The sequence below is a fragment of the Spirochaetia bacterium 38H-sp genome, from assembly GCA_039023545.1.
GTDB classification, from domain to species: Bacteria; Spirochaetota; Spirochaetia; order Winmispirales; family Winmispiraceae; genus Rarispira; species Rarispira pelagica.
Map to the genome: position 1 here is coordinate 461,371 of JBCHKQ010000002.1, position 204,888 is coordinate 666,258.

Annotated in this window: 173 protein-coding genes and 1 pseudogene (1 of these 174 only partly in view); 83 read left to right on the forward strand and 91 right to left on the reverse strand. The window is 40.7% G+C overall.

Annotation, left to right across the window (positions count from 1 at the left end; all coding sequences use genetic code 11):
* Positions 1–20, forward strand: partial view of a DUF190 domain-containing protein gene (locus tag WKV44_05965; protein ID MEM5948081.1) — the end only. 304 nt of this gene lie to the left of the window's left edge; only the last 20 of its 324 coding nucleotides appear in the window; the start codon falls outside the window, past its left edge; it ends in the stop codon at positions 18–20.
* Positions 21–196: 176 nt separating this feature from the next.
* On the opposite strand, the gene WKV44_05970 is transcribed toward WKV44_05965, so the two are convergent.
* Positions 197–2,662 carry a gliding motility-associated C-terminal domain-containing protein gene (locus WKV44_05970; protein ID MEM5948082.1) on the reverse strand — a complete coding sequence of 822 codons (2,466 nt, stop codon included), beginning with the start codon at positions 2,660–2,662 and terminating at the stop codon, positions 197–199.
* Between the two features lie 214 nt (positions 2,663–2,876).
* Here WKV44_05970 and WKV44_05975 point away from each other — a divergent pair, with 214 nt between their 5' ends.
* Positions 2,877–3,983 (forward strand): hypothetical protein, encoded by a 1,107-nt coding sequence (locus WKV44_05975; protein MEM5948083.1) that lies wholly within the window; start codon positions 2,877–2,879, stop codon positions 3,981–3,983.
* Here the strand turns inward: WKV44_05975 and WKV44_05980 are convergent.
* The 11 genes from WKV44_05980 to WKV44_06030 form a co-directional block, all read right to left on the reverse strand.
* Positions 3,947–4,834 (reverse strand): DUF4340 domain-containing protein, encoded by an 888-nt coding sequence (locus WKV44_05980; GenBank protein ID MEM5948084.1) that lies wholly within the window; start codon positions 4,832–4,834, stop codon positions 3,947–3,949. The genes WKV44_05975 and WKV44_05980 overlap by 37 nt on opposite strands.
* A complete protein-coding gene (locus WKV44_05985; GenBank protein ID MEM5948085.1) occupies positions 4,818–6,998 on the reverse strand; it encodes a Gldg family protein in 2,181 nt (726 codons plus the stop codon). The genes WKV44_05980 and WKV44_05985 overlap by 17 nt, the downstream gene beginning before the upstream one ends.
* Positions 6,991–7,908, reverse strand: coding sequence for an ABC transporter ATP-binding protein (locus tag WKV44_05990; protein MEM5948086.1), 918 nt, complete (start codon positions 7,906–7,908; stop codon positions 6,991–6,993). The genes WKV44_05985 and WKV44_05990 overlap by 8 nt, the downstream gene beginning before the upstream one ends.
* A 331-nt stretch (positions 7,909–8,239) precedes the next feature.
* On the reverse strand, positions 8,240–9,175 hold the full coding sequence (locus WKV44_05995; protein MEM5948087.1) for a ribonuclease Z: 936 nt from the start codon (positions 9,173–9,175) through the stop codon (positions 8,240–8,242).
* Between the two features lie 148 nt (positions 9,176–9,323).
* Positions 9,324–10,475: an ROK family transcriptional regulator gene (locus tag WKV44_06000; GenBank protein ID MEM5948088.1), complete on the reverse strand. Its 1,152-nt coding sequence runs from the start codon at positions 10,473–10,475 to the stop codon at positions 9,324–9,326.
* Between the two features lie 72 nt (positions 10,476–10,547).
* A complete protein-coding gene (xylA, locus tag WKV44_06005; protein MEM5948089.1) occupies positions 10,548–11,861 on the reverse strand; it encodes a xylose isomerase in 1,314 nt (437 codons plus the stop codon).
* A gap of 316 nt (positions 11,862–12,177) precedes the next feature.
* Complete coding sequence (locus WKV44_06010) at positions 12,178–14,286, reverse strand: heavy metal translocating P-type ATPase (GenBank protein MEM5948090.1); 2,109 nt, start codon at positions 14,284–14,286, stop codon at positions 12,178–12,180.
* Between the two features lies 1 nt (position 14,287).
* A complete protein-coding gene (locus WKV44_06015) occupies positions 14,288–14,620 on the reverse strand; it encodes a metalloregulator ArsR/SmtB family transcription factor (protein MEM5948091.1) in 333 nt (110 codons plus the stop codon).
* A gap of 226 nt (positions 14,621–14,846) precedes the next feature.
* Positions 14,847–15,845, reverse strand: a complete 999-nt coding sequence (locus WKV44_06020; GenBank protein MEM5948092.1) for a glycoside hydrolase family 5 protein — start codon at positions 15,843–15,845, stop codon at positions 14,847–14,849.
* Positions 15,846–16,081: 236 nt separating this feature from the next.
* A complete protein-coding gene (locus WKV44_06025; GenBank protein ID MEM5948093.1) occupies positions 16,082–17,080 on the reverse strand; it encodes a hypothetical protein in 999 nt (332 codons plus the stop codon).
* Between the two features lie 23 nt (positions 17,081–17,103).
* Complete coding sequence (locus WKV44_06030; GenBank protein ID MEM5948094.1) at positions 17,104–17,430, reverse strand: PAS domain-containing protein; 327 nt, start codon at positions 17,428–17,430, stop codon at positions 17,104–17,106.
* A 223-nt stretch (positions 17,431–17,653) separates the two neighbouring features.
* Between WKV44_06030 and WKV44_06035 the strand changes: the two genes are divergently transcribed.
* The gene (locus tag WKV44_06035) at positions 17,654–18,355 is read left to right on the forward strand and encodes an MgtC/SapB family protein (protein ID MEM5948095.1); all 702 of its coding nucleotides are present in this window, start codon (positions 17,654–17,656) and stop codon (positions 18,353–18,355) included.
* A gap of 43 nt (positions 18,356–18,398) precedes the next feature.
* Here the strand turns inward: WKV44_06035 and amrB are convergent, their stop codons facing one another.
* Positions 18,399–19,214: an AmmeMemoRadiSam system protein B gene (gene amrB / locus WKV44_06040; protein ID MEM5948096.1), complete on the reverse strand. Its 816-nt coding sequence runs from the start codon at positions 19,212–19,214 to the stop codon at positions 18,399–18,401.
* Between the two features lie 234 nt (positions 19,215–19,448).
* Between amrB and WKV44_06045 the strand changes: the two genes are divergently transcribed.
* The 3 genes from WKV44_06045 to WKV44_06055 all read left to right on the forward strand — a co-directional run bounded on the left by WKV44_06045 (position 19,449) and on the right by WKV44_06055 (position 23,560).
* A complete protein-coding gene (locus WKV44_06045) occupies positions 19,449–19,886 on the forward strand; it encodes a MarR family transcriptional regulator (GenBank protein MEM5948097.1) in 438 nt (145 codons plus the stop codon).
* Entirely contained in the window at positions 19,876–21,609 is a 1,734-nt protein-coding gene (locus WKV44_06050; GenBank protein MEM5948098.1) for an ABC transporter ATP-binding protein, read from the forward strand. The genes WKV44_06045 and WKV44_06050 overlap by 11 nt, the downstream gene beginning before the upstream one ends.
* 94 nt (positions 21,610–21,703) lie before the next feature.
* On the forward strand, positions 21,704–23,560 hold the full coding sequence (locus WKV44_06055; GenBank protein ID MEM5948099.1) for an ABC transporter ATP-binding protein: 1,857 nt from the start codon (positions 21,704–21,706) through the stop codon (positions 23,558–23,560).
* Between the two features lie 117 nt (positions 23,561–23,677).
* Here the strand turns inward: WKV44_06055 and WKV44_06060 are convergent, their stop codons facing one another.
* A complete protein-coding gene (locus tag WKV44_06060) occupies positions 23,678–24,634 on the reverse strand; it encodes a bifunctional 4-hydroxy-2-oxoglutarate aldolase/2-dehydro-3-deoxy-phosphogluconate aldolase (GenBank protein ID MEM5948100.1) in 957 nt (318 codons plus the stop codon).
* Positions 24,635–24,738: 104 nt separating this feature from the next.
* Entirely contained in the window at positions 24,739–26,181 is a 1,443-nt protein-coding gene (locus WKV44_06065; protein MEM5948101.1) for an MATE family efflux transporter, read from the reverse strand.
* Between the two features lie 79 nt (positions 26,182–26,260).
* On the opposite strand from WKV44_06065, the gene WKV44_06070 reads away from it, so the two are divergent.
* Entirely contained in the window at positions 26,261–27,103 is an 843-nt protein-coding gene (locus WKV44_06070; protein ID MEM5948102.1) for an AraC family transcriptional regulator, read from the forward strand.
* A 98-nt stretch (positions 27,104–27,201) separates the two neighbouring features.
* On the opposite strand, the gene lpdA is transcribed toward WKV44_06070, so the two are convergent.
* The 4 genes from lpdA to WKV44_06090 form a co-directional block, all read right to left on the reverse strand.
* Positions 27,202–28,590, reverse strand: a complete 1,389-nt coding sequence (gene lpdA, locus WKV44_06075; protein MEM5948103.1) for a dihydrolipoyl dehydrogenase — start codon at positions 28,588–28,590, stop codon at positions 27,202–27,204.
* Between the two features lie 110 nt (positions 28,591–28,700).
* Positions 28,701–29,669 carry an SDR family NAD(P)-dependent oxidoreductase gene (locus WKV44_06080; GenBank protein MEM5948104.1) on the reverse strand — a complete coding sequence of 323 codons (969 nt, stop codon included), beginning with the start codon at positions 29,667–29,669 and terminating at the stop codon, positions 28,701–28,703.
* Between the two features lie 56 nt (positions 29,670–29,725).
* The gene (locus tag WKV44_06085) at positions 29,726–29,938 is read right to left on the reverse strand and encodes a hypothetical protein (GenBank protein ID MEM5948105.1); all 213 of its coding nucleotides are present in this window, start codon (positions 29,936–29,938) and stop codon (positions 29,726–29,728) included.
* A gap of 1 nt (position 29,939) precedes the next feature.
* On the reverse strand, positions 29,940–30,326 hold the full coding sequence (locus WKV44_06090; GenBank protein MEM5948106.1) for a cytochrome b5-like heme/steroid binding domain-containing protein: 387 nt from the start codon (positions 30,324–30,326) through the stop codon (positions 29,940–29,942).
* A gap of 295 nt (positions 30,327–30,621) precedes the next feature.
* Here WKV44_06090 and WKV44_06095 point away from each other — a divergent pair, with 295 nt between their 5' ends.
* A complete protein-coding gene (locus tag WKV44_06095) occupies positions 30,622–31,788 on the forward strand; it encodes an OFA family MFS transporter (GenBank protein MEM5948107.1) in 1,167 nt (388 codons plus the stop codon).
* Positions 31,789–31,863: 75 nt separating this feature from the next.
* On the opposite strand, the gene WKV44_06100 is transcribed toward WKV44_06095, so the two are convergent.
* Genes WKV44_06100 through WKV44_06110 form a run of 3 tightly spaced genes read right to left on the reverse strand, consistent with a single transcriptional unit; the run spans position 31,864 to position 34,883 of the window.
* Positions 31,864–32,061 (reverse strand): cation transporter, encoded by a 198-nt coding sequence (locus WKV44_06100; protein MEM5948108.1) that lies wholly within the window; start codon positions 32,059–32,061, stop codon positions 31,864–31,866.
* Between the two features lie 13 nt (positions 32,062–32,074).
* The gene (locus WKV44_06105; protein ID MEM5948109.1) at positions 32,075–34,552 is read right to left on the reverse strand and encodes a heavy metal translocating P-type ATPase; all 2,478 of its coding nucleotides are present in this window, start codon (positions 34,550–34,552) and stop codon (positions 32,075–32,077) included.
* 22 nt (positions 34,553–34,574) lie between these two features.
* A complete protein-coding gene (locus WKV44_06110; protein ID MEM5948110.1) occupies positions 34,575–34,883 on the reverse strand; it encodes a metal-sensitive transcriptional regulator in 309 nt (102 codons plus the stop codon).
* 179 nt (positions 34,884–35,062) lie between these two features.
* Here WKV44_06110 and WKV44_06115 point away from each other — a divergent pair, with 179 nt between their 5' ends.
* Positions 35,063–35,707, forward strand: a complete 645-nt coding sequence (locus WKV44_06115) for an SHOCT domain-containing protein (GenBank protein ID MEM5948111.1) — start codon at positions 35,063–35,065, stop codon at positions 35,705–35,707.
* 58 nt (positions 35,708–35,765) lie between these two features.
* A complete protein-coding gene (locus WKV44_06120; GenBank protein ID MEM5948112.1) occupies positions 35,766–36,005 on the forward strand; it encodes an LDCC motif putative metal-binding protein in 240 nt (79 codons plus the stop codon).
* 154 nt (positions 36,006–36,159) lie between these two features.
* On the opposite strand, the gene pgsA is transcribed toward WKV44_06120, so the two are convergent.
* Positions 36,160–36,744 (reverse strand): CDP-diacylglycerol--glycerol-3-phosphate 3-phosphatidyltransferase, encoded by a 585-nt coding sequence (gene pgsA / locus WKV44_06125; protein MEM5948113.1) that lies wholly within the window; start codon positions 36,742–36,744, stop codon positions 36,160–36,162.
* Between the two features lie 240 nt (positions 36,745–36,984).
* Between pgsA and WKV44_06130 the strand changes: the two genes are divergently transcribed.
* The 9 genes from WKV44_06130 to WKV44_06170 all read left to right on the forward strand — a co-directional run bounded on the left by WKV44_06130 (position 36,985) and on the right by WKV44_06170 (position 49,497).
* Complete coding sequence (locus WKV44_06130) at positions 36,985–37,782, forward strand: CDP-alcohol phosphatidyltransferase family protein (GenBank protein MEM5948114.1); 798 nt, start codon at positions 36,985–36,987, stop codon at positions 37,780–37,782.
* A gap of 184 nt (positions 37,783–37,966) precedes the next feature.
* Positions 37,967–39,139 (forward strand): iron-containing alcohol dehydrogenase, encoded by a 1,173-nt coding sequence (locus WKV44_06135; GenBank protein ID MEM5948115.1) that lies wholly within the window; start codon positions 37,967–37,969, stop codon positions 39,137–39,139.
* Positions 39,140–39,216: 77 nt separating this feature from the next.
* Entirely contained in the window at positions 39,217–39,792 is a 576-nt protein-coding gene (locus WKV44_06140) for a septal ring lytic transglycosylase RlpA family protein (GenBank protein MEM5948116.1), read from the forward strand.
* A 214-nt stretch (positions 39,793–40,006) separates the two neighbouring features.
* Positions 40,007–41,803, forward strand: a complete 1,797-nt coding sequence (locus WKV44_06145) for a PAS domain S-box protein (protein ID MEM5948117.1) — start codon at positions 40,007–40,009, stop codon at positions 41,801–41,803.
* Between the two features lie 108 nt (positions 41,804–41,911).
* The gene (locus WKV44_06150) at positions 41,912–43,135 is read left to right on the forward strand and encodes an LL-diaminopimelate aminotransferase (GenBank protein MEM5948118.1); all 1,224 of its coding nucleotides are present in this window, start codon (positions 41,912–41,914) and stop codon (positions 43,133–43,135) included.
* 4 nt (positions 43,136–43,139) lie between these two features.
* Complete coding sequence (locus WKV44_06155) at positions 43,140–43,853, forward strand: lysophospholipid acyltransferase family protein (GenBank protein MEM5948119.1); 714 nt, start codon at positions 43,140–43,142, stop codon at positions 43,851–43,853.
* 282 nt (positions 43,854–44,135) lie between these two features.
* Positions 44,136–48,122 carry a phospholipid carrier-dependent glycosyltransferase gene (locus WKV44_06160; GenBank protein MEM5948120.1) on the forward strand — a complete coding sequence of 1,329 codons (3,987 nt, stop codon included), beginning with the start codon at positions 44,136–44,138 and terminating at the stop codon, positions 48,120–48,122.
* A gap of 20 nt (positions 48,123–48,142) precedes the next feature.
* The gene (locus tag WKV44_06165; protein MEM5948121.1) at positions 48,143–49,078 is read left to right on the forward strand and encodes a glycosyltransferase family 2 protein; all 936 of its coding nucleotides are present in this window, start codon (positions 48,143–48,145) and stop codon (positions 49,076–49,078) included.
* Entirely contained in the window at positions 49,075–49,497 is a 423-nt protein-coding gene (locus WKV44_06170; GenBank protein ID MEM5948122.1) for a GtrA family protein, read from the forward strand. The genes WKV44_06165 and WKV44_06170 overlap by 4 nt, the downstream gene beginning before the upstream one ends.
* A 90-nt stretch (positions 49,498–49,587) precedes the next feature.
* Here WKV44_06170 and WKV44_06175 read toward each other — a convergent pair whose 3' ends face one another.
* The 4 genes from WKV44_06175 to WKV44_06190 all read right to left on the reverse strand — a co-directional run bounded on the left by WKV44_06175 (position 49,588) and on the right by WKV44_06190 (position 54,719).
* Positions 49,588–50,877: a cellulase family glycosylhydrolase gene (locus WKV44_06175; GenBank protein MEM5948123.1), complete on the reverse strand. Its 1,290-nt coding sequence runs from the start codon at positions 50,875–50,877 to the stop codon at positions 49,588–49,590.
* A gap of 188 nt (positions 50,878–51,065) precedes the next feature.
* Complete coding sequence (locus WKV44_06180; protein MEM5948124.1) at positions 51,066–52,694, reverse strand: cellulase family glycosylhydrolase; 1,629 nt, start codon at positions 52,692–52,694, stop codon at positions 51,066–51,068.
* A 232-nt stretch (positions 52,695–52,926) separates the two neighbouring features.
* Positions 52,927–53,523: an iron-sulfur cluster assembly scaffold protein gene (locus tag WKV44_06185; protein ID MEM5948125.1), complete on the reverse strand. Its 597-nt coding sequence runs from the start codon at positions 53,521–53,523 to the stop codon at positions 52,927–52,929.
* A gap of 17 nt (positions 53,524–53,540) precedes the next feature.
* On the reverse strand, positions 53,541–54,719 hold the full coding sequence (locus tag WKV44_06190) for an IscS subfamily cysteine desulfurase (GenBank protein ID MEM5948126.1): 1,179 nt from the start codon (positions 54,717–54,719) through the stop codon (positions 53,541–53,543).
* 213 nt (positions 54,720–54,932) lie between these two features.
* Here WKV44_06190 and WKV44_06195 point away from each other — a divergent pair, with 213 nt between their 5' ends.
* Complete coding sequence (locus WKV44_06195; GenBank protein ID MEM5948127.1) at positions 54,933–56,180, forward strand: MFS transporter; 1,248 nt, start codon at positions 54,933–54,935, stop codon at positions 56,178–56,180.
* Positions 56,181–56,328: 148 nt separating this feature from the next.
* Here WKV44_06195 and WKV44_06200 read toward each other — a convergent pair whose 3' ends face one another.
* The 3 genes from WKV44_06200 to WKV44_06210 all read right to left on the reverse strand — a co-directional run bounded on the left by WKV44_06200 (position 56,329) and on the right by WKV44_06210 (position 60,021).
* On the reverse strand, positions 56,329–57,324 hold the full coding sequence (locus WKV44_06200) for a bile acid:sodium symporter (GenBank protein MEM5948128.1): 996 nt from the start codon (positions 57,322–57,324) through the stop codon (positions 56,329–56,331).
* 236 nt (positions 57,325–57,560) lie between these two features.
* A complete protein-coding gene (locus WKV44_06205; protein ID MEM5948129.1) occupies positions 57,561–58,766 on the reverse strand; it encodes a hypothetical protein in 1,206 nt (401 codons plus the stop codon).
* A gap of 223 nt (positions 58,767–58,989) precedes the next feature.
* Positions 58,990–60,021 (reverse strand): endo-1,4-beta-xylanase, encoded by a 1,032-nt coding sequence (locus WKV44_06210; protein MEM5948130.1) that lies wholly within the window; start codon positions 60,019–60,021, stop codon positions 58,990–58,992.
* A 177-nt stretch (positions 60,022–60,198) separates the two neighbouring features.
* On the opposite strand from WKV44_06210, the gene WKV44_06215 reads away from it, so the two are divergent.
* The 3 genes from WKV44_06215 to WKV44_06225 all read left to right on the forward strand — a co-directional run bounded on the left by WKV44_06215 (position 60,199) and on the right by WKV44_06225 (position 62,573).
* Complete coding sequence (locus WKV44_06215; protein MEM5948131.1) at positions 60,199–61,146, forward strand: histidinol-phosphatase; 948 nt, start codon at positions 60,199–60,201, stop codon at positions 61,144–61,146.
* A 317-nt stretch (positions 61,147–61,463) separates the two neighbouring features.
* Complete coding sequence (locus WKV44_06220) at positions 61,464–61,997, forward strand: Gx transporter family protein (GenBank protein MEM5948132.1); 534 nt, start codon at positions 61,464–61,466, stop codon at positions 61,995–61,997.
* On the forward strand, positions 61,998–62,573 hold the full coding sequence (locus tag WKV44_06225) for a hypothetical protein (protein MEM5948133.1): 576 nt from the start codon (positions 61,998–62,000) through the stop codon (positions 62,571–62,573). It begins immediately after the preceding gene.
* Positions 62,574–62,723: 150 nt separating this feature from the next.
* Here the strand turns inward: WKV44_06225 and WKV44_06230 are convergent, their stop codons facing one another.
* Together WKV44_06230 and rph are read right to left on the reverse strand one after the other, a co-directional pair.
* Positions 62,724–63,533, reverse strand: a complete 810-nt coding sequence (locus WKV44_06230) for a ZIP family metal transporter (GenBank protein MEM5948134.1) — start codon at positions 63,531–63,533, stop codon at positions 62,724–62,726.
* Between the two features lie 417 nt (positions 63,534–63,950).
* Positions 63,951–64,628 carry a ribonuclease PH gene (gene rph / locus WKV44_06235; protein MEM5948135.1) on the reverse strand — a complete coding sequence of 226 codons (678 nt, stop codon included), beginning with the start codon at positions 64,626–64,628 and terminating at the stop codon, positions 63,951–63,953.
* Between the two features lie 248 nt (positions 64,629–64,876).
* On the opposite strand from rph, the gene WKV44_06240 reads away from it, so the two are divergent.
* Positions 64,877–65,743: a VIT1/CCC1 transporter family protein gene (locus tag WKV44_06240; protein ID MEM5948136.1), complete on the forward strand. Its 867-nt coding sequence runs from the start codon at positions 64,877–64,879 to the stop codon at positions 65,741–65,743.
* A gap of 93 nt (positions 65,744–65,836) precedes the next feature.
* Here WKV44_06240 and WKV44_06245 read toward each other — a convergent pair whose 3' ends face one another.
* Positions 65,837–66,451 carry a hypothetical protein gene (locus WKV44_06245; GenBank protein MEM5948137.1) on the reverse strand — a complete coding sequence of 205 codons (615 nt, stop codon included), beginning with the start codon at positions 66,449–66,451 and terminating at the stop codon, positions 65,837–65,839.
* A 57-nt stretch (positions 66,452–66,508) separates the two neighbouring features.
* Complete coding sequence (locus tag WKV44_06250) at positions 66,509–67,171, reverse strand: HAD family hydrolase (GenBank protein ID MEM5948138.1); 663 nt, start codon at positions 67,169–67,171, stop codon at positions 66,509–66,511.
* A 211-nt stretch (positions 67,172–67,382) separates the two neighbouring features.
* On the opposite strand from WKV44_06250, the gene WKV44_06255 reads away from it, so the two are divergent.
* Together WKV44_06255 and WKV44_06260 are read left to right on the forward strand one after the other, a co-directional pair.
* Positions 67,383–68,333 carry a metallophosphoesterase gene (locus WKV44_06255; GenBank protein MEM5948139.1) on the forward strand — a complete coding sequence of 317 codons (951 nt, stop codon included), beginning with the start codon at positions 67,383–67,385 and terminating at the stop codon, positions 68,331–68,333.
* Between the two features lie 26 nt (positions 68,334–68,359).
* Positions 68,360–69,283: a hypothetical protein gene (locus WKV44_06260; GenBank protein ID MEM5948140.1), complete on the forward strand. Its 924-nt coding sequence runs from the start codon at positions 68,360–68,362 to the stop codon at positions 69,281–69,283.
* Between the two features lie 71 nt (positions 69,284–69,354).
* Here the strand turns inward: WKV44_06260 and WKV44_06265 are convergent, their stop codons facing one another.
* The 9 genes from WKV44_06265 to manA all read right to left on the reverse strand — a co-directional run bounded on the left by WKV44_06265 (position 69,355) and on the right by manA (position 78,193).
* Positions 69,355–70,071 carry a hypothetical protein gene (locus WKV44_06265; GenBank protein ID MEM5948141.1) on the reverse strand — a complete coding sequence of 239 codons (717 nt, stop codon included), beginning with the start codon at positions 70,069–70,071 and terminating at the stop codon, positions 69,355–69,357.
* Between the two features lie 63 nt (positions 70,072–70,134).
* The gene (locus WKV44_06270; GenBank protein ID MEM5948142.1) at positions 70,135–70,953 is read right to left on the reverse strand and encodes a hypothetical protein; all 819 of its coding nucleotides are present in this window, start codon (positions 70,951–70,953) and stop codon (positions 70,135–70,137) included.
* 11 nt (positions 70,954–70,964) lie between these two features.
* Positions 70,965–71,663 (reverse strand): hypothetical protein, encoded by a 699-nt coding sequence (locus WKV44_06275; protein MEM5948143.1) that lies wholly within the window; start codon positions 71,661–71,663, stop codon positions 70,965–70,967.
* A 23-nt stretch (positions 71,664–71,686) separates the two neighbouring features.
* Complete coding sequence (locus WKV44_06280; GenBank protein MEM5948144.1) at positions 71,687–72,376, reverse strand: hypothetical protein; 690 nt, start codon at positions 72,374–72,376, stop codon at positions 71,687–71,689.
* Positions 72,377–72,502: 126 nt separating this feature from the next.
* A complete protein-coding gene (locus tag WKV44_06285; GenBank protein MEM5948145.1) occupies positions 72,503–74,338 on the reverse strand; it encodes a hypothetical protein in 1,836 nt (611 codons plus the stop codon).
* A 1-nt stretch (position 74,339) separates the two neighbouring features.
* Positions 74,340–75,080, reverse strand: coding sequence for a hypothetical protein (locus tag WKV44_06290; protein ID MEM5948146.1), 741 nt, complete (start codon positions 75,078–75,080; stop codon positions 74,340–74,342).
* 134 nt (positions 75,081–75,214) lie between these two features.
* Entirely contained in the window at positions 75,215–76,288 is a 1,074-nt protein-coding gene (locus WKV44_06295) for a hypothetical protein (protein ID MEM5948147.1), read from the reverse strand.
* Between the two features lie 230 nt (positions 76,289–76,518).
* On the reverse strand, positions 76,519–76,995 hold the full coding sequence (locus tag WKV44_06300; GenBank protein MEM5948148.1) for a DUF188 domain-containing protein: 477 nt from the start codon (positions 76,993–76,995) through the stop codon (positions 76,519–76,521).
* Position 76,996: 1 nt separating this feature from the next.
* On the reverse strand, positions 76,997–78,193 hold the full coding sequence (gene manA / locus WKV44_06305; GenBank protein ID MEM5948149.1) for a mannose-6-phosphate isomerase, class I: 1,197 nt from the start codon (positions 78,191–78,193) through the stop codon (positions 76,997–76,999).
* A 238-nt stretch (positions 78,194–78,431) separates the two neighbouring features.
* Here manA and WKV44_06310 point away from each other — a divergent pair, with 238 nt between their 5' ends.
* Positions 78,432–80,096, forward strand: coding sequence for a diphosphate--fructose-6-phosphate 1-phosphotransferase (locus WKV44_06310; GenBank protein ID MEM5948150.1), 1,665 nt, complete (start codon positions 78,432–78,434; stop codon positions 80,094–80,096).
* Between the two features lie 211 nt (positions 80,097–80,307).
* Here WKV44_06310 and WKV44_06315 read toward each other — a convergent pair whose 3' ends face one another.
* Together WKV44_06315 and WKV44_06320 are read right to left on the reverse strand one after the other, a co-directional pair.
* Complete coding sequence (locus tag WKV44_06315) at positions 80,308–82,584, reverse strand: glycoside hydrolase family 3 C-terminal domain-containing protein (GenBank protein MEM5948151.1); 2,277 nt, start codon at positions 82,582–82,584, stop codon at positions 80,308–80,310.
* 11 nt (positions 82,585–82,595) lie between these two features.
* On the reverse strand, positions 82,596–82,811 hold the full coding sequence (locus WKV44_06320) for a hypothetical protein (GenBank protein MEM5948152.1): 216 nt from the start codon (positions 82,809–82,811) through the stop codon (positions 82,596–82,598).
* Positions 82,812–82,855: 44 nt separating this feature from the next.
* Between WKV44_06320 and WKV44_06325 the strand changes: the two genes are divergently transcribed.
* From WKV44_06325 to rpe, 5 genes are all read left to right on the forward strand, one after another.
* On the forward strand, positions 82,856–84,376 hold the full coding sequence (locus WKV44_06325) for a glycosyltransferase family 1 protein (GenBank protein MEM5948153.1): 1,521 nt from the start codon (positions 82,856–82,858) through the stop codon (positions 84,374–84,376).
* Between the two features lie 271 nt (positions 84,377–84,647).
* Positions 84,648–88,226 carry a pyruvate:ferredoxin (flavodoxin) oxidoreductase gene (gene nifJ, locus WKV44_06330; GenBank protein MEM5948154.1) on the forward strand — a complete coding sequence of 1,193 codons (3,579 nt, stop codon included), beginning with the start codon at positions 84,648–84,650 and terminating at the stop codon, positions 88,224–88,226.
* An 80-nt stretch (positions 88,227–88,306) separates the two neighbouring features.
* Entirely contained in the window at positions 88,307–88,819 is a 513-nt protein-coding gene (locus tag WKV44_06335; protein ID MEM5948155.1) for a flavin reductase, read from the forward strand.
* A 290-nt stretch (positions 88,820–89,109) separates the two neighbouring features.
* Positions 89,110–89,454 carry a PilZ domain-containing protein gene (locus tag WKV44_06340; GenBank protein ID MEM5948156.1) on the forward strand — a complete coding sequence of 115 codons (345 nt, stop codon included), beginning with the start codon at positions 89,110–89,112 and terminating at the stop codon, positions 89,452–89,454.
* A gap of 85 nt (positions 89,455–89,539) precedes the next feature.
* Positions 89,540–90,190, forward strand: coding sequence for a ribulose-phosphate 3-epimerase (rpe, locus tag WKV44_06345; protein MEM5948157.1), 651 nt, complete (start codon positions 89,540–89,542; stop codon positions 90,188–90,190).
* Here the strand turns inward: rpe and rpiA are convergent, their stop codons facing one another.
* Complete coding sequence (rpiA, locus tag WKV44_06350) at positions 90,191–90,895, reverse strand: ribose-5-phosphate isomerase RpiA (GenBank protein ID MEM5948158.1); 705 nt, start codon at positions 90,893–90,895, stop codon at positions 90,191–90,193.
* A 69-nt stretch (positions 90,896–90,964) separates the two neighbouring features.
* Positions 90,965–92,635 carry a diguanylate cyclase gene (locus WKV44_06355; protein MEM5948159.1) on the reverse strand — a complete coding sequence of 557 codons (1,671 nt, stop codon included), beginning with the start codon at positions 92,633–92,635 and terminating at the stop codon, positions 90,965–90,967.
* A gap of 151 nt (positions 92,636–92,786) precedes the next feature.
* Here WKV44_06355 and WKV44_06360 point away from each other — a divergent pair, with 151 nt between their 5' ends.
* Both WKV44_06360 and WKV44_06365 read left to right on the forward strand, forming a co-directional pair.
* Positions 92,787–93,563: a hypothetical protein gene (locus WKV44_06360; GenBank protein ID MEM5948160.1), complete on the forward strand. Its 777-nt coding sequence runs from the start codon at positions 92,787–92,789 to the stop codon at positions 93,561–93,563.
* A gap of 60 nt (positions 93,564–93,623) precedes the next feature.
* Positions 93,624–94,940 (forward strand): cyclic nucleotide-binding domain-containing protein, encoded by a 1,317-nt coding sequence (locus tag WKV44_06365; protein MEM5948161.1) that lies wholly within the window; start codon positions 93,624–93,626, stop codon positions 94,938–94,940.
* A gap of 89 nt (positions 94,941–95,029) precedes the next feature.
* Here the strand turns inward: WKV44_06365 and WKV44_06370 are convergent, their stop codons facing one another.
* Genes WKV44_06370 through WKV44_06380 form a run of 3 tightly spaced genes read right to left on the reverse strand, consistent with a single transcriptional unit; the run spans position 95,030 to position 98,056 of the window.
* Positions 95,030–95,467, reverse strand: coding sequence for a metal-dependent transcriptional regulator (locus WKV44_06370; protein MEM5948162.1), 438 nt, complete (start codon positions 95,465–95,467; stop codon positions 95,030–95,032).
* Position 95,468: 1 nt separating this feature from the next.
* Positions 95,469–97,730, reverse strand: a complete 2,262-nt coding sequence (feoB, locus tag WKV44_06375; protein MEM5948163.1) for a ferrous iron transport protein B — start codon at positions 97,728–97,730, stop codon at positions 95,469–95,471.
* Positions 97,727–98,056, reverse strand: a complete 330-nt coding sequence (locus WKV44_06380) for a FeoA family protein (GenBank protein MEM5948164.1) — start codon at positions 98,054–98,056, stop codon at positions 97,727–97,729. Before WKV44_06380 ends, feoB begins: the two co-directional genes overlap by 4 nt.
* A 154-nt stretch (positions 98,057–98,210) precedes the next feature.
* Here WKV44_06380 and WKV44_06385 point away from each other — a divergent pair, with 154 nt between their 5' ends.
* Entirely contained in the window at positions 98,211–98,855 is a 645-nt protein-coding gene (locus WKV44_06385; protein MEM5948165.1) for a hypothetical protein, read from the forward strand.
* Positions 98,856–99,128: 273 nt separating this feature from the next.
* Here WKV44_06385 and WKV44_06390 read toward each other — a convergent pair whose 3' ends face one another.
* Together WKV44_06390 and argH are read right to left on the reverse strand one after the other, a co-directional pair.
* Positions 99,129–100,403 carry a malic enzyme-like NAD(P)-binding protein gene (locus WKV44_06390; GenBank protein MEM5948166.1) on the reverse strand — a complete coding sequence of 425 codons (1,275 nt, stop codon included), beginning with the start codon at positions 100,401–100,403 and terminating at the stop codon, positions 99,129–99,131.
* 72 nt (positions 100,404–100,475) lie between these two features.
* Entirely contained in the window at positions 100,476–101,825 is a 1,350-nt protein-coding gene (gene argH, locus WKV44_06395) for an argininosuccinate lyase (protein MEM5948167.1), read from the reverse strand.
* Between the two features lie 201 nt (positions 101,826–102,026).
* Here argH and trkA point away from each other — a divergent pair.
* The 3 genes and pseudogenes from trkA (at position 102,027) to ilvD (ending at position 107,032) form a co-directional block, all read left to right on the forward strand.
* Positions 102,027–103,424: pseudogene (gene trkA / locus WKV44_06400) on the forward strand (Trk system potassium transporter TrkA).
* Positions 103,421–104,869: a TrkH family potassium uptake protein gene (locus WKV44_06405; protein ID MEM5948168.1), complete on the forward strand. Its 1,449-nt coding sequence runs from the start codon at positions 103,421–103,423 to the stop codon at positions 104,867–104,869. Before trkA ends, WKV44_06405 begins: the two are co-directional and overlap by 4 nt.
* A 312-nt stretch (positions 104,870–105,181) precedes the next feature.
* Positions 105,182–107,032 carry a dihydroxy-acid dehydratase gene (gene ilvD, locus WKV44_06410; protein MEM5948169.1) on the forward strand — a complete coding sequence of 617 codons (1,851 nt, stop codon included), beginning with the start codon at positions 105,182–105,184 and terminating at the stop codon, positions 107,030–107,032.
* Between the two features lie 127 nt (positions 107,033–107,159).
* On the opposite strand, the gene WKV44_06415 is transcribed toward ilvD, so the two are convergent.
* Entirely contained in the window at positions 107,160–107,603 is a 444-nt protein-coding gene (locus WKV44_06415) for a hypothetical protein (GenBank protein MEM5948170.1), read from the reverse strand.
* 261 nt (positions 107,604–107,864) lie between these two features.
* Here WKV44_06415 and WKV44_06420 point away from each other — a divergent pair, with 261 nt between their 5' ends.
* From WKV44_06420 to WKV44_06450, 7 genes are all read left to right on the forward strand, one after another.
* Entirely contained in the window at positions 107,865–109,418 is a 1,554-nt protein-coding gene (locus WKV44_06420) for an adenylate/guanylate cyclase domain-containing protein (GenBank protein MEM5948171.1), read from the forward strand.
* Between the two features lie 20 nt (positions 109,419–109,438).
* A complete protein-coding gene (locus WKV44_06425) occupies positions 109,439–112,003 on the forward strand; it encodes a HEAT repeat domain-containing protein (protein ID MEM5948172.1) in 2,565 nt (854 codons plus the stop codon).
* Between the two features lie 71 nt (positions 112,004–112,074).
* Positions 112,075–112,287, forward strand: coding sequence for a hypothetical protein (locus WKV44_06430; protein ID MEM5948173.1), 213 nt, complete (start codon positions 112,075–112,077; stop codon positions 112,285–112,287).
* 49 nt (positions 112,288–112,336) lie between these two features.
* On the forward strand, positions 112,337–113,290 hold the full coding sequence (locus WKV44_06435; protein MEM5948174.1) for an ABC transporter ATP-binding protein: 954 nt from the start codon (positions 112,337–112,339) through the stop codon (positions 113,288–113,290).
* 1 nt (position 113,291) lies between these two features.
* Positions 113,292–114,155, forward strand: a complete 864-nt coding sequence (locus WKV44_06440) for an ABC transporter permease (GenBank protein MEM5948175.1) — start codon at positions 113,292–113,294, stop codon at positions 114,153–114,155.
* Positions 114,156–114,165: 10 nt separating this feature from the next.
* Positions 114,166–115,623 carry a GldG family protein gene (locus WKV44_06445; GenBank protein ID MEM5948176.1) on the forward strand — a complete coding sequence of 486 codons (1,458 nt, stop codon included), beginning with the start codon at positions 114,166–114,168 and terminating at the stop codon, positions 115,621–115,623.
* Positions 115,620–117,038, forward strand: coding sequence for a DUF4340 domain-containing protein (locus tag WKV44_06450; protein ID MEM5948177.1), 1,419 nt, complete (start codon positions 115,620–115,622; stop codon positions 117,036–117,038). The genes WKV44_06445 and WKV44_06450 overlap by 4 nt, the downstream gene beginning before the upstream one ends.
* A 120-nt stretch (positions 117,039–117,158) precedes the next feature.
* Here the strand turns inward: WKV44_06450 and rny are convergent, their stop codons facing one another.
* Positions 117,159–118,688 carry a ribonuclease Y gene (gene rny, locus WKV44_06455; GenBank protein ID MEM5948178.1) on the reverse strand — a complete coding sequence of 510 codons (1,530 nt, stop codon included), beginning with the start codon at positions 118,686–118,688 and terminating at the stop codon, positions 117,159–117,161.
* Between the two features lie 189 nt (positions 118,689–118,877).
* Here rny and WKV44_06460 point away from each other — a divergent pair, with 189 nt between their 5' ends.
* The 10 genes from WKV44_06460 (at position 118,878) to WKV44_06505 (ending at position 128,238) form a co-directional block, all read left to right on the forward strand.
* Positions 118,878–119,114, forward strand: a complete 237-nt coding sequence (locus WKV44_06460; GenBank protein ID MEM5948179.1) for a hypothetical protein — start codon at positions 118,878–118,880, stop codon at positions 119,112–119,114.
* A 26-nt stretch (positions 119,115–119,140) separates the two neighbouring features.
* Positions 119,141–119,743 carry a nucleoside triphosphate pyrophosphatase gene (locus WKV44_06465; GenBank protein ID MEM5948180.1) on the forward strand — a complete coding sequence of 201 codons (603 nt, stop codon included), beginning with the start codon at positions 119,141–119,143 and terminating at the stop codon, positions 119,741–119,743.
* Positions 119,744–119,779: 36 nt separating this feature from the next.
* The gene (gene rpsB, locus WKV44_06470; GenBank protein MEM5948181.1) at positions 119,780–120,715 is read left to right on the forward strand and encodes a 30S ribosomal protein S2; all 936 of its coding nucleotides are present in this window, start codon (positions 119,780–119,782) and stop codon (positions 120,713–120,715) included.
* Positions 120,716–120,718: 3 nt separating this feature from the next.
* Positions 120,719–121,561, forward strand: a complete 843-nt coding sequence (gene tsf, locus WKV44_06475; GenBank protein ID MEM5948182.1) for a translation elongation factor Ts — start codon at positions 120,719–120,721, stop codon at positions 121,559–121,561.
* Between the two features lie 70 nt (positions 121,562–121,631).
* A complete protein-coding gene (frr, locus tag WKV44_06480; GenBank protein MEM5948183.1) occupies positions 121,632–122,186 on the forward strand; it encodes a ribosome recycling factor in 555 nt (184 codons plus the stop codon).
* Complete coding sequence (gene uppS, locus WKV44_06485) at positions 122,186–122,887, forward strand: polyprenyl diphosphate synthase (protein ID MEM5948184.1); 702 nt, start codon at positions 122,186–122,188, stop codon at positions 122,885–122,887. Before frr ends, uppS begins: the two co-directional genes overlap by 1 nt.
* Complete coding sequence (locus tag WKV44_06490; protein MEM5948185.1) at positions 122,884–123,726, forward strand: phosphatidate cytidylyltransferase; 843 nt, start codon at positions 122,884–122,886, stop codon at positions 123,724–123,726. The genes uppS and WKV44_06490 overlap by 4 nt, the downstream gene beginning before the upstream one ends.
* A 14-nt stretch (positions 123,727–123,740) precedes the next feature.
* The gene (dxr, locus tag WKV44_06495; protein ID MEM5948186.1) at positions 123,741–124,877 is read left to right on the forward strand and encodes a 1-deoxy-D-xylulose-5-phosphate reductoisomerase; all 1,137 of its coding nucleotides are present in this window, start codon (positions 123,741–123,743) and stop codon (positions 124,875–124,877) included.
* 1 nt (position 124,878) lies between these two features.
* Complete coding sequence (gene rseP / locus WKV44_06500; protein MEM5948187.1) at positions 124,879–126,243, forward strand: RIP metalloprotease RseP; 1,365 nt, start codon at positions 124,879–124,881, stop codon at positions 126,241–126,243.
* 9 nt (positions 126,244–126,252) lie between these two features.
* Positions 126,253–128,238 (forward strand): hypothetical protein, encoded by a 1,986-nt coding sequence (locus WKV44_06505; GenBank protein MEM5948188.1) that lies wholly within the window; start codon positions 126,253–126,255, stop codon positions 128,236–128,238.
* 2 nt (positions 128,239–128,240) lie between these two features.
* Here WKV44_06505 and WKV44_06510 read toward each other — a convergent pair whose 3' ends face one another.
* The 6 genes from WKV44_06510 to rpsF are packed head-to-tail and all read right to left on the reverse strand — an operon-like array spanning position 128,241 to position 131,443.
* Entirely contained in the window at positions 128,241–128,522 is a 282-nt protein-coding gene (locus WKV44_06510) for a late competence development ComFB family protein (GenBank protein ID MEM5948189.1), read from the reverse strand.
* Positions 128,523–128,556: 34 nt separating this feature from the next.
* Entirely contained in the window at positions 128,557–129,885 is a 1,329-nt protein-coding gene (gene dnaB, locus WKV44_06515) for a replicative DNA helicase (GenBank protein ID MEM5948190.1), read from the reverse strand.
* Between the two features lie 2 nt (positions 129,886–129,887).
* Positions 129,888–130,388, reverse strand: coding sequence for a 50S ribosomal protein L9 (rplI, locus tag WKV44_06520; protein MEM5948191.1), 501 nt, complete (start codon positions 130,386–130,388; stop codon positions 129,888–129,890).
* Between the two features lie 49 nt (positions 130,389–130,437).
* Positions 130,438–130,704 carry a 30S ribosomal protein S18 gene (gene rpsR, locus WKV44_06525; protein MEM5948192.1) on the reverse strand — a complete coding sequence of 89 codons (267 nt, stop codon included), beginning with the start codon at positions 130,702–130,704 and terminating at the stop codon, positions 130,438–130,440.
* 24 nt (positions 130,705–130,728) lie between these two features.
* Positions 130,729–131,154 carry a single-stranded DNA-binding protein gene (gene ssb / locus WKV44_06530; protein ID MEM5948193.1) on the reverse strand — a complete coding sequence of 142 codons (426 nt, stop codon included), beginning with the start codon at positions 131,152–131,154 and terminating at the stop codon, positions 130,729–130,731.
* 7 nt (positions 131,155–131,161) lie between these two features.
* Complete coding sequence (gene rpsF / locus WKV44_06535; protein ID MEM5948194.1) at positions 131,162–131,443, reverse strand: 30S ribosomal protein S6; 282 nt, start codon at positions 131,441–131,443, stop codon at positions 131,162–131,164.
* A 119-nt stretch (positions 131,444–131,562) separates the two neighbouring features.
* Here rpsF and WKV44_06540 point away from each other — a divergent pair, with 119 nt between their 5' ends.
* From WKV44_06540 to WKV44_06605, 14 genes are all read left to right on the forward strand, one after another.
* Positions 131,563–132,000 carry a hypothetical protein gene (locus tag WKV44_06540; protein ID MEM5948195.1) on the forward strand — a complete coding sequence of 146 codons (438 nt, stop codon included), beginning with the start codon at positions 131,563–131,565 and terminating at the stop codon, positions 131,998–132,000.
* 170 nt (positions 132,001–132,170) lie between these two features.
* Complete coding sequence (gene nifA / locus WKV44_06545) at positions 132,171–133,739, forward strand: nif-specific transcriptional activator NifA (GenBank protein MEM5948196.1); 1,569 nt, start codon at positions 132,171–132,173, stop codon at positions 133,737–133,739.
* A 208-nt stretch (positions 133,740–133,947) separates the two neighbouring features.
* The gene (locus WKV44_06550) at positions 133,948–135,318 is read left to right on the forward strand and encodes an ammonium transporter (GenBank protein MEM5948197.1); all 1,371 of its coding nucleotides are present in this window, start codon (positions 133,948–133,950) and stop codon (positions 135,316–135,318) included.
* Between the two features lie 10 nt (positions 135,319–135,328).
* Positions 135,329–135,670, forward strand: a complete 342-nt coding sequence (locus WKV44_06555) for a P-II family nitrogen regulator (GenBank protein MEM5948198.1) — start codon at positions 135,329–135,331, stop codon at positions 135,668–135,670.
* Positions 135,671–135,756: 86 nt separating this feature from the next.
* The gene (gene bioA / locus WKV44_06560; GenBank protein ID MEM5948199.1) at positions 135,757–137,160 is read left to right on the forward strand and encodes an adenosylmethionine--8-amino-7-oxononanoate transaminase; all 1,404 of its coding nucleotides are present in this window, start codon (positions 135,757–135,759) and stop codon (positions 137,158–137,160) included.
* Positions 137,147–138,319, forward strand: a complete 1,173-nt coding sequence (locus WKV44_06565; protein MEM5948200.1) for an aminotransferase class I/II-fold pyridoxal phosphate-dependent enzyme — start codon at positions 137,147–137,149, stop codon at positions 138,317–138,319. The genes bioA and WKV44_06565 overlap by 14 nt, the downstream gene beginning before the upstream one ends.
* Positions 138,309–138,971 (forward strand): pimeloyl-ACP methyl esterase BioG family protein, encoded by a 663-nt coding sequence (locus WKV44_06570; GenBank protein ID MEM5948201.1) that lies wholly within the window; start codon positions 138,309–138,311, stop codon positions 138,969–138,971. The genes WKV44_06565 and WKV44_06570 overlap by 11 nt, the downstream gene beginning before the upstream one ends.
* Positions 138,949–139,689: a methyltransferase domain-containing protein gene (locus WKV44_06575; protein MEM5948202.1), complete on the forward strand. Its 741-nt coding sequence runs from the start codon at positions 138,949–138,951 to the stop codon at positions 139,687–139,689. The genes WKV44_06570 and WKV44_06575 overlap by 23 nt, the downstream gene beginning before the upstream one ends.
* A complete protein-coding gene (gene bioD / locus WKV44_06580; protein MEM5948203.1) occupies positions 139,682–140,386 on the forward strand; it encodes a dethiobiotin synthase in 705 nt (234 codons plus the stop codon). Before WKV44_06575 ends, bioD begins: the two co-directional genes overlap by 8 nt.
* Before the next feature lie 961 nt (positions 140,387–141,347).
* On the forward strand, positions 141,348–141,602 hold the full coding sequence (locus WKV44_06585) for a (2Fe-2S) ferredoxin domain-containing protein (GenBank protein MEM5948204.1): 255 nt from the start codon (positions 141,348–141,350) through the stop codon (positions 141,600–141,602).
* A complete protein-coding gene (locus WKV44_06590; GenBank protein ID MEM5948205.1) occupies positions 141,603–143,333 on the forward strand; it encodes a [Fe-Fe] hydrogenase large subunit C-terminal domain-containing protein in 1,731 nt (576 codons plus the stop codon).
* Positions 143,326–144,516, forward strand: coding sequence for a SpoIIE family protein phosphatase (locus tag WKV44_06595; protein MEM5948206.1), 1,191 nt, complete (start codon positions 143,326–143,328; stop codon positions 144,514–144,516). Before WKV44_06590 ends, WKV44_06595 begins: the two co-directional genes overlap by 8 nt.
* Before the next feature lie 12 nt (positions 144,517–144,528).
* The gene (locus tag WKV44_06600) at positions 144,529–144,795 is read left to right on the forward strand and encodes an NAD(P)H-dependent oxidoreductase subunit E (GenBank protein ID MEM5948207.1); all 267 of its coding nucleotides are present in this window, start codon (positions 144,529–144,531) and stop codon (positions 144,793–144,795) included.
* Positions 144,788–146,371 carry a [Fe-Fe] hydrogenase large subunit C-terminal domain-containing protein gene (locus WKV44_06605; GenBank protein MEM5948208.1) on the forward strand — a complete coding sequence of 528 codons (1,584 nt, stop codon included), beginning with the start codon at positions 144,788–144,790 and terminating at the stop codon, positions 146,369–146,371. Before WKV44_06600 ends, WKV44_06605 begins: the two co-directional genes overlap by 8 nt.
* Positions 146,372–146,435: 64 nt before the next feature.
* On the opposite strand, the gene WKV44_06610 is transcribed toward WKV44_06605, so the two are convergent.
* The 5 genes from WKV44_06610 to WKV44_06630 form a co-directional block, all read right to left on the reverse strand.
* Positions 146,436–146,687: a hypothetical protein gene (locus WKV44_06610; protein ID MEM5948209.1), complete on the reverse strand. Its 252-nt coding sequence runs from the start codon at positions 146,685–146,687 to the stop codon at positions 146,436–146,438.
* 127 nt (positions 146,688–146,814) lie between these two features.
* Positions 146,815–148,755, reverse strand: coding sequence for a glycosyl hydrolase family 18 protein (locus WKV44_06615; GenBank protein ID MEM5948210.1), 1,941 nt, complete (start codon positions 148,753–148,755; stop codon positions 146,815–146,817).
* 354 nt (positions 148,756–149,109) lie between these two features.
* Positions 149,110–150,477, reverse strand: coding sequence for an FGGY-family carbohydrate kinase (locus WKV44_06620; GenBank protein ID MEM5948211.1), 1,368 nt, complete (start codon positions 150,475–150,477; stop codon positions 149,110–149,112).
* 165 nt (positions 150,478–150,642) lie between these two features.
* The gene (prs, locus tag WKV44_06625; protein ID MEM5948212.1) at positions 150,643–151,884 is read right to left on the reverse strand and encodes a ribose-phosphate diphosphokinase; all 1,242 of its coding nucleotides are present in this window, start codon (positions 151,882–151,884) and stop codon (positions 150,643–150,645) included.
* Between the two features lie 220 nt (positions 151,885–152,104).
* Positions 152,105–152,698 (reverse strand): gluconokinase, encoded by a 594-nt coding sequence (locus WKV44_06630; GenBank protein ID MEM5948213.1) that lies wholly within the window; start codon positions 152,696–152,698, stop codon positions 152,105–152,107.
* 192 nt (positions 152,699–152,890) lie between these two features.
* Here WKV44_06630 and WKV44_06635 point away from each other — a divergent pair, with 192 nt between their 5' ends.
* Both WKV44_06635 and WKV44_06640 read left to right on the forward strand, forming a co-directional pair.
* Positions 152,891–153,985, forward strand: a complete 1,095-nt coding sequence (locus WKV44_06635; GenBank protein ID MEM5948214.1) for a GntR family transcriptional regulator — start codon at positions 152,891–152,893, stop codon at positions 153,983–153,985.
* A 178-nt stretch (positions 153,986–154,163) separates the two neighbouring features.
* Positions 154,164–155,753: a sensor domain-containing diguanylate cyclase gene (locus WKV44_06640; protein ID MEM5948215.1), complete on the forward strand. Its 1,590-nt coding sequence runs from the start codon at positions 154,164–154,166 to the stop codon at positions 155,751–155,753.
* Between the two features lie 37 nt (positions 155,754–155,790).
* Here WKV44_06640 and clpB read toward each other — a convergent pair whose 3' ends face one another.
* On the reverse strand, positions 155,791–158,382 hold the full coding sequence (gene clpB / locus WKV44_06645; protein MEM5948216.1) for an ATP-dependent chaperone ClpB: 2,592 nt from the start codon (positions 158,380–158,382) through the stop codon (positions 155,791–155,793).
* 111 nt (positions 158,383–158,493) lie between these two features.
* Between clpB and WKV44_06650 the strand changes: the two genes are divergently transcribed.
* Positions 158,494–158,709 (forward strand): DUF3783 domain-containing protein, encoded by a 216-nt coding sequence (locus WKV44_06650; GenBank protein ID MEM5948217.1) that lies wholly within the window; start codon positions 158,494–158,496, stop codon positions 158,707–158,709.
* A 52-nt stretch (positions 158,710–158,761) separates the two neighbouring features.
* Here WKV44_06650 and WKV44_06655 read toward each other — a convergent pair whose 3' ends face one another.
* On the reverse strand, positions 158,762–159,460 hold the full coding sequence (locus WKV44_06655) for a type 1 glutamine amidotransferase (protein MEM5948218.1): 699 nt from the start codon (positions 159,458–159,460) through the stop codon (positions 158,762–158,764).
* Between the two features lie 77 nt (positions 159,461–159,537).
* On the opposite strand from WKV44_06655, the gene hisC reads away from it, so the two are divergent.
* Positions 159,538–160,605, forward strand: coding sequence for a histidinol-phosphate transaminase (hisC, locus tag WKV44_06660; GenBank protein MEM5948219.1), 1,068 nt, complete (start codon positions 159,538–159,540; stop codon positions 160,603–160,605).
* On the forward strand, positions 160,606–161,124 hold the full coding sequence (locus tag WKV44_06665) for a PrsW family glutamic-type intramembrane protease (GenBank protein ID MEM5948220.1): 519 nt from the start codon (positions 160,606–160,608) through the stop codon (positions 161,122–161,124).
* A gap of 57 nt (positions 161,125–161,181) precedes the next feature.
* Here the strand turns inward: WKV44_06665 and WKV44_06670 are convergent, their stop codons facing one another.
* A complete protein-coding gene (locus tag WKV44_06670; protein MEM5948221.1) occupies positions 161,182–165,609 on the reverse strand; it encodes an acyl-CoA dehydratase activase in 4,428 nt (1,475 codons plus the stop codon).
* An 85-nt stretch (positions 165,610–165,694) separates the two neighbouring features.
* On the opposite strand from WKV44_06670, the gene WKV44_06675 reads away from it, so the two are divergent.
* Complete coding sequence (locus WKV44_06675; protein MEM5948222.1) at positions 165,695–166,282, forward strand: MarC family protein; 588 nt, start codon at positions 165,695–165,697, stop codon at positions 166,280–166,282.
* 53 nt (positions 166,283–166,335) lie between these two features.
* Here the strand turns inward: WKV44_06675 and WKV44_06680 are convergent, their stop codons facing one another.
* From WKV44_06680 to WKV44_06700, 5 genes are all read right to left on the reverse strand, one after another.
* Positions 166,336–168,369 (reverse strand): TonB-dependent receptor plug domain-containing protein, encoded by a 2,034-nt coding sequence (locus WKV44_06680; protein ID MEM5948223.1) that lies wholly within the window; start codon positions 168,367–168,369, stop codon positions 166,336–166,338.
* A gap of 62 nt (positions 168,370–168,431) precedes the next feature.
* Positions 168,432–169,562, reverse strand: a complete 1,131-nt coding sequence (locus tag WKV44_06685; GenBank protein ID MEM5948224.1) for a DUF362 domain-containing protein — start codon at positions 169,560–169,562, stop codon at positions 168,432–168,434.
* Positions 169,559–169,777, reverse strand: a complete 219-nt coding sequence (locus WKV44_06690; protein ID MEM5948225.1) for a hypothetical protein — start codon at positions 169,775–169,777, stop codon at positions 169,559–169,561. Before WKV44_06690 ends, WKV44_06685 begins: the two co-directional genes overlap by 4 nt.
* Positions 169,778–169,841: 64 nt before the next feature.
* Positions 169,842–171,314, reverse strand: coding sequence for a hypothetical protein (locus tag WKV44_06695; protein ID MEM5948226.1), 1,473 nt, complete (start codon positions 171,312–171,314; stop codon positions 169,842–169,844).
* A gap of 148 nt (positions 171,315–171,462) precedes the next feature.
* The gene (locus WKV44_06700; GenBank protein ID MEM5948227.1) at positions 171,463–172,551 is read right to left on the reverse strand and encodes a polynucleotide adenylyltransferase PcnB; all 1,089 of its coding nucleotides are present in this window, start codon (positions 172,549–172,551) and stop codon (positions 171,463–171,465) included.
* Positions 172,552–172,646: 95 nt separating this feature from the next.
* Between WKV44_06700 and hisS the strand changes: the two genes are divergently transcribed.
* Complete coding sequence (gene hisS, locus WKV44_06705; GenBank protein MEM5948228.1) at positions 172,647–173,951, forward strand: histidine--tRNA ligase; 1,305 nt, start codon at positions 172,647–172,649, stop codon at positions 173,949–173,951.
* A gap of 68 nt (positions 173,952–174,019) precedes the next feature.
* On the forward strand, positions 174,020–176,530 hold the full coding sequence (locus WKV44_06710; GenBank protein MEM5948229.1) for an ATP-dependent RNA helicase: 2,511 nt from the start codon (positions 174,020–174,022) through the stop codon (positions 176,528–176,530).
* 65 nt (positions 176,531–176,595) lie between these two features.
* Here the strand turns inward: WKV44_06710 and WKV44_06715 are convergent, their stop codons facing one another.
* A complete protein-coding gene (locus tag WKV44_06715) occupies positions 176,596–177,633 on the reverse strand; it encodes a 3-dehydroquinate synthase family protein (protein ID MEM5948230.1) in 1,038 nt (345 codons plus the stop codon).
* Positions 177,634–177,761: 128 nt separating this feature from the next.
* The gene (locus tag WKV44_06720; GenBank protein ID MEM5948231.1) at positions 177,762–178,328 is read right to left on the reverse strand and encodes a hypothetical protein; all 567 of its coding nucleotides are present in this window, start codon (positions 178,326–178,328) and stop codon (positions 177,762–177,764) included.
* A gap of 317 nt (positions 178,329–178,645) precedes the next feature.
* Here WKV44_06720 and WKV44_06725 point away from each other — a divergent pair, with 317 nt between their 5' ends.
* Positions 178,646–181,105, forward strand: coding sequence for a glycosyl hydrolase family 65 protein (locus WKV44_06725; GenBank protein MEM5948232.1), 2,460 nt, complete (start codon positions 178,646–178,648; stop codon positions 181,103–181,105).
* Positions 181,106–181,176: 71 nt separating this feature from the next.
* Here WKV44_06725 and WKV44_06730 read toward each other — a convergent pair whose 3' ends face one another.
* Positions 181,177–182,355 carry a M28 family peptidase gene (locus WKV44_06730; protein MEM5948233.1) on the reverse strand — a complete coding sequence of 393 codons (1,179 nt, stop codon included), beginning with the start codon at positions 182,353–182,355 and terminating at the stop codon, positions 181,177–181,179.
* 101 nt (positions 182,356–182,456) lie between these two features.
* Here WKV44_06730 and WKV44_06735 point away from each other — a divergent pair, with 101 nt between their 5' ends.
* The gene (locus WKV44_06735; GenBank protein MEM5948234.1) at positions 182,457–183,461 is read left to right on the forward strand and encodes a Gfo/Idh/MocA family oxidoreductase; all 1,005 of its coding nucleotides are present in this window, start codon (positions 182,457–182,459) and stop codon (positions 183,459–183,461) included.
* A 60-nt stretch (positions 183,462–183,521) separates the two neighbouring features.
* On the opposite strand, the gene WKV44_06740 is transcribed toward WKV44_06735, so the two are convergent.
* The 7 genes from WKV44_06740 to cysS form a co-directional block, all read right to left on the reverse strand.
* Positions 183,522–186,173, reverse strand: a complete 2,652-nt coding sequence (locus tag WKV44_06740) for a valine--tRNA ligase (GenBank protein ID MEM5948235.1) — start codon at positions 186,171–186,173, stop codon at positions 183,522–183,524.
* An 89-nt stretch (positions 186,174–186,262) separates the two neighbouring features.
* Complete coding sequence (locus WKV44_06745; GenBank protein MEM5948236.1) at positions 186,263–187,492, reverse strand: Crp/Fnr family transcriptional regulator; 1,230 nt, start codon at positions 187,490–187,492, stop codon at positions 186,263–186,265.
* 87 nt (positions 187,493–187,579) lie between these two features.
* Entirely contained in the window at positions 187,580–189,145 is a 1,566-nt protein-coding gene (locus WKV44_06750; protein MEM5948237.1) for a transglutaminase domain-containing protein, read from the reverse strand.
* Between the two features lie 59 nt (positions 189,146–189,204).
* A complete protein-coding gene (locus tag WKV44_06755; protein MEM5948238.1) occupies positions 189,205–189,729 on the reverse strand; it encodes a hypothetical protein in 525 nt (174 codons plus the stop codon).
* Position 189,730: 1 nt separating this feature from the next.
* Positions 189,731–190,189: a hypothetical protein gene (locus WKV44_06760; protein ID MEM5948239.1), complete on the reverse strand. Its 459-nt coding sequence runs from the start codon at positions 190,187–190,189 to the stop codon at positions 189,731–189,733.
* On the reverse strand, positions 190,186–190,695 hold the full coding sequence (locus WKV44_06765; protein ID MEM5948240.1) for an RNA polymerase sigma factor: 510 nt from the start codon (positions 190,693–190,695) through the stop codon (positions 190,186–190,188). The genes WKV44_06760 and WKV44_06765 overlap by 4 nt, the downstream gene beginning before the upstream one ends.
* A gap of 38 nt (positions 190,696–190,733) precedes the next feature.
* Entirely contained in the window at positions 190,734–192,158 is a 1,425-nt protein-coding gene (gene cysS, locus WKV44_06770) for a cysteine--tRNA ligase (GenBank protein MEM5948241.1), read from the reverse strand.
* A gap of 53 nt (positions 192,159–192,211) precedes the next feature.
* On the opposite strand from cysS, the gene murB reads away from it, so the two are divergent.
* Positions 192,212–193,129 carry a UDP-N-acetylmuramate dehydrogenase gene (murB, locus tag WKV44_06775; protein MEM5948242.1) on the forward strand — a complete coding sequence of 306 codons (918 nt, stop codon included), beginning with the start codon at positions 192,212–192,214 and terminating at the stop codon, positions 193,127–193,129.
* A gap of 2 nt (positions 193,130–193,131) precedes the next feature.
* Here the strand turns inward: murB and WKV44_06780 are convergent, their stop codons facing one another.
* Complete coding sequence (locus WKV44_06780) at positions 193,132–194,340, reverse strand: hypothetical protein (GenBank protein MEM5948243.1); 1,209 nt, start codon at positions 194,338–194,340, stop codon at positions 193,132–193,134.
* A gap of 115 nt (positions 194,341–194,455) precedes the next feature.
* Here WKV44_06780 and WKV44_06785 point away from each other — a divergent pair, with 115 nt between their 5' ends.
* The gene (locus WKV44_06785) at positions 194,456–195,028 is read left to right on the forward strand and encodes a hypothetical protein (protein MEM5948244.1); all 573 of its coding nucleotides are present in this window, start codon (positions 194,456–194,458) and stop codon (positions 195,026–195,028) included.
* A gap of 83 nt (positions 195,029–195,111) precedes the next feature.
* Here the strand turns inward: WKV44_06785 and WKV44_06790 are convergent, their stop codons facing one another.
* Together WKV44_06790 and WKV44_06795 are read right to left on the reverse strand one after the other, a co-directional pair.
* Positions 195,112–195,987, reverse strand: a complete 876-nt coding sequence (locus WKV44_06790) for an ROK family protein (protein MEM5948245.1) — start codon at positions 195,985–195,987, stop codon at positions 195,112–195,114.
* Positions 195,988–196,178: 191 nt separating this feature from the next.
* Positions 196,179–197,957, reverse strand: coding sequence for an aminopeptidase P family protein (locus tag WKV44_06795; GenBank protein MEM5948246.1), 1,779 nt, complete (start codon positions 197,955–197,957; stop codon positions 196,179–196,181).
* 302 nt (positions 197,958–198,259) lie between these two features.
* On the opposite strand from WKV44_06795, the gene WKV44_06800 reads away from it, so the two are divergent.
* Complete coding sequence (locus WKV44_06800; GenBank protein ID MEM5948247.1) at positions 198,260–199,033, forward strand: DUF432 domain-containing protein; 774 nt, start codon at positions 198,260–198,262, stop codon at positions 199,031–199,033.
* Between the two features lie 2 nt (positions 199,034–199,035).
* On the forward strand, positions 199,036–199,887 hold the full coding sequence (locus tag WKV44_06805) for a mechanosensitive ion channel family protein (protein MEM5948248.1): 852 nt from the start codon (positions 199,036–199,038) through the stop codon (positions 199,885–199,887).
* Between the two features lie 296 nt (positions 199,888–200,183).
* On the opposite strand, the gene WKV44_06810 is transcribed toward WKV44_06805, so the two are convergent.
* The 5 genes from WKV44_06810 to WKV44_06830 form a co-directional block, all read right to left on the reverse strand.
* Complete coding sequence (locus WKV44_06810) at positions 200,184–201,719, reverse strand: YifB family Mg chelatase-like AAA ATPase (protein ID MEM5948249.1); 1,536 nt, start codon at positions 201,717–201,719, stop codon at positions 200,184–200,186.
* Positions 201,720–201,919: 200 nt separating this feature from the next.
* Positions 201,920–202,750 carry a hypothetical protein gene (locus WKV44_06815; GenBank protein ID MEM5948250.1) on the reverse strand — a complete coding sequence of 277 codons (831 nt, stop codon included), beginning with the start codon at positions 202,748–202,750 and terminating at the stop codon, positions 201,920–201,922.
* A 115-nt stretch (positions 202,751–202,865) separates the two neighbouring features.
* On the reverse strand, positions 202,866–203,300 hold the full coding sequence (rnhA, locus tag WKV44_06820) for a ribonuclease HI (protein ID MEM5948251.1): 435 nt from the start codon (positions 203,298–203,300) through the stop codon (positions 202,866–202,868).
* The gene (locus WKV44_06825) at positions 203,297–203,923 is read right to left on the reverse strand and encodes a class I SAM-dependent methyltransferase (protein ID MEM5948252.1); all 627 of its coding nucleotides are present in this window, start codon (positions 203,921–203,923) and stop codon (positions 203,297–203,299) included. The genes rnhA and WKV44_06825 overlap by 4 nt, the downstream gene beginning before the upstream one ends.
* Positions 203,923–204,888: hypothetical protein (locus WKV44_06830; GenBank protein MEM5948253.1), on the reverse strand; the 966-nt coding region annotated here is incomplete at its 5' end. The genes WKV44_06830 and WKV44_06825, both read right to left, overlap by 1 nt.

Here is a 204,888-nt window from a genome sequence, read left to right on the forward strand (position 1 = left end):
TTATACCAGAAAATAAATAATAAAACAGACCGAACGTCGTCCCTGCGCCGTATATATCAAAAAAATAAAAGAAGGCGCAGGGACTCCTGCCTGCGGCAGGCATACAGTAAAGAAGAATCAGAGCTCAAAGCATATCTATAGGTACAAGAAAACATAAAAAGGGCATCCCTTACGGGATGCCCGTCCGATATAATTTTTATTTTTTACTCTTTTCTTCCAGCATAAACTCAACCCTTCTATTGACCCAACGCTTTTTTGTATCCGAGAAAGGAACAATTGGACGTTCACCACCAAGACCAGCTATCTTGAGTCTTGATGCATCAATACCGCGCTCTATAAGAGCTTTTCTTACAGCCTGGGCACGTGCTCTGGAAAGAGGTACAAGCACTTCTTTCTGCTCCACAGTAGCTCTTTCCCTATTATACCAAAGCAGAGATACCGCATGCCCTTCCAAAACAACATGATATTCTGGAAACTTCTTGAGCATAGCAGCAACAGCATCCAGGGTCTCAAGATTCTCTTTTCTGATATCAGCCGGTACTTTATTTGTATAATCCGCAGTAAAAGGCGCAAAGTGGATATCAGGTACACTTATGTATGCATCGTTGTTCTTTATCACTACAAAAACATCTGTAACAACATAGGCCGATACCTTGGCAATATTGCCACCATAATCCGTAACAGTAAGTACGGATGGGTAATCATGAGCCTGTTCTACCATATCATCATTATCAAAACGGCCGTCCCATTCTATAGAGGAAGGCACATCACCATTGCCTGAGAAGTCCTTGCTCCTGTTTTTATTGGTAACTACCAGAGTCCATGACTCTATACCTGTATTATCCTGTACCTCCGGAATAAGGGCTACTTTTTCATCTCTGCTGTCACCATCTGGAGAGAATGGTACTGGCTCTATGGATAAAGAAGCAACCGGGGGTACAGTATCCACCCAAACACTGGATTTTGCAGTTATCATCTTGTCCCCGTACCGTACACTTGCATCAAGCATATATTCGCCATCAGGAAGAGGAGGCAAATTGAGCTGTTTTGTAGAGAAAACGAACGGTAGACTGAGAGTTTCAATATCAAAATCTTTACTGCTTATGGTGTACTGTGTACCATCAGGAGCAGTTACAAGAATCTCTGCACTGTCAACAGGCAAGTCGGAATCTCCATCAAGGATTACCGTAAGGTCATCTCTTATACCATCGCCATTGGGAGAAAATCCGGGATGCTCCGTTATAATCTTTATCTCCGGTAAGGAATATGTAAGCTCAATATCGTTTATCTCTGCTATGCCAAGATTACCAGCATCATCGCGGGCATATACCTTATAGGTATAAAAACCTTCCGGAGCTTCCCCGCCTTCTGCTGTACGGCCGTCCCAGATAAAATCGCTGGTTCCATCTCTCCAGGTTTTGCTGTATATAAGCCCGCCTTCTTTGCTGCGTATCTCCGATGTCCAGGTAAGATCTTCTTCTGCTGCCTGCTCCACAACAAAGCTATCTCTAAAGCCGTCTCCATTGGGAGAGAACTTCTTATATCCATAATTGAGAAGAACTACAGGAGGCTTGGTATCAACAAGCAGCTCAAAACTGCTCTCAGCAACTGTACCTGTCTCGTATGTTGCACTAATATCAAAGGTATACTTTCCGTCAGGCAGGATATCTCCACCAATAATGCCGTTGAATATAACTGACTCCATAAACTCAGGAGTCTTATCATGGTAGATAACATTTCCTTTTTCATCAGTAACTGTTACTTCCAGCTCTGTTATTGTTCCCTGAGAGCGTTCTGCAACTGATATAACGGTATAATCGTTATTGCCGTCTCCATTGGGAGAAATTGCAGCAGGCTCTGCTATAACAGTAAAAAGCTTGCTTGAGGCATCCACCGTAACTTCTTGTGATGTAACCGAGAAGCTGTTCCCCGCAGCATCGGTTGCAGAAAGAGTAACAGTATATGTGCCATCAGGTATGATAGAGCCATCTTCCATTGTGCCGTCCCAGGTAAGAGTAGATGGCGCTGCATTTTCCAACCTGTACGTAAAGACATCCTGCTTGATTTCGTTGGTGACAGTTATCGTCCATTCTTCCTCTTCTGTCCCCGACATATAGGCCGTTATATAGTCGTTTTTCCCGTCTCCGTTGGGAGAAAAGATTGTATCCGATAGTCTTATTTCTGCAGAAGGCGGGGTATTATCAACAACTATAGTGAGAGATGATGTTGATGTCTGCTCAATATCATCCGTAACGGTTACATTACAGGTGTATGTACCGTCAGGGACATTGTTGCCGCTGCTGTCTTTACCATCCCAATCGATAGATGACGGGATGGTAACCGCGTCTTTCTTTTTGAAACCAAGAGCAATAAGGATGCCGTCAAAAAACCCGGGCTCAGGAAGCGGCTCGTTCTCCGCTGTCCAGACTATATTGCCCTGCTCGTCCTGGATTACAATCCTGTAACTGCGAAGGATTGTAGTTGCAGTAACTGTCAATGGGATTGTAACAGTATCTTGTACACCTTCCGAAACAGCGGGAGAGATGTATACCGTGTCTTCATCACCAAGGCTTATGCTCGGCGCCTGTTTTTCTCCGCCACCACCTGCCCAAATTGTAAAGCTGAGTACCAACATCAATGTTATGATAATTATTTTCTTCATGGGATCCCCCTTATGTGCTATTATATCAGCAGCTCATAAATAAAGACAAGCATTTTAGTATTTTCCCTTGAAAATAGGCTTTAATATTGCGATTTTTTTGATTTATTTTATTTTTCTTTAAAAAAAGCGCGCGCATGCGCGCGTTCGGTATATTTTATATTTTTTGTATAAAAAGGGTTTAATTAATGCTTTAAAATGTCAATAATATAGTTATATGAGGCGTTTTCTTTCCATATATCTGGTGCTCTCTTTTATTTTGCTGATTGCGATTCTTGGCGTAGGTGTTTTCTTTTCCGTAAGGTTGTATAGGGAGGGTCAAGCTTCTGCTCATCAGAGTTTTCTTTCTTTGAGGGATACCGTAAAGACTTATTTCGAAAGTTCTGGGACTACTTACGATATAGGGCTTGCTCTAAAGGGTCTTTTTAAAAGGCTTGTAGACAGCAAACAGTTTTCCGCAATAATGCTTAGCAATAAGGAGGGTGCAGTTCTGGCAGAGGCCTCAACAGGGAAATATATACAATCCATTGTTTCTCAGAATAGCAACAGATCTTCATATGATATAAAGGGAGTAAGCCCGCTGGAAGTAGTTATGGAGCAGAGGATAGATGGAACAGACTTTGTTATAAAAGCTGTTTCTCCTTTTTTGTCACAAGAAAAGGCTGTTGATTATCTTATCAGAGCTCTTTTTGTAATAGGAAGTTACTTTTTGCTCAACCTGCTTGCCGCAATTGGTTTTGCCCTCTCTGGTATGCGCTCGGAAACTGCAAAAAAAGATAAGTCAGAGAATAAAGAGAAACAGCAAAATCCAGAAGAAGAAAAAGATGGGCTTTCTGTAAAAAACAAGACTAAGACGGACAGAGAGCTTTCTTTTCTTATGGATCGTATAGAGTCGGATATAAGAGCCTCGGAATATGAGGCAGAGGATTTATGCCTTGTTCTTGCAAGGCTCAATCCCAAGATTGACGGGTTTATAAGCGACTCCAGAATGGAAACTCTTTTTGGCCCAGAATACAGGGGGTATCTTTTTAGGAATAGGACCTTTGTCTGGATAATACGCAATAGAAAAATCCAAGAAGCTCTAGCTCTTATAAAGGAAGTCTATCCTGGTCTTAAAAAGGACAGTGGTATAAACACTCCTGCTTTCTTTGGAATATCCAGCAGAAATAGCAGACTAATATCTGCGGAGGAGCTTTTTAAAGAAGCAAAGAGAGCCCTTGCCAAGGCATTACGCTCGCAAAGCAATCCTGTTTTTGCTTTTTATGCCGATCCAGACAAATATAGGGATTATCTTGCAAAATCGGCTTCTTCCAACTCTGTATAGAGCTTTGAGATATCATAAAAATAATATCTTTTGCCTTCTTCCGCTATACAGATGCTACCACCATATGAAAAAATAAAAAACTTTTTTATCCCTTCTATTGTTTCTACTGAGAGTTTTGATATTGGGCTGAGGTTTTCTTCCGGCAAGGGGAGAACGTCTTTTGCTTTTGCTTCTGTAATAGGAAGAAGAAAGCTTACGGCATTTTGGGGCTGTATATCTGCAAACATATTCTTCTTTCTGAGTTTCCATGTTGTCTTGTTATTTTCTTCCACTTGTGCAAGTAGATATTCCTTATTGGATGCCAAAGAACGATATTGCAAAACCATTATATCCGCAGGAGCAAGTCCAGACAGGGGACGGAGTTCTTTCCAGAAAGCTGCTGTCTGTCCGGCATAAAAACCTGCACTTCCGTCAGCACTGTATATTGCAGACTCACCTTCCAGTTTGACATATCTTTTGCCTGGAACAGGGGAACGTTTTCCTATAAGGAGAGTCTGGCTTCTACCGTAATCCGCAGTAAGAACTACCTTAAGAGGTTTTTCTCCCATAAGAGCAGGAGAGTCCTTTTCTGTCACAGGTGTATTGTTATCAATCAACATAAGCATAGAAAGAAATTTGTCCACCGCATCGGTATTGGCAGGATATAGGATATTGCCGTCTTTTATTTTCCATGACTGTCCTTGTCTTGTGAGAATTATGCCTGAGTTTATCTCTATTTTGTTTATCGCTGCTTCTTTTAGTTTTATAAGACTCCCCGTTCTGTTTGAGAAAAAAGGCATTGCACCACGTATTATGAGAAGAAAGAGAAGAACTGTGTTTACAGCAAAAAGAACCCTAGTCTTTTTTTCCATTATATCCTCGTACATAAATCACTGTTGCTATGACAAGCAGAATAAAAGGAATAAAAAATATATTTATACCGTTGAAGAGAAAGATAAAAATCTGTGCCCGTTCTTCACTGCTGCTTATCTTTAATTTTTCTACAGAAGAATCTCTGACTACAAGAGGGATAATCTTGTCTTTGCCTGCAAGCCATGTGCATGCGGAAAGCAGAAAGTCCATATTCTCATGAGCGGATGTAAAAGCGCTAAGGTCGCTTAAAAAATCCGCATCGGAAACAATTAGCATTCTTTGCCCGTTATCGGATTGATATACTGCAGAAACAACATAGCTGATATCCCTTTCTCCATAGGGCGACGCAATTGCTCCGGGCAATATGCTTTTATCCATACCTATGGAATATGCAGGCGGAGTTACTAATGCAGGCTTCCAAGCCTTACTGGTAAGTCTAAGCGGGCTAGACCAGTAAAGATGAAGCCCAGAAAACCACTTTGCCCACGGCAAATCCGCTTGTGCATATTTTATATCCAGCCATAGAGGATATTCAACCAGCCTTGATACAGAAGAAGACTCTCCTTCTTCCAAGAGAGGAATATTTAACCCCGGTGGTAATGCTATGAGTTTGTTCTCCGCTTTTATTCCAAGATGCCCAAGAAAAGTCATAAGGGGGCTGTCGGAAGCATCCTTGACAGCAAAGTAATCCTGAGGGTCTATATCTATACTGTCAACAGCAAAAAGAACAGACTTATTATTCTTTATTGCAGAAGCTATAAAGGAGACATCTGTATCAGACATACTTCCCCTGTCAACTACAATTAGAATATCAAAATCCTTATCCCTGTCAGGTCCGACAGCCACAACATCAAACCCTCTGGCAAGAAAGCCCACCATGCTTACATACGATTTTTTGTAGTCATCGCCTGTTTCCCTTGTAAACACACCCACCACAGGTCTTTTGCCCGTAAGGAGAGCATCCAGAGCAGATGCAATCTGATACTGTAGCAGCCTTTGCTCGTAAGCTACGGGTATAACCCACACCTTGTCCAGATAACTTATGCTTATGCCAGAGTAAACAGTACTATAGCTTATACTGCTTGCCGAGCTGCTTTCTACCTGCTGAGGAACAATACCCAAGCGTTCTGCATCCTCATCCCTTCCCGACAACTTTCTGGTTCTCAAAACAACCTGATTGCTATATCTGGTATAAAGCCTAAGATGAGATAATATCTCCTCGGGAACAGGACTTTGTGTCTCCAGAAAATCGCTATAATAATAGTCTATGTATAGAGGAGCAGAAATCTTTCTTAACAAAGCATGTGTGACATCCGCAAGGGTATGACGTCTTTTATGAGACAAATCAAAGAAAAGACTGGTTGCAGAAGAATGAGCAAGAAGTAGTATCAGAAAAACAAGAAGCTGTACAGAAAAAGAACGCGCATTGATCCTTGTCCCTCTTTTTTTCTCTGTATAAAGATGCAGAAAAAGTAAAAAAGCAAGTGATAACAGAAAAAACCACATAACATCGGCAAGAGCAACATAGGCATCAGCAAGACGCAGGAAACGTATAGTAGGAGAAAAAAATCTCAGTAAAGAAGACAAAGATGGAGGCAGATTAAAAGAAGCTGCAAGTGCTGCGATAAAAAGTAGGATAAAGTCTACAAAAATTGTAAAAATAAGGGAAAAAGCAGGATTATCATAAAGACGTATCAAAAAAGAATTGAGAGCAGCAAAGAAGACGACCATAAGAATTATAGCAATAAGAACAGAAAAAAGTTCTCCCACATAAAAAGTACCTGCAGAACAAAACATGATAAAAAACGGCACACAGAAAAGAAGGGAAAAGAACATAAGGAAAACTGCACTTATGTATCTGTAAGCCACAATCTCATAAGAAGAGACAGGGAGAGAATAAAAAAACTCTGCAACCTGCCTTGCATCCCTTCCCCTATAAAGACTTGCAAGAAAAAAAGCGAGCCCTACAGGAATAAGAAAAGACAATGCCTCAAGATAAAAAGAAAAAGAAGAAAGTCCTATGGCAAAAATATGTCTAAAAAACACAGCCCATATGGCAGAAAAAGCAGTAAAAACAGCAGTCCAGACATAAAAAACAGGCTTTTTAAAAAAGTAATAAACCTCACGCCTTACAAGAAAAAAGATAACAGAGAAATCAAGCATTCTTTTTATTCTCCCTAAGCCTCATAAAAAGCGCTTCCAATCCGGCACTCTCCTCCTCCACAGACAAAACCCTAAGCCCGCAAGAAGAAGCCCAGTCCACCAGCTCTCCAAGCTCCCCTTTTCCTTCCAGCACAAGCTCCCTGCACGTAACACCGGCTCTGTCAACACGCCTCTCATCGGCAAGCATAAAACCATCCGGCAACCCATCAGTCCTGTCTACATTCTCTAGCACAAGCTTAAAACGGCGCGTTCCTCTATAAGCATCAAGCTCACCTGCAGCCACATCCGCAACAACCCTACCACCATCTATGAGCAGCACAGAAGAACAAACTCTCTCTACCTCACCAAGGATATGAGAGGACATTACCACCACCCTATCCTTGCACAAAGAAGCCACAAGTGCGCGAAACTCCCCCTGCTGTACAGGGTCAAGACCAGTAGCAGGCTCATCCAAGACAAGCAGCTTTGGCCCACCTATAATCGCAGCAGCCAGCCCCACACGTTGCCTGTACCCCCTGGACAAAGTACCTATCACACGAGAAGCAACATCAGACAACCCTACCATGCCCAAAACATCAGCTACAGAAGAACTCCCCCTACCGCGCATACGCAAAAATCCCGCCCACTCTACAAAATCCCGCACAACCCAGTCACGAGGCAAAGCGGGCTCTTCGGGAAGATAACCTACGGACAACCTATACTCCATAGAAGAAAAAACAGAAACCCCATCCAACCTGACATCCCCCTCATCCGGCAAAAAAACCCCGGCAAGCACCCTGCAGAGTGTGGACTTACCAGCACCGTTGGGACCAATCAGACCTAGACAAGTACCACGCATAACAGAAAAAGACACAGCATCCAGCGCGGCAAAATCATCATAAAACTTCCTTACATCCATAACATCAAGCATAACGCTCCCCGCAAAACCATATCAAAAAAACATAAAAACACAAAAAAAGTTTCATAACCCGAACGGGTGTGCCCGCAGCAGGCAAAATATCAAAGAAAAAGCAAAATGCGGACACCCCCTGCCTTCGGCAGAAGTCCCACATAAAGCAGGCTCAATAAACAAAAAAACACTACCATCCCAGCTCCCCCCCGCACATACATGTCTTAAAACAAACAGAAAACCACAAAACATAGAAAAAACATGCAACATATTCGCCGCAGGCAGCCGGAAGGCAAAGTGCACTCATATATAGGGCTAGAAAAGCCGAGCCTTCCGGCGTTCGGTATAAAAACTAATCACGATAGGGAATATCTATGGCCTGCCCGTCACGGCACAAAAAGGTATCAGCAAAAACACTTTTTGCTTCCTTGAGAAGCACCTTAAGCTCGCGGTTGGAATAGCGCGGACTGTAGTGAATAAGACCAAGCCGTCCTATCCCGCCAGCATCCCTCGCAATAGTCGCAGCCTCCACAGCCGTAAGATGCCGCTTCTCCCGCGCAGTCTCGACAAGCTCATGAGAGAACATTCCCTCGCATACAAACAGATCGCTGTCTGCAACATATTCGCTTATGTGAGGCAGATACATGGTATCTGTAACAAAAGAAACCTTTCTACCGGAGCGGGGCGGACCCATCACCATATCCGAGGTAACCACAGAGCCATCCTTGGCATTCACAGACTCCCCTCTCTGAAGAGCAGCCCACAGAGGCCCCATAGGCACACCAAGCTCAACAGCACGCTCAGGGAAAAAAACACCAGGCCGCGATGACTCCTCCAGCGTATACCCCACGCAGGGTTTGGTATGTCTTAGAGGAAAAGAACGGACACAAAAACCATCCCCCTCATGGCAAACAACCGACTCCCCAGCAGGAATCTCACGTACAACAATCTCATAATTGATGTACATATCCAAAACCTTTCTGCTCATCTCCACATATTCCCGCACCTTGGGAGGCCCGTATATAAAAAGAGGCTCATTTCTGTCCACTTGAGAAGAAAGCATGAGAATACCCGGCAGTCCTGTCACATGGTCCGCATGCGTATGAGAAATAAAAATCGCAGAAATTTTCTTCCATCTGAGATTGAGAGCACGCAGCGACACCTGAGTCCCTTCTCCGCAATCAAACAAAAACAAATCCCCCTCACGCCGCAAAAGCATAGACGTAAGAAACCTGTGAGGAAGAGGCATCATACCACCAGTACCAAGAATAAACGCTTCAAGATTCATAACAAGAAAGATAAACTATCACATAAAAAAGATTTTAGGAAGACTTGAGGATTATAAAAATCCATATCGAATGTCGGGAGCACAAAAACACTACAAAGCAGGCAGGAATATGCATCCCTCCTGCCTACGGCAAAGCTATAACAATAAATCAGGAATAGAGAGGAAAAGAAGAAAGAGCCATAAGAGCAGCACCCAAAGCAGACGCATCATTACCCAAGCGGGCAAGCTCTATCCTGACCTGCCTATCCTCGCAAAGAGAAGAGTCATTCATAAGCACATCGTTAAGATCAGAAATAAGCCTATCTCCCATGACAGCAATTTCTCCCCCCACAAAAACAAAAGCAGGATCAACCATCAACACAGCAGAATGAATCCCCATTGCAAGATGGGACACATACTCCTTCCAGACAGAAACAGCAACACGATCTCCTCTTTCCAAATCCGAAGAAAAAGAAGCAATACTAACATCATCGGAGCGTTTTTCAAAACAGTAATCATCGATAAGAGCAGAAACAGAAGCATAACGTTCCCAGCAGCCTTTCTTACCGCATCCACACTGCCTGCCGTCCGGCATAATTGTAATATGCCCTATCTCTCCAGCACGGTTGCTTGCTCCCCTGTAAACATTGCCTGACAGAATAAGCCCCGAGCCAATCCCTTCTGTTACGGAGATATACAACACAGAATCGGAGGCAGAAGCATCCTCGCTCAGGATAAACTCCGCAAGAGCAGCAGCCTTTGCCTCGTTTTCTATATATATGGGAAAATGAAAATGCTTTTTAAAATCCTCAAAGGACAAATTTGAAATACCTAGATTGGGAGCAAACTCCAGCAAAAGAGAGGAAGACTCACAAACTCCAGGTAGAGAAATACCCAAGCCCATAACCTTCTCATAAGGTATGGAGTTTTTATCAAGGATTCCCCGCACAGCAGACTCAATAGAAGCCTTAATACCAACACCATCCGCAGTAACAGGAAAAGTAGAGACAGCCCTATCTCTTATGGAGGCATAAAGGTCTGTAAGAACAACAATCAATTTCCCCGGCCTTACCTCAATGCCAACAGAAAACCTTGCATCAGGTACAAACTCAACAACAACAGGTCTACGGCCGCCTCTGGACTCTCCCATACCAGCCTCTTTTGCATACCCTTCTTTTACAAGCTCATCCACATTGGTAGCAACAGTAGGAAGACTCATCCCAGTCTCAAGAGCAATATCCTGCTTGGTAAGACTACCCTTTTTTGCAAGAACTTTGAGAATTTTATTTTTGTTATGCAGTTTTATACTTCTCACAATCATAGAGATTACCACACATTGCCAGTACAGACAAGCGGGGCTTGCTTTTGCAAACCCCGTAACATAATAAGAAGACTATATATACTGGTTTACAATAGCCTCGAGTAGTTCCTGACGACCTGACTTGTACTGTACAACTTCCTTATCGAGTATATACTCTTCAAGTTCTTTAAAACCAACCTTGCCTTCTACAATGTCCTTGCCTATCCCTTCTCTGTAGGATGCATATCTTTCTTCTATAAAATTATCAAGCTTTCTGTCTTCTACCATTTTATACGCTGTCTTAAAACCACGAGCAAGAGCATCCATACCTGCTATGTGAGCGATAAAAATATCCTCCGGCTCAAAAGAACCTCTCCTTACCTTGGCATCAAAGTTAAGACCTCCCGGAGCAATACCTCCGTTCTTTATGACCTCATACATTGCAAGAGTTGTCTCATATAGATTTGTGGGGAACTGATCCGTATCCCAACCAAGAAGATAATCACCCTGATTGACATCGAGACTACCAAGAAAGTTATTTATACGTGCAAAATGAAGCTCATGCTGGAAAGTATGATAAGCAAGTGTAGCATGATTCATCTCTATGTTTACCTTAAAGTACTCATCAAGACCATGGGATTTAAGAAAACCATAAACAGTAGCAGTATCAAAATCATACTGATGCTTGGTAGGCTCCTTTGGCTTGGGCTCTATAAGGAACTGTCCTGTAAAACCAATTTCTTTTGCATAGTCCACAGCCATCCTCAGGAATCTTGCAAGATTGTCTAGCTCAAGCTTCATGTCAGTGTTGAGCAGAGTCTCGTAGCCTTCCCTTCCTCCCCAGAAAACATAGTTGCTTCCGCCAAGCTCTCTTGTAATCTCTAGAGCCTTTTTGACCTGAGCTGCCGCATAGGCAAATACATCTGCATTGGGAGAAGTGGATGCACCGTGCACAAATCTGGGATTGCTAAAAAGATTGGCTGTACCCCACAAAAGCTTTACAGAAGAATATCTCATAAGCTCTGCTGTATGGGATACTATCTCGTCAAGAATCTTGTTGCTTTCTCTCAGAGTCTTTCCCTCAGGTGCTATGTCCCTGTCATGAAAGCAGAAAAATGGCATATCAAGTTTTTCTGCTATTTCAAAGCAGGCTGTCATTCTTGCCTTGGCCTGCTCCACTGGATCGCTTATGCTAAGCCAGGGTCTGAGCATTGTCCCTACTCCAAAGGGATCCTGACCACTTCCGTTGAGTGTATGCCAATATGCAAGAGAAAATCTGAGATGTTCTTTTAGGCTTTTACCACCTATTTTTTCCTCCGGATTGTAGTACTTAAAGGCAAGGGGGTTATCGGAGCCTGGTCCCTCATAGGGGATTTTATCGATGTTTTTAAAAAACTCGTTAATCATGTTTGTCTCCTCTAATTTGGTATGTTTTTAGTTTAGTACGCTTTTTACAAAAAAGCAATAACTTTTTAAAAGTTTTTTAATAATACTATAATAAAGTATTTTTACAGCTACTTTATATATCTTTTGCTGTTTTACGCAGGGGGGGGCACAAGTGGGCTATTCGCCTGGTATAAATAACAGAGCAAGGGGATATTCCCAGGGGGGCTATTATTCCATTATATACTCTGCACGTGGATTGTGCTTGATATTTGCCGGAGGCAGGCAGAGAGCACACTACTTGCCTTTTTGCCTAAGCGGGTGCGCTCTGCCGTTCGGTTTATTTGTTTTTTAAGAATAGTCGCAGGCTGTTTAGTACGGCAAGGAGGGTTACGCCGACATCCGCTATGATTGCTTCCCACATTCTGGCAAGGCCAAGGGAGCCTGCAAAAAGGAAAGCTGCCTTTATTGCTAGGATGCCAATTATGTTCTGTATGACTATTCTTCGGGTACGACGGGAGATGTCTATTGCTGAGGGTATTGCACTCAGGCTATCGTTCATGATAACGCAGTCCGCACTTTCTATGGCTGCTTCTGCGCCTTTTGCGCCCATAGCAATGCCTACATCCGCGCGTGCAAGTGCAGCAGCATCGTTTATGCCATCACCCACAAAGATAACAGAGCCTCGACGGTTCTTGCCTAGGATTTCTTCCAGTTTCAGGACTTTTTCCTCTGGTAAGAGCTCTGCGTACCAGCTGTCTACTCCAAGCCGGCTAAGGGCTTCCATAGCTGCATTGCTGTTGTCGCCGGTGAGTACCACGGTATCGCCTACGCCTTGTTTTCTGAGTTCCTCAAGGACAGCTACACTCTCCCCTCTCAGTCTATCGCGTAGCCATATGTGTCCGGCATGCTCTCCATCCACTGATACATGTAGTATTCCGCTTCCAGTAAGACATGTGTCATGTTCTATATTTCTGTCATGGAGCAACTTATCGCTTCCAACCAATATTGTTTTGCCGTTTACCATCGCTTCTATTCCCCTGCCCGGTATTTCTTTTATGCTGTCCTTGGAAGAACTGTCTTTTTCCCCCCGGATGAGAGTGTCTTGGTTATCTGATATGTCAGAGGATATGTTTTGCGTATCTCTATGTTGCTCCTCAGAGAAATACTGGCTGGTATCGGAAGGATAAGGCTTTTTTGAGGGGCTTTGTCTGTTGTTATAAGCATAAGCATTGCTATCTGCAAATGTGAGTCCTTTTTCTTTTGCAGCTGTTACAAGAGCTTTTGCCAACGGATGGGGTGAAAAACGCTCTGCAGAGGCTGCATAGGATAAGAGCTCGTCTTTTTCTATTTTTCCTTTTGGATACACCTCTGCAACTTCAAATTCTCCGTGAGTAAGAGTACCTGTTTTGTCAAAGACAACAGAAGATGCTGAGGCAAGTAAGTCTATTACGGTTCCACCTTTTATGATTATACCTTTTTTTGCTGCGGTTGCAATTCCTGCAACATAGGCAGAAGGGATTCCTACAAGAAGGGCACAGGGGCATGATATCACAAGAAGTACCAGTGCTCTATATCCCCAGACATAAAGGCTTCCTCCAGCAAAAATAGGAGGGAAGAATGCTACAAATGCAGCCAGCAAGACAACGGCCGGTGTATAGTATCGTGCAAACCTGGTAAAAAAGCGTTCTGCTCGTGCCTTTTTCTCTGAGGCTTCTTCTACAATAGAAAGCATCCTGGATAGAGCAGAATCCGCATAAACTTTCTCAACTCTTGCTTTTAGAACACCTGTAATGTTTATCTCTCCTGCAAAAACAGAATCCCCTTCATCCACAGGATGTGGTGCGGATTCTCCGCTAAGAACAAGAGAAGACACATCGCTGGATCCCTCTATAACAGCAGCATCAACAGGCACTCTGTCCCCGGGACTAATAAGAACAGTATCCCCTACCAGCAAGTCGGACGGCAGACATATTGTTAGAGAGCCGTCTTTCTCTACTCTGACAGCTTTTTCTGGACGCAGAGAAAGAAGAGAAGAGATTTCTGCTCTTGCTTTACTCACAGCTCTTTCCTGCAAGGCCTCTCCGATTTGATAAAAAATCATTACCGCAGCAGCCTCGGGAAAGGCACCAATAAATAAAGCACCAACGGTCGCAACACTCATAAGCAGAGACTCGTCAAAGACACCACCTGAGAGAAGTGAGCGGACACCGGATGCAAGAACAGTCCTTCCTGCAAGAACATACATGACAAGCCATAGTGTATCCCAGGCAATATCAGGTATAAAAGTTACTGTCCTGGATAACACAAGAAAAATGATATAAAAACCAGCCATTACAAGCCAAAGGACAATCTCTCTCCTATTTTCTTTAACTTTATCGGACATAGAATAATCCACCTGGCAGGTAGAACATCCGGTAACAGAACAAGCTTTGTTATTATCACTCATGCTAATCCTCCATAACATGCAAAAGAGCAAGAGCAAAAACCTGGGAAACGTGCTCGTCCGCAATACTGTAGAAAATATGCTTTCCTTCTCTTCTAGACTTAACAAGGCGTGCATATTTTAGAACAGAAAGCTGATGAGAAACAGCAGACTGAGATACTTCTAACTTCTCTGCAAGTTCATGAACACATAACTCGCCATCCATAAGCAGCTTAAGTATCCTTATCCTTCCTGGATCTCCTAGCACCTTAAAGAAGGTAGCAACATCATCCAAGGCTACAGAATCCGATTCTGACCATCGCTCCATAAACACTCCTATATATGAACATATATTCATATATTAAAACATAAAAATCCATCTGTCAAGCGAAGAATCATATTTATCTTTATATTTTGCTCTTTCCATAAGACAAAACAAGCCACTGTCATGAAGTTGATAATTTCTGTATAAAATAGGCTTATCACAGATACAGGCTTACAAAGGTATTATTGTACTATAATACAGAAAAAACCGGCAGCAAGAGCCGCCGGCAATAACAAAAGCCTCCTATACCCTGCAAAAGCTATTTTACAGGCTCCTCTCCGACACGAAGCGATTCTTTAAGAAGATGCGAACGCACAAACTTACCGGATTCTGTAATCTGCTCCTCCGGCCACGGACCGTGTGTATCGGAGTTGATAACAAGTGCAGAAGCACTTTCGTCCTTATCATTAAAAGACCAGTTAGCCCAGCTCAACATATTCTCATCCATAAACTCAAGCCATCTTTCTGACTCTTCAAAATCCACTCCTCCATTGCCTGAGGCATCGCAAACGCCCCATTCTGTTACAAAAATAGGCAACCCCATTTCCAGAGCCTTCTTAACTTTCTGTCTGTAAAAATCCCTGTGAGTGCCCGCATAAAAATGAAAGGTATAAGCTATGTTGTCAAAGCCAGTTATGGGGTCTATTGCAGCTATGTCTACATCCTTGGACCAGTCAGGAGTACCTACCACGATCAGATTATTGGCACCGGCATCGCGTATAACCTTGATAATCTCAAGTGCATACTCTTTTATCTGCGGCCAGGTTTCTGTATCAGGCTCATTGAAAACCTCAAATATAACATTGGGAACATTGGCATACTTTGCAGCCATCTCAGCAAAAAATTCTTTGGCCTGAGGAAGATAAATACCGTGTGTATGCCAGTCAATGATAACATAAATCCCTTCTTCTATTGCAGCATCCACAACAGTAGTTGTCCACTTTTTGTGAAGCATATGATTATTGAGATAACCTCCTATCTCAACACCCATAGCACATCTTATAATAGAAATATTCCAATCCTTGACAAGATTATGTACTACATCTTTGTTCCAAAATAAAGAAGACCATTGACTCCAGAAAAGGCTCATCCCTTTTACAGCAACAGGATAACCGTGCTCATCCACAATATATCTACCATGTGTACCTAGCATTCCGTGCTCATCTACAACTCCCCTGCCACCAGGCCCGGATGAAGACACACAGGATGCAAGCAAAATAAGAATGAGAACAGTAGCAAAAAACTTTAGTTTGTTCATACAATCCTCCCAACCTCATAATACCACAAAAATCCACACAGTCAACAAAAAACAATACCGAACATCGTCCCTGCAACGCCCAAAGAAAAACAGAGAAAAAAATGCAGCTCTTCCTGCCTGCGGCATATATGCAGAAAAACAAGCAAACTTATGATTCTTATGCCGTAAGGCAGCGCATGGCGAGCCCATGCGCGTTCGGTATAAAAATGATTACTTATTACATTATGCGTTAACAATCAGGATTGCTCTCTTATGACAAAAGCCTCGGGCGGCCTTCTTATCCCCTTCTTTTGGATATAATCAGAATAGCCTATTCTTAGAACAAGGCAGATAACACCAGGAAGCCCAAGCTCATCAGCAAGAGAAGAAGAAAAAGGCTCTTCTTCCATAACCTGTGACATGGGATGCAGAGCTATCCCTTCGTTCAAAGAGGCAAGAGCAAGACGTATATAATCGCGCCCTGCTCCAATTATAGAAGCATAAGAAGAATCATGTCCGGTTATTACAGCAAAACCGGCACAGTTATTGACCTGCAGCATAACAGTGTCCAGAGAGGTCTTCCTGAAAATAGAAGAAAAGACCGTTTTCCTGCTAAAAAAGCCATACCATACAAGCCTTGATAAAACTCCTAGCCCAAGCATCTCCGCAGTAATGCCGTCTTGTCTCTCCTTTGCCTCACGTCGGCTAAAACGCAACCAGTTGGCAAGCTCAATCAGCTTGTCATCATCGCAAAATTGCTTTTTATTAGCCTCCACTATGGCATCCGCAATATACAGCCCTTTTCTGTCCAGTGCAGGAAAAAAATGAAAACTGCCCGTAGATACAGAAAGAGTAAGACTGTCAAGAACAGCAAACCCAAGAGTATCCCTCAAAAACGGGTTGCGATTGGTAAAAAATCGCTTAATTCCAAGGAGCTTGACAGAATCCTCAGTCTTATCCGTTTTATTTATAATAACATCAATAGGATTAGTCTCATCCGGAAACCCATGGATAAGATACTCAGCTTCATATCCCAAAGCAGATAGGGCATTATCAAAGCACTCCATAAAGCATCCCAGAGAAACCAGCGACTCCTTTGCATCAGGATCTGTTGCAGGAAGCAATCTGTCCCTGTCAAGACTAAAAAGCAACTTCTCTGGGGAAACAATACGTACATTCCACGGCTGAGTATTATGTCCGCTTGGCGCAAGAGAAGCATAATAAAGCGCAGAATAGAGCCAATCAGGAATATCCATCCCCCCCTCCTTTTCTTTTACCCTCAAGCCGGATCGTCAGGATACTCGTAATACCCAAGAAGCCTGCCGGCATCATCACGCACAGCGACAAGGAAAACAACATCAGCTTTCTTGTTTATCCTCATACTCACAACATCCTCACCTGCAACAAGCCTCTCATAGCACCTCTTTATTATCTCACAGGAAGCTTCAGAATGACAATCAAAAATAGAACGCCCCACAAGACTCCTATCCGGCTTGGCATACTTATCCCTGGCAGCCCTGTTTACATAACGTATAACATGCGACGTATCAACAAAGACAACAGGAACAGGAACACTCTCAAAAATATGATAAAAAAGCCCTTCCACAACAACATTTTACAATAAAATAAAAAAATTAAAAGCAAAAAAATTATAATTTTAATCGAACGGAGTCCCTGCAGCCTGAATAGTAAAATAAAATCAAGATGCAGGGACTCCTGCCTCCGGCATATACAGGGACAATGACCCATTTCATGCTATCTCCGCCTACTTGAAACTAAAAACACTCGGATATAATAATTTAAAAATAAACACAAATGCAGAGGACAAAATGCTAGGGACAATAATATCTCATACGATACTTGACTCTTTTATAACAAAACTTATAGCCGCAAGCATACTTGGCGGACTTATAGGAATAGAAAGAGATATACACGGACGAGCAGCCGGTCTTAGAACAAACCTGCTTGTAAGTCTAGGAGCTGCAGTATTTGTCATTATCTCCATAAAACTGCCGGAGAACATAAACGGAACATATCAGGGAGATCCGGGCAGGCTTGCCGCCCAAATAATAACTGGAATAGGATTTCTTGGAGCAGGTGCAATAATAAAATCAGGACTCACCATACGCGGCCTTACAACAGCAGCAAGCCTATGGCTTACAGCAGCTATAGGCATGTGCGTAGGTGCAGGCTATTATGATATAGCACTGCTAGCTACACTTCTTGGACTATTCTCCCTCGTATTTCTAAACAAACTTGAGAACCTATACTCCAAAGACTATTACAGAGAACTAAGGATAGAAATGCCACAGGAGCAGGACTTATCAAAAATCATAGAAATCATAAAAAGAAAATCCATAAAAATACTTTTTATGGACATAGAAAGAAACTATAAGGAAAACACAGTAAATCTGATATTCTTTATACGCATAAGACATACCACAGACACAGATAAACTGGCACACCATATAATAGCAGACATAGAAAACACAGGCATAAGCCTAAATGCTCTCTCATGGAAGCATAAATAACAGTTTCTCCACAAAAAAACTTCCTGATATCAGTGCGTCAGCATCAAGCAAAAACAACAGAGGCATAACCCACAAAAGAATCGGAGGGATAGACATCACAACTTTGTCTGTAGGCCAGAAGCCTGCCGGAAGACACACCACAGAGTCTAGCATACTCTGCAGCCAGTACAGCACCCCCTGCAGAACAGGCAGCAAGATTGGAGTTGGCAAGGCCTATGGCAGTATCCACATCAAGACTTATAAGTGCATCTATGAAAGCTCTATCATTCTCATCTCTCACCCATTTTTTTGCGGCATCCCCTTTGCCAACAGGAGAAAAACCATACTGAGGCCCATAGTGTGTAAGGTCAGTAGAACCTATTACACACAAGGTAATAGACGATTTTTGGGCATAATCGTATAACAGACGAGCAAGCTTTTTTACAACAGAAGAATCCGGCGGACAACGCAAGCCCACAACACGGGCATCCGGTTGACACAAACGCACAATAGGGAGCTGAATCTCCACTGTATTATCAGGAAATTTATCATACACAGCACTCATATCATGCATAATCCTTGCAATAAGCTCAGACTCTGTCCTGATATTCCCCAATGGGGTTTCTATCTCTTCCTCAGTTATACACATAACAGGTGATTCAGGCGCAAGATGACCTCCAGCCACAACTATCACATCAGCTTCCCTTAGAGAAGATATCCCCATATATGCAAGCTCACCGGAAAAAAACCATCCGGCATGGGGGACAACAACAGAAAAAGCAGAATCAATATCAGAGCTTTTCCAGTAAGAAACTTGTGACTGTATCCCGTCTTGAGTATCAGGATACCAACCGGCAGGAAGCATCCTTTTTCTCAGCATAAAATACCCCCTATTTTTATTATACAAAAAAGGTACAATGCGGTCTATAAAAACATAAGAGTAACACAATAAAGGAATAATAAGATAATACAGACATGGGATTGCTCCTTTATACGGGTTGCCGTAGGCAGCAGGGAACGCGTATGCGTTCCCTGCGTTCGGTTTTATGTTTTGTATTGACTTTGTTTCTTTTGGATTATATTATTTAAATGTTTAAACAAATCAGGAGGTCATATGTCTTCCTTAGATGAGGCAATTGAGGCTTTTGAGTCGATGTTTGCAAGCAAGAAACGTCTTATGGCGCGTTTCCTGTTTAAAGAAAATCTTTATCCAGGGCAGCACAGGCTTCTTTTCTTTCTTCATCACAACCAACCTGCCAATCAGTCCTCAATTGCTCAGGCACTCATGGTATCGCCTGCAAGTGTTACGGTTGTCCTACGCCGCATGGAGAAGGCAGGGCTTGTGAGCAGGGTTACTGATAAGGGGGACAGAAGAAGGCAACTGGTCCGCCTTACAGATAAAGGAGAGGAGATTGTAGCCACTGCTATTTCTGGGCTCAGAAAGTTTTATGCAGAATGCTTTAAGGGTTTTTCCAATGAGGAGATAGATGCTGCAAAGAGGGTCTTTGAAAAAATCAGAAATAATATAGATAGCTTTACGGATGAGGTTTGAGATGCGTTTTATTTTTTCTTTTTTGCGTAAATACTGGGTTTTTGCACTGGGGTCCCTGGTTTTTATGGGTATTGAGGTTGCTGTCAACCTTGCCCAACCTGCTATCATGGCAACGATTGTGGACAAGGGTATTGTTCCTGGCGATATGGCCACGGTTATAAGACTTGGTCTATGGCTTTTTGGGATTGTACTGATAGGAGTTGCAGGCGGTATTGCCTGCAGTCTAACGGCTGATATCGCTGCCACAAGAGTTGCAAGAGATGTTAGGGAGAAGCTATACCGCTCCATGCTTGGTCTGTCCATGTCCAGAGAATTTGATTTTTCCGCAGGTTCTCTTATCACAAGGCTGACATCAGATGTGACACAGATTCAGACACTGATACATATGATGCTTCGTATGATGATAAGAGCGCCTCTTCTTGCAGTAGGCGGACTTATTATGGCTATGATACTTAGTCCCGCTCTTACGGCTATTATGTTGGCAGCAATTGTGGTGCTTGGTATCGTAATTGCCGTTCTTATCCGCCGTGGTGTACCGTTCTTCTCGCTCGCACAAAAAACAACAGATGAGCTCAACACTGTAATAAGAGAAAACTTGGACGGCGTCAGAGTTGTAAGAGCCTTTGTACGCGCCGACTTTGAGATAGAACGCTTTAAACAAAAAAATACTATCTTGCGCGATGTTATGAGCAAGGCATCAAAGATGCTGGGTATGGCCTTTCCCCTCATATTTCTAATAATGAACCTTGCAATAGTACTAGTCCTTTACGCGGGAGGATACCTCGTTTATACAGGCAGCATGGAAGTAGGCACAATAATAGCCCTCACCAACTACCTTATGCAAATCCTGTTTGCTCTAATGATGATAGGCTTCTTTTTTATGACATTTTCACGCACACAGGCATCAATAAAGAGAATATCCGAGCTTATGGACGCAGAAAAAGAAGCTCTCTCCTTCTCATCACAGCCTGCACTACGGAGAAACAAAGGTGCAAACCTGTCAATCAGAAACATCAGCGTTAGATACAACAAAAAAGAAGAAGCCGCACTGACAGACATATCCTGTGACATAGAAGCAGGACAGAGACTTGGCATAATAGGCTCAACAGGCGCAGGAAAATCCACACTACTTGCAGCCCTAATCCGACTCATAGACCCATGCTCAGGAGAAATACTCATAGACGGCAAAAGACATACAGATATGGACATAGACAACCTGCGGGCACTATTTGCAGTAGTCTTTCAGCGCCCGGTACTCTTTGCTGGAACAATACGCGAAAACCTCATGTGGGGACTGCCTCATGCCGACGAAAGCGCACTTGTAAAAGCACTTACAGACGCACAAGCAATAGACTTTGTGAGCAAAATGCCTGGCGGACTTGACGCACACATAGAACAAGGCGGAACCAACCTATCCGGAGGACAAAAACAACGCATAGCAATAGCACGCGCACTCATAAGACACCCTGCAATACTCATGCTTGATGACGCGACAAGTGCACTAGACATGGAGACAGAAGCCCAACTATTACAAGCACTCAAAAACTACAATTCCACAGTCCTAATGGTAGCCCAGAAAGTAACAAGCATAATGGACGCAGACAAGATACTCGTCATAGACAAAGGCAGAACAGCAGGAGTAGGAACACACCAACAGCTCATAAAAACATGCGACGTATATAAAGAAATATGCCAAACACAATTGGAAGGAATAATAAAATAACAACATAAACCGAACGCGGCTTGCCGCACACATGTGGCAAGCCGCTGCCTTAGGCAAAACCACTGGAGAAACAATAAAAACACAGGAAGAAAGCATGAACCAGACAAACAACACATATAAAAGACAACAACCCGCACCACCACAGATAGCAGGACGAGGTCCAGGTGCACATATGCGAGGCATACAGCCACCACCAATAGAAAACCCTTCAAAAACCATAAAAAAACTGTGGCAATACCTTAAACCATATAAAAAAACGCTTATAACAGTATTTGCAGCAGTAACAATATCCACAATACTGGGACTCATAGCCCCCCTATACCTAAAGAAAGCAATAGACACAATCACGACAATAAAAACAACAGGCAGCATGCACAGCGTACTTACAGCCATAATAACAATGGCAAGCCTATACCTAATATCAGCCCTGCTGACATGGATACAGATATCAGGAAGCATAAAAGCCGCACAAGGAGCACTATACAACATACGAGAAAAAAGCTTTAGAAAACTGCACAGACTCCCCATCCCCTATCTGGATAGAACACCTCACGGAGACATAATGAGTCGCTTTACCAACGACGTTGATACACTCACAACAGCATTTACACAGACACTCACACAACTATTCTCCAACATACTTATGCTGACAGGCTCAATAATAATGATGTTACTGCTATCCCCCATACTAACACTCCTCACAATGATAATCATACCACTTGCAATACTTGCAACAAAAATCATAGCAACAACAAGCAGAAAACAATTTAGAAGGCAGCAGGAAACAATAGGAAAACTCAACAGCATAGTAGAAGAAAGCGCAGGAGGACTCAGAGAAATAAAAGCATTTGGCAAAGAAAGAGAACTTCTGGATAATTTTATAAAAACAAACAATAACTATGCGGACGCAGCATTTAAAGCTATGTTTGTATCAAGCATACTCCCCCCGATAATGAACGCAATAAACGGACTCTCCTTTGCAATAATAGCAACAGCAGGAGGCTACCTTGCAATAAAAGGCATACTAACAGTAGGCATAGTGGCAGCCTTTCTCACATACTCACGCCAATTCTCCAGACCAATAAACGAAATAGCAAACCAGTTTACAATGATACAGAGCGCAATAGCAGGAGCAGAAAGAATCTTTCAGTTACAAGAAGAAACAGAAGAAAAAGAAAAGCAAAATGCACTAACAAAATTCTCCGCAGAAGGCAAATTAAAACTAAGTAAAGTAAACTTCTCATACATACCAGAAAAAAAAGTTCTCACGGACATAGATCTTACAGCAGAAGCCGGAGAGAAAATAGCAATAGTAGGCCCCACCGGAGCAGGAAAAACAACAATAGTCAACCTCCTTATGAGATTCTATACACCCCAAGAAGGAAAAATAGAACTGGACAGTACAGACATAGAGAACATAACACGTGCAGCACTGAGAAAGAACATAGGCATGGTACTGCAAGACACATACCTCTTCTCAGGCACAATAGCGGACAACATACGCTACGCAAAACCCAATGCAGATATGGACCAGGTAATCCGCGCAGCAAAACTTGCGGAAGCGGACAGCTTTATAAGACACCTGCCAGACGGATACAACACACAGCTTACTGACTCTGGAGCAAGCCTCAGTCAGGGCCAAAGACAGCTTATAACAATAGCTCGTGCAATACTTGCAGACCCTGCAATCCTTATACTTGACGAAGCAACAAGCAACGTAGATACAAGAACAGAAACACACATCCAGAAAGCACTCAAAACACTATTAAAAGGCAGAACAAGCCTTGTAATAGCACATAGACTTGGCACAATCCGCGATGCAGACAAAATATGCGTTATAGAAAACGGCAGAATAATAGAACAAGGCTCACACGAGGAACTCATGCAAAAGCAAGGAGCATATTACAGACTCTATCAAAACCATTATAAAAAACAAGAACAGGCAATATAAAACGCAAAAAAGGAAAACATACAGCACATAAAAAAGCAGGAAGGTAAGCAACCTTCCTGCCGTATTCCATATATATGCTAACAAATACAAATTAAGATTTAATACAAGCTATTTATCTCAGACCCTGATGAGATGCAAAGCAAAGCCCCCTACTTCCTTATCCAGATAAATCAGTTTAAGCCTGCCATTCTCTGTTCTGGCAGTCTCTTGCACTCCTTTAAAACCATATTGTGCAAGATATTCCAGAGCCCTCTCTACATTAAAGCATCCTATGGCAATATGCCCGTTAGCACCACGTAAAGGACTCTTCATCACCTCAAAGACAGAACCGGCAAAAATAGAAGCAGAACCCTCATTGACCGGAAATCCCATAACAGAGAGAATAGAAGCAGTCTCTCTTGCTTGGTCCGCATTCTCCTGGTTTATACCCATATGGACAAAGGAGAAACCCTGCAGCTTTAACCTAGCCTCACGACACAGAGCAGCTATCTGCTCCCACTGCTCATTATCAATAAGATCAGACTTAACCATCCAAGAACCGCCTATGGCAAGCACAGAATCCAGACGGGCATAGTCAGCAAGATTATTGGCATTAATACCACCAGTAGGAACAAACTTTACAGAACCAAAAGGAGCAGAAAGAGCCTTGAGCATAGAAGCTCCTCCATAATTCTCTGCAGGAAAAAATTTAAAAACATCCAACCCCAAAGAAAGTCCCTGCTCTATCAGAGAGGGATTGTTTATTCCCGGCAGTACAGGCACATCATTTTCCAGACACCACTCCACTGTCTTCTGATTAAAACCGGGAGAAACTATAAAAGACGCTCCGGCAGCAACTGCCTTTTTTGCAAGCTCAGGACTGATTACAGTACCTGCTCCTACAATAAGATCAGGAAGCTCCTCTCTCATCCTTCTGATTGCTTCCTCTGCAGCATCGGTGCGGAAAGTAACCTCTGCTACAGGAATACCACCTGAAATAAGAGCCTTCCCCAAGGGAACAGCATGAGAAGGATTATTGATTTTTATAACAGGAACAAGACCGATTTTACCAATCTTCTGCAACATATCATTCATACCTATAACCTCCGTTAAAAGGAACTATAACATATTAAAAATAAAAAATGAACCCATGTTTCAAAAAATATTTTTTTTTCTTCTAATTGCATAATCCGCATAATCTATAACTCCTCCATCACAACCTCGGTCTCCTCTATTTTTTTCTCATCGACAGAAGAAATATTTTTACGTCTAATCAATATAAGAACCGCCACAATCGCACTCACTCCCACCATCATATTACTTATAAGCATAGCAATACCAAGCCCTTCTGTCTTTAGACTGGTATAGTGCTGCATATACCAAAGCGGAGGAATACGAAAGACAAATAATCTCAAAAGATTAAGCAACATAGCAACCCTGGTATAGCCAAAACCAAACAAAAGCCCCATAACAGAGCTGGAAACAGCCAACAAAAGCGAAGTATAGCGCTCATAATTATACACCTTTGCAATCTCCAGAGCAAAAGCAGGATCACCCTTAGAAAAGAGATGAATAATAGAATCCTTATAAATACTCATAATAATAAAAAACATCACTCCCAAGATTACATTAATAGTACAAGTTATAGTAAAAGCCTTAAATGCACGCTTGGGATTATTATTCCCCAAATTCTGACTTATAATAGTTGTCTCAGCTTCCTGAAAACCAATCGTAGGCATAGTCGCAAGCCCAACTATCCTGTTGGATACCCCAAGCGCACCAATAGCCATACCACCATAAGCAGCACTCATACTGTTAACAACAACCTTCCCATAATGAAATATAAACTTACTCAGAAAAATGGGAATAGATATAATAAAAATCTCACGAACATCCTCCAGCAATATCCCAGATCTGCGACACGAACGTATAATATGACCACCTTCTCTCTTAAAAAAACCTCCAGCCGCAAAGATAAAGACAAAACTCTCAGCTATAATAGATGCAACAGATAAGAAAACAGGTCCCAAATACAGAACCTTGATAAAAAACAAGCTCAACATCAATCTGCTGACAAGTATCAACAGATTCCAATAAAAAATCTTCTTGGTATTTCCCCTGGCTCGCTCTATTGCAAAATAGAAAGTATTTATAAAAACAAAGATAAGACCAATAAGTTCCAACCTGAAAATAGCAGTACCCAAACCGGTAAGCTCATCTGGCATCTTAAATACTTTTAATACCCAGGGAGCAAACGGTAACACAAGGAAAACAATTATAACAATAAGCAGTAAAATAAGAATAAAAACGGTACCTATAAGACGTTGCTCTTTTACAGCATCGCCCGCCCCATTAGCCCTTGCTATCAGCACACCACCACCAAGGCCCAGTCCCAAACTAAAAGTTGTGAGAAGAGTCTGTATCTGAGATATAAAAGAAACGATAGAAACTACATCTGCTCCCATTGAAGCAGCAATAAGGATATCAAAAAAATTAAATATCTGCTTAATGCCATTATAGAACACAAGAGGCAAACCTATATAGAATACAACCTTCCATAAATTTTCATTAAGTATAAACTCCCGGTTACTGATCTTTCTATCAATACGATTATTCTTTAGTATAGCCTTGGAATTATTCATAAAAAGAGATATATAAAAAAAAAAGAAAAAAGACTGTGCATCTATTGTCAAAAATAGAAAAAAATATTCAAATATTATCATGCTTCCAGTCTCTGTTAAGATAGAAGACGAAACATGCAATATTCGCTTTATAAAAAACCCCCATGCCATCACAAATAAAAAACGACACTTTCACGAGTCATGGGAAATACTATACGTTGCCTCAGGGTCCAGAACTTTTTTCCATCAGAGAGCTACATATAAAATGAACCAGGGCTCCATAGCACTCATCCCTCCGGGAATATTACATAGAAGCATAAACGACAGTAGAGAAAGCTGCGAATTATACGCAATATATATAATAGATCAAAACGACCACCGTTTTTCATCTCTTTTCCCTATACTTGTATACTGGGCAGAAGAATACGAACCTGTATTACAATTTGACAATAAAACACGCTATCAAATAGAAGCACTTCTAAGCTCTATAGGAACAGAATTATTAAAAAAAGAACAATGGTATACAGAGGCTGTGTGGAGTCACCTCACAATACTCATAGCCAACATCTGCAGATACGCGGCAGAAAAACAAGGGACCCAACAACAACCTATGGATTCGCGCGTCACAAAAATAATAGAATGGCTTAACACACACTATCATGAGAAAATAAATCTTATACGAGCAGCCAAAGAAGTAGCAATAAGTCCAGCATATCTATCAAAACTCTTTCATAAAGTTACCAAAGTTAATTTTCAGGAATATCTTTCTTACATACGCATTCAACATGCCTGTAAAATGCTTGCAACGACCAGAGAACCAGTATACAACATTGCAGAGAAATGCGGATTTGGCAGTGTGACACAATTTGGCAGAGTATTCTTATCCTTTACAGGAGAAAAACCGATGGAATACAGAAAAAGGACTAACCAGCACTACTCCTAATAAAAAAACAATATAAAATTATACCGAACGGGAGGCTGAGCCAAAAAAGGCAGGAAAACATGCAGCCTCCCTGCCTCAGGCAAATATCAGCACAAAATTCAGAAATGAATAGCCCAACCCTCAGCCATACGCGCAGCTTCCATAACAGCCTCTGACAACGTAGGATGAGCATGAACCATCTCAGCTACATCAGAAAGAAGAAGCTCACTCTTTTTTGCAAGAAGCAACTCATGCACAAGCTCAGTAGCATCGGGACCCACTATATGTGCACCAAGAATCTCACTGGTATCATCATCAAAAACAAGCTTTACAAACCCCTCCACATCAGAAATAGCAACAGCTTTACCAACCCCGCGGAAAGGGAAAACAACAGAAGAAGCACTTATTCCCTGCCTTTTTGCCTCATCCGTAGTAAGACCAAAACCGGCAACCTGAGGCTCACAATACACAGCATAAGGAATCTCATCTGCAGCAAGAAGTTTTTCGTGAGCCTTCCCGGCAATATGAGAGACAGCGATCTCTCCCTCCTTGGAAGCAACATGGGCAAGAAGCGGAGAAGAAATAACATCACCTATAGCATAAACAGAATCGCAAGAAGTCTTATAATAATCACCAACTCTGACAAAGCCTTTTTCATCAAGCTCAACACCAATTTTATCAAGCCCAAGGCCAGAAGTATTGGGACGCCTACCTACGGAAACAAGAAGTCTCTCTGCAGAAAGCTCTTTCTTACCCTCAGAGGACTCAACAGAAAGAACAACCCCTTCTCCTGAGCAGTCAAGAGATAATGCCCTGGTAGAAGTCATAAACTCCACACCCCTCTTACCAAGCTCTTTGACAACATGTGCAGAAACCTCAGAATCCGTAAAAGGTAGTACCCTGTCAAGCATCTCTACAACAGTAACCTTGACACCAAAGGAACTCATAATATAAGCAAACTCCATCCCTATAGCTCCGGCACCAAGAATAAGCATAGTCTCGGGAAGAGAATCGGACATAATTGCATCATCAGAAGAAAAAACCTTTTTACCGTCAGGCTCAAATCCGGGAATGAGCACAGGAGAAGAACCCGTTGCAATAATAATCTTATCCGCAGTATAAGATTTGCCATCAACATCAACCGTATGAGCATCGGAAAACACAGCACTCCCTGTTATAACATCTACCTTATTCTTTTTAAGAAGATACTCAACGCCCTTATTAAGCCTCATTGCAACCTTGCGAGAATAATCAAAAACCTTTTTATAATCAAAACCTGAGGTATCAACAGAAACCCCTATAGAAGAAAGCTCCGACACAGCAGAACCATAAAGCCCTGCCATATGAATAAGTGCCTTAGAAGGAATACATCCTTTATTGAGACATACTCCACCAACTTTATCCTTCTCTACAACAGCAGCCTTCAAACCAAGCTGAGAAGCCCTTATTGCAGCAACATAGCCGCCAGGCCCAGCACCTATGACAAGAACATCATACATATACGACATAAACCCTCCTAAAATAAAAACAACAATCAAAAAATACTAAATACAGCAACACTCAGCAAGCAAAGCACAAAAAAACAATCGCAGAAAACCAAACAATAATATAAAAGATATCAACTACAAAGACCTGCAAGCTCCAGGCTTTTTTCCCATAGTTCTATTGCAGCATCACGATCAACAGCCGGTGGGGCAGGTTCTTCCAATGTAGTGTAGTTAAAGAATTTTCCATTTATATTGACAACATCAGGGGAAACACCGAGATAATACAGAGCTTCTGCTGACAACTCAGGAGAAGAAGAAAATCTGTCGATAAAATTGCGCTTATACCACTTATAAAACCTGCTATTTCCATGTCCAGAGTTGGTAACAACCATACCGGGGTGCATAGCATTTATAACAACAGAAGAACCCTCAAAATATTCTGCAAATATCAACATGGACAAAAGTTGAGCTGTTTTTGCAGCCCCATAAGCCTTAAGACCGCTATACCTTCTCTTTTCCCAGAAAAGGTCATCCATGTCCAACCCCCATGGAGCAAACCTATGCCCCTCCGAGCTTACAAAAATTATCCTGCAATCTCCCTGTTCTCTCAGCCTTTCCTTTAAAATAAAATTGATGATAAAAGAAGAGAGATAATTGACAACAAAGGTTGTCTCCATATTATCCTGAGTCATAGCCTTTTTTTCTAGAAACAGCCCTGCGTTGTGTATAAGGACATCTATTCTCTTAAGCTTGGCAAGCTCCTCTGCTGCATTACGCACATCATCCAAAACACTCTGGTCGGATACAATATAATCCACAGAAACATTATAAGTCTCTTCTATATATTTTTTAAGCTCTGCTGATTTTTGCTCATTACGATTGACAGCCACTATATTTGCACCCATTTGAGCATATTTTATGGCTGTATAATAGCCTATTCCGGAAGTTGCACCAGTTATTACAACAGTTCTACCAATAAAATCCCCCTCATAGACATCCGGTTTCTTAAAACTGTTTCTTACCATATTTACGATATTGGACACCTTATATCTTGGCCAATATCTTAGCAATCTGCTTTTTTTATTTTTTTCTGACAACATATACTCCTCAACCCAAAGGATTGTTTATCAAAGAGAATCTTATGCTATAAGCTGTCTCAGAAAAGATATACACTTACTGACAAAATCCCATGTATCAATGCAAAAATCACAGTCGTAACAGCAAAGCCCTTGTGAATTCTATAAAACCCTTTTATACGCTTTTTGTTTAAACCTATAATTGCAGTGATGATAAGAAGGAAAAAAGTGATAAGTCCAAGCCAGAAAATAAGCGGCTTACCAAGAATAGAAAAAAAAGCTATCTTTGTCACACTACTCTCCTGTCTTAAGATATCCTATTAGATAGTTCTCCAGCAGTTTTCTTGCTCTATCAGAATGTGGTGTTCCCGACCCCATAGGCCGCTCTTCAAAAAGTCTTGTGGCATCTTTACCGCAACCCTGAAGTATGGCCTTGCCTCCGGGGTGCATATTTACAAACTCCGTAAGATCGTAAACCTTATCGTCTATAACCAGCCAACACTCACCTGCATCCGCATGTTGTTTTACTTCCTCCATAGTATAATAGGAAAGAGGTTTTTCCACAGTTGCAGTCTCTTTAGAATCTGCTTGTATAGACTTCTTTTCCTGAGCACCTAGGGCAAAAGAAAAGAATGTACTCAAAAAGAACAATATAGCAATCAAATATATTTTTGTTTTCATAAAATCACTCCTGGAATTAATATTATACAAAATCAGTCATAAATCAAGAAAAATAAAGTCAGGACAAGAAAAGATAGTGCAAGAAAAAATTTTATACCGAACGTCGGACATCCTCCCTGCGTAGCTTGCAATTATGCCGCCGGAGGCAGCACTGACCGCGCAAGCGGGCTGTGCGTTCGGTATAAAACAAGCGTAGTCCTCCTGCCTGCAAAAAAAGGTGAATCTAATGGATATAATTGACCTCCGGCCGATAATATGTTTATCTATTTTACATCTTTAAAATAGAGGAGAAATAATGGGAATCAATCGCTATTTATATGTCATAGGCGGGATTTTAATATACATGTGTGTAGGAAGCATATACTCATGGAGTGTTTTTAGAAATCCTCTGGAAGAGCTGCTTGGTATAGGTTCTTTTGTAAGCGGGCTTCCTTATATGCTTTTTTTGTTGTTTTTTTCTCTGTCCATGCCCCTAGCAGGACGCTATATAAAAAAGCTGGGTGCTACTTTATCCGTAATGATTGGTAATGTATTGTTCCTAACAGGTTTTCTTCTAGCAGGTATATCGGGTAATATTGTTTTTATAACTATCGGTTATGGTTTGATATCGGGTATTGGCGTAGGTGTCATATACGGAGTGCCTATTGCTGTCGTATCCGGCTGGTTTCCAGAGAAAAAGGGACTTGTCATGGGGCTTACTCTTGCAGGTTTTGGGCTTTCTCCTTTTGTAACCGCTCCCTTTGCAAGGTATCTTATAGATTTGTTTGGTCCTATTAGGTCTTTTTCTATACTTGGTGTTGTATTTTTTATTACTATATTTATTTTTTCTCTTCTTATGAGGTTTGCTGACGGAGAGGGGGAAAGTACAAAGACTTCTCATAATGATTCTCTTTTTGCTGATAAAAGGTTCTACGGATTGTGGATAAGCTATCTTATAGGTACTACTGCTGGTCTTATGGCCATTGGTATGACCAGTCCTTTTGCACAGGAAATAATAGGTATGGATGGGGATACTGCTGCTGTTATGGTTTCTGTTCTCGCTATTTTTAATGCATTGGGACGTCCTCTTTTTGGTATGCTGACTGATAAAATAAAGCCTTTTAAGGTTATTGTTATTTCTTTTTTGCTTATTATTGCGGCATCCGCTATGGGGTTGTGGCTTTCTGAGGGAATGTCTGTTTTGTTCTTTGTTGTTTTTGCTTCTTTGTGGCTATCTCTTGGCGGTTGGCTGGCTATTGCACCTGCTGCTACGTCCTTCATATTCGGTCATGAGAGGTTCTCTGCCAATTATGGTATCATGTTTGTTGCTTATGGTATGGGTGCGGTTGTTGGTACGTCAATTTCCGGACAGATTAAGGATATGTTGGGTTCATACGAGCTTGCTTTTTATCCTGTTATAGGTCTTACTCTGATTGGTCTCCTTGTTGCTTTTCTTACACTCAGAGAGAAAACGGCTGCTTAGTGCTCTATTAGAATATTGCTTGCCAAAAAGGGCTGCCGCACAGGGTGACGGCAACCCGTTCGATATAATGTTGTTTTATAAAGATTTTACTGTGTAACCTGCGTCTTCTATAGCGTTTTTTATATCTCTGTCGCTGATTGTGTCACTGGCTTTTACTGTTGCTTTTCCTATTTCTACGTTAACGACTTCTAGACCCAATGAGCTAAGAGCTTGTTTTATGTGCATTACACAGTGTTGACAGGACATGCCGTCTATTGTGATTGTCTTTTCCATGGATTCCTCCGTGTTAGTTGGTTTTGTCCGCCTCAGGGCGGAAAAATTTTAATCTCAGTGCGTTGCTTACTACCGACACTGAGCTAAATGCCATAGCAAGTGCTGCTATCATAGGGTTGAGCAAGAAGCCGCCAAGTGCGTATAAAACGCCGGCTGCTATGGGTATACCAAGGGTATTGTATGCAAATGCCCAAAACAGGTTCTGCTTGATGTTTCTTATTGTTGCACGGGATAGTTCTATTGCTCTGACTACGTCTAAGAGGCTGTTTCTTATGAGGACTATGTCAGCTGATTCCATCGCAACGTCTGTTCCAGAGCCTATGGCTATGCCTGCATCCGCTTGGGCCAGGGCTGGTGCGTCATTGATTCCGTCTCCAACCATGCCTACAAGCCTTCCGTCTTTTTGCAATTTTTTTACTTGATTTGCTTTGTCCTGTGGCAGAACTTCTGCCATGACCAAGTCTATTCTGACTTGTTTTGCTATTGCTTCTGCTGTTTTCCTGTTATCTCCGGTTATCATTGCTGTTTTTATACCTTTTTTGTGCAAAAGTTCTATTGCTTTTGCACTGTCCACTTTGAGTGTATCTGCAACAGCTATTATGCCTGCAAATTGTCCATCAATTGCAATAAGTATTGGCGTTTTCCCCTGTTCTGCCAGAGTAGAGAAATTGTCCTCGGCCTTTCTACTGTATCCTGATATGCCTTTCTCATGGAGAAGTTTATCGTTTCCTATTATGACAGTATTATTGTCTACCACCGCCTCTATCCCCCTGCCAGGTAGTGCGAAAAATTGTGTGACTTCTGCCAGCTTGAGCGATTTCTTTTCTGCTTCCTCTATTATTGATTCTCCCAAAGGATGTTCTGACGCCTTTTCTGCGCTTGCCGCAAGAGACAAAAGCTGAGTTTCCAGAAATCCCTCTTCTGCGATTATATCCGTTACAATGGGTTTTCCTTCTGTAAGTGTTCCTGTTTTATCAAATACTATTGTATCCAACTTACCAAGTACCTCAAGTGCTCCGCCACTTTTTATAAGCACTCCGTTTTCCGCTCCTTTGCCCGTACCAACCATTATTGCCGTTGGTGTTGCAAGACCCAAAGCACACGGACAGGCTATCACCAGAACAGATATGAATATGGTAAGAGAAAAAAGTGCATTTCCCCCCACAATATACCAGATGATGGCTGACAGTACTGCTATTGCTATAACAACAGGCACAAAAACTCCTGCAACTATGTCTGCAAGCCTTGCAATGGGTGCTTTGCTTGCCTGTGCATCTTCCACAAGTTTTATTATCTGAGACAGCACAGTATCTTTGCCCACTCTGCTTGCTTTTACCCTTAACATGCCGTTCTTGTTAACCGTACCACCTACCACCTCATCTCCTACTTGTTTTGATACAGGAATACTTTCTCCTGTGAGCATGGACTGGTCTACAGAACTTAGGCCATCTACGACAATACCGTCTACCGGTATTTTCTCTCCAGGTCGAACGATAAAAATATCCCCAACCTCCACTTCTTCTACAGGTATCTCTATTTCTTGTCCGTCGTGTATAACATGTGCAACCTTAGGTCTTAGTCCCATAAGCTTCTTGATGGCATCGGAGGTTTTATTTTTAGCCAGGGTCTCAAGATATTTTCCCATCATTATGAGAGTGATTATTACAGCAGCTGTCTCAAAGTACAAATCTCCGACATATTGCGTATTTCCCATAGCTATCATTATTGTAGCAAACAAGCCATAGATAATTGCAGAGCTTGTTCCTATAGCAATAAGGCTGTCCATATTGGGCGCTCCTTTTAAAAGAGCCTTAAATCCAACAGTATAAAACTTATAACCTGCAATAACAGAGGGTATGACAAGCAAAAGCTGTATCAGAGCAAAACCCAAAGGATTATGAGAAGGAGATATTATCTCAGGAAACTTGAGCCCAAGCATGTGTCCCATAGCAATTATAAGAAGGGGCAAAGCAAATATGGCAGAAACAATCAGCCTTACACGCATTGCTCGCATTTCTTTTTCTTTTCTTTCTTTATCCTTATCCCTATTGTCGGATACATCCACATCAAGAGGCTTATAACCCGCATCACTTATGGCCTTTTTTATCACAGATAGCCTTGTCTCAGAAGGATTATATTTTATAAAAGCCTTCTCCGTAGTAAGATTAACTGATATATAAGTTACACCGTCTACCTTCCCTACTGCTTTTTCTATACGGGCTACACACGAAGCACAAGTCATCCCCTCTATTGGTATACTTACCTCGCGTTCCGAAACGGGGTCATCCAATCCATATCCTGCTGATTCTACAACACTAAAAATTCTATCTTTATTGGCAACATTACTGTCGTATTCTACAACCAGCTTTTCCGTTGCAAAATTGACATTGGCAAACTTTATTCCATCCAGCTTGCTCAACTTCTTTTCTATAGTGTTGGCACAAGCCACACAGCTCATACCTTTTACCAAAAACTCTTTTTTCTCTACCATATCATACTCCTTGGCTACGGCTTTACTTTATCATCCTTCTTATAGTAGCAATAAGCTCGGGGATAACTCCTTCTTCTCCGCTCATTATTTGCTCCTTTACACAACTTCTTATATGTGCATCAAGAAGCAATGTAGAAACACCTGAAAGAGCAGCCCTTACAGAGGTAATCTGGTTGAGAATTCCATCGCAATAGACATCTTCTTCTATCATCTTCTTTATTCCTCTGATCTGACCTTCTATCCTGTTAAGCCTCTTTATAAGAGCATCTTTTGTCTCTTTATCATGATGAGCATGTCTTTCTTCTATACTACAACTTTGACAAGTTTCCATTTACTTCTCCTTAAAAATATACCCCCTCCCCCTATACAAAATACTATATATAGCAAAATCTGTCAAACATTATGATATGTTTTGTAAAAAAAAAGTTTATAAATTATGTAACATATATACCCCCTAGGGGTATTTTATAGTATATTTAAATTATAATCCATTAATAAGAGGAGAGACATATGAATAATTTAAAACTAAGAAAAATAGGCATAGTTATTGTGCTTGCTTTTCTTACACTAGCCCCTGTTATGGCAGATTCTGATCACGCCAATTTATCAGTAGGCAGCGTTTTACAGGAAATCATGCAAAAACAGGGTGTAAACAATGAAAAAGACATAGACATAGCCCATGTTCCGGAAGAACTTCTGGAAGAACTTGGAGATGCAGTTATGGAAGAATCCCATCCAGGCACAGCTCATGAGTTTATGGATACTATGATGGGTGGCGAAGGCTCTGAGTCCCTAAGACAGGCTCATATAAATATGGGATACAACTACCTGCTTTCTTTGACAAAAGGAACCGGTTCTTGGGGAATGATGGGACCATATAATATGATGGGCACAGGAATGATGGGAGCGTGGGGAGGCTCTTCTTATACCCCTTTTTTTAGATACGGAGGCATAATTATGATGATTTTTGGTTTTCTAGTTATAGCAGGACTTATTGCATTGATAGTAATGTCAGTAAGACAGACAGGATTCTTTAGAAAGCTTTCTTCTACAGAAGATGATGAAAACCCCCTTGATATTCTGGACAGAAGACTGGCAAGAGGAGAAATCACAGAAGAAGAATACGACAAACTAAGAAAAAAGCTTACAGACTAAATTTTAGGGCGGGAAATAATCCGCCCTAAAATCAGCTTACAATAACACGGAGGAAATCATGGCAGGAATCATATCTAAGCTAAAAAAATGGGTAGACAAACTAGCAGAAGATAATAAAAAGACCTTTGGAAACAACGCCACCCTGGACTGCTGTAATCTTCCAGGCAAAAAAGCAACAGAAAAAAGAACAGAGACAATGCCAGAAAGCAACTCCTATTATAGCACGGCAGACGCAGAGCTAATCCAATATGAACAAGAATACAACAAAACAACAGAAAACCATAAAAGTAAACAATAGATTATACAACAAGGCATACCACAACGGTAGTAAACACCTTGCACTATAGAAATAGTTTACGCATCACTCCACAAAGTGACATCGTTATTTTTGTAGCGGCTGTGCAGCCGCTTTTTGTTGTACCCGACTAACACAGCTCAACAGAGAACAACTTCTATTTTTCCTGTCTAAAAAAGCTCACAGCCACTCTAACATAATCAATAAAAGACATATAAGCCAAAACAATGCTTACAGAAAAGCAGACAATCATTGCGACATTGAGATAAGATAGCCAGCCCAGAGCCGGGAAAATGTGCGGCCAAGAAAAGACAGCAAGCCCCATAAAAGTAGAAACAGAATAGAACACAGACTTTAGCTTTCCCCCTGCCCTCGCACCCATAGCAAAACCATGTCTTGAGAGAATCATTCTCAAAAAAAGAATCCCTAACTCTCTGTACATGATAAGTAAAAAAATCCATGCAGGCAGAATCCCTGCAACAACAAAAGCAAGAAAATAAGTAAGCCTTGCCACCACATCCGCAAAAGGATCCAGCAGTTTACCTATGTCGCTCACATTACCTGTCCTCCTCGCTACCATACCGTCAAAAAGATCACTTATCTCCATGACAGCATAAAGAACCCACAGTCCGAGCAGGACAGAAAAAACCGGCCTTGTTTTGGCAAGACCAAAAAGCACAAAAAAAACAGGCGCAAGAACAATGCGCGAAGAAGTAAGGATATTGGCAGCATGTTTCTTCATAATTAGCAGGCTAGTACAAGGCACAGCATTTGTCAACATAAACACCGAACGGCAGAGCTGCGGCTTTCCAAATAGAGAAAAAAGACGCAGCTCTGCCTGCCTGCGGCATATAGAAAAAACGAATACTTTTGGCACTATCAAAAATCAAAATCCTGCATTTTTTACTATTTTCTATCAAAAAAAATATAACACAATAGGTTTTATTGACACCATTTTCTTTTAACTATACAGTAAAAAATCATGGAAAAAGAAAAATACACCCCCGTTGCACATATTTGTGGTACTGTTCTGCTTCTTGCAGCAATACAGTGGGGTTTTGTAGCTGCTCTTATATTGATTTATGATATCACAATAACAAAACCCCTCATGGTTTTCTTCATAAGTTCTGCAGCATATCACACAGCTATGGCAGCTTTTTTGCTGATACAAAGAAAAGACTTTTATAACATAGAACACAAGCGTTTTCTTCTAAGAATCAATATACCCAACTATCTTAGCCTGTTTAGACTGAGTTCCATGCCTACAGTAACGCTTCTTCTTGTTCTTGCATGGCAATATCCAATTGCTATTATAGTCCTTGTATTTACAGCAATTGTTTTTTTGACAGATTTTCTTGACGGATATATTGCAAGAAAAACCAATCAGATTACAAGGATTGGCCGTTATCTTGACAGCATGAGCGACTACGCCATCCTGATAGTAATCTCCATTGTCTTCTATAATTATCATCTCATACCCATGTGGTTCTTATGGGTGGTAATTGCAAGACTGTTTATACAAGGAATCGGAATGGGAGTTCTTCTCCTCATAAAAGGAAAAGTCAGAGTAGAAAGCTCATTTCTTGCCAAAACAAGCATTTTTTCTATAATGGTTGTATACGGTCTTCACATACTAAGCTTTTTCTATACATTGGAAATTCTCAACACGTATATTCTTCCTATAGTAGACATTATAGCAAGCATTATCCTTGCAATCTCACTTGCAGAAAAGCTTGCAAAGCTCTGGCAGTATAGCAAGCTACCTCCAGAGGAAATCTGATTTTTAACTACTGCTATTAATAGCGAATCATTTATTTCTTCCGCTGGTAGGCAGCACGGACCGCGCAGCGGGTCGTGCGTTCGGTATTATTTGTTTTTACACGGTCTTAGTTGACTTTGTTGCATAAGTAGCCTGAGTGGTGTTTTTATGTTATATTAAAAAAAATATATATGAGGGAGAGGTTATGATTGATTTTTACTTTTGGAATTATACAAGGGTTGTTTTTGGGCTTGAGGCAGAGAAGGAGCTTGAGTCCCATCTGGAGCTGCTGGGAGATAAGGTGCTTTTGCACTATGGAGGCGGTTCTATCAAGCAGATAGGTCTCTACGATACCGTGATAAAGACTCTCAAAAAGGCCGGGGTGAGTTTTGTGGAGCTGGGCGGGGTTAAGCCCAACCCAAGACTGAGTTTGGTGTACGAGGGTATTGAGCTATGCCGTAAGGAAGGTGTGACGGGTATTCTTGCAGTAGGCGGCGGTAGTGTTATAGATTCGGCAAAGGCCATTGCAGCAGGTGTGCCTTATGATGGAGATGTGTGGGATTTCTATACAACAGATAAAAATCCGGATAAAGCTCTTCCCATAGGGGTTATGCTTACACTCCCAGCTGCAGGCAGTGAGACAAGTACCGGCAGTGTAATAACCAAGGAGGAAGGTGAGCTCAAGCGAGACACGGGTTCTCCTATCTTGAGGCCCCAGTTTGCAATTCTCAATCCCAAGTGGACGCTCAGTCTTCCCTGGTATCAGACGGCATGCGGTATAAGCGATATGTTTGCCCATATAATGGAAAGGTATTTTACTACAGTAGAACATGTTGAGCTTACGGATAGAATGGCAGAGGGTGCAATGAAGACTATAATTCATCAGGCATACAGGCTCAAGGAGAATCCGGATAACCTGGATGCAAGAAGCGAGATTATGTGGGCTGGGACTGTTGCACACAATGATATCTTGCATACAGGACGTATCGGCGACTGGGCAACTCATATGATAGAGCATGAGCTCAGCGGGATATACGATATAGCGCATGGTGCAGGACTCAGCATAGTATTCCCCGCATGGCAAAAATACATGCTGGACAAGCATCCACAGAAAATTGCTCAATTTGCCCACAGGGTTTTTGATATAGACTATTATCAGGATGATATAAAAGAGACCGCTCGCATGGGCATAAAGCGTCTAGAAGAGTTCTACCGAGATATGGAGCTTCCCGTAAGGCTCAAGGATGCAGGCATAGGCACCGACAGAATCCGGGAGATGGCAAAGAAGGCCACCAGAGATGATAAAATCAAGCTTGGAAACTTCCATAAGCTGGACAGCAAGGCAATAGAAGAGATACTGCATCTTGCAGCAGAATAAAAGTCATGATAGAAAAAAATAAGGGAGAGGATAGTCCTCTCCTTTATTTTTGCAAGTATAACCCGATTATAAGACAGATGAAGCGAGTATTCCTTTTTTTTGCATTCATTACAGCAGCAAACATCGCAGCACTTGAGCTGCAGGGCTATGCCTCATGGTATGGCCCGGGATTTGCGGGAAAACTAACTGCTTCAGGGGAAGTATTTGACCCTCAGAAACTCACAGCTGCACACAGAGACCTGCCATTTGGTACAAAAATACGCGTAACAAACCTTTCCAATAACAGGACAGTAGTGGTCACAATCAACGACAGAGGACCTTTTGTAAAAAACCGCATAATCGACCTGTCAAAAAAAGCAGCAGAAGAACTGGACATGATAAAAACAGGCACGGCACTTGTAAAGCTGGAAATCATCAGCATTCCCAAAGGGCAGGAAAGACCGGTAATCCTGCAGGCAGGTGCATTTAAAGACAAAAAAAATGCAGAACAACTATGCAGCCTGCTAAAGAAACATAAAATAAGCGCAATAATAGAAGAAACCCATACAAATTATAAAGTAATAGTTTACACAAAGAGCTCTTTGGAGAAGGCAACAAGAGAAAAGCTTGCAAAACTGGGCATAAAGAATGTCTTTAAGCGAAATAAAAAATAATACCGAACGTCGGGGCCGCGCCAAATAAAAGCAAAGCAGGAAAGGTGCAGCCCCTCCTGCCTTCGGCGAGGTATTTTTCCATCCAGAACACTATTGCATTATATTTTTTATTATGTCAGATCCTGCCGGAGGCAGTGCGTGACGCTGCAACGTCATCGCACGTTCGGTATAAAATTTGTTTGTAAAATTGGACAAAATATCTGATAATTATATTATGGCAAAAATTATGCTTGTGGAGGATGAGGCACTCATCGCTCTGGATATAAAAAACAGTCTGGAGTCGGCCGGACACGAGGTTCTCTTGGCGGCCAATGCAAAAAAAGCGCTGGAATGTACAGAAAATAACCAAGATATAGAGCTTTTTATTCTGGATATAGGGCTTGATGGGAAACTGAGCGGGATAGAGCTTGCAGAAAAAATACGCAAGACAAAAAAAGAGAGCATAATATTTTTTTCCAACTTTTCGGACAACGATACACTCAACAGGCTTGCAAAGATAGAAAACAGTATATTCCTTCCCAAGCTTATATCTAGAGAGATTCTCATAAGCAATATTTCTCTTTTGTTACATACCACAAAGAAAAAAAGAAAAAGGACAACTATAAATCCCATAAGCACGGCTTTTGCAGAGCTTTTTGAGACTATGGAGGAGGGAGTAAGTCTTAATCAGCTTGTGCCAGATATAAAAACTCCCACAGGCTATAAGATTATCAGGGTAAATCAGGCTTTTTGCAATATCATAGGAAAGAAAAAAGAAGAACTGGAAGGCAAGATGGCAAATGAGGTTTTGCCGTCACTACCGGAGCATTTTGTAGAAAAGATGCTGGAGGTTGTAAGAGAAAGAAAATCTCAGAGGTTTAATCTGCATCTGGAGGATATCGATAGGCATCTTTCCGTATCACTCATTCCGTGGAACATGGGCTTCGGTGCCATATGGAGAGACATAACAGAAGAAATAAAGCTGACAGAGGCTCTTAGAAAAAGTGAGAGCCGCTACAGGGTGCTAGTGGAGAATCAGACTGATATGGTGGTTAAGGTGGATACAGAGGGACGTTTTTTGTATGTTAGTCCTTCTTATTGTGCTGTTTTTGGCAAAAGTGAGGAAGAACTTCTTGGCCGTTCTTTTGTCCCGCTGGTACATCCAGACGACAGAGAATCGACTCTCAAAGCAATAGAGAATGTATACAGACCACCTTATACTGCCTACATGGAACAGCGTGCCATTACCAAGGACGGTTATAGATGGATAGCGTGGAGCGACAGCGCTATTATGGATGAAGAAGGAAACATAAAGGCCATAATAGGAGTAGGAAGAGATATCCACGATAAAAAAACAGCGGAGATAGAACTTAATAAAACAAGAAAGAAGCTAGAGGAAACTCTAGAAGAAAAAGAAATTTTGCTTAAAGAGCTCATCCACAGGGTAAAAAATACTCTATCTTTGATTCTGAGTTTTATACATCTGGAAAAAGCTTCCTGGGATAACAAGAGATTTTTGAGCAGGATGGATTCTCTTGAAGCAAGGATAAAGTCTTTATCAGAACTCTATGGGCTTTTGCACTCTACGGGGAACATAAAAAAGATAGATGTATCTTTTTATATAGAAAAACTTGTGGAAACAATCATAAAAGCCTATGGGATGTATCATAAGATAGAACTTGTTACAAAGCTTGACAGTATAAAGATGCCAGCAAAGGAGGCAACAAGTATAGGACTAATAGTGACAGAAACAGTAACCAATGCCTGCAAATATGCTTTTGAAGGAAGAGAAAGTGGCAGGCTATCCATACAACTAAATAAGAAAGACGACCTAATATATATAAATATAGAAGACAACGGGATAGGCATACAGCAAAAAGAAGGGGAAAAAGGAGAAGATTTTGACCAATCAACACATGGTGGACTAGGATTGCAGCTTATTCCCCTTCTTGTACAGCAGCTTGGCGGGGACATAGAGACATCAACAGACAACACCGGTACTCGCATATGCATATCCATACCTGGGAAGTAATAAAATATATTTTATATTACCTGTCTGTTTTCTTAGCTCTTTTGTGGCGGTTTGATTTTTATTTTTTTTTAAGCTAGAATCCGCTATAAAAACAACAGGAGTTAAGATATGATCAAGATAAATTCTAATTATTCCAAGCTCAAGGCTTCTTATCTTTTTTCTACGATAGCAAAGAAAGTATCGGAATATCAGAAAAATAATCCGGATAAGAAGATAATAAAGATGGGTATAGGTGATGTTACTTTGCCTTTGCCTCCTGCTTGTGTTGCAGCTTTTTCTTCTGCAGTGGAGGAGATGGGCAAAGCCGATACTTTTAGGGGATATGGTCCAGAACAGGGATATGAGTTTTTGAGAAAGGCCATAGCAGATAATGATTTTAAGGCAAGGGGTATGGATATAGAGCCGGATGAGATTTTTGTCTCTGACGGTGCTAAGAGCGACAGTGCTAATATACAAGAGCTTTTTGCAGAGGATGTTAGGGTTGCAATACAGGACCCTGTTTATCCTGTATATCTAGATACCAATGTCATGGCTGGAAGATCAGGAGAACCGGCTGATGGCAGATATGATAATATAACATATCTTCCGTGTGTTCCCCAAAACAATTTTCTCCCGGATATTCCTGCTGAGACTGTGGACCTAATATACCTCTGCTATCCCAACAATCCTACTGGCGCTGTGGCGGATAAGACTTATCTCAAAAAATGGGTGGATTACGCAAGAGAAAACAAGTCTATTATTATTTTTGATGCTGCTTATGAGGCTTTTATAACTGACGAGAATATCCCCCACTCCATATATGAGATAGAAGGTGCAAAAGAGGTTGCAATAGAGATAAGAAGTTTTTCCAAGACAGCAGGTTTTACAGGCACAAGATGTGCTTACACAGTTGTTCCCAAGGAATGTATTATAAAAGACGAGAACAAAACAGAGTACAGTCTCAATGCCATGTGGTTTAGGAGACAGAGTACCAAGTTTAACGGAGTGTCTTACCCTGTGCAGAGGGCAGCAGAGGCTGTATACAGCGAGGAGGGTAAAAAACAGGTCAAGGAAAATATTGCATATTATCTAGAAAACGCACGTATTCTCAGAGAAGCCCTGGAGGGTCTGGGATATGAGTGTACGGGAGGTAAAAACTCTCCTTATATATGGATAAATACAGGCAAGGATTCCTGGGAGTTCTTTGACATGCTTCTTGATAAGGCACAGATTGTGTGTACTCCGGGTAGTGGATTTGGTAAGGCTGGAGAGGGTTTTGTACGGTTTAGCGCTTTTAACAGCAGAGAGAATGTTATAGAAGCTGCAGACAGATTAAAAAGGTTGCTGGGTTAGTTTTATGAGGAGTGTGGCTTTTCTTCTGTTTTTTATAGTGGGTCTCTTTACTATCTATGTTGTAACTCCGCTTTACTATATATTTAGTTTGTTTTCAAAAAGGCTTGCTAGTTATTTTCGCTGTGTTGCACCAACTGTGTGGGCAAAGTCTATTTTTATGATGGTGGGTGCTCCTGTTACGGTTGAGGGCAGAGAGAACCTTCCTGCGCATAACAGGATTTGCTTTGTTGCCAATCACGAGAGCTATGCAGATATCCCTCTTGTTTTTATTGCAACACGCAGATCCCCCGGGTTTATAGCCCGCAAAGGGCTTGAGAAGGTGCCAGTAGTAGGGTTATGGATGTACATCCTCAAGTGTGTGCTTATAGATAGAAAAAGCCTCAGACAGGGTAAGCTTGCCATAGAAAAAGGCGCAGAACAGATAAAAAAAGGTACTCCCATGGTGATTTTCCCAGAAGGTACGCGCTCCAAGAGCTACAAGATGCGTCCGTTTAAGGGCGGTAGCTTTAAGCTTGCGTTTTTATCTGATGCTACTATTGTTCCACTTAGTATTGTAGGAAGCTTCAAGCTGTATGAGGAATACGGGGCTGTAAGGTCTCATCCCGTAAAGGTGGTTATTCACAAACCAATAGAGATAAAAAGTCTTTCACAAGAGGAGCGCATAACTCTTCCAGAGAAGGTACAGGAGATTATTGCTTCTGCTCTTCCCGATGCCTAAGAGGCTTTGATACCGAAAGGGCTTAACGCATAGCGTTAAGCCCTTTTTATGTTTGTCATATTAGTGTTTTAAACAGGTGTGCGTATTGTTTCTTATCCGTTATTTGCGCTTATATCCTTAGCCGCAGGCAGGAGGGAAGCGCGCCTTGCTTTCTTTTTTGCTTTATTGGCGCGCTTACGACGTTCGGTATAAAAATAGTTTTAAAAAAAAGTTTTTGTTGAAAAATACGCTTTTTAATGTGAAAATGTTTAGAGATTTTAGAGTTTTTACAAGGAGTGTATTGTGAGGAAGGGAGTTTTGCTTCTTGTTTTTTTGCTTCTGGGAGGGGTTTTTCTATCCGCAGAGGAGGTTATAAAAAATCCAGGTTTTGAGGAGTGGAATAAGGATATTCCTACTGCTTGGGCTCTGCATACGTGGAAGAATATAAAAGGGGTAGTTTTTGAGCGCTCGGATGTATCTCACAGCGGCAAGTTCTCTGTGTATTTGGAGAATATGGTAGAGGAGGACAGCAAGGTTTTTCAGACTGTACGGGTAAAGCCTGGGGCTTTGTACCGCTTTTCTGCCTGGGTAAAAGCAGAGGGAGTGCCAAGAGAGATGCTCGGTGCAAATTTGTCTGCTATGGAGTCCATGGAGCATTCTATGGATGTAAAGGATACAGGCGGAAGGTGGCAGCAAATTGTGGTTTATGCACGGGCGGGTAAGAATCAGGACTCAGTAAGGCTCACTCTTAGACTCGGGGGATATGGTGCCTTGAGCCGCGGTAAGGTGTGGTTTGACGATGTTTCTTTTGTACAGGTTAAGGCTGTACCAGAGGGTGCCCAGGTTATAAAGCTCTACAGAGAGGAGAATATTGCCTCAGTAAAGCATGGCTTTCCACTGGGAAAGATTGTTTTTGTGTTTCTTATATATGTTTTTCTTGCCTATTTCTTATATAAGAGGCGAAATATTCTTACCTCCAGGACAGGTACAAAAAGATATGTTGCAATCATGCTTGGAGCTGCTTTTCTTCTGAGACTGCTTGTTGCTGTTTCCTATCCAGGACATGTGACGGATATGCCAACTTTTTACGGCTGGGCAACAGAGCTTGCGGATAAGGGTATTTTTTCTTTTTATGGGAGTAATACTTTTAAGGATTATCCGCCAGGATATCTTTATATCCTATATGTTGCAGGACTTCTTATTAGGTTGACAGGAGCTGCTTACGGAAGCTGGCTTTCTATTCTACTTCTCAAGCTTCCGTCCATGCTGATTGACCTTTTATCCGCTTTTATAATAATACGGCGGTTTAAGGATTCTCGCGGGCTTGCTCTCGCCACTCTATATGTCTTTAATCCAGCTGTAATATACAATTCTTCTCTGTACGGACAGGTGGATAGCATATTGGGGCTGCTTATTATGCTTGTTGTTCTTTCCTATTGGGACAGACGATATGTAGTTTCTGCTATGTGGCTTGGGATTATGCTTGCCATAAAACCTCAGGCTATGCTCTTTGCACCTATAGGCTTGTTCTTTGCAGTAAAGGTGCTTGTACCTGTTATAAAGGCATTGTTTTTAAAACTGATAAACAAGGACAAGGGCAAAATAGATTTTACGCAAGCCATTATACTTACAAAGGCGCTTTTTGCGTGTACAGGTGCCTATGTTATACTGCATGTTCCTTTCTTTATCATGTATCCGGCAAAATTCTCCGAGCTTTATATGCGAATCATGTCTTCCTATCCTTTTGTCAGCGTAAACGCTGCTAATTTTTGGGCTCTTATGGGATACAACTGGAAGACTGTTCTCTTTAAGTTTTTCGGTATACCGTTCTTTGTATGGCAGAAAGTAATACAGCTTGTGCTTCTTTTTTCCGCCGCTTTTGTCTACTTTGCAGAAGAAAGAGGCAGCTTATCAGACAAAATAGCATACTCAGGCTGCAAAGAAAAAACAAGGAAAACAGAGGATAAACTCGGGGAGGCTGAGACAGATACTAATAAAAAAGAGTCGAACATAGAGCTCAGCTCCGTATCAACACAAGTAGATAAAAAGCCTCTTTATGCAGATAAAAAAGTCTCAGAAAACAAATCGGCAAGGAAGAATACACATAATAACAAAGAAAGAAATAATACAGACAATGCAAACGACGTATATAAAAGTTCGCCTGTCATAACAGCTCTGTTTCTTGCAGTATTGGGCTTTACTTTTCTTATGAGGATGCATGAGCGTTATCTCTATCCTGCTATTATCCTTTCTATTTGTGCCTTTCTGACAACCAGTCGCAAAGGCTTCCTTGTATTGTTTTTTTCCCTCAGTTTTTCCAACTTTATCAATCTGGCACAGGTCATATACCTTGCAAAAACACAAAGCTTTGTCATAGAGCCGGATGCCGCCCTGTTTTTATCTTCTATCATCTGTGTTATAAGTGCGTTGGGACTAATCCTCATGCTTTTCCCACGTATAACAGGAGCAATAAGTACTTTTATATCCGGTATATACAAAAAATTGTCTACAGCTCACAACAAGAACAACGATGCCTCTGTAGCAGAAGATTTTCTTAGTAGACTAAAAAAAGAAAAAACAGATAAAAAGACTATTCTAATGCTCACAATAATTACTGCAGTATATTCTGTAGTAGCACTCATAAACCTGGGCTCTGCCTCTACTCCAACTACAATCTATAAACCACAGGTTAGAGACACTTATTTTGTTATAGAAAAAAAAGAAACCAAGGATACGGAAGGCATAGCATGGTACAGAGGATACGGCTCGGGAAGCTACATAGTCTACACATCACAGGACAGAAAAAACTGGAAACAAGTTAATAAAATAGAAAACACCAATATATGGGCTGAATTTGGCTGGCAGCTTCTAGATTTGACACAGGGGAAAAGCGACAAATACCTTCTTATCAGAACAGAAAAGCCCGGACAAGCCATACATGAGATTATTCTTTATAACAGCGATTTTAAAGCAATCGCAGTCAGCATGCCGGAGAGCTTTAGAAGCCCTGCTGATGAGGGAATACCTGAGAATCTCATAGATGAGCAGACAAGCTGGAACGGTAATATTGGCTTTTACACTAACATGTACTTTGACGAGATATACCATGCTAGAACTGCCTATGAGTACGCAAAAGGAATACGTCCACTTGAGACAACACACCCTCCTCTAGGCAAACTAATAATGTCACTGGGAATTCTTATATTTAAGATGACACCCTTTGGCTGGCGCATACCTGGCACACTCATAGGGATACTCATGCTCCCTCTCATCTTTCTTCTTGCAAAAGAGCTGTTTAAAAGAAATGACCTAGCCCTTATTACAACAGCCCTTATTGCAACAGAAAGCCTACACTTTGTGCAAACACGTATAGCTACAATAGACAGCTATGCGGTATTTTTTATCATCCTAATGTACATACCAATGGTAAAATACTATCTTGCAGACAACAAAGAAGCAGGACAGTTTAAAAAGTACGCAATACCACTTATGATGTCCGGCATCTTCTTTGGACTTGGAGCAGCTTCCAAGTGGACATGCATATACGCAGGAGGAGCACTGGCCTTTCTGTATTTTACAAAGCTGGGCATGGCAATCTACAAAAAAGACATAACAATACAACAAGCTATTATCAATATGCTGTGGGCATTTGTATGCTTTATTGCATTACCGGCAATAATCTACAGTATAAGCTACATACCCTTTGCCATATCAGAAGGGGTAAAAAACGCTCCAGACCTTATAAAACTAATAATAAGAGAACAAAAAGGCATGTACGTATATCACAGCCAGGTAAAAGACCCACACCCCTTTGCCTCGCCATGGTGGCAATGGCCTCTTATGATAAAACCAATGTGGTACTATTCTGGACAAAAATATCTTCCACAAGGCTACATATCCAGCATATTAGCAGTTGGAAACCCGTTCACCTTCTGGATAGGAAGTCTTAGCATGCTGGCACTCATCTTTTTTGCAAAAAAAGATAAAACAGCAAGCCTGATACTAATACTATTTGCCTTCCAGTATCTTCCATGGGCAATAAGCCCTCGTACGGTAACATTTATATACCACTTTTTTACATCAACACCATTTATAATACTGGCACTGGCATACATCCTAGGCTTTCTTGCAAACAAATTTCCGCACAGGAAAAAACTCATATTCATAACCGCAATAACAATAAGCACAATACTATTTGCCGCATTTTATCCCATACTAAGCGGAGCAGTTATAAGCAAAAACTATGCAAGCCTGCTTAGATGGTTTAACACATGGTATTTTTACCAGTAAACATAAACGGAGGAAATAACATGGTATCCATCATAATACCCGTATTTAACGAAGAAGAAGTTCTCAACGAACTCTATAAAAGAATCACAACAGTAATGGACAGTACAAAAGAAGACTATGAGCTTGTATTCATAGATGACGGAAGCAGTGACAACACATACTCCATGTTAAAAGAATTGCATAAAAAAGACAGAAGATGCAAAATTATTCACTTTTCACGCAACTTTGGACACCAGATAGCAATAACAGCAGGCATGGACTACTGCAAAGGAGACGCTATAGTCATAATAGACGCAGACCTGCAAGATCCACCAGAACTAATACCAGAAATGCTGGAAAAATGGAAACAAGGAGCACAGATAGTACATGCAAAAAGAAAAAAAAGAAAAGGAGAAAGCATCTTTAAAAAAGCAACAGCCGCCATATTTTACAGAACGCTCAAAGCACTCACAAACGTAGAAATACCAGTTGACGTAGGGGACTTTAGACTCATGGATAAAAAAGTAGTCCAGTCATTAAGAAGCATGAGAGAAAGAAACCGCTTTGTGCGAGGACTGGTAAGCTGGACAGGCTACAAACAAGCAGAAGTAACATACATACGCGACCCGCGCTTTGCAGGCACAACCAAATATCCGCTCAAAAAAATGATACGCTTTGCACTCAACGGCATAACATCCTTCTCCGACAAACCCCTCAAGATAGCAAGCCTTCTTGGCTTTCTGCTCTCAACAGCAGGCTTTATCTACATGCTCTACGTACTTTACCAGAAATTATTTACAACACAAGTCGTACAAGGATGGACAACAATAGTTGTTTTGATACTTGTATTCAACGGATTCACCCTCCTCTCACTTGGAATATTAGGAGAATACGTAGGCAGAATATACGAAGAAATAAAACAGCGCCCTCTATACATAATAGAAGAAAGCCTTGGCTTAGAGGACTCAAAAGAATGAAAAAACCCCACATCCTGCAGTTTTTAAAATACAACGCAGTAGGCATCCTTAACACAACAATAGACATAACAACCTTTGCCATACTAACAGCAATGGGCCTTGCAGCAGAAATATCGCAGATAATATCCTACACACTTGGCATGGCAAACAGCTACCTGCTCAACCGATACTGGACATTTGCAAAAAAAGAAACCCCCACACACAAAGAGGCCTTGAGATTCATAATCGTTAATCTCACAGGACTTGCCATATCTATAGCAACAATAAGCCTCACAAAAATAACACTAGGCAGCACAGAAACCGGGAACACAATGATAGCAAAATGGCCCGTATACACAATAGCAGGAAAAGCACTTGCAATGGCTCTAAGCATAGGCATAACATTTCCACTCAACAAAAACTGGGTATTTAAAAAATAAAAAACCGAACGGTCTTACCACTGCCACGCAAGCAAAATAAACCGCAGGCGGCGGTAAGACCTGCCTGCGGCAAACATAAAGTAAACAAAACTAGTAAGAATTAATATGGACATGCCCCCAATCAACAGAAGACTTATAATGAATATACCATAAGCCATCGGAAGCAGCAGGAATCTGCCACTGATACATAAACTTATTCTTACAATCTACACCATTTATATCCAACAAATCGAGATTCCAAGAATTAAGCTGTGCATTCCAGTTCTGAGAGACAGCAAAACCATCAGTCTTCCAAAAAAACTCCCCCTTACCATTAAAAACAAAAGGCAAAGAAATCATCACATAAGAACCGGAAGTAGGAGTAATACTTGGTGTCGGTGTTGGTGTCGGTGTTGGTGTCGGTGTTGGTGTCGGTGTTGGTGTCGAAGAAGAAAGAACATTATTCTTAAACCATAACCCCCAGGAAGTAGGATTTGCAGCATCAAAACTATTAACCATATCAAGATACTCTACCCCGCCTCCATTGCCGCTCCAACTCCAGCCCATAAGACCAACACCATAACGGACAGCATAAGAGACAATTGCATCCTCATCGGGATTACCATCGCTATGCATATTGCCAAACTCCCCTACAACAAGAGGCAGCCCCATGTCCTTAAATACCTTCATATAAGACTCAACCTCGGCAGGAGTATCAAAAACTCCGTACATATGTATTGAAAAAATAAGATTATTAAGAGAATCCGCCGCAGCAACAGAAAGCGCATTATCTCTCATGGTAAAAGACCAATCCTGTCCCCAGTTGGGAGCATCTATCATTATGGTGTGGGTAAAACCAGCAGCCCTAAGAGAAGAAATAGCATTCTTTGTATCCGTTATCCAGTTTTGATAATTTCTGTTACCATAAGGCTCATTACCAATATTAATTATGACAAAATCCTCATTACCAATAAGAACAGATTTTATCTCCTTCCAATAAGAAACAGCATCAGCAAGCGAACAGGCAGCACTATCCTCTCCATACCCTGTAGTATCATGCACCTCAAGCACAAGATAAGAATAACCAATAGTTCTTGCAAGATTGATTATGTTTTTCACATCACTTGCAGAGTTTTTTGTCCATCTATACCCATTGGACAAAACAACACGTACAGTATTTGCTCCCCAGTTCTTTATGCCCATAAGTGAACTCTCAAGCTTATCCGTATACCAAGTATGGGCATGATTTATTCCCCTTATCTCAGATGCGGCAATACCTGCACTTATCGCCCTGGAAGGCAATTCGGCAAGATAATAAGCCGTATCCGTATCTAGCGAACAGGAAACCGCTCCCATAATAAGAGCAAAAAGAATAAAAAAAGATAAAAACCATCGTTTCATTAAGCAACCTCCCCAGAATATATTCCGATTTCTAGAAACCGGTGTAATATTCTACACTGAGATATTAGACTTGTCAAATTTTTTGAGTTATTTTATAAAATAGAGTTATTGGATAAAGTTTTCATATACTATGGGATAATATATACTTATAAATCGGTTTAAATGGCCGCACTAAGGCGGCCAAAAAATCATTTTATTTCGAGATGAGACCAGTCTACAGAAGACTTAAAATGTATATACCAGAAACCATCTTCATTAGGAGTTATGGTATGCTGAGCAACCCACAGGTTGGAATAATCCGTACCATTAATATCCAGAAGCTCAATATTCCATGAGTTGATAAACCTTCCCCAATTCGCAGTCCTAGAAAAAGCATCAGTTTTCCAAAAAAATTCACCACTGCCATCATAAATCATAGGCAAAGTTATATACTCATAAGGCGGGTGACTTGGGACAGGTGTAGTTGGGACAGGTGTAGTTGGGACAGGTGTAGTTGGGACAGGTGTAGTTGGGACAGGTGTAGTTGGGACAGGTGTAGTTGGGACAGGTGTAGCTTCGCTCTTTGCAGCCATATATGCCGCATGTTCTCTAAAGACAGCAAGTTCCGGAGCTCCGGCCATAACTCCAAACTTAGGATCTACAAGCCTGTCCGTATACCACCAGAAAAGACTTCCATCTACATCATACTGCTCAATAGCATCAAAAACTCCTCTCCAAAAAACAAGCCTGTCCGTATCATGGCTGTTCCATTCTCCAAGCAGAAGGGGTTTGCCGATAACCTTGTGAGCATCATCAACCCAAGCCTTTATCAGAAGCTGTGTTGCCGTAAGCAGATCACTCACTCCATAGTGAGAAAGAAGCTGCTCTCTGGCCCAATGCTCGGTGGGATACGGATGAGCAGAACAAAAGTCTATATAAGGTGACTGATGGATATAGACAAAGGGATTGCCCTCATCACCTCCAAACCCGTACTTGAGTTCATGTCCCTCCAACCCTGTGCCAACCATATGGTTAGGGTCAAGAGCCTTGATAAATGCTGCCATTTCATCAACCCACGCCCTGAGGTGCTCACCTGGAACGCTCTCCGCCACATCCTGGTAACGTGGCTCATTCATAAGTTCCCATGCAAATATAGTTGGATCATCTTTATAGGCTATACCCGTATAATGATTGACTCTTGTTACAAAATGCCTAACATAGTTTCTGTACTGTTCTTTACATCCGAGATTGGTAAAAAATATTGCCCGTGCCGCATGACTGCCATAGGGAAGACCTTCCCATTTTAATCTCTGGTCTATTCCACCATAGGCCTCCCAATAATTTTCCAGAGTGATTATTATTCTCACACCATGTCTTCTTGCAGAATCAAGAATGTAGTCAAATAGCATAAACTGAGGTTCACTGTAGACTCCTTTTTCCGGTTCAAAGCCATGCCACACCTCATGGGAAAAGCCCCATATCCTAAGAACATTGACACCATCTGCTGCAAGATTCTCAAAATGTGCATCTATCCTTGCCTTGTCCATAAATAGACGTTCTATAAGGTCCGTACTTCCTGTATTACTGCCATCACCAAACGTAAACAAATCATAGGTGTTAGCTCCAGTAACATAAAAGGGTTTTCCATCGAGAATAAAGTTGGTACCTTCTGCATAAACAAAACCTGAAGGAACAAAAGAGACTGCTCTTTGTATGTTCATGGACTCTGTATCAGAAAATAAGACCTCCTGAGAACAGGAGACAAATAAGGAAAGCAGGAATATTATTCCCACAATGTACAGAGATTTTTTCTCTGATAAGTTTAAAAAAATTTTCATATAACCTCCCCAATATCCGGATAAACCGGTTTTTAGGATTTTAAACCGGTTTGTTTATTATGTCAAATTTCTTTAATAAAAGATTTATACTAAAGTAAATCGATTTCTTGATTTTAACAAAGAAAAATCAGTTGCAACCATAAAAACTCTGGAATAATAGGTAAAATATATAAAAAAAGGCAGTGGCTGTTAGGCCACTGCCGTTCGGTATGAGTCTTTTAAAAAACACATATCAACCATAGAGGTGTGTAAACTGATGCAAAAGCTCATCTGCCTTGGGTTTGCATTTGCCGCATACAGTGCCTATCTTGGTGTGCTCCTGTAATTCTTCCCATGTTCTGACGCCGTGGTCACGTACCATGGACTCTATATCCTGCTCAGTTATATTGAGACAGTTGCACACTACTTTTGCAGCCTGTTTTTCTATCTCTCCTTCGCGACCTGTGCGCTTAAGATAATCCTCTATCGCCGCACGCAGCGCTTTATCTCCAAGAACGGAGCAATGTATTTTATGCTCAGGGAGTCCACCAAGACGCTCCACAATCTGATCCGGGGTTATCTTATAGGCATCCTTGATGTGCATGCCCTTTACAGCTTCAGACAACATGGATGTAGAAGCAATAGCACTAGCACAGCCATACGTCTTCCATCTGCAGTCAATAATCATATCATTCTCAACCTTGATAACAACAAGCATCTGGTCGCCACACTGTACATTACCAACAAGCCCCCTGCCATCGGGAGAAAACTCATCCTCAGGAACATCTAAAACATTCTTAGGATTCATAAAATGTTCCTGCACAATATCAGAATAAAGCCAATCGCTCATAAAAACTCCTTGTAAAATTATCCGGAATATACAGAAGATATCTTTCTAAGCCTCTCCACGACAGGAGGTAGTACCTCAAGAACATAATCAACATCTTCTTCCGTACTTGCCCAACCAAGGCTAAAGCGTATGGACCCGTGAGCTCTCTCTGGGTCAGAATCAATAGCAAGAAGAACATGCGACGGATCAAGAGAACCTGAGGCACAGGCAGAGCCGGTAGAAACAGCAACTCCCATCATATCAAGCCCTAGCAAGATAGCCTCACCCTCAATCCCTCTAAAAGAAACATTGAGAGTACCGGGGAGACAATACTCAGGATGCCCGTTTACAATCACATCCTTTATATTCTCCTCAATCCCCTGCCTCAATTTCTCGCGCAGAGCCCACAGTCTGGAAGACTCCTCTCCCAGTTTCTCCTGAGCAATCTCACAAGCCTTACCAAGTCCGGCAATCCCCTGAGTATTATACGTACCCGCACGTTTACCATGCTCCTGATGACCACCATGTATAAAAGTACAAAAAGGAGTACCCTTTCTCACGTACAGAACACCAACCCCCTTGGGACCGCCGATCTTATGAGCAGAAAAACTAAGATAATCCACATCGAGTTCTTTTACAGACACAGGAACCTTACCCACAGCCTGCACCGCATCTGTATGAAAAAGAGCACCCTTCTTATGTGCAATACTTGCAGCAGCCTTAATATCCTGCAAAGTACCAATCTCATTATTTGCCATCATAAGAGACACAAGAGCAGTATCGGACGTAACAAGCTCATCCAGTTTATCAAGATCAAACCTGCCATAAGAATCCACAGATACATACGACACAGAAATACCCGTATGCTCAAGAAACCGCGCAGTAGACAAGATACTAGGATGCTCGATAACAGATGTGACAACAGAAGAACGCCCCAGAGAAGCACAAGAACAAGAAGAACTCCCACAGGAGAACATCTTGAGTACGCTATTATTACTCTCAGACCCGCCACCAGTAAAAACAATCTCCTCCGGCTCAGCCCCTATAAGACGTGCAACAGCCTTTCTAGCACCCTCAACCAGAGCAGAAGCCTCCCTACCAAAGCCATGGAGACTGGACGCATTACCAAAAACATCCAGAGCATCCATAAGAACATCCCGCACCTCTGGCAAAACAGGCGTTGTGGCATTATAATCCATATAAACTCGTTTTTTCATCCCAAAACCCATAAAAATAAGATAGACAAAAATTATCAAATAAAATGCTTATAGTAAAGTAGACAAAATTAATAAACTATACAAATAATAAAAAAATACCGAACGGAGTCCCTGCACCATACAGAGAAAAACAAGCAGCACGGTGCAGGGACTCCTGCCTGCGGCGCAAAATAAAATCATTGATTCTCGTATTAGAATACATTATCATGGCCTATGGCAACGGACATAGAAAAAACAATCAGACAAGACCCCAACATAAGAAAATTCTGCTTCTACGGATTCTTTAAAAACCTAAAGTTTTTTGAACCTTATTTATACCTCTATCTTATCAATCAGGGATTTTCCTTTTTTCTTATAGGAACACTGTTTTCCATACAAGAAGCAATAGTATACCTCATGGAAATCCCATCCGGAGTATTTGCCGACAATTATGGAAAAAAAACAGCTCTGATTATAGCATTCTCGTTTTACATAGCATCATTTGCAGGCTTTTTCTTTATAAAAAACTTTGCAATCGCAGTAATAGCCATAAGCCTTTATGCGCTGGGAGAAGCATTTCGCTCGGGAACACACAAAGCACTAATATACAATTACCTTGAGCATAAAAACTGGTTTGAATACAAAACACTTGTCTACGGCAGAACACGCTCTTTTTCTCTCATAGGCTCAGCACTATCCGCAATACTATCCATAGCATTTATAATAGGACTCCCATCCGTAAAGTGGCTTTTTTTGCTATCAATCCTCCCCTACCTCATAGATGCGCTGCTTGTCATAAGCTACCCGCAATACCTTGACGAAAAACAAAGAACTAAATTTTCCGCATCAGGACTGATAAAAGATACATTTTTACACCTAAAAAAAATAATAAAAAGAAAAAAACTTCTCCGAGTCCTTATCAACTCCGCACAATTTGACGCATCGTTTAAAGTAACAAAAGACTACATACAGCCAATATTAAAGACCATGATAATGGCAAGCCCAATTATGCTGTTTCCCTTCTTAGAAAAAGAACAAAACATAAAAGCCATACTTGGAATAACCTATGCTCTCTTCTACATATTTAGTGCAGCAGCATCAAGAAACATATATAAGCTTACTAAAAAAACTAGCTCCGTCAATCTCTTAAACACAGGATACCTGATCCTTGCAATCCTCATGGCAATAACAGCACTAATAATAAAGCTCAATATAGTCATATTGATACCTATCCTATTCTTTGCCCTTTACATAGTAAAAAATGCAAGGCGACCAATAATAGTAGATGTTCTTGGCGATATAATAGAAAAAACAGAGCGCGCAACAGTCTTATCCGTAGACAGCCAGCTAAGATCCATTGCCATGGTCGTATTATCTCCCCTGTTTGGACTCATTGCAGATACTGCAGGACTCTCAGGTGCATTTATAATACTTGGAGCACTTCTTATACTCCTGTACCCCGTAATAAGCTGCAGAAAATAGCACTACAATATTGCAGCCATAGAACGCATCAGAATTATTTATATACTATAGAAATACAGTGCGGCTTTTGCACAAAACCAATGATACAAAAAAAGAAGAACAACCTGTCCTTCCTCCATTTTTTTTCAAAAAAATATACAAATAACTACTACATTCCCCTATCAAAGTATTCGCGTATTTTTTTATGAAGATGAACATAAGCAATAGAAAATATAATTTGAAACAACGGCAAAATAGCAGCAGGTATGGCCACCATAGCAGAAAAGGCAAGCATGGCAATAGCAATAGCAGTACCATTATTCTTACCAGTACTTAAAAAGGCAATAGCCATATGCTCCTTATAATCTATTTTAAAAAGTTTATTGACTACAGTCATAAGAGGAAACATAATTGCAAGATATATCAATGTTACAAAAGCAAGATTAACAACAACAGTCCAGTTCTTAAACAGTACCGGAGCCTTTAGCATAAAGATAAGAGTGACCATAAAAAGCATTGTTATCATGCTTATAAAAGAAAACAGAGGTTTAATCTTCTTAAATCCATTTTCCCCCTTACTCTTTATAATGATCCTTCTAGTTATATCACCCGCAAACATTGGCACTATAAGCACAAGGACTACTGTCTTCAACAACAAACCAAGAGGAATAGCAATATTATAAGCCTTCCCTAAGATATGTATAAAGAAAGGCAAGAAAATTGGAATAAGGACAAAAATAAACCCCATTGCAACAGTAGCTATCTCCAAACCACCTTCCACAAGACCGGTATAACCAAGACTCATAGACGAGCCGGGTATCAACATAACCAGCATAAAACCAAGCGCTATCTCCTGGTCATGGATAAACAATTTTACAAGTAAAATACTAATCAAAGGAGTAATAACAAAATTATATAGAACAGTCATAATGATTGGCTTAGGCTTCTTTAAGACACCGGGAATCTTTTCTAGATTAAGATTAATCATCATGGGATATATCATCATAAAAACAAAAACAGTAATCAAAACACTCAAAACAGATTTGTTAGCCACAACAAACCCGGGAAAAAGCACTCCCAATGACCATCCCACTGCTATGGATAAAAGAGCATACCACATAAGATTCTTCTTAAGATGTTCTGTCAATCTCTGTATCATATCCATATCATCATCCTTACGCTTAATTCAAAACAATAAGATAGTTTCATTATTTCAGAATATAGCAACAATAATAATATATGTCAAACCTTATATATCTTTTTGCCTATTGCCACAAAAACCTCATACGCATAGTTATATAGAATTATTTGCAAAACAATTTTAAAAAGCAAAGTGAAAATTATACCCAGCAGAGGAACAATTAGTTCTCCATCATAAGCTTACCCAGCTAGACACAGAAGTTATCTCATACTCCTTACAAACTCTGATGCTGCAACATATTTATCCACAAAACTTACAAGATACCCCTCTCGTGTTATGGGAGGAATAACAGTGAGCGGCCACATGTGTCTTATTATAATATCTCGTTCTATCTTCCCTATATAAGGGAAATCCTTTTTTGCATTTTTATATGATATTGTAGGATGAGAAAAACCGTGAGGAAGAGAGCTTTGTTTTGCCCCCCACTTCTTCCAATCATAGAAAAAATAATCATGCAGAAGAGCACCCTGCACTGTCTCTTTAAGCCTCAGATTCATCCTTCTGGCAAAAAGATAAGAGACCCACGCAACCTTTAGATTGTGCTGGTAAATGCTTTTTCCATGATGGTTTATTGATTTTATCCGTCTGTATTTCTCAGTCTCTGTAATCTCGGAAGCAAGCTTTCTAAACTCTTTGTAAAGCCCGTACCTGCTTTGTCTATCCATTGTCTTAAAAACCTTTTTGTTTACGCTGTCTCTTATGGCAAATATGATATTCTTATCTATCCTCGCCGGTTTAAGCAATTCTGCAAGGTTTTTTCTCAAAAAGCCAAAAGCCCTCGCAGGTCTTAGCATCCTAGCAAGCTCCATATCGGAAAGGTTGCTGAGAATAGATTTTATGACTTGAGTTGTTTTTTCAACACTCACAGCCTTTCTAAGTTCTATGATAAGAGAGGCAAATCTCTTATAAAGCTTAAAAGAATAAACAGTATCGACTGCAATGTAGACATAGAACAAAACAAGTATAATAAGAGCTGTATCCTGCTGTACGGAGCGCAACAATTCTGTAAAAAACGGTTGTATTATCTCAATCTCTGCAAAAGAAAGGATAGCCCAAAAGGAGCTAAAAAGGAGACAAACCCTACCGTTGATGTTGAGCGGAAAATTGGAATAATCCCAGAATTTAAGACCAAACGTTTTTTCTATTATATAGGAAGTAAAATATTCCAGAGATGTGGCTATAAGAGTAAAAATAAAAATCCTTATTCCAAAGGGTAAAAACAAAAGGCTGTCGTTTACAAGCAGGATAAATACGGCTCCAAATCCGTATATAGGGATAAAAGGCCCGTATAAGGAACCTGAGTTTATAAGGGTTTTTGTTGTGATACTCCTGTAAGCGGACTCTATTATCCATCCCAGAAAGGAGTATAGCATAAAATAAAACGCAAGGCTTTCCAACTCATGCATGCGTAAAAAATAATATGGTATCTTAACATCATCAACTCTTTTTTTTACAAAAACACAGAAGGCATATCTGTAAAAACGAGCATAATCTTTTCCCTGTATTCGCCACAGGCAGGCAGAGAGGCGTATATCTCACCTGTTTTTCTTAATAAGGGCGCATTTCTGCCGTTAGGTATAAAAAATGCTCCCCTTAAAACAGGGGAGCATAAAATGCTAGAAGGCAACCTTACTTTTTATTTTTCTCAGCATACTCTGCAAGTATTTTGCCCATGCTGATATATAGCTCTTTGGGCTTAAGCTGTCTGTCAAAGGGATGGGCGCTTCCGTAGCCGGGAAAAGTGCCTGGAACCCAGCTATTGGCATCGGTGTATCCCCACATTACAAAACAGGAGACCTTTTCTTCCAGTGCAATCCTAAGCAGCTTCTCATAGATCTCTTTCTGCAACTTTTCCTTCTGTGGTGTCATAGGCATTTTTACCCTGACATCGATCTCAGTAAAAGAAACAGTGAGTCCAAGGTCATAAAACCTGTGTATATTCTTACGCAATGCCTGCTCATTAAGAGGATAGTCCGTGCTGAGATGCAACTGAAAACCCACACCATCTATAGGCACTCCGCGCTCAACCATGCCCTTTACAAAGTTATAAAAACCATCACCTTTAATAGTTCCAGCATACTCATTGCTATAGTCATTGAGAATAAGTTTAACAGACGGATCCGTTTCCTTTGCAATCCGGAAAGCGATATCCGCATAGTCAGGCCCTATAGTGTCAAGCCAGACCGTTTTCCTAAGCCCGCCTGTCTCATCATCTATAATCTCATTACAAACATCATATTCATAAAATTTTCCCTTATATCGTGTTAGGACCTGGGTTATGGTATCCTCAATCACCTTGATACCTTCCTCACGCGTACGGATATTGCGTGCAAAAGCCGGCAACTGATTATGCCAGATAAAAGTATGACCGCGCAACTTCATACCCTTCTCAGTTGCAGCCTCGACAAAATCGTCAACAGGATTCCAGTTCCAGAAACGCGGATTGGGCCTCAGATTTTCCAGCTTCATGATATTCTCTGTTACAACAATATTAAAGTTATCCTCTATCAACTTGGATGCAACAGGGTCAAAGAGGTCGCTAGAACGCACAGCAACACCGAAAAGAAGCCCATTTTTATCGGCAAGGCTTCTCATATTCTCCTCACAAGATACAAATAAAAACCCTACTAACAGAAGTAGCAATACTACTCTCTTTCTCATAGAATACTCCTTGTTTTTATTATACACATTTCCTGCATATCTATGCAAAAATATGATAAATCAACATCTTTATAAAGTCAATTAAAAAAGATAAATTATCAATACCGAACGTCGTTTCCGCGCCATATTTGGCAGAACAAAGCAAAGAAGGCGCGGAAACTCCTGCCTGCGGCGCACATGCAAAAGAACAAACAAGATAATTACAAACAATTCTCACCAATCAGTCCATACTTATTGACTTGTAAACATAATAGTAAGAAGATAAAAGCAGAACTTTTTGTAAAAGGAGTTATGATGCAGCACACCAACTATCATACACATTCTTTCTTCTGTGACGGCAAGGGAAAGCCTATAGACTACGTAAGAGAAGCAGAGAAAAAAGGCTTCTTGGCATTGGGTTTTTCTTCTCATGCTCCGCTGCCATACAAGAACAGCTGGACGCTCAAGGAAAAAGATCTGGAAAAATATAGAGAAACCATACTGGAGTTAAAACAAAGTGCAGAACGACTTGATATATATCTTGGACTTGAGATTGACTATCTTCCTCCGCACATGAGCCCTTATGACCAAAGGTTCCAGCCACTGGATTATACGATAGGCTCGGTACATATAGCAGAAGATATGGCAACACACACCTTCTACGAATTGGACGGAGACGAAAAAAAATACAAAGAAGCTATTTCTTTTTTTGGCGGGGTACAGCAGATGGTAGAATGGTATTACAATCAGATTGCTATCATGTGCAAAGAAACCCCACCTACAATCGTGGGACACTTTGACCTCATCAAGAAAAACAATCCAGGAAACAAGTATTTCACTGGAGAAGAGTCCTGGTATAAAAAGGCGGTAGAAAAGGCTTTGGATGCAGTAGCAGATGCAGGTTGTATACTTGAGATAAATACGGGTGGTCTTGCAAGAAAAAAGACAACAGAAGCTTATCCGTCGGACTGGATTCTCTCTGAGTGCAGGCAGAGGGATATTCCCGTAACACTTTGCTCGGATGCTCACGATCCAGCTCAGATAGATTTTGGCCTTGATGATGCGCTAGAGAGTGTAAAAAAAGCAGGATATACAGAAATATATGCATTGCTGGGAGGAGAATGGCGACCAAGATCGCTGGAATAGTGTTAAGCATACAAGCCATAAATCCATCTTAAAATAACTGTTATATATAGAAGAACTCTGTCTGTACAACACTGTTTTATACAAAACTCACATCACACAATGTACAGAATCAGCTCATGTTTGTATGCGCCCGCAGGCAGGCAGATCCGTGCCACCTCTGCATGTTATGACATATAATGAAGACAGCCTCGTTTCTATCCGTATACCTTAGCTGGCACGGTTCTGCCGTTCGGTATAAAAATATAATATAACTAGGATTCTGGCTGGACAAAAAATAGGTATGGCAATATCATACTCAAAAAAAATACGGGAGTTTTATGGCTTCTCTTTACAGCAGGGAAAAGCAACTGGATATAACAGCCTTCCTTACAGCATTAAGTATGTTTTTTTCTACGCTTGAGTACCTTGTGCCAAAACCGCTGCCATATATCCGTCTGGGGCTGGCCAATATACCCCTTATTGCAGCGCTGCCTGTCCTGGATGTGCCGTACTATTTACTGCTTATAGCTGGCAAAGCCATAGGCCAGGCCATAGTCAATGGCACGCTGCTGTCCTATGTGTTTCTCTTCTCGATAGCCGGTTCTGTTTCTTCCGGTACTCTCATGCTGCTCGTAAGCCGCATTGCAAAAAAACATATAAGCCCCATAGGAATAAGCACCTTGGGTGCCTTTGTGAGCAATAGCGTACAGCTTAGCCTATCTGTACTGTACATATTCGGCACATCTGCAATAGTCATAGCTCCTGTTTTTCTCGGCATAGGCACAGTAAGCGGATTTACAGTAGGCCTCATATGCCTGCTGTACTTTAAAAAATCCCAGTGGTACAAAAAACTTATTGGCGGAAAACTCTAGATGAAAAAAAAAGCACAATACCTTGAGCTTATAAGCGGAATAGGCCTTATGATAACCCTGCTTATGACAGACTCCCTTATACTAAAACTCTCATTTACACTTACGGCAGCCATCCTGGCAAACTGTTCTGGCAAAAGAATAAAACCACTCTATTTTATCCTCTTTATAACAGGCATAAGCTTTTTTGAACTCCTCATCCCCCGCGGCAGGATAATCACAAACATAGCGGGACTTAACATAACTCAGGATGCACTTGCAAGCGGTCTAAAAAAAGGCCTGACACTTACAGGACTCATCTTCCTATCTCTCTTTGCAGTAAAAAAAGACCTACCGATTCCCGGCAGAATAGGACGCTACTTTGCAAAAGTCTTTGAATACTACGCAAACCTCATGTCCCGCAAAAAAACAATAAACAGACACAACATAGTAGCAAGCCTGGACACCATCCTGACAGAAAGCAAGCAGCTATCGACAGAAAAAGAATCCGTAGGCACTAAGCACATCCCTGCAGCAATACCCGTAAGCATCCTGACAATAGAAATTATAATCAGCATAACCCTTGGCATCAGCCAATAAAACCATACCGAACGTCGTCCCTGCACCAACCGGAGCAAAAAAAGACAAGCGCAGGGACTCCTGCCTACGGCAAATACAAAGCAAAACAGAAAACCTATCTTACACAAAAGCTCCACAAATACAAAAAGTATTGATATAGAATTTCACACATCAACCCAAAGCAACATCCAAAAGCATCATAACCGCAAACCCCACAATAGCACCGTGAGTAGAAATATCAGAATTACCGGACAACTGAGATTCCGGAATAACATCCTCTATAACAACAAAGATCATAGCCCCGGCTGCAAAAGCAAGAGCATATGGCAAAACAGGCTGCATAACCATAACAAGAGCAGCTCCAATAACTGCAAAAACAGGCTCAACCATAGCTGACATCTGCCCCCAGAAAAAACTAGCCCCCACACTCATCCCCTCACGCCTTAAAGGAGCGGATACAGCAAGCCCTTCTGGAAAATTCTGAATCCCTATACCAATAGCCAACGCAATAGCACCAGCAACACCCGCAGAAGGGATTCCTGCACCAATAGCACCAAAAGCAACACCCACGGCAAGCCCTTCGGGAATATTGTGCAAAGTGATAGCTGCAACAAGCAACACAGTTTTCTTCCAGGTAGTATGTATACCCTCAGCATGTTCAATAGGTTCGCCAGGATGCAAATGAGGGAGAACAAGGTCCATAATTCTTAGCACAACCGCACCAAGCAAAAAGCCTACAACAGCAGGAACCCAAGGAATCATCCCCATTCTCTCGGCCATATCTATGGAAGGAGCCAAAAGCGACCAAAAACTAGCTGCTATCATGACACCTGCAGCAAATCCCAGCATCATATCAAGAAGCTTACGAGAAGGATTCTTAAAAATAAAAACACTCCCTGCGCCCAACAAAGTCATAAACCAAGTAAAAAGCCCCGCAATAAGAGCCTGCATCACGACTCCAAGACTATAAAACCAACTCATAAAAAACTCCTTTCCTTACAAAACCTATCAGATTATAATATAAAAATGAAAAAAAATACAGAAAACATTACAGCAGAATGTCCCTTTTGCTACAAACAAAGCATATACCCACTGCCTCCATTAACACAAAAAGAAGACGGACACAGACTAGTCTGCAAAAATTGCAAAAGAGGCTTTCTTCTTTATAGGAAAAAAGGCCTCATAAAAGAAAAACACATAACATACATACTTTAAAAAAGGAAAACCTCCTGCGCACAAAAGCCAGCAACATTCCAGAAAAAGACTATTAAAAAAGACATGCACTGCGCACACCCATCAAAAAACTGTGTAGCATTACACGCTTACATACAGCATCACAATCAAAGCCGCAAAAACCGTAGATATAAAAGACAGAGACAAATAATAAAGAAAAAGCCCCTATGCCAAGCCCAAAGCCTTTTTCTGTGCTGCAAAAATACGCTCTATCCCGTCTTCTGCAAAATCCAGCATCCTCTCAAGCTGCTCGCGGGAAAAAGCTCCGTGCTCCCCATTTCCCTGAACCTCTACAATCAAATTATCCAGCATCACCACATTAAAATCCACCTGAGCAACACTATCATGAGCATAATCCAGATCAAGCACATACTCCCCATCCACAATACCCACACTCACAGCAGCAACCTGACCAGCAACAAGCTCGCTCACATCCCTATCAGAAGAAGCAGCAAGAGAGCCAAGCGCCTGATACAACGCCACCCAGCCCCCGCTTATCGCAGCAGTACGCGTACCTCCATCAGCCTGCAAAACATCACAGTCCACATATACAGTGTACTCGCCAAGCCGGTCCATATGCACAGCAGCCCTCAGCGACCTACCTATAAACCGTTGAATCTCAACCGAGCGACTATCTCTCTCCCTCCTCTTGCGGCCACCTGGAACACTGGCAGGAAGCATAGCATACTCGGCAGTAACCCAGCCCTTCTCAGTCCCCTCAAGAAAAGGAGGCACACCCTCCTGCAAAGAAGCAGTACACAAAACCCTGGTATTACCAAAAGAAGCAATACATGACCCATCCGCAAAAGAAACTACACCGCACTCAAAACTAACATCTCTCATACCACCAATCCTAAAAAGCAACACAATAACTGTCAACAGCAAAATCCATAAAAACCGCCATTATACAAGCCTATCCTTTTCTTACTCCAGATAGGACACAACATGAAAAAACATAGGAGCACATACATTCTAAGCTTGCATAAAATAAAAGAAAATACACAACCCAGCACAACAAAAAGCAAGAAACCAATTACTTGCCCGCAGAAAAAAAACAATATATAGTAAAAACACGATAGAAGGAGAAAACAATGGACAACAAGACGAGGAAAACAATAGAACAATTTCAAAAGACAGAAACAACAGAACACTACGTATACAAAAAACTCGCAGCAACAATAAAAGGAGAAAACCGCAAAATACTAGAAAAAATAGCGGATGACGAAGAAAAACACGCAAAAATATGGCAAAAATACACAGGCAAAAACACAAAACCATCAAAACTAAAGGCATTCTTCTACATAATACTTGCAAAACTCATAAGCTTTACCTTTGCCATAAAATTGATGGAAAAAAACGAGGAAAAAGCAGAAAAAGCCTATAAAACAATAATAGAAGAAATCCCGGAAGCAAAAACAATCATGCAGGAAGAAAACCAGCACGAAGAACAACTCACAGCCATGCTGGACGAAGAACGACTGGACTACATAGGCTCAATGGTACTAGGAATAAACGACGCACTAGTAGAACTCACAGGCGCACTTGCAGGCCTAAGCTTTGCACTACAAAACACCAGCCTCATAGGACTGACAGGCCTCATAACAGGCATATCCGCATCACTATCCATGGCAGCATCAGAGTATCTCTCAACCCGCTCTGAAAAAACAGGAAAATCCCCGATAAAAGCAGCCCTGTATACAGGCAGCATCTACCTGATGACAGTAATACTCCTAGTACTCCCCTACTTCCTTTTTGAATCATACATGACAGCCCTTGCAGTAACACTTGCAACAGCAATACTCATAATACTGATCTTTACATTCTTCATAAGCATAGTAAAAGAAGAAAAACTCATAAAACTATTTCTTGAGATGACACTCGTAAGCCTGGGAGTAGCAATAGCATCATTTGGCATAGGAATACTGGCAAGAACACTATTCAACATAGAAATACAATAAACCGAACGGTTTACCTGCGCCATATCTGTAAAAACATAAAGAAAGGCGCAGGCAAACCTGCCTCTGGCAGATAAAAGCAAAAACAAAAAGAAACTATCTCTTATCAGAAGGAGAATACCTTAGCTCAGAACCCACAACAATCTGCCCCTTCTCTATCCTGAGAACAGGCACAGTAGTAATCCTGATATCCTTCTTTCTCTTATCAGGAAGCGTAACCTCAACAAAAGACTCAAAAGGCTTGGGACCCGGAAAATCAAAAGCAATAGTATAAAACCTTGCAAGGTCTACCTCTGCAACCTTAAGTCTCTTACCCAAAACCTTAACAACCACATCAAAGGAAGCCCTGGTGACCCTTACTTTAATTCTGTTGGAGTCAAGGTCATAGCGTACAGAAACCTCTCCCCGTGCAGGAGCTGTGTAAGAAATCCTAAGAGAAGGAACCTTTACAGACACATCCCCCTCAAACCTGGCCCTATCAGACTCAAGAACAATCCTTGGATTTCTTATCTCCCATACATACTCACCCCTGACACCAGCAACACTAAACCGCTCCTTATTAGAAAGAGGCCCTATAGCCTCAAGAAACTTGTTGAGAGCAGTCTGTTTTATAACAATACTTGCATCAGGCTCCGGATTATCCGCAAAAACCGGAAAAACAGAGAAAAAAACAAGCACAAGAAAGACAACGCATAATCTATATATTTTCATAAAAGCCTCCTTGCAAAACGAGAACATACAACAGAGTAACACAACTGGTAACAAAAATCAGGAAAAAAACTCAAGAAGCTCACAAGCACTATCTGCAACAAAATCGGCACCAGCTTTTTCCAGCTCTTCTCTGCCACGGAATCCCCATGCAGCACCGCAGGAAGATGCTCCTGCAGCCTTTGCCGTAAAAACATCCACATCAGAGTCCCCAACCATACATACACAAGAAGGCTCCTTCTCCAGTTCCCATGCAGATATTATTCTCTTAAGCCCTGCAGGGTCAGGCTTGGGCTTTTCACCATCCTTGTGCCCCAAAAGAATATCAAAATATTCCAATGGCAAAAAAGGTTTTACAGAATCTTTTACTATAAAATCTGGCTTATTGGAAAGAACAGCCATAGGAATTCCCATCTTCTTCAGATGTTCAAGCAGTTCTTTTATCCCCGGATAAAGACAGGTACTTCTATGCGCTCTATCTGCGTATTCTTTTCTAAAAAGAGCATAAAGCCTTTCTATCTCACTCTCTTGTCTTAAGGAAGGAGGCAAAGCTCTTTCTATAAGTGTTATTGCACCGTCTCCTACCATTTTGCCATAGGCTTGCACAGGATGCTCGGGATATCCATTATCGGATAAGACCTTGTTACAGGCTAAGGCTATATCTTCCAGGGTGTTGATAAGGGTTCCATCCAGATCAAAAACTACTGCTTTTATTTTTTTCATGTGCTTAAAACTAACAGAAAACCTGTCCACATGACAAGCAAAACATGTTTTTTACTGTTGATTGCTAAAAGCAGGCATAACTGTGCAATTTCTTCTTTTTTTGCTTTACCATGGCACAGTTATGCCGTTCGGTATTTTATTTTTTAAAAAATTTGCAGAGCGTATGGGTTTCTTCTATAATTAAAGCAGTTCTTTTATAAGGGAGATGGTAGTGGATAGTATTTCTTACTCTAGGTTGAGCCCACTGGAAAAGCTTGAGATTGCCATAGATGTTGTGCGCAATATGGATACATCTATGAGGCCATTAAACTCAGACGGCAATCCGGGTGGTCTTGTGGAGTTTTCCGATGATGACGACAGGGAAATCATTATTATAGGCGACTTACACGCCAACAAAAATAATCTTAAGAGAATTCTTATGGATTCTGGTAATCTCGCAAAGCTAAGAGACAACAGAGCAGTACTGGTTTTTTTGGGCGATATTATTCATGATGACCGCTCTGGGTATATGCGCGAGATGGAGTCTTCCATAAAAATTATGGAGGTTACTCTACATCTTCTAGAACGATATCCCAATAATGTGGTTTATATTCTGGGCAATCACGAGACTATGAACAGTCAGATTGCCAAGCATGGTATTCAACAAGGGCTTGAGTACAGACGGGCACTTGTAGAGTACTACGGAGAGGAATATGCCAATCTTATGCAGGTCTTTTTTGATAGTCTGCCTGTTTTTGTCAAGCATCCTTATTTTCTTGCAACGCATGCAGGACCACCAAGGGGAGGTATTACGCGCGAAGAGATTATTAATATAGATCATTTTCCCAACCTTAAACATCAGCTTCTGTGGAATAGGTTGAATGAGCTCCGCTCCACTCCAAGTATGAAGGAGTACGGAGAAGAGGACATTGTAGAGACCCGCAGACTACTAGGATGTCCTGAAAATATTCCTTTTATTGTAGGACATAACCCTATGTGGAAATGGGGTGGAGATGATTCTATCTGGATAAATCCTGTTGGTACAAAGAATCATATAATTTTATACAGTAATCTGCCAAAAAAATGTCCTTATCTGGTTTTTAAGGACTCTATGCAATATATCGTAAAATATGCAGACCTAAGGTTAAAAAAGCGCAGGTTTGTACTTGATGATTATGCCTAGTTATTGTTATACGGAGGGGAAATCTTATGGAATATTTTGACTACACCAATCTGGAAGACTTTCTTGCAGATGAGGATATTATAGATGCTCTTAATATAAAAAAACCGATAGAAAAGCTTGTTGCATACTATTGCACGGATGAGATTCTTGAAATCAGGGAGGGTATGCGAATACCGTTTTTTGCAGAGATAAGAAACTATATTGGAGCAGTAGAAAAGGAAAATCCTTCTGAAAAGTGGCTTATAAAACCAGTGGATGATGAAAAGACTCAAAAACAGACAGAGATTGCAACTATCTGCTATTTTATAGACCACATGACAAGAACACCTTCTGCTCCAAGCATAATCACAAAGATAGATGGAAGGACATACAAAGCCACCAAGATGATTGCTCGATCTGAGCAGTTGTCTGGTGCCAATTACATGGAGATAAGAGAACTCAAGGAGCAACTTCTCCTGGACCTTATAAACCGATGGATATACTATGACGAGGACAGAAATCCCAACAACTATGTTATAAGATATAACAGCAAAAACAATCAGATTGTCATTCCCATAGATTTCTTAAACTCGGATTTATTATACAAAGGGATGAAAATCAAAGGAAACGATGAGAGTTTTGGATGGAGCAGACTAGAAAAGACTCGTTATCTTACTCCTCTCAAGATAGAGAACTTTCTCATATACGATATGAAGTTTTTCAATATGCGTTTTGATTACTTCAACAGTCTTGACATGAGGAAACTACAGGAGATGTGCCGTGTAGTACTAAGGCATAATCCGGATAAGAACGAGCTGGCACAAAATATAACGGATAACATAAAACACAGAGTTGACTATGTTTACGAATATTTTAATAAGCATTTTCCTTACGAGAGAGTGCATGATGACGAGGACAAATACAACGACATGGGAGAAGCCTTTAAGAATATATATAACAAGTTTGACTGATTCTTATGTGAGATAAAAGCATAAAAAAAGGGCCGACTAAGCGGTCCTTTTTTATGCTTTGTACTAGAAATTTATCCAGGAACTTTACCATAGAAATACTCCGGCGCCACCCCAAACTTGACAGAATCTGACTTTTCCAGAGTAGTCTCTGTAAGAGAATTGATAAGTGAGCGCGTATTATCAAAGTAATCAGAACGTATGCGGGAACTCTGCCTTGCTATTTCCAGCTTATTTTCATCCGTTTCGTATGGCATATCAAGATCAGAGAAAAACAGCAGTACATCGAGGATGAGTCTATTAAGAGATTCATCTTGGTCTTGTTCTTCATCAAGAAACTTTCCAAGAGCATTTACATCGCTTACAGTAGGCTGATACAGCTGATAACCTTCTTCCACAGAGTTATAAATCTTTGCCATATAACCTACTATGACTTCCAAGCTCCTTCTGTACACCTCATTCTTTTTGTAATTTCTCATAAACTCAAAGAAGCTTTCTATAATATAATGGTTAGGAATGACCTCTTCCATAAAGGTTGCAGCATCATACCCATCCAAGAGCACATCAACAGCAGCTGCATTATTGGCAAATAGAACATAGAGGAAAAGAGGATAATTATCAGAGTTAAGTCCGACACTATTGAGATAGCCAGCATATGCAACAAGAGCGTTTACATCTTTGGGATCTTTGGGATCAAGGATAGCTGTCAGATACTCATTTTTGAGAAAATCTATATACTCTTTTTCTATTACTCCAAGTTCCAGCTGTTTTTTTGCCCATTCTATATTCATGTTGCCTCCCGAAAAAAGCCGGCGACAAGGTAGTAAACAAAAAGCCGCCGGCTATAACTGATCTTATTCTTCTTTCGTCTCTTCTGCTGCCGCTGCGGTAGGAGACTCAGGGGCGACTTTCTTTCCTCTTGTCGTAGTCTTTACAGAAGCTTCTCCTGCTACCGTATCCTCTTTAAAAAGCTTGGACTGCTTAAAATCTACAAGCTTTCTTGGAGCAACCTCAAACTTCTTGTAGTCCATCCTTACAAGAAGTACAGGTGGAATAACTTCACTAAGATGCTTTGTCTCATCAAAGAAGAAATTCCTTATCTCGTTGGCGTGTATAGCTACCTCTTCCATATTACGGTTTTCAGGCTCAAGACCTTCAAGCTGAGAAATCTTATCCAATATATCAAGTATAACACGGTTAAGAGAGTCTTCCTGTCCTACTTCCTCATCAAGATGCTTTCCCAAAGAGTTGACATCCGATACAGACAGGTCATATAATCTATAACCATCTATTGGTACATTGTAGGCAGCCTGGAGAATACCTAAAATTACTGACAGGGTTTTAGCGTATATTGCTCCGGGGTGCCTTTCTGCTAGAAGGGCAAAACAGGCTGCCAAAATCTCATAATTGGGCTGTATCGAGCTAAAAAACAAGAAGGGGTCTCTGTCACCTATAAGGGCATCTATAACCCAGTGATTTCCTATCTCAAGAACCTTTATAAATATGGGATAGTTCTCGTTAGTAAGTCCTGTTTTATTAAGGAAGTTGGCATAGGTTATTGCAGCTTCTACAGCTTCTGTTGTTCTGCATCCCATTATGCCATATAGAATATTGTTTTCTATTGTTGCTATGTCTTTGTTAGTAAAGACTTTGTTTCTATCAAGTAATATCATATACGTCCTCCCTAGTCCTCAAAAACCTTTTCTGGTAATACTTCCTTGACAAGGAAGTCCGATTTGACAAGAAGAACCTGAGGAATAACATCTTCCATCTTCTTACGCTTATCAAAGAAGTGACTTCTTATCAGGTTACATTGTCTTGCTATAAGTTCCATTTCTTCTCCTCCCTGTCCTTCCAGGAGAGATATCCTGTCCAAGATATCAAGTATTGCTCTGTTTACAGGATCAGATTGTCCTTTTTCCTTGTTGAGATGTTTACCTAGGTTATTGACATCATTGATAGATACGTTATGTATCTTATATCCATCCTTGGCATAGCTGTATGCAGCCTGCAATATTCCAAGAACTATGGACAATGTCTTGGGATATATACCTCCCGGATGCCAGTTGGTAAGCAACCTAAACGCTGTGGAAAGAAGATGCTTAGTAGGCAATATAGGAGTAAGGAAGAGGAAGGGATCGGAATCTCCAAGAAGAGAATCTATTACCCAGTGGTTATCTATCTCCAACAATTTTAAAAACAGGGGATAGTTCTGATTGTTGAGCCCGCTAAGCCTAAGAAACTTTGCATAGGTTATAGCGGCCTCCACGGCATCAGGGGTCCTACAGGCAAAAATGTTGTTAATGAGATGATTTTCTACTCTGAAAATCGACTCTTCCGACCATATTTCCTGATGGAAACTGTCCAATTTACTATCGGCCATCATGACCTCCTAAAGATTTATTTTTATGCTTTAAAAGGGACAACGTCCCTGGGCATAACCGTATTTTTCTTGTAGTCATCCCTGACCAGCAATTTCTCTGGGATAACTTTTTCCATACCAAGCCTTCTATCAAAGAATGCATTTCTTATTGCTATGGCATGAGCTGCCAGCTTATCAATCACAGGATCTGCCTTATTGATAGATTTAAACCCTCCGATGTCTCCCAAAATATCTAGAATAAATCTATTGATAGAATCTCGCTGGTCCTTTGTCTTATCAAGATATTTCCCTATGGCATTGAGATGTTCCAAAGTGAGAGGATATATCCTGTAACCCTCTTTGGGAGAATGATAAGTTCTATAGATTATACCAAAGATTATCTGAAGAACCTTCTCATACAGATTGCCAGGTGCATATTGATCAAGAAGCTTTAACGCAAAATCTACTATATATGCATTTACTTCTACCTTGGCAAAATAATCAAAAGCATCCTCACCCTCTAGAAGTGCATCTATCACATGATAATTTCCAGCAACCAGAATTTCTAAAACCAGAGGATAGTTCTGACTATCCATCCCCTGTCTGTTAATATACTTGGCAAGTTCTATGGAGGCTTCTACTGCCTGAGGGGTCTCACATCTTAAAAAGTCAGTAACCGATCTGACTCGCATTTTGTATAGCTCTTCCTCCGTAAATATGGAGGTCCACGACATATTAAGCATTTTTTCCTCCTCAAGGTGCTTTTACAGTCAACACCCTGTTGACATACCTTACTTTTTTAGCCTAGTATATGGCATAAAAAAAATCAAATTTTTCTCTACATTTTTTGTGTGATAATTCTATTTTTTTAAGATAATGAATTTTTCTAGAGGAAGAATGGTATCCATATTTTGGATATTGGGAAATCTTTGCTGGTTTAAAGACTGCAAGTGGGCAATAAAATTCTGCCAAGAAGAATCGGCAAGAGATTGCAAATCATGAGAAAGCGATGATTTGTTTTTTTTTATATATTCATAGAGGTCATAAAAGCTCTGCCCTTTATTTACACGCCAGACCACAACTCCATCTTCTAGGGAGATAGTAAAATCTTTTTCCATAGGAATAATATCCTTTTCCAGAGCAGTGCTGTTTTTCTCGGGTGTTTTATTTTCTATCTGTATCTGAGGAGACTCATTTTCTGCTGGCTGTGTGATTGCTGTTTTTTCTTCTACAGGACTAACAGGAGGATTTTTCTTTGAGAATACTAGCATTAACCATAAGATAATAAAGCCTATCAAAAGTCCGGATAAGATTAATAAGAGTGTCTTCTCATTTTCTTTAAAAAAAGAACTGGGAATCCAAGCCATTTCTTTTTTCTGTGTACTTGTTGCTTTTTTTTCTGTTTTATGTTCTTGCTCTACTTTTGCTTCTTTTTTATCTTTTTTCCACTTGTTTTTGTCCAGTCTATCCAGTCTTATTCCTCTCTCTTTGTTGGGATCTATATAATCCCCATATTCTATGACTGTTTTTTTTATTATTGTTTCTTCTGTAAGAGCAAAATCTCTTTGCTGTTTTTCCCTGTGTTCTATTACAGGACTTTTTATACTGTTATCATCTTCTTTTTTTCTTCTTTTACTTACCTTTTTGTTATCCAGACCTGTATATTCCTCGTATTTTGCATCTGATTTTTCTGTATCAGGAAGTATCTGAGGTCTGTTATCCTCCGTATTATCATCTCTCCTCTCAGAAGAGTCCATAACAGGTCTGACAAGGTTATCATAGGCAGAACCTTTCTTAATGCTATCCAGATCTATGCTTGCCCTTTCTGCAGGCTCTTGTGTATCTTCTTCTTCCTTTTGTCGCATAGAAGAAAAATCATATCTGTCAGGTTCGGAGTACTCTCTATGATGCTTTATCTCTACGTTTTCTCTATCAGGTAGTTCCGTACTTTCTGTATCCTTATCTATTTCTATAACATATTCTTGGGGAAGGTTGGAAACATCTCTTTTTTCTTTATCAACAGTATAGACTGGTTTCTCTTCTTTTTTTTCTTCCCTGGAGAATACTATCCTTTCTTTCTGCTCTTTCCAGTTATCTTTGAGTGTTGCATTTTCGTCCATATAGTCGACTATATCTACTATTACATAATCAGGTATTTTTATTTCTATATGAAGAAGAATTATACATATAAGTTCTTTGTTTTGGCTGTTGAGATCCACCCTGCAGTTTTGAAGAAGAAGATAGAAAACAACGTCTTCTGCACTTTTAAATGGCACTCTTTTAAAATCTTCTACTATTCTGGAATATATATCTTCTATGGAAAAAAACAGACGCTCCGTTATGTCATATACCAGTGCCTTAGGTAGAGGTATCTTGTTGTCAAAGAGATATCTTATTACAAAAGGAAAATCGTTGAGATACAACCTGTTTCTGAGAGCTCTATAGGCATCCTCATACAGCTCTCTGACAGGTATACCACTTTTTTTTAAGATTATGAGACTAAGAAAAGCCTCATGCTTATCCGCATCTTTTTTTCTTATTATTTTTAAAGCTTCCTGCTGTAGAACATCTCTTTCTTTTTGCTCTTTTATTGCAGAAAGCTCATCCAGACTCCTGTGCACTCTGTCACACCATCCATACAGTCTAAATACAGAGAACAGCTCTTCCAAATATTCCGGAATATTCCGGATAGCCATCTCAGTCTCCTTCTTCCGGGTTTATATATCTTGGCTCCACTTCTTTTCCCTTGGGATCCATCATGAGAAGCACCTCAGGTATCGCGTCTTCCAGACGTTTGATATTGTCAAAATAAGCCATGCGGATTTTGTTAGCAGCAAGAGCAACAGCCTTTATCCTCTTATTGGACTCGTCTATGCCCATGAGGTATACGTCAAAGAGTATATCTAGTATCAGCTCATTATTTTCTTCTTCCTGTTTTTTCTTTTTGTTTATATATTTACCTATGTTATAAACATCAGCAACTGTAAGCGGATATATAGAATACCCAAACTGAGATAATTTATACGTATTTTGCAATATTCCCATAAGAGCAAGAAGAACCTTGTTGTTGATATGATTTCTGTCAAACCTTGCCAATATTCTAAAAGCCTCTTTTACAAGATATCTGTTGGGCTTTATGTGACTAAAAAGAAGATTGGGGTTTCTTCTTCCTATAAGGGCGTTTACAACATGAGAATTATTTGTTTCAAGAAATCTGAGGAAAATAAGATAGTTATCTGAGTTGATACCCATATGATTGAGTACTCTTGCCAGAGAAACAGCAGCATCAACCTCAAGACTGTCCAGACACAGCAAAACCCTGTCTATCAGCTTGATAAAATTATCTCGTGTCTGCTTACCGTATATTTTATCTTCTTCTGTAAACCTATCGTGATTTTTATACCTTATTATTTTGTCAGGTCTATCTCTGTTAGCCATATGTACCTATTATATTATATTTATTACTTATATCGGCTGCAAACTTTTTAAAAAGAATATGTCATAATAATAAATCATTTTTATAAAAAAAGGGCCGGATAGACTCCGACCCTAAATAATCATTCTTGTATAACCTATTTTAATTTTTCTTCTGTACTGGAATCTATAGTCAAATCCAAAAATAACGGAACAGTAGTTCCCTCAATATCTATAGAAGTATCAATCTTATATTTTATATTTAGTTTATCGCTTTTTTCTCTTATCATCCCTGTTCTCACATCCAGAACATAAGTTCCAGAGGTTTCTGCAACAAGAGGTATATCTTTTATGGTATCCAAAAGAAGCATAACAAAAAGCATATCATTCTCATATTCTCCTCCTGCCTGCTCCATTAAAAATCCAACAAGAGAACCTATAAATTTCTGTATATCAAAATTAGCAGTGCTTTTGTATTCTATTTTTGCTTTACTCATATCGAGACTACTTACTATATAATCACTTTTATAGGAAAAAGGAAGGCTGATGGCTGATAAATCCATACCGGTAAAAGAAAGAAGCTCTCCTACGTTAAATTCTGTATTATCCTCTAAGCTCCAGGAAGAACCTACTTTTATATTTCCATTTGGAAAATAGGCAAAGAAAGGTTCCATAAGCTTATTATTGTTGGAGATAATAGAGTTTATAAATCCATCGATATCCATCATATTAATCATTGCAATGACATTCTCATCAGCCTCTGATTTTTTCATCATGTCTATATAAAACTCTTTTAATCCCATTATCTCAGAAATACGTGCTTTCTTATCATACACAATCTTAAACACTGACAGATTCATATCCATAAGAGTGGACATAGCTTTATCTGAAAAATCCACCTGGCTTAAATCTTTAAAAATTCCAGTACCTGTCATAGAAATCTTGGGAGCATTAACAAACTTATAACTTATGACAGTATATTCTCCCTTTCTTTCTTCCGGAAACAGAACCGTATTTCCTCCAGAAACAACATAATCAAAGCTGCCTTCCTCTTTCTCTCCCATAACAGCAACAGACAAAGTCACTTTCATATTGGTACTTTGCTCATACTGATACTGTTTTCCTATCTCAGGCAAAAAAGCCAACTTTAGGCCATCCTCAGGCACCGATTTACAGGAGAAAAAAATAATTACAAGCAAGACTAACATAATAATCAATTTTGTTTTTTTCATACTCTCTCTCTTTTTAACATTAATTTTCTTAATACTATGTCTTTTTAATCACAAAAATCTAGCACTAGTGTATCGGGATTTGCCACTTTCTCTTATATGCCGTATTTTTTATTTTTTGCCGCAGGCAGGAGGAGCTGCGTTTTATGCCGAACGCACAGCCCGCTACGCGGTCTGTGCTGCCTCCAGCCGGGGGAAAATCAAGATAGAGGAGCGCAGCGACGACATTCGGTCTATTGTTTTTTATATTCTTTTTCCAATCTGGTAAGAACTTTGTCAAATGTCGCAGCAAATGCGTGCACATCTTTATCCGAAAAAGTTTTTGTCCTTATATCTTCCACTATTCCCAGCTCTCTGAGTTCTTTGAAAGTGTTTCTAATGGAAAGCCTCTCACGGATGTTGTCTTCTGTAAACTCACCACCCCTGTCGTTGATGACTACCACACCTTTTTCTACCAGCTTTGCCGCAAGCGGGATGTCGCGGGTTATGACTAGGTTGCCTACTCTTGCACAGTCGATTATATAGTTATCTGCCGCTTCTTTTTCCATGCCGACTTTTACAGGCTTTATCATGGCGTCCTTGGGCAGCTTTAGGTTTCTGTTGCTTACAACACAGGCGGGGATTCTTCTTTTGACACAGGCACGAAAGACTATATTACGAATTTTCTCAGGAAGAGAGTCGGCATCAAGATATATGCAAAGCTCTGCCATATCAGTCCTTACATGGCACAGAAGCACAATACAACCTTCCGCCTTCTACACTTATGCGAGACTGCCCAACACTGCCGGCTATAACAGCAGACTGTCCACGTGTAAGCTCAAGGACACCTCCCTGCCACTCTATACTTGCCCTCTCGCCTATCAGAATAAGGATTTCTATGGAACTATTCTTGTGCTCCCTGCTCCCCTCTTCTATAAAAGTCAGGGAAAACTCATCCGTAGGCAAGGAATAACCCCATTTTTTGCTATCCGTAACCTGCGGACGTAGAATCTCCACACAGGAAGAGCTTTCAAATCTGAGAACTCTCATAAGCTCCTTTACATCCACATGCTTAGGGGTGCAGCCTCCTCTGAGCACATTATCGGAATTGGCCATAAGCTCAACACCAACACCTTCCAGATAAGCATGCAGCACACCTGCAGGCAGAAACATCGCCTCACCTGGAGCAAGCTTTACAAGATTGAGATAAAGCGGAGCAAGAACACCGATATCACCTGGATAGAGCATAAACAAACGCTCAAGCCACCTGTACTCCGGCTCGGGATTATCCCTAAAAGCAGAAAAAGCCATAGAAACAACCTTCTCCTTGACCTCAGGCTCACAGCTCATAATCCCCTCAAAAAAGGCAGCCAACCCCCTTGGAGATTTATCAACCTCAAGCCTGTCTACATAAGCAGAAAAAGGCTCAAAAGCAGGATGTCTGAAACGAGCGATAATATCGGAAGGCTCTCTAAAACCACGCAAAGCCCAAAAAGGTGTAAGTGCACATATGACCTCAGGCTTATGATTATCATCCTTATAATTACGATTGGCTGCATCAAGAGGAATACCAATCTCATTCTCACGAGCAAACCCTGCCTCAGCCTGCCTCTTATCCGGATGAGCCTGTATGGAAAGCGGCGATGCAATACCCAGCACCTTAAAAAGAAAAGGCAAAGAACCAAAACGAGAGGCGCAGCACTCACCGAGCCAACCCTCAGGCTCGGATGCAATAACATCCAACAAAGAGAACCTGTTATCACCCACAATCACAAAAGAAGGAGACTTGGGATGAGCCCCCATCCACAACTCGGCCATAGGCATGTCATCAGGATTATCCATAGCAAGAAACTCAGAAAAAGCAGACTTAGACCCCCATGCATAATTCTGAACAGAATTCTCAAGCAAATAAACACCAGGTACAAGCATATAACCTCCCGATAGAAAAAGTTATAACAGAAACACAAAAAAACAAAAAGCCACCAGAACATAAAAACCATGTTTCTATCAATAAGAAATTATACCGAACGGCTGCCCGCAAGTTTTAATGCGGGCAGCCTGCCTATGGCAAAATAAAAAACAAAGAAGAATAACAGGCATACCGACTTGAATAACAGCCCTTAGATAGGTAAACTGGCATATCCTACTCCAAAACAAGGAGAAACTCATGCAAAAGATATCAGCTTTACAAAAAGCACGTTACGGGTATATTCCCAAACTTCCGCCGGTAATACAGGAAGACCTATCCAAGATACAGGCACAGCTTGGAGAACCTACAGAAGCCGTTGCAGACAGAGAAGAGCTCAAAAAACTCTTTGAAAAAACATACGGCAAACCCATTGCAACCTTTAGCAGAGGCAGCAACCCAGATGCAAGCAAAAAACGCAAAGTAGGAGTAATTCTCTCAGGAGGACCTGCACCGGGAGGACACAACGTAATTTGCGGGCTTTACGACGCACTAAAGAAGGCAAACAGAGAATCCGTACTTATTGGCTTTAAAAACGGACCTGCAGGAATCCTCGAGAATGAGTATATAGAGCTCAACGACAAGATAATCAACGACTACAGAAACACAGGCGGATTTGACATCATAGGCTCCGGAAGAACCAAGATAGAAACACCTAAGCAGTTTGAACAGGCCTTTAAGACAGCACAGGAACAGCAACTGGACGCAGTAGTCATAATAGGAGGAGACGACTCTAACACCAATGCAGCACTTCTTGCAGAATTCTTTGCAAAAAAAGGCACAAACATACAGGTAATAGGAATACCAAAGACAATAGACGGAGATCTTAAAAACCAGTACATAGAAGCCTCATTTGGCTTTGACACAGCTACAAAAGTATACTCCGAGCTCATAGGAAACATAGAGCGCGATGCAATCTCCTCTCACAAATACTGGCACTTTATTCGCCTCATGGGTAGATCCGCATCTCATATAGCCCTGGAGTGTGCACTTCAGACACAACCCAACATCTGCATAATATCAGAAGAAGTAAGAGCCAAGAACATGACACTGGCTCAGATAGTAGACCAGATAACAGACTCGGTAGTAAAAAGAGCAGAGAAAGGCTACAACTACGGAGTAATCCTAGTACCGGAAGGACTCATAGAGTTTATACCGGAAGTAGGAAACCTTATAGAAGAGCTTAACACACTCCTTGCAAAAGAAGCAGCGGAATTTGAAAAACTTGAGGACACAAAAGCACAGATAGACTGGGTAAGCAGCAAGCTCACAGGCAGAAACAAAGACGTATTTGTCAGCCTACCTGCAGGTATACAGGCACAGCTCCTTATGGACAGAGACCCCCACGGAAACGTGCAGGTATCAAGAATAGAGACAGAAAAACTGCTAATAGAAATGGTAGCAACAAAACTCAAGAAGCTCAAAGCAGAAGGCAAGTATAATGGTAAATTCAGTGCTATCAACCACTTCTTTGGCTATGAAGCACGCTGTGCATTCCCCAGCAACTTTGACGCTGACTACTGCTATGCACTCGGATTTACTGCTTTTGTTCTCATAGCAAACAACCTCACAGGTTACCTTGCATCAGTAAGGAACCTCTCCCGTCCCGCATCAGATTGGGAAGCAGGTGGAATACCTCTGACTATGATGATGAACATGGAAAAGCGTCACGGTGAGATGAAGCCAGTTATCAGAAAAGCACTCGTGGAGCTTGACGGCGCACCGTTTAAGACATTTGCAAGCCAGAGGGACGAATGGGCAGTGGAAACCTGCTACCAATTCCCAGGCGCAATACAGTACTATGGTCCAGATGATGTTTGCAATCAGCCTACAAAGACACTCAAGCTGGAACAAGAAACAGAATAAAAAACAAGCAAAAAAGGCTGCCATGAGGCAGCCTTTTTTACTGTTGTAACACAAGATGTGCTGTATGGTAAATCCATAAATAGAGCCTAAAAATAGAGTTACAATGACAATAATGCCTTTTCTTACGACCAGAGGCAGAGCAGAGCACTTGTGCTCTGCTCGTTCGGTATAAAAAAATCCCCTGGCACGTAAGATGATTGCTGTTTTTTTATTATTGTTCTTTTGTGCTGTTTAGTGCGGTAAGCATATTGTCCAGGTCTTCCGGTGAGAATTGACCTCCGCTAAAGGCTATCAGGTTTCTAAGAGGCAGGTCTTCCAGCAGGGCTTCTGCCATTCTTCTGTTTTTTACCCATAATGGATACATGGGACCGCCTTCTGACAGCAAGTCTTTCTTTATTCTTTCGCCTGCGCTGCGTGCATATGGATGGGCAAGGAGATCTCCTATTGTGCTGTTGGGTGTAAATGCAGGTGGCATAACAAAATCAGATATTACACGGATTTTCTTTGTAAGCCGTATATCCTGTGAGGATGCCCCTGCCATGATGATAAAATCACCGCTTTCAACACGCCAGTCAGATATTGCAGGTTCGTAGTAGGCAAAGGCTCGCCTATCAAGGACAAACTCCACTGTTTTGCTTTCTCCACTCTCCAAAAAGATTTTTTCAAAACCTTTTAACTCCTTTTCCGGTCTTCTCACGCTGCTTTGAGGGTCAGATACATAAAGCTGCACTGTTTCTTTTCCAGCTCTGCTGCCTGTGTTGCATATCCTTATCCGTACTATAAGCTTTTCTTCTTCTTTTATCTCTTCTGCGCTTGTTTCTATGGATTGGTAGTCAAAGCTTGTATATGACAGTCCATGACCAAAGGGGAAAAGAGGTGCTATTTTTTTGCTGTCATAGTATCTGTATCCCACAAAAATACTCTCTCCGTAGACAGATTTGTCTCCTTCTCCGGGGAAGTAAAGATGTGCGGGATTGTGCTCAAGCAAAACAGGGAATGTCTCGGCTAGCTTTCCAGATGGGTTTACTTTGCCTGTGAGTATGTCAGCAGCTGCTCCGCCTGCTGCCTGTCCTCCCAGATAGGCTTCCAGCACCGCGTCAACTTTGTCTATCCATGGCATCTCAACAGGTGCTCCGTTAAACAGTACAACTACTGTTTTACTGCAAACTTTTGCAACTTCCTCCACCAGTCTGTTATGCGACTCCGGCAGCTTCATGTGCGGCCGATCGTAGCACTCTGACTCCCAGGTTTCTGGAAGTCCCACACAGACTACTGCGACTTCTGCTTGTTTTGCGCATTCTACTGCCTCTATAAGCTGCTTTTCTGTCTGACTGCAGTTGTCATCAATTGTATAGCCTTCTGCAAAGCTAACAGAAGAGGAAGATATTGCAGAAAATTCATCCACAAGGCTGTCCACCTTTGTCGCATTGATATTGGAGCTTCCTCCGCCCTGGTAGCGTACATTACGTGCAAAAGCGCCTATAAAGGCAACAGCGGAGACTGTCTCGAGAGGGAGCAAATTATTATTGTTCTTAAGAAGAACCATACATTCTGATGCAATACGCCTTGCAGCCTTGTGCTGCTCTTCTTTGTCATAGGACACTGCATCCTTTTTGGCGGACAACACACGGTTTTGCACGTCTAGTATCCGGCTGACAGCCCTGTCGAGCACAGTCTCATCCAACCTACCCTCTCTGAGAGCTGCAAGCAGCTTTGCAGGACCTGTGCCAAAAGTACCCGGCATCTCAAGCTCAAGTCCTGCTTTGACAGCAGCTACTATATCGTTTACAGCACCCCAATCTGACATAACAAAGCCGTCAAATCCCCACTCGTCCCTCAAAATATGCGATAACAGATACTCATTCTCTGTACAAAAAGAGCCGTTAACTTTGTTGTAGGCAGCCATCACTGTCCACGGCCTGCCTTTTTTTACAGCAATCTCAAAGCCAGCAAGATATATTTCCCTGAGTGCCCTCTCATCTATAATCTCATCCGTTGTCATCCGCCTAAATTCCTGATTATTGGCTGCATAATGCTTTACACTCGTACCAACTCCCTCTGCCTGCACAGCCCGTATATAAGCCGCTGCAAGTTCGCCCGCAAGATATGGGTCCTCAGACATATACTCAAAGTTACGTCCGCAAAGAGGAGAACGCTTGATATTGATAGCCGGACCCAGGAGCACCCATACCCCCTCAGCCCTGGCAGTTTGCCCAAGCATAGAACCAAGCTCGGCAATAAGCTCCCTGTCCCAGGAACTGGCAAGAGCACAGCCTGCGGGGAAGCAAACAGCAGGATGACTCTGATGAGCAGCCTCCATCTCCGGAGTAACATCAACAAGCTTTCTAAGTCCGTGAGGTCCGTCTTGCAAAAGCATGGGTTTAATACCCAGTCGCTCTACAGAAACTGTTGTCCAAAAATCCGCCCCGCTTAGCAAAGCCACCTTCTCTTCCTGACTCAACTCGGAAACAATCTTATCTATATCCATAAAAACTCCTGTCACAATGTTAATTGTATTCTTATATAAAAAGCTTTAAAAAGCAACATAAATGATATCGAACGGGCTTGCCGCAGGTTGTTTTGAATAAATAAGAGCACCCCTGCGGCAAACCCTGCCTTAGGCAAATATGCAGAAAAACAGACTGTGCTACCGCCAGGAGGCAGAGCAGACCGCCTGCGGTCTGCTCGTTCGGTATGTTTTTGTTTTATTTTCATAATATGGCTTGAAGCTTTTTCTATGCTCTTTTAAAGTTATGGACATGGAGCTTTTAATCTTTCACTATCATCTTAAGCCTGGTGGGGTTACGTCCGTTATTGTAGATTCTATAAAGGCTTTTTTACAGGATAATGATAGCTGGACTGTCAGAGTTATTACGGGAAGTAGCGAAGATACCGAGGCTTTTAAAAACAGGCTCGGAGTTTTTGCCCAGCGTGTAATTTTGCAGGTTGAGCCGCTTGTGGGCTATGCAGAAGAAGATCTGGATGAGCAAGATGCTAGTGAGAGAATAAGCGATATAAAGAGTCTGCTTGAGAGACTGTGTGATGAGGAGAGGGTTTTCTGGATTCATAACTTTCATCTTGGCAAAAATCCGTATTTTACTGAGGCTGTTATAAGACTCGCACAAGAAGGCAGACAAAAGATTGTCCTGCATGTACATGATTTTCCGGAGAGTGGCCGCTATATCAATCTGGGAAGAATAAGGAAATACGTAAAAGGCCCCCTTTATCCGACAAGCAACAATGTGCGTTATGCGCTCATCAACAACAGGGATGTCAGAATACTGTCTCATGCAGGGATTCCGGAAGATATGATATTTCTTCTTGATAACCCTTATCATCCTCTGGATTTTGGAGAATATACAGAAGAGAAGAAAAACAGTCTGCAGGATGTTCTAAAGATAGGGCAGAATAAGAAGCTTTTTCTTTCTCCTGTCAGGGCAATAAGAAGAAAGAACATACTCGAGAGTGCCCTTATTTCCATTATGGTGGATGTTGTATACGGGGTTTCTCTTCCCGGGACATCAGGACAGGAAGTACATTATTCTGAGCTTGTTGCACGATGTATGAGAGATACAGGTAATATTTCTTCCCTGGGGATTACAGCGGAAAACAGTGGCATCTCTTTCCCTTCTGTTCTCAAATCCGCAGACAGTCTCATAAGTTCTTCTGTACAAGAAGGCTTTGGATACTTGTTTCTACAGGCTATAGATTCGGCACGGCCGCTTATTGCGCGCAGACTGGATATTATTGACGGGTTTGACCATATCTTTGAGAATTATCCTGTTTTCTTATATGAGCATTTTTTTATCCCTACAGGATTTTTTGATATAAATACAGAACATATAGGAAAAAAATATCAGAAAAAAATTGATAAACTTGCTTCTTATGTGCCTGAGAGTGTCACTATAGAGCTTAAAGAGGAGATAAATAATATTGTACAAAAGGAAAGAGTGGAGTTTTCTTTTTTGCCCGTGGAGATGCAGGAAAAGGTTCTTTTGAAGGCATATACTGATAAAGAAAGCATAAAAGCTATAAAACAGGAAAACCACGGTTTTGCTGAGAATGTGCTAAGCATTGTCTCACAGAATATTCCCAATGATGCAGCCACACGACTTGCCAGATTTTCCCTTGCTTTTCATAAGAAAACCATGCAGGATATTATCTCCAGTTTTGACAAGATACCCGTAACAAGCTGCAGCATAGAAGCTAGAGAAACAGAAGAAACCGTCCTGCACAGCTTTGCAAGAGTGGATTATCTGCGACTTTTATATGATTTTTGATATCGCAGCTTTGCTTACTGGCTAAAATATCAGAATAAAAATATTTTATTTTTTGTGTTTGGAAGCATAAAAGCCAAAAGCGCTTATAAAATTAGGTAAAAAAGTATAGAATTCCTTTATCAAGAGATATTTTTGTATTTTTTTGATTCTAAAAGAATATTAAAAAGCAATTTTTCACATTATATCCGCATATCCTGCTTTTGCACTTGAATATTGGCTATAAACCGGCTATAGTTATTTACCAAAAAATCCACAATTAAAGAGGTCAATCATGGCAGAAAAACGCATGGTGACTATCGATGGTAATACAGCAGCAGCTTACGTTGCTCATGCTACCAACGAGGTCATTGCCATCTATCCCATCACACCATCTTCTCCAATGGGAGAATTATTGGATGCATATTCTGCAGCAGGCAGAAAGAACATATGGGGAACCATCCCCTCTGTTGTAGAAATGCAGTCAGAGGCAGGTGCAGCTGGTGCAGTACATGGAGCACTCAGCACAGGTGCACTCACTACTACTCTTACAGCTTCACAGGGTCTCCTGCTTATGATTCCTAACATGTATAAGATCGCAGGAGAGCTTACACCTACTGTTTTTCATATAGCAGCACGTGCTGTTGCAGCTCAGGCTCTTTCTATTTTCGGAGACCACTCCGATGTTATGGCAGCAAGAGCAACGGGATTTGCCTTTCTTGCTTCCAACAATGTTCAGGAAGTTATGGATATGGCTCTCATTTCTCAGGCTGCAACACTGGAGTCACGTGTTCCTTTCCTTCATTTCTTTGACGGTTTTCGCGTCTCTCACGAGATACAGAAGGTAGAAGAGATTCCCTATGAGGTAATGAAGGAAATGATTCCTCAGGAACTGGTAAATGCTCACAGAGAAAGAGCTCTTGATCCCGAGCATCCAACTATCAAAGGAACAAGCCAGAATCCTGATGTTTTCTTTGCAGCAAGAGAGACTGTCAACAAGTACTATGAGGCAACACCCGCTATTGTCCAGAAGGTGATGGATAAGTTTGCATCCCTTACCGGCAGACAGTACAAACTCTTTGACTATGTCGGTGCTCCCGATGCAGAAAGAGTGGTTGTTATCATGGGCTCCGGTGCTGACACAATGGAAGAAACCGTAGAATATCTTGTTGCAAAGGGAGAGAAAGTAGGTGTTCTTAAAGTAAGGCTCTTTCGCCCATTTAGCTTTAAGGACTTTGTTGATGCTCTCCCATCTACGACCAAGGCAATTGCTGTTCTTGATAGAACAAAGGAGCCTGGCTCCATAGGAGAACCTCTCTATGAGGATGTAAGAACTGCAATAGGCGAGGTAATGACTGTAGATAAGAGCAAGTTTAAAACATATCCTGTAGTTGTAGGCGGACGTTACGGACTTGGCTCCAACGAGTTTACTCCTGGCATGTGTAAAGCTGTTCTTGACAACCTCAAGCAGGATAAGCCCAAGAACCACTTTACAGTAGGTATCTATGACGACCTCTCTTACACAAGCCTTGAGTGGGACGAAAACTTTACAACAGAGGATGATGATACATTCCGCGCTGTTTTCTACGGGCTTGGTTCCGACGGTACAGTTGGTGCCAACAAGAACAGTATCAAGATAATAGGTGAAGCAACAGATAACAATGCAATGGGATACTTTGTTTATGACTCCAAGAAAGCAGGAGCTATGACAGTATCCCACCTTAAGTTTGGTAAGAAACCCATCAAGGGCGCATATCTCATAAACGATGCTCATTTTCTTGCATGTCATAAGTTTAGCTTTCTTGAGAAATACGATATACTCAGCAAGCTAAAGAAGGGGGGAATATTCCTTCTTGACGCACCTTATGACAAGGACCATGTCTGGGACCATCTTCCTGCAGAAGTACAGAAACAGATAATAGAAAAAGAAGCCAAATTCTATATCATCAATGCACAGAGACTGGCAGAAGAAGTAGGTATGCCCGGACGTATCAATGTCATAATGCAGACCGCTTTCTTTAAGATCGCAGGCATACTGCCAGAGGATGAGGCCATTGCTCTTATAAAGAAAGCAATAGAAAAAACATACGGAAAGAAAGGCCCTGAAATTGTTGCAAGCAATATCAAAGCTGTAGATGCAGCATTGGACAACCTTTTCCAGGTTGATTATCCCAAGCAGGTAACAAGCAATATACATATGAAGCCTGCTGTTCCAGCCGATGCTCCTCAGTTTGTAAAGGAAGTTATAGGAGAAATCATAGCAGGTCGGGGAGAAAAAATCCCTGTATCCAAGCTTCCTGATGACGGAACATACCCCGTAGGAACAACCAAGTACGAGAAACGCAATATAGCAGAGAAAATTCCCGTATGGAATCCCGATGTATGTATACAGTGTGGTGACTGTTCTGCCGTATGTCCACATGCAGTAATCCGCATGAAGGTATACGAGGAAAAAGAACTTGCCAATGCTCCCGAAACATTTAAGTCCACTGACGCTAAGGGTAAGGACTTTGCAGGACTCAAGTTTACAATACAGGTTGCACCCGAGGATTGTACTGGTTGCGGAGCATGTGTAAACATCTGTCCGGCATATGAGAAGGATGCGGATGGCAACAAAACAGAGCGCAAGGCAATCAACATGGAGTGGCAGGAGCCTCTAAGAGAACAGGAAGTACCCAACTGGGAATTCTTCCTCAAGCTGCCCAACATTGACCGCAACAAACTCAACCTCAATACAACAAAAGGCACACAGCTTCTTGAGCCTCTTTTTGAGTTCTCAGGAGCATGTGCAGGCTGTGGAGAGACACCTTATGTAAAGCTTATGTCCCAGCTCTTTGGTGACAGAGCAATCATAGCAAATGCAACAGGCTGTTCCTCAATCTACGGAGGAAACCTACCCACAACACCATATACAACAAGAAGAGACGGACGTGGTCCCGCATGGTCAAACTCACTCTTTGAGGACGCTGCGGAGTTTGGATTTGGCATGCGCCTTACCGCAGATAAACTCTACGAATATGCAAAAGAACTCGTAGAAAACATGCTGGCCGACAAAGCAGACGTATCTGCAGACCTGCTTACAAAAATAAAAGACAACAAGCAGGAAACATTTGACGAGATAGAAGCACAAAGACAGTTTGTTGCAGACCTTAAGAAAGCACTTGCCAACAGCAAGCACCCCTCAGCAAAAGAACTCCTGGGTGTAGCAGACTATCTGATAAAGAAATCCGTATGGATACTCGGCGGAGACGGTTGGGCATACGACATTGGATACGGCGGACTTGATCACGTGTTGGCATCTGGCAGGAACGTAAACGTTCTTGTTATGGACACAGAAGTCTACTCTAACACAGGCGGACAGATGTCCAAAGCCACACCCATAGGAGCAATAGCCAAGTTTGCTGCCAGCGGAAAACCAATCCGAAAGAAAGACCTGGGGCTCATGGCAATGAGCTACGGCTACGTTTATGTGGCAAAAGTTGCAATGGGCTACAACAGAATGCAGGTGATAAAAGCAATGCAGGAAGCAGAAGCCTACCCCGGTCCGTCCCTCATCATAGCATACAGCCACTGTGTGGCACATGGAATCAACATGGCCAAGGGAATGAACCAGCAGAAAGCAGCAGTAGAATCCGGCGTATGGCCACTCTACCGCTACAATCCGCTCCTCTCGGAACAGGGCAAAAACCCGCTGGTACTCGACTCCAAGGAGCCAAAGCTACCGGTAGAAGACTACATGTACAACGAGATAAGATTCCGCGCACTCAAGCAGATGGATCCGGAGAAAGCAAGCCTCTTCTTGGAAGAAGCAAAGAAAAACATAGCACAGCAATACCGCTTTTATAAGCACCTTGCTGACATGCCAACAGAATAAAAAATAATAATACCGAACGCCCACCCCTCTCGGGGTGGGCTTTTTTTTGTAGCCATGATAAAATAAGCACAGGAGGAAACATGGAAAAAGAATACAAGAGAATAGCCCCCAAAGACATAAAGCAAGACCCCTTTACACTTATATCAAAAACATGGTTTCTTCTCACAGCTGCTACAGAAACAGGCTACAACACAATGACATGCTCTTGGGGAGCTCTGGGACACCTATGGCATAAAGACATCTGCATAGTATATGTAAGACCCACACGATTTACATATGAGTTTATGCAAAAAGCAGATTACTTTACCCTTAGCTTTCTACCAGAAAAACACAGAAAAATACTACAATACTGCGGAAGCCATTCAGGAAGAAACACCGATAAAATAAAGGACACCGGCCTTAATCCCATAGAAACAGAAAAGTCCATAGCCTTTAAAGAAGCAGACCTTATAATAGAAGCACAAAAAATGGCACATCAGATTATCAGCCCCAAAAGCTTTGACATACCAGAGGAGATAGAACCTCTATATCCAGAAAAAGACTATCATATGATGTATACAGGAAAGATAACAAACATCTGGCAAAAAAAATAGGCTGTCCAACATATCCCGGACAGCCTTAGAACACACGCCGCAGGAGCAACGCTCCCAGAAAACAATAAGCAAATAACATGCCAAAAATCGCAGCTTATATTTACATTTGAGACAATATTTTAGACATGTCATAAAATAAAGACACAAAGCAATGTATCATTATTATACATCTGGCATCTGATCATTGTATCAAAAAAATCGGATAAAAATTCATATTTTTTTTACAAAAAGCAGGAAAAATTTAAAAAATCCATTATAATAAAATAGAAAAACGTAAGGGAGCTTCTATCATGGAAGAAAGAAGAAAAACACAACGATTCACAGTTACAAGACTTGCCAGTGTATCACCAATGGAAGAAGAACACTTTGACAGACTCAAGGTTACGGACATAAGCACCGGCGGGATGCGCTTTATAAGCAAAAAAGAATTTGCAAAAGGAGCAACAATCTTTTTTGCTGTAGAAGTAGAAACAGACGATGGTATTGTTCCTATACAAGGAGAAGGAAGAGTAATTCATGCAGAAAAAAACAACAATGATTTTTTAATTGGCATAGAATTTACCTATCTTCCTGACCTCGAAAATGAAAAGCTGCAAGAACTCTTACTGCTTGAAAAATTCGAAGCAAGCAAATAGCATGTAGCCCCATAAGGGGCTTTTTTTTTGCCCCAAACTGCTTTACAAAAAATATATTTTATGCAAAATACAAAAAGAGGAAGTCATGAAATATAAAATATCAGCATCCATACTCAACGCCAATTTTCTGAGACTTGGACAGGAAATATCGGAAATAAAAGACTACATTGATGAGATACATCTTGACATAATGGACGGACACTATGTTGATAACATATCCTTTGGCCCGGATATAATATCTCTTATAAGGAAAGAATTTTCAGACATTACATTGGATACCCATCTTATGATATGTAATCCGGATAAGTACTGGCATACATTCATAGAAGCGGGAGCGGATATCCTGGTATTTCATAAGGAAGCAACACAGAAAGCATACCATATTCTGGAAAAAATAAAAAAAAGCGGAAAACTAGCAGGGATATCCCTTAATCCAGCTACGGACATAAACCAGATAGAGCCACTTGTAGATGTGATAGACAGGGTTCTTATCATGACAGTAGAACCCGGTTTTGGAGGGCAGAGCTTTATAAAACCCATGTTAAAAAAGATAGAAAAAGCAAGAAAGATACTGGGAGACAATATTGATATAGAAGTAGACGGAGGAATCAACAATAATACTGTAAAAGATGCTCAGAAAGCAGGAGCCAACACATTCGTTGTCGGCTCCCATATCTTTAAATCTTCAGATAAAATAGCAGAAATAGAAAAACTAAGAGAGATTTTAGAGCACTAATCAATCAGAAAGATGTTCTATTGCACCATCACTCTTTGCAACAAGAACAATAGGCCGTACCAAAGAAAAAAAGCCATTCTCGTACACTCCCGGTATGGAGTTTATAAGTCTCTCCATATCAGGACCATCAACAGGAGTCTTAAAAAGAACATCAAAGATGATATTCCCATTGTCCGTTATAACTGGACCACATTTTCCCGTACCGACCCTTATTGTAAAATCAGCTCTCATTGATTTTAACCGTCTTGCAACTACAGCTCTAGCAACAGGAACAACCTCTACAGGAACAGGAAAACCTGTGCCTATGGAAGGAACAAGCTTGCTCTCATCAACTACTACAACAAATTTATCCGCATTATAAGCAACAAGCTTTTCCATAAAAAGTGCAGCCCCTCCCCCCTTAACAAGAGAAAGGCAAGAAGAAACCTCATCCGCACCATCAATTGCAACATCCACATGCCCGTTTATATCATTGCTGTTTAATGAGCGCAGAGGGATTCCCAGTCTCTCCGCCTCTATCTCTGTCTCTAAGCTTGTAGTAACGGCAAGAATATTCTTTAGTTTGCCTGACTTAAGATGCTCTGCAACTCGTCTTATAGCCCATATAGCAGTAGAACCAGTACCCAGACCTATTTTTTGTCCGCTTTTTACAAATTTATCCACTGCTTCATAGGCAACAATTTTTTTTAACTCATCCTTGGTCATGCTCTTCTCCGTAGAAATAAACTGTGGGGATACAATAACACAAAAAAATACAATATACAATATTTATGGTTAATCATAATAAGAAACTACTTTATTTCTTCCCTTATGCTTTGCCATATAAAGAGCCTTATCTGCGGCCTTTATAAGAGAATCAAGAGAGTTTATGTTTCCCGACAACGAAGCAACACCTATGCTTACTGTAAAATCAACACTCATTTTGTCTATATTTATAGAAAGAAGTTCTATTTTTTCTCTTATTCTGTTGGCAATGGCAAGGGCATCATCCTGGTCAGTATAAGGCAATAAGATGGCAAACTCCTCTCCTCCTATACGAGCAGCTATATCCGTTTTCCTAAGGAGAGAAGACAATGCAGATGAAAATCCGACCAGAGCCGTATCTCCTACAGCATGGCCATAGTTATCATTGATATTTTTAAAATGATCCAAATCAAGAATCATAAAACTGACAGGCGCACCCAATGCAATACATCTGTCAATCACAGGCCCTGCAGTATTAAAAAAATATCTTCTATTATAAAGGCCTGTTAAATCATCAACTATGCTTTGAAGACGAAAATTATTAAAATGATCAACAATGCCTAGCGTAATAACAAATACCAAGAGTATTATACCTATCTCCTTGGTATGTAGTGTAAGCACATTACTTGGCATAAGGCCAAATCCTCTCAGGGCAAAAACAGCTATACCAACTATAAAAAATACAAACCCCGTGAGTGCAAATCCCCCTGCCCTATCCCCAGCAGCTATGGAAGAAACCATAGAAATAAGATTGGGAACAACAAACAGAACACCGAGAATGGCAAATAGAATAAGTGATAAAGAAACAGGCAAAAAAAGCAAAGAGACAATCGTAAAAAATCCCCATCCGTAAACAACATAATACAGATACCTTAGCATCAGTCTGAGCCTGCCCGGAGAAAGGAAATCATACATAAAAGAAGAAAAAGCCATGAGGCCTATGGTACCTGAAATTATATAAAAATAATATTTCCAGGAAGTAGTCTCGGGAGACAGAAGTATAAATAAAAAACCATCCTGAATGCTGTTAAAAACAAAGGCACAGATAATAAAAATATTAAAAAAGACAAAATGCCTTAACTTATAGTTGGCATAAAAAATAATAATTATTACAAATAAAAGGAGCAGAAGCCCCATATACATACCATAGACCAAATTTATCCTTGCGGAATAATCAAAAAGTATATTTTCTCTCCATAGATATAAAGGAAATCTGAGAGTACCTCTGGTTTTTATCTTGAGATAAACTGTGTAATGCCCTGTAGGCAGTACCCCAAGCGAAAAAACAGGATTTCTATACTGATATGTACGGTTTCTAAAAGGCTTTCTATCACTAATATAATCAAAATCTATAACTTTATCTTTGGAGATAAGATACATTGATACAAAATCAAGCAAAGGATAATCCACTTCCAAAAGCCATTTTCTATCGAAAGATGCTTTGGTATCTATATCAATCTTTAACCAAATATAAGAATCATTAAACCCATATGAGCTTTTATCCGCATAGGTAAAATCAATATATCTGTTTTTTTCACCATCTATTATATCATAAATAGAAAGGTCCTTATCACCCGCAAAGTACATTTGAATGCTATTATAAGGTATGCCAATCTTCTCTTGGGAAGACAAGACAATGGGCTCTGCAAACAGAGTATAGCAGAAAATAGTGCTTATAAGAAATATTAATTTTTTATGCATAGCCATAATCCCAAGTAGATTGTTTTTCTGTAAAACTATAACCCATATTATTGCAAAACACAATAAAATCTTATAAGTGATAAGTTAATTTGCTTGCACAGCATAGATATTTTCTCTACTATTTATATTTTTATGAGTGAGGTTTGTTTATATGTCTGTCTCTTTGATACTTGATTATTCTGGCACTGTATGTACAGAAGCCCCGAGACTTGCAATCCCGGAAAATCTGGACAAGGCCTTACAATCCTCTGGGCTAAAGACAATGGGCATGGATGTTTTTGCATACTGGAATAAGGTCGTATTGCCATACTGGGATATTGCAAAAAAAGGAGAAATAAGTTTGCTGGAATGTATAGAAAGAGCTGCAATCCACAGAATATCAGGCGGATACACCATTTCTGCAAAAAAGTTTGTAAAGATTTTTATGTCTATGCTGTATCCGCATATGCTATGGGAAAAAGCAATCCGGTCTTTTATAGAAAACTCAATACGCATTGTAATAGCTACAGAGCACTATAAAGAAGCAGCAGAAGCTATAGAAAGCTATCTGATAGAACGCAACATCATATCCGCCATATATCCGCATAAAGCTCCATGTACTATAGTATGCTCGTCAAACATAGGAGAGGCAAAGGACTCTGGAGTATTCTGGGATGCAGTAAAGGATGCTGCAGAAGGAGCAGAACGCCTTATATATGTTGATGATTTTAACCTCAATGAAGCAGAATTTTTATCAGGAAAGGATATAGATAAGAAAACACATCTGGAAAAGATGTTAAAAAACAGCAGCCGGTTTCTTACCATAATGGGAGCAAAAGAGATAGATATTTTCCCTTTTGTTTTGGAAAATATTTTTGCAGATAAAGGAGAGCTGGAAAAAGAACTTGCGACAAAGATAAGGCAAATAGAAAATGCAGTATATGTGTGATATCGTGATAAGCTCAAATTAATGCTTGTATTTCCGATACTTGTATAAAGGTGTGGTTGTATGAATTTAAACAAGGTTGTTTTTAGAGAAGAAGACAGGTTTTTATATGTATGGCGACTCATCCTGTCGCTTGTTTCTTTGTATTATGCTTTTAGGTTACCTCTTGTACTTGTGAGAAAGAGTTCTTATCCTGCTTTTTTTATTGTCGACATTATGGCTGCCTTTGTGTTTCTTGTAGACATATTTGTTCAGTCAAGAACTGCAATAAAAAGAGAAGGTAAGTTCATAACAGATATAAAGTCTCTTTCCAAAGATTATTTTTCTTCTTCCAGGTTTTTTATTGATCTTATTGCAGCTCTTCCTCTTGATGTTTTTCTTATATGGACGACTCATCTTTCTTTTTTTGCTCCTCTTGCCCTGCTTAGACTTCTTAAGCTTTTGCGGCTCAAGGATAATCTGGAGTATATGGCTACTGTCAAGTTTAATCCTGCTCTTTTTAGGCTTTTGCTTATGGTCTTGTGGATTATTCTTGCTGCTCATTCTATTGCATGTGGTTGGCTGGCTATAAGCGGCATAGATTCTTCCGATTCTTTTTCCTATCAATATCTTAGGGCTATTTACTGGACTATAACTACTCTTACAACTATTGGTTATGGCGATATTACTCCGTCTTCTCCTGCTCTTATCATGTATACAATTCTAATAGAATTGATTGGTGCTGCCATGTATGGTTTGATAATAGGTAGTATTGCAAACCTTATTTCCAAGATGGATACTGCCAAGATTATGCATAGGGAGAAGGTGGAAAAAATCAATGCTTTTCTTTCTTACAAGCATATTTCGCCTGAGCTCCAGAAAAAAATAAGGGACTACTTTGATTATCTTTGGGATACAAGGCGAGGGCATGCGGAGGAGTCTGTTCTTACAGAGATTCCTCATTCTCTTAAGCTCGCTGTTGCACTTGAGATTCATAAGGATGTTATCCAGAAGGTACCTCTTTTTAAAGATGCAAATGATGATTTTATCAGGGATATCATCCTGCATCTGCAATCTTATATTGTAAGTCCAGGGGATTATATCATCCGTGCTGGGGAGATTGGTCTTGATATGTTCTTTATCAACCGGGGTTCTGTTGAGGTTGTGTCTGCGGATGAGTCCGTAAGGTATGCTGTTTTATCGGAGGGACAGTTTTTCGGGGAGATGGCTCTTGTTTTGCAGGCTCCGCGTACTGCTACGGTAAGGTCTCTGGAATATTGCGACTTGTATAGGCTCGATAAGGGTACTTTTGATAATATTCTTATAAGGTATCCGGATGTCGCTTCACAGATAGAAATGCTTGCACAGCAAAGAAAGGCTGAGATAGATAAGAAAAAATAGGCTCCATATTTGCCGCGCAGGCAGGAGGAAGAGCGCCTCCATGCCTGCTTTGCTCTGTATGGCGCGCTTCCGACGTTCGGTTTTTTGTTTTATTCATCCAAGCACATGTGGCCTTTGTCAGGGTTATATTTGAATTTTACGGGCATGCATTCTTCTGCAAATTCTATGTAGCTTACAAATCTGTCTAGGAGTTCTTCTGTTATGGCGTGTTCTATTTTGCATGCGTTTTCTTCTGCCATCCGTTCGTCAGCACCAAGGATTTTTAGAAAAAAGCGTTTTAATATGCTGTGTTTTCTGTAAACGTCTTTTGCTATGCTGAGGCCCTGTCCGGTCAGCTCTATTGTGTCGTAGGGAGAGTATTCTATGTAGCCTTTGTCGGAGAGCGTGTGTAGGGAGTTGGATACTGTGGAACGGGATACGTTGAGGTGTTTTGCTATATCGCGCACACGGGCTGTTTTTTTCTTGTCTGTGAGAAGATATATTGCCTCAAGATAATCTTCCATTCTTGATGTGATGTTGTCTGCCATTTTATTCCTCCATTACTGGTCTTCTTCTGCCTGCCATGAATAGTCCTCCTATGAGAAACAGGATGAGAGCAAGTGTTGTTGCAAGCCATAAAGGGCTCTCCATGGTGGCAAGCTGATAGAATAGTGTTGCAAGTATCCATGCAAGTAGTGTCAGATATATTGCTGTTGCCGCCGCTATGGTTTTTCCCATCTGGGTGCTTATTGCAGCTATTGTAGCAATACATGGCGAGTATATAAGTACAAACAATAGGTACGCATATGCGCTCTGAGGTGTAAAGAGATTCTTAACTCTGGTAAGGGCTCCGGAATTTTCTAAGCTCTCATCTTCTACTGAAAAAATGAGAGATAAGATATCTCTGCCTAGTTGTTTAAAGGATTCTAACAGGCTTTTGCCTATGTAGGCAAGAGATAAGGGATTGTCTTCTGCAACATCTCCTACTGTCTGAGCACTTGTGTCTTCTGAGGCATACATTGACTGCAGTGTGCCTATGATTGTTTCTTTTGCAAAAAGTCCGGTAAAAAGCCCTGCTACGGCAGGCCAGTTATCTTTTTCTATCCCCATGGGACGAAAAACAGGACTTATTGCCTGTCCTGTTTTTATGAGGATGGAGTCTGGGGATTCTGGCTCCAGTTTTATACCATCTTTGTTTATAACTATCGTATTTAGTAATGTAAGAATAAAGACTGCTGTTGTTATTGCTATACCAGCCCTTTTTATATATGAGGAGAATCTTATCCATGTTACTTTTAGAACATAATTTAGCTTGGGTAGGTGATAAGGGGGGAGCTCCATAACAAGTGGGCTTATTTTACCTTTAAACAGGGTGCTTTTTAACAAAAAGCCGGTGCCAACAGCTAATATTATACCAACAAAATACAGGGAGAAAACCACAAGTCCTGCATTACGTGGGAAAAGCATGCTGGCAAAAAGGACATATACAGGAAGCCTTGCTCCACATGACATAAGAGGTGCCATGAATATGCTGATTATTTTTTCTTTCTTTGTTTCCAGCGTTTTTGTGGCAAGAACAGAACTTACTGTACATCCAAAGCCCAGTAAAAGAGGGACAAAGGCTTTTCCTGACAATCCCAGACTTCTTAGGCTTCTGTCAGCAACAAAGGCAGCCCTTGCCATATAGCCAAAATCCTCAAGGATTGTAAGTAAAAAAAACAGTATGTATATTATTGGGATAAATGTTGCAACTGTCTGTATGCCGCTACCTATGGCCATAATAAAGGTCTGCAAGAACCCGGGAGCAGATAAAGAAGAAAGAAAAGCCACCGGCAGTTCTACTGCAAATAACCCTGCTATACTGTCAAAAAAGTCTATAAAAACACCGCCAAACGATGTGGTAAGCCAGAACATAAGAAACAGCACTCCCCAGAAGATAGGAAGTCCCCATACCTTATGCAGCACTATATTGTCTATACGCTCGGTTATAGTAAGTGTTTCTTTACCTTTTTTTACCCGATGCATGATATCATCTATATAAGAATAAAGGGTTTCTGCTACATATATATCCGGCTCCTTTCCTATATCCCGAGATATTCTATCTATCTCTTCCTGCAGCTTTTTCCTTTTGGCAATCTCCAGGGGATATAAAGAAAAGAACTCCTCATCACCCTGGAAAAGAAGCAAAAACAGAGTTCTTTTTACATCGGAAGACAGCTCTATATGAGCAAACTCCTTTTCTTTCTCAGAAAGCCAATACTCCAACCTGCTGTCATATTTTATAGACAAAGAAGAAACAGGTCTCTCAAAACAGGAGCGGCTTACCGCTTCTACCAGCAATTTTGCATCCTTCTTATCCCGCGTATCAACAAGGGATACGGGAAGCTTTAGCAAAGAGGAAAAATGATTAACATTTATATCTATACCATTTATTCCCAGCAGGTCCTTCTTGGTTATAACAATATGCATGGGCAGTCCCTGCTGAATAAGCTGCATGGTGAGAAACATGCTTTTTTCTATGGAAAGTCCATCAATTACCGTAAGAACGAGATCAACCTTTTCCTTTAGAACAAACTCAAAGGCAACACGCTCCTCTGTAAGAGAAGAGCCAATCGCATATATACCTGGCAAATCTATTATCTTAAGCCTTATATCCTCTCCGTCATAAACAGCATCTTTTATACCATCCTTTCTTTCTATGGTTACCCCCGGCCAATTACCTACAAACTCGGTTCTATCCGTGAGCGCATTAAAAACAGAAGTTTTTCCTGTGTTGGGCGTACCCACAAGGCCTATTACAAACTCTCTCATGCAGTCCTCCGCAACAACAGTACATTGGCCTCTTCTTTTCTGAGCGATACATTAAAACCTCTCACCTGTATCTCAACAGGGTCACCAAGAGGCGCTCTTCTTTTTAAAAGAATCTCTGTTCCCGGAATAAAACCCATAGAAAGAAGCTTACGCCTGTAGGGTCCCATCTGGCCGGAAAAACCCACAACAACTGCTCTCTCCCCCTCTCTGAGAGAAGAAATAGATATGATATCATCGGAAAAATCAGCAGAAGGTTCTACACAGCACGCTCTACCTGCGAGCCTCCCCCTCCTGCCTCCTCCGTATCCATGCTTCTTACGCCCCATACCAAACATAAGCCCTCCACAATGTTTTATATATAAAACATTATCAATATAACAAAACAAAATCAATATCACCATGATATTTTTTTTGCAAACATTGTTTTTCTAAGAAAGGAGGGTTATTTTTACTCATATATAATGCATATGGAGGTTGATTATGAAAAACAGACTTATAAAAACCGCAATTATACTACTATTATTTGCAACAGCTTTCTCATCATGTGAGCTGTTTACAAACCAGACAGTGACCATAGCAATAAAACTGGTAAACATGCCCCCAGGCGTCATACCCACAGCCCCTGCCTACTCTGTAAAAGAGGACAGCAATATAACTGTAACAGAATACTCTGTGCGTATATATAAAATAGAAGTCCGCGACTCCTACGGCACAGAAACACTCTGGGAAAACTCATCCGGAACCAGAGCCAACATAGCAGACGGAGACCTTATCCTCACAGACGAAAATGGAGATCTTTATTCCCTCTACTCCGGCACCTATGACGAAGTCCTGGTAACCATGGATAAAGACATATACATTGATGCTGTATACGAACCATACTCCGACACAACCTATACATCCGTTGCAGTATCTACATCCGACCCTGCAACAATCACACTCAGCGTAGCAAACTCCGGCCTTGCCGCCCCCCTCACCGTAAACAAAGATGCAGGAGAAAAACAGATCAACATATACTTTAACATATACAACACAATGAGCTGGAACAGCATAACAGACTCTATAGACGTCACCAAGCCCACGATGATAGCGGACACAATGGACCTGCCAGAAACACAAAACTGACAAAGACACTAGGAGGCTGCAAGATGCAGCCTCTTTTTTTATACCGAACGCAGAACCTGCGAGCCAAGGAGAAAAAAGCAGTAAAGACGCAGGTTCTGCTGCCTGCGGCACACAGAAAACGAAGACTCCACACACTCAACACCCAAAGACGCATCCAAGACACACTCTCCATACTACCTATAAAATCATATTATAAAGTGTTATAACTTTTTTACTTAGGCAGCAAAAATGGACATGCATAGCATGTCCATTTTTGTGTTCAATTTATATGTTTTATATGTTTTTTCTTATTCTTTCCGCAAGTTTTTTTCTGTAGTCTTCCCAGTCGTTTATAGGCCGTCCTGCCAGGCCCTCCTCGCATGCAGTTTTTGCCACTGCAACAGAGACATACTCTATAACCCGCCTGTCAAAGGGCTTGGGCACAATATAGCCTGGGCCAAAGGAAAAAGCTGCTCCGCCATACGCAGCTCTGACGTCATCCGTAACAGGCTGTCTTGCGAGCTCTGCAAGCGCGAGGGAAGCTGCCATCTTCATTCGCTCCGATATTCTGCGGGCACGTACATCAAGCGCACCGCGGAAAATAAAAGGAAAACCAAGCACGTTGTTTATCTGGTTGGGATAATCACTTCTGCCTGTAGCCATGATGATATCCTCACGGGCAGCAAGTGCATCCGGATAAGAAATCTCAGGGTCGGGATTTGCCATGGCAAAGATTATGGGTCTGTCTGCCATAGAACGCACCATGTCCTGTGACATAACTCCTGCTACGGACAGTCCGGCAAAAACGTCTGCATCCTTTATCACGTCCGCCAAAACACGTGCCGGACCACTCTGCGCAAACTCGCGCTTTTCATCGGTAAGATCATCGCGCGATTCTATGATAAGTCCTTTGCTATCGCACATAAAAAGGTTCTCACGTTTTACTCCAGCGGCAACAAACATTCTGGCACAGGATATCCCCGCAGCACCAGCTCCGTTTATAACAACTTTGAGGCTGTCCAGTTTTTTTTCTGCAAGTTCCGCAGCATTAATAAGGCCTGCTGTTGCAATAATAGCAGTGCCATGCTGGTCATCATGAAAAACAGGGATATCGCATAATTCTATGAGACGTTTTTCTATATAAAAGCACTCCGGAGCTTTGATATCCTCAAGATTGATGCCGCCAAAAGTAGGTTCAAGCAACTTGACAGTTCTTATAATCTCCTCCGGATCCTCACTGTCTATCTCTATATCAAAGACATCCACATCGGCAAAGCGCTTAAAAAGCACAGCTTTGCCTTCCATGACGGGTTTGCTGGCAAGTGCGCCTCTGTTGCCAAGACCAAGGATAGCAGTACCGTTGGATACAACAGCAACAAGGTTTCCTCTGGATGTATAGTCAAAAACAGCATCGGGATTATCTGCTATCTCCTTGACAGGTTCTGCAACTCCCGGCGTATAGGCAAGAGAAAGCTCTGCACTTGTTTCGCAGGGCTTGGTAGAAACAATAGCAACCTTGCCTGGTGTGGGATTTTTATGATAAGAAAGCGCTTTGTCGCGTAAAGACATAAAACCTCCAAAAGTAAAAAATACACTAGGACCGCCTAAGCCTAAAATACAGCGGACCTCATACCGATAAAATCAGGAAGAAACAAGAGAAGACAGAGCTTTTTCAAAAGCATCCTTTGCAGGAAGCACTTTTTGCTTAAGACTGTCCAATCTCTGCTCTACAAAATCCAGATTGAGATTACCTGTAGTACCGGGATACTTGCGCTCCCTTATGGATTCAGAAGGGTCCTTCTCCGCAACTTTATCCAGGTCCAAAGCTACCTTGCGATAAGCATCTCTAAAGCTCATCCCCTCTCTTACAAGCCTGTAAGCCTCATCTGTTGCAAATATTTCCCGGGAGAAACCTTTTTTGAGATTGTCGGGAAAGATTTCAAGGAGAGAGATTGTACGCTCCATAACCCTGACAGAATCAAGCGTAACACCTACGGCTCTCATAAAAGGACCCTTTGTCTCCTGAAAATCCCTGTTATAACCGGATGGAAGAGAACGTATTATTCCCTTAATTTGCATAGAAAAAGAAGCGACAGAGGCGGATTTTGCCCTCATAAGCTCAAGACCATCAGGATTTTGCTTTTGGGGCATTATACTTGAACCAGTACATAGTTCCGGAGGGAGCTTAAAGTATCCAAACTCAGGAAGAGAAAACAAGATAAGATCCTGCGCCATTTTGCTTAGAGTAAGCATAACCTGCTCGCAAAGGTCCGTAAAAATAGACTCAAACTTACCTCTAGAGTTGTTAGCATAAAGCACATTGTTCTGCACAGAAGAAAACCCAAGAAGAGAAGCAGTGTATTCCCTGTCCAGAGGAAGAGGTACTCCGTAACTTGCTGCGGCACCAAGAGGGTTCTGGTCCACAAGAGGATAAAAAGCCCACAAAAGCCTCGCAACATCCGCAAGTTCCTCCGCAAAAGCAGCCATCCAAAGGCCACAGGAAGAAGGCATGGCAATCTGCATATGAGTTCTTCCTGGCATAGGTACATCCGCAAGCTCCTTTGCACGGGAAACAAGCACATCCGTAAGAGAAAATATTACACCAAGGAGTTCAAAAACAGAATGCTTCATAAAAAGTCTTAGAGCCACAAGAACCTGATCGTTTCTGGAGCGGCCTGTATGAATTTTTTTTCCGGCCTCACCTGTTTTATCCACAAGCCAGTTCTCAATAGCAGTGTGTCCGTCTTCATCCTCGGGGCGTATGGAAAACCTGCCGGACTCTATAAGTCCGACAAGCTCACACAGAGCATTCTTGAGCTCAGCAAAATCACTGTCAGGCAGCAATCCTGCTTTATTGAGCATATCCGCATGTGCAAGAGAAGCAAGTGCATCAAAGTATACAAGCTGGGAATCAAGAAGATAATCCTCGCCTACTGTATAACGTTCTATAAGCTTATCCAGAGAATACTGTTTTTGCCAGAGTTTAGCCATATAAACCTCATAAAAAAACGATATACAATAATAACCGTAAAGCCTCTCATATTCCAGACATTGGGAAAGAAAATTTATACACAACCTTGTTTCTTCTCCAGTATAAAAAAACACACAAATGATACAGCAGAGTCTACATACGACAGAAAAGCAAAACAAATAAAACAATTGACACATGTATAAAGCTGACATAAGCTAAAAGGCATGAAGATAGTTATAGTAGGAGCGGGAAGAGTCGGATTTCAGCTTGCAAAGACACTTATAAAAGAAGGTCATGAAATAACTATTATAGAAAAGGATATACACAAAGCAAGACACGCAGCCAATATGCTGGACTGCTTTGTAATCAACGAAGCAGGCAATAACCAAAAGACACTGGACAAAGCGGATGTGGAGCATGCAGATTTTTTTGTAAGCGTTACGGACTCTGATGAGACTAATATAATAGCCTGCGGACTTGCAAAAAGCATATATAAGAAACCCATCACAATAGCACGGGTCAAGAAATTTGAGTATAACAAAAGAGAAATACTTGAGAATTCCATCTTTGGAATAGACTATATAATCAATCCAGATATAGAAACCGCACTTAGAGTAGTACGCTCTATAGAAACTGGAGCACTGAGCCCTATCAACCTCTTTGATACGCTAAGTCTACAAATGCAGGTCATAAAAATACCTACGGGCTCAGACTTTGCAAAAAAGCCGCTTCAGCACTTTAGAGCTGTGTGCGGTAAACTTTTTCTGGTGCCGCTAATCCAGCGTGATGAAGAATACAGTATACCGCGTGGAAGTACTATTCTGGAGGAAAACGACCATCTTTATGTGCTTGCTTCTTCCGGTGACTTTATGGATATATATAGGACACTGGGAATAACTCCGCAAAATATCAGAAAAATAGTGATAATAGGTGGAGGAACAACAGGAGAACATATCATAGAAATGCTAAGCAGCAAAAATCCTGCAAAGAGCATAATAAGAGGCCTGTTAAAACGCTTTGTAAATATCAATAGATATCAGATTCATGTTGTTGACCAGGATTATGACAGATGCAAATATCTGGCACAACAGTATCCGGATATAACAGTAAGCCATGCGGATATATCTCAGGAAGGATTTCTGGAAGAAGGCAATCTTGAGGGATACGACCTGGTAATAACAAGCACAGACAGCCAGGAGCTCAACCTGCTCACAGGAGTCCTTGCAAAAAAAATGGGAATAAAAAAGGCAATAGCAGTTGTACATAAAATACCGTATATGAGTCTTGGAGAGCAGCTGGGGCTTGATGTAACAATAAGCCTCAATCACTCAGTTCTTAACACCATAATAAAGACAATTTATAAGAAAAAGCTGCATACAATATATCCCATAGAAGGAAGCTCTTTCGAAATGCTTGAGACAACAATTCTATCTGCATCTCCTCTTATAGGCAAAACCATAAAAGAACTCAACCTGCCACAGGAAGTGTTAATCCTTATGATAGAACGAGGAGAAGAACAGATAATCCCCGACGGCAACACAAAATTACAGGAAGGGGACAGGATAATCACGATATTTAAGCAGGAAAAACGTCCTTTTATGGAGGATTTTCTAGAGTGATACACATAAGAAGCATAATAAGAATACTTGGTTTTTTGTGGCTCATACTTGCAGCATTTATGCTTATTCCATTTGCTATTTCCTGCTTTGAAAAGGCAGATACGTTCTATGCTTTTTTTACAACCATATTGATAATGCTACTTACAGGACTTGCTTCTATTGTACTCACAAAGAAAAAAGAAACTCTCAAAATGAACACAAAGGACGGTTTCATATTTGTTACTTTTGCATGGATAAGTGCATCTGCGTTTGGCGCATTACCTTTTGTAATTTCTTATTCAATACCATCTTATACGGATGCATTCTTTGAAACAATGTCAGGATTTACCACAACAGGAGCATCCATACTCACAGAGATAGAAGGATTTCCACACTCCATACTGTTTTGGCGTTCTCTAACTCACTGGCTTGGCGGTATGGGTATAGTTGTTCTTGCAGTGGCACTTCTGCCTCTTTTGGGAATAGGGGGCGCTCAGCTTTTTAAGGCAGAATCTCCAGGTCCCACGCTGGATAAGATTGCACCAAGCATAAAAGATACTGCAAAAATACTCTGGAAAATATATCTGTTTTTTACCTTAGCAGAGACTGTTCTTCTGCTTTTTGGCGGTATGAATCTTTTTGATGCACTTACCCATACCTTTGGCACACTAGCGACAGGAGGTTTTTCTCCAAAAAACAGCAGTGTTGGAGCATATAATTCCGCTTACATAGATGTTGTGATAACCGTCTTTATGGTTTTGGCAGGCTTTAACTTTGGACTTTATTATTATGTGCTTCTCAGAAAGCCAGGCAAAATTCTGCAAAACTCGGAAGCAAGGGCTTATATATCTATATTTGTAGTCTCAACGTTAATTGTAGCCTTTTCTATCAAGCCACTCTACGGCACATTTCTAAATGCTCTGAGATATGCAGGGTTTCAGAATGCATCCATACTCACTACAACAGGTTATGCTACAGCAGACTTTGACAAATGGCCGACACTTGCAAAAGGCGTATTGTTTTTTCTTATGTTCATAGGGGGCTGCTCTGGGTCCACTGGAGGCGGCATTAAGGTTATAAGAATAATAACACTGGCAAAACAGGCTATAACAGAAATAAAATACCTTATCTTTCCTTACGGTGTCTTTAAAGTAAAAATCAACAAAGAACCTGTAAGAAAGGATTTTATACTAACCGTAACAGGTTTCTTCTTTTTATATATCTTTATTCTACTTGGAGTAACGCTTGTAATTGCAGGCGGAGGACATGACCTTTTGACAGCATTTTCCGGCGCTCTTGTCACAGTAGGAAATATAGGTCCGGGTTTTGCAAAGATTGGCCCCACTCAGAACTACTCGTTTTTTTCTCCCTTGATAAAATGGGTGCTTTCCTTTGCTATGATGGCGGGAAGGCTGGAGATCTATACTGTTCTTGTTCTTTTTCATCCGCGATTCTGGCGCTCCTAGCTAGCTCCTTCATTTGCTTTTATACCGAACGCAAAAAGTGCGCCATGCATTGCAAAGCAGCAGGTAGTGCGCACTTCCTGCTGCCTGCGGCGCAATAATAAAACAATATTTTTATCATTTTGCAGGGTGTGTTTTATTTATTATTTATTCTTTGCAATTCCTAATGCTCTTTTCTCAGCGTGTTTCTACTGCCAGAGGCAGCAATAACTGTCCTTTGGGCAGTTATTGCGTTCGGTTTTTTTGGGGTTCTGTGTATTGACCTGCTTTTGTATTGGTTTTACACTGTTGTATCTTTTTTTTAGGAGTTTTGATATGGCTGAGTCTCCAAAGATTCCTTTGAGGAGCAGTACGACTACTTCTGGCAGGCTTATGGCTGGTGCAAGAAGTCTATGGCGTGCCAATGGTATGAAGGAAGAGATGATTGGCAAGCCTGTTATTGCTATTGCCAATTCTTTTACGCAGTTTGTCCCAGGACATGTGCATCTGCATGAGATTGGCCAGAAGGTCAAGGCTCTTATAGAGAAACATGGTTTTTTTGCTGCGGAGTTTAATACCATTGCTATAGATGACGGGATTGCCATGGGGCATGATGGGATGCTGTACTCCCTGCCATCTCGTGAGGTTATTGCCGATAGTGTCGAGTATATGGTCAATGCGCATAAGGCGGATGCTCTTGTGTGTATAAGTAACTGCGATAAGATTACTCCTGGTATGCTTATGGCTGCTATGAGGCTCAATATTCCTGCTATCTTTGTCTCCGGTGGACCTATGGAGGCAGGTATCTACAATGATAAAAAATATGACCTTGTGGATGCCATGGTCATGGGTGCAGATGAATCCATAGCCGATGAAGATATGTTTAACATAGAGAGACTGGCCTGCCCCACCTGTGGTTCCTGCTCCGGCATGTTTACCGCCAATTCTATGAACTGTCTCAACGAGGCTCTGGGACTTGCTCTTCCGGGAAACGGCACGATTGTAGCTACGCATAAGAACAGAGAAAGGCTTTTTGAGAAGGCTGCTGAGCGTATATGCGAGATGGTAGAAGCTTATTATTACAATGGCGACAATTCTGTGCTTCCGCGCTCCATTGCAACACGTGAGGCTTTTCTCAATGCCATAGCACTTGATATTGCCATGGGAGGTTCTACCAATACTGTACTTCATACTCTGGCTATTGCCAATGAGGGAGATGTGGATTTTACTCTCAAGGACATAGAAGAGCTCTCTAGAAAGATTCCATGTATCTGTAAGGTGGCTCCCAATTCTCATTACCATATAGAGGATGTAAACCGCGCAGGCGGTATTCTCGGCATTCTCGGTGAGCTGGACAGGAAGGGGCTTATCAACACCAGTGTAAAGCGCGCAGACGGACTTACCCTGCGAGAAGCCATAGATAAATACGATATAATGCGGCCTACTGTAACGGACGAAGCAAAGAAGCTGTATGCAAGTGCAGCTCTAGGAAAACCCAGCCTCAAGATGGGCAGTCAGGAGGCTTATTACAAGGAGCTTGATACGGACAGGATAAAAGGCTGCATAAGGGACGTAGAGCATGCCTACTATCCTGACGGAGGGCTTGCTATTTTATACGGCAATATTGCACGCCGCGGCTGCGTGGTAAAGACAGCAGGTGTGGACGAATCCATATTCAAGTTCAAAGGACCTGCAAAGGTGTTTGAATCTCAGGAAGAAGCCTGCGAAGGCATTCTCAATCCGGAAAGAGTAAAAGCAGGGGATGTTGTGGTTATTCGCTATGAAGGACCCAAGGGAGGACCTGGCATGCAGGAGATGCTCTACCCTACTTCCTACATCAAGTCCCGCCATCTTGGTAAAGAATGTGCGCTCATAACAGACGGGAGATTTAGCGGTGGAACAAGCGGCCTATCCATTGGCCACATATCTCCTGAGGCTGCAGCAGGAGGAGAGCTAGCTCTGGTAGAAGACGGGGACATCATAGAGATAGACATACCGGCAAGAAGTATCAATGTTCTTCTGTCAGACGAAGAGCTTGCAGCAAGAAAGAAAAAACAGGAGAGTCGCGAGAGCCCCTATACCCCGCTCAAGCGCAAAAGAGAAGTCTCTAGAGCACTCAAGACCTATGCACTTCTTGCAACATCCGCAGATACCGGCGCAGTAAGAAGACTGCCTGACGAAAAATAGCTTTTATATACATCAACCGAACGGCCGGATACTCCAAAGCATCCGGCCTTTTTTTAAAAAACCACAACAGTCTTATACAGCTTATTGCCAATATACCAACAAAAGCATAAAACTACAGGGAGACATCTTATGCTGCAGAATGCTTTTTCTTTCTTAAGGAAAAAGCAACAAGCAATATAGCAGCAGCAAGAGAAATCCATATACCAGAACCCAGAGACATCTTGTTGGAAACAAGATTGTATAACGTAACCCCAGTATATATAACAGATACAATACCAGTTATGAGAGATACAACAGCAGAAGGCATCTCCATAAGCCTCAATATGACAATCAACAGACATGCAGCAATAAGAGCGACAGGGACATAACCTATGTAAGATGCTATAAAATCCTTAGGCTTATCATCAGAAAAAAGAGAACTAAAAGAAGCAAGGTTTTCCATAGCACTATTGAGAGAAAAACCGGATAGAGGAATCCCCATAACACTAGTCCACGGACTAAAAAGAGCAAGAACAAGCAAAAAGGCAGCAATAACCTCAAACCTGTCAAGAAGCAGATTAATACGATTCATAAAACCTCCTAGTATATTTTGTATTAAGAATATATTATATCACATCTTAAAAAATTTCATTATTTTTTGCTAAGATTCTACACAAAAAAACATTTAAAACATTTTTATAAAAAGACTCATGCAATTCTTTAAAAATAATTGATAGTGGACTAGAATGATAGCACAACAATAGAACGCTTGGATGAAATTTTGTCACAAAACAATCCCGGAAGCAGGAAAAAAAACAAAATAGAAATATACTATATAATAAAAGGCTGATTTATGTCAAAAACAAACACAGCAGATATAACAGATGAAGTTGTCCGTGTAAGTTCCATAATAAGCTCATCAAAAAACATAAAAGAAGCTACAATAAAACTGGTAGACCATAGTGCAGACATCAGCGGAGCAGACTCCGCTGCATTTTATCTGCTGGATAATAACCGATATACACTCTCTGCCTCGGCCGGCAATAAGAATCTTCCTGCAATATTTGAAGATACGGATTCACTCGATTTTCTAAGGGAGATACAAGATTACATATATCAGTCGGATAGAGAAAACGCCTTTCTTCCAGGATTATTTATATCCGAGTCAGCAAAAAGCACGCTAGCCATTCCTCTATGGGAAAAAAGCGATATAATCGGAATATTGATTCTTCTTTCCTGCAAAGAAAACCATTTCAAAAAAAAAGATGCGCGATTTATATCGGCCATAACAAAAATAGCAGGCGGAACAATAATCAACACAAGACTGATAACAAAAATCAGAGACTATGCAAGAGAAGTAACAGAGTTAAAAAACTATCAGCAATCCATTTTCTCATCCATAAGTAACCTGCTTATAACCTTGGACAGATACGGCAACATAACATATATAAACAAGCAGACAGAAGAAACACTGGGAATATCAAAAGAGTTTATAGGGGCTGATTTTTTTTCTATATTCTCCGACATGTTAAGTAAGAAAGTAACAGATAAAATAAGAGAAAATCTAGAATCAGGATCAATAATCCCCGGCATAGAAGGCATATTAAAAACCCAAAAAGACTCAGAAATAGATTTTTCACTGACTATATCCCCACTTTACATAAGAAAAAATAAAACAGATGGAATCGTTCTTATCTTTACCGACCAGAGCAGAGAAAAAGAGCTAAGAGAAAAGATAGACATAGTAACAGAAGAGAGAAGAAAAATAAAAGATATGTTTTCAAGATATTTATCTCATGAAGTCGTACAAAAACTAATAGAAGCGCCTCACAGTATACAGCTGGGTGGAGAAAAAAAGATTGCTACAATATTTTTTGCTGATATAAGAGGATACACATCTTTCTCAGAAAACAAAAGCCCAGAATATATACTAGATATCTTAAACCAGTATTTTCAGCACGTAGTAGAAATAATCATTGCAAAACGAGGTTTCATAGACAAGTTTATAGGCGACTGCGTTATGGCAGCCTGGGGGGTACCCCTGCAATCCGAAAAACAGGATGCAATAGATGCCGTAGCATGCGCAATAGACATACAAAAAATGATACGCTCTCCCAACAGACCTTTTTTTAAAGGAGAAGCAAAAAATCTAAAGATAGGTATAGGAATACACTCCGGTCCACTTGTGGCAGGCAACATAGGAAGTTCAAGCTATATGAACTACACGGTTATAGGAGACACCGTAAACATAGCATCACGGATAGAAGCAATATCAGGCCCGGATGAAATCATAATAACAGAAGAAACAAAAAAGCTGCTGGAAGATAGCTTTAAACTGCAAAAACTCAACCCTGTCACAGTAAAAGGAAAAACAAAGCCAATACCAGTATACAAAGTAATCTATTGATTAACCATAAGGAGAAAACTATGGGAAAAATATGGCAGATATCACAGACAACTAGTCTGATTATTATTGCAACAATAACTGTAATCCTTATTCTTACAGTAACACTGCTCATAATAATAAGAAACAAAAAACAGAAACAATATTTTATAAATATAGTAGAAGAATTCTCTAGCACCGCCGATCTACTAAGAGAAAAAATAGTAGAGAAATTCTCACCTTCAAACCTTATAAGACTTCTACCACTCATAGAAGAACTTGCAGAGGAGAAAGCTCTTCCCCTTATTACCCTATCAGGCATGGATTCTTTTTTATATAGAAAACTGATTTCCGGAGGGAATTACAAGACATTTGACCTGGTAAGAAGACATGCCGTAGAGACATCCATGTATGCATGCTTCTACTATGCACTAAAAAATCCTAAGATGATAGAACATCTCTTTTCTCATCCCGATTATTCTGACATAGAAATCATGCGGTTTATAGCACTCACATGGGACAGAACCCCATTTGATACAAAAAAAGCATTCTACCTTCTTCAAGACAGAATAAACCTAATAACAGAGCTTACGGCAGACCAGCAATCACAATGCCGCTTGTTTGCAAGCAGCATACTTGTAAACTCGCCGGAAGAGAGAATAACAAGACTACTACTGCAAATGGTAGAAGATCCTGATTACAATGTGAGAAAAATAATAATAAGTAACTTGCCATCAAATATTCTTAAAGAAAAGATTGAGAGTATCCTAGCAGAAGACCCATCCTGCGAGGTAAGAGAAGAAGCATGGAAAAAACTTACCAAAGAAGAAAGAGAAGCCTTTCTCGACAAAAACATTACAGATCAACACGCCTTACATATACTCAGGCTTCTAAACCCCACAGATAAGAATCATCAGGAATTCGCTCTAAGATGTCTCAAAAGCCCTAACGAAGAGCTTGCATTTTATGCCGCTCATTTTCTATGCAAACAACCGGGAAGCATTTTGGATTATATATTTATAAAAGCGGATTCTAGAGACAGAGATGGATTTAAAGAAGCAGAGACCATTCTTACAAAGGCTGCAGGTTACCAGGCAACCGCATTTTTAAACAGTGTAGCAAGAATAGAAAATACAGATACAATACTCCTCGCACTAAAAATACTAAGAGAAAAGGGAGAAAAAAAACATATTCTTACTATTACAAGGAAACTCATAGCAGCCTCTGTCTGGGAGAAAAATCCCAGAACATACAGAGAACTAATAAAAACCATTCTCGCAAGAAGAGACGAAATCTCTCTTTTGCATATAAAAAAGTTCTTAAAATCCAACAAAAATAACCATCAACTTATCAACGCAACACTGGAACTATTGGATAAAAATACAGTAAACCTCGTATCCGATTTACTCTCAGAACTTTTCCTGGACCCAAAATATAAAAAAAGAAAAAAACTGGAAGAACTTCTTTCCATGGAAGAAAAAAGCATACTACTACCACTACTGCTGGAAACAATAGAGGACAAGGGAAAACCTCTCATACTCAAGAAATCCGCCATAAGAGTACTTGCACTACAAAAATTACCTTACTGTATCGGGCTGTTATTGGAAGAATTACCCACTCTCTCCCAAGAAGAAGCTGTAGAGCTTACTAACATACTCTCTCAATACCCAGAAGAGGCAATAGCCCCTGAAATAGAAACCTATATAAATACATATGATGCTAGGATGGTTTCCACACTTATTGCCGCACTTCCAGTAGAATACAAGAAAAAATACAACAAAAAAATAGAAGAAAAAATGAGCTCACCTGACCCTATGGTTAGAATTGCAGCAGCATATAGCATAGCAGAAATAGCAGACAATAAGCAACTTCAAAACATGGAAACATTACTCCATGACCCTGACATTGCAGTGAGAGCAAATGTTGCCAGAATCCTGGCAGAAAGAGGCAATAAAAAAATATACAATAAATTGAGCCAGATATTACAATCTGACGATGAGTTCTCAGAGGTAAAACATTCTATTCTAGAAGGTTTAGGGAAAAGCAATAATCCGGATAAAATCCCGCTTCTAATGGATATAACAGAAAGCACCCCAGAACTAGAAAAATACATAACAAGAACACTGACTAATAGAATGAGTCCAGAATGCATAAAAGCACTTGCAGAAGAATTGAAAAACAGAAAAGAAAGAACAAGAGAAGTGATAAAACAGGCCTTCAAAGCACAAGGAGAACTTGCTGAGAACAACCTTCTTGAGCTATTAAAACAAGATATAGGCGGAATAAAACCCATAATAAATCAGCTTCTAGAAGATACAGGACTCATAGATATATATATAAACAGATTAAATAACAGAAACAATGATATAAGAAAGGAAGCTGCAAAACTGCTCTCAAAAATAGGAACAGAGCATGCCCTAAGGGGGCTTGTACTTGCTGCCGCAGATCCCGAAGAAGATATCCGTATAATTACAATAAAAGCAATAGCAGGATTAGAAGGCAAAAACGGCAAGGATATTCTCGATCGTCTCTTGTCAGATCCCAACAAAAAAGTGAGAAAATATACAAGGTGGGCACTGGAGCGAAAAAAATTGGAAAACAAAGCATAAAGCTTCCTACCTTGTAACTTTTTATCTCTTTATAGTATTTTTATACAAAACAAATATAAACAGGGAATCCCATGAGAGAAAGATTAACATACCTGATTCTGTCAATATTTATAGCCATAAGCCCTGTCATTCTATGGTTTAGAGGGGATATAAGAAAAGCATTACAAGCCCCGTTTTCTTTTTACAGCTTTTTTTCAATAGCTTTGTACATAATTATGTTTGTCGGAGGAGTATGGGGAATAATAAAAAGTATCAGATATAAAGAAGATAAAGAACAAAAATAAGTAACCAATGGATATAAAATATATCCAAAATATATCCAAGGAGGATACCGTGATAAAGGTACAGAACCTGACCAAGCGCTACGGGTCCCACACTGCGGTAAAAGATATCAGTTTCTCCATAGAAAAGGGAGAAATAATAGGATTTCTGGGACCCAACGGAGCGGGAAAAAGCACAACAATGAATATTCTAACAGGCTATCTCTCAGCGACAGAAGGAGAAGTGGAGATAGCCGGCAAAAAAATTCTGGAGGATCCTATAGAGTGCAAAAAGCATATAGGGTACCTTCCTGAAAACCCACCACTCTATATGACTTTTACTGCAAGAGAGTATCTTGACTTTGTCTGTGATCTTAAAGGAATAAATAAAAAATACAAAAAAGAACACATAGATACCATCTCAGAAAAAGTAGGCATAACCCATGTCATGAACAGACTTATAAAAAACCTGTCCAAGGGTTATAAACAGAGAGTCGGACTGGCTCAGGCGCTTATAGGAGATCCGGATATTCTCATCTTGGATGAACCAACAATAGGACTTGACCCGAGACAGATTCTGGACATAAGAAGCCTTATAAAGGATTTGGGTAAAGAACATACTGTAATTTTGAGCTCGCACATCCTCCCGGAAGTGAGCATGGTATGTAAAAGGATTCTGATTATAAACAATGGAACCTTGATAGCAGATGATACTCCGGAGAAACTCGCATCAAGACTATCCGGAAGCAACAAACTTCTCCTGCGACTGGAAGCAAAAAAAGAAGATGTGGAAAAGGCCTTCTCCGAGATAAAAGAAATCCAAAATCTTAACTTTAAAGAAAGCCAGGAAGAAAACACAATAGACGTAGAAGTAATAGCAAATGAAAACACAGATATAAGAAAACCTCTTTTTTATGCATGTGCCAATAAAAACATCCCAATATTAACCATGCGCTCTTTGGACGTAAACCTGGAAGACATATTCCTGCATCTTATAACAGAAGAAAATCAGGAGAAGGAGGGATAATATGCTTGCTATCTTAAAAAAAGAACTAAGAACATTTTTTACATCACCCATAGGATATATTTATATGGGAGGATTTCTCCTGTTTTCGGGCTATTTTTTTGCAACACAATCTATTCTTACAAGAAACCCTCAGTATACCAATATATTCAGTGGTATGATAACAATCTTCTTGTTTATAATGCCAATGCTGACCATGCGTCTCATGTCAGAAGAGAAAAATCAGAAAACGGATCAGCTTCTCATAACGAGCCCCACATCAGTAGGGAATATAATAATCGGTAAATTCCTTGCTGCATATGTAATATTTGCAATAACACTTGCAATAACAATATTATATGCCATAGTCATAGAGATACATGGCAAACTGCCACTCTGGGAAACAATAGGAAGCTATATCGGGTTTCTTCTTCTTGGAGGTGCATACATCTCCGTGGGGCTTTTTATATCAACTATGACAGAAAACCAGATAGTCTCGGCACTTGTTTCTTTTTTTGCTGTATTATTACTTCTTTTTCTTGATAATATTGCCAATGCAATGCCGGCAGAAAACATAGCAGGACTCATATTTGCAATAATACTGGCAGCGCTGCTTTCTCTATATCTATACAGAACAACAAAAAACATATTCCTAGCAGCTGTTGTTCTTGCGGTTGCGATTGTAGGGACAGGAATAGCATATATTATAGACTCCTCTTTGTTTTACAGACTAATCACAAAAACCCTGCAAATCCTCTCCTTAAATAACAGATATAAATCGTTTGGGATGGGGATTTTTGAAGTTTCCGGAATAGTATATTACATATCGTACATGGCATTCTTCTTGTTTCTATCCACTCATGCCGTAGAAAGAAGAAGATGGGTCTGAGGGAGGCAACATGAAACTCATAAAAAACATAGGAAAAACCATCAGCAAAGGCATTCAATCTCTAAGCAAAGATACCGTAAAATACGGCGGTTATGCAGCAATAGTAACCGTAGCCTTTGCTCTAATATTACTACTATTCAATATAGCAATTACAAGCCTTGATTTTAAATTCGATCTTACGGAAAAAAAACTTTTTTCCCTGTCGGATGAAACTATAAAGTTTATAAAAAATCTTAAAGATGACATACGGATAACAGCCATATACAAAGAGGGAGAAGAACCTGAGAGAATAAAAGAAGTTTTAAACCTATATGCTAAAAACAGCCCTCACATATCTTTAAGGTTTGTAGACCTGGACAAAAATCCTGGCATACTGTCAGAATATAAGGACAGCGACAAAAAAATAGAAAACGGTTCTATTATAATAGAAAGCCAAAAAGCAAAAAAGATTCTTAGCAGCTATGACCTTTACGAGATAACATACTCCCAGCAAGGTCCTCAAATTACAGGATTTGCAGCAGAAAAAATAATAACAACTACAATATATACCGTAGCAGGGGGGAAAAGTCCTATAGTCTATGAGTTGGAAGGGCATCAGGAAACTCCTCTATCCAGATATAAAGCAACAGAACTTCTGGAAAGAGAAAATATTACTTTAAAAACTCTCAATTTTATCAAAAACCCTGCAATACCGGCAGATGCCAAGGCAATAATAATTTACGGAATAAGAAGAGATATAAGCCCTGGAGAAGCAGAACTTCTTCAGCAATATCTGGATACAGGTGGTCATCTCATAGTAGTAAAAGGCATAACATCGGAAAATACCCCCAATCTCGATAAGGTTCTTTCATCATACGGTATACGCTTTGACTACGGGATTGTAGGAGAACCAAACCGCCAGAAAAATATGGGCAATCCATTTCAAGTTATACCAATCATAGCAGATCACGACATAAGCAAAAAAATAACAGAGAACAAAGATACAATGATTCTGCAATGGAGCATGGCCATAAAAGAAGAGTCTATCAAGAGAAAAACAATCAAGATAACACCTCTCCTTACAACGACTGCGACCTCATTTATGACAAAAAACTTTGATAAAAGTAAAAATACAGCTCAGATTTCAAAGGATGAGACAGGGCCTTTTAACCTTGCCGTAGCAATAGAAGAAAAACAGGATAATGGAAAGACAACCAGAATCGTAGCAATAGCAGCAGACAGTCTTATGGAAAATCTATATCCATTTAACGCTCAGATACCAGCAAATATAGATTTCTTTATCGGCTCTATACTCTGGAGTACTGATAGAAAGGACTCTATCTCCGTAGGGTCGAAAAGTCTTATGGCACTTCCTTTAAGCATAGATGGACGTATGCAAATAATATATACGGTACTTTTTGTCATAATAATACCTCTTGCTTTTATAATCACAGCACTTGTCGTATGGCTCAGGAGGAAAAATCTATGAACAGAAAAAGCAAGCTTATATTACTAGCAACAGCAACAGCAGCCATTGTGCTGCTGTTGCTTCTTATACCTGTTCTAAAGAATAAACCTCAAGCAGAGAGCACTACAAATAAGACGCTATATGTAGTCAGTCTCAACAGAGAAGATATAACAAAAATAAAAATAGATAAAACAAATCTGGTATTTATAAAACAGGACACTAACGAAGATAAAACAGGATTGGGCACATGGACGACAGAAAAAAATGCTCCTTATAAAATTGACGAGAGCAGTATAACTTCTACTTGCTACAGTCTTACCGGAATAAGCGCAGACAGAATAATAGAAGAAGAGGCAAAAGACTTGTCCATATATGGCCTTGATAAACCTCAAGCCTCCATAACTCTTACAGATAAAAACAACAATGTGCAGACTATATTTCTAGGAAACAAAACCCCTACGGGAAGCGGTTATTATGCCAAGAGAAAAAGTGATAATACAGTCTATGTTATCTACAATTACCTTGCAGAAAAATTCTTTACCAAGTTATCTGACTTTAGAGATAAGAGCCTGACAAGTATAGACAGCAGCAAATTAAAGCACATTCTTCTAGAACGCAAATCACTCCCTGACATAGAAATACTAGAGAAAACAGAAGAAGATCAGCCCTTTATGCCGCTGGCAAGATACAAAATAATCAAGCCCTTCGCCTACACAATAACAGCAGATCCCCAAAAACTTGAAAGTTTTATAAATCCATTGAGCAGCATAAGAATAGAAAATTTTGCAGATATAAGTATGGCAGAAGCAGGACTAGACAACCCAGATTATAGACTGACTCTCAAAGACGATAAAAACAACCTCACACTGCTCATAGGAAAACAAACAGAGGATGGTAAATACTACGCAAAGACCACAGACAGCAGTGAAATATTTACAATAAGAAACATCACTGATGCACTTACAAAGGATGCAAAAGACATAGCAGACACATTTATATTCCTTGTTGACATCAAAAACACCAAGGAGTTTATGATAAAATTCCCTGACAGGACATATACAGCAATGATAAAACGTATAGAAAAAGAAGAAAAAACAGATGATAACAAAGAAAGCAAGCAGATAGAAGAACATTTTTATGTAAATGGGCAAGAAATAGAAGAAAAAGCCTTTAGACAATTCTTTCAGCAGTGCATAGGCATAACTGCAGACTCATGGTCTCCTGACGAAAACATAAGCGGAAAATCAGAAATCAGCATGTACTTTAAAGTAGAAACAGAAAAGGGCGATATGACAAAAAGAATAGACTATATACCATATAAAGAAGGCTTCTATGCTGCTAAGAGAGACAGTAAAACATACTTTATAGTATCAGAAAGACAGATAAAATCACTTAGAAAAGCAGTAGAAGAAGTCTTAACACATACAGTTAATTAATTAAAAGTTATAAACCGAACGGCAGACCTCTGTATGAGGTCTGCCTTTTTTTACATGATAAAAGAAAAATAAAAAAGCGGGGCAGAATGCCCCGCGTTCGGTATAAATAAATATTTTTGATTATCTTGCGTACTCTACAACCCGTGTCTCACGGATTATTGTAACCTTTATCCTTCCGGGATATCTTAGCTCCCCTTCTATCTTCTTTGCAATATCACGCGCCATTTCTCTGGCACCCATATCATCTACGCTATCATTGTTGACCATTATTCTAAGCTCACGTCCAGCCTGTATTGCAAAGGCTTTATCGACACCGCTAAAAGATTCTGCAATCTTTTCAAGATTCTCAAGCCTCTTTATATAATTCTCAAGCGACTCGCGGCGTGCCCCAGGTCTTGCCGCAGAAATAGCATCTGCCACCTGCACTATTACGGACTCGGGACAGCTGTGAGGCACATCTCCGTGGTGAGCAGCAATACAGTTGATCACCCGCTTGTCCTCACCCATTCTCTTGGCAAGCTCTATCCCAAGCTCAATATGGGTGCTGTCATCCTGAGACTCTATAGCCTTTCCTATATCGTGCAAAAGTGCACCTCTCTTTGCAATCTGAGGATCCGCTCCAACTTCTGCTGCAAGCATACCCGCAAGTATTGCAACTTCTTTTGTGTGAGCCAGAACATTCTGGCCATAACTGGTCCTATACATAAGTCGTCCTAGAGCCTGTATGGCTTCCGGTGAAAAATCATGTATGCCCAGTTCAAATAATACCTTCTCGCCTTCCTCATATACAGTTTGACTTATCTCTCTGGTTACCTTGTGGACAACTTCTTCTATCCTGGCAGGATGTATTCTGCCATCGGATATGAGGCGTTCAAGAGAAAGTCTGGCAATTTCCTTTCTCACAGGGTCAAAGCATGAAAGTACTACAGCTTCCGGAGTATCATCTATTATGATATCTACACCGGTAAGAGTCTCAAGCGTACGGATGTTCCTTCCCTCCCGTCCTATTATACGTCCTTTCATCTCATCATTGGGAAGACTAACAGTTGTAACAGTAATTTCGGATGTTACATCCGTAGCTATACGCTGTATTGTGCTTACTATTATTTCTCTTGCCTTGCGTTCTGCCGTTGCCTTGGCTTCTTCTTCTATCTTGTTTATAAGCACCTGTGCATCATGTTTTGCCTCTTCCTGGAGACGGTCAAGAATAATCTGTCTTGCCTCTTCCTTGCTTAGACCCGAGATTCTAGTAAGCTCTTCTTCTATTTTTTGTTCTTTTTCGCCCAACTGGCTTTCTTTGGCAGCCAGTTTCCTCTCTCGGTCTGCTAACGCCTCGCTTCTTTTTTCTGTTGCGGCTAGCTTTTTTTCTAAATTCTCTTCTTTTTGCTCTAATCTTCTTTCTGTTCGTTGAAGCTCAGCCCTTCTGTTTCTGACCTCGCGCTCCAACTGAATACGTTCCTTATGTATTTGTTCTTGAGCTTCAAATAATATTTCTTTTTTTCTAGCTTCTGCTTCTTTTGCCGCTTCATTTTTTATTCTCTCAGCCTTCTGTTCTTCAGAATTAAGCTGAAATTTGGCATATAGCCATCTAGCTGTCCACCCCAGCGCCAAACCTATAAGAGGAAGGGCAACTGAAAGAATTATACTCATCAGTTCCCTCCACTTTATATTTAGTTATTCAGAATAAGGGTATATTGAACAAAAGTCAATAACATAAATTATTATATTACAGTAATATTACCTCCACTATACATACTTGATATTTTTGCCTTTTACTTGCAAAACTATAAAAAAAACAAATCTATTGAAAGCTTTGTTACTTTCCTGTAAAAAATAAATGTGAAACTTACCAGACAGACAAAAAATGATTTCCTAAAACTTTTTTTTCTTTCTGCAACCTTGGGGACTCTCATCTGGGCAATGATAGAAATATTGCTAAGAAACGCAGGTTTTTCCGACATTCCTACATTGCCGGAGATTTCGCTAGATGTATACTTTATAAAAATAAGCATAAGACTAAATCCCGGCACCTTTATAGGAATAGGGGTGGGGACTTTTGTTTTCTTTAAAATCTAATTTCATAACATTACAGGAGATAAACCATGCTTCTTCTTGCTTCTAATTCTCCAAGGAGAGCAGAATTACTAAAAAAGACAGGGATAGAATTTTATCAATGGGCTCCGGACTATGATGAGTTTTTTCCGAACACTGAGGACATCCGGGATGCTGCAATAGAATTGAGCAAAAACAAGCTGCAACAAGTTATGAAATATGAAATAACAAAAAAATTTGCACTGGTTTTGACAGCAGATACAATTATAGAAATAAACGGCATGGTACTGGGAAAACCAGAAAATAAAAAAGAAGCAAAAAGATTTTTATCCCTGCTTTCCGGGAAAGAACACAGAGTTATAACTTCCTTATGCCTCTACAACAAGGAGAATAGCAAGATAATATCCGATGCAGAAACAACTTATGTTAAATTCTCAAGCCTTTCCGACGAGGAAATAGAATCATATACAAATACAAAAGAATGGAGAGGAGCAGCAGGAGCTTACAGAATCCAAGGTATGGGAGAGCTGTTTATAGAATGGATAAAAGGCACATATTCCTGTGTAATGGGCTTGCCCCTGTCATGTTTTTATGGCATTCTTAGAAAAATAAACTTTCCGTATAGGAAAATTTTCCGTCCGTTGGACGAGTAAAAGAGAAGGACTGCGTATATACGCAGAGGAGGAGAAATGGCTGTAGTAACCATGAAAAACCTTCTGGAGTCCGGTGTACATTTCGGACACCAGAAACGCAGATGGGATCCCAGAATGAAGAAGTTTATTTTTTCCGAGAGAAATGGGATCCATATAATAGATCTGCAGAAAACAATTCAGGCTATAAAAGAAGCCTACGATGTAGTAAGAAAAACAGTTCTTGCAGGCAAGAGCGTTCTCTTTGTAGGAACAAAGAGACAGGCTCAGGGAGCTATCCAGAGAGAAGCAGAGCGCTGTGGCATGTTTTATGTCAACAACAGATGGCTAGGCGGAACACTAACCAACTTTGAAACAATAAAAAAATCAATTCTAAGACTTAAAAAACTTGAGAAGATGGAAGTGGACGGTACATTTGATACAATGTCCAAAAAAGAAGTCTCAAGGCTTCTCAAGGAAAAAAGCCGCCTGATCAAGAATCTTGGTGGAATAAAAGAAATGAAAGAGCTTCCGGGCGTGATATTTATAATAGATACTCGTCACGAAGCAATAGCAGTAGCAGAAGCAAAAACATTAGGTATTCCTATCATAGGTATAGTGGATACCAATTGTAATCCCGATGTTGTAGATTATCCTATTCCCGGCAATGACGATGCAATAAGGGCTATCAATCTTTTTACGTCTATAATTGCAGATGCTGTAATAGAGGCAGATAATGAGATGGGCCTTGAGGTTGTAGACTCCCTCCAAGATGAGGAAATAGACGAGAGTACGATAGAAACAGGCAAAGAAGATGAAACAGATATGATCAAGGTCTCAGTAAGCGCAAAACTGGGAAGAGAGGAAGAAGATGATGATGCGGGATATACAGCAGAGGACTACTCCGACTACACACCGGAAGAGCAGACAAAGGAAGACAATATTCCTTCCGAGGATGAGGAAATAGTAGACGAAGATAAATATTATGAGGAGTAAGATATGGCAATATCAGCAGCAGATGTAAAAAAACTGCGTGATAAGACAGGCGCAGGGATAATGGACTGTAAGAGAGCTCTTACAGAAGCCAATGGCGACTTTGATAAGGCAGAAAAGATTTTAAAAGAAATGGGGCTTGCTGCAGCAGCAAAAAGAAGCGATAGAGCAACAAAAGAAGGTAGAGTTTTTGCAGTTGTAAAAGATAATAAAGCAGGATTGCTGGAGATACTCTGCGAAACGGATTTTGTTGCAAGAAACAGCGATTTTATAAGTACCGGAGAAGAGATTCTCAACCTTATTGTAGATAAGAATCTTACAATAGAAGATGAAGAAGTAAAAGAAGCCATGAACAATCTTTCTATCAAGGTTAAAGAGAATCTCAACCTCAGAAGAGCCGACGTATTGGAGGCTGCAGATGATGAGTACATAACCTCATATATACACGGCGAAGGTTCTATAGGAGTACTCGTAAAGTTTTCCGTAGAGAAACCGGAGATAAAAGACAATGAGCAGTTTAAGACTTTTGCCTTTGACTGCGCTCTCCATGCTGCGGCTTTTTCACCTATGTATCTGACAGCAGCACAGGTACCGGAAGACTATAAAAACGAACAGATGGAAATTTTTGTAAAACAGGCTCAGAATACAGGAAAACCTGAGAAGGTAATCCAGGGAATCGCTCAGGGAAAGCTCAAAAAGCATCTAGCTGAGATATGTTTTACAGAACAGACTTTTGTAAAAGACAATAAAAAATCAGTGCAACAGGTTATGGACGAACTTTCTAAATCTCTTGGCGCTACTATAAAGCTTATAGATTATAGATATTATAAGGTCGGAGAAGAACTCTAGACACTTGTCAGAATACCGCACGCACTGCTATTCTATATAGCAGTGCGTGTTTTTTTTAGGAGGATTATTTATGGAAAAGATTATCCAAGATGCAGAAAGCAGAATGAAAAAATCTGTAGCTAATTTAAAAGAAGAACTTGCAACCGTAAGAACAGGACGAGCAACACCTGCCCTTTTTGATAGAATAACAGTGGAATATTACGGACAACAAAGTCCTCTTAATCAGGTAGCATCAATATCTGCACCAGAACCAAGACTCATTGTAATACAACCGTGGGACAAATCGGTATTGGGAGAAATAGAAAAAGCCATACAAAACTCCGATCTTTCTCTTAACCCTGTAAACGATGGTAAGGTTCTCAGGATAAATATCCCCCCACTTACAGAAGAAAGAAGAAAAGAATATATAAAAATGGCAAAAAACACAGCAGAACAGGCAAAAGTAGCCGTAAGAAACATACGTCGAGATGCCAACGAATCTCTTAAAAAAGCAGAAAAAAACGGTGACATAAGCGAAGATGAGTTCAAAAAAGGCGAAGAGAAAATACAAAAACTGACTGACAAATATGTAGAAGAGATAAGCAAACTCCTTGAAGCAAAAGAAAAGGAGATTATGGAAGATTAATGGCAGAAGAAAATCTAAAAATCCCTCGCCATGTTGGAATAATAATGGATGGCAACGGCAGATGGGCAGTACAAAGAGGACTCCCCAGATACAAAGGACACGAAGAAGGCTTGAAAGCCACAAAAAACACAGTAAAAGCCGTATCGGAAAGAGGTATAAAATACCTCTCGTTATATACCTTTTCTACAGAAAACTGGAAAAGAGCTCAAGAAGAAGTCTCTTTTCTATTTGGTTTAATAAGAAAGCACCTAAAAAAAGAGTTTGATTTCTATAAAGAAAATGGGATAAGAATAGTTCATAGTGGAGATATATCAAAACTTCCTATAGAAATCCAAAATGATCTTAAAGAGATAATAAATGATACCAGGGATTTTTCTGGACTAATATTAAATCTTGCACTCAACTATGGTGGAAGAGACGAGATAATACGCGCTATAAGCAGATATAAAGAAACAAAAGATAAATTTCCTCTGACAGAAGATAATTTTAAGAATTTTCTGGATGTCCCTTTCTTGCCTGATCCTGATCTCATAATAAGGACCGCAGGAGAGAAACGACTCAGCAATTTCCTTTTATGGCAAAGTGCTTACTCGGAGTACTATTTCTCAGATGTCTTATGGCCAGACTTCTCCGAGAAAGAATTGGACGACGCCCTAAAAGATTATGCAAAGCGCAAGAGAAAGTACGGAGGAATGGGTTGAGCAACATAGTAAATAGGATCTTGCTTTTTTTGTTGGGATTACCATTATTGATAGTAACGGTTTATTTTTTGCCTTTTTATAATAACATAGGAATAAATATTATAGCTATTCTTGCATCGGCAATTGGCGGGATAGAAATGGCCAACATGCTTAAAAACAAAGGTTCCAATATTCCTTCTGTGGCAGGTGCATTAATAGGAGCTTCCTTACCATTAACCTCTTATATATCTGTCAGTTTCTTTAACAATATGGAAATAGCCATCTTCTCTCTTATTTTTATCATAGTTATAAACCTGTCAATAGCAGCTTTTGTTTCTTCAGAAGAAGAATTACCACTAGTCATACCTAGAATAGGACAGAGGTTTCTTCTCATAGTATATCCTGGTGCATTCTTGATGTTTATCCCTAGACTCACAGCTCTTTCCGGTGGGACCATATTGATGGCAATATTTATTTTATCAGTATATCTAAATGATTCCATGGCATATGTCACAGGAAAATTACTAGGTAAGAATAACAATAATATTATATTTATAAGTCCCAATAAAAGTATCGCAGGTTTTGTAGGCGGGCTTACGGCATCAATAGCAGTAACAGTATCTGCTCAACTTATTTTCCCAAAACTTTTTCCGGGGCATATAATAAAATCAGTGTTTTTTGGTATTATAATAGGATTTTCTACAATTATTGGTGATTTACTGGAATCATCAATAAAACGTTCTTGCAATGTAAAGGATTCTGGCTCAATAATACCAGGCAGAGGAGGAATGCTGGATTCCATAGATTCTCCTGTATTTACGGCTCCTCTATTTTTCTACCTCTATATATTGCTTTTTTAATCTGGAAAATGATTATGAAAAAAAAAATAATAGTGCTTGGCGCAACCGGAACAATAGGTAAAAACACACTGGATGTTATAAAAAATAATCCGGACCTATTTGAACTAGCAGGAATATCAGCTCACAGCAAAAAAAAAGAACTACTAAAAATAGCAAAAGAATACAATATAAATAAGACGGCTCTTTCCGGTACAAACAAAGATTCCGACGTTCTTTTCTCTGGAGAGGATGCTGTTATACAGCTTCTTCTGGAAACAGAAGCAGATATAGTGGTAAATGGTATAGCCGGTGCAAAAGGATTACTGCCATCCATAACTGCTTTGAAAACAGGTAAAAATCTTGCTCTTGCCAACAAAGAAAGCCTGGTTATGGCTGGAGAAATAATAAAAGAAACAGCAAGAAAAAATAAAAAGTCTATCATACCAGTGGACTCGGAACATTCTGCCGTATTTTTGCTACTGGAAGCTCTAAGATATAAGAATATTGATGAAATAATTTTAACAGCCTCAGGTGGTGCTTTTAGAAATACTCCAAAAGAAGAACTACAAGAAGTGACACCAAACCAGGCCTTGAATCATCCCACCTGGAATATGGGAAAAAAGATTACTATAGATTCTGCTTCTCTTGCTAACAAGGGCTTAGAAGTCTTGGAAGCAGAAGTTTTGTTTGATCTGCCTATAGAAAAAATAAAAGTAGTAATTCATCCGCAAAGTATTATCCATGCTATGGTAAGACAAACAGATGGTTCTCTATATGCTCAACTCTCTTATCCTGATATGAAAACTCCCATACAACATGCCTTATCATATCCTGATGTGTTATCACATGCTCCTTCGCCTATTGATATCACACAACCTATGGAATTATCATTTTATCCTGTTGATAACGACAAATTCCCTATGCTAGATATAGCTTACCAAGCAGCAGGATCAAGAGGTAAAAGCATTGCTTTTAATGCTGCTAATGAAGAAGCAGTTGATGCATTCTTATGTAACAAAATTAAGTTTACAGATATTCCTTATATAGTAGAATTAGTAATAAACCACAATTGGACAAATAAGGTAATAGATATAGAAGAAGTACTGTTAATAGATAAAAAAGCAAGAGAAATTGCAAAAACACAAATAAGAAAAATTGTGGAGAAAAGATAATATGACAATTTTGAAAATACTATCGGGACTTATATTTGGTCTTAGCATAGTTGTATTCTTTCATGAGCTAGGACATTATATTGCTGCAAGGCTGGCTGGTATAAAAGTAGAAGCCTTTTCCATAGGATTTGGTCCAGCATTATTTAGCTTTAAACGCAAAGGGACAATATACAAGATATCTCTTTTGCCTCTGGGCGGTTATTGTAAGCTAAAAGGAGAAACAGCCTTTCAAGAAGCACTGGAAAAAAATCTAAATAGTATTCCAAGAGAACCCCAATCCTTTTTCTCCGCCTCACCACTCAAAAGGATTGCCGTAAGTCTGGCAGGACCAATGGGGAATATAATCTTTGCATTTATTATTGTGACTCTTTTATGGACAATAGGTTTTACGGTGTATGCTCCTCCCGCAAAAATAGTTCTAGAATCAGATTATCCATTATTAAAACAAGAAACATATCCCGCAACAGAGGCTGGGATGCAAAGCGGAGATCTAATAAAAAAAATAAACAATGTGAATATAGAGAATTTTAGAGATATTTTGGAGATTATACCTACATCGGGAGGCAAGAATCTAAAAATAACGATAGAGAGAGATGGAGAAGAGAAAGAATTATTTGTTAAACCTATAAAAAATCCCAATACAGGAACATACCGGATAGGGGTGTATCCATGGATAGAGCCTGTGATCGATTATGTAGAAAAAAACAGTAGCGCGGATATAGCAGGGCTAATGCAGGGAGACAGAATATTGGCAATAAATGATACTAAGATAAACAATACCATGGAATTAAATTATTATATAACACAAAACAGGCCTTCCAAAATAAAATTGACTTTATTAAGGAATAACTATAAGAAGGATATAACACTAGTCCCAATATATTATGACCAAGAAGTAAAGCTTGGAATAGGCTTTAGACTGGAACAATATAGACAATATACAAAAAATCCTCTCGAAGCTGTAAAAAAGGCATTTTTAGAAATAGGGACAATCTTAAAACAAAACATTATTGGACTATCCACTCTTTTTTCCCCTGCTGCAAAGAATACCGTAGCAGGACCTATAAGCATAAGCTATTATATGGGAGATATGCTTAGCCAAGGTATAAGCGGAAAAAACAAAGCCGGCTTGTCACCATTTATAGAACTACTTGCAATAATAAGTATTGCTCTGGGAATAATGAATTTACTTCCCATTCCTATAATGGATGGAGGCCAAATCCTTATCTTCTTCATAGAATGGATAAAAAGAAAACCTCTCCATCCCAAAACAATGTACAGATATCAGATAACAGGAGCTTTTATAGCTCTTATTCTATTTATAATAGTATTATCACTTGATTTGACTACCGTGAGTAACTTCTAAGGAGAATCTATGAGGAAATGTTGCCTACTAACAGTTTTTTTTATCAGCCAGATGTTTTTATATGCTTTTAACTCCTCCATAATAATACAAACAGGGCACACCGGTGTGATAAATAATATTATAGAATCTTCTGATGGTAAATATATTATAACAAGCGGAGTAGATAGTAAAATAAAAATCTTTAGCAGAGAAGAAAACAAGATAATACAGGAGATACTTATCTATGATTCTACAATAGAATATATAGCTGTAAATCCTGTAAAAACACAGATAGCAGTTATAGTAAGAAGAGGAGAAGACTATTATCTGGAAATATATGATTGGCTTATTGCACAAAAACTTAAAAGTATAAAAATTTCTGATAGACCTTTATTCATTGATTATTCGCCAAAAGGAACGTATATTTTCCTTTCTGTTCCAAAGTGGAACAGTCTAAGAATATACAATACTTCAGGTTCTCTTGTCAATTTTAATGCCGGATTTGGAATAATCAATTATATGTTCTTTTCAAAAACAGAGCAAACATTGGTAACATATCAGTCCTCCTCCCAAGAACTTATATACTGGGATATGAAAAATAAGAGCAAAAAAGCCTCTGTGAGAACCAGGGTAAAACTGGATAAGCCTGTACTGTATTCTCAAAGAATCATGATAGGTAAAGCAAACAAGACCATATATGCTATTGATTTATACACAGGAGAAATAATAGACAGCATAGCAATCGATGCAAAAAATATTCTTGTAACAAATAACACAATAGTTGTAACAGAAAATAGTAGCTTTGCCTCCATAATACTATACACAATAGAAGAAAATAAACTAAAACAACAAAAAAAAATTGATGCAAGCTCCTTTTTATCTGACATATCAAGCATTACATGTGATGCTAACGGTTATATAATAGCAGGAACATCAAAAGGCACCATAAAAATGCTCAGTACAAAAAGCGGACAACAGAAAACCGTGCTTTCTTCCTCTATGACAACAATAAAACAAATATCTTTCTCAGAAAGCAATGCTTTTTGTTCTACATCGGAGTTTACTCTGCAGTGGGAAGCTTCTATTTTTTCTGACAGACCAAGTGATAACCTGGTAGAGGCAAAAAAAATACCTATAAACTTTACCAATGCAGGTATAGAACCTATAGAAGGGTCAGAAAAAATATTGATGTGGTCAACAGGCTATCCTTTTCCACCTAGGCTGCTAGTATATAATGCCAAAGAAAATAAAATAGAAAAAGAAATATCCAATCTTACGGCATATGTTCAGAAAATACTTATTACGGATGAGAGCATAGTAATACTGGAAAAGGACAGTGTGATAAGAATACTCGATAAAACGGACATGACAGAAAAACTAAGAATACCAGCAAAAGGTATAAATGATATCGCCTCTATAAAAGAACATATAATATATGCGGCAAGAACAAAAACAAGCGACCCACCCTACTCTTTAATAAAAATCGATACTTTGTTTGGCGAAACAGTTCCTATAGAGACCAATGATGAAATTATCTATAAGATATTAACAGACAAAATCAAAAATAAAATATATTTCTTAAACATCTCCTCCAATCCGTCGACCAGCGTAAAATCTGCAAGCATAAATAGCGACAATGGTAACATATATTCTATAAGAACTCTGTACAATATAGCACAGATAGACTCAAATGCAGATATAATAATAGATAAAGATACAGGCTATATCTATACCACCGTGGGCTTTTCTTCTCCTGTCAAGATAGGACAATCTGAAAAGAAAACATTTGAAGCAACTGGACACATACCAAGGAAATTGTCGACTTTTAAAAACATATTATATTCTATCAATAGTGATGGCAGCATTTCTATGTGGGATACTATAACTGGCAAGCATATTTATGATGTCTACATATTTGCAGACGGAAATTGGATAATAGAGGGGAGAAACGGAGAACTCATTCCTTCCTCACAGGAAGTAATAAAAGAAAGAATATATCAACTGGCAAAAGGATAATATTATAAATCAGCTAATACTTTTTTTATAGCCGTAGTAACAGCCTTTTTTATCTCATATGCCTCTTCTTCCGAGATAGAAGAGGCATATATTCTCCCCAGCAAAGTGGCTCTGTATCGTGGCTTTACATGGTTTAATGCATAAGCAGCTATATCCAGGACACATTCTTCTGACATAAGCCTCTCATCTCCCAGAGCTTTAAGCTGTTTTTCCAGCTCATCAAGAACAAGCCTTTCTGATTCGTTGGCTAGAGAAGAAAAATCATATTCTTTTAAAAATTCCATATCCCCACCTGATAACAATATCTATGTTATATTATTATACATCCGAGGCAAAAGATTCAAATTTTGTATACTCCGGAATAAATGCAACCTTTACAGTACCTATTGGACCGTTACGCTGCTTGGCTATTATCAATTCTGTTTCTATCTCTGATGCCTTGTTATTATCATCGGAGGCAAGTCGTTCTCTATGTATAAAGATGACAACATCAGCATCCTGTTCTATGGAGCCAGATTCTCTTATGTCCGCAAGGGATGGTCTTTTTCCTTCTGACTCTCTTCTTAGCTGAGAAAGTGCTATCACCGGTATACTTAACTCTCTTGCAAGAGCCTTTAAAGATCTACTTATTTCCGCTATTTGCTCATGACGTGGTATTGCTTTATCTTCTGATGTTATCAGAGTAAGATAATCTATAAAAATAACTTTTACTCCATACTGCAGACACATTTTCCTTGCCTGAGCTCTCAAATCAAGAAGTCGTATATTGGGAACATCGACTATATAGAGGGGAGCCTCATATATTCTTCCCGCAGCCTCGGAGATTTTCTGGAAATCGGCAGGCTTAAGTAATCCTGCTCTTATGTGGTTAAAATTGATTCTTGCCTCCCCTGCGAGTATTCTTAGCATAAGAGCCATATCTGACATTTCCAGAGTAAAGAATCCTACAGGTATTTTCTTGTGTATTGCAATATGTGTAGCCATGCTCAGTGCAAGGGCTGTTTTTCCTACTGAGGGTCGGGCTCCTATTACTATAAACTCAGATTCGTGAAAGCCTGTAAGCATTCTATCAAGATCTTTAAAACCCGTAGGTATTCCTATAGAAGAATCTTTATCTTTAACCCATCTTTCTATTATTTCCACCGTACTTGATACAAGCTGCTTGGGTGGCTTTATGGAGAACTGGGTTCCTGCTTCTGTAAGCTCAAAAACTTCTTTTTCTATATTTTCCAACGATAAGCGTGTGTCATAAGCCTTATCGGTAGCCCAAGCCATCATCTGCTGGGATATTTTTATTAGGGTTCTTCTTACACTGTTATCTTTTACTATCTTCGCATAGTATTCTACATTGGCAGAAGTCGGTACGGCAGCTGTTAGAGAGGCAACATAAGCAGGTCCTCCGCTCTCAGAAAGTAAGTCTTTTGCCTTGAGTTCCTCGACAAGGGTAATGATATCTGTAGATTCTCCTCGATTATACCTGTCTATAATTGCCTGATATATGTTGCGATTAGCCCTTTTATAAAAATCATCCGGTCTAAGAATCTCCAATACAACAGCGAGCGCTTCTCCGTCAAGGAGAAGCGCTCCCAATACTGCCATCTCGGATTGTTCGTCATAAGGTGGAACAAAAGCAGAAGGATTCTGCATGATTATTCCTGAGAACTATTTTCTTCTTTCTTTTCTTCTTCCTGCTGGCCTTCTGCCTTTACGTTTATAGAAAGAATAGCCTTTTCATCTTCATAGATGCTTACAGAAACCTTGTATTTTCCTATCATCTTTATACCATGTCCCGGAACATCTATGCGCTTTTTCTCTACTACGATACCTTTTTTCTGGAGCTCTTCTGCAATAAGAGCAGAGGTAACAGCACCAAAGAGTTTTCCTTTCTCTCCGGCCTGCATATAGATTGTAAGCTCTTCTGACTCCAGACGGGTCTTGAGATCTTTGGCCTTTTCTCTTTTTTCTGCCTTTTTCTTTTCTATCTTATGCCTTCTGCTCTCTATCAGAGCCTGACTTGCCTTATTAAATATAAGGGCAAGACCTCTGGGAACAAGATAGTTTCTTGCATATCCGGGAGCAACTGTTTTTACATCTCCCTCTTCTCCCAAGTTGGGAACATCAGCAGTCAATATTACCTTTGTAGACTTCATATCAACACTCCTTGGTATTCTAATAACACAATGTCTTATAAATAATTAATCAACCCATTGGAAGCAGAGCAAGAATTCTTGCCTTCTTTATCTCTCTGACAAGTCTGCGCTGATTTTTGGCAGAAGTTCCTGTTATTCTCCTGGGAAGAATCTTACCGTTTTCTGTTAAAAACTGTCTGAGAACCTCTGGTTTCTTATAATCTATGTCCAGATTATAAACCGCAATCTTATCTATTTTTTTCTTAAAAAAGGGCTTTCTCTGTCTTGTAGCCCTATCATCATTGTTATTATCTCTGTCTTTTATATCCTCTGCCATATCATCCTCCGTAAAATATATTGGTTAAAATGGTATATCCTCTTCTGGTAAGTTATCTACAAAATCATCATTCATATCCGATCCAATATCGGAATATGAAGAGGTATTAGAGGAAGAAGCCTGTCCTCTTCCTCCCATAAGACGGATATTTGAAGCCACTATCTCAACCTTACTTCTTCTCTGTCCGTCCTGCTCCCATCTGTTTTGCCTAAGCTCACCTTGCACAGCTACCTGCTGCCCTTTTACAAGATATTTCCCAACAGCTTCGCCCAGTCTTCCGAATAAAACAATATCAAAAAAATTAGGCTCATCTGTCCAGGAGTCACCCTCCTTCCTGGATCTGTTAACAGCAAGAGAAAACCTGCAGATAGGCATTCCTCCACCTGTATATCTGAGCTCCGCATCCCTGACAACTCTTCCGACAAGGACTACGCTGTTGATATCCGACATAAATACCTCAGTCTTCTACCCTGGTCACAAGAAATCTCAGGATTCCATCCACATATTTTAGCTCATGCTCAAGTTTGGCAATAGCATCCGGTGCTGCAGTAAACAGCCACAGATAATAATGACCTCGGGATTGTTTTTTTATCTGATATGCGAGCTGACGCTCTCCCATATCCTCTTCTTTTTTTATCTCAGCACCCACTTTAGAGAGGTGCTCGGACACCTTGGCTTTTGCCTGGGTGTACTGGTCCTGTTCCTGACGGAACACACACACTAGCTCGTATTTTCTCATGTACGACTCCTTATGGCCTTTACGAACCGCCCCTACAGAGCGATTAAAGAGTTTTTTTAGGCTATCATGTAAGAATATAGATGTCAAGCATACGACCATAGGCGACGATAATATACCTGATGGCAAGGATAATAGCTTTTAAAGAAAATATCTATGCTCTTGAAGTTTACATCCAGACTTTGACAGAAACAACCAGACTTCCTCTTGATCCGGACATCTTTATAGATCATGTGCTGGAAGAACTTTTTTTTGTAGACAGAAGTCTTTCTATCATACAAAAGGCAGCGGAGAAAATACAAAGTAATGCAGAAAGAGAAAAGACTCTTCTTTTGATAGCAAGAGCTAGAGGAAACTTTGAGCATCTCATATCAGATATATTATCAGGCAAGACTGCAAAATCACTGCCTCTCAAGCCAGCACTAAACAGACTGGAATCCGCAAAACATAATCAGGAAAAAGAAATAAAACGTATTAGGGAGCTTATTAGCACACATAGGGATGAAGAAATGGTATCCCCGGAAGAAATGGCTGGTCTGCTTGCCCCACCGGAAGAATAGGATACTATAGACCGAACGTCGGCACGCAATGCGTGCCGACTTTTTTTTTTGCAAGAACTATTGCAAAAAAAAATACAAAAAGGTAGGATGCTATCATACTATTTTGTAGGATAAAAGGCGCAGGCGTAGCCTTGCGCCGTTCGGTATAAATTTTTTCTCCGGGAGAAGATATGGGTGATAATATTTCCAAGATGGAAAAGAAAGTAAGAGAGCTTTCGCTCTTGTTTGAGGTGAGTCAGATTCTTGCACAGGCTATCGATGTCAAGGATGTTCTCCAACCTGTTCTAAGACTTATATCCGAGCACGAGGGGATGAACAGGGGAACAATCACGCTGCTTAACCGACAGACCGGAGAAATAGTTATAGAAGAGGCTTACGGTCTTTCTACCAGCCAAAAACAACGCGGTAGATACAGAATTGGAGAAGGGGTAACCGGTAAGGTAGTAGAAACAGGAAAACCAATTGTCATAAGGAAATTGTCGGAGAGCAAGGAGTTTCTTAATAAAACAGGCTCCAGAAAACTGGAGAAGGAGCTTTCTTTTTTCTGTGTTCCCATAAAGAGCGGTAACGAGGTTATAGGTACGCTCAGTGCAGACAGGGATTATGATCCGGAGATGGATATAGAGGATGAAGGTAGACTTCTGTCCATCCTGGCTTCTCTTATTGCACAGTCAGTAAAAGTTAAGCAGGAAATGGCAGAAGAACGAGAAAAACTGCTTATGGAAAACCAGAGGTTGCATGAGGAACTCAAGGAGCATTTTAAGCCTGCCAATATTGTAGGAACATCCAAGGCCATGCAGGATGTCTACGATATGCTGGCAACTGTATCCAAGAGCGAAGCAACAGTGCTTATAAGAGGAGAGAGTGGAACAGGAAAAGAGCTTATAGCTCACGCAATACATTATAACAGTTTTAGAGCAGACAAGCCATTTGTCAAGGTAAACTGTGCAGCACTGCCTGAGACCATAATTGAGAGCGAGCTTTTTGGCCACGAGAAAGGAGCCTTTACCGGTGCGATAAACAGGCGCAAAGGACGCTTTGAGCTTGCAAACGAAGGAACTATTTTCCTGGATGAGATAGGCGATCTTTCACCTCAGATGCAGGTTAAACTACTCAGAGTACTGCAGGAAAAAGAGTTTGAAAGAGTTGGAGGAACAGAAACCATAAAAGTCAATGTGAGGGTCATAGCAGCAACAAACAGGAATCTGGAAAAACTAATGGAAGAAGGTAAGTTTAGAGAAGATCTATATTACAGGCTCAACGTGTTTCCGATTCATATTCCACCACTTAGAGAGAGAAAAAGCGACATCATATTGCTTGCAGACCATTTTACAGAGAAATATTCAAAACAGAACAACAAAGATATCCAGAGGATATCTACACCGGCTCTCAATCTTCTTACCAGCTATCACTGGCCTGGAAATGTAAGAGAGCTAGAAAACTGTATAGAACGGGCCGTAATCCTCAGTACAGACGGTGTTATACACAGCTATCACCTGCCTCCAAGTCTCCAAAGCGCAGAATCTTCTCATACAGAATTCAGAGGCACACTCCAAGAAACCCTAGACAGACTGGAAAAAGAACTAATAGAAGACGCACTCAAAACTCACAGAGGAAACATGTCCAAGGCCGCAAAGATGCTGGGAATAACAGAAAGAATCATGGGACTGCGTGTAAAAAAGCATAACATTGACACAAAAATGTACAAACCCAGAAAAAAACCACATATTAGTATGTAAATATAATACATCATACATATTTGTAGAATATATTTGCAAAACATTCTCTCTGGTTGGTATATTCTCAAAAAGTTACTAAAAATAATTATTTTATATCTCTTTATATATTAATAAAATATCTACAGATAATTTTTCCAGTAAAGAAAAACATCCTCCGCTTGGCACAAAAAATGCCACATTATCTGCAAAACACCAGATGGAGGCAGATATGCTACACAAAAAAACAAAACTTGCAGCTGTCCTGATATTCCTCATAGCGGGTACAGGAAGTTTGTTTGCACAGAGTCTTGAGGAAACAGTAGCACTGCATGGGCAAGCCATTGATATGATATGGCTTATCCTAAGTGCCGCACTTGTTTTCTTTATGCAAGCTGGTTTTGCTATGGTGGAGACAGGACTTACCAGAGCAAAAAACTCAGCTAATGTTCTTATGAAGAACCTCATGGACTTTTCTGTGGGCTCAATAGCGTTTTGGGCAATAGGCTGGGCTCTCATGTACGGAGCAGATGCATTGGGGTTAATAGGAACAGATGCTTTCTTTCTGCACTACAATGCAGAAGGTCTAGCAGCTTATGGAGCAGGTAGTATGAGCGATATATACAGGGACTGGATGTTCCAGGTTGTTTTTGCAGGAACCGCAAGCACCATAGTATCAGGGGCCATGGCAGAGAGAACCAGATTTGCATCCTATCTGATATACTCTGTGTTTATAACAGCACTTATATATCCCGTATCTGGACACTGGGTATGGGGTGGAGGCTGGTTAAGCAGCCTAGGATTTCATGACTTTGCAGGAAGCACTGTTGTTCACTCGGTTGGCGGATGGGCAGCGCTTGCAGGAGCAATTGTCCTTGGAGCTAGAAAGGGTAAGTACATAAGAACGCCGGAAGGAATCAAGGTAAAGGCAATCCCCGGACACAATCTACCTATAGCAGCTCTGGGAGTGTTCATATTATGGTTTGGCTGGTACGGATTTAATGCAGGAAGCACTCTATCTGGAAGCGACCTATCAATAGGCCACATTGCAGTAACAACAACTCTTGCAGCAGGCGCGGGCTCAGTGGGAGCCATGATATTCTCCTGGATACTGTATAAGAAACCAGACCCGTCCATGTCCCTCAACGGGGCCCTTGCAGGACTTGTAGGAATAACAGCAGGCACATGGGTAATAGGTCCAGGTTCTTCCATAGTAGTAGGCTTTATAGCAGGCATACTTGTAATTCTAAGCGTTGAGTTTATAGACAAAGTTCTGCATGTAGACGACCCAGTAGGCGCAATAAGCGTACACGGAGTATGTGGTGCATGGGGAACACTTGCTGTGGGGCTTTTTGCAAATGGAGTAAATGATTCTTCTATAGTAGGTCTTTTCTTTGGAGGAGGCCTCAGGCAGCTTGGCGTACAGGCACTGGGAATAATATCCGCATTTGCCTGGAGCTTTGGAACAGCACTAATTCTCTTCCTTATAATACGCTATACAGTAGGACTCCGCGTATCGGAAGAAGAAGAGCTAAAAGGACTGGACATAAGCGAACACTCCATAGAAAGCTACTCTGGGTTCCAGATATTCAGCAACATGTAAGGAGAAAAATATGAAACTAATAATAGCCTACATACAGCCACACCGTCTAAACGCAGTAAAAGAAGAACTATACAAGAGAAAGATATACAAGATATCAGTAACCAACGCCATGGGAGCCGGCCAGCAGAAAGGCTTTACAGAGCACTACAGAGGCGTAGAAATAGAAGTCAATCTGCTAAAAAAAGTGCGCATAGAAATAGCAGTAAACGACAACTTTGTAGAAGACACAATAGAAGGCATCATAGCCGGCGCCCAGACAGGCAGCATAGGAGACGGCAAGATATTTATACTCCCCATAGAAGAGACAATAAGAATAAGAACAAAAGAACGCGGCGAGAACGCAATAGGATAAAATAATTTATACCGAACGGGCTGTCAGCATTCGCAGGCAGCCCTTTTTATACTTGAAAAAAATCTAAAAAACACATAACGTTAACCATGCTCAAAAATAAGTTAACACTATTCAATAAAACAACAAACATAGAAAACATAGACAAAAAGCACATCTGGCACCCATATACACAGATGAAAGACTATGAAAACATCGCCCACCTTGCAATAACAAAAGCAAAAGGCCCGTACATATACGACATACACGGCAAACGCTATTATGACGCAATAAGCTCATGGTGGACAAGCATTTGGGGACACAACCACCCATATATAATGAAAGCACTAAGGAAGCAGACAAGAAAGCTGGACCATTTGATATTTGCAGGCTGCACACATCCTTATGCAACAGAACTTATAGAAAAACTATCATCGCACATAGACACAACACTAAGCAGATACTTCTTCTCCGATGACGGTTCAACAGCCATAGAAATAGCATTAAAGATAGCACTACAGTATTACAAAAACAAAGGAAAAAGCAAAAAGACAAGATTTGTACACCTGTCGGACTCGTATCATGGCGACACCTCAGCTTGTATGAGCGTAGGAGGTATAGATCTATATATAAAATATTACAAAGACCTCATGGTAGAAAGTTATGAGATAAAAGCACCAATAAAAAAACACTATAAAAATCTAACACATAACTTCACTCAGGGCGGAGAAGACCAGCAAATAACAGAAACAGCAAAAAAAGAAACACGTGACTTTATAGAAAAAAATGCAGACACCATCGCAGGAATAATAGTAGAGCCCATACTAATGGGTGCAGCAGGAATGCAAGTCTACTCTGCCGACTACCTAAAGATACTGAGAGATCTAGCAAACAAACACGATATCATTCTAATCTTTGACGAAGTCGTAACGGGCTTTGGTAGAACCGGTACAATGTGGGCATATGAACAAGCAAATACCCCACCAGACATACTGGTCCTGGCAAAAGGCCTTAGTGCCGGCACACTGCCCCTTGCACTTACAATATGCACAGAAGAAATATATCAGGCATTCTACGATGACTTCAAAAAAGGCAAAACATTCTACCACGGACACAGTTATACAGGTAATCCACTAGCCTGCTCCGTAGCACTAGCAAATATAAAACTCTGGGAAAAAACAAACCCTGTCAAAAACAACCACTTTTATAAGATAAAACAACTATTAGAAGAATCTGCACATTATCCATGGGTAAAGGACATAAGATACAAAGGCTGCACCGGAGCAGTTGATATAGGAATAGACAGAGAAACCAATTTTCCGGCAGATATTAGAATAGGAAGAAGAATATACTTTGAAGCACTTAAAAAAGGTCTATTTATAAGGCCATTGGGAGACACTATATACTGGCTATTCAGACTAAATGCAACAGAAAAAGAAATAGAAGAAACCATACAAAAGAGCATAGAAACAATAGACATCGTAGTAAGGAAAAGCAAAGATGAGTTGGTTTGAAACATTTTTTGCAGAACAGGAATACCAGCTAAAAGAAAGAAACCAATACAGACAGATACAGGCAATCCTAAGAAAAGGGAAACATATAATAACAGGCAAAAACCAAGTCCTCAACCTTGCATCCAATGACTATCTAGGACTAGCAGGCAATTCTCAACACATAGAAGATTTTTTAAAACAATATAAAAACAACATATTTATGGGAAGCACATCAAGCAGACTTATATCAGGAGATAGCCCAGAGCTAAGAGAGGCAGAAGAAAGATTTGCCAAATGGATAAAAAAAGAAACAGCCCTTATCTTACCAAGCGGATATCATGCAAACATAAGTATCTTTGCAGCATTCCAAGAAACAGACACATGCGTATTCATGGATAAGAGCTGCCATGCAAGTATGTACGATGGAGTAAAACTCGGTTCGCTTAAATTATACAGATACCCACATAACAATATGGAAATGCTGTTAAAATTGCTCAAAAAACACAGAGCAAAACATAAAAACGCAATAATAGCTACAGAAGCTCTTTTTTCAATGGATGGAGACACTGCAGATATAAAAAATATCTCGCAACTTGCAAAAGAATACGACTGTATAAGTATAGTAGATGAAGCTCATAGCATTGGGATAACAGGTCCCCATGGTGCTGGTATAACAAGAAAAACAGAACTTGAGCAGGACATAGATATAATAATAGCGACAGGAGGTAAAGCATTGGGGGCAGCAGGAGGACTGATTGCATGCTCAAACAAAATACGCACATTTCTCATAAATAGAAGCAGACCATTAATATACAGCACAGCGATATCACCAATAATAGCGGCATGGTTAAGTTATACAATGGAAAAAGTTAAGAAAATGCAGAAAGAAAGAGAAAAGCTCAAATCACTATGGGAATATACAAGAAAAAAACTTAAACAAAAAGGATACAATACGGGCAATTCTAATATGCAAATCATACCTATTATAACAGGAAGCTCAAAACAGGCTCTCTTCCTATCAGAAAAACTAAGAAATAACGGAATATACTCTCCTGCAATACGCCCTCCCACTGTGAGGGAAACAAAATCCTGTGTAAGAATATCTATAACATCCCTTATGGAAAAAACCGATATACACCAACTCTTAGAATCAATAGGAGATACACAATATGAAAGCTGAAATAAATATAAAAGATAAGACACTACCATACTGTGCTGTTTTTCTCGGATGGAGTGCAGACCCCACTATAACCAAACACATAGCAGCAGGTAATATCAATACGATTTTTGTATACGATTATTCGGATGATAACAGTGATAATGTCATAGAACTTTTTAACAAAATAGAAGGCAAACTTATAGTGGCAGCCTGGTCAATGGGGGTATGGGCATATTCGTGTTATATCCGACAATTCCTCACTTATAAGCCATATAAAGAAATAGCACTAATGGGCACACCGTATGGAATAGACAAACAATACGGGATATCACCGGAAACTTTTAAAGCAACTGTCAAACATTTTTCCAAGGAAAACTATACACTATTTCTAAAACGGGCAGAAATTCCAAACACTCCCTCTCGCAGCATGGAAAATATAAGAAAGGAATTGAATTTTTTGTGGGAAAGAAAAGATATAAAACCGGATATAAAAACAATAAGCTTTGATTTTGCTGTATGCGGAAAACATGACAAAATATTCCCACCGGCTGCCCAGCGTATTTTTTGGGAAAGTATGTCCGTAAGATACATAGAAACAGACGGAGGACACTACCCTTTCTATAACCTTAAAAAATGGGAGCACTTAGACTATGAAAACTTTATCAGCGTATGATATTGCAGAAAAATTTAAAAAAAGAATAAATACATATGATAAAGAAGCCTTTATCCAGGATTTTATGGCAAATCTGCTTATAAAAGAGATAAAAAAACAGAGAGAAAATTACAAAACCGTGTTTGAAGCAGGCGCAGGCACAGGGATATTTACCAATCGTATAAAAAAAGAACTTAGCTTTAGAAAACTATACATTAACGATATAATATATGAAGAAGATCTATGTTATGATGATATATCCGTTATTGCTGGTGATATATGCTCAGCAGTTTTTCCGGACAATATAGACTTATTCTGTTCTAATGCCATGTTACAATGGATAAACGATAAAAAATCCTTGCTAGAAAAAATATATTACGCTTTATCAAAGAACGGTCTCATTGCAATATCGAGTTTTGGTAAAGATAATTTTTTACAAATAAAGAAGATATCAGGAGCAGGTCTGGAGTATAATAGCTGGGAAGAACTTTTTGATATGCTTTCTGCCTGCAAAATGGAAATTATATATACCGGAGAAAAACACTTGCATATGGTATTTCCCTCTGCACAGGAAGTGCTAAAACACATAAAAAGAACAGGTGTTAATGCCTGCGGTAAATATTGGGATGGATCAGTAAAATTTCTTATAAACGAATATGAAAAAAAATTTAAAAAGAACAATGGTGTATATCTCACATATCACCCTATATGGTTTATAGCAAGGAAAAAGAATGCTTAAAAGAACAATTTGTGTAATAGGAATTGATACAGGTATAGGGAAAACCATTGTAACAGGTCTTCTTACAAAATCAATTATGACCAGAGGAATAGCATGCATAAGCGCAAAGCTGATACAGACGGGATCTGCTTCTAGTATAGCAGATGACATTCTCATACACAGAAAAATAATGGGTATAGAGTTGTTTGATGAGGACAGAGAGGGGATAACATGTCCCTATATTTTTCCGCTACCAGCATCTCCACATCTTGCCGCAGAAGATGCAAGAACCGTTATAGATAAAGCGCATGTTATAAAAAACCTAATAAAACTAGAAGATAAATTTTCTCTTGTAATCGCAGAGGCTGCGGGAGGACTTATGGTACCATGGACGAGGGAATATACTACCTGTGATTTTCTTGCAGAAAACAGGCTGCCTGTTGTTCTTGTATCTTCATCCAGACTGGGAAGCATAAATCACACCAGACTTACCATGGAGGTCTTAAAAAACAGAAACATATCTGTGCTGGGAATTATCTATAATGAGTACCCATATACGGATAAAAAAATAGCTGATGAATCTTTTTCTTTATTTTCAGAGCTATGGCCATATATTCCCGTTGTACGTTTGGGATTTATTCATGACTTTTCTTTTTCTGATAACAAGGAATACAGGTCAATATTGTACCCAATTGTGGATAAGATTCTAAAACCTTAAGTTATAATTGTATTCTTAATTCGACATTTTGTTAGTCTATTCTGGTTTTCTTATTTGATTAGAAAAAATACTATTTTATTGTTGGAATAAAGTTCTTCTCTTGGAATATTTTGCATAGTTGTGATATCATTGCTTATATAAAACTAAAAACTCCTTATAAACTTAATTACAGGTTATCTTTAAAATAGTCTTAGCTATTTTTTTATTTTTTAATACAAAGATTAAGGTTCTGTAACCTCAAAATATATAGCGTTTATATCTGATTCTCTACTAAATATTTATCTCAAATATAAACGAAACTGGGAGATGTATCCATTTACAATACAGTATTTACTTCGAAGGAATAAATGTCAACTTCTGATTCTTTGTAATCAGGGAAGGGTAGAAGATTCTTTCTCCAAAATCTTTTTATTTTTCTTATTTTTTACATAACCATAACATCTAAATACTGTGCATTTATTAGATATGGAAGATTGTAAACATCTATAAGACTCTCTATAAAATAAGGTAATATTTTATTATCTTCTGTATTTACTATTATTTGAGAAAAATCCTATGTAATGAGATCGACCAGACTATTATCTTTTTTGTAATTTCTCCATTAAAAACTTGTTATGAAAAGAAATCAAAAAGGTCTATAATAAAGTTAAATATATCATCCTGTATAAATAATCTTTATAATGCAATACTCAGGAATGTTGATAATATATTCAATAATATATGGAACAACTATAGTTTCAGCATAACCAGTAGCTTATTTATGATTCTCATATTTTACAAATGCTTAAGAATATAGAACCCATACTTTATAGTAGAAATAGAGGAAGTACTCCGGTAGAAAACTACTAGAAGTAACCAACAGGGACATCTTCTCCACAGAACACATCTCAAGGCAGAAGGCAATACATCTAGCCCCTCTTCAATATTGACACGATAAAAAAATATATATAATTTTATATTGATGAATAAAGAACGAAATATCATAGTTTGTATGGGAAGTTCCTGTCATTCTCGTGGAAATGCCTTTACGGTAAAGATGATCAGCACATGGCTAAAAGAACATGGATTGAATCAGAAGATAGAGGTAAAAGGTGAGCTCTGTTCCGGAAGGTGTAAGGAAGGTCCTGTTGTACGGATAGGTTCCAGAATATATGAGCATGTCCAGCCGGAGGCGATTCCTGATATCCTCTCATTTGAATTCCCAGAGGAGAAATGAATGACATTACATCGCCTCATCTATACAGTTACCTCTGACTGTTTTGATTGCTACAAATGTATCCGCGAATGTCCTGTAAAGGCCATACGCATATCTGCTGGCCGTGCGGAGGTTATAGAAGAGTTGTGTATATACTGTGGCCACTGTGTGGAAGTTTGTCCTTCCGGCGCAAAGAGGGTGCGCTCCGATATAGATAGGGCCAAAACGATTCTTTCTCTCCGATCAAGAGTAGTTCTTTCTCTAGCACCTAGTTTTACCGCGTTCTTCAGGGACATCTCCCCACAGAAACTCATTAACTCATGCAGAAAGCTAGGTTTCCATGCTGTGTCAGAAACAGCAGTGGGTGCAGATATCGTATCTGAGAAGACAAGAGAAATACTCGCAGAACATGTGGAGCAAGAATCGGGACGTCTTCTCATCTCTTCGGCCTGTCCTGTGATCGTGGAATACATCTCGCGATATCGTCCGGACCTGCTTTCTTATGTTATACCTGTGGGATCTCCCATGAGAGCACATGCCGAATATCTCAAATCAGTATTCGGATATGACACAGCAGTCGTATTTGCAGGCCCATGCATAGCAAAGAAGAAGGAGGCTGATCATTCTGGAGGGGTTGTAGATCTTGCTCTCACATTTTCCGAGCTTGGTGCTTGGATGGAGGAGGATGTGGTGGAGAACTATCCATCAAAGATCAATAGCAATGGAGTAAGTTTCTATCCCTCACGATCATCATATGGCTCCTTGTACCCGGTACAGGGAGGTGCCATTCGTAGCCTTGAGAGTATAGGAATTCCCGACTCGTGGGTCTGCGAGTCGTTTTCAGGAATCACACAGATTGCTCATGCTTTAGATGGTCTGGACATCAATTCTCTAAACATACCGCTTTTTCTAGAACTTCTAGCATGTGAGGGGGGATGCATCAACGGCCCAGCGTTTGGAAGCTGCAGAGGAAGCCTAGAGCGACATCTTAAGGTCCTGTCGTACGCAGAAGGGGCATCCAAGAAGCCGATAAAATACGCTCTTTCACTCGAGGTAAAGGCAGACGGCGATCCATACATTGAGCCTCCTATATCGGATGATGAGATACGCGAAGCCCTCCGCTCAGTAGGCAAGTACACCATTGAAGACGAATTAAACTGTTCTGGCTGCGGTTATGATACGTGTCGCGCCTTTGCTGAGGCCATGGTGCGGAGAAGAGCAGAACGATCCATGTGTGTCTCCTACATGAGGAAGTTGGCACAGAAGAAGGCAAATGCACTCCTTAAGACTATGCCATCGGCCGCCGTGGTGGTAAATCAGGAGCTAAAAATTGTGGAATGCAATTCCAATTTTGCGCATCTCTGGGGAACCGAGATAGAGGGTATGTATGGGGTCAAGCCCGGTCTGGAAGGAGCAGATTTGAGAAAGATTGTCCCCTTTTGGAAGGCTTTTAAGCTCGTCCTAGATGAGCAGGGTCCTGAACTCGTGGAGGAAGATTTTAAAGTAGGAAAGCGGATTATTCATGGCAGTATCTTCGTTATCGAACGGGGGGCGGTTGCGGGAGGATTATTTCAGGATATCACGGTTCCATGGATACAACGTGACAGAATCATTCAACAAGCAAGAAAAGTCATGAGAGATCACCTCCGTACAGTCCAGAAGGTGGCTTATCTCCTAGGAGAAAACGCAGCAGAGATGGAAGCAACCTTGAGTTCCATAGTAGAATCCTTTGAGGGGGAGAATCATGGATGACATCTTTGTCGAAGTGGGTTCGTTCCAGATACCCAAGTATGCTGAACATGCAGAGGGAGATGTCTTCTTCTCAAAGAAAGATCTCAACGGTAAGCGTATTGTCTCCGTACTTTCAGATGGTCTGGGTTCTGGGATCAAGGCGTCTGTCTTAGCCACTCTCACAGCTACTATCGGAGCGGGGTGCATTGCACACAAGCTCTCCCTAGAAAGAACAGGATGGCTTCTCATGCGAACTCTTCCTGTATGTTCTAAACGCAAAATAAGTTATGCAACATTTACCATCGTGGACATAGACTCGGACTACAGAGTCTCCTGTCTGGAATACGACAATCCCCCCTATCTCCTTTGGAGAGGAGATCGTCTCATTGAAACAACTCGAAAGAAGAGGATCATTCGAAGACATGGGAAAGGACATCCTCCTTTAATGGAAGTAACTCTCTCTTCTTTCCAAGCTATCCTCAATGACAGACTCATATTCTTCTCTGATGGTGTGACCCAATGCGGTATGGGAAGTCGTCAATTCCCCCTGGGATGGGGATTGGATGGCGTGATCAACTACGTGAGAAGCCTCATCTCCGCCACACCCAATATATCGGCGCGGGATCTTGCCCGATTGGTGGTGCAGCGGGCCATGCTGATAGACGATAACAAGGCCAAAGATGATATCACCTGTGGGGTCATCTATTTCAGAAATGCACGACGGCTACTCGTGATGACCGGCCCTCCACTCCGGAAGGATCGCGATAGAGACCTAGCCATACTATTCAGAGATTTTAAAGGCAAACGTATTATCTCTGGGGGAACCACTGCCACCATCATTGCCCGGGAATTGAACAAGCAGCTTTCTGTTAGCCTCGACTGTATCGACTCGTCATTGCCTCCACCAGGGGAGATGGAGGGAGCTGACCTAGTAACCGAGGGAATCCTCACACTTGGAAAGGTAGCGGACTATCTCGAGAGAAACGAAGTGTTGGAATACCTTCCTCGTAATCCAGCTACAGACATCCTACGCCTCATGCTCAATTCCGACGTTATCGAATTTGTGGTCGGTACAAGGATAAACGAGGCTCATCAGGATCCTTCTATGCCAGTGGAGCTGGAGATCCGTAGGAATGTAGTGAGAAAAATCGCTGGGCTTTTGGAACAGCGATACTTGAAGAAAACCAGTATAAGATTCATCTAAGGGAGTTATTTAATGAGAAAAATTAGAATCACAGTATGTGTAGGTACTGCATGCTACGTCATGGGAGGAGCAGACATACTGGCACTCCGGGACGATCTTCCACAGGAATGGGATAAGCATCTGGAATGGGAGGGCTCACCCTGCCTAAACCACTGCAGAGAGATGGGAACAGAGAGGGCACCCTTTGTCCTTGTCGATGGGAACCTATTAGAAGGGGCAACTCCAGAACGCCTTAAGGACAAAATAGCACATCTCATTGCAGGAGTGTCCGATGCCTAGAGAAGATAACCGAACAAAGATCAGAAGGGATCTTCTTGTGAGAATAGCTCGACTTCTCACTAATGGGACCATAGAAGAAGAGATAGATGCCATTCCATTTGATATGACAAATGAGGGATGGGAACAGGTTAGATGTTGCATACAACATGATCGGGCACTCCTCCGACTAAGGCTACTGGCTCTCATGGGCTTTGAGGTGGAAGGCAAGGAGGATGTAGTACGACCGCTCGGATATTACGCACATATCCTCATGGAACATGTGTCTAACATGGTGAGCAGAGAGCACGTCTTCTCCCAAGTGAAAGAACCAGAAGCAAAGACTGAGATAGAAAGCAGCCACAGCTCTGTCTCGCTGGAGAGGGAGGCAAATGTGGCAGTTGACCTTACTGCTCCATTAAAACTGAACGATAGATTCCCCCTCCATATGATTACCGAAGCCTGCAACGCCTGTGAGGGAGCCCGATTCATGGTGACGGAGGCATGTCAGGGGTGTGTAGCTCGTCCATGTAAGACAGGATGTCCCAAGGATGCAACCTCTATCGTTAGAGGACGGGCTTATATTGATTACGAAAAATGCATCAACTGTGGCCTCTGTGCAAGGGTATGCCCTTTTCACGCCATCGTGAGAATACCAGTACCATGCGAAGAAGTGTGCCCTGTAGGTGCGATCAAAAAGGGAAAAGACGGGGTGGCTCGCATTGACCATAGGACATGCATTCTCTGCGGTAAGTGTCTCAAAAACTGTCCCTTTGGTGCACCACAGGAACAGTCAGATCTCTTCAGCGTTGTGACTGCTCTTCGCATGAAAAGGAAAGTAATAGCAATGCTGGCTCCTGCAGCAATGGCCCAGTTTCCCACTTCGCCTGGACGACTTCCCTCTGCCCTTCGTAGAATAGGGTTCGATGAGGTAGTGGAGGTGGCTGCTGCTGCCGATCGTGTGGCAAAAGAAGAAGCTCAGGAAATAGTAGAGCGATTATCTACTGGAGAGGCTTTCGTAGCCACCTCGTGCTGTCCATCTTGGGTTCGTGCAGCCTCTAGACTGGATGGGATCGCTGATCATGTCTCTCACACCCCGAGCCCAATGGTGATGGGTGCCCGACTTGTAAAGGAGGAGAATCCCAACGCCTTTGTGGTTTTCATTGGTCCCTGTCTTGCCAAGAAACAAGAGGGAAAGGAGGAAGAGGCAGTAGATGCGGTCATTACTATAGAAGAGCTTGGGGCACTCCTAGTCGCCATGGAAATAGAGGTAGGAGAAGAGGAAGAGCTTCCACTGGAGGAGACAATATCATCCTATGGAAGAGGATTCGGTGCTTCCTCAGGGGTTAGCTACGCGGTGCTCCATGCCATTGATGAGTTGGAGTCCGAGATAAAGATAGAACATAGGGTAATTGACGGACTATCCTCTGACTCTCTTAAGGAGATCGCTCGATGGAGTATTGATTCACCGGAAAGTACGCTTGTTGAGGTTATGGCGTGTGAAGGCGGGTGTGTCGGGGGGCCCTGTGCCATCGCTCATCCCAAAACATCTAAAAAACTGCTCATGAAATATGCAGGTGAAGTCAATAAACAGGTATAAAGTCTTTTATTTTTTGAGGAAGCGGTAACCGGGATAGAATGCTCCTACTGTATCCATTTCTTAACTAGTAGTTCTCTAACATCACAGGTAGGGGAGGACGGATTCTTTCCTCCCCTTTATGTATCTGTATCCCGAGATAAAGAACTCCAATCTTAAAACACAGGGATACTACACATAATCGTGGATAAGTAAGATGCTTAGCAAATAGATGTTGATATTCTTTGTATATTTCTACCACTTGGATGACACGATGATGAGAAACTATAATCAATCCACTATCCTGTCCCATAATTATGGGCATTCCAGGATACCCCATCAGCTCTATGATATATGGTATTGGAATTCCATACAGGATATTGATTGTATACTGTTCTATCCTTTCCTTGTTCTGTTTTTTACGTTTTTAAAGCCGGCAGAGGCTATGCCTCTGCCAGACCAGAAAATTACAATTTCTGCCATAAAGCAGGAGTTGTTGCAGGCTCCCAGCCTGTTAAAGCTGTATGAGACTGTAGGCACTTATACTGTGCACCCTGGTAGGAAACAACATCACCAGTAACATAAGCAGTACCAGCCTGCCATTCTGCTACACTGCCTGTTGCAGTAGGTGTGGGTGTTACAGTAGCCGTAGGTGTAGGTGTCACTGTAGGCGTAGGCGTTACTGTAGCAGCAGGTGTCGGACTTGGAGTCGCTGTAGGTGTTGCTGTAGGTGTGGGCGTTGGTGTGGGAGTAGAACCGTCTGCAGGACCAAGATCTTTCCATACTCCCCATTCTCCTCCACTTCCGGGCTTATCACCTTGTGTCCACCACTTTGCTTCCCAGTTGTGACCATTGTAGTATACTCTATCTCCTCCGTTATACACGGCAGAAGCATCCCATGCAGGATATACACTTCCCGTAGGTGTAGGTGTCACTGTAGGCGTAGGCGTTACTGTAGCAGTAGGTGTCGGGCTAGGAGTTGCTGTCGGTGTTGCACTTGGCGTAGGACTTGTTGTCATTGTTGGAGTAGGTATTGGAGTAGGTACACTCCCTCCGCCAAAAATATTATATATTGCCTTGGTAAGCTCTGCTCCCTTTTCTGTTGCCGTGTTGGGATAATCTCCTGTTATGTCCCAAATTATAAAACCACCGTAACCATTTTGCTTAACATAATTGGCTTTTATAGTAATACTCTCAAGGTCCTCGTATGTCCACATTATACCCTTTGCAGCATTATATAACCATGGCACCTTGGCATCATTATCCCAATACCTCACAAAACCATCGGCACCGGCAGCCCAAGCTCTTGCCTGATAATACGGAGCAGTATTTCCATCCCAAGCGCCGGTATCAGCAGCACCCTGAGCATTAGCAAAAAGTCCGTTTATACCAGTATTGGCATCAATACCCTTCCATCCTCTAGAATAGTACGGGATTCCCATATTGAGCTTGGAAGCAGGAACACCATAAGTCGTCTTAAAGTAATTGAGAGCCCAATCGGAATTATAAGTTGTTCTCTGATTAACAGGAGTTGTTGCAGAAGGATCATTGGGACTAGGATAAAGAGGAGACTGATGGTTTGTTACTTTTTCCCAACCACCATGATAGTCATAAGTCATAAGACTGACAAAATCCAGATATTGATGATACTTATTGGGCTCAGTAAGATCTATCTTGTCCTTACCAGCACCTACAGCAACACTCAAAATATAGTGCTTACCATCCTGCTGCCCTGCAGCATCAAGAGCAGTCCTGAGATCCTTGAGAAGAAGAGTAAAGTTAACCTTATCCTCCTCGGGAGTACCATAAACAACATTCCCCTGATCTCCGGGAGGACTGTTGGAAGGAGCACGTGCCACACCCGGCCATTCCCAGTCAATATCTATGCCATCGTAACCATAAGTTCTCAAAAACTCCACACAACTCTGAGCAAAACTCTGCCTACCCTCCGGAGTATAAGCCATCTCAGAGAAATATCCACTTCTTGACCAGCCACCTACAGAGAAGAGAAGCTTTGCATTAGGATTGCGCAAATCTCTCTGATATTTGAGCTCCCTAATATTTCCCTTTCGCTCGGTCTGATCCCAAGTACCATAAGCCTTCTCAAGACTTGCCCAAGAATCAATTATACCAAGCTGAAAATTGGTATGACTCACCTTTTTTATCTCAAGAAAGGAATACTGAAGATGAGTTATGTACTCAAAAGGCACATGCTCAGGATAATAATAGTTATGCCCCGCATATATTCCCCACTCAGGGAAATATACAACGATATTATAGGGCAAACTCTGAGAAGCAGCCCGTGAGGACAACTCAGCCACATCCCCGGCAGAAGGAGCAAAAGGGCCCAGACAACCGGTCAGCAGCAGCAAAAAAACAGCTGCCAATAAAAATAAAGCTCTTTTCATAAAACCCTCCGTAAAAGTATCTGAATTATTATACCATGGGTTCGTAAAAATTGTCAAAAAAATTTATTATCTCCAATAAATCTATTTATAAAATATAAATACTAGTAGTTTAATTAGTTTAAAAAAATAAACAAATAGAGCAAAATAATATAATCAATAAAAACCGAACGGATTGCCCGCATAAAATAAAGCATCAAGATAACTAAAATGCGGGCAATCCTGCCTGCGGCTTAAATAAAACAATACGGGAAAAACATGTAACCATAATCTCTCAAAAAAGATTATCAGAGAAAAACAATAAGAAGAAAAACTATCCTAAAATACACACAAAAAATACAAGAACAACCTTTACAATCAAGAAGAATAACGGAAAGAAGAGTAATATTGATAAGCCTTATTCCAGAAATCCACCTTTTCCTCGGAAGGAGAAACCATTGTTCTAACAGAAAAAACAGAAGAAGCTGCATCATAAAGAGAAGAAAAATCTCCCAAGGCAAGAAAAGAATATGCCGCAGCTCCTGCAAGCTCCGCATCGCAAATACTCGGCACAGAAATCGTTCTGCCAAGGACATCAGCCCTTGCCCTTACCCATGGCATATTGAGAGCCTGTCCTCCGCACAAAACAATATCAGAAGGGTAAACCTCTGCCGAATAAAAAACAGAAAATGCATCGCGCACCATAAACAAAAGAGATTCCAAAAGAGCAGCAAAAACGACATCAGGAGAAAAGGAGCTGTCAAGCCCTACAAAATCTCCAAAAGATGCATCGGTAACCCCTCCCTTATTGTGAGGAAAGATAAACGGGCCTTTGCGTTTTAGCCAATTCTTGTCCCATAACTTCTCTGCATGTTTTACAATCTCAAGATAAGAAACAGAGCTTCTACCTGTAAGATTTTTAAACCACTCAAAAATAGAACCAGAAGCAGGAATAACAAGGCCAGCATTGTACAACCCCTCTGCAGGATGCGGAGTATTTCTTATCCCGTCAAGCTTGCAAGGCATAGAAAGTGCAAAGTTTATCCCCTCCGATGTTCCAGCGCGGTTACAGACCTTTCTTTCTGTGAGGACGTTGCAGCCTACTATTGCCATAATAAAGTCTGAGGCACCAGCTACAACAGGGATAGAGGCAGGGATTCCCAGAGCTTTTGCAGAATTCCCCGTAAGTCCGCACAAGTTGCCTGTTCTCGCAATTCCAACAGGCAAATACTCTTCCAACCCAGAAGCTTTTTTCTCCTCATAACTCCATATAAGGCTGTCAAACTCAGGAGAGGGAGAAAACATAACCGGCTCCGCTCCCAGATAAAAGGAAACAAACTCAGGCACTCCAAGAAAAAAATCCGGCTTCTCTGCAAAGAGCGTATTATCCACATACCACTCTATACGCGGCAAATATGCACTCTTATACCCTCTTTGCTCTACAGGCTTATTCCACATAAGAGCAGGTCCTGTCGCTTTGCCGTTTTTTTTAACAGGTACAATGGATGGTCCATGACCTGTCACACACAGTGCAGCAACCTCGCCAAAATCCATCCCAGCACACAGCTTTTTTATGGCAGAAATCCACCTGTAGGAATCAAAAAGCCATTTATCTTTATAAGATGCACCAGAAACTTTGACAAGACTGATGCGTTCGTGGGCAAAGATCTGCCCTTTTTTGCCTATGAGTGCGGCTTTTACAGAGGAAGTTCCTATATCAATAGCAAGTATTTTTTTATTTTTCACACATAGAGCCTTTATGTAAAAAACAGCATATTATTTATTGATATAATAATAAAAACAACAGATATTTTACAGCACATTTTGTATTATGCTTGCCGGCGGCAGGCCGGCAGGCGGCCCGTACTCTATGTTTTCCGCACAGGCCGGCCGTTCGGTATAAAATAAATTCTATTCTTCTTTTTTTTGTTTTTTTATGAGCCACTGGATTATCTTGCTGTTGTCAAGAAGAGGACTAAGGCTCTGTCTGTGATGAAGGCGAGATATCGCACGTGCAAACAAATTGGAAACATTGGCGGAGATATACCACTCACGGGAAAGTATGCTCTCGTCGTGATATACAGCATTGGTTCCTATTATTCTGTCAAATAGGCCTTCATGATAAGCCTTGTCAAAATGCTCGGCAGCTTCGCCTGTAAAAAGAGGCAGGCTAACTGCACAGATTATGCGCTCCGCACCCTGCTCCCTAAGCATGCGCATGGCTTTTATCAGGGTACCGCCAGTACCAAGCATATCATCAGCCATAAATACGGTTTTGCCGCTTACATCACCAAGCAACCTGAGAGAGGATATGTTGGAGTTTCCGGCATCAGTAGAAACCTTGGAGTAATCGCGCTCTTTGTAAATAAGAGCAAGAGGTTTTTTGAGAGAACTCGCATAAAACTTGTTTCTGCCCACAGCACCCGTATCCGGAGCAACAACAACAAGGTCATCGTTAGAAAAATCCACAAGCTCCGACAACTTGAGAAGAATCTGATAAGAAGCATGCAAGTTCTCAAGTCTGAGTTTGTTAAAGCTGTTTTGTATCTCGGTAGAGTGAATATCCAGTGTTATAAGCCTGCCTACCCCCATAAACTCAAAAATCTGAGCAAGTCGGGCAGCAGTAAGGCCTTCTCTTCCCTTTTTCTTATGCTGTCTGGCATAAGGATAAGAAGGGAGAACAAGGGTAACACTCTTGGGACTTGACTGTAATACCGCATCAATAGTAACAAGCAGAACAAAAAAATTATCGTTTACACTAAGGCACTGCTCACCACCAGAAAACTTCTGCGGATAACGGTTCTCCACATCTTGTATGATATAGACCTCTTTATCACGCACAGAAGCAAGCAGTTCTGTCTTAACCTCACCATTGGCAAAACGCGTAAAATTGGCAGGGATATGAAAATTGGGTGGCTCATAGGCCAAGGACTCCTTTCCACCGGAAATAACAGGATGCATCAGATCGGAGAAAAGATGACTCTCCTTGATTGCATCTTCCCGAGCAATATCATACTTATCGACAATCTTGGAAACACGTTTTTCAAACTGTTTCCTATAAATTTGCCTCAAGTGACCAATAATCTCCCTCGAAAAACGCTCACCGCCGGGACAAGCGACAATACCTAAAGAAGAAGGATCATGAACAGTCATAACAGAGCGGGCTCCTTAAATAGACATAACAACGATAAAGAACAATAGCACGCAAAAAAATAACGGTCAATAAAGACAGAAAAACAAAAAATACCGAACAGCAGAAGTCGCACAAAAAAAGCAAAACAGGAAGTATGGTGCGCTTCTGCCTGCCTTTGGCAAAACTCAAGAAAAAGCACAGCAACACTAACAGGACAATTACAATCTACAAAACAAAGGTTTATACAAAGGCATTGAGATTACGCTTTTCTATGGAATCCAGAATATAATCTACAATCTCCTGAGGATTCTTATCTATATCCACCTGTATAGCATACTCCGGCACTTCCAGAGTAGCCAGCTGGCTGTCAAGAAGAGCAGGAGGCATAAAATGCTCCCTTTCCTCCATTCTTTTTCTTATAAGCTCCTTATCCCCATGCAGAAAGACAAATACAATCTCATTATCATCATCACCCCTCAAAATACTGCGATAACTCTCCTTGAGAGCAGAACAGGCAAGAACATAACGTATTCCTGATTTTCTGTAAGCAATAATCCTTTTTCTCAGATCCGATAACCAGGGAAGTCTGTCTTCATCCGTAAGAGGACAATGGTTCTTCATCTTCTCTATATTGGAAGGGGGATGAAAATCATCCGCATCTTCAAATACAGCACCCCACTTTTCTGCAAGCATCTTACCTATAAAGCTCTTTCCAGAACCCGAGACACCCATAACAATAATAACAGACGGATTTTCCATAAAAATATTTATACATAAGAAAAAAGAACATGCCAAGTCCAAAAAGCAGATAGAATCATAAAATACAACAATCATCGACTTTTTCTTATAGAAAATACAACTCAACAAGTATCAAAGCCTCTCTCAAAAGGCCCAATTAAATACTATGGTATCATTTATAAGAATACATTGGTTTATTTAATAAAAAATCCAGTATTATATAACATTTGCTTTTAACTGATACCCAAAAGTGATATGCTTTTAACATATAAAAAACGGAGAAAATTTATGCAAGAAAAAATTCCAAAATATAAAAAAGTAAAACAAGAAATAATCAAGCTGATAAAACAAAAGGGATTAACACCGGGAGACAGCATACCTACGGAAGCCGAACTGTCAGAATTATTTGCTGTAAGCAGAAATACAGTACGACTTGCGGTGGACGAGTTAGTATACGCAGAATTGTTGGAAAGGAGACAGGGCTCCGGCACATACATCGTAGAAAAAAAGACTCAGGACAATGAGTCCGGCAGACTTATAGGAGTTGTACACCATTCCATAACAGACAACATATACCCCCATGTAATACGCGGAATAGACGAGAGTCTGCATAACCAGGGATACAGTATGGTACTGTCAACATCCAACAGGGATAAGAAAAGAGAAATAATAAATATAAAAAGACTTCTCAAAGAAAGAATAAAAGGTCTAATCCTTGAGCCCTACGCATCAGCATCGATAAGTGCAAGCGACGAGTTAGTAAAAATCATAACAGATGCCAGCATCCCCGTAGTCCTTATTCACTGTGAGCTTCCCTTTTTATCTCTATCCTCAGTCAACATAGATGACTGGAAAACAGGATATCAAGCAGCAAGCTATCTTATAGAAAGAGGCCACAAACACATAGGATGCATATACAAAAAAAACACACAAGCCGGAACAGAACGTTTTAAAGGCTTTCTGCAAGCAATAAAAGATAATGGGCTTAAAGAAAATCCGGACTACTATGCAAGCTTCTTAGAAAAAGACGAGCATGGTAACCCAGGAGCAAGTCTTGCACTGCAGATGGCAAGCCTGAGCAGCCCTCCTACTGCGATATTTTTCTATAATGATGAGACAGCAATTAAGGGAATAATGGCACTGATAAAAAAAGGCATACGCATTCCAGAAGACATATCCGTCATAGGTCATGACGACTTGCCTCAGAGCGCAATAACAAACCCGCCACTCACAACATTCTCGCACCCCAAAGACATTCTAGGCCGCTGGGCAGCGGACTTGGTCATACAGGAGATAAACGACCCATTTTCCATCCCCAAGGCAATCAGAGCAAGAAGCACACTCATAGAAAGAAAAAGCGTAAAGAATATGGGACAATCTTAAAAATAGCTTTGCAACAGACTGGGGAAAAGTATCTGCTTGTATAAAAACAGGAGATATTGGTTTTTGACAACGCAAAAAGGTATAAGATTTTACTGTTAGAACCTTAAAGCTGGTAATTTTCTTGAAAATAGAGGCAATACTGCTTATAATTTTATAATATGCAGGAAAAAAGGTCATAATGGGCAAAAATAGTCTAAAAAAAAAGATATTTGGCAGCATTGTTATTATAGCAAGCACCTTTCTCATATTATTCGGTCTTACTATTTCGATAATCCTCTATAAAACGGATATAGATAGTGCATGGGCTGTTATAAGACAAAGAAATCTTGCTATGAAGCACTTCATCTTAGGATATTTTATGCCCCTTAAGAATACGGTGCAAGTGCTGTCGGAAGATCCTATAATAAAAAAGGGTTCTGACCTTACAGAGCAGGAAAAAAAATATGTTCTTGGCATGTATAAAACAGTAAAAGCCCTTAACCCCAATATCAATTATGTATACTCTGCTTATAAGGATAAAACGCTTTTGATAAATGACTACACACCTCCTCCCAATTATGACCCTACTATAAGACCATGGTATAGAAAAGCTGTAGAATCCCATCCGGATGTATCAGATGGGATACCATACGAAGAAATCAAGGATAAGACATGGCTAGTATCCCTAGGGAAAACCATTACAGATAGAAATAACAATATAGTCGGGGTTATTGCCGTAGACGCAAAGTTAAACACAATATTAGAGCTCATAAGCAAAGGAGACCCCAGCCTCAAGACTTCTTACAGCTATGTTATAAACAGACACGATAAGCTTATTCTTCACCATAGAAAAGACCTGCTCAACAGAAGTCTTGATGAGCTTATAACGCCAATGCCAAGACTATATGCACAGGAAGGCAAGTTTGAATATAGCTTTGAGAGAGTGCATAAGATAGCTTATTATAACAGGTTGGATGAGCTTGGATGGATACTTATAACAGTAGCCAACAAGGAAGAGATTTTAACCCCCATAGTCCTCAGAACAGGACTTATACTGATTGGGATGCTTATGGCGGCAATGATAGCAGGAAGAGTGATAAGTACTATATTGACCAATAATCTTGTAGAACCGCTCCATAAACTGGAAAAACACGTTAAGACCTTTGCAGAAACAGGTACGGGAAATAATAATACAGAATATCCCAACAATGAAATAGGTCGTATAGCTAAGGCGATTCAGAATATAACGGACAAGGAGTTATACAAGAAAAATCAGCAACTTAAGGCTGCAAATGCTCAGCTGGAAATTTTGTCCGTAACAGACCCTTTGACAGGCCTCTTTAACAGAAGAAAGATATTAAAAGACCTAAATATAGAGCTTTACAGAGCAAAGCGTTATAATAGTATTTTCTCTGTTATAATATTCGATATAGACCATTTTAAAGCTATCAATGATACATTCGGTCATACGGAGGGAGATATCATACTCAAAGAACTTGGAGATATGTTAAAAACAATACTAAGAACTACAGATACGCTTGCACGCTGGGGCGGAGAAGAGTTTATCCTTTTGTGTCCAGAAACGGGACTGGAAGATGCAATTAACATAGCAGAAAAGTTCAGACGAGTAGTAGAGACACATATCTTTAGCAACGGCAGGAAGATAACAATAAGCCTGGGGGTCGCCGGATATCGTGATGGCTGGCAGATAGAAGATATAATACGCCAGGCTGATAACATGCTTTATAAGGCAAAAAGCAGCGGCAGGAATAGAGTAGAACATCAATAAAAAGCAGGTACGCGGCATAGCGTACCTGCGTTCGGTTTTATTTCTTCTTAAAAACAAGTTCTCCGTTTTGTTCGGTAACCAAGATTGTGTCCCCTTCTGAGAACTTGCCTGCAAGGATTTCTTTGGCAAGGGGATTGTATAGCAAGCGCTGGACTGCTCTCTTAAGCGGTCGTGCCCCAAACTCTGGGCTGTATCCTTCTCTCACAATCAGTTCTCTGGCCTTTGTGTCAGGCTCAAGGCTAAGGCGTCTATCTCCAAGCCTCTCGGAAAGTCGTCTAAGCTCTATGTCCAATATTTTGTCCATGTGCTGCCTGCTGAGCCTGTTGAAAATGATTGTCTCGTCTATCCTGTTTAAAAACTCAGGCTTAAAATGAGCGCGCAACATTTCGTTTATCCTGTCCGCAACAGACTCAGGGTTCTCAGCATCAAGGATAAGCTGACTGCCTATGTTGCTGGTCATTATGATTATGGTGTTTTTAAAGTCCACCACATGTCCCTGATTGTCTGTAAGTCTGCCGTCGTCAAAAAGCTGTAGCATTATGTTAAACACATCAGGATGAGCTTTCTCTATCTCGTCAAAGAGTATCACAGAATACGGTCTTCTCCTAACTGCCTCAGTAAGTTGTCCTCCCTCGTCATACCCCACATATCCGGGAGGCGCTCCTATAAGACGGGATACGGCATGGCGTTCCATGTACTCGCTCATATCTATTCTCACAAGCGCCTTCTCATCATTAAACAAAAAGTCCGCAAGAGTTCTTGCAAGCTCTGTCTTTCCCACACCTGTTGGACCAAGGAACAGAAAAACCCCCTGAGGTCTTCTCGGATCGGAGAGACCGCTCCTGTTACGGCGTATGGCATCCGCAATAGCTACTATAGCATCGTCCTGGCCTACTACTCGATTCTCAAGCTCTTCTTCCAAATGCAACAGTTTCTGTTTTTCTGACTCCATCATCTTAGCAACAGGGATGCCTGTCCAGCTTGACACCACTTTTGCTATATCCTCTTCTGTTACTTCCTCTCGCAATAGTCCACCCTCACCCTCTGCCTGCTGTGCAGAAAGCTTCTCCGTAAGCTCTTCTAGCTCTGCCTTCTTCTGAGGAATAAGCCCATACCGTATCTCTGCAGCCTTATCCAATTTCCCCTCTCTTGTATACTGCTGCTCTCGTATAGAAAGCTCCTCAAGCTCAGCATTGATAGCTCTAACCCTGTCTATAAGCTTTTTTTCATTCTGCCACTTAAGGTAAAGTGCATCTTTTTCTTCCTTGAGCCTAGACAACTCCTCCTCTATCTTGGCAAGCCTGCGAGCAGAAGCCTCATCTTTTTCCTTGGACAAGGCCTGTTTTTCTATAGTGAGCTGCAGTACCTTTCTGTCAATCACATCTATCTCAGTAGGCATGCTTTCTATCTCCATCTTAATGCGACTTGCAGCCTCGTCCACAAGATCTATAGCCTTATCTGGAAGGAACCTGGAGCTTATGTACCTATCCGACAATACAGCAGCAGCAACAAGCGCCTCATCGCGGATACGCACACCATGATGTACCTCATAACGCTCCTTAAGCCCCCTTAAGATAGAAATACTATCCTCCACAGAAGGCTCTGACACATAAATAGGTTGGAAACGCCTCTCAAAAGCAGCATCCTTTTCTATATACTTGCGGTATTCATCCAGAGTAGTAGCACCTATAGTCCTGAGCTCACCTCTGGAAAGAGGCGGTTTAAGCAAATTGGCAGCATCAGTTGCTCCTTCTGCCGCACCTGCCCCCATAAGGGTATGTAGCTCATCTATAAACAAAATAATCTTTCCCTCGGACTCCACAACCTCATTGATAACAGCCTTAAGCCTTTCCTCAAACTCACCTCTAAACTTTGCCCCTGCCACAAGAGCACCCAAATCCAAAGCAAGAATCCGCTTATCCTTAAGAGAATCAGGCACATCACCAGCAACAATACGCCGAGCAAGCCCCTCTACCACAGCAGTCTTACCTACACCCGGATTACCTATAAGCACAGGATTATTCTTGGTACGTCGTAGAAGGACCTGCGTCATTCGCCGTATTTCCTCATCCCGCCCTATAACAGGATCAAGCTTTTCCTGTCTTGCAAGTGCAGTCAAATCACGGCAAAACCTCTCGAGTGCCTGATAAGAAGAATCGGGATCCTGAGAAGTAACTTTTTTACCCTTTCTTATACCCTCTACAGCAGTCTTAAGCCCCTCATAAGTAAGATTATTACGAGAAAAAGCCTTAGCAACATCCCCGCCATCACGTGCAAGCGCAAGCAAAATATGCTCTGTACTGATATACTCATCCTGCATATTCTTGGCCTCAAGCTCGGCCTTACTCAGCACCCTACCAGCAAGAGTGGACAAACTAATCCCTGCACCACTTCCACCTTCTACAGTGACCTTGGGCTTATGTGACAAAAGCGCAATAAGCTCATGTTCAAGCTGAGCTCTTGGCACAGCAAGACGCTCCATAATAGGCCTTACAACCCCGTCATCCTGTCTTACTGCAGCAAGCGCAATATGCTCCGGCTCAAGCATACTGTGATCATACTGATGCATAATATTACCCGCATCCTGCAAAATCTCCTGAGCTTTAACAGTAAACCTATTTAAATCCATAGAAAAACCTCATTTTAACAATAATTTTAAAGCGGCGTGCTTGTTCTTATCTTTTTTATCTGTATATTTAAATTAAACAACAACGACCCAATCGTCAAACAAGGAGTCAAAATGGAAACACAGGAAAAAGTAGTAATCCTCCACGGATTTACTAACCAGGAAATACACAGACTGCTACCAGCAATAAGAGAAGCAGCTGACAAAGAAAAAGAAATCGTATTTGCAATGACAACAGACACCAACCTGCAATGGAAAGTAATTGACCTCATCCAGGAAGTAACAGAAGAACATAAAGAAATGAAGAAAATAAAACCAAAAAAACAATAGACCGAACGTGAGGGCCGCAAAAGCGTCCCTCACTGCCTCTGGCAGAAGAAAACTACAAAGACATAAAATCAGAAAGAATAGGAAAAAGCAAAGTACGGAAAGCATCCTTATAAAGCCTTGCACCTGCGAGAATAGCAGCAGAACTCATAACATCATCGCCACCATCTGCAAGCTCAGCTGCACAATTATCTACAAGAGAGACGACCAAATCCTCCGTGACCTCAAGATGGAACTGCAAAGCAAGCACCCTATCATCCCACAAAAACCCCTGCACCTGCGTATGATGATTATAAAAAAGAGAAACAGCCCCAGGAGGAAGAGAAAACTCATCCCCGTGCCAGTGAAAAGCCATAAAAGAAACAGGCAAACTTGAGCCTATACTTGTATGAGACCCCTCCGGACTTACAAAAACAGGAAACCAACCTATCTCCTTGCCCTTTTCTGCCCTGGAAACAGAAGCACCCAGAATACTAGCCAAAATCTGAGCTCCAAGACACACCCCTATTATTTTTATACCCGCCTTAAGACATCTTTCTATATAGGCCTTCTCATCCCTCAGCCACGGATATATAGCATCATCGGACACACCCATAGGACCGCCCATAACAACAAGCACATCGGGGACATCCTCCCACAAACTGTCCCCCTCGGACATACACACAGAAGAAAAAACAGCCCCTCTTTCTGTAAAAAAGTCCTCTATCATAGCCGGCTTTTCAAAAGAAACATGCTGTATACAATAAACCCTCATACTAACACCCCTATCGATTGACCATTATATAAAGCTATCCTACTATACAGTTATAAAAACAACAATCGGAAAATATCATGAGAAAAAGAAAAACATTGGAAAAAATAAAACCATACAGTGCGGGAAAAAAATACAAAAACACTATAAAAATGTCTTCCAACGAGAATCCCCTGGGACCATCTCCCGCTGCAATAAGAGCAATAAAAAAGGACTTAAAAAATATAAACACATATCCTGACCCCGCTTGCAGCAATCTAAAAAAAGCTCTTGCAAAAAAATACAAAGTTACGGAAAACCAGATAATAACAGGAAACGGCTCGGACGAGCTTATGGTAATGATTGCAGCAACATATCTCAATCCCGGAGACAATATCATAACAGGTAAAAACACATTCTCAGAGTATGAATTTGCTGCAAACCTTATGGATGCAGAAACACAAAAAGCCCCCATGACAGACGGCAGCTTTAACCTTGACGCCATTCTCTCTCTTATTAACAGCAAAACGCGTATAATATTTATATGCAATCCCAACAATCCTACAGGGACATATATAGGTAAAACAAAGATTCTTGACTTTATCAAAAAGATTCCGGAAGATATTCTTGTAGTATTTGACCATGCCTATGCAGAATATGTTACTGCTGCTGATTATCCATCAGACAGGGAACTCATAGACTCCAAGAAAAACGTAGTTATTCTTCATACCTTTTCCAAGGTATACGGACTTGCCGGCCTCAGAATTGGTTATGCCATATCTTCCCCAGAGCGTATTGCGGATATTTCTCTCACCAAGCAGCCTTTTAACAATAATATTCCTGCTCAGAAGGCTGCCCTTGCTGCACTTTCTGACGATGGTTTTCTAAAGAAAAGCCAGAATATCAATGAGAAAGGGAAAAAATATCTCTATAAAGAGCTCAAAAATATGGGACTGTTCTTCTACCCTACAGAGGCAAATTTTATATGCATAAGATTGGATAGAGACAGCAGAGAGGCCTTCTTGGAGATTGCAAAAAGAGGAGTAAGCATACGGGCTCTTGACAGCTTTGGACTTGCAGGCTGGATAAGGGTTACCATAGGTACGGAGAAACAAAACAGACTTTTTATCAAAGCACTGAGCTCTTATCTTTCTGACAAAGGGGTATAGATGATTCTCTATACTTTTGTTCTTATGCTTCCTGTTGTTGTGATTGCTTTTATCACAAGGCAAAAGGGAGCAGGCCTTGTAAAAATTACGGTTGGTATTCTCCTGGGTATCATATCCGCTTTTGCTGCATTTTATACGATAAATTCTATCAGAATTTTTGTCTCTTCTTCTATTTTGTTTTTAATTGTGCCTTTTATAGAAGAACTTTTTAAGCTCGTTGCTGTTTATGTTTTTGCAGAAAGCAATGAGGAATACAGCAGGACGTCATGTTTTCTTATTCCTGCGGGTTTTGCAATGCTTGAGAATGCTCTTCTCACAAGTCCTAATAATATGCAGCTTCTTTTTTTACGGAGTTTCACTTCTCTTCCTGTTCACCTTGTTGCAAGCGGATTCTATATTATGAGTCTCCATAAGATGCAGGAATCTGAGGAAAAAGTGACTGCAAGGCTTGGCCTTGCTTTTCTGTCAGCCTATGGTCTTCATACTTGCTATAACTTGCTTATTCGTTTTCTTGCGTAGTTTCTTTCTGCCAGAGGCAGCAGGGGACGCTGCTGCGTCCCCTGCGTTCGGTATGATTTATACGTTTTCTTCTGCTGTTTTCGTGTGAGGGATTTTTTCCAGTTCTCTTGCGTTCATTATTAGCATTTGTAGGCGGTTTTCTATGTTGGCAAAGCTGACGTCAGGGTCGTAGTCAAGCGAGAGTATCTGAATGTTGGGATAGCGTTCTTTTATGGGCTTTATCATGCCGCGGCCTGTTATGTGGTTGGGCAGGCAGGCAAAGGGGTTGACTATTACAAAGGATTTTACGCCTTGGTCAGCCATCATCATGATTTCTCCAGGCATTAGCCAGCCTTCTCCTATGAGGTAGGAGCGGTCTATCATGCCGTCTATTTTCTTTGCAACGTCTTCTATTGTGTAAAACTCGTCTCTCCACTTAAATCTGGAGAGTGCTTTCTTTACACGGCGGTGTGCCAGCTCATAGGCGCTGTCTTTTGCTGTGGCAAGCAGGTTGAGCAGTCCAGGCATGGGGTGAAATCCACGTTTGCTCATTTCTTTTTCTACAAGGTTTTTGCGTCGGAAGAATTCTACCATTCCAGGCACTATAGGTTCCATGCCGTTTTTTGTAAGGTATTCTACTATTCTGTAGTTGGCTGTAGGATGGTAGTTCATAAGAATTTCTCCTACCACACCTACCCTGGGCTTTCTTACGCTGCGGTCAATATCAAGACCGTTAAAAGCATCCACAGCACTGTCTACAGCTCGGAAGACAGGTCCCCAGCCTCCGGATATGGCATCTCCTACTTTCCTTAGATATTCCCAGAACAGATCTTCCACGTGTTTTGGATTCTTGTGATATGGTAGTGTTCTCTGCTTTAGATACTCCAATACATCCATAGCAGACAAGCCTATCAACATTCCCAGTACAAAGGGCGCTCCAAGCGTAAATCCTGGATGCATGTTTTTGTCGTCTTTTCCTGTTGTTACAATTGGTATCTCGGGATATCCTGCATCATCAAAAGCTTTGCGGGCAAGTACGTTGTACATTCCCGCTCTGCATGCCTCACAGTTGCGTGCAAAGCTTGTTGCTATCTGCTCTGGAGGAACCTCGCCTTTCTCTATAAAAGCAAGATGTTCTCCTATATTAACCTGCGCAGGAAAACATACGTCGTTATGTACATATTTTTTGCCAAGCTCTATGGCTCTGTTCTCTGCCACCTTTAACGGAACAGCTTTATATCCAAGGTTTTCCAGAATTCTGGAGCTAATATAAGTAAAAGATTCTGAGAGATTGGGTATAAGGATATATTTCTCTTTTTTATCCTTTCTTTTAAACTTTACTTTAAAGGGTTCTTCTATTTCCCCTTCTATCTTGAGTAGACCTTTCGTTCTTTTCTGAGTTACTGTTTCTATAAAAGATTTTATTCTTATATTAAGCGGTCCCGGGTTGTCTCCCTCATCAAGCTTGAGGATAAGCACTTCTTTGTTGCTTACCTGGTGCACAAGCCTTTGCATCTCATCGCTTATGAGAGCATCGTGTCCGCAGCCAAAGCTCACTATCTGAGTAAGTTCCACTTGTGGCTGCTTGGCTGCCCACATAGCTCCTGCCAACATGCGGGTGTGAAACGGATTATAACTGTCCATCCTAGATTTTCTTACATCCTGCTTGTTGAGCTCTTCTATCGCATCAAGGCTGAGAACGGGAATACCATTCTGCGTAAAAAATCTTGTCATGCTGTGGTTTACCAGAAGGTCGGAGTGATACGGACGTCCGGCAACAAGAACAGCCCAACGGTCTTTATCTTCTGCAAGCCAGTCCAGAATCTTTCTACCTTCCTTTCTTATTCTGGCTTTAAAGGCAGCAAGAAACATCTCCCCTCTTTTTACAGCCTTGCCTGCAATTCTACGAGGAATCCCAAACTTATCAACAAGATAATCTATTGTTTGAGAAGCCCTGAGCCTAGTGTTAAAAAAGTGAAAAGCAGGATAATCAAAGACTACTCCGTATCTTTCCTCTGTATCCTCATGCTCAGCAGCTACCATGGGATACCCTTGTACAACAGCACATGTCTCAGAACCTTCGGCCACCCTGTTTTCCTTGGGAACTCTTATCATCATTGGCATAAATATTCTGTCTACGTTTTTATTTACAAGATCCAATACATGTCCATGTACAAGCTTGGCAGGAAAACATATCGTATCGGAAGGGACTCCAGAAAGCCCGTTTTCAAAAAGCTCATAAGAGCTTGGTCTAGAGACACTTACCTCAAAACCAAGCGAACCAAATACTCCCATCCAATATGGCAAGCTGTTCCACATCTCCAAGGCACGCGGAATTCCTATATGCATTGATCTGTCCGTAATACCTACGGCAGGAGCAGTTCCGTTCCAGACACTTTCTCCGTTATACTTACCAGCTATAAGAGATGCATGCAAAGATATACAGTCAGGAGTCTTTTTCTTTCTTGCCGTAACCTCTTTTACAGCTTCTTTAAACTTATCATCATCCGGATCGCCTACTATTGCACCTCGCTCACAGCGGTTACCTGTTATATATACCTCACCGTTGGAAAAACGTACGATAGTACGCTTACAGTTGTTGGAGCAAAGCTGACAGACAACCCCCGGCTCTTTCCTGTATTCAAAATCTTCAAGCTTATCCAAATCCCAGAAAGTACTTATGTAGTGTCCTGTTCTCTTTATCTTATCTTCGACATACTCTTTTACAAGAAGAGCAACTCCCCAGGCTCCCATTTCTCCTGACAAAGCAGGTCTTATTGGAATCTTACCAGTATAAAGCTCAAAGGCTCTAAGAACAGCATCATTCTTAAACGTACCGCCCTGCACAAGAATATGCTCACCAAGAAGATCAAAGTTACGAACCCTTACGACTTTGGTAAATACATTATCTATTATAGACATACAAAGGCCGGCAAGAATATCATCAACACCCTTACCATTTTTCTGCTCAGTTATTATAGAACTGTTCATAAAAACAGTACATCTGGAACCAAGACGCGAAGGATGCTGCGCCTTAAAAGAAAGTGGTGCAATCATATCAAGAGGAATCTTAAGAGAACGGGCATAGGTCTCAAGAAAAGAACCACAGCCTGCAGAACAGGCCTCATTGAGGACAATAGAAGATATAACACCATCAGAAAGCCATATAGCCTTCATATCCTGTCCGCCTATATCCAGGATAAAAGAAACCTCCGGATCAACCTCTCTTGCAGCCCTAGCATGAGCAACAGTTTCTACTACATGATAATCAGCACCAAAAGCCTTGGCAAAAAGAACCTCACCGTATCCGGTAGTACCTGCTCCTATTATATTGAGCTCAACACCCTGGCTTCTATAAGTATCTCTCATCCTTATAAGAGCATTTTTAAGCAAGGCAAGAGGCTCCCCCTGATTACTTTGATAAAAACGATTTACAAACCTACCATCTCTATCTATAAGAACAAACTTGGTAGTAGTAGAACCGGCATCTATGCCAAGATAGACATCAAGAACAGTTCCAGGAGCAAAGGAAGGAAACACAACCTCTTTATGCTCATGTCTTTTAAAAAACTCTTCTTCTTCCTTCTCATCCTTAAAAAGCAACCTGCCATCATCCGTATGAGAAGTTCTCCTTGACTCTATATAAGCATCAAGAGAAGAAATAGAACGCTCCATATCAAAAAAAGCCTTATCATTGGCAAAAAGAGTAAGACCTGCAAGAGCAGCGCCCATAGCGACAAAAACCTCTGGCTTATCAGGAACAATGACCTCCTCATCCGATAATCCCAAACGTTCTTTAAAAACCCTTATAAGAGTAGGATTAAAAGTAAGAGGACCACCCTCAAAAATAACAGGCCCTTTGATCTCCATACCCTGTGCAAGCCCACCTATAGTCTGCTTTGCAATAGCATGGAAAGTGGACAAAGCAATATCATCCTTACCTACACCCTGATTAAGAAGAGGCTGGATATCTGTCTTTGCAAAAACACCACAACGACCGGATATATCATAAACAGTAGACCCTCTGGAAGCATAAGACTCAAACTCTTCGGAAGAAATACCCAACAACTCTGCAACCTGGTCTATAAAAGCCCCTGTACCACCTGCACAACTGCCATTCATCCGCATATCGCTTGCAACAAGCTGCCCGGTCTTATCGTCTCTGGAAAAAAACACAACCTTGGCATCCTGTCCACCAAGCTCCACCGCAACACGCACATCATCATACCAAGCACGCACAGCAATCGCATTAGCAACAACCTCCTGGACAAAAAAAGCACCCATAGCACGTGCAATACCCTCTCCACCTGAGCCACACACCGACACCCTAAAAGAATCCTCCGGAAAAAACTCAGATATCTCTGCGAGAAGCTCCCTTACACAGCGCGCCTGCTCCGCATTATGCCTTACATACCTGTAAAAAAGAAGCTCATAAGAATCCCTGTTAAGGACAACAGATTTCACCGTAGTAGACCCGATATCAAGACCAAGCAACAACTCTCTCATAAACCCTCACTTTATGTTATAATCAAAACATGCTACACATAACAAAAAAATAAGAAAAGCCCCTATAGAGCACAAGGAGAAAAAAATGGACATCATTGCCACAATGATAACACTCATACTCATAATGGACCCATTTGGCAACATTCCCACATTCTTATCGCTGTTAAAGGAATATCCTGCAAAAAAACGCCAGATAATAATAGTGAGAGAAATGCTCATAGCACTTATAATACTGCTGGCATTCCTATACCTAGGAGAACACATACTTGGTGCAATGCACATAAAAAGACAAGCACTAGGAATATCAGGAGGCATAGTACTCCTAATGATATCCATAAAAATGGTCTTCCCCACAGGCAAAGAACAAGAAGCACTCAGACAAGAACCCCTCATAGTCCCCCTAGCAATGCCTCTCATAGCAGGCCCCTCAGCAATAGCCATGCTGACCCTACTTGCAAGCCAATACCCTGGACAAAAAACCCGTCTGGCCATATCACTTGCAGGCGCATGGGCCGTAAGTCTCATAATCCTTCTATCCGCAGGCATAATAAAAAAACTACTTGGAAAACAAGGCATAGCAGCCGTAGAAAGACTCATGGGAATGCTACTCATAGCAATGTCAATCCAAATGCTGCTTGACGGACTTTTATCATACCTTACCCCCCTCCTATAAAAAAACCGAACGGCAGAGCCCCTAGGCTCTGCCTGCCTTCGGCACTTACAACATTAAAATTCAATCCCTCCTGCAAGATCAAGAGAAATTGGAGCACCCTTTAGCACAGGATTTACATAATAATCCTCTCCCAGAGCATTACGAAATTTTACATCAAAATACAAGCCCATAGGCAAAACAAAATGTCCACCAACCTCAACATAAACATAGCCAGGATAAACATAAGAAGAAACAACAGTATCATAAGGCAAATCAAGCTCTACATCCCCGTTATAGAGCACATCAATAGAAAAAACATCACCCATAACATAAAAATCAAGCCCCGTAGAAAGCCTCAAAGGGACAGCCCACACAGGCACAAGATAATACGGATCAGGAATCTTCTTACCAAGAGGAACATCAACAAAAGGAGCATAATGAACCATAAACTCAGCTGACATAAAATCCCAAGGAGCAAGCCTTAAAACAGACTCAACATAAAAAATATCATATTTCATAGTATCCACAGAAGAAGGAGTAATGGACGCATCCACCACAGGCATATTGTTGGTAAAAACATAATCAGCCCACACTGACAAATCCGCAAAATCCAAAGAAAAATCAGCCCCACCGCGCAATGTAAAAAGCTCCATCCCTGCAGGAGCAGAAGAAGAAACATAGCCCCCATAAAGGCTAGGGTCACCTGACACAGGAACAGTCAAACCATAAATAGAAGGGAAAGGAGAAAAAGAATGAGAAGCAGAAACAAAAACAGTAGCAAAATCATAAGGACTAGCTGTTACCCTTAGAGAAGAATCCCAGGGCAAAATCAAAGTCATACCATCCGATTTTAACAAAGTCCAGTACAAAACAGGACTTACAGAATAAGAAGAAGAATAAAACACCTCCAGCCAAGGAAGAGGATACCATACAAATCCTCCCCCCAACTTAAAAAGCCCTTGCATAACAGGCTCACCTATAGCATGAGACTCGGAAAACTCTGTAACAACAGAAGATAAAATCCAAGCCCTACCCCAGCTATAGGCCCAAAGCTTTTTATAGTCAAAAGCAAGACGATATATCTCAAGAAAAGCCAGGTTCTCGTTAAAGGACCCCCACGAACTTATCCAGTTATCATCATAACGGGCCACAACAGAAAAAGAAGAAGAGCTACTGGAGCTTACGGAAGAAAACCCCCACTGAGTATAAAGAGTCCATCGCGTATCATCATAAAAAGTACCCTTATCTATAAGAGCAACAGGACCTCCCGCATCCGTCAAGCCGGCATAAGAAAAGCTGGACACACCTGTAGAGCCTACAGAAAAAGAATACGCAATAGAGCCGGAAATTCTGGTTGCAATGTTATTATCATTGGCATAGACATCAACACTATCAACAACACCCAGAGGTATAGCTCTGTTAAAATCCTCTGGAGAATAAGAACGGTAAAAATCATTGGCAGAAGATATAAAACCAATAGCAGCTATCAGACCATCCAGAGGAGTAATAGCCCCATCAAGATAAACAGTATCCAATAAACTGTCTTCCCAAAACGTCTCATAATCCCTTACATCTGGAGAACCTGAGTTATCATATATCTCAACACCCCTTCCAGGAGGATAGGCAGTAAGACCTATCTTACCGTATAAAAAAGCATCCGAATCATACCTCGTCACTATATTGATAGCCCCGGCAATAGCCCCCTGAGAATAAATACCAGAAAGCTCAGGCCCCTTGTATATCTCAATCCTCTCCACAGCAGATACAGGTATCGGAGGAATCTCCGCTCTGCCAATAGTAAGAAGCTTATACGGGACTCCATTAATCATAACCTCTATATATCCCGCAGGAGAACCTGCCATACCAGACATAGAAATCTCTCCTACCCTGCCCTTGTTATATAAAAAAACAAAGGCCTTGGTAGCCAGAAGATCAGAAATCGTTCTAGCGGAAGAAGATGCAATATCCTCTGTATCTATAACATAGATCGGCATATCAGCTATAAAAGAAAGAGAAGAAGAATTTGCATAAGGAGGCATACCATCCTGCTGAGAAAAAATAAAGCTCAAAGGTAAAACAAAGAAAATTATAAGAAGAGTTTTTCTCATCAGGGGACACCCCTTTTATGCACATTTTAATACATTACACAACATATTTCCATAGTAAGCTATTATCTGCCTGAGAATATCTTATACAATTTTAAAACAAGTGGCTCCTTTAGGTCTATGGCCTTATGAGGACAATTTTCATGGCAGCAATAACAATATATACACTTTTTATAATCCCAATACGGAAGGCCATCTTTCATTGTAATACAGGATACAGGACATACTCTGGCACAATAAGAACAACTTTTGCAAACATTTGCCTTTACATAAGGCTTTGTACGTACAAGACGACTCACAGATATTCCAAGCCAGCCCAACCTGCTGGAAACAGGATACTGCATAACAGGAACTGTAAAATCAGGCAAATCAAAAGAATTACTTCCCAGATTTCTTGCAACACCCAGTTTGTTTACCATTATTGTCTCTGGATCCATCCCTGTAGCCCTGCAACAAGCAATATCAAGGGCAACAGCATCGGAAGAAAGCGCAAGAAAACCCGTATTAGCAGGTGTTCCTGTAGGGCCAGGACCATGCCCCTCAAGAGAAACTATCGCATCCATAAGAGAAAAAAGAACCTTATCCCTGATTACAGAATACAAATCTAGAAGCAGATTAGAAAAATCAAGGGGCTTTGATGCCATAGCATGGTATTGCTGCTTAAGCCCTCCCGGAATACAACCATAAAAATTCTTTACAGCACCCGTATACCTGGTAAGCTGATGAGCCTTAAGCTTGGGAAGATTGATTATATAATCAACCTCCGTAATAAGACCTGTTACCTTTACCTCATCCAAAACATATGGATTTTCTACTCTAAGACTGACTGCAGGCACTTCTTCAAAAGGAATAACCTTTATCCCCGGGTATTTTTCCTCAAGCTTTTTGAGTCCCGAGTCAAAAAGAGCCTTTTTTGTCCCATCTTTCACAGGCATACCGCTGGAATCACCTATAACAACCCTGTTGCCATTGTCTATAAGAAGCTCTGCAACAGCTGCTACCACATTGGGATTTGTAGTAACGTTCTTATCAGGTGTGTATGCCCCAAGAACATTGGGCTTTATAAGAACATAAGAATTATGAGGAAGACTGATATCAGCCAAATCGATAAGTTTTAATATTGATTCTTTTATATTATCAATATTATAAGTTGTCTCTCTTATAAAGAAGACGTTTTTTGTTTTTTCCGCTATCATTTATCTTCCTGCTCATCATCCGCATAGCGAGAGTGATATTTCCCAAACATAGTGTTAAGAACATACAAGGCTTCCCCAACCTTTATCACGGCATTCTCATACCATATATCATAGAGTTCGTTTTTTATATGCTGAGGATATGGGGCTCCCTCTATTGCACTGACCAGCTTCTTTGTGGTCTCCAAAAGTAGTTCTATGTCTTCTCTTTCTTTCATGCCTTATATCCAATTATTATACAACAATAAATTGTATTCAACTTTATATAGCTATAAAATAATTTTAAAAAGCTATTTTATAGTTTATTCCCATAAGCCAGCTTATATTCTTTTCTGCTATAAGCCAGGAAAACAACGTTATTTTCTTCCAAGAGGCAGACAGGTAAAATTTATTGATATACTCATCATCTCCTGCCGGCAGGGCTTCCGGGATAAGCGTTGAGTCAGTGGATACCACACTTGTAGGCCATCCATCCCACAACCATTTCCATCTTGTGACAGAACCATCTACTACTGTCCCCTTTATAATAAAGTTGTATTCCGCTGTCAGTTGTATATCCGAGAGGTTAAAAAATCCACCAACAGATATCATATCTGCATCCGGACCATAGGCAAAACCCAGGGGATATTCTGCAAGCATTCTCTTGGGTGCTGTCTGATTGTCTATGTAAAAATGCCTCACACTTATATGTAAATATGGCAGATAGCTTGTCGTATACATCCACTGGTCCGTATGGTCATACTCAAGCCATACTCCCCACTCTTTCTTTGTATATTCTGCACCTATATTATATGCCCATGCCCCAGGTTTATAATCGCTTCCTTTCTCTGTTGTCGGAAAACTTGCATCGTCTGCTGCAAGTTCTCCGTAGATTTTTAGCCCTGATATGGGCACAATAGAGGCATCAAGAGACATAAGCACATTGGAATATCCTTCTCCATAAGTGTTGTGGAATATAACTACAGGGCTTATGTCAATAAGGTCAGGGAATTTACCCCCTATTACATTGAGCTCGCCTATTCCCAATCTCCAACTATCTGACTTTATATCAAGTCTGTGCAAGGCTATTGTCTTATAAGGCTCAGAATATATTCTATCCGTAGAGTGCTCATCATAGCACTTGGTCTGGATATCGTATTCTTTGTCAGCAAGATATGGGAATGAGCTTATGATTCCAAAGCTGTATCTTACTGTATTGTTATCTATTACAAGGCTGAGATTATCCTGATATGTTACAGGGGACACTACAACCGGATATCTTGCATCCCCCCACTTTAAAGGATACCGGCCTATGGAGAAAAAAACAGGTCCATCCTGATAATAGATATAAGCAAGCTGGGGGATTGTCATATCAACGGAGTATTTGCTTATATCAAGAAGACCGTCATATGGAGCAAAAAAATTGCTGTAAAAATCGGTAAGCCTGGTATTGTATTCTTTCTGAAGAGGTAGTTCCATATATATTCCGGCTTTTCCTGCTTTTCCAGAAAGCTTAATGTTAAAGAAAGGTTCCAACTGTTCCTGTAAATAAAAGACCCTCTCCGCAGGATTTACTGGCATGCCCCAGTCCCAGTAGTCTGTTTTTACCAACTCGGACGGAAGTGAGCCAAAGGCAAGCTGCGGAGTAAGCTCAAACTTGATGCCGGTCCATTTCTCGTTCTCTATAACAGGATATGTCCCGGAAAAAGAAGGAGCCATCTGAGCATACAATAGTGTATTTATAAGAAGGAAAAGGAACAGGCTTGTTTTATTCATCCTTTTAACTCCCTGTATTATCTATCATAGCATTTTTTGTGCTATTTTTACCATATTTTTTGCTTTTTATGTGCCTTTTGGCAGGCAGAGTCGCGCCTTCTTGCCTGCTTGTCTTTATGCGGCGCGGCTTCTGCCGTTCGGTTTATTTTTATTGGGCTTGTTTTTTTTCTATATATATGGTTCTGGGTCTGGTTTTCTTTTTTCTTTTTCTTCTTTTTTTCTTGTGTCTTAGTCTCCTTATTGCGGATTCTATGTCTCTGTTGGGCGGGGTAAAGGGGCTTATAAAGTGTTTTATTGCCTTGTAGATGTCTTTAAAGAGCATGAGAACTGCGCCTTCCCGTATGAGGAAGAGTTTTACAAATGGGATTATGAGGTCTTCTTTTGTTGTTTCTCTTGTGAGTTCTTTTATGTATAGGTCGTGTTCTATAAATATTTCGTCCCAGATTTGCCAGGAGAGGTTGTCTTTTTTTGCTTCACAAAGTGAGCTTATTTCTGGAAGCAGATAGGGCATGATGCCGTATTCTCTGTATTTTTGCCAGATTTTTGCGGATTCTCCGGATTGGAGTATTTTAAATATTTCTTCTGTTAATCTGGAGGCAGATACTTCTTCTAGAAGCCAGCTTTGTTCTTTTATTTTTTTCTCCAGTTTTCTGTCTATAGATAGGTCCATTCTTGCTGCATATTTTAATGCACGTATGATTCTGACGGGGTCTTCCGTAAAGATGGTGTCAGGATTGATTATGGGTATGAGTTTTTTTTGCCTAAGGTGTATGTATCCATCAGTAAAGTCTATGAGCTCGCCTGTTATGGGGTCGTAATACATGGCGTTGATTGTAAAATCTCTGCGAAAGGCGTCTTGTTCTATTGTGCCGTAGGTGTTGAGGTCGTCTGAGTCCAGTGCTCTAAATGTAGAGACTTCTATGTATTTCTTTCCCACATAGACGTGAACCAGTCGAAATCTTTTTCCTATTATTCTCGCTCCCCGAAATATTTTTTTTATCCCGGAGGGGCTTGCACAGGTTACTATGTCAAAATCTTTGGGCGTTTTGCCTGATATGAGGTCACGGACAGCTCCTCCAACTATATAGGCCTGATGTCCTGCTTTTTGCAGGCGGCGTATTATTCCCACTGCATTTCCGTCTATGTCTTTTCTTTTTATGGGGTGCTCCGCATCTGTGTATATTTTTGCAACAGGCACTGGTTTGTTGTTTTCGTCAAGACTGTATCTTATCCGCACTAATGACTTCCCTTTTTATCTGTGTAAGTGTTATTATACGTAAAAGATATTACAATATACAACATTAGTATAATCAGCACAAGGAGAAAATATAGATGATTGAGCCTCGTATTCTCAAGGGTTTCAGAGATTTTTTGCCAGAACAGCAGTCCATAAGGAAAAATATTATAAGAAGATTGGAGGAGACTTTTGTTTCCTGTGGTTATATGCCTATTGATACTCCGGTTTTAGAGTATGCTGATGTTCTGCTTGGCAAAAGCGGCGGAGATACAGAAAAACAGGTTTACAGGTTTTCTGACCATGGCGGCAGAGATGTTGCCATGCGTTTTGATCTGACTGTTCCTTTTGCAAGGTTTATGGCACAGCATAGCAATGAGCTTTATCTTCCTTTTCGGCGTTATCATATAGATAAGGTTTTCAGAGGAGAGAATACACAGAAGGGGCGCTATAGAGAGTTTGTTCAGTGTGATTTTGATATTGTGGGAACAGATAGTGTGTCCTCAGATGTGGAAATTCTTCTTCTTATGTATCGCTCTTTTAAGGCTATTGGTGTGGAGGATATAACTATCAATATTGCTCACAGAGGTGTCACTTCTTCTGTTCTTTCTGCTTTGGGGCTAGATGACCCTATGCCAGTGTTGAGAGCTATCGATAAGCTTTTTAAGATAGGACGTGAGGGTGTGATAAAGGAGCTTGAGGGTATTGCGGATAAGTCCATCTGCGAGAAGATTTTAGATACTCTCACTATGGAAGATAGTCCGGAAAAGACTCTGGCAAGGCTTTCTGATGTATGCGGGAAGGATAATCCGCATATAATGCGTCTGTTAAGAATCTGGAATATATTGTCAGAATTGGGGCTTTCTCATGTGTATACGATAAACCCTAGTATAACTCGCGGGCTGGATTATTATACAGGTGTTGTCTTTGAGACTTTCTTAAATAAGCTTCCCGGGATTGGCTCTGTATGTTCTGGAGGGAGATACGATAATCTTGTGGGGCTTTACAGCAAAGAAAATATAACGGGTATAGGTGCCTCTATAGGTCTTGACAGACTCATAGCAGGTCTTACAGAACTTGGGATAACAGAGGATATGCAGGGTGATAATCCGGATGTTCTTATTCTATGCATGTCAGAAGAACTTTTGCCTCTTTATCACAGGCTTGCAGAAACATTGCGGGATAATAAGATAAAGGCAGAGGTCTATCCGGATAATAAGAGGTTTAAACAGCAGTTTTCATATGCGGAGAAAAAGAATATACCTTTTGCTATAATAATCGGAGAAGACGAACAAAAATCAGGCAAGATAGAACTTAAAGATCTGACAACAAGGGAACAGTATAGCCTATCCTCAGAAGAAGAGCTTATCTCTCTGGTTATCAGAAATAAAAACAAAAAATAATTTTATTATGGATACTGGTTTTGTAAGACAAGGGCAGTCTCTTATAATGATAGGAGAAGTATAAAAATATGGATTCAAAAAAGCTACCGGTATATCAACAGAAAGATAAGATACTAGAAGCACTTAGAGAACATCAGGTGATAGTGGTAGAAAGCCCCACGGGCTCTGGTAAAACAACACAGATTCCCGTGATATTGGACGAAGCAGGATACACATATCAAGGCGTAGTGGGAATAACTCAACCTAGAAGAATAGCAGCAGTATCTGTAAGTGATTTTATAGCAAAACAGGTAGGGAGCAAGATTCCCGGGCATGTAGGATATAAGATGAGATTTGAGGACATGACATGTCCTGATACAAAAATCAAGGTAATGACAGACGGGATTCTGCTACAAGAGCTCAAGCATGACCCTCAACTTTTGGAATACTCCGTAATCATAGTGGATGAAGCCCACGAGAGAAGCCTCAACATAGACTTTATACTCGGTTTGTTAAAACGTATATTAAAAGAACGCCCTACATTTAGAGTTATAGTGTCATCGGCAACACTCAACACAGAAGTATTCTCACAATACTTTGACAACTGTCCTATAATATCAATAGAAACAAGAACATATCCAGTAGATACACTGTACATACCTATAACAGAAGAAGAACAGGATGATGAGGAAGCAATAATAAAGAAAAAGATCGGTATAGTAGAGAAGGTTGTACGAGAAAGAAGAAAAGGCGATGTACTAATCTTTGAACCAGGAGAAAGGGACATAAAACTTACAATATCATATCTGGAAAAAAGCCCAATAGCAAAAAAGCTCAAAGTACTGCCTCTATATGCTCGATTGAGCAAAGAAGAACAAGAAGAAGTCTTCCCTCCTGCTCCCAGGGGTAAAACCAAGGTTGTAGTTGCAACAAACATAGCAGAAACTAGCGTAACAATAGATGGAATAACAACTGTCATAGATCCGGGAAGGGCAAAGTTAAACTATTACAACCCTAGGACATACACATCCTCTTTAGTGGAGATGCCAATTTCAAAAGCCTCCGCAGAGCAGAGAACAGGACGTGCAGGAAGAACACAACCGGGAACCTGTTACAGACTATACAGCCCAGAGGACTTTAAAAACAGAGAAGAGTTTACAAAAGAAGAAATATACAGGACAGACCTCTCCGAGGTTGTTTTAAGGATGGCTGATTTAGGGATAAAAGACTTTGAATCCTTTGACTTTATATCCCCGCCGGAAAAATCAGGAATCCTATCAGCAATAGAAACACTGGAACTCCTTGAGGCAATAGACAGCAACAGAGAACTTACACCCATAGGTAAACTGATGGTTCAGTTTCCTCTGCTGCCAAGACACTCAAGGATGATAATAGAAGCTATCTACAAATACCCGTCCGTAGTAAGAGAAGTCCTTATAGCAGCATCTTTTCTTACAACGAAGTCCCCTTTTCTCCTCCCTCAGGACCAGGAAATGGAAGCCAGAAATGCTCATCACCACTTTAGAGATAAGCAGGGTGATTTTGTATCATATCTAAAAATATTTAGAGATTTCAGGACAAGCAAAAACCGGGAGAAGTTCTGCGACACATACTACTTGGATATCCGTGTAATGGAAGAAATACTCAATATAGAACAACAACTGGAAAGCATAGTAGAAGAACTTGGCTTTAGAGTAGAAGGAGGGGGACCAATCAAAGACTATCTCTGCGCAATAGCCAGAGGGCACATACAATTTGTATGCATAAAAGCAGGCAGAAGTAGCTATAAGAGCTTGACAGCAGACAAGATAGAAATCCATCCCGGCTCAGTAATATTTCGAGAAACACCACAGTACATAGTAGCAGGAGAAATAGTAAAAACAAGCAAAACCTTTGCCCGGTCCGTATCCCCACTCAAACCACAATGGCTGGATCAAATCTCCTACCAGCTCTCAAAACGCCTGGAAGAAAGAGCAAAAGAACGCAAAACAAAAACAGAAAAGCAAAAAAGCAAGAAAGGAGCACTACAGGAAATAATTCTGGGCGGAAAACACTTTACACTTGCAACAAAAAAAGGCAAAAAAAAGCAAGTGGTACTCCCATGGCAAGACCTGCAGGCTGCAATCAAGAAAGGCGCAGAATTGCCACACTACTATGCAGACATCCGAGGCAAAATAATCTACGGACAGTATCAGCTCATGAGTGGAGAGAAACTAATAGACATAGTAGAAGCAGCCCGCCATATAAAACTCCCTAGAGATCTACAAAAAGACTGGCCAAGAGGCATAAACTTCTATATAAAGAAACACAAAAGCGAGCTTTTACAGAGCATATACAGCATAATGGTTACATCCCCTATAAAAAAGCAGAGCAAACGACTTGGATTTGTCACACTAAGAACAGACAACAACGGCACATACTGGTATGCCTGCCATAAGAATCACATAGAAGCAGCAAAAGAAAGCCTCGCAGCAATAGAAACACTTATAGAACAAACAGCAAACAACATAACCCAAGAAGAGAAAAGCAGAATCAACAAAATATACAGAAAACTGAGCAATATAGTAGAATCAGAAACAGAAAACACAAAAACACAATAAACCGAACGTGAGGGACGCCCCACGTCCCTCACTGCCTACGGCAAAAACATAACAAAGAAAATAAACTAGACAAGAAAAGCGGAAACAGCCTCTATAAAAGCAGAATCATCGACCTCTGTGAGAAGAGTATCCCCCTGCCCCCGTTGAAGCACAAACCTGACAGAACCACCCTTTTTCTTCTTATCCATCCTGCTTGCCTCAAGGAGCTCTTCAGCAGAAACCCCGCTTACAGCCCGTAAAAAGCCATAGGCATCAAGAAGAGCATTAACTCTATACACATAAGACTCAGGAGAGAGCCCCATAGAAAGACCAAGCGCCATAGCACACCTAAGCCCCCATGCCACAGCCTCGCCATGAGTAAAACGCGTAAATCCGGTAACAGCCTCAAGCGCATGTCCAAAAGTATGCCCCAGATTGAGAAAAGCCCTCTTCCCCTTCTCTCTAAAATCCTCGGTAACAATCCTGACCTTGACCATAAGAGCCCTCTCCACCAGCTCAGACACAACAGAAAAATCGCGCATCATAACCCGCTCACGCTCAGTCTCAAGAAGCTCAAAAAGCCTCTCATCATCCAGCATGGCATGCTTGATAACCTCCGCAAGACCGCCAATATAATCCCTCTCAGGAAGAGAAGCCACAAAAGCAGGAGCAATAAGAAGCTCTCCTGCAGGATAAAACGTCCCTACCATATTCTTAAGAGAAAGAAAATCTACACCCGTCTTACCGCCAAAAGCAGCATCCACCATTCCCAGCAAAGTAGTAGGCACAAGCACAAGAGAAACACCACGCATATAAACAGAAGCCGCAAAAGCAGTCATATCCGTGACAACACCCCCGCCCACACCTATAAACACACAATCCCTGGCATACCCAAGCTCAACAGCCCTGCTCAAAATCTTCTCTACACTATCCCATCTCTTATATTCCTCACCTGCCTCCAAAACAAGAACAGGAAAGGGTACATCCGGTGGAAGGAGCGGAGCAACATTACTATCCGTCACTACAAGAACATCCCTGCCAGAAGGAGAAAAAAGCTCATCCAGAGACACTATCTTTACAACAGTGGAAAACTCACCAAGCCTGCAATCTGCAATCTTTCTCATAGCACAAAAGTATAACAGCAAAATCACACATCAACAATAACACCCGCACCAAAACAGCACCAAAACAAAAAAAATCGAACGCACAGCCTGAGCAAAGCGCAGGCTGTGCTGCCTTCGGCAAGGAAAATCTACTCATACTTAAAAACAAGAGTACTGTCCAGAAGTCTTTTGTATGTTTTTACATAGAATCTATTTTCTCTGTTTTCTATTGCAATACCTACAATAGCCTCCCATAGAAAAACCCAAGAGCCTATGGAAAGACCTTCTAGAATCATCTTAAGAAAAATCCTATTGATATCAAGTCTCAAAGACTCAGTATAAAAAGAAATAAACCCAAAGAGACCAAAAAGCAGAAAATATATAATCGATGTGTTTGCAACAGACTTACTCTTTTTGCGATAGAAAAACAGCATATATTTAAAATAGTTTTTTATTCCCTTTATTGTTCTTTCTTCCAGCTCAGAATTACGAGCTTCTCTTTTTATTGCTATTTCTATCCTTATATTGCTTTTAAAGGGAATGTCTTCCGAACATTCTTCTATATAAGTTAATACAGGGTCGCTTATATCTCTCTTTCTTATCGGATAGTGGTCAATACTGTTAAAGATATCCAGATATTTGTCAAAGGAAAGTTTGATTATATAAGAATCCGTTTCCGCATCATAATCATAAATTTTGGCTATTATATCCTGCATATTATAATGCTAGATTAATATATGCATACTGTCAATTTTGCTCTTTAGCTCCAGATTATCCCCATGTTTGCCGTAGGCAGGAGGGAGCGCAGCCTCTTGCCTTTTTGCTTTATGTGCGCGCTCCCGACGTTCGGTATAGGTTAATTTTTATAAACAATTATCTCTATGCCGGATATGATTTTACAATTGAGCCTTGATTTTACAGGTGCCAATAAATTAGCCTTATAACAGACGGCAAACTTATCCTTGACAGCAAGCCAATACTGCCTTATAGTTTGTTGACTTTAAAAAATAACTATAAGATAAGAGAGGTTTTTATGAAATTCGGTTACTTTGACGACAAGAGGAGGGAGTATGTTATTACAACTCCCCAGACTCCTTACCCATGGATTAATTATTCCGGACAGGAGGGCTTCTTTTCCCTTATTTCCAATTTTGGAGGTGGATATTCTTTTTATAAAGATGCCAGGTTTAGGCGTATTGTGCGGTATAGATACAACAATGTACCTACGGACGAGGGCGGAAGATTTTTCTATGTCTATGACAACGGCAATATATGGTCACCTACATGGAAGCCGGTAAAAACAGAGTTGGACAGCTATTCCTGCCGACATGGTATGGGCTATTCCATAATAAGAGGTGAGAAAGATGGTGTTGCCGCTCAAATCAGGTTTTTTGTGCCTCTTGGGATAAATGCAGAGGTCCAACATGTTACTCTGGAGAATACTTCCGATAGTAAAAAGAGTTTTAAGTTCTATGCTGGTCTTGAATGGTGCCTTTGGAATGCTCTGGATGACATGACCAATTTTCAGCGCAATTTTTCCACAGGAGAAGTGGAGATAAACGATAACTGCATCTACCATAAAACAGAATACAGGGAAAGACGCAATCATTATGCTTTTTATTCTACCAACGTGGCACACAGCGGTTTTGACTCTGATAGAGAGAGTTTCTTTGGCCTTTACAATGGCTTTGAGATGCCTCAGGCTGTTGCAGAGGGAACAAGCCGCAACTCCGTTGCAGATGGCTGGTCACCTATTGCAGTGCACCGCTTTGATGTAGAACTTTCTCCCGGAGAAAAAAAGGACATAGTTCTTCTGCTTGGATATGTGGAGATAGAAGAGGATAAAAAATGGGAAAGCCCAGGTATTATCAACAAGAAGCCTGCTCTTGAAATTCAAAAAGCCTTTGACAGTGTTGATAAGGTAGAAAAGGCTTTCTCCTCTCTCAAAGAGAGATGGGACGACCTTCTTGGCCGCTATACCATAGAACACCCAGAGCCAGAGCTTTCCAGAATGGTAAATATCTGGAACCAGTATCAATGTATAGTGACATACCACATGTCAAGAAGTGCCTCTTATTTTGAGTCGGGTATTGGCCGCGGCATCGGATTTCGTGACACCAACCAGGATATACTTGGCTCTATGCACCAGACACCAGAGCTTGCAAAACAGAGAATACTGGATGTGGCTGCAACCCAGTTTGAGGATGGCGGAGCATATCACCAGTATCAGCCTCTTACCAAGAGGGGTAATAATGATATAGGCGGCGACTTCAACGATGACCCCTTATGGCTGATTCTTTCCACAGCCTCATACATCAAGGAAACAGGGGACTATAGTATTCTTGATGAGATGGTACCCTTTGACCATGACCCGGCAAAAGCAAAACCACTTTTCGAACATCTTAACCGCTCATTCTACCACGTGGTAAACAATCTTGGTCCTCACGGACTTCCTCTTATTGGCAGAGCGGACTGGAACGACTGTCTCAATCTCAACTGTTTCTCCAAAAATCCTGACGAATCTTTCCAGACTGCGGACAATCAGACAGGCAGAACCGCAGAAAGCGTATTTATAGCAGGACTCTTTGTATACGCCGGAAAAGAATATGTGGAGCTCTGCAGAAGACGCGGACTTGACAAAGAAGCAAAAGAGGCAGAAGAGCATATAAAGAAGATGGAAGAAGCTGTAATCAAGTACGGTTGGGACGGAGAATGGTATCTGAGAGCATATGACTACTACGGAAACAAGGTGGGAAGCAACGAGTGCCAGGAAGGAAAGATATTTATAGAGCCTCAGGGTTTCTGCGGGATGGCAGAGATAGGAAAAAAGCTAGGCTATCCTCTCAAAGCCTTAGAATCCGTAAAAAAACACTTGGACACCAAGTATGGCATAGTTCTCCAGCAGCCATACTACAGCAAATACTATCTTGAGCTCGGAGAAATATCCAGCTATCCACCAGGATACAAAGAAAACGCAGGTATTTTCTGTCACAACAACCCCTGGGTGATGATAGCAGAAACCCGCGCGGGACGCGGCAACCAGGCATGGGAGTACTACAAAAAAATAGCACCCGCCTATCTTGAGGAAATAAGCGAGATACACAGAACAGAACCCTATGTATACTCGCAGATGATAGCAGGAAAAGACGCAAAAAGACACGGAGAAGCAAAAAACTCATGGCTTACAGGGACCGCAGCATGGAACTTTGTAGCAATCAGCCAGTGGATACTGGGAATAAGACCTGATTACGATGGACTTATGATAGACCCCTGCATACCATCAAGCTGGAACGGATACAAAATCACAAGAAAATACAGAGGATGCCAGTATAACATCACAGTGGAAAACCCAAGCAAAAAAGAAAAAGGCATTGCAAAACTATACATCAACGGAAAAGAAGCGGACATAGAAAAATACAAAAAAGAAACAGGAGTTCTCATCCCAGCTGCGGAAGCCGGAAAAACAATAGAAATAAAAGTAGTACTGGGCTAGATAATAACTTATACCGAACGCGCCGCCGAGCAGGCGGCGCTTTTTTATATACCCTACTGCCAGATACAAAACTATTCTTTATCCGCAGCAGAAACATAAGCAAGAACAGAGTAGAACACCTTTTCCACAGCAGCAGGCTCAATACTGCCCGGCAAATCGTAACGCGTATGATAAACAAGATTTCTTCTAAAAAGCTTGTTCTCTATACCTATGATACTCACAGCAGGGACATTGCAGCGGGCAAAAGAAGCAGCATCCGTACCTCCGCCACCAAAGGTCATCCTGCATATATCCAGAGAAAATCCATAAGAAGACGCGACATAAGCAAACTCTCGTGCAAGAGTTTCAGAAAGCTTAAGCGTACCATTGATATCGGAGACAAGAATATGTACATCCTTTTCTCTATATATACTGTCTATATTTATCACGCAACACCTATCATCAAACTCGGAAGCATGCCTTTTTACAAAAGAACGGGAACCACGCAATCCAGACTCCTCCGCATCAAAACTTACAAAAACAACCCTCGTATTTGCCGGCGGATTCTGTTTTAGATAAGCAGCAAGCTCCAGAAGAATAGCACATGCAACAAGATTATCCCCTGCCCCAGGAACCGCTCGACGGAAGACAAAAGTAGCCTTCTGAAATAGAAAAGGAACACCGGCTATAAAGAAAAGCAATACATAGTACGGACTCCTATCTGTCCCTACAATAAGAAAAAACACAGAAAGAAAAAATCCTGCTACCGTAAAAATCTCAGTGCCAAGAACCTTTACAGGATACAACAGCTGTGTACGAAGTAGATACGGTAGCTCCCGCGCAGCATCGTGATGAGCAGTAACATAGACAATACGTTTCACAGGCCCGGAAGGCTCAAGCTCAGCTGAGACATTTACACAACGCCGCACAGGAAAAAGAAAATCCAAAGCAGGCAAAAAAAGAACAAATTCCAGGATATTGGACAATGCGGCAAGCAAAAAACACAGGAGAGACATAAAATAAGCGGAATATGCAAAAAAGGCTATCCCGGCAACATATAGAAAGAAAACTACAATAAGATAGCCCATAAAGCCCTCCGGCCTGCATACAAAGCTTTCTCTTCTTGTCTTAAGCCCAAGCTTTCTAAACCTTTCTGCAATATCCTGAGAAATCTCGATACAAGAAGAATTACCCGCAAGCCTATCTACAAATCTATTAACCCAATCATTCAGAAGATAAAAAATACTTTTGACATTCATCTTCTGTTTCATAGAAATATTATTATAAAAAGATTTATCTAAGACAATATTTCTTTGCTATTATCTGATATAATAAGTATGTTTAGTTATATAAATATTATGGAGGAATAAGTATGGATTTTAAACCTGTAAAATGGGGTGTCCTTGGAGTATCCGGACACTATAGGCTTAGGATAAATAATCCGATGACCGATCTGGAAGAAGAAGGAATTGTTGAGAAAACAGCAATAGCATCCAGAGATATAAAAAGAGCAAAAGAAGCTGCAGAAGAAATGGGATTTAAAAAGGCCTACGGTTCTTATAGCGAGCTTCTGGAGGATAAAGATATAGAAGCCGTATATATCCCCCTTCCCAATCATATGCATAAAGAATATGTAAAAATGGCAGCAGATAATGGAAAACACATTTTATGTGAAAAACCCCTTACAATGGACCTTCAGGATACAATAGAGCTTGTCGAATACACAAAGAAAAAAGGGGTTATCCTTATGGAAGCCTTTATGTACAGACTGCATCCGCAGTGGGAGTATGCAAAAAGACTGATAAAAGCAGGAGAAATAGGAAAAATAAGCAGTATCCATGTTGCTTTTTTCTACAACAATCCGGATCCTTCCAATATAAGAAATAAGAAGGAGACAGGTGGTGGAGCTATCCCAGATATAGGATGTTATGCTGTATCCTGTGCAAGATTTTTAGCAGGAACAGAGCCCAAGAGGGTTATATCTCTTGTAAACTATGATAAGGATTCTCTGGTAGACACACTGTCTTCCGGAATATTGGATTTTGGAGAAATGCGTTCTGTTTTTACTGTAGGAACAAGAACTTTTAACAAGCAGCAAGTACAGGTATATGGCAGCTCCGGCTACTTGGAGATAGATGTGCCTTTCAACACATATCCGGATGTACCGGGGAAGATTAGAATAACAACTTCCGTAGGCACAAGGACTGTAGAGACACAGGAGATAGATCAGTATGGTATAGAGTTTTCTGAGTTTTCTTTTGCAATAAGAGAAAATACTGCTCCTCCTATCCTGCCTGAAGATGCTGTTGCCAATCAGAAGGTCCTGGATGCATTATTTTTGTCCTCAGAAAAGAACAGTTGGATTACGCTTGACTGATTTTTTATATTACAACAAAGGCGCCCGTATAGGGCGCCGTTCGGTATAAGGTGTTATTTTTTATTCTTCAAGCAGTTTTTTATAGGCTTTTAGCTTTTCTATCTGCTCCGCAAGCTCTCTGTGTTTTTTCCTTTCTTCTTCTATTATTTCTGGGAGAGCTTTTGTAAGGAATCCTTGGTTGGATAGTTTTTTGTCCACTTTCTCATAGATTTTTTCTGTCTTTTCTATTCTCTGGTTGAGTCTTTCTATCTCACGGGGAACATCAATTACGTCCCTTATGTAGGCAAAGCCCTCAAAGCCTTTCCCTACTATTGCCACGGAGCCGGTTTTGTCCGGTTCTTCTGACTGGATAGAAAGCTCACTAAGTCCAGCCAGGCTGGATATAAGTCCAGCATGAGCGCTAAAGTAATCAAGTACTCTTTTGTCTTCTGTTTTTACGATTGTGGAAAACTTTACCGACGGTGGAATAGTAAACTCGCTTCTAAGTGTGCGCAGCGCTTTTACCAGTTCTTGCAGTTTCTCATAGTCTTGTGCTTCTTCTACATACTGCCAGTCTTCTCTAGTCTCCGGAAAGGCTGCTGTTATGAGCTGGCCATTTGTATCAGGCAATTTTTGATAAAGTTCTTCTGTGATAAATGGTAAAAAAGGATGCAGGATTTTTAATGCCTGTTCTAAGATAAAGATGAGCATGGAAACTATTCTGTCTTTTTCTTTTTCATCATCAGAATTGAGGGATGTCTTGCTGGACTCTATATACCAATCGCAAAAATCATTCCAGAAGAATTCGTATCCTGCCTGTGCAGCATCGTTAAAGCGATATTTTTCCAGAGAGGCTCTTACTCTTTGTATTGCATTGTTGAGTCTGTAGAGTATCCATTTATCTATATCTGTCTTTTCTATACTGTCAAAGGGGATGAGGGTTCTTCCCTCAAGGTTCATAAGCAAAAATCTTGAGGCATTCCATATTTTGTTGGCAAAATGGGCTCCCATCTGGAAGCTTTCTTTGTCTATAAGTACATCTTGTCCTTGAGCTGCAAGAAAGGCAAGTGTAAACCTCAAGGCATCCGCACCGTATTCACTTACTATCTCAAGAGGGTCTATACCGTTTCCAAGAGACTTGGACATCTTTCTGCCTTTCTTGTCTCTTATAAGACCTGTTATGTATATGTCCCTAAATGGTACTTCTCCAGTAAACTCAAGGCTGGCCATTATCATCCTTGCAACCCAGAAGAATATTATGTCATAGGCTGTTACAAGGGCGGTTGTTGGGAAAAAGCGTTTTAAGTCTTCTGTCTCGTCAGGCCAGCCTAGTGTGGAAAATGGCCACAACCACGAGGAGAACCATGTGTCCAGAACGTCGTTTTCCTGCTCTATATTTGTCCCAAAACATTTGTTACATTTATCCGGGTCTTCTCTCAGAACCATCATGTTGCCACAGTCTTTGCAATACCATACAGGTATTCTGTGTCCCCACCAGAGCTGTCTGCTTATACACCAGTCTCGAATATTTTTAAGCCAATGGGTATAGGTATTTTCCCATTTTTTGGGAAAGAACTTTATTTTCCCTTCTTCCCATGCCTTGAGAGCTTTTTCTGCCATCCCTTTCATAGAGACAAACCACTGCTCAGATAAATATGGCTCTATGGGAAGGTGAGTTCTATAACAATGCCCTACCTGATGTATATGCGGCTCTTCTTTTACAAATAGCCCCTGAGCTTCCAAATCTTTTATTATCTTTTTTCTTGCCTCTTCTCTGGTAAGACCTACATAATCGGCAGGAGCATTCTCATTTAGAGTCGCATCCGGATTAAATATATTGATAAACTCAAGGTTATGTCTCTTGCCTATCTCATAGTCGTTAAAGTCGTGAGCCGGGGTGATCTTTACAACGCCGCTTCCAAACTCAGGATCAACATAAGTATCTGCTATAACTTTTACTTTTCTGTTTACTATTGGAACTATTACTTCTTTTCCTATCAAATTTTTATATCTTTCGTCATTGGGATTTACAGCAACAGCAGTATCACCTAGGAGTGTTTCCGGCCTTGTTGTGGCTATCTCAACTTTTTTATCACTGCCAACAACAGGGTAAAGAAGATGATACATCTTACCTTTTACTTCTTTGTATTCTACTTCATCATCGGCAAGCGCTGTTTTTAGGCCCGGAGACCAGTTTACAAGATAGCTTCCTTTATATATCAGGCCTTTCTCATAGAGACTGACAAAGACCTCTCTTACAGCACGGGACAGTCCCTCATCAAGTGTAAATCGCTCCCTTGACCAATCACAGGATGATCCTATTTTCTTAAGCTGGTTGAGTATCGTAGACTTATGATCAAGAGCTACTTTCCATGTTTCTTCCAGAAACTTTTCTCTTCCAAGAGAGCGCGGATCAACTCCCTTTTCCCACAATCTTCTTTCTACAACACTCTGGGTTGCTATACCAGCATGGTCCGTTCCGGGAAGCCATAGGGTGGGTCTTCCAGTCATTCTATAATATCTTATCAGTATGTCCTGCAGAGAGTTATTGAGGCCATGCCCCATATGGAGAATTCCAGTAACATTGGGAGGAGGGATAACTATAACAAAGGGCTCTTTATCGTTATCATCAACAGGTTTAAAAGAGTCCGTCTCAATCCATTGTTTATAAATTCTATCTTCAAAATCCTGCGGGTTATAAACCTTATCGAGTATAACTGCTTTTTGTTTCATCAATCACTCCTTGAGATGGCATATTAACAAAATGTATTTTTTAGTACAAGAGAGATAAAGAATTACTATTGCAGCAAAGAAAATATACCCTAGACTATACGTTTATCCCGCCTGGAACGTTCTATTCTTTCCATTTTTCTAAAATACTTTGCCTGCTTTTCTATTTCTCCAACATCAGGTACATACAGTCTGTCATCCACAACTTTAACATGCTTTGCAGATAACAATTCCTGCATGGCGACCTTGCCTTTGTCAGCAGGGAGACCTACTAGATTGATAAGCTCCTTTGGGCCAAAAGGCATAGAGAAAGATGTTCCTTCTTTTAAGGGGACACCTTTATGTTCCAACTGGATAAGAAGCCCGTCATAAAGCTTGGCAACAGGGTTTGTAAGCAGAGTGTTGGCAAGCTGCTTGTACAAAAACCATATTCTGTCAGCAAGCAGCGTCGTTAGCTTAGATATAAGCTGTGGCTGGCTTGTAACCATTCTTTCAAAGTTTTCTTTATTGATAACCATCATCACACAATCTTCGTAAGATATAGCAGAAGCAGAACGCGGTTTATCCTCAAGAAGAGCCATCTCACCAAAAATATCACCTGCATTAAGCAAAGCTAACAAAACCTCGTTGTTATCTACTATTTTTGTTATCTTAACCTGCCCTTTTTGTATTACAAAGAGTTCCTGTCCAGGCATATTCTCACAAAAAATCATCGTATTTTTGGGATACATTCGAGAGAGGCCTTCTGTAGGCTCCAAGAAAACAGGCTTTGCATAAGGCTTAATCTTAGCCATACGCTGTTTTGCAAGTTCTATATTGTTGCCATTTTTACAATATTTGAGATATTGATAATACGCATAATAAGCTATGCTATACTGGTTTTGCTTGACGTAGTACTCTCCCACCCTAAAAAGGTGTTCCAGGTCAGTCTCCTCCGTGGAATTCTTGAGAGTAAGCCTTGAAAGCATTCTATCCAGATATCTCATCTGTCTAGAAAACTTTTCTATTATTTTTAGAGCTACAGGAGTATTTCTTTTTATGAGCAGTCCATAATTATCCCGATGTACCGCAATAAGAGAAACATCGGTTATTGCCTGCACCGTCTCAATATGACTATGATGAGACATTGTAGATACAACACCGAAAAAATCACCCGGCTTAAGAATATTGCCACCTTCTTCTTCTACAACCTCAGTTTCTCTAGTAAGCCTAACATTACCACTTCTTATTATATAAAAATAATCAGCGTCCTGTTTTCCTTCTACCGTGATATATGCATCTTTTCTAAAATTTACTACTGATAGCTGTAAAGGGTCACCCATCTTACTTCCTGAAGAAAAGTCTTCTTTTTGTAGTATAAGAGCTTGTATCTTTGCTTGTCAATCAATTAGAAATAAATTAAGCCATTTTTAGTAAACTCCGGCAACAGCAACATTAAAGAATATATCACTTATAGAAGAATTTCTCAATTCATAAGAATATTCCCATAATGCAGGCAGAAAAGCATTCTTCTGTTTCTGAGAGCCCGGTATCATGGCAGGAAAAGCATCACCTTCTCTAAACATAAGAAGATGCTGAGCAGAAAGTCCCCCAAGAAAATATAAGTCTTTTGCTTTATCAGAATCTGATGGTATTGATACCGCTTCAAATGGAGCCGTTGGATCAACAGGCACCCATCCCATGGCCGGCAAAGCTGCTTCTGCCCAATAGTACCAGCTCAGATTACCACCACTTTGCAGCAAAATACCGCCGACAACACGTGCAGGGACATCGCCTGCTCTCAACAGCTGGACCAATAACCTGGCTCTTCCCAAAGAATCAGAAAGCCCGGATTGCAAAACAGCATCAAGACTATTCCCCGCAGACTTCCTGTATCCTATTCTGTCTCTGACAAATATATAACACTTCCATACCCACTCATAAGGACTATAATCTTTGGAATCAAAAAGAGAAGCTATAAGATTATTTTTTTTATCTATAAATATATTCTTCTGCCATATAGTATACCGATCTTTTTCATCCGCAGAAAAACGGGCATTCTCGTCTACATCCGATGTCCATACGGGATAAATATCAAGAACTATCCCTCTTTTTATAGCAACAGTCTGTGTCCTGGAAAATCTATAGGCAATATTATTTTTATCTCTTAAGTACGGTGGTATATTCTCCTCCAAAACACGTATATTTCTCTGCCAAAATGTCTTGGCGATACCAGGAAGCCATACTATGGCAGCACCAGACTCAGCAGCAGATACGGAGAAACTCATGTCAAACTCAAGAGAATAAGTAAGAGCATTTCCGGCATAAAATCGTCCTCCCGAATCGTTGACATCTACAAAAATTCCATTGGTCCTATTCTCACCGTCAGATATAAAAACCTCTCCGGAGGTTGCAGCCTCAGGCAGAAAAAACTCTATCTTATCGGACTCCCATTTTATTACATAATCATTAGGGACAGGATAAAAAACATCATCTGAGCTCTTTGCAATATCCTTTCCTATCCATGTCACATAGATAGTGCCTCTATCTTTAAAAGTATCAAGATTGTGCCCCATAACAACAACTTTGGAAGCAAGAGACAACACCTCTGGTTTTATATCTGTAATCTCGGCAGCAATAACGGACTTTCCCTCTGGTCTTGGAATATCCGACTTGAGAGCAAAAAGTATCCTATTGCTATTTTTATCTTTTGCCGTAAAAACCTGTACAAATCCAGAACTAACTCCAACAGGCAATTTTGCCCTTATAAGCCTGTCTGACCATAATAAAAGGGAAGAGTTTAATAATTGCATATCTCCAACTATGACTCTACCACGTTCTTTGCCAAAGCCATGACCCTTTATCTCTATAATATCTCCTGGACTTGCTATATTAGGAGTAACAGTATATATAGTAGGGTTATAAAAAAAAAGAAACAAGAAGACAAAAAGTACAAGCAAAATGCAAATAGCTATATATAATCGTATCCTATTCATTAGAACCCCACTGCTTTTTATTTAAAAATGATATCAGTTAGAAAGATTTTTATAAAGACTTATTTTGATGCATTTTCTTTTATCGCGTTGGAGGCAGAAGGTGGTTTATGTGATTCCTCATTATCCGTATCGTCTATCCATATCTCTATCTCAAGCCTGTACAAAGACTCATCTTCTGCCTTAAGCTCAACCTTACCCAGAGGAAAAAATATAATCTTCTCTCCAAGGTTGAGGGGAATCTGCTTTACCGTAGCAAGATACTTTAAGGCATCCTCCCCTGTCTGAGAACACCACACCTGACCTTCTGCCAAAACAATAAATGAGCCGTCTTTTTTCTTAAAAGGAGTAAGCCTCGCTAAGACAACAATATCCTTGCTGATCAATTTTACAGTAACAGCTTTTCCAGGGATGGTAATCTTGGATTTATTAACCTGCCATTTTATATTCTCAAGTCCCACAAGCTTGGTGGATATATTTATCTTAAGCACATCCTCTATATCGCTGAGTATAGTTTCGTCATCGTCCGCAAGGACAGGAAATATTAATATCGTAAAAAAGGCAAAAGCAATAAAACGCCTTAACATATCATCTTCCTCCGCCTGCTCTCAGAAAGACCGGCTGACCTTGAATTCCCGTACTATCCATAGAAGGAAGTTCTATTACAACATCTTCGGAGTTTGAATCATCAAGAATTTTGCTTAGATCAGCTTTATTACCAGAGACAGAAACAGCCATAACATCCTCATTATTAGCAGAAGAAGACGCTATAACAGGAGAAGTAAAACCAACTGTTATACCAACAATAAGGCCCAGACCAATTATGGAAATCATAAGAAGAGAAACAAAAACAGGAATAGGAACAAAAACTCCTCGTATTGTAGGCCTGTGTTTAAGCTTCTCAATACTTCTATCAAGTCTGGCTCGTACTCTTATCCTGGCATTTTCTACAATATCTTCCGGAACATCATAAGGAGGGATAGAGAAACCCTGTGCTACTTTATCCCCTCCCGATTTCTCGGTATTGAAAAGAATTTCTTTACTCATAGGCTTCCTCCGGAAGAAAGTAATTCTGCCAGTTTGTTCCTTGCTCTAAAAATTCTTATTTTTACATTATTTTCTGTAATATTCATAACCTCCGCAATATCCCTATAAGAAAGCCCCTCATACTCCCTCAGAATAAGAGGAACTCTTAGTTTATATGGCAGCTGCTCTATCTTGGCTCTGACTTCTTGTGCGACTTCCTTATCAACAAATCTGCCTTCCTCGCTCTGCTCTTTATAAGGGATTTCCTTATAAAGCTTGTTTAACAACTTCCCTTCTCTCTGTTTTTTTTTGAGAAAGTTATATGTCATGTTCTTTGCAACCCGCAGCAACCAATAGAGGGCCTGTTTATTGTCAGGTATCTCTTCCACTCTAGGATAGTATTTCAAAAAGGCCTCATGGCAAATATCCTCTGCCACGCTACTGTCTCCTGTCAACCTATAAACCATCCTGTAAATAATAGAGAAGCTCTCATTGTATACTTGCTCAAAAATCTCATCTCTTATCATATTATAAACAATTTTCCGCTTTTATTGTTACCTTATTGTTACCAATCTTTTGACACTTCCCAGACAGTTCCCTGAGGAGTATCCTTTATTATAATCCCTTTTTCCGCTAACAAGTTACGAATCCTATCAGCTTCCGAATAATTTTTTTCTTTTCTAAAAATCTCTCTCTGTCTAATTAGCTCCATATCCTCATCCGAAATTTTTGCAACAGCTTCTTTTGCTCCAATTTCCTTGACAAGAGACAAACCAAGAACCCTATCCATATCAGATACCAAAAGCGCCTTATCTGTATCCGACAGAAAAGAATCCTTTATAACAGACCACAACACAGCTATTGCTCTTGGAGAATTAAGGTCATTACTGATATAGTCCACAAATTGATCCCTATAGGAAAGAGCCTTATCAGACATATCTTTATCAGCCCAGTTATCATCTGGTTTAAGAGAACTTATCTTTTCTATAAGAGACCTTCTTGCATTTTTTGCGGACTCAAGAGCAGAAAAGGAAAAAACCAGCTGACTTCTGTAATGAGCACCAAGACAATAATATCTATAATCCAGAGGAGAAAAGCCCTTTTCCGTGAGAACAGAGAGAGTAAGGAAATTGCCGGAAGACTTGGACATCTTACCCGAGTCAAGAACAAGAAACTCTCCATGAAGCCAATATCTTACCCATGGCGTTTTCCCTGTTGCTCCTTCGCTCTGTGCAATCTCATTGGTATGATGTACAGGTATATGATCTATTCCTCCACAGTGGATATCAAACTGCTCTCCAAGATACTTCATACTCATAGCAGAACACTCAAGATGCCAACCGGGATAGCCCCTTCCCCATGGAGAATCCCATACCATAGCCTGATTTTCAAACTTGGACCTTGTAAACCACAGAACAAAATCTCTAGGATTCTTCTTGCTTTTATCAACAGCAACCCTGGCTCCTGCCTTTAGCTCCTGTCTATCAAGAAGAGCAAGCTTGCCATAGTCCGGAAACGTCGCAGTATCATAATATACATTACCTTCCGAGACATAAGTATGTCCATTTTTTTCTAGCCTTTTGACCAAGTCTATCATCTCCGGTATATGCTCTGTTGCACGACAGACCACAGTGGGCATAAGTATATTAAGCTCTTTTATATCGTTAAAAAAAGCATCAGAAAAAAAGTGTGCAATATCCCACACACTCATACCCTTTTCCCGTGCACTCTTTATCATCTTATCCTCACCCTCATCTCCATCGCTCGTAAGATGCCCTACATCAGTTACATTCATAACATGCTTTACCTTATATCCGGCATATTCCAGCGTTCTCCTCAACAAGTCTTCAAAGATATATGTACGCAAGTTACCTATATGAGCATAATTATATACAGTAGGACCACAAGCATACATCCCAACCGTATCTTTTTGCATGGGAGAAAAATCCTCTACCTTTCTACCCATACTGTTAAACAGCCTTATATCCATAAAAACTCCTCTGTCATATAGCAACTTTTGATAAAAAAAGATAATATTTTCTTGTGGTAAACGTACGTAAATTACTCAAAAAAATCAACATAAGCTCGGAGATACTATTTGATGAACCTATGAGCAATCATACGAGCTTTAAAGTAGGCGGCCCGGCAGACGCGTTTGCAGAACCGGCCGACACACTGGAGCTTATAAAGCTTATAAACATTTGCAGAGAAAACAACATTCCTCTTTTTATCCTTGGAGGTGGTGCCAACATAGTGGTATCTGACCGCGGCATAAGAGGTCTTGTAATAAGCACAACACGACTTTGCGCCATAAATATAAAAAACAACACTGTAGAATGCCAGGCAGGGATAAGCATGGAAGAGCTTGTGTTAAAAACAACAGAAAAGGGACTAGGAGGGATAGAGGACTTTGCCTGGATGCCGGGAAGCCTTGGCGGAAGCATAAGGATGAACGCAAGATGCTACAACACATCCATATCCGATGTCTTAGAAAGCGTAATATGGCTGGATATGACAACAGGAAGGACAAAAACATATATAAAAAACCCCTCTGACTTTGCCTATAAAATATCCCCTTTTCAAAAAGGGGATAAACTAATACTGCAAGCAAAACTAGCACTGCACTACAATGACAAAAACATATTAAAAAAACGCATAGAAGAAATAAAACAAGATAGAGAAAAAAAAGGCCACTTTTTTGCCCCTAGTGCAGGCTCTGTCTTTAAGAACAACAGAGATTTTGGACAGCCAACAGGAGTACTAATAGATAACCTAGGCTTAAAAGGCTACAGCATAGGAGACGCACAAGTATCCCCCTTCCATGGCAACATAATAATTAACAGAGGACAAGCAAAAGCAGAAGACATAAAAAGGCTCATAGAATATTTGCAAGAACAAGTATACAATGCATACGGCTTTACAATAGAACCAGAAGTAATATTTGCAGGAGACTGGGACTGACATTACTTATTATTGACCTTGCAGCCAACAGAAAAACCCGTAAGCAAAGCCTTACTGTCCAATATATCAATAGAAGCCCATAACTCCACATCACGCACACGATATTCCGCCTTTATTACTCTCTTCTCATCAACATACCAAGAAAAACCGTCATACAAAAAAGGAAAACAAAAAGACACAAAAAACAAGTCAACATTTACAGAAAAAGAAACCTCAGAATCATAAAAACTGTCTTTATCACAATCAAAACCCAACCTAAGAACATCATAAACAGGATAAAACCAAAAGTAAAAATCCCCACCGCAGTAATTTGTCTCATAAGAAAAAGAAGACATCAACCGCCACTTTTTCTGACTTATTCCCAACCGGACAGAAAAATCCTGAGAAAAACCATCAATAAACCTTTTTCCCACATCGTAACCAAGATACAACACAGGCCCGTAACCATGCTCATACCCCGCGCTATTTCTGCTCCTCCAGCTCCAACCTGACCATGACCCGTCAGGACTTACAAATCCATAATCTGCAGAAGAAAAAACGCTTTTTATCCACCAACCTCTTGGGAATTCGGCATAAAAACCACAACTTACAAAAGAAGCAGGAACATCATGAGACAAGAATACACCCCCCGTATCCAAAAAGAACAACCAGTCTTCCATACTTTTCCATATCCTCGCGGCAGCATAGGGGAATGCTTCCGCATAATACACAGGTCTGTAGAACCACCAGTCATCAAGATAATAAGACTCAGGAAAAGAAAGCACCCCCATAAAGTCCCCACCAAAATCTCCATACTCATACGACGCCCACACCCCACAGAGTGAAGCATCAACAGAATCAAGAAAAAACACAGCAGGTCCCGGAGACAAAAACAGCATATATGCATAAGAAGCAGACGGATGCAAAGAATAATCCACAGAAAAAGGCAGCAAAGACACAACAGAGCTTTTTCCATAAGAATGATAAAACGGAGCACACACAGAAGCAAAAAGGCTCTCCCTTACAACAGGACCAGCAAGAAAAAAAGAAGAATTCAAGCTGCCCCTGACTCCCTCTCGCTCCTGCCAGAAACACCAGTCAAGCCCGTATAACTCATCCTTGAGCCTGAGCGCAAAATCGTTATAACCGTCCAAAGACACAGTGATAGAAGAATCAAGAGCAAAAAGGATAAACACACGATAAAACACAAAAACACAACATGCCCCCCTCATATAAACTCAACATGTAAAAAACACAAAAAAATTCAAAACAAAATATTTTTTGAGACACCCGTGAAAAATGCAAAAACCACATGTATATTTATACATAATGGAGGACACAGCGATTATGGAGAAAAATATAATAATAACAGCCATAATCCTACTGATATCCTCAGCAGGATGGACACAATCCTTCGGTTTTTTTGCAGAAAGCTCCATACTCCCAGAGATTATGGCAAAGACAGATATAGAAGACATACCGGTAAAAACACCAGGTATAACACAGACGGGATTTTACTTCCTTGACAGGGGCAAATACACAGAAGGCGGATTATACTTTGCCTCAACCAGGGGAATGTCAGAAACACTACGAGGACAGACCACTCCAGAAGGCTGGGAACTTGGCATACTGACCGGAATAAAAATAATAGACATCTTTAACTGGCTAAAAGCCGGAATAGATCTAAAGATAGGTGCAGGCACAATACAAATATACTCCGATTATGGATTTATAAGAGAACTTATCACAGGCACCTTTGAAGCAACAGGAGAAATCACCATCCAAGCAACAGACTGGTTCTATATATCAGGATTTGCAGGCTATCAGATCATAGGAAACTATTCCCCTGGGAAACCCTTTGCCGATTTTCTTTCTTACTCCCCCGTACTGGGAATACGGCTGGCACTGGGAGAACGTTAAAAAAACAATACATCATACCTAACGGGCTTGCCGGAGGCAGCGCGGGGACGCTGTGCGTCCACGCGCGTTCGGTATTATGGTTTTTATTCTATTGCAAGAAGGAATGCGCCTTTTATGCCTGCTTCTTGTCCCAGGGTTGCAGGGACTATATAGTTGTCTGTTTCTTGCAAAATAGAGGGGTGCGCAATATAGCCTGCCAAAAAGTCCAGGAGGTGTTTTCTTGTGTGCGGGAATAATGCCGGCTGACGTGAGACGCCGCCTCCTATCACAATGCGCTCGGGAGATACGGTGAGTACCATATTGGCTATGCCTTGCGCAAGATAATAGGCTTCAAGCTCCCAGGCTTTATGCGTTTTTTCTAAGTTTTCTGCCGGTTGTCCCCATCGCCCGCTTATGGCAGGACCGCTTGCCATTCCTTCTAGGCAGTCTGCATGAAAGGGGCAGAGTCCTTTATAGCTGTCATCAGGGTGACGTCGCACTAGTATGTGGCCTGCCTCAGGGTGTACTAGTCCGTGGATGGGTTTTTTGTCAACGATAATGCCAGCACCTATGCCTGTGCCTATTGTGATGTATACAAGGCTGGAGAGTCCTTTGCCGGCGCCCAATGTAAGCTCTGCGAGTGCTGCCGCATTGACGTCTGTGTCAAAGGCAACATCAACGCCCAATTTTTTTGCCATAAGAGGGGCTATTTCTGTATTCTGCCATTCTATCTTGGGTGTTGAGGTAATGTACCCCCATTTTGGGGAGTTTTTATCCAGCTCGACTGGGCCAAAGCAGCCTATGCCCATTTTCTTGAGTTTGCCGTGCTTTTTCTGCATTGCAGAGAAAAAATCCAGTGCGTCTTTGAGTGTATGTTCTGGGCTGCGTGTGGGGAAGCGGGTCATTTCCGCTATATCTGATGGAGATTTTCCTACGGCGCAAACCCACTTGGTTCCGCCGGCTTCTATTGCTGCATACATGCTATACCTCTTTTGTTATATTGCTGTATTGCTGCGGGGTTATGCTTACCTGCAACAGATATAATAACAAGCAATTGGAAAAACAGCCAGCAAGGGGCATATATGCAGGATAAAAAAGCCATCTACCGTAAAAATCCAAGTAAGAAAAGCTATTGTAGCAGATTAGCAGATGAGCCTGCAAGCCGAGAAATCTAGACTGTAAGCTTTATAAACGGCATACATTTTTTTGAAAGCCAGGCGTTTTCTTCTTTTTCCAGTATTGAGTCCAAGGTCTTCAGGATGGTCTTGTGATAGGAGGAGAGCCAGTCTTTTTCTTCTTCTCTCAACATAGAAAAATCCACCAAGGCAGGCTCAAAGGGGAAGAGTGTCAGTGTTTCTAGCTCCAAAAAGCTGCCAAACTCATTGGCAGTGCTTTGTTTTACAAGCACAAGGTTCTCAAGCCTTATGCCCCAGAGGTCTTTTCTGTATAGGCCGGGCTCGTTGGAAAGAATCATCCCTGGCATAAGAGCATGTCCTGCACCGTCAGTACGGATAGAAGATGGTCCTTCGTGCACAGATAGAAGGTATCCAACACCATGGCCTGTGCCATGTCCGTAAGAAAGGCCAAGCCTTGCTAGCTCACCACGCGCAAGGATGTCTATGTGCTGCCCGCTCAATCCCACGGGAAAGACTGCCCTGGCAAGGTTAATATGTGCTTTTAATACAGCAGTGTAGTCAAAGATTGCCTGTTTTTCTGCTCTGCCTTTTAAAAATACTCTGGTTATGTCTGTTGTTCCCCATTTGTAGTGTCCTCCGCTGTCAACAAGCAATAGTCCGTCGCCTTTCATGTCAGATATGGGAGAAGAAAGTGTGTTATAGTGTACAATTGCACCGTGTGCCGCAAAGCCTACAATAGGGGCAAAGCTGTGACAGATAAAACGTTCGTCTAGGTTTCTAAAGTATTCCAGTTTTTTTGCAGCATCCTGCTCCGTGATGGTAGAGCCTTTTTCCCACTCAGACTCAAGCCACATGGCAAACTTGACAAGCGCACGACTATCCGCAATAAGAGTTTGACGCATGTTTTCTATCTCTGTAGTGTTTTTCCTGGCTTTGAGAAGGGCAACAGGGCTCTCAGCATGTTTGAGCTCTGCATCAGGGGAAATATGTTTTCTCACAGAGGCAGGCGTTTTGTAAAAATCCGCCAGAAGAAGCCCTTTTTGCTTACCAACAAGCTCAAAAAACTCATAATAATCAAAAAGCATAATACCTGTGTTTTTAAGCTTTTCAACAAGCGTGCTGTCAAGCTTCTCATGCTTGATAAAAAGAAGAGAATCGTTATTTCTTACTATTAGAAAAGAGCTTGCCAGCGGATTATAAGCTATATCCATTGCCCTGATATTAAGAAGCCAGCAGATTTCATCAAGGGAAGAAAGGATAAATCCTACAGCATCATGCTCATATACCAGTCGCCTCACTTTTTTTATACGTGCAACAGAAGACTCACCGGCAGCATTCTCAGGCAATTCCCATACATCTGTAAACACAAGCGGAGGTCTGTCCGTCCAAATGGGACTTATATAATCCTTGTCCGCAAGCCTGCAATCCTTTTTATCAAGCCTGTCCGCAAGCTCTGTCCATGCTGCCAGACTCATACATGAGGCATCGGCTGCTACCGTATCGCCTGCAACAACATGCTCTGCAAGCCAATCCTGCCAGGATGGCACTCCCTGCTCTCCCATTCTAAAAAGCTCAATCCCAGTACTGTGCAGCACCGCCTCTGCCTCAAGAAAATACCTACTGTCTGTCCAAAGCCCTGCCCTTTCTTGCATAACCAGCAGAAGTCCGTTGGAGCCCTTAAAACCGCTCAGCCAGGAGCGAGCCCTGTAATACTCGGAAGGATACTCAGAATTATGCGGATCGGCATCGGCTATAATACAGGCAGATACATTATCCCGCCTCATACTTTCACGCAAAAGAACAAGTTTTTCCATCACAGTCATGCTAAAGGAATCGGCAGAAAGACACAAAAAAAACATCCCATATTTTTATATCGAACGGCAGAGCCGTGTCATATACAGTAATAAAAAAAAGAGCACGGCTCTGCCTGCCTCCGGCACATATGTGGCAAAAAGACAAGCATTAATGTCTATTATAATTATGAGGACAAATAAGCCTGCCTTTCTCAGCCAGAGGCAGCAGGGAGCTAGCCTTTGCTCGCTCCCTGCGTTCGGGATAAAAAAGTAATTTCCAAAAGAAGGCTTGAAGAGTTGGTATAATAATAATAAAATCAACTATGCTTAATATCCAAGCAGAAGAAAATGCCGTATACAGAATAGCGGCAAATAAGCTGAGAATATATCTTAGAAAAAGAGGCAGCTTGCTGGATATGGTGTACAGATACAGCAAGAACAGCTCTCAGCCGGAGATAATAAAGATAGAGGAAATTCCATCTCACAGAGAAAATATAATAAGTCAAATTCTGATAAAAGAGGACAGCAAAGAGATATCTATAAAGCCTCAGCTGCCTGATAGGCCTATAGCTGTCAACCTTTCGACAGAGCTTAGAATACAGGCCAATTATAAGGCTACGGTATATGTGCAGATTCCTTTATGGATGCAGCTGGCTATCATGTCTGATGCTGGGACAGTAAAGCTTACGGAGCTGCCGTCATCGGTTCTGTCCAATACATGGCTGGGTACGTCGGAGACTGGTTTTATTGCATATTCTTACAAATCGGATGTTTTTACCGAGAAAAAACCTCCTTTAAAATATCAGGAAACTTATTTTGCTGTTCCTGTCTCTATTGATAATAAAAAATCTGAGATAATAGTTGTAGAGAAATTAACTGTTCCAACACAATATCTTTTTCTATATAAAAAAGATTCATTGTATAAGACTCAGCCTGTAAATATAATCTATAAAAAGGATACAGAACTGCCCCAATTTTTTATAGAGAAATCCATACAGGAAGATGCAGAAGAAATAATCTCCTATCCCAGAGAAAAAACATCTCCCCATATGCTGGCACTTGGGGAAAGCATAAAAAAAATATTTTCCGGAATATAATTATGGATGTAATAAAAAAGATTATAGAAAGCTTGTCTCAAGGGAGAATCCTGCCTTATATAAACACTTTGATAATATTTCTGGCAGGTATAATCATACTCAAGCTGCTCACACTTATTTTGAGAAAAACACTGTTTAGGAAATTATCGGATCACAGCAAGATGCTTGTAACAAAGTTTATATTCTATGCAGGGGTCATAATACTTTTTTTTATAGGATTACAAAACCTTGGAGTTAGTCCTGCAACATTGTTGGGAGCTGCGGGGATAACAGGAATAGCTCTTGGTTTTGCTTCTCAGACGAGTATGTCCAACCTCATAAGCGGGCTTTTCTTGTTGTCAGAAAGGCCTTTTAGTATAGGCGATCTTATCAAGGTGGGAGACACAACTGGTTTTGTCATATCCGTAGATCTTTTGTCAGTAAAAGTAAGAACTTTTGATAATAAGTATATACGGATTCCCTCGGAAAAGCTAATCAATCAGGAGATGGCTAATATTACTTATTATCCTATAAGAAGACTGGATATAGATTTGTCTGTCGCATATAAAGAAGATATAAGACGTGTTTTTGAAATTTTAAAGGAGATAGCAGAGAAGAATCCTTATTGTCTTGACCAGCCAGAACCTCTTATCGTGTTTAAGGGGTTTGGAACATCCGGGATAGATATATTTATGGGTGTGTGGTTTATAAAAACAGATTATCTTAAGCTTAAGAATTCCATAATGATAGAAATAAAAGAACGTTTTGAAGAAGAGAATATAGAGTTTCCTTTTCCGCATATTACTCTCTACACCGGTTCTAACACAGCTGCATTTCCTGTAGAGATAAGCGAAAAAAAATCCTCTAAGTCATAATTCTTTTTTTGAATAATTGTATTTTTACAATTAATCCAAGGATACAGTAAAGATACATCCTTGTCTTTAATTAATAAGAAGCTTGTATGACGTATTATAATATCCAAGCTGCAAAAAGCAAAAAGCAAAAAGCAAAAAGCAAAAAGCAAAAAGCAAAAAGCAAAAAGCAAAAAGCAAAAAGCAAAAAGCAAAAAGCAAAAAGCAAAAAGCCTCATGCTTTTGCCGGAGGCAGCAGGGAGCGTGCTTTTGCGCGCTCCCTGCGTTCGGTGTACAACTTTTTTAAATAAAAATGTCGGTTAGATGTCCGACCAGTAAAAATCCATATCGCCATATCTTCTGTACTGTACGGCTTCCAAAACGTGTTCTTTTTTTATTTCACTTGATGCGTCAAGGTCTGCTATGGTACGGGCAAGCTTGAGTATGGAGGCATTGGCACGCGCAGAGAGTGCGAGTTTTTCTACTGCACGTACAAGAACAGAACGCACTGCCTCGGATGTGACACAAAATTTGTCTATGTCCTCCGCAGGGATATATGCATTTCTGGTATGGCTTCTGCCTGCATAGCGCTCTTTCTGAATTTGCCATGCGCGCATTACCCGCTTTCTTATGGATGTACTGCTCTCTGCCTCGCCACCTAAGATGACTTCTGTGTCCTCCGGTTTTACAGGGAATCGGATATCTATTCTGTCCAAGAGAGGTGCGCCAATCCTGCGCCAATAACGCTTTATTTCCTGAACACTGCATGCACAGATAGCATCTTCTTTGCCAAGATTGCCACAAGGGCATGGATTGGCCGCAAGAATAAGCTGAAACCGGGCGGGATACCAGAAGGACTGACCAGCACGAGAAAGCGTAACACGGCCTGTCTCCACAGGTTCACGCAGGCTCTGCATAATAGCAGAACGAAACTCAGGAGCCTCGTCCATAAAAAGAACGCCATTATGAGCAAGAGATATTTCTCCTGGCCTTACATCCCTACCGCCACCAATCATGCCTTCCACGGTTGCAGAATGATGCGGCGCTCTAAAAGGCCGCATACCAGAAAAAACCCGCTCCCCGTCAATAGAAAGCTCACCGGCAAGAGAATATACCTGCAGGACAGAAAGCCGCTCAGACTCTGTAAGCGGAGGAAGAATAGAGGGAAAAGCATAAGAAGCCATGGTTTTGCCGCAACCCGGCGGACCAAATAGAAACATATGATGCCCTCCTGCTGCTGCAACCTCCATAGCACGCCTAAGAAAAGCCTGCCCCTTAAAAGCAGAAAAATCATGAGGCCAGGCTACAGACCTCACATCCCCCCTGTCAATAAGAGCCTCATTCTCAGGCAAAAAGCCCCTCTCTGCAACAGACACGGCATCACAAAGAGACTCAACCCCAAATACCCTCACTCCCTCAACTACAGACGCCTCTCTGACATTGTTATGCGGCACAACACAGAGCCCCACATCAGCAGAAGAAGCTGCGATTACACTTGACAGCACCCCTTCCACCGGCAAGACCTCCCCAGAAAGACACAGCTCTCCCATAACCAGCACATCTCTATCTGCAGCATCAAGCTGCTCCGATGCAACAAGCAAAGCCAGCGCAATAGCAAGATCATACCACGCACCTTTTTTGGGAAGCCCTGCAGGAGCAAGATTGACAAGCACCCTCTTCTGGGGAAAGACAAAACCACTATTTTTGAGCGCCACCCTTATACGCTCCCTCGCCTCACGCACAGCAGTTCCTGCAAAACCTACAATCTCCATCCCCGGAAGCCCCTTGCGGATATCCACCTCAACCCGCACAAGCCTGCCCTCATACCCCCAGGGAAGAAAACTAAAAACCCTCATATAAAAGACATAACAAAAGAAAAAGACAAAACACTTTAAGAAACAATAAGTTCATCCTTATTGCTTAAGAAAAAAATAAACCAAACGGCAGAAAGCGCAACCATAAAGAACAAAAAAACACTCGCGCTTTCTGCCTGCCTTTGGCACATACAAGAATAACAAGAAGAAAAAGTCTCCCAGACAGAATAACAGAAAAACTATTAATAAGAATCAAACTTAGTTGTATAACCCGTCTTTATGGACACGAGCTCTCCCTCATACAAATCCCCCGTATCAGTATTTGACCAACTAAACTTTACAAGCCAATCGCTATCCTTATCCACCCACCAGGAGAAATTATAAGCACCATCATAGTCAACATAAGACCATTTTATCCTCCTGCAATCCCATCGGCCGCTTTTGAGCTCTAATGATTCCCGTGTAACAGAAGCAGAAACTGCCTTATAGAACTCTTCATCAGAGCTGTAGCCATAAGACAATAAATAGTCTGCAGGATCAGTAGAAGGAACATCATCATAGGAAAGTTCCTCGATAGAATCAGAATATAAATCATAATATCTTATCTTCCGAATATACATTCCAGAATCAAGCAAGATCTCAAAGTCATAAGTTTCCTCGTCCATAGAATAGGAAAAATACCACCACACTCCACCATCATCCAGCTTCTTTAAACGAGCACGCTCAACCACAATATTATCAACATTGCCATCTTCATCCACTGATTTTATATTCCAGACTTGCCCTTGAGAATCCTCAAATTTTTCGTCAGAAGTATAATAGCCACCAATAAATAAAATCTGAGGATAAAAAACAGCAAAAACGCTCCTATAGTCTTCAGAAGTAAGATAATCAGAAGAATCAGAGTTCTCATCAGATTGAACATCATGGGAATCATCGTAGTAAACATCAGAATTATTATCAGAATCAGCCTGCAAAAAACCAGCTGCGTCATAAACATCAGGAACAGAAATACATGAAACAACACTAAAAATAAGCAATACAGAAAAGAATAACTTAAAAGACTTAGCCATACCCGCCCCCTAAAAATATTACTTAATAAAAAATATAATGCAAAATAAGAAAAATATATAGACGGATATCCAAATAACAAAAGATATTTGATTAATAACTTATAAAACTCGGATATCAAAAGCCCAAAGCAGCAGAAGAAGCCATAGAATCACAAAGCTCATTCCATTTGTTGCCAGCATGCCCTTCTACCCAGCACCAATCGAGAGAAAAAAGAGAAGAAAGCTCCAGAAGAGAAATCCATAAATCCTTATTCTTAACCGGTTTTTTGGCAGAAGTCTTCCATCCATTAGCCTGCCAGGACACAATCCACTCTGTAATCCCTTTTTTTACATATTCAGAATCAGTATAAAGCACAACAGAACCCGTATAAGCCCTTGACTTTAAAAAAGACAAAGCTTCAATCACAGCAGAAAGCTCCATCCTATTGTTGGTAGTATCTTCAACACGACCGAAAGCAGAAAACCCCTTATCACCGTCAATCACAACATATGCCCATCCACCCGGACCAGGATTTCCCTTACAGGCACCGTCTGTATAAACCTTTATCACAATCCCCTCCCCTTACTGCAGAATACAGTCATATCATTTATAAGATAGTTATCTACTATAAAACAATATGGAAAATGAGAGGAAGCAAGCCCCCTTACCTTTTCCCTGTTATAATAAAAATACTCATACTCTTTATCTACAGAAGAATCAGAAAGCATAGAACACACAACAAAAGAAGATGAGAGAGAATAAAATACCTCAAAAGCCTTATCCAGAAAAGCATAATTGTCATCAACTCTCAGATTAAAAACCCCGCAGGAATAAACCACATCAAAAGAAGAAGGAGAAAAAGAATTCTCCGTAAAAACATCGCCTGCAACAAAACACGCACCAGGATAAAAAGAAGAAGCCCTCTCCACCATATCAGGCAATATATCAACACCTGTATAAGCACAGTCAATATCATGCACTTTAAGAAACTGATACAAGTCACCAAGCCCACAGCCCACATCAAGAATAGAAGAGACTCCTTTTTCCTTGAGAAAATTACACAATACAGAAAACCTCTTATACTGAGCATCCCGACTCTCCCAGCCAAGCGCTCTATGTCTCTCATCAGAAAAAGAAAACCTCTCTAGCTTATCTTTATAATACGATTCTATGCGGGAATAAAACTTTCTCATCAGTCAAGAAGACTCCTCAGATAACCATCCAAATTTTCTATATCATACTTGTACCCGCAAATAAGATACGCATCCCGCCCTTCGTAGACAAGAGGTATAAAAAGAGTATTCTGCATCATAACCCTATCGGAATCAGAAAAATATCCCGAATACGGCTCATACTCAAACATACCAGTTCTCCACAAAACAAAACGCCTCATGCTCAACTCAAGGAAAAGAGGATCTTTTCTCTTAATAGAAAAATACTCCTTAAATCTGGAGCTAAAACCTATCCCTTGATGCACAGAATATCCCGCTCCATGTTCTGTTATTATTGCACCACATGTAGCCTTAGCCTTTCTTGTAAAATCAACAAGAGACTTTGCAACACCAGCCTCAGAATGTGTAAAACCGGACATAAAAACATCGTAATTAAGACCTCTTTTAGTACACATAAGAGAAGAAACTTTCTTCCTGCCTGTATTCTGCAAACCAGAGACAGAAGAAATATCTCCATAAAACAGCTCCACATCATCAACAGATGAAAAGATAGCAGATATACTAAGGTCTCTGTCTACATCATTATCTTTGGTAACATCCTTTTTATACAACTCTTCTTTTATTCTAAAAACTCCATCCTCGTTTTCTATGGGAGTATCATCGGCTATATCATCTACAACATACGGAGCAATATCCAAAGCTATTACCTTTTTTGACTCTATAAGAGAATAAAACAAATCATGCCATTTATCTCCAACTTTTTCCTGTTTTTCTTTTTTTCTGGGATTTGCTCCCATGACAGAATTAAAATTATACAGATAGGAAGAAAACCCACTTACTCTCAGAGGAATAACCTCTGCCTCCGCAGCATCAGCAATCTCTTCTGCAGTGTTCCTTGCAGCAGTATCAAAAGGTATAATCTTATGATCCTCAGAAGAGTCACCAACGTTATCCAAATCATCTAGATTTTCCACCGATTCAAGCTC

What these genes read in the sequence shown, in the direction of transcription:
- WKV44_05970 (MEM5948082.1), bottom strand. Translation starts at nt 2,662, where the DNA reads ATGAAGAAAATAATTATCATAACATTGATGTTGGTACTCAGCTTTACA.
- WKV44_05975 (MEM5948083.1), top strand. Translation starts at nt 2,877, where the DNA reads ATGAGGCGTTTTCTTTCCATATATCTGGTGCTCTCTTTTATTTTGCTG.
- WKV44_05980 (MEM5948084.1), bottom strand. Translation starts at nt 4,834, where the DNA reads ATGGAAAAAAAGACTAGGGTTCTTTTTGCTGTAAACACAGTTCTTCTC.
- WKV44_05985 (MEM5948085.1), bottom strand. Translation starts at nt 6,998, where the DNA reads ATGCTTGATTTCTCTGTTATCTTTTTTCTTGTAAGGCGTGAGGTTTAT.
- WKV44_05990 (MEM5948086.1), bottom strand. Translation starts at nt 7,908, where the DNA reads ATGCTTGATGTTATGGATGTAAGGAAGTTTTATGATGATTTTGCCGCG.
- WKV44_05995 (MEM5948087.1), bottom strand. Translation starts at nt 9,175, where the DNA reads ATGAATCTTGAAGCGTTTATTCTTGGTACTGGTGGTATGATGCCTCTT.
- WKV44_06000 (MEM5948088.1), bottom strand. Translation starts at nt 10,475, where the DNA reads ATGATTGTGAGAAGTATAAAACTGCATAACAAAAATAAAATTCTCAAA.
- xylA (MEM5948089.1), bottom strand. Translation starts at nt 11,861, where the DNA reads ATGATTAACGAGTTTTTTAAAAACATCGATAAAATCCCCTATGAGGGA.
- WKV44_06010 (MEM5948090.1), bottom strand. Translation starts at nt 14,286, where the DNA reads ATGAGTGATAATAACAAAGCTTGTTCTGTTACCGGATGTTCTACCTGC.
- WKV44_06015 (MEM5948091.1), bottom strand. Translation starts at nt 14,620, where the DNA reads ATGAATATATGTTCATATATAGGAGTGTTTATGGAGCGATGGTCAGAA.
- WKV44_06020 (MEM5948092.1), bottom strand. Translation starts at nt 15,845, where the DNA reads ATGAACAAACTAAAGTTTTTTGCTACTGTTCTCATTCTTATTTTGCTT.
- WKV44_06025 (MEM5948093.1), bottom strand. Translation starts at nt 17,080, where the DNA reads ATGGATATTCCTGATTGGCTCTATTCTGCGCTTTATTATGCTTCTCTT.
- WKV44_06035 (MEM5948095.1), top strand. Translation starts at nt 17,654, where the DNA reads ATGCTAGGGACAATAATATCTCATACGATACTTGACTCTTTTATAACA.
- amrB (MEM5948096.1), bottom strand. Translation starts at nt 19,214, where the DNA reads ATGCTGAGAAAAAGGATGCTTCCTGCCGGTTGGTATCCTGATACTCAA.
- WKV44_06045 (MEM5948097.1), top strand. Translation starts at nt 19,449, where the DNA reads ATGTCTTCCTTAGATGAGGCAATTGAGGCTTTTGAGTCGATGTTTGCA.
- WKV44_06050 (MEM5948098.1), top strand. Translation starts at nt 19,876, where the DNA reads ATGAGGTTTGAGATGCGTTTTATTTTTTCTTTTTTGCGTAAATACTGG.
- WKV44_06055 (MEM5948099.1), top strand. Translation starts at nt 21,704, where the DNA reads ATGAACCAGACAAACAACACATATAAAAGACAACAACCCGCACCACCA.
- WKV44_06060 (MEM5948100.1), bottom strand. Translation starts at nt 24,634, where the DNA reads ATGAATGATATGTTGCAGAAGATTGGTAAAATCGGTCTTGTTCCTGTT.
- WKV44_06065 (MEM5948101.1), bottom strand. Translation starts at nt 26,181, where the DNA reads ATGAATAATTCCAAGGCTATACTAAAGAATAATCGTATTGATAGAAAG.
- WKV44_06070 (MEM5948102.1), top strand. Translation starts at nt 26,261, where the DNA reads ATGCTTCCAGTCTCTGTTAAGATAGAAGACGAAACATGCAATATTCGC.
- lpdA (MEM5948103.1), bottom strand. Translation starts at nt 28,590, where the DNA reads ATGTCGTATATGTATGATGTTCTTGTCATAGGTGCTGGGCCTGGCGGC.
- WKV44_06080 (MEM5948104.1), bottom strand. Translation starts at nt 29,669, where the DNA reads ATGTTGTCAGAAAAAAATAAAAAAAGCAGATTGCTAAGATATTGGCCA.
- WKV44_06090 (MEM5948106.1), bottom strand. Translation starts at nt 30,326, where the DNA reads ATGAAAACAAAAATATATTTGATTGCTATATTGTTCTTTTTGAGTACA.
- WKV44_06095 (MEM5948107.1), top strand. Translation starts at nt 30,622, where the DNA reads ATGGGAATCAATCGCTATTTATATGTCATAGGCGGGATTTTAATATAC.
- WKV44_06100 (MEM5948108.1), bottom strand. Translation starts at nt 32,061, where the DNA reads ATGGAAAAGACAATCACAATAGACGGCATGTCCTGTCAACACTGTGTA.
- WKV44_06105 (MEM5948109.1), bottom strand. Translation starts at nt 34,552, where the DNA reads ATGGTAGAGAAAAAAGAGTTTTTGGTAAAAGGTATGAGCTGTGTGGCT.
- WKV44_06110 (MEM5948110.1), bottom strand. Translation starts at nt 34,883, where the DNA reads ATGGAAACTTGTCAAAGTTGTAGTATAGAAGAAAGACATGCTCATCAT.
- WKV44_06115 (MEM5948111.1), top strand. Translation starts at nt 35,063, where the DNA reads ATGAATAATTTAAAACTAAGAAAAATAGGCATAGTTATTGTGCTTGCT.
- WKV44_06120 (MEM5948112.1), top strand. Translation starts at nt 35,766, where the DNA reads ATGGCAGGAATCATATCTAAGCTAAAAAAATGGGTAGACAAACTAGCA.
- pgsA (MEM5948113.1), bottom strand. Translation starts at nt 36,744, where the DNA reads ATGAAGAAACATGCTGCCAATATCCTTACTTCTTCGCGCATTGTTCTT.
- WKV44_06130 (MEM5948114.1), top strand. Translation starts at nt 36,985, where the DNA reads ATGGAAAAAGAAAAATACACCCCCGTTGCACATATTTGTGGTACTGTT.
- WKV44_06135 (MEM5948115.1), top strand. Translation starts at nt 37,967, where the DNA reads ATGATTGATTTTTACTTTTGGAATTATACAAGGGTTGTTTTTGGGCTT.
- WKV44_06140 (MEM5948116.1), top strand. Translation starts at nt 39,217, where the DNA reads ATGAAGCGAGTATTCCTTTTTTTTGCATTCATTACAGCAGCAAACATC.
- WKV44_06145 (MEM5948117.1), top strand. Translation starts at nt 40,007, where the DNA reads ATGGCAAAAATTATGCTTGTGGAGGATGAGGCACTCATCGCTCTGGAT.
- WKV44_06150 (MEM5948118.1), top strand. Translation starts at nt 41,912, where the DNA reads ATGATCAAGATAAATTCTAATTATTCCAAGCTCAAGGCTTCTTATCTT.
- WKV44_06155 (MEM5948119.1), top strand. Translation starts at nt 43,140, where the DNA reads ATGAGGAGTGTGGCTTTTCTTCTGTTTTTTATAGTGGGTCTCTTTACT.
- WKV44_06165 (MEM5948121.1), top strand. Translation starts at nt 48,143, where the DNA reads ATGGTATCCATCATAATACCCGTATTTAACGAAGAAGAAGTTCTCAAC.
- WKV44_06170 (MEM5948122.1), top strand. Translation starts at nt 49,075, where the DNA reads ATGAAAAAACCCCACATCCTGCAGTTTTTAAAATACAACGCAGTAGGC.
- WKV44_06175 (MEM5948123.1), bottom strand. Translation starts at nt 50,877, where the DNA reads ATGAAACGATGGTTTTTATCTTTTTTTATTCTTTTTGCTCTTATTATG.
- WKV44_06180 (MEM5948124.1), bottom strand. Translation starts at nt 52,694, where the DNA reads ATGAAAATTTTTTTAAACTTATCAGAGAAAAAATCTCTGTACATTGTG.
- WKV44_06185 (MEM5948125.1), bottom strand. Translation starts at nt 53,523, where the DNA reads ATGAGCGATTGGCTTTATTCTGATATTGTGCAGGAACATTTTATGAAT.
- WKV44_06190 (MEM5948126.1), bottom strand. Translation starts at nt 54,719, where the DNA reads ATGAAAAAACGAGTTTATATGGATTATAATGCCACAACGCCTGTTTTG.
- WKV44_06195 (MEM5948127.1), top strand. Translation starts at nt 54,933, where the DNA reads ATGGCAACGGACATAGAAAAAACAATCAGACAAGACCCCAACATAAGA.
- WKV44_06200 (MEM5948128.1), bottom strand. Translation starts at nt 57,324, where the DNA reads ATGGATATGATACAGAGATTGACAGAACATCTTAAGAAGAATCTTATG.
- WKV44_06205 (MEM5948129.1), bottom strand. Translation starts at nt 58,766, where the DNA reads ATGCATGAGTTGGAAAGCCTTGCGTTTTATTTTATGCTATACTCCTTT.
- WKV44_06210 (MEM5948130.1), bottom strand. Translation starts at nt 60,021, where the DNA reads ATGAGAAAGAGAGTAGTATTGCTACTTCTGTTAGTAGGGTTTTTATTT.
- WKV44_06215 (MEM5948131.1), top strand. Translation starts at nt 60,199, where the DNA reads ATGCAAAAGAACAAACAAGATAATTACAAACAATTCTCACCAATCAGT.
- WKV44_06220 (MEM5948132.1), top strand. Translation starts at nt 61,464, where the DNA reads ATGGCTTCTCTTTACAGCAGGGAAAAGCAACTGGATATAACAGCCTTC.
- WKV44_06225 (MEM5948133.1), top strand. Translation starts at nt 61,998, where the DNA reads ATGAAAAAAAAAGCACAATACCTTGAGCTTATAAGCGGAATAGGCCTT.
- WKV44_06230 (MEM5948134.1), bottom strand. Translation starts at nt 63,533, where the DNA reads ATGAGTTGGTTTTATAGTCTTGGAGTCGTGATGCAGGCTCTTATTGCG.
- rph (MEM5948135.1), bottom strand. Translation starts at nt 64,628, where the DNA reads ATGAGAGATGTTAGTTTTGAGTGCGGTGTAGTTTCTTTTGCGGATGGG.
- WKV44_06240 (MEM5948136.1), top strand. Translation starts at nt 64,877, where the DNA reads ATGGACAACAAGACGAGGAAAACAATAGAACAATTTCAAAAGACAGAA.
- WKV44_06245 (MEM5948137.1), bottom strand. Translation starts at nt 66,451, where the DNA reads ATGAAAATATATAGATTATGCGTTGTCTTTCTTGTGCTTGTTTTTTTC.
- WKV44_06250 (MEM5948138.1), bottom strand. Translation starts at nt 67,171, where the DNA reads ATGAAAAAAATAAAAGCAGTAGTTTTTGATCTGGATGGAACCCTTATC.
- WKV44_06260 (MEM5948140.1), top strand. Translation starts at nt 68,360, where the DNA reads ATGGAATATTTTGACTACACCAATCTGGAAGACTTTCTTGCAGATGAG.
- WKV44_06265 (MEM5948141.1), bottom strand. Translation starts at nt 70,071, where the DNA reads ATGAATATAGAATGGGCAAAAAAACAGCTGGAACTTGGAGTAATAGAA.
- WKV44_06270 (MEM5948142.1), bottom strand. Translation starts at nt 70,953, where the DNA reads ATGATATTACTTGATAGAAACAAAGTCTTTACTAACAAAGACATAGCA.
- WKV44_06275 (MEM5948143.1), bottom strand. Translation starts at nt 71,663, where the DNA reads ATGGCCGATAGTAAATTGGACAGTTTCCATCAGGAAATATGGTCGGAA.
- WKV44_06280 (MEM5948144.1), bottom strand. Translation starts at nt 72,376, where the DNA reads ATGTCGTGGACCTCCATATTTACGGAGGAAGAGCTATACAAAATGCGA.
- WKV44_06285 (MEM5948145.1), bottom strand. Translation starts at nt 74,338, where the DNA reads ATGGCTATCCGGAATATTCCGGAATATTTGGAAGAGCTGTTCTCTGTA.
- WKV44_06290 (MEM5948146.1), bottom strand. Translation starts at nt 75,080, where the DNA reads ATGGCTAACAGAGATAGACCTGACAAAATAATAAGGTATAAAAATCAC.
- WKV44_06295 (MEM5948147.1), bottom strand. Translation starts at nt 76,288, where the DNA reads ATGAAAAAAACAAAATTGATTATTATGTTAGTCTTGCTTGTAATTATT.
- WKV44_06300 (MEM5948148.1), bottom strand. Translation starts at nt 76,995, where the DNA reads ATGGCAGAGCTTTGCATATATCTTGATGCCGACTCTCTTCCTGAGAAA.
- manA (MEM5948149.1), bottom strand. Translation starts at nt 78,193, where the DNA reads ATGCTTGTACCTGGTGTTTATTTGCTTGAGAATTCTGTTCAGAATTAT.
- WKV44_06310 (MEM5948150.1), top strand. Translation starts at nt 78,432, where the DNA reads ATGCAAAAGATATCAGCTTTACAAAAAGCACGTTACGGGTATATTCCC.
- WKV44_06315 (MEM5948151.1), bottom strand. Translation starts at nt 82,584, where the DNA reads ATGGATATAGATAAGATTGTTTCCGAGTTGAGTCAGGAAGAGAAGGTG.
- WKV44_06320 (MEM5948152.1), bottom strand. Translation starts at nt 82,811, where the DNA reads ATGAAAATAAAACAAAAACATACCGAACGAGCAGACCGCAGGCGGTCT.
- WKV44_06325 (MEM5948153.1), top strand. Translation starts at nt 82,856, where the DNA reads ATGGAGCTTTTAATCTTTCACTATCATCTTAAGCCTGGTGGGGTTACG.
- nifJ (MEM5948154.1), top strand. Translation starts at nt 84,648, where the DNA reads ATGGCAGAAAAACGCATGGTGACTATCGATGGTAATACAGCAGCAGCT.
- WKV44_06335 (MEM5948155.1), top strand. Translation starts at nt 88,307, where the DNA reads ATGGAAAAAGAATACAAGAGAATAGCCCCCAAAGACATAAAGCAAGAC.
- WKV44_06340 (MEM5948156.1), top strand. Translation starts at nt 89,110, where the DNA reads ATGGAAGAAAGAAGAAAAACACAACGATTCACAGTTACAAGACTTGCC.
- rpe (MEM5948157.1), top strand. Translation starts at nt 89,540, where the DNA reads ATGAAATATAAAATATCAGCATCCATACTCAACGCCAATTTTCTGAGA.
- rpiA (MEM5948158.1), bottom strand. Translation starts at nt 90,895, where the DNA reads ATGACCAAGGATGAGTTAAAAAAAATTGTTGCCTATGAAGCAGTGGAT.
- WKV44_06355 (MEM5948159.1), bottom strand. Translation starts at nt 92,635, where the DNA reads ATGCATAAAAAATTAATATTTCTTATAAGCACTATTTTCTGCTATACT.
- WKV44_06360 (MEM5948160.1), top strand. Translation starts at nt 92,787, where the DNA reads ATGTCTGTCTCTTTGATACTTGATTATTCTGGCACTGTATGTACAGAA.
- WKV44_06365 (MEM5948161.1), top strand. Translation starts at nt 93,624, where the DNA reads ATGAATTTAAACAAGGTTGTTTTTAGAGAAGAAGACAGGTTTTTATAT.
- WKV44_06370 (MEM5948162.1), bottom strand. Translation starts at nt 95,467, where the DNA reads ATGGCAGACAACATCACATCAAGAATGGAAGATTATCTTGAGGCAATA.
- feoB (MEM5948163.1), bottom strand. Translation starts at nt 97,730, where the DNA reads ATGAGAGAGTTTGTAATAGGCCTTGTGGGTACGCCCAACACAGGAAAA.
- WKV44_06380 (MEM5948164.1), bottom strand. Translation starts at nt 98,056, where the DNA reads ATGGGGCGTAAGAAGCATGGATACGGAGGAGGCAGGAGGGGGAGGCTC.
- WKV44_06385 (MEM5948165.1), top strand. Translation starts at nt 98,211, where the DNA reads ATGAAAAACAGACTTATAAAAACCGCAATTATACTACTATTATTTGCA.
- WKV44_06390 (MEM5948166.1), bottom strand. Translation starts at nt 100,403, where the DNA reads ATGTCTTTACGCGACAAAGCGCTTTCTTATCATAAAAATCCCACACCA.
- argH (MEM5948167.1), bottom strand. Translation starts at nt 101,825, where the DNA reads ATGGCTAAACTCTGGCAAAAACAGTATTCTCTGGATAAGCTTATAGAA.
- ilvD (MEM5948169.1), top strand. Translation starts at nt 105,182, where the DNA reads ATGGCTGAGTCTCCAAAGATTCCTTTGAGGAGCAGTACGACTACTTCT.
- WKV44_06415 (MEM5948170.1), bottom strand. Translation starts at nt 107,603, where the DNA reads ATGAATCGTATTAATCTGCTTCTTGACAGGTTTGAGGTTATTGCTGCC.
- WKV44_06420 (MEM5948171.1), top strand. Translation starts at nt 107,865, where the DNA reads ATGTCAAAAACAAACACAGCAGATATAACAGATGAAGTTGTCCGTGTA.
- WKV44_06425 (MEM5948172.1), top strand. Translation starts at nt 109,439, where the DNA reads ATGGGAAAAATATGGCAGATATCACAGACAACTAGTCTGATTATTATT.
- WKV44_06430 (MEM5948173.1), top strand. Translation starts at nt 112,075, where the DNA reads ATGAGAGAAAGATTAACATACCTGATTCTGTCAATATTTATAGCCATA.
- WKV44_06440 (MEM5948175.1), top strand. Translation starts at nt 113,292, where the DNA reads ATGCTTGCTATCTTAAAAAAAGAACTAAGAACATTTTTTACATCACCC.
- WKV44_06445 (MEM5948176.1), top strand. Translation starts at nt 114,166, where the DNA reads ATGAAACTCATAAAAAACATAGGAAAAACCATCAGCAAAGGCATTCAA.
- WKV44_06450 (MEM5948177.1), top strand. Translation starts at nt 115,620, where the DNA reads ATGAACAGAAAAAGCAAGCTTATATTACTAGCAACAGCAACAGCAGCC.
- rny (MEM5948178.1), bottom strand. Translation starts at nt 118,688, where the DNA reads ATGAGTATAATTCTTTCAGTTGCCCTTCCTCTTATAGGTTTGGCGCTG.
- WKV44_06465 (MEM5948180.1), top strand. Translation starts at nt 119,141, where the DNA reads ATGCTTCTTCTTGCTTCTAATTCTCCAAGGAGAGCAGAATTACTAAAA.
- rpsB (MEM5948181.1), top strand. Translation starts at nt 119,780, where the DNA reads ATGGCTGTAGTAACCATGAAAAACCTTCTGGAGTCCGGTGTACATTTC.
- tsf (MEM5948182.1), top strand. Translation starts at nt 120,719, where the DNA reads ATGGCAATATCAGCAGCAGATGTAAAAAAACTGCGTGATAAGACAGGC.
- frr (MEM5948183.1), top strand. Translation starts at nt 121,632, where the DNA reads ATGGAAAAGATTATCCAAGATGCAGAAAGCAGAATGAAAAAATCTGTA.
- uppS (MEM5948184.1), top strand. Translation starts at nt 122,186, where the DNA reads ATGGCAGAAGAAAATCTAAAAATCCCTCGCCATGTTGGAATAATAATG.
- dxr (MEM5948186.1), top strand. Translation starts at nt 123,741, where the DNA reads ATGAAAAAAAAAATAATAGTGCTTGGCGCAACCGGAACAATAGGTAAA.
- rseP (MEM5948187.1), top strand. Translation starts at nt 124,879, where the DNA reads ATGACAATTTTGAAAATACTATCGGGACTTATATTTGGTCTTAGCATA.
- WKV44_06505 (MEM5948188.1), top strand. Translation starts at nt 126,253, where the DNA reads ATGAGGAAATGTTGCCTACTAACAGTTTTTTTTATCAGCCAGATGTTT.
- WKV44_06510 (MEM5948189.1), bottom strand. Translation starts at nt 128,522, where the DNA reads ATGGAATTTTTAAAAGAATATGATTTTTCTTCTCTAGCCAACGAATCA.
- dnaB (MEM5948190.1), bottom strand. Translation starts at nt 129,885, where the DNA reads ATGCAGAATCCTTCTGCTTTTGTTCCACCTTATGACGAACAATCCGAG.
- rplI (MEM5948191.1), bottom strand. Translation starts at nt 130,388, where the DNA reads ATGAAGTCTACAAAGGTAATATTGACTGCTGATGTTCCCAACTTGGGA.
- rpsR (MEM5948192.1), bottom strand. Translation starts at nt 130,704, where the DNA reads ATGGCAGAGGATATAAAAGACAGAGATAATAACAATGATGATAGGGCT.
- ssb (MEM5948193.1), bottom strand. Translation starts at nt 131,154, where the DNA reads ATGTCGGATATCAACAGCGTAGTCCTTGTCGGAAGAGTTGTCAGGGAT.
- rpsF (MEM5948194.1), bottom strand. Translation starts at nt 131,443, where the DNA reads ATGAGAAAATACGAGCTAGTGTGTGTGTTCCGTCAGGAACAGGACCAG.
- WKV44_06540 (MEM5948195.1), top strand. Translation starts at nt 131,563, where the DNA reads ATGGCAAGGATAATAGCTTTTAAAGAAAATATCTATGCTCTTGAAGTT.
- nifA (MEM5948196.1), top strand. Translation starts at nt 132,171, where the DNA reads ATGGGTGATAATATTTCCAAGATGGAAAAGAAAGTAAGAGAGCTTTCG.
- WKV44_06550 (MEM5948197.1), top strand. Translation starts at nt 133,948, where the DNA reads ATGCTACACAAAAAAACAAAACTTGCAGCTGTCCTGATATTCCTCATA.
- WKV44_06555 (MEM5948198.1), top strand. Translation starts at nt 135,329, where the DNA reads ATGAAACTAATAATAGCCTACATACAGCCACACCGTCTAAACGCAGTA.
- bioA (MEM5948199.1), top strand. Translation starts at nt 135,757, where the DNA reads ATGCTCAAAAATAAGTTAACACTATTCAATAAAACAACAAACATAGAA.
- WKV44_06565 (MEM5948200.1), top strand. Translation starts at nt 137,147, where the DNA reads ATGAGTTGGTTTGAAACATTTTTTGCAGAACAGGAATACCAGCTAAAA.
- WKV44_06570 (MEM5948201.1), top strand. Translation starts at nt 138,309, where the DNA reads ATGAAAGCTGAAATAAATATAAAAGATAAGACACTACCATACTGTGCT.
- WKV44_06575 (MEM5948202.1), top strand. Translation starts at nt 138,949, where the DNA reads ATGAAAACTTTATCAGCGTATGATATTGCAGAAAAATTTAAAAAAAGA.
- bioD (MEM5948203.1), top strand. Translation starts at nt 139,682, where the DNA reads ATGCTTAAAAGAACAATTTGTGTAATAGGAATTGATACAGGTATAGGG.
- WKV44_06585 (MEM5948204.1), top strand. Translation starts at nt 141,348, where the DNA reads ATGAATAAAGAACGAAATATCATAGTTTGTATGGGAAGTTCCTGTCAT.
- WKV44_06590 (MEM5948205.1), top strand. Translation starts at nt 141,603, where the DNA reads ATGACATTACATCGCCTCATCTATACAGTTACCTCTGACTGTTTTGAT.
- WKV44_06595 (MEM5948206.1), top strand. Translation starts at nt 143,326, where the DNA reads ATGGATGACATCTTTGTCGAAGTGGGTTCGTTCCAGATACCCAAGTAT.
- WKV44_06600 (MEM5948207.1), top strand. Translation starts at nt 144,529, where the DNA reads ATGAGAAAAATTAGAATCACAGTATGTGTAGGTACTGCATGCTACGTC.
- WKV44_06605 (MEM5948208.1), top strand. Translation starts at nt 144,788, where the DNA reads ATGCCTAGAGAAGATAACCGAACAAAGATCAGAAGGGATCTTCTTGTG.
- WKV44_06610 (MEM5948209.1), bottom strand. Translation starts at nt 146,687, where the DNA reads ATGGGGTATCCTGGAATGCCCATAATTATGGGACAGGATAGTGGATTG.
- WKV44_06615 (MEM5948210.1), bottom strand. Translation starts at nt 148,755, where the DNA reads ATGAAAAGAGCTTTATTTTTATTGGCAGCTGTTTTTTTGCTGCTGCTG.
- prs (MEM5948212.1), bottom strand. Translation starts at nt 151,884, where the DNA reads ATGACTGTTCATGATCCTTCTTCTTTAGGTATTGTCGCTTGTCCCGGC.
- WKV44_06630 (MEM5948213.1), bottom strand. Translation starts at nt 152,698, where the DNA reads ATGATTGTTGTATTTTATGATTCTATCTGCTTTTTGGACTTGGCATGT.
- WKV44_06635 (MEM5948214.1), top strand. Translation starts at nt 152,891, where the DNA reads ATGCAAGAAAAAATTCCAAAATATAAAAAAGTAAAACAAGAAATAATC.
- WKV44_06640 (MEM5948215.1), top strand. Translation starts at nt 154,164, where the DNA reads ATGGGCAAAAATAGTCTAAAAAAAAAGATATTTGGCAGCATTGTTATT.
- clpB (MEM5948216.1), bottom strand. Translation starts at nt 158,382, where the DNA reads ATGGATTTAAATAGGTTTACTGTTAAAGCTCAGGAGATTTTGCAGGAT.
- WKV44_06650 (MEM5948217.1), top strand. Translation starts at nt 158,494, where the DNA reads ATGGAAACACAGGAAAAAGTAGTAATCCTCCACGGATTTACTAACCAG.
- WKV44_06655 (MEM5948218.1), bottom strand. Translation starts at nt 159,460, where the DNA reads ATGAGGGTTTATTGTATACAGCATGTTTCTTTTGAAAAGCCGGCTATG.
- hisC (MEM5948219.1), top strand. Translation starts at nt 159,538, where the DNA reads ATGAGAAAAAGAAAAACATTGGAAAAAATAAAACCATACAGTGCGGGA.
- WKV44_06665 (MEM5948220.1), top strand. Translation starts at nt 160,606, where the DNA reads ATGATTCTCTATACTTTTGTTCTTATGCTTCCTGTTGTTGTGATTGCT.
- WKV44_06670 (MEM5948221.1), bottom strand. Translation starts at nt 165,609, where the DNA reads ATGAGAGAGTTGTTGCTTGGTCTTGATATCGGGTCTACTACGGTGAAA.
- WKV44_06675 (MEM5948222.1), top strand. Translation starts at nt 165,695, where the DNA reads ATGGACATCATTGCCACAATGATAACACTCATACTCATAATGGACCCA.
- WKV44_06680 (MEM5948223.1), bottom strand. Translation starts at nt 168,369, where the DNA reads ATGAGAAAAACTCTTCTTATAATTTTCTTTGTTTTACCTTTGAGCTTT.
- WKV44_06685 (MEM5948224.1), bottom strand. Translation starts at nt 169,562, where the DNA reads ATGATAGCGGAAAAAACAAAAAACGTCTTCTTTATAAGAGAGACAACT.
- WKV44_06690 (MEM5948225.1), bottom strand. Translation starts at nt 169,777, where the DNA reads ATGAAAGAAAGAGAAGACATAGAACTACTTTTGGAGACCACAAAGAAG.
- WKV44_06695 (MEM5948226.1), bottom strand. Translation starts at nt 171,314, where the DNA reads ATGAATAAAACAAGCCTGTTCCTTTTCCTTCTTATAAATACACTATTG.
- hisS (MEM5948228.1), top strand. Translation starts at nt 172,647, where the DNA reads ATGATTGAGCCTCGTATTCTCAAGGGTTTCAGAGATTTTTTGCCAGAA.
- WKV44_06710 (MEM5948229.1), top strand. Translation starts at nt 174,020, where the DNA reads ATGGATTCAAAAAAGCTACCGGTATATCAACAGAAAGATAAGATACTA.
- WKV44_06715 (MEM5948230.1), bottom strand. Translation starts at nt 177,633, where the DNA reads ATGAGAAAGATTGCAGATTGCAGGCTTGGTGAGTTTTCCACTGTTGTA.
- WKV44_06720 (MEM5948231.1), bottom strand. Translation starts at nt 178,328, where the DNA reads ATGCAGGATATAATAGCCAAAATTTATGATTATGATGCGGAAACGGAT.
- WKV44_06725 (MEM5948232.1), top strand. Translation starts at nt 178,646, where the DNA reads ATGAAATTCGGTTACTTTGACGACAAGAGGAGGGAGTATGTTATTACA.
- WKV44_06730 (MEM5948233.1), bottom strand. Translation starts at nt 182,355, where the DNA reads ATGAAACAGAAGATGAATGTCAAAAGTATTTTTTATCTTCTGAATGAT.
- WKV44_06735 (MEM5948234.1), top strand. Translation starts at nt 182,457, where the DNA reads ATGGATTTTAAACCTGTAAAATGGGGTGTCCTTGGAGTATCCGGACAC.
- WKV44_06740 (MEM5948235.1), bottom strand. Translation starts at nt 186,173, where the DNA reads ATGAAACAAAAAGCAGTTATACTCGATAAGGTTTATAACCCGCAGGAT.
- WKV44_06745 (MEM5948236.1), bottom strand. Translation starts at nt 187,492, where the DNA reads ATGGGTGACCCTTTACAGCTATCAGTAGTAAATTTTAGAAAAGATGCA.
- WKV44_06750 (MEM5948237.1), bottom strand. Translation starts at nt 189,145, where the DNA reads ATGAATAGGATACGATTATATATAGCTATTTGCATTTTGCTTGTACTT.
- WKV44_06755 (MEM5948238.1), bottom strand. Translation starts at nt 189,729, where the DNA reads ATGTTAAGGCGTTTTATTGCTTTTGCCTTTTTTACGATATTAATATTT.
- WKV44_06760 (MEM5948239.1), bottom strand. Translation starts at nt 190,189, where the DNA reads ATGAGTAAAGAAATTCTTTTCAATACCGAGAAATCGGGAGGGGATAAA.
- WKV44_06765 (MEM5948240.1), bottom strand. Translation starts at nt 190,695, where the DNA reads ATGATAAGAGATGAGATTTTTGAGCAAGTATACAATGAGAGCTTCTCT.
- cysS (MEM5948241.1), bottom strand. Translation starts at nt 192,158, where the DNA reads ATGGATATAAGGCTGTTTAACAGTATGGGTAGAAAGGTAGAGGATTTT.
- WKV44_06780 (MEM5948243.1), bottom strand. Translation starts at nt 194,340, where the DNA reads ATGAGGGGGGCATGTTGTGTTTTTGTGTTTTATCGTGTGTTTATCCTT.
- WKV44_06785 (MEM5948244.1), top strand. Translation starts at nt 194,456, where the DNA reads ATGGAGAAAAATATAATAATAACAGCCATAATCCTACTGATATCCTCA.
- WKV44_06790 (MEM5948245.1), bottom strand. Translation starts at nt 195,987, where the DNA reads ATGTATGCAGCAATAGAAGCCGGCGGAACCAAGTGGGTTTGCGCCGTA.
- WKV44_06795 (MEM5948246.1), bottom strand. Translation starts at nt 197,957, where the DNA reads ATGGAAAAACTTGTTCTTTTGCGTGAAAGTATGAGGCGGGATAATGTA.
- WKV44_06800 (MEM5948247.1), top strand. Translation starts at nt 198,260, where the DNA reads ATGCTTAATATCCAAGCAGAAGAAAATGCCGTATACAGAATAGCGGCA.
- WKV44_06805 (MEM5948248.1), top strand. Translation starts at nt 199,036, where the DNA reads ATGGATGTAATAAAAAAGATTATAGAAAGCTTGTCTCAAGGGAGAATC.
- WKV44_06810 (MEM5948249.1), bottom strand. Translation starts at nt 201,719, where the DNA reads ATGAGGGTTTTTAGTTTTCTTCCCTGGGGGTATGAGGGCAGGCTTGTG.
- WKV44_06815 (MEM5948250.1), bottom strand. Translation starts at nt 202,750, where the DNA reads ATGGCTAAGTCTTTTAAGTTATTCTTTTCTGTATTGCTTATTTTTAGT.
- WKV44_06825 (MEM5948252.1), bottom strand. Translation starts at nt 203,923, where the DNA reads ATGAGAAAGTTTTATTCCCGCATAGAATCGTATTATAAAGATAAGCTA.